The 230686-nt window shown below is 53.5% G+C and carries 162 protein-coding genes, 1 tRNA gene and 38 pseudogenes (2 of these 201 only partly in view); 108 read left to right on the top strand and 93 right to left on the bottom strand.

The genetic code is table 11. From position 1 onward, the window contains the following. Nucleotides 1–336 carry the 5' portion of a nicotinate phosphoribosyltransferase gene (gene pncB / locus ACQ86O_RS22475; protein ID WP_431222925.1) on the bottom strand. It extends 870 nt beyond the left edge of the window, so the window shows 336 of its 1206 coding nt (coding positions 1–336); its start codon is at nt 334–336; the stop codon falls past the left edge of the window. Nucleotides 337–589: 253 nt separating this feature from the next. Beyond that, nucleotides 590–2290, bottom strand: a complete 1701-nt coding sequence (locus ACQ86O_RS22470; protein ID WP_431222924.1) for a GGDEF domain-containing protein — start codon at nt 2288–2290, stop codon at nt 590–592. Between the two features lie 319 nt (nt 2291–2609). On the opposite strand from ACQ86O_RS22470, the gene pepN reads away from it, so the two are divergent. Further along, nucleotides 2610–5225 (top strand): aminopeptidase N, encoded by a 2616-nt coding sequence (pepN, locus tag ACQ86O_RS22465; RefSeq protein ID WP_431222923.1) that lies wholly within the window; start codon nt 2610–2612, stop codon nt 5223–5225. A gap of 30 nt (nt 5226–5255) precedes the next feature. On the opposite strand, the gene ssuB is transcribed toward pepN, so the two are convergent. From ssuB to ssuE, 5 genes are read right to left on the bottom strand one after another with little or no spacing between them, the layout of a single operon-like run. Beyond that, a complete protein-coding gene (gene ssuB / locus ACQ86O_RS22460; RefSeq protein WP_431222922.1) occupies nt 5256–6029 on the bottom strand; it encodes an aliphatic sulfonates ABC transporter ATP-binding protein in 774 nt (257 codons plus the stop codon). Then, a complete protein-coding gene (ssuC, locus tag ACQ86O_RS22455) occupies nt 6026–6820 on the bottom strand; it encodes an aliphatic sulfonate ABC transporter permease SsuC (protein WP_431222921.1) in 795 nt (264 codons plus the stop codon). The genes ssuB and ssuC overlap by 4 nt, the downstream gene beginning before the upstream one ends. Before the next feature lie 11 nt (nt 6821–6831). Continuing rightward, complete coding sequence (ssuD, locus tag ACQ86O_RS22450) at nt 6832–7977, bottom strand: FMNH2-dependent alkanesulfonate monooxygenase (RefSeq protein ID WP_431222920.1); 1146 nt, start codon at nt 7975–7977, stop codon at nt 6832–6834. A gap of 16 nt (nt 7978–7993) precedes the next feature. Beyond that, the gene (locus tag ACQ86O_RS22445) at nt 7994–8965 is read right to left on the bottom strand and encodes a sulfonate ABC transporter substrate-binding protein (protein WP_431222919.1); all 972 of its coding nucleotides are present in this window, start codon (nt 8963–8965) and stop codon (nt 7994–7996) included. A gap of 22 nt (nt 8966–8987) precedes the next feature. Continuing rightward, a complete protein-coding gene (gene ssuE, locus ACQ86O_RS22440) occupies nt 8988–9566 on the bottom strand; it encodes an NADPH-dependent FMN reductase (RefSeq protein ID WP_431222918.1) in 579 nt (192 codons plus the stop codon). A gap of 334 nt (nt 9567–9900) precedes the next feature. On the opposite strand from ssuE, the pseudogene pyrD reads away from it, so the two are divergent. Continuing rightward, a pseudogene (gene pyrD, locus ACQ86O_RS22435) lies at nt 9901–10910 on the top strand (quinone-dependent dihydroorotate dehydrogenase). A gap of 174 nt (nt 10911–11084) precedes the next feature. Next, nucleotides 11085–11633 carry a cell division protein ZapC gene (locus ACQ86O_RS22430; RefSeq protein WP_431222917.1) on the top strand — a complete coding sequence of 183 codons (549 nt, stop codon included), beginning with the start codon at nt 11085–11087 and terminating at the stop codon, nt 11631–11633. A gap of 26 nt (nt 11634–11659) precedes the next feature. On the opposite strand, the gene ACQ86O_RS22425 is transcribed toward ACQ86O_RS22430, so the two are convergent. Continuing rightward, on the bottom strand, nt 11660–12763 hold the full coding sequence (locus ACQ86O_RS22425) for a YcbX family protein (protein ID WP_431222916.1): 1104 nt from the start codon (nt 12761–12763) through the stop codon (nt 11660–11662). A gap of 102 nt (nt 12764–12865) precedes the next feature. Between ACQ86O_RS22425 and rlmKL the strand changes: the two genes are divergently transcribed. From rlmKL to rmf, 6 genes and pseudogenes are all read left to right on the top strand, one after another. After that, on the top strand, nt 12866–14986 hold the full coding sequence (rlmKL, locus tag ACQ86O_RS22420) for a bifunctional 23S rRNA (guanine(2069)-N(7))-methyltransferase RlmK/23S rRNA (guanine(2445)-N(2))-methyltransferase RlmL (RefSeq protein ID WP_431225806.1): 2121 nt from the start codon (nt 12866–12868) through the stop codon (nt 14984–14986). Nucleotides 14987–14991: 5 nt separating this feature from the next. Beyond that, nucleotides 14992–16895, top strand: a pseudogene (locus tag ACQ86O_RS22415) (ABC transporter ATP-binding protein). A 116-nt stretch (nt 16896–17011) separates the two neighbouring features. Then, complete coding sequence (gene pqiA / locus ACQ86O_RS22410) at nt 17012–18283, top strand: membrane integrity-associated transporter subunit PqiA (RefSeq protein ID WP_431222915.1); 1272 nt, start codon at nt 17012–17014, stop codon at nt 18281–18283. Next, the gene (gene pqiB, locus ACQ86O_RS22405; protein ID WP_431222914.1) at nt 18270–19916 is read left to right on the top strand and encodes an intermembrane transport protein PqiB; all 1647 of its coding nucleotides are present in this window, start codon (nt 18270–18272) and stop codon (nt 19914–19916) included. The genes pqiA and pqiB overlap by 14 nt, the downstream gene beginning before the upstream one ends. Next, the gene (pqiC, locus tag ACQ86O_RS22400; RefSeq protein WP_431222913.1) at nt 19913–20470 is read left to right on the top strand and encodes a membrane integrity-associated transporter subunit PqiC; all 558 of its coding nucleotides are present in this window, start codon (nt 19913–19915) and stop codon (nt 20468–20470) included. Before pqiB ends, pqiC begins: the two co-directional genes overlap by 4 nt. A gap of 270 nt (nt 20471–20740) precedes the next feature. Continuing rightward, nucleotides 20741–20908, top strand: coding sequence for a ribosome modulation factor (gene rmf / locus ACQ86O_RS22395; RefSeq protein WP_411753696.1), 168 nt, complete (start codon nt 20741–20743; stop codon nt 20906–20908). A 66-nt stretch (nt 20909–20974) separates the two neighbouring features. Here the strand turns inward: rmf and fabF are convergent, their stop codons facing one another. From fabF to ACQ86O_RS22375, 4 genes and pseudogenes are all read right to left on the bottom strand, one after another. After that, on the bottom strand, nt 20975–22249 hold the full coding sequence (gene fabF / locus ACQ86O_RS22390; RefSeq protein ID WP_431222912.1) for a beta-ketoacyl-ACP synthase II: 1275 nt from the start codon (nt 22247–22249) through the stop codon (nt 20975–20977). Beyond that, nucleotides 22246–22769 (bottom strand): annotated as a pseudogene (locus ACQ86O_RS22385) (winged helix-turn-helix transcriptional regulator). Before ACQ86O_RS22385 ends, fabF begins: the two are co-directional and overlap by 4 nt. A gap of 132 nt (nt 22770–22901) precedes the next feature. Beyond that, on the bottom strand, nt 22902–23420 hold the full coding sequence (gene fabA, locus ACQ86O_RS22380) for a bifunctional 3-hydroxydecanoyl-ACP dehydratase/trans-2-decenoyl-ACP isomerase (protein WP_142011737.1): 519 nt from the start codon (nt 23418–23420) through the stop codon (nt 22902–22904). Between the two features lie 68 nt (nt 23421–23488). Further along, nucleotides 23489–25237: an AAA family ATPase gene (locus tag ACQ86O_RS22375; protein WP_431222911.1), complete on the bottom strand. Its 1749-nt coding sequence runs from the start codon at nt 25235–25237 to the stop codon at nt 23489–23491. A 208-nt stretch (nt 25238–25445) separates the two neighbouring features. Between ACQ86O_RS22375 and matP the strand changes: the two genes are divergently transcribed. Then, nucleotides 25446–25904, top strand: a complete 459-nt coding sequence (gene matP / locus ACQ86O_RS22370) for a macrodomain Ter protein MatP (RefSeq protein WP_431222910.1) — start codon at nt 25446–25448, stop codon at nt 25902–25904. A gap of 74 nt (nt 25905–25978) precedes the next feature. On the opposite strand, the gene ompA is transcribed toward matP, so the two are convergent. Then, nucleotides 25979–27058 carry a porin OmpA gene (gene ompA, locus ACQ86O_RS22365; protein WP_431222909.1) on the bottom strand — a complete coding sequence of 360 codons (1080 nt, stop codon included), beginning with the start codon at nt 27056–27058 and terminating at the stop codon, nt 25979–25981. Between the two features lie 358 nt (nt 27059–27416). Then, nucleotides 27417–27923 carry an SOS-induced cell division inhibitor SulA gene (gene sulA, locus ACQ86O_RS22360; RefSeq protein WP_431222908.1) on the bottom strand — a complete coding sequence of 169 codons (507 nt, stop codon included), beginning with the start codon at nt 27921–27923 and terminating at the stop codon, nt 27417–27419. 232 nt (nt 27924–28155) lie between these two features. Between sulA and ACQ86O_RS22355 the strand changes: the two genes are divergently transcribed. Beyond that, complete coding sequence (locus tag ACQ86O_RS22355; RefSeq protein WP_431222907.1) at nt 28156–28818, top strand: TfoX/Sxy family DNA transformation protein; 663 nt, start codon at nt 28156–28158, stop codon at nt 28816–28818. Here the strand turns inward: ACQ86O_RS22355 and yccS are convergent. Continuing rightward, a complete protein-coding gene (gene yccS, locus ACQ86O_RS22350; protein WP_431222906.1) occupies nt 28815–30950 on the bottom strand; it encodes a YccS family putative transporter in 2136 nt (711 codons plus the stop codon). The genes ACQ86O_RS22355 and yccS overlap by 4 nt on opposite strands. A gap of 26 nt (nt 30951–30976) precedes the next feature. Beyond that, complete coding sequence (locus tag ACQ86O_RS22345) at nt 30977–31429, bottom strand: YccF domain-containing protein (RefSeq protein ID WP_431222905.1); 453 nt, start codon at nt 31427–31429, stop codon at nt 30977–30979. Between the two features lie 307 nt (nt 31430–31736). On the opposite strand from ACQ86O_RS22345, the pseudogene helD reads away from it, so the two are divergent. Beyond that, nucleotides 31737–33789, top strand: a pseudogene (helD, locus tag ACQ86O_RS22340) (DNA helicase IV). Between the two features lie 38 nt (nt 33790–33827). Here helD and ACQ86O_RS22335 read toward each other — a convergent pair. Together ACQ86O_RS22335 and ACQ86O_RS22330 are read right to left on the bottom strand one after the other, a co-directional pair. Beyond that, nucleotides 33828–34286 carry a methylglyoxal synthase gene (locus ACQ86O_RS22335; protein WP_431222904.1) on the bottom strand — a complete coding sequence of 153 codons (459 nt, stop codon included), beginning with the start codon at nt 34284–34286 and terminating at the stop codon, nt 33828–33830. A 116-nt stretch (nt 34287–34402) separates the two neighbouring features. Next, entirely contained in the window at nt 34403–35074 is a 672-nt protein-coding gene (locus ACQ86O_RS22330; RefSeq protein WP_431222903.1) for a DUF2057 family protein, read from the bottom strand. Nucleotides 35075–35323: 249 nt separating this feature from the next. Here ACQ86O_RS22330 and ACQ86O_RS22325 point away from each other — a divergent pair, with 249 nt between their 5' ends. Further along, nucleotides 35324–35737 (top strand): CoA-binding protein, encoded by a 414-nt coding sequence (locus ACQ86O_RS22325; RefSeq protein ID WP_431222902.1) that lies wholly within the window; start codon nt 35324–35326, stop codon nt 35735–35737. Nucleotides 35738–35797: 60 nt separating this feature from the next. Here ACQ86O_RS22325 and hspQ read toward each other — a convergent pair whose 3' ends face one another. After that, nucleotides 35798–36115 carry a heat shock protein HspQ gene (hspQ, locus tag ACQ86O_RS22320; protein ID WP_431222901.1) on the bottom strand — a complete coding sequence of 106 codons (318 nt, stop codon included), beginning with the start codon at nt 36113–36115 and terminating at the stop codon, nt 35798–35800. Nucleotides 36116–36176: 61 nt separating this feature from the next. Beyond that, complete coding sequence (gene rlmI / locus ACQ86O_RS22315) at nt 36177–37367, bottom strand: 23S rRNA (cytosine(1962)-C(5))-methyltransferase RlmI (protein WP_431222900.1); 1191 nt, start codon at nt 37365–37367, stop codon at nt 36177–36179. Nucleotides 37368–37518: 151 nt separating this feature from the next. Here rlmI and yccX point away from each other — a divergent pair, with 151 nt between their 5' ends. After that, the gene (yccX, locus tag ACQ86O_RS22310) at nt 37519–37797 is read left to right on the top strand and encodes an acylphosphatase (RefSeq protein ID WP_431222899.1); all 279 of its coding nucleotides are present in this window, start codon (nt 37519–37521) and stop codon (nt 37795–37797) included. Between the two features lie 3 nt (nt 37798–37800). Here the strand turns inward: yccX and tusE are convergent, their stop codons facing one another. Continuing rightward, nucleotides 37801–38130, bottom strand: a complete 330-nt coding sequence (gene tusE, locus ACQ86O_RS22305) for a sulfurtransferase TusE (RefSeq protein WP_431222898.1) — start codon at nt 38128–38130, stop codon at nt 37801–37803. Between the two features lie 107 nt (nt 38131–38237). Continuing rightward, entirely contained in the window at nt 38238–38897 is a 660-nt protein-coding gene (gene yccA, locus ACQ86O_RS22300) for an FtsH protease modulator YccA (RefSeq protein WP_431222897.1), read from the bottom strand. Nucleotides 38898–39125: 228 nt separating this feature from the next. Between yccA and ACQ86O_RS22295 the strand changes: the two genes are divergently transcribed. The 3 genes from ACQ86O_RS22295 (at nt 39126) to ACQ86O_RS22285 (ending at nt 41099) form a co-directional block, all read left to right on the top strand. Further along, nucleotides 39126–39213 (top strand) — tRNA-Ser (locus ACQ86O_RS22295). Between the two features lie 85 nt (nt 39214–39298). Beyond that, entirely contained in the window at nt 39299–40486 is a 1188-nt protein-coding gene (locus ACQ86O_RS22290; RefSeq protein WP_431222896.1) for a DUF6538 domain-containing protein, read from the top strand. Continuing rightward, on the top strand, nt 40476–41099 hold the full coding sequence (locus ACQ86O_RS22285; RefSeq protein ID WP_431222895.1) for a hypothetical protein: 624 nt from the start codon (nt 40476–40478) through the stop codon (nt 41097–41099). The genes ACQ86O_RS22290 and ACQ86O_RS22285 overlap by 11 nt, the downstream gene beginning before the upstream one ends. A 182-nt stretch (nt 41100–41281) precedes the next feature. Here the strand turns inward: ACQ86O_RS22285 and ACQ86O_RS22280 are convergent, their stop codons facing one another. Further along, complete coding sequence (locus ACQ86O_RS22280; RefSeq protein WP_431222894.1) at nt 41282–42361, bottom strand: hypothetical protein; 1080 nt, start codon at nt 42359–42361, stop codon at nt 41282–41284. A 44-nt stretch (nt 42362–42405) separates the two neighbouring features. Beyond that, on the bottom strand, nt 42406–42732 hold the full coding sequence (locus ACQ86O_RS22275; RefSeq protein ID WP_431222893.1) for an NIPSNAP family protein: 327 nt from the start codon (nt 42730–42732) through the stop codon (nt 42406–42408). 1115 nt (nt 42733–43847) lie between these two features. Here ACQ86O_RS22275 and ACQ86O_RS22270 point away from each other — a divergent pair. After that, nucleotides 43848–44384 (top strand): hypothetical protein, encoded by a 537-nt coding sequence (locus ACQ86O_RS22270; protein ID WP_431222892.1) that lies wholly within the window; start codon nt 43848–43850, stop codon nt 44382–44384. Beyond that, on the top strand, nt 44372–44653 hold the full coding sequence (locus ACQ86O_RS22265) for a hypothetical protein (protein ID WP_431222891.1): 282 nt from the start codon (nt 44372–44374) through the stop codon (nt 44651–44653). Before ACQ86O_RS22270 ends, ACQ86O_RS22265 begins: the two co-directional genes overlap by 13 nt. A 139-nt stretch (nt 44654–44792) precedes the next feature. On the opposite strand, the gene ACQ86O_RS22260 is transcribed toward ACQ86O_RS22265, so the two are convergent. The 3 genes and pseudogenes from ACQ86O_RS22260 to ACQ86O_RS22250 form a co-directional block, all read right to left on the bottom strand. Then, entirely contained in the window at nt 44793–45239 is a 447-nt protein-coding gene (locus ACQ86O_RS22260) for a hypothetical protein (RefSeq protein WP_431222890.1), read from the bottom strand. A gap of 113 nt (nt 45240–45352) precedes the next feature. Next, a pseudogene (locus tag ACQ86O_RS22255) lies at nt 45353–46949 on the bottom strand (ABC transporter substrate-binding protein). A gap of 457 nt (nt 46950–47406) precedes the next feature. Continuing rightward, the gene (locus ACQ86O_RS22250; protein WP_431225805.1) at nt 47407–48036 is read right to left on the bottom strand and encodes a helix-turn-helix transcriptional regulator; all 630 of its coding nucleotides are present in this window, start codon (nt 48034–48036) and stop codon (nt 47407–47409) included. Between the two features lie 166 nt (nt 48037–48202). Here ACQ86O_RS22250 and ACQ86O_RS22245 point away from each other — a divergent pair. Together ACQ86O_RS22245 and ACQ86O_RS22240 are read left to right on the top strand one after the other, a co-directional pair. Further along, nucleotides 48203–49170, top strand: a pseudogene (locus ACQ86O_RS22245) (threo-3-hydroxy-L-aspartate ammonia-lyase). A gap of 75 nt (nt 49171–49245) precedes the next feature. Beyond that, nucleotides 49246–50169, top strand: coding sequence for an ornithine cyclodeaminase family protein (locus ACQ86O_RS22240; protein ID WP_431222889.1), 924 nt, complete (start codon nt 49246–49248; stop codon nt 50167–50169). Here ACQ86O_RS22240 and ACQ86O_RS22235 read toward each other — a convergent pair. The 23 genes and pseudogenes from ACQ86O_RS22235 to ACQ86O_RS22125 form a co-directional block, all read right to left on the bottom strand. Next, the gene (locus ACQ86O_RS22235; RefSeq protein ID WP_431225804.1) at nt 50164–51282 is read right to left on the bottom strand and encodes a serine/threonine protein kinase; all 1119 of its coding nucleotides are present in this window, start codon (nt 51280–51282) and stop codon (nt 50164–50166) included. The two genes, ACQ86O_RS22240 and ACQ86O_RS22235, sit on opposite strands and share 6 nt — an antisense overlap. Nucleotides 51283–51291: 9 nt before the next feature. Continuing rightward, a pseudogene (gene tssH / locus ACQ86O_RS22230) lies at nt 51292–53920 on the bottom strand (type VI secretion system ATPase TssH). 41 nt (nt 53921–53961) lie between these two features. After that, nucleotides 53962–54986: pseudogene (gene tssG, locus ACQ86O_RS22225) on the bottom strand (type VI secretion system baseplate subunit TssG). Continuing rightward, a complete protein-coding gene (gene tssF / locus ACQ86O_RS22220; RefSeq protein WP_431222888.1) occupies nt 54983–56866 on the bottom strand; it encodes a type VI secretion system baseplate subunit TssF in 1884 nt (627 codons plus the stop codon). The pseudogene tssG (ACQ86O_RS22225) and the gene tssF (ACQ86O_RS22220) overlap by 4 nt, the downstream one beginning before the upstream one ends. Before the next feature lie 4 nt (nt 56867–56870). Beyond that, on the bottom strand, nt 56871–57440 hold the full coding sequence (gene tssE, locus ACQ86O_RS22215) for a type VI secretion system baseplate subunit TssE (protein WP_431222887.1): 570 nt from the start codon (nt 57438–57440) through the stop codon (nt 56871–56873). Beyond that, on the bottom strand, nt 57440–58255 hold the full coding sequence (locus ACQ86O_RS22210; RefSeq protein WP_431222886.1) for a type VI secretion system accessory protein TagJ: 816 nt from the start codon (nt 58253–58255) through the stop codon (nt 57440–57442). Before ACQ86O_RS22210 ends, tssE (ACQ86O_RS22215) begins: the two co-directional genes overlap by 1 nt. Then, nucleotides 58252–59055, bottom strand: coding sequence for a PP2C family protein-serine/threonine phosphatase (locus tag ACQ86O_RS22205; RefSeq protein WP_431222885.1), 804 nt, complete (start codon nt 59053–59055; stop codon nt 58252–58254). The genes ACQ86O_RS22210 and ACQ86O_RS22205 overlap by 4 nt, the downstream gene beginning before the upstream one ends. Then, on the bottom strand, nt 59052–60830 hold the full coding sequence (tagH, locus tag ACQ86O_RS22200; protein ID WP_431222884.1) for a type VI secretion system-associated FHA domain protein TagH: 1779 nt from the start codon (nt 60828–60830) through the stop codon (nt 59052–59054). The genes ACQ86O_RS22205 and tagH (ACQ86O_RS22200) overlap by 4 nt, the downstream gene beginning before the upstream one ends. A gap of 191 nt (nt 60831–61021) precedes the next feature. Then, nucleotides 61022–61504 (bottom strand): Hcp family type VI secretion system effector, encoded by a 483-nt coding sequence (locus ACQ86O_RS22195; protein ID WP_431222883.1) that lies wholly within the window; start codon nt 61502–61504, stop codon nt 61022–61024. A 193-nt stretch (nt 61505–61697) separates the two neighbouring features. After that, nucleotides 61698–63194 (bottom strand): type VI secretion system contractile sheath large subunit, encoded by a 1497-nt coding sequence (gene tssC / locus ACQ86O_RS22190; protein ID WP_431222882.1) that lies wholly within the window; start codon nt 63192–63194, stop codon nt 61698–61700. A 3-nt stretch (nt 63195–63197) separates the two neighbouring features. Next, nucleotides 63198–63742 (bottom strand): annotated as a pseudogene (tssB, locus tag ACQ86O_RS22185) (type VI secretion system contractile sheath small subunit). A 54-nt stretch (nt 63743–63796) separates the two neighbouring features. Then, nucleotides 63797–64828 carry a type VI secretion system protein TssA gene (gene tssA / locus ACQ86O_RS22180; protein WP_431222881.1) on the bottom strand — a complete coding sequence of 344 codons (1032 nt, stop codon included), beginning with the start codon at nt 64826–64828 and terminating at the stop codon, nt 63797–63799. Nucleotides 64829–64838: 10 nt separating this feature from the next. Then, complete coding sequence (tagF, locus tag ACQ86O_RS22175; protein ID WP_431222880.1) at nt 64839–65537, bottom strand: type VI secretion system-associated protein TagF; 699 nt, start codon at nt 65535–65537, stop codon at nt 64839–64841. A 9-nt stretch (nt 65538–65546) separates the two neighbouring features. Beyond that, complete coding sequence (gene tssM / locus ACQ86O_RS22170) at nt 65547–69173, bottom strand: type VI secretion system membrane subunit TssM (RefSeq protein WP_431222879.1); 3627 nt, start codon at nt 69171–69173, stop codon at nt 65547–65549. Next, a pseudogene (locus ACQ86O_RS22165) lies at nt 69173–70426 on the bottom strand (DotU family type VI secretion system protein). The gene tssM (ACQ86O_RS22170) and the pseudogene ACQ86O_RS22165 overlap by 1 nt, the downstream one beginning before the upstream one ends. A gap of 36 nt (nt 70427–70462) precedes the next feature. Further along, nucleotides 70463–71798, bottom strand: a pseudogene (gene tssK / locus ACQ86O_RS22160) (type VI secretion system baseplate subunit TssK). Nucleotides 71799–71831: 33 nt separating this feature from the next. After that, nucleotides 71832–72395 (bottom strand): type VI secretion system lipoprotein TssJ, encoded by a 564-nt coding sequence (gene tssJ / locus ACQ86O_RS22155; protein ID WP_431222878.1) that lies wholly within the window; start codon nt 72393–72395, stop codon nt 71832–71834. Between the two features lie 24 nt (nt 72396–72419). Next, the gene (locus ACQ86O_RS22150; RefSeq protein ID WP_431222877.1) at nt 72420–72809 is read right to left on the bottom strand and encodes a DUF4150 domain-containing protein; all 390 of its coding nucleotides are present in this window, start codon (nt 72807–72809) and stop codon (nt 72420–72422) included. A gap of 28 nt (nt 72810–72837) precedes the next feature. After that, a complete protein-coding gene (locus ACQ86O_RS22145; RefSeq protein WP_431222876.1) occupies nt 72838–73476 on the bottom strand; it encodes a DUF3540 domain-containing protein in 639 nt (212 codons plus the stop codon). Nucleotides 73477–73499: 23 nt separating this feature from the next. Further along, complete coding sequence (locus tag ACQ86O_RS22140; protein ID WP_431222875.1) at nt 73500–74567, bottom strand: pentapeptide repeat-containing protein; 1068 nt, start codon at nt 74565–74567, stop codon at nt 73500–73502. Beyond that, nucleotides 74567–76000: a pentapeptide repeat-containing protein gene (locus ACQ86O_RS22135; RefSeq protein ID WP_431222874.1), complete on the bottom strand. Its 1434-nt coding sequence runs from the start codon at nt 75998–76000 to the stop codon at nt 74567–74569. Before ACQ86O_RS22135 ends, ACQ86O_RS22140 begins: the two co-directional genes overlap by 1 nt. A gap of 200 nt (nt 76001–76200) precedes the next feature. Further along, nucleotides 76201–76968 (bottom strand): annotated as a pseudogene (locus ACQ86O_RS22130) (DUF2169 family type VI secretion system accessory protein); the annotation flags it as partial. Between the two features lie 284 nt (nt 76969–77252). After that, nucleotides 77253–79202 carry a type VI secretion system Vgr family protein gene (locus ACQ86O_RS22125; protein ID WP_431222873.1) on the bottom strand — a complete coding sequence of 650 codons (1950 nt, stop codon included), beginning with the start codon at nt 79200–79202 and terminating at the stop codon, nt 77253–77255. Between the two features lie 1466 nt (nt 79203–80668). Between ACQ86O_RS22125 and ACQ86O_RS22120 the strand changes: the two genes are divergently transcribed. From ACQ86O_RS22120 to ACQ86O_RS22110, 3 genes and pseudogenes are all read left to right on the top strand, one after another. Then, a complete protein-coding gene (locus tag ACQ86O_RS22120; protein ID WP_431222872.1) occupies nt 80669–83782 on the top strand; it encodes a CHASE domain-containing protein in 3114 nt (1037 codons plus the stop codon). 8 nt (nt 83783–83790) lie between these two features. Next, complete coding sequence (locus ACQ86O_RS22115) at nt 83791–85230, top strand: response regulator (RefSeq protein WP_431222871.1); 1440 nt, start codon at nt 83791–83793, stop codon at nt 85228–85230. After that, a pseudogene (locus ACQ86O_RS22110) lies at nt 85214–86204 on the top strand (GGDEF domain-containing response regulator). Before ACQ86O_RS22115 ends, ACQ86O_RS22110 begins: the two are co-directional and overlap by 17 nt. Before the next feature lie 39 nt (nt 86205–86243). Here the strand turns inward: ACQ86O_RS22110 and fdhF are convergent. From fdhF to hydN, 13 genes and pseudogenes are all read right to left on the bottom strand, one after another. Continuing rightward, nucleotides 86244–88385 carry a formate dehydrogenase subunit alpha gene (gene fdhF, locus ACQ86O_RS22105; protein WP_431222870.1) on the bottom strand — a complete coding sequence of 714 codons (2142 nt, stop codon included), beginning with the start codon at nt 88383–88385 and terminating at the stop codon, nt 86244–86246. Nucleotides 88386–88526: 141 nt separating this feature from the next. Further along, a complete protein-coding gene (hycI, locus tag ACQ86O_RS22100) occupies nt 88527–89003 on the bottom strand; it encodes a hydrogenase maturation peptidase HycI (protein WP_431222869.1) in 477 nt (158 codons plus the stop codon). Next, nucleotides 89000–89409: pseudogene (locus ACQ86O_RS22095) on the bottom strand (formate hydrogenlyase maturation HycH family protein). The gene hycI and the pseudogene ACQ86O_RS22095 overlap by 4 nt, the downstream one beginning before the upstream one ends. Further along, nucleotides 89399–90184: an NADH-quinone oxidoreductase subunit B family protein gene (locus tag ACQ86O_RS22090; RefSeq protein WP_431222868.1), complete on the bottom strand. Its 786-nt coding sequence runs from the start codon at nt 90182–90184 to the stop codon at nt 89399–89401. The pseudogene ACQ86O_RS22095 and the gene ACQ86O_RS22090 overlap by 11 nt, the downstream one beginning before the upstream one ends. After that, entirely contained in the window at nt 90181–90732 is a 552-nt protein-coding gene (gene hyfH / locus ACQ86O_RS22085; protein WP_431222867.1) for a hydrogenase 4 subunit H, read from the bottom strand. The genes ACQ86O_RS22090 and hyfH overlap by 4 nt, the downstream gene beginning before the upstream one ends. A 9-nt stretch (nt 90733–90741) precedes the next feature. Next, nucleotides 90742–92456 (bottom strand): annotated as a pseudogene (locus tag ACQ86O_RS22080) (NADH-quinone oxidoreductase subunit C). A gap of 17 nt (nt 92457–92473) precedes the next feature. Next, nucleotides 92474–94078 carry a hydrogenase 4 subunit F gene (locus ACQ86O_RS22075; RefSeq protein ID WP_431222866.1) on the bottom strand — a complete coding sequence of 535 codons (1605 nt, stop codon included), beginning with the start codon at nt 94076–94078 and terminating at the stop codon, nt 92474–92476. Between the two features lie 3 nt (nt 94079–94081). Continuing rightward, on the bottom strand, nt 94082–94732 hold the full coding sequence (gene hyfE, locus ACQ86O_RS22070) for a hydrogenase 4 membrane subunit (protein WP_431222865.1): 651 nt from the start codon (nt 94730–94732) through the stop codon (nt 94082–94084). A 10-nt stretch (nt 94733–94742) separates the two neighbouring features. Continuing rightward, nucleotides 94743–96200 carry a hydrogenase 4 subunit D gene (locus ACQ86O_RS22065; protein WP_431222864.1) on the bottom strand — a complete coding sequence of 486 codons (1458 nt, stop codon included), beginning with the start codon at nt 96198–96200 and terminating at the stop codon, nt 94743–94745. 17 nt (nt 96201–96217) lie between these two features. Next, nucleotides 96218–97168, bottom strand: a complete 951-nt coding sequence (locus tag ACQ86O_RS22060; RefSeq protein WP_431222863.1) for a respiratory chain complex I subunit 1 family protein — start codon at nt 97166–97168, stop codon at nt 96218–96220. A 9-nt stretch (nt 97169–97177) separates the two neighbouring features. Then, on the bottom strand, nt 97178–99193 hold the full coding sequence (gene hyfB / locus ACQ86O_RS22055; protein ID WP_431222862.1) for a hydrogenase 4 subunit B: 2016 nt from the start codon (nt 99191–99193) through the stop codon (nt 97178–97180). A 2-nt stretch (nt 99194–99195) separates the two neighbouring features. Then, a complete protein-coding gene (locus tag ACQ86O_RS22050; RefSeq protein WP_431222861.1) occupies nt 99196–99816 on the bottom strand; it encodes a 4Fe-4S dicluster domain-containing protein in 621 nt (206 codons plus the stop codon). 243 nt (nt 99817–100059) lie between these two features. Further along, a complete protein-coding gene (gene hydN / locus ACQ86O_RS22045; RefSeq protein ID WP_431222860.1) occupies nt 100060–100602 on the bottom strand; it encodes an electron transport protein HydN in 543 nt (180 codons plus the stop codon). 369 nt (nt 100603–100971) lie between these two features. Here hydN and hypA (ACQ86O_RS22040) point away from each other — a divergent pair, with 369 nt between their 5' ends. The 3 genes and pseudogenes from hypA (ACQ86O_RS22040) to flhA all read left to right on the top strand — a co-directional run bounded on the left by hypA (ACQ86O_RS22040) (nt 100972) and on the right by flhA (nt 103911). Further along, a complete protein-coding gene (hypA, locus tag ACQ86O_RS22040; RefSeq protein WP_431222859.1) occupies nt 100972–101316 on the top strand; it encodes a hydrogenase maturation nickel metallochaperone HypA in 345 nt (114 codons plus the stop codon). A 70-nt stretch (nt 101317–101386) separates the two neighbouring features. Beyond that, on the top strand, nt 101387–101680 hold the full coding sequence (locus tag ACQ86O_RS22035) for a HypC/HybG/HupF family hydrogenase formation chaperone (RefSeq protein WP_431222858.1): 294 nt from the start codon (nt 101387–101389) through the stop codon (nt 101678–101680). A 165-nt stretch (nt 101681–101845) separates the two neighbouring features. Continuing rightward, nucleotides 101846–103911: pseudogene (flhA, locus tag ACQ86O_RS22030) on the top strand (formate hydrogenlyase transcriptional activator FlhA). Nucleotides 103912–104185: 274 nt separating this feature from the next. Here flhA and ACQ86O_RS22025 read toward each other — a convergent pair. Then, nucleotides 104186–104704: an Hcp family type VI secretion system effector gene (locus ACQ86O_RS22025; RefSeq protein ID WP_431222857.1), complete on the bottom strand. Its 519-nt coding sequence runs from the start codon at nt 104702–104704 to the stop codon at nt 104186–104188. Nucleotides 104705–105418: 714 nt separating this feature from the next. Here ACQ86O_RS22025 and tssB (ACQ86O_RS22020) point away from each other — a divergent pair. From tssB (ACQ86O_RS22020) to ACQ86O_RS21915, 22 genes and pseudogenes are all read left to right on the top strand, one after another. Continuing rightward, a pseudogene (gene tssB, locus ACQ86O_RS22020) lies at nt 105419–105915 on the top strand (type VI secretion system contractile sheath small subunit). 27 nt (nt 105916–105942) lie between these two features. Further along, on the top strand, nt 105943–107424 hold the full coding sequence (tssC, locus tag ACQ86O_RS22015) for a type VI secretion system contractile sheath large subunit (RefSeq protein WP_431222856.1): 1482 nt from the start codon (nt 105943–105945) through the stop codon (nt 107422–107424). 6 nt (nt 107425–107430) lie between these two features. Further along, on the top strand, nt 107431–107871 hold the full coding sequence (tssE, locus tag ACQ86O_RS22010) for a type VI secretion system baseplate subunit TssE (RefSeq protein WP_431222855.1): 441 nt from the start codon (nt 107431–107433) through the stop codon (nt 107869–107871). Further along, nucleotides 107871–109672: pseudogene (gene tssF / locus ACQ86O_RS22005) on the top strand (type VI secretion system baseplate subunit TssF). Before tssE (ACQ86O_RS22010) ends, tssF (ACQ86O_RS22005) begins: the two are co-directional and overlap by 1 nt. Then, on the top strand, nt 109636–110688 hold the full coding sequence (tssG, locus tag ACQ86O_RS22000; RefSeq protein ID WP_431222854.1) for a type VI secretion system baseplate subunit TssG: 1053 nt from the start codon (nt 109636–109638) through the stop codon (nt 110686–110688). The pseudogene tssF (ACQ86O_RS22005) and the gene tssG (ACQ86O_RS22000) overlap by 37 nt, the downstream one beginning before the upstream one ends. Nucleotides 110689–110713: 25 nt before the next feature. Beyond that, nucleotides 110714–112015, top strand: a pseudogene (gene tagH / locus ACQ86O_RS21995) (type VI secretion system-associated FHA domain protein TagH). After that, a complete protein-coding gene (gene tssJ, locus ACQ86O_RS21990) occupies nt 112012–112518 on the top strand; it encodes a type VI secretion system lipoprotein TssJ (RefSeq protein ID WP_431222853.1) in 507 nt (168 codons plus the stop codon). The pseudogene tagH (ACQ86O_RS21995) and the gene tssJ (ACQ86O_RS21990) overlap by 4 nt, the downstream one beginning before the upstream one ends. Nucleotides 112519–112520: 2 nt before the next feature. Next, nucleotides 112521–113867, top strand: coding sequence for a type VI secretion system baseplate subunit TssK (gene tssK, locus ACQ86O_RS21985; protein ID WP_431222852.1), 1347 nt, complete (start codon nt 112521–112523; stop codon nt 113865–113867). Next, complete coding sequence (gene icmH / locus ACQ86O_RS21980; protein WP_431222851.1) at nt 113867–114634, top strand: type IVB secretion system protein IcmH/DotU; 768 nt, start codon at nt 113867–113869, stop codon at nt 114632–114634. The genes tssK (ACQ86O_RS21985) and icmH overlap by 1 nt, the downstream gene beginning before the upstream one ends. A gap of 10 nt (nt 114635–114644) precedes the next feature. Next, a complete protein-coding gene (gene tssH / locus ACQ86O_RS21975; RefSeq protein ID WP_431222850.1) occupies nt 114645–117248 on the top strand; it encodes a type VI secretion system ATPase TssH in 2604 nt (867 codons plus the stop codon). Then, nucleotides 117245–118033, top strand: coding sequence for a Fis family transcriptional regulator (locus ACQ86O_RS21970; protein WP_431222849.1), 789 nt, complete (start codon nt 117245–117247; stop codon nt 118031–118033). Before tssH (ACQ86O_RS21975) ends, ACQ86O_RS21970 begins: the two co-directional genes overlap by 4 nt. Continuing rightward, nucleotides 118030–118695, top strand: coding sequence for a type VI secretion system-associated protein VasI (gene vasI / locus ACQ86O_RS21965; protein ID WP_431222848.1), 666 nt, complete (start codon nt 118030–118032; stop codon nt 118693–118695). The genes ACQ86O_RS21970 and vasI overlap by 4 nt, the downstream gene beginning before the upstream one ends. 5 nt (nt 118696–118700) lie before the next feature. Further along, nucleotides 118701–120088 (top strand): annotated as a pseudogene (gene tssA / locus ACQ86O_RS21960) (type VI secretion system protein TssA). Nucleotides 120089–120119: 31 nt separating this feature from the next. Continuing rightward, nucleotides 120120–123653 carry a type VI secretion system membrane subunit TssM gene (tssM, locus tag ACQ86O_RS21955; protein ID WP_431222847.1) on the top strand — a complete coding sequence of 1178 codons (3534 nt, stop codon included), beginning with the start codon at nt 120120–120122 and terminating at the stop codon, nt 123651–123653. A gap of 59 nt (nt 123654–123712) precedes the next feature. Continuing rightward, nucleotides 123713–125086 carry a VasL domain-containing protein gene (locus tag ACQ86O_RS21950; protein ID WP_431222846.1) on the top strand — a complete coding sequence of 458 codons (1374 nt, stop codon included), beginning with the start codon at nt 123713–123715 and terminating at the stop codon, nt 125084–125086. Between the two features lie 220 nt (nt 125087–125306). Then, the gene (locus ACQ86O_RS21945) at nt 125307–127262 is read left to right on the top strand and encodes a type VI secretion system tip protein VgrG (RefSeq protein ID WP_431225803.1); all 1956 of its coding nucleotides are present in this window, start codon (nt 125307–125309) and stop codon (nt 127260–127262) included. Nucleotides 127263–127426: 164 nt separating this feature from the next. Then, the gene (locus ACQ86O_RS21940) at nt 127427–127846 is read left to right on the top strand and encodes a DUF1795 domain-containing protein (protein WP_431222845.1); all 420 of its coding nucleotides are present in this window, start codon (nt 127427–127429) and stop codon (nt 127844–127846) included. Between the two features lie 32 nt (nt 127847–127878). Continuing rightward, nucleotides 127879–129306, top strand: a complete 1428-nt coding sequence (locus ACQ86O_RS21935) for a PAAR domain-containing protein (protein ID WP_431222844.1) — start codon at nt 127879–127881, stop codon at nt 129304–129306. Then, on the top strand, nt 129258–129491 hold the full coding sequence (locus ACQ86O_RS21930; RefSeq protein ID WP_431222843.1) for a hypothetical protein: 234 nt from the start codon (nt 129258–129260) through the stop codon (nt 129489–129491). The genes ACQ86O_RS21935 and ACQ86O_RS21930 overlap by 49 nt, the downstream gene beginning before the upstream one ends. Further along, a complete protein-coding gene (locus ACQ86O_RS21925) occupies nt 129464–131836 on the top strand; it encodes an RHS repeat-associated core domain-containing protein (RefSeq protein ID WP_431222842.1) in 2373 nt (790 codons plus the stop codon). The genes ACQ86O_RS21930 and ACQ86O_RS21925 overlap by 28 nt, the downstream gene beginning before the upstream one ends. Next, nucleotides 131833–132255, top strand: coding sequence for an HNH endonuclease (locus tag ACQ86O_RS21920; RefSeq protein ID WP_431222841.1), 423 nt, complete (start codon nt 131833–131835; stop codon nt 132253–132255). Before ACQ86O_RS21925 ends, ACQ86O_RS21920 begins: the two co-directional genes overlap by 4 nt. 4 nt (nt 132256–132259) lie before the next feature. Then, the gene (locus ACQ86O_RS21915; RefSeq protein ID WP_431222840.1) at nt 132260–132694 is read left to right on the top strand and encodes an SMI1/KNR4 family protein; all 435 of its coding nucleotides are present in this window, start codon (nt 132260–132262) and stop codon (nt 132692–132694) included. 55 nt (nt 132695–132749) lie between these two features. Here ACQ86O_RS21915 and ACQ86O_RS21910 read toward each other — a convergent pair whose 3' ends face one another. Both ACQ86O_RS21910 and ACQ86O_RS21905 read right to left on the bottom strand, forming a co-directional pair. Next, nucleotides 132750–133103, bottom strand: a complete 354-nt coding sequence (locus ACQ86O_RS21910; RefSeq protein ID WP_431222839.1) for a SymE family type I addiction module toxin — start codon at nt 133101–133103, stop codon at nt 132750–132752. Continuing rightward, nucleotides 133100–133255, bottom strand: coding sequence for a SymE family type I addiction module toxin (locus ACQ86O_RS21905; protein ID WP_431222838.1), 156 nt, complete (start codon nt 133253–133255; stop codon nt 133100–133102). The genes ACQ86O_RS21910 and ACQ86O_RS21905 overlap by 4 nt, the downstream gene beginning before the upstream one ends. A gap of 160 nt (nt 133256–133415) precedes the next feature. On the opposite strand from ACQ86O_RS21905, the gene ACQ86O_RS21900 reads away from it, so the two are divergent. The 6 genes and pseudogenes from ACQ86O_RS21900 (at nt 133416) to ACQ86O_RS21875 (ending at nt 139595) form a co-directional block, all read left to right on the top strand. Then, the gene (locus tag ACQ86O_RS21900) at nt 133416–135887 is read left to right on the top strand and encodes an RHS repeat-associated core domain-containing protein (RefSeq protein WP_431222837.1); all 2472 of its coding nucleotides are present in this window, start codon (nt 133416–133418) and stop codon (nt 135885–135887) included. Nucleotides 135888–135895: 8 nt separating this feature from the next. Continuing rightward, nucleotides 135896–136594: a hypothetical protein gene (locus tag ACQ86O_RS21895; RefSeq protein WP_431222836.1), complete on the top strand. Its 699-nt coding sequence runs from the start codon at nt 135896–135898 to the stop codon at nt 136592–136594. A 306-nt stretch (nt 136595–136900) separates the two neighbouring features. Then, nucleotides 136901–137065: pseudogene (locus tag ACQ86O_RS21890) on the top strand (RHS repeat-associated core domain-containing protein); the annotation flags it as partial. Between the two features lie 425 nt (nt 137066–137490). After that, on the top strand, nt 137491–137967 hold the full coding sequence (locus ACQ86O_RS21885) for a hypothetical protein (protein ID WP_431222835.1): 477 nt from the start codon (nt 137491–137493) through the stop codon (nt 137965–137967). A gap of 260 nt (nt 137968–138227) precedes the next feature. Continuing rightward, nucleotides 138228–138793: pseudogene (locus ACQ86O_RS21880) on the top strand (RHS repeat-associated core domain-containing protein); the annotation flags it as partial. Between the two features lie 163 nt (nt 138794–138956). Then, on the top strand, nt 138957–139595 hold the full coding sequence (locus ACQ86O_RS21875; protein ID WP_431225802.1) for a hypothetical protein: 639 nt from the start codon (nt 138957–138959) through the stop codon (nt 139593–139595). Nucleotides 139596–139647: 52 nt separating this feature from the next. On the opposite strand, the gene ACQ86O_RS21870 is transcribed toward ACQ86O_RS21875, so the two are convergent. Together ACQ86O_RS21870 and ACQ86O_RS21865 are read right to left on the bottom strand one after the other, a co-directional pair. Next, on the bottom strand, nt 139648–139782 hold the full coding sequence (locus ACQ86O_RS21870; protein WP_431222834.1) for a SymE family type I addiction module toxin: 135 nt from the start codon (nt 139780–139782) through the stop codon (nt 139648–139650). Between the two features lie 190 nt (nt 139783–139972). Further along, nucleotides 139973–140128, bottom strand: coding sequence for a SymE family type I addiction module toxin (locus ACQ86O_RS21865; RefSeq protein WP_431222833.1), 156 nt, complete (start codon nt 140126–140128; stop codon nt 139973–139975). A gap of 160 nt (nt 140129–140288) precedes the next feature. Here ACQ86O_RS21865 and ACQ86O_RS21860 point away from each other — a divergent pair, with 160 nt between their 5' ends. Further along, nucleotides 140289–141392 (top strand): RHS repeat-associated core domain-containing protein, encoded by a 1104-nt coding sequence (locus tag ACQ86O_RS21860; RefSeq protein WP_431222832.1) that lies wholly within the window; start codon nt 140289–140291, stop codon nt 141390–141392. Then, on the top strand, nt 141389–142015 hold the full coding sequence (locus ACQ86O_RS21855; protein ID WP_431222831.1) for an imm11 family protein: 627 nt from the start codon (nt 141389–141391) through the stop codon (nt 142013–142015). The genes ACQ86O_RS21860 and ACQ86O_RS21855 overlap by 4 nt, the downstream gene beginning before the upstream one ends. Nucleotides 142016–142167: 152 nt before the next feature. Here the strand turns inward: ACQ86O_RS21855 and ACQ86O_RS21850 are convergent, their stop codons facing one another. After that, nucleotides 142168–142293, bottom strand: coding sequence for a hypothetical protein (locus tag ACQ86O_RS21850; RefSeq protein WP_431222830.1), 126 nt, complete (start codon nt 142291–142293; stop codon nt 142168–142170). Nucleotides 142294–142748: 455 nt separating this feature from the next. After that, nucleotides 142749–143102 (bottom strand): SymE family type I addiction module toxin, encoded by a 354-nt coding sequence (locus tag ACQ86O_RS21845; RefSeq protein ID WP_431222829.1) that lies wholly within the window; start codon nt 143100–143102, stop codon nt 142749–142751. A 115-nt stretch (nt 143103–143217) separates the two neighbouring features. On the opposite strand from ACQ86O_RS21845, the pseudogene ACQ86O_RS21840 reads away from it, so the two are divergent. Both ACQ86O_RS21840 and ACQ86O_RS21835 read left to right on the top strand, forming a co-directional pair. Beyond that, nucleotides 143218–143458 (top strand): annotated as a pseudogene (locus tag ACQ86O_RS21840) (CHC2 zinc finger domain-containing protein); the annotation flags it as partial. Between the two features lie 155 nt (nt 143459–143613). Then, nucleotides 143614–143736, top strand: coding sequence for a hypothetical protein (locus ACQ86O_RS21835; protein WP_431222828.1), 123 nt, complete (start codon nt 143614–143616; stop codon nt 143734–143736). A 21-nt stretch (nt 143737–143757) separates the two neighbouring features. On the opposite strand, the pseudogene ACQ86O_RS21830 reads toward ACQ86O_RS21835, so the two are convergent. Then, a pseudogene (locus ACQ86O_RS21830) lies at nt 143758–144965 on the bottom strand (IS256 family transposase). 155 nt (nt 144966–145120) lie between these two features. Beyond that, nucleotides 145121–146902, bottom strand: coding sequence for a sigma-54 interaction domain-containing protein (locus tag ACQ86O_RS21825; RefSeq protein WP_431225801.1), 1782 nt, complete (start codon nt 146900–146902; stop codon nt 145121–145123). Nucleotides 146903–147352: 450 nt separating this feature from the next. Between ACQ86O_RS21825 and ygeW the strand changes: the two genes are divergently transcribed. The 5 genes and pseudogenes from ygeW to arcC all read left to right on the top strand — a co-directional run bounded on the left by ygeW (nt 147353) and on the right by arcC (nt 153784). Continuing rightward, complete coding sequence (gene ygeW / locus ACQ86O_RS21820) at nt 147353–148540, top strand: knotted carbamoyltransferase YgeW (RefSeq protein ID WP_431222827.1); 1188 nt, start codon at nt 147353–147355, stop codon at nt 148538–148540. A gap of 75 nt (nt 148541–148615) precedes the next feature. Then, a complete protein-coding gene (gene dpaL, locus ACQ86O_RS21815; protein WP_431222826.1) occupies nt 148616–149809 on the top strand; it encodes a diaminopropionate ammonia-lyase in 1194 nt (397 codons plus the stop codon). 185 nt (nt 149810–149994) lie between these two features. Further along, nucleotides 149995–151211, top strand: a pseudogene (locus ACQ86O_RS21810) (YgeY family selenium metabolism-linked hydrolase). A 180-nt stretch (nt 151212–151391) separates the two neighbouring features. Then, a pseudogene (gene hydA, locus ACQ86O_RS21805) lies at nt 151392–152791 on the top strand (dihydropyrimidinase). 61 nt (nt 152792–152852) lie between these two features. Further along, nucleotides 152853–153784, top strand: a pseudogene (gene arcC / locus ACQ86O_RS21800) (carbamate kinase). Nucleotides 153785–153822: 38 nt separating this feature from the next. Here the strand turns inward: arcC and yqeB are convergent. Continuing rightward, the gene (gene yqeB / locus ACQ86O_RS21795) at nt 153823–155412 is read right to left on the bottom strand and encodes a selenium-dependent molybdenum cofactor biosynthesis protein YqeB (RefSeq protein WP_431222825.1); all 1590 of its coding nucleotides are present in this window, start codon (nt 155410–155412) and stop codon (nt 153823–153825) included. Nucleotides 155413–155440: 28 nt separating this feature from the next. Continuing rightward, nucleotides 155441–156217, bottom strand: a complete 777-nt coding sequence (gene yqeC, locus ACQ86O_RS21790) for a selenium cofactor biosynthesis protein YqeC (RefSeq protein ID WP_431222824.1) — start codon at nt 156215–156217, stop codon at nt 155441–155443. 526 nt (nt 156218–156743) lie between these two features. On the opposite strand from yqeC, the gene ygfK reads away from it, so the two are divergent. From ygfK to ACQ86O_RS21755, 7 genes and pseudogenes are all read left to right on the top strand, one after another. Beyond that, nucleotides 156744–159851 carry a putative selenate reductase subunit YgfK gene (gene ygfK, locus ACQ86O_RS21785; RefSeq protein ID WP_431222823.1) on the top strand — a complete coding sequence of 1036 codons (3108 nt, stop codon included), beginning with the start codon at nt 156744–156746 and terminating at the stop codon, nt 159849–159851. Nucleotides 159852–159853: 2 nt separating this feature from the next. Next, nucleotides 159854–161182, top strand: coding sequence for a putative aminohydrolase SsnA (gene ssnA / locus ACQ86O_RS21780; RefSeq protein ID WP_431222822.1), 1329 nt, complete (start codon nt 159854–159856; stop codon nt 161180–161182). Nucleotides 161183–161235: 53 nt separating this feature from the next. Next, nucleotides 161236–162009 (top strand): molybdopterin-dependent oxidoreductase FAD-binding subunit, encoded by a 774-nt coding sequence (ygfM, locus tag ACQ86O_RS21775; protein WP_431222821.1) that lies wholly within the window; start codon nt 161236–161238, stop codon nt 162007–162009. Continuing rightward, entirely contained in the window at nt 162009–164870 is a 2862-nt protein-coding gene (locus ACQ86O_RS21770) for a molybdopterin-dependent oxidoreductase Mo/Fe-S-binding subunit (RefSeq protein ID WP_431225800.1), read from the top strand. The genes ygfM and ACQ86O_RS21770 overlap by 1 nt, the downstream gene beginning before the upstream one ends. A 287-nt stretch (nt 164871–165157) precedes the next feature. Beyond that, nucleotides 165158–166572, top strand: a pseudogene (locus ACQ86O_RS21765) (nucleobase:cation symporter-2 family protein). Between the two features lie 26 nt (nt 166573–166598). Beyond that, nucleotides 166599–167915 carry a guanine deaminase gene (guaD, locus tag ACQ86O_RS21760; RefSeq protein ID WP_431222820.1) on the top strand — a complete coding sequence of 439 codons (1317 nt, stop codon included), beginning with the start codon at nt 166599–166601 and terminating at the stop codon, nt 167913–167915. 61 nt (nt 167916–167976) lie between these two features. Next, nucleotides 167977–169339 (top strand): annotated as a pseudogene (locus tag ACQ86O_RS21755) (NCS2 family permease). A 248-nt stretch (nt 169340–169587) separates the two neighbouring features. Here ACQ86O_RS21755 and xdhC read toward each other — a convergent pair. The 3 genes and pseudogenes from xdhC to xdhA form a co-directional block, all read right to left on the bottom strand. Then, nucleotides 169588–170067 (bottom strand): xanthine dehydrogenase iron sulfur-binding subunit XdhC, encoded by a 480-nt coding sequence (gene xdhC, locus ACQ86O_RS21750; RefSeq protein WP_431222819.1) that lies wholly within the window; start codon nt 170065–170067, stop codon nt 169588–169590. Between the two features lie 86 nt (nt 170068–170153). Further along, nucleotides 170154–170938, bottom strand: a pseudogene (xdhB, locus tag ACQ86O_RS21745) (xanthine dehydrogenase FAD-binding subunit XdhB); the annotation flags it as partial. Between the two features lie 13 nt (nt 170939–170951). Beyond that, nucleotides 170952–173236 (bottom strand): annotated as a pseudogene (gene xdhA, locus ACQ86O_RS21740) (xanthine dehydrogenase molybdenum-binding subunit XdhA). A 522-nt stretch (nt 173237–173758) separates the two neighbouring features. Here xdhA and ACQ86O_RS21735 point away from each other — a divergent pair. Together ACQ86O_RS21735 and ACQ86O_RS21730 are read left to right on the top strand one after the other, a co-directional pair. Continuing rightward, nucleotides 173759–174139 (top strand): DUF4354 family protein, encoded by a 381-nt coding sequence (locus ACQ86O_RS21735; RefSeq protein ID WP_431222818.1) that lies wholly within the window; start codon nt 173759–173761, stop codon nt 174137–174139. 69 nt (nt 174140–174208) lie between these two features. Next, nucleotides 174209–174559, top strand: coding sequence for a hypothetical protein (locus tag ACQ86O_RS21730; RefSeq protein ID WP_431222817.1), 351 nt, complete (start codon nt 174209–174211; stop codon nt 174557–174559). A 141-nt stretch (nt 174560–174700) separates the two neighbouring features. Here the strand turns inward: ACQ86O_RS21730 and ACQ86O_RS21725 are convergent, their stop codons facing one another. Beyond that, entirely contained in the window at nt 174701–174931 is a 231-nt protein-coding gene (locus ACQ86O_RS21725; protein ID WP_431222816.1) for a sulfurtransferase TusA family protein, read from the bottom strand. Then, nucleotides 174928–175971, bottom strand: a complete 1044-nt coding sequence (locus ACQ86O_RS21720) for a YeeE/YedE thiosulfate transporter family protein (RefSeq protein WP_431222815.1) — start codon at nt 175969–175971, stop codon at nt 174928–174930. The genes ACQ86O_RS21725 and ACQ86O_RS21720 overlap by 4 nt, the downstream gene beginning before the upstream one ends. A gap of 895 nt (nt 175972–176866) precedes the next feature. Here ACQ86O_RS21720 and ACQ86O_RS21715 point away from each other — a divergent pair. From ACQ86O_RS21715 to ACQ86O_RS21695, 5 genes and pseudogenes are all read left to right on the top strand, one after another. After that, nucleotides 176867–178335, top strand: a pseudogene (locus ACQ86O_RS21715) (amidohydrolase family protein). Nucleotides 178336–178350: 15 nt separating this feature from the next. After that, a complete protein-coding gene (locus tag ACQ86O_RS21710) occupies nt 178351–178653 on the top strand; it encodes a YtcA family lipoprotein (protein WP_431222814.1) in 303 nt (100 codons plus the stop codon). Nucleotides 178654–178656: 3 nt separating this feature from the next. After that, nucleotides 178657–179706 (top strand): multidrug transporter subunit MdtN, encoded by a 1050-nt coding sequence (mdtN, locus tag ACQ86O_RS21705; RefSeq protein ID WP_431222813.1) that lies wholly within the window; start codon nt 178657–178659, stop codon nt 179704–179706. Continuing rightward, nucleotides 179690–181566: pseudogene (locus ACQ86O_RS21700) on the top strand (FUSC family protein). The gene mdtN and the pseudogene ACQ86O_RS21700 overlap by 17 nt, the downstream one beginning before the upstream one ends. Nucleotides 181567–181628: 62 nt before the next feature. Next, nucleotides 181629–183073: pseudogene (locus ACQ86O_RS21695) on the top strand (TolC family protein). A gap of 79 nt (nt 183074–183152) precedes the next feature. Here ACQ86O_RS21695 and hpaX read toward each other — a convergent pair. Continuing rightward, nucleotides 183153–184496: a 4-hydroxyphenylacetate permease gene (hpaX, locus tag ACQ86O_RS21690; RefSeq protein ID WP_431225799.1), complete on the bottom strand. Its 1344-nt coding sequence runs from the start codon at nt 184494–184496 to the stop codon at nt 183153–183155. Nucleotides 184497–184888: 392 nt separating this feature from the next. Between hpaX and ACQ86O_RS21685 the strand changes: the two genes are divergently transcribed. The 11 genes from ACQ86O_RS21685 (at nt 184889) to ACQ86O_RS21635 (ending at nt 192958) form a co-directional block, all read left to right on the top strand. Then, nucleotides 184889–185356, top strand: a complete 468-nt coding sequence (locus ACQ86O_RS21685; protein ID WP_431225798.1) for a MarR family winged helix-turn-helix transcriptional regulator — start codon at nt 184889–184891, stop codon at nt 185354–185356. Between the two features lie 338 nt (nt 185357–185694). Next, a complete protein-coding gene (locus tag ACQ86O_RS21680; RefSeq protein WP_431222812.1) occupies nt 185695–186819 on the top strand; it encodes an amidase family protein in 1125 nt (374 codons plus the stop codon). Nucleotides 186820–186932: 113 nt separating this feature from the next. Next, on the top strand, nt 186933–188060 hold the full coding sequence (locus ACQ86O_RS21675) for an acyl-CoA dehydrogenase family protein (RefSeq protein ID WP_431222811.1): 1128 nt from the start codon (nt 186933–186935) through the stop codon (nt 188058–188060). A gap of 25 nt (nt 188061–188085) precedes the next feature. Then, the gene (locus ACQ86O_RS21670) at nt 188086–188445 is read left to right on the top strand and encodes an IacB protein (protein ID WP_431222810.1); all 360 of its coding nucleotides are present in this window, start codon (nt 188086–188088) and stop codon (nt 188443–188445) included. Between the two features lie 11 nt (nt 188446–188456). Next, nucleotides 188457–188786, top strand: coding sequence for a nuclear transport factor 2 family protein (locus ACQ86O_RS21665; protein ID WP_431222809.1), 330 nt, complete (start codon nt 188457–188459; stop codon nt 188784–188786). Then, nucleotides 188768–188983: a hypothetical protein gene (locus tag ACQ86O_RS21660; protein ID WP_431222808.1), complete on the top strand. Its 216-nt coding sequence runs from the start codon at nt 188768–188770 to the stop codon at nt 188981–188983. The genes ACQ86O_RS21665 and ACQ86O_RS21660 overlap by 19 nt, the downstream gene beginning before the upstream one ends. Next, on the top strand, nt 188973–190295 hold the full coding sequence (locus ACQ86O_RS21655; RefSeq protein ID WP_431222807.1) for an aromatic ring-hydroxylating oxygenase subunit alpha: 1323 nt from the start codon (nt 188973–188975) through the stop codon (nt 190293–190295). Before ACQ86O_RS21660 ends, ACQ86O_RS21655 begins: the two co-directional genes overlap by 11 nt. Beyond that, nucleotides 190282–190764, top strand: coding sequence for an aromatic-ring-hydroxylating dioxygenase subunit beta (locus ACQ86O_RS21650; protein ID WP_431222806.1), 483 nt, complete (start codon nt 190282–190284; stop codon nt 190762–190764). Before ACQ86O_RS21655 ends, ACQ86O_RS21650 begins: the two co-directional genes overlap by 14 nt. A 9-nt stretch (nt 190765–190773) precedes the next feature. Next, nucleotides 190774–191514 carry an SDR family NAD(P)-dependent oxidoreductase gene (locus ACQ86O_RS21645; protein WP_431222805.1) on the top strand — a complete coding sequence of 247 codons (741 nt, stop codon included), beginning with the start codon at nt 190774–190776 and terminating at the stop codon, nt 191512–191514. Continuing rightward, nucleotides 191495–192463 carry a PDR/VanB family oxidoreductase gene (locus tag ACQ86O_RS21640; protein ID WP_431222804.1) on the top strand — a complete coding sequence of 323 codons (969 nt, stop codon included), beginning with the start codon at nt 191495–191497 and terminating at the stop codon, nt 192461–192463. Before ACQ86O_RS21645 ends, ACQ86O_RS21640 begins: the two co-directional genes overlap by 20 nt. 12 nt (nt 192464–192475) lie before the next feature. Beyond that, nucleotides 192476–192958, top strand: coding sequence for a flavin reductase (locus ACQ86O_RS21635; RefSeq protein WP_431222803.1), 483 nt, complete (start codon nt 192476–192478; stop codon nt 192956–192958). A gap of 168 nt (nt 192959–193126) precedes the next feature. Here the strand turns inward: ACQ86O_RS21635 and ynfF are convergent, their stop codons facing one another. Then, on the bottom strand, nt 193127–195571 hold the full coding sequence (ynfF, locus tag ACQ86O_RS21630) for a selenate/tellurate reductase subunit YnfF (RefSeq protein WP_431222802.1): 2445 nt from the start codon (nt 195569–195571) through the stop codon (nt 193127–193129). A gap of 815 nt (nt 195572–196386) precedes the next feature. Between ynfF and hybO the strand changes: the two are divergent. The 16 genes and pseudogenes from hybO to ACQ86O_RS21550 all read left to right on the top strand — a co-directional run bounded on the left by hybO (nt 196387) and on the right by ACQ86O_RS21550 (nt 211973). Then, nucleotides 196387–197517: pseudogene (hybO, locus tag ACQ86O_RS21625) on the top strand (hydrogenase 2 small subunit). A 3-nt stretch (nt 197518–197520) separates the two neighbouring features. Beyond that, entirely contained in the window at nt 197521–198531 is a 1011-nt protein-coding gene (gene hybA / locus ACQ86O_RS21620; RefSeq protein ID WP_431222801.1) for a hydrogenase 2 operon protein HybA, read from the top strand. Then, a complete protein-coding gene (gene hybB / locus ACQ86O_RS21615) occupies nt 198518–199717 on the top strand; it encodes a Ni/Fe-hydrogenase cytochrome b subunit (protein WP_431222800.1) in 1200 nt (399 codons plus the stop codon). Before hybA ends, hybB begins: the two co-directional genes overlap by 14 nt. Next, nucleotides 199695–201388 (top strand): annotated as a pseudogene (gene hybC, locus ACQ86O_RS21610) (hydrogenase 2 large subunit). Before hybB ends, hybC begins: the two are co-directional and overlap by 23 nt. Continuing rightward, nucleotides 201388–201888, top strand: coding sequence for a HyaD/HybD family hydrogenase maturation endopeptidase (locus ACQ86O_RS21605; RefSeq protein ID WP_431222799.1), 501 nt, complete (start codon nt 201388–201390; stop codon nt 201886–201888). Before hybC ends, ACQ86O_RS21605 begins: the two are co-directional and overlap by 1 nt. Further along, nucleotides 201872–202354 carry a hydrogenase-2 assembly chaperone gene (hybE, locus tag ACQ86O_RS21600; RefSeq protein WP_431222798.1) on the top strand — a complete coding sequence of 161 codons (483 nt, stop codon included), beginning with the start codon at nt 201872–201874 and terminating at the stop codon, nt 202352–202354. Before ACQ86O_RS21605 ends, hybE begins: the two co-directional genes overlap by 17 nt. Nucleotides 202355–202358: 4 nt before the next feature. Then, nucleotides 202359–202700, top strand: coding sequence for a hydrogenase maturation nickel metallochaperone HypA (gene hypA, locus ACQ86O_RS21595; protein WP_431222797.1), 342 nt, complete (start codon nt 202359–202361; stop codon nt 202698–202700). Between the two features lie 19 nt (nt 202701–202719). Then, nucleotides 202720–203703, top strand: coding sequence for a hydrogenase nickel incorporation protein HypB (gene hypB / locus ACQ86O_RS21590; protein ID WP_431222796.1), 984 nt, complete (start codon nt 202720–202722; stop codon nt 203701–203703). Continuing rightward, nucleotides 203703–203978 (top strand): hydrogenase maturation factor HybG, encoded by a 276-nt coding sequence (hybG, locus tag ACQ86O_RS21585; protein WP_431222795.1) that lies wholly within the window; start codon nt 203703–203705, stop codon nt 203976–203978. Before hypB ends, hybG begins: the two co-directional genes overlap by 1 nt. Next, nucleotides 203965–205080, top strand: a complete 1116-nt coding sequence (gene hypD / locus ACQ86O_RS21580; protein ID WP_431222794.1) for a hydrogenase formation protein HypD — start codon at nt 203965–203967, stop codon at nt 205078–205080. The genes hybG and hypD overlap by 14 nt, the downstream gene beginning before the upstream one ends. Continuing rightward, on the top strand, nt 205080–206108 hold the full coding sequence (hypE, locus tag ACQ86O_RS21575) for a hydrogenase expression/formation protein HypE (protein WP_431222793.1): 1029 nt from the start codon (nt 205080–205082) through the stop codon (nt 206106–206108). The genes hypD and hypE overlap by 1 nt, the downstream gene beginning before the upstream one ends. Before the next feature lie 111 nt (nt 206109–206219). Next, nucleotides 206220–208540: pseudogene (gene hypF, locus ACQ86O_RS21570) on the top strand (carbamoyltransferase HypF). 119 nt (nt 208541–208659) lie between these two features. Beyond that, nucleotides 208660–209442: a hypothetical protein gene (locus ACQ86O_RS21565; RefSeq protein WP_431222792.1), complete on the top strand. Its 783-nt coding sequence runs from the start codon at nt 208660–208662 to the stop codon at nt 209440–209442. Continuing rightward, nucleotides 209420–210235 carry a hypothetical protein gene (locus ACQ86O_RS21560; protein WP_431222791.1) on the top strand — a complete coding sequence of 272 codons (816 nt, stop codon included), beginning with the start codon at nt 209420–209422 and terminating at the stop codon, nt 210233–210235. The genes ACQ86O_RS21565 and ACQ86O_RS21560 overlap by 23 nt, the downstream gene beginning before the upstream one ends. After that, nucleotides 210232–210657, top strand: a complete 426-nt coding sequence (locus ACQ86O_RS21555) for a hypothetical protein (RefSeq protein ID WP_431222790.1) — start codon at nt 210232–210234, stop codon at nt 210655–210657. The genes ACQ86O_RS21560 and ACQ86O_RS21555 overlap by 4 nt, the downstream gene beginning before the upstream one ends. After that, nucleotides 210657–211973, top strand: coding sequence for a hypothetical protein (locus tag ACQ86O_RS21550; RefSeq protein ID WP_431222789.1), 1317 nt, complete (start codon nt 210657–210659; stop codon nt 211971–211973). The genes ACQ86O_RS21555 and ACQ86O_RS21550 overlap by 1 nt, the downstream gene beginning before the upstream one ends. A gap of 618 nt (nt 211974–212591) precedes the next feature. Here the strand turns inward: ACQ86O_RS21550 and ACQ86O_RS21545 are convergent. Next, nucleotides 212592–212732, bottom strand: coding sequence for a hypothetical protein (locus tag ACQ86O_RS21545; RefSeq protein ID WP_431222788.1), 141 nt, complete (start codon nt 212730–212732; stop codon nt 212592–212594). Between the two features lie 81 nt (nt 212733–212813). Here ACQ86O_RS21545 and ACQ86O_RS21540 point away from each other — a divergent pair, with 81 nt between their 5' ends. From ACQ86O_RS21540 to ACQ86O_RS21530, 3 genes are all read left to right on the top strand, one after another. Next, nucleotides 212814–217118: a calcium-binding protein gene (locus ACQ86O_RS21540; protein WP_431222787.1), complete on the top strand. Its 4305-nt coding sequence runs from the start codon at nt 212814–212816 to the stop codon at nt 217116–217118. Between the two features lie 97 nt (nt 217119–217215). Next, nucleotides 217216–219372, top strand: coding sequence for a type I secretion system permease/ATPase (locus ACQ86O_RS21535; protein ID WP_431222786.1), 2157 nt, complete (start codon nt 217216–217218; stop codon nt 219370–219372). Nucleotides 219373–219377: 5 nt separating this feature from the next. Continuing rightward, the gene (locus ACQ86O_RS21530; protein ID WP_431222785.1) at nt 219378–220799 is read left to right on the top strand and encodes an HlyD family type I secretion periplasmic adaptor subunit; all 1422 of its coding nucleotides are present in this window, start codon (nt 219378–219380) and stop codon (nt 220797–220799) included. A gap of 134 nt (nt 220800–220933) precedes the next feature. Here the strand turns inward: ACQ86O_RS21530 and ACQ86O_RS21525 are convergent, their stop codons facing one another. The 11 genes and pseudogenes from ACQ86O_RS21525 to ACQ86O_RS21475 all read right to left on the bottom strand — a co-directional run. Then, nucleotides 220934–221794 (bottom strand): GHMP kinase, encoded by an 861-nt coding sequence (locus ACQ86O_RS21525; RefSeq protein ID WP_431222784.1) that lies wholly within the window; start codon nt 221792–221794, stop codon nt 220934–220936. Further along, a complete protein-coding gene (gene cobD / locus ACQ86O_RS21520) occupies nt 221787–222860 on the bottom strand; it encodes a threonine-phosphate decarboxylase CobD (RefSeq protein ID WP_431222783.1) in 1074 nt (357 codons plus the stop codon). The genes ACQ86O_RS21525 and cobD overlap by 8 nt, the downstream gene beginning before the upstream one ends. Before the next feature lie 31 nt (nt 222861–222891). Then, on the bottom strand, nt 222892–223674 hold the full coding sequence (gene cobA / locus ACQ86O_RS21515; RefSeq protein ID WP_431225797.1) for a uroporphyrinogen-III C-methyltransferase: 783 nt from the start codon (nt 223672–223674) through the stop codon (nt 222892–222894). A gap of 16 nt (nt 223675–223690) precedes the next feature. Beyond that, nucleotides 223691–224893, bottom strand: a complete 1203-nt coding sequence (locus ACQ86O_RS21510) for an acetate/propionate family kinase (RefSeq protein WP_431222782.1) — start codon at nt 224891–224893, stop codon at nt 223691–223693. Continuing rightward, nucleotides 224883–225335, bottom strand: a complete 453-nt coding sequence (locus tag ACQ86O_RS21505; protein WP_431222781.1) for a EutP/PduV family microcompartment system protein — start codon at nt 225333–225335, stop codon at nt 224883–224885. Before ACQ86O_RS21505 ends, ACQ86O_RS21510 begins: the two co-directional genes overlap by 11 nt. Nucleotides 225336–225339: 4 nt before the next feature. Continuing rightward, on the bottom strand, nt 225340–225690 hold the full coding sequence (gene eutS, locus ACQ86O_RS21500) for an ethanolamine utilization microcompartment protein EutS (RefSeq protein ID WP_431225796.1): 351 nt from the start codon (nt 225688–225690) through the stop codon (nt 225340–225342). Next, complete coding sequence (locus ACQ86O_RS21495) at nt 225690–226247, bottom strand: BMC domain-containing protein (RefSeq protein WP_431222780.1); 558 nt, start codon at nt 226245–226247, stop codon at nt 225690–225692. Before ACQ86O_RS21495 ends, eutS begins: the two co-directional genes overlap by 1 nt. Before the next feature lie 3 nt (nt 226248–226250). Then, nucleotides 226251–227598: pseudogene (locus ACQ86O_RS21490) on the bottom strand (4Fe-4S dicluster domain-containing protein). Then, nucleotides 227595–228707 carry a 1-propanol dehydrogenase PduQ gene (locus ACQ86O_RS21485; protein WP_431222779.1) on the bottom strand — a complete coding sequence of 371 codons (1113 nt, stop codon included), beginning with the start codon at nt 228705–228707 and terminating at the stop codon, nt 227595–227597. The pseudogene ACQ86O_RS21490 and the gene ACQ86O_RS21485 overlap by 4 nt, the downstream one beginning before the upstream one ends. A 10-nt stretch (nt 228708–228717) precedes the next feature. Next, nucleotides 228718–230109, bottom strand: coding sequence for an aldehyde dehydrogenase family protein (locus tag ACQ86O_RS21480; protein ID WP_431222778.1), 1392 nt, complete (start codon nt 230107–230109; stop codon nt 228718–228720). Continuing rightward, nucleotides 230106–230686 carry the 3' portion of a cob(I)yrinic acid a,c-diamide adenosyltransferase gene (locus ACQ86O_RS21475; protein WP_431222777.1) on the bottom strand. 439 nt of this gene lie beyond the right edge of the window, so only the last 581 of its 1020 coding nucleotides appear in the window; the start codon falls outside the window, past its right edge; the stop codon is at nt 230106–230108. Before ACQ86O_RS21475 ends, ACQ86O_RS21480 begins: the two co-directional genes overlap by 4 nt.

Raw genomic sequence — 230686 nt, 5'->3', positions numbered from 1 at the left:
AGCGATACGGATCTGCAGTTTACCGTCAAGATTACCGATGGTGACTTGTTGCGGGTCATAACGGAAATCACGCAGCCAGGTCAGGTAATCCTGGCGGAAGAAAGTCAGGCCAGAGAGATAGCGAAATTCCGCTTCGGTCAGCGCCAGCTTGCTCATGATGGCAATCTGGGCTCGGATCTCGTCGGCATATTCGCCCAGCAGTTCGTCACCACGGCAACGGAACTCCGCCGCAACGGTAATTGCGGGGTAGCGATGAAACACTGCTTGCTGCATATGAAGCTTGTAGGCATCAGTATCAAGCAATGAGGTCAAAATCGGGGAAGCGTATAGATTCATATCGCGTTACAGCATCCTCGTCAGGCGCGTGTCCAAACCCGGATAATCATAAAAAGTGGGGGAGTATACCCGGATTATCCTATTATTGAAGCCACATCACACCACAAATGACTGGAAGGGGTCGAGGATTAAACGTGCCTTTGTCTGGGTGGGGGCGTTGCGTAGGGGAATAAAAGTCAAATAATCCAATAAGCTGAATCACTTAGTCAATTTAACGATAGAAATTATAAGGTTAATTATTTTAAACAGGGATTCAGATGAACCCGGTTGGCGTATAGATACTGACCTTGTCCTTGCCGCTTTTCTTACAGTAATACAGCGCTTCGTCAGCCTTTTTGATCGCTGGATGCAGTTCTTCGAGGCTCACCACGGCGGCAATGCCACAACTGATGGTGAAGCGCACTCGTTTTCCGTTGACCAGTTCCAGGCAGAGCTGGCGAGTTTCCTCGCGCAGATTCTCCATTACGCTGCGGGCATTCTCCAGCGTACAGTGACCCAGTAGCAAAGCAAACTCCTCTCCACCGTAGCGGCAGAAAATGTCGCTGGAACGAAAAGTGTTGCGTAACAGCTGAGCGAACATCACCAGGACACGATCGCCAATATCATGGCCGTAGGTATCATTTAACCGTTTAAAGTTGTCGATATCGATCAGGCAAAACGCCTGAGGATAAGTGTTGGCCGCGAGCATTTCGCACTCGAGGAAAAATTTGCGGCGGTTATAGATATTGGTCAGTGGATCGAGAAATGACGAGGCTTCCAGTTCTTTGATCAGCACATGTTTTTCGTTTTCCAACGCGATCTTCACCTGATTGTATTGTTTCAACTGGGTGATGGCATCGTTAATGGCGATCAGCTCTTTACTGTAAAATGTCTCGTTGTTATCAATGTTCAGGTCGCCCTTAGACAAGCGCAGGATATTGTTATGGGTTTTTGTCAGCCAGCGGCTGATGTTGGAGCAAAAGATCAAGGAGGGTAACAGTATGAACAAGGTAATCAGCCAACCTAAAGAGATCATGCCATAAATAGCCGTTTGGCTGTCATACATCTTGGCTTCGGAAGCGGCAATCTCCAGCTCAAAACTGCGTTGATAAAGCTGCTGTGAAAGCTGGCTCAACTCTTTGATGTAGTCATAGATAAAATCGGAGTTATAACCGGTGTTCTGGGTAATGGCCCGGTACAAACCTTCGGAAATACTGTCGATCCGTTCGCTGGAGATGCTCTGCTGCAGTTGGCCGACCAACGCGGATATCTGTGGGTCGCTATAGGCTAATTTCATAAAGGCTAAGCGGGTGCTGAGTGAGTTCAGCACTCCCGTCAGTTGAATGGCTTTCAGATAGGCGTCCTGGCGGCCCACACCGTCGAGATTAACGTCGATAATCTGATCGATAAGTTCCGTTACGGACATATTCAAACGGTTATTAAGACGAATGGACTCCAAAAACAGAAAGGAGTCTGCATCAATCATCCGGGTGTCATAAGTATATCGATAAAAGGTTCTGGTAGTCTGAACGATATAATAGGCGCTGTTGATATTGAACAAATTGGTATTGGCATCGTTGACTTGCGACAGTTGCCGCGAATCGTTATCCAGCAACTTCTCCATCAGATTGATCATGGAAAGGATGGCAAATTTTTGTCTGACGCCTTGCCGCAATGAAATTTCACTACCGACATGCGATTGTACAATCGCTATTTTTCTACGTGCCTGCTCGTCGGCAATCTTCCATTGGTTTTCGGTCACAGATTTGCTCACCAGACTTAATCTTTTTAATCGGTGTGCGAGCAATGTAGCCTGGAAGGCTTCAGAAACCTCTTTGGCACGGCTGATTTTATAGAGATTTTCCTGGCTTTGGGTATAGCTGTTTTGCGCTTCTACCAGCTCATTGGAAATAAAAACGCCAAAGGAGAGCATGATGGCAAAAGTGAAGAAATAGATCAGATATTTTACTTGCATGCTAATCCGTTTCTCCTGCCGGCCGGGAGTGAAATTATAACATTGTGGCAACCGGGCTGCCTCAGTAAAGTCGCTGCGCCTGCAGGCCACGAGCGGCCTGCTTAAGCATAAAATGCTGTTTGTGAAGTTGATCAAAGTGTCTGGGGAGCCAAAGCTCGTCAGAAAACAGCGTTTGCCCATGACCGGTGAATGAAATCTTGGTGTGACTCGCTGCCTGCTCTGGGTTTTTTTCATAGCTGTGATACAGTTTATTCACAATCGGGCCATCCCATTCTGTGGGCTCGTAACCTATAACTCACTGACACGTCGAAGGGTTTTTATGACACAACAGCCACAGGCGAAGTTTCGCCACGATTATCGTGCACCGGATTACACCATTACCGATATCGATTTGAATTTCGAACTGGACGCTGACACTACGCGTGTTACCGCAGTCAGCCAGATCAAGCGTCAGGGCGCAGCGGGGGCACCGCTGACGCTTAATGGCGAAGATGTGAAGCTGGTGAGTATTCAGATCGACGGGCAGCCGTGGAGCGCTTATCAACAACAGGATAACCAACTGATTATTGAGCAGTTGCCTGCGCAATTTACCCTGACTATTGTTAACGAGATTCACCCGGCAAAAAATAGCGCCCTGGAGGGGTTATATCTGTCTGGCGAAGCGCTGTGCACCCAATGTGAAGCCGAAGGGTTCCGCCATATCACTTATTATCTGGATCGTCCAGATGTGCTGGCCCGTTTTACTACGCGTATCGTGGCCAATAAAGCGCGTTATCCTTTCCTGCTGTCGAACGGCAACCGGGTGGCTGAAGGGGAATTGGAAGATGGGCGTCACTGGGTGCAGTGGCAGGATCCCTTCCCGAAACCTTGCTATCTGTTTGCGTTGGTTGCCGGTGATTTCGACGTGCTGCGCGATACGTTCATTACACGCTCTGGGCGCAAAGTGGCGCTGGAGCTGTTTGTCGATCGTGGCAATCTGGATCGTGCCGATTGGGCAATGACCTCGCTGAAGAATTCGATGAAATGGGACGAAACCCGTTTCGGCCTGGAATACGATCTGGATATCTACATGATCGTTGCCGTCGATTTCTTCAATATGGGGGCGATGGAAAACAAAGGGTTAAATATCTTTAACTCGAAATATGTGCTGGCGAAGGCGGAAACCGCCACCGATAAAGATTACCTGAATATTGAAGCGGTGATTGGCCACGAATATTTCCACAACTGGACCGGCAACCGCGTCACCTGCCGCGACTGGTTCCAACTTAGCCTGAAAGAGGGGCTGACGGTATTTCGCGATCAGGAGTTCAGCTCAGATCTCGGTTCAAGATCGGTTAACCGCATCGATAATGTGCGAGTGATGCGCGGTGCGCAGTTCGCCGAAGATGCCAGCCCGATGGCACACGCTATCCGGCCAGACAAAGTCATTGAAATGAACAATTTTTACACACTGACCGTGTATGAGAAGGGTTCGGAAGTGATCCGCATGATGCATACGCTGCTGGGGGAACAGCAGTTCCAGGCGGGGATGCAGCTGTATTTCGAACGTCATGACGGCAGTGCGGCCACCTGTGACGATTTTGTTCAGGCGATGGAAGATGCCTCCAATGTCGATCTTTCGCTGTTCCGTCGCTGGTATAGCCAGTCTGGTACGCCACTGTTGACGGTGCGCGATGATTATAACGCCGAACAGCAGCAGTATCGTTTGCATGTCAGTCAGAAAACTGAGCCGACGGCCGATCAGCAAGAAAAGCTGCCATTGCATATTCCGCTGGATATTGAGCTTTATGACAGCGAAGGCAACGTGATCGCCTTGCAGAAAGACGGCTCGCCGGTGAACAACGTTTTAAACGTGACCGCTGCTGAACAGACCTTTGTGTTTGATGCGGTGGCACACAAGCCAGTGCCTTCATTGCTGCGTGAATTCTCCGCTCCGGTCAAGCTGGATTATCCGTACAGCGATCAACAACTGACTTTCCTGATGCAGCATGCCCGCAATGAGTTTTCTCGTTGGGATGCAGCGCAAAGCCTGCTGGCCAATTACATCAAGCTGAACGTGGCCAAATATCAACAGAAACAACCGCTATCGTTGCCGTTACACGTTGCGGATGCCTTCCGTGCAGTGCTGCTGGATGAGACGCTGGATCCTGCCTTGGCGGCACAGATCCTCACGTTGCCTTCGGAAAACGAAATTGCCGAGCTGTTCACCACCATCGATCCCGAAGCGATCAGCGCGGTACATGAAGCGATCACCCGCTGTCTGGCTAAGGAAATGGCCGATGAATGGCTGGCGGTGTATCACGCTAACAAAACTGAGGGGTATCGCGTTGAACACAGTGATATCGCCAAGCGTTCACTGCGCAACACCTGTCTCCACTATCTGGCATTCGGTGATGCCGAGCAGGCCGATAAGCTGGTCATACAGCAGTTCCGTCAGGCGGATAATATGACCGATTCGCTGGCGGCATTGGCTGCTGCGGTAGGGGCTCAGTTGCCTTGCCGTGATGCGCTGATGACAGAGTTTGACCAGCGCTGGCATCAGGATGGCCTGGTGATGGACAAATGGTTTGTGCTCCAAGCCACCAGCCCGGCGGCAGATGTGCTCAGCAAAGTGCGGGCCCTGTTGCAACACCGTTCATTCAGCCTGGGTAACCCAAACCGTACGCGTTCACTGATCGGGGGTTTTGCCTCTGCCAATCCTGCAGCTTTCCATGCGGCAGATGGCAGCGGCTACCAGTTCCTGGTGGAGATCCTCAGCGATCTTAACCAGCGTAACCCGCAAGTGGCCGCACGCTTGATCGAACCGCTGATCCGCCTGAAACGTTACGATGCTTCACGTCAGGCCTTGATGCGCCAGGCGTTGGAGCAGTTGAAGGGGCTGGAGAACCTGTCTGGTGACCTGTATGAGAAGATCGCCAAGGCGTTAGACGCATAAAGAATTGGGGACGGCATGGCCGTCCCCTGTTTAATTCGCCGCCCGGTGGGCGGTTTCAACCGCAGGCGGGGGCGATAACACTCTTGCCAGCACTTCGGCTTCCAATTCTGCCAGCTTTACCGAACCTCTGCGGCGAGGCCGAGGCAAATCGACGGTCAGATCCAGCCCGATACGTCCTTCTTCTATTAATAATACCCGATCGGCCAGAGCTATCGCTTCACTGACGTCGTGCGTAACCAGCAGCACGGTGAAGCCATGTCGCTGCCAGAGATCTTCAATCAGTCCCTGCATCTCGATGCGGGTTAATGCATCCAGCGCCCCCAGGGGTTCATCCAACAACAGCAGGCGTGGGCGGTGGATCAATGCGCGGGCCAGGGCAACACGTTGCTTCTGCCCGCCAGACAGGGCGGCTGGCCATTCATTGGCGCGATCTGCCAGCCCGACGGTGGCTAACGCTTGCAATGCATCCTCACGCCAATTGCCACGCAGGCCAAGGCCGACGTTATCAATAACCTTTTTCCACGGCAGCAGGCGGGCATCCTGAAACATCAGCCTGGTGTCGTCTTTGGCCTGGCTGAGAGGCGCATTACCGCTCAACAATGTCCCGTGGCTAGCCGTTTCCAACCCAGCTAACAGGCGCAATAAGGTACTTTTACCACAGCCGCTGCGGCCAACCACGGCCACAAACTGGCCAGCGGTAATACGCAATTGCAGATTATCCAAAACCGTACGGTTGCCATAACGTTTGCCTATCGACTCCAGTGTGATAGGCGTCCCCTGTGGAATGCGGGTCGGTGCTGTCATTGCGCTTCTCCTGATTTCAGTTGATAGGCCGGGTGCCAGCGTAACCAGACACGCTCAAGCAATTGCGCGCTGGTATCAGCCAGTTTGCCGAGCAGGGCATACAGCACTATGGCTACCACCACCACGTCGGTTTGAAGAAACTCACGGGCATTCATCGCCAGATAACCGATCCCCGAATTAGCGGAAATGGTCTCGGCAACGATCAGCGTCAGCCACATAAATCCGAGGGCGAAACGCACGCCGACCATGATCGAAGGCAGTGCGCCAGGCAAGACCACTTGCGTAAACAAGCCAAACCCGCTCAACCCGTAACTGCGTGCCATTTCCAGCAGACCAGGATCGATATTCTTGATGCCGTGATAGGTGTTCAGATAGATCGGGAATAGCGTACCGAGCGCGACCAGGAAGATTTTGGCTGACTCATCGATACCAAACCACAGGATCACCAGCGGGATCAGGGCCAGATGTGGCACATTACGGATCATTTGTACCGAACTGTCGAGCAACCGCTCTCCCCAACGGGATAAACCGGTAATCAAGCCCAATATCAATCCGATACTGCCGCCGATACTAAAACCAATCAGTGCGCGCCAACTGCTGATAGTCAGGTGTTGCCACAGCTCACCACTCTTGACCAAAGCCCAGAAGGCGGTCACTACCGCGCTTGGCGCGGGTAAAATGCGGTTTGATAACCAGCCCGCCTCTACGGCGGTTTGCCAGCCAATCACCAGCGCTACCGGCAAGGCCCAGGGGGCCAGCCGGTGCAGGATGTGTCGTGCACCGATTGCCATCGTTTCTCTCCTCAGCTTTGCGATACTCTTTGTGGAGCATAGATATTGGCGACTGTTTCACCCTGCGGTGTGATTGAGCGCAGTTGCGTTGGCGGCTCGGAAGCCAGATCAAGGTGTGGAAATAGCAATTCCCCCACCCGATAGGCTTCTTCAAGGTGTGGGTAGCCGGAAAGGACAAAGGTATCTATCCCCAGATCGGCATATTCCTGCATACGCGCCGCCACCGTTGGGCCATCGCCCACCAAGGCGGTGCCCGCTCCGCCGCGCACCAGTCCGACACCGGCCCACAGGTTGGGGCTGATTTCCAGATTGTCTTTCTTACCGCCGTGCAAAGCGGCCATTCGCTGTTGACCGACGGAGTCATAGCGCTTGAAGGCCTGTTGCGCATCGGCAATGGTTTGTTCATCCAGATTGGCAATCAGACGGTGGGCCGCCTGCCAGGCTTCTTCGGTAGTTTCCCGTACGATAACGTGCAACCGGATGCCGAAGCGGACTTTACGCCCAACGGCTGCCGCCTTGGCTCGCACTTCTTCAATTTTCTCTTTCACCTGCGCGGGTGTTTCTCCCCAGGTCAGATATAGCTCGACCTGCTCGGCGGCCAGATCCTGTGCTGCGGGAGAGGATCCGCCAAAGTACAAAGGAGGGCGAGGTTGCTGAACCGGGGGGAATAACAGCTTGGCGCCTTTAACATGAATATGTTTACCGTCGAAATCCACGGTTTCACCTTCCAGCACCTTGCGCCATACATGGGTAAATTCGGCCGAGGCTTCGTAGCGTTCCGCATGATTAAGGTGTAAGCCTTCGGCTGCCAGTTCCTCCGGATCGCCACCGGTCACCAGATTGAATAGCGCACGGCCATTAGAAAGCCTGTCTAGCGTGGCGGCCTGCCTTGCCGCCAGCGTCGGAGAAATGATGCCGGGGCGCAGTGCGACCAGAAACTTGAGCCGCTGGGTGATTGGGATCAATGAAGCGGCGACCAGCCAGGAATCCTCGCAAGAGCGGCCTGTAGGGATCAACACACCGCCGAAACCAAGCCGGTCTGCGGCCTGGGCTATCTGCTGCAGATAACTATGGTCTACGGCGCGAGCGCCTTCGGAAGTGCCCAGATAGTGGCCATCTCCGTGAGTAGGTAAGAACCAGAACACGTTAATACTCATAACATTCACTCCTTGATTATTGTGCGGCTGGGTGCCAGACGCGTTGAGAAATATCCACCTGCACCGGAACCAGCCGGTTGGCGAAAAACAGATTGGCGGTGTTTTGTTGTGCAGTAATCGTTGCTTCGCTCAATGGCTTGATAGCCGTTGGCGGGCGATGATCGAGATAGCTGGCGATCACTGCCTCCGGCAGCCCCATGGCATTGGCCAGCAGCGTAATGCTTTGTGCTCGATCGCTGAGTGACAACGCATCAGCCTGCGTCAACACCGCCAGCACTTGCTGGATAAAGGGACCATTGGATTCGGCGTAGGGGCGAGCTGCCAGATAGAAGGAACCGGTCTGGTTTAATTGGCTGCCATCTGTCAGCACCCGAACACCGCCCTGCAATAATGCGGCAGAGTAGTAGGGATCCCAGATAACCCAGGCATCAACGTTACCCTGCTGGAATGCCGCACGGGCATCGGCCGGTGTCAGATAGACTGGTTTGATATCGGTAAATTTCAGGCCATCCCTTTGCAGCGCCCGTAATAGCAGGTTGTGCGAACTTGAGCCTTTCTGAAAAGCCACTTTATGGCCCTTCAGTTCGGCAACGCTGCGGATTGGGCTGTTCTCCGGTACCAGGATCACTTCCGCCTTGGGTTTTGGTGGTTCGACGCCGACATACAGCAAATCGGCCCCGGCAGCCTGCGCAAAGATCGGTGGAATATCACCGGTGCTGCCAAGATCAATACTGCCGACGTTCAGTGCTTCGAGCATTTGCGGGCCAGCCGGGAATTCGATCCAACTTATTTTGGTGTCGGGAAAGCGTTTCTCCAGCAATTGATGAGTTTTAGCCAGCACCAGGCTAACGGAGCCTTTTTGGTAGCCTACGCGGAACTGGTCAGGGGCATGACTCTGTGCAATAGCGGCATTGGCGAAAGCTAGCGTGGCAATCGTGGCTAACGCACCGGTGTTGAACCAATGTCGCAAAGAAGAAGATAGTGACATGATTATTTCCTTATAAAGTTCTTCAGGCTGTTTGCCGGGCTAATAGGGAAGTGGCGGTTTTTAACGTCGCAGGTTTGCGGCGGTTGAGGGCCAGATAGAAGCTTTCTAACGCTTCGACCAGGCGAGCCGTCACCCCTTCAGCCAGGGTGAACTGTTCACCGCTGAGCACCACCTGGCTGTCATCAGCGAAAACACCGTGCAGCACTTCCTGGGCTTTCAGCGCCGCTAATACCGGTTTAAGCGCATAATCCACCGCCAGCATGTGGCCGATGGACCCCCCGGTGGCCAGCGGTAAAACCACTTTGTGGTCCAAGGCCCGCTCAGGCAGTAAATCGATTAAGGTTTTCAGTGCCCCAGAAAAGGAAGCCTTGTAAACCGGCGTGGCGATCAACAGGCCATCGGCGGTTGCCAACTGCGCGGAAAATGCTTTGATATCCGGGCTGTTAAAATTGGCGTGCAGCAGATCGTCGGCACGGAAGTCGTGCAGGGTATAGGGGATCACTTCAACATTCTGTTGCTGTAACCAACGTTGGCTCAGTTGTAACAGTGCCGTAGAGCGTGAGGGGTTTCTTGGGCTACCTGCCAGGGAAATAACGCGCATTGCCGCTCCTTATAGCTAAAAGTTATGAATGTTAATGTAATGTTCGTAAAGTGTTTTAAAACTAACAGCAAAAGGGGGCTTTTTTTAAATCTCATTTTTGGATTTTTATATGCGTAAATGGGGAAAGGCAGGGGATGTGGGGCCACGGCAGGAAAACGATTGCGTAAAAGGCGCTTTTTTTGCTTTTAATCAATTCCAATTCGTAAGGGGATACCGGATAATACGCCCCCGGTTTGCCACGATACCCTGTGAACTTCAAGTTGCGGCCAGATGCTTGGTTAAGCGCGCTGTAGCTTGAAAGATGACGGGTATAACCGGGACATTAGGAGAGTACATGTACTACCCCATCATCAGGAAGGCGTTATTTCAGCTCGATCCCGAGCGCGCGCATGAATTGACCTTCAACCAGCTTCGCCGTATTACCGGCACTCCATTAGAGTTTTTTATCCGTCAGTCAGTGCCGACCAAGCCGGTCAACTGTATGGGGCTCTCTTTTAAAAACCCATTAGGGTTGGCTGCAGGCCTGGATAAAGACGGTGAGTGTATCGATGCCTTTGGCGCTATGGGCTTTGGCTTCGTCGAAGTGGGTACCGTCACTCCACGTCCACAACCGGGTAATGACAAACCGCGTTTATTCCGCGTTGTTGAAGCAGAAGGGCTGATTAACCGCATGGGATTCAACAACCATGGCGTAGATAATCTGATTGAAAATGTTAAGAAATCCCATTTTGGCGGTATTCTGGGGATTAATATCGGCAAGAATAAAGACACGCCGGTAGAACAAGGTAAAGATGATTATCTGATCTGTATGGATAAGGTTTATCCGTATGCTGGTTATATCGCGATTAATATCTCTTCACCCAACACCCCAGGATTACGATCCTTACAGTATGGTGAAGCGCTGGACGATCTTTTGGCGGCGATTAAAAATAAACAGACTGAATTGCACGCCCGTCATCACAAATATGTGCCGGTGGCGGTAAAGATCGCGCCGGATCTTTCCGAGGAAGAGTTGATCCAAATAGCGGACAGTTTGGTTCGCCATAATATAGATGGCGTCATCGCAACCAATACCACGCTCGATCGTAAACTGATCCAGGGATTGAATTATTGCGAACAGGCAGGGGGTTAAGTGGCCGTCCGATCCAGTTACGCAGCACCGAAGTGATCCGCCGTTTGTCACAGGAGCTGCAAGGTCGTCTGCCGATTATCGGCGTTGGTGGAATTGATTCTCTGACCGCCGCCAGAGAAAAAATGGATGCCGGGGCAACTCTGGTACAAATTTATTCCGGATTTATCTTCCATGGGCCAGGTTTGATTAAAGATATCGTTACCCATATCTAATATTTTTCCCTTCATTTTATGCCGGGGGTTTATTTCTTTCCCCGGCTCGTCTATATTTTGTGCGTTAGCGTAAATATCTTTCGCGGAATTATCCGATGTTTAGGCTACTGTTATGGTGATAAAATCACCGTTTTGGGTAATGCAGCATTGGCAAGTGGCGAGAAGGAATAACAAATGAAGATAAAACCTGACGACAATTGGCGTTGGTATTTTGACGCTGAACACGATCGGCTGATGCTTGATTTAGCCAATGGTATGATCTTCCGCTCACGTTTTCCTGCAAAAATGTTAACCCCAGATGCCTTTGCTGAATGTGCTTTCTGCGTTGATGACGCAGCGCTCTATTTTAATTATGAAGATCAGTGTAAGCAGATAAAACTCAGCCATGAACAACGTGCTGAGCTGGTATTAAATGCGCTGGTGGCTTTTCGTTTTCTTAAACCCCTGATGCCTAAAAGCTGGCATTTTTCTCAGCAACACTATCCGTTACAGCCAAAGAATGGTGAGCTGGCGGCGGTGAAGGTAATGGACAGCGGTGAAGAGGCGCGCCTACTGGTTGTTGAGGCCGGTGACAATGCCAGCCTATGCCTGCTGGCACAGAATCAGTTAACGTTGGCTGGCCGCACCATGGTGCTCGGGGACGCAATTAAAGTGATGCACGATCGCCTGAAACCCTGCATCTCGGACGAACTCTCTGCCCCGGCTTACGACAGGGCGGTGTGATACCCGGCGGCGAAACGCCAGCCGGGTCATGCCAGCTTCAAATCGCTTTTAGGAATACAGCTGCAAGAGAGAATAGTGCCATTGTTGGTCACTGCGCTTTTCTTCAGCGGTGCGACTTCCCCCTCGACCAGCGTCATTCGGCAACTGCCACAAAGGCCTGCCCGGCAGGAATAAGGGATGCGAATTCCCTGCTGCTCCAGCTGTTCCAGCAATATCTGCTGGTTGTTACCGGTAAACACCTTTCCTTCATATTCAATCGTCACGCTGTTGGTGCTGTCTTGCGGTGCCTGTAGGCTTTCGACCACTTTGCCTGCGCCATATGGCCGGGCAGGTTTGCTGGATAGCACTTCAACACCATCGCCGATGCGAATGATACCGCTGTTACGGGCAATCATATTCTGCCCGAAGTCGACATCGCCATTATCGGCGGTACGGAATTGCTGCAACGTGCTCAGCGGCTCGCCGCTCGGGTGCTTACGGCCACGCTCGGGGCTGACGGTCGTCAAAATGCACCGGCTGCAAGGCTTCACCAGATCAAACATCACATCGCCAACGCGGATCACCTGCCAGCCGTCTTCTGCCCAGGCAGGGCTACCGGTGACGACTAAATTTGGCCGAAACTGTTCCAGCTTGATGCTGCTTGGGCAGCGCTGCTGTAGATCCTGAAACGAGGCTTCGTTAATCAGCAGATAAGGAAAGCCGTCGGCAAAAGACAGAGGGATCTCCGGGTGTTGTTTGACCCGGCGGGTTAATTCAGACCCGACCCAGCGCAACTGGACTTCCATTTGGAAGTAGCCGCTTAGCCAGAGGTTGATGGCTTGCGGGGCGATCAACGCGGTGAAATGGTTGCCCCAAACCTCAGTTGGGTGTGGCTGCGCAGCAAAATCGCTGAAACGGATAGTGGCACTCTCACCGTCTGGGGCAGTCAAAAACAGGCCATCGGCCAGCAAGGCTGGCGTGAAAAGCACCATTTGCGGGTATTGGCGTGCAGTAATAAAGGTTCCGTCAGGTTTAGTGATCATAAAGGTGCGATCAAAAGCGAGGCCGCTGCTGGATGCCTGAGCGTGAGAAAGCTGTAAACCCCGTAACGATTTGACCGGATGAACGTAAAGTCGGGAAAGCGTGATCACCCTGCCTCCGTGCGATTTTGAAATAGAAGGGAGCAACTTTATGACAAGCGGTCTGGATTAGCTATAATGCGCAACAATTTTCTTTTTGGTGATAAGCACGATATGAACTCTCTGTTTGCCAGCACGGCGCGTGGACTGGAAGAACTGTTAAAAAGCGAACTGGAAGCGCTGGGCGCTCACGCCTGCAAAGTGGTGCAGGGTGGGGTACATTTTCAGGGTGACGATCGTCTTTTGTACCAAAGCTTGCTGTGGAGCCGCCTGGCCTCGCGTATCTTGTTGCCGTTGAATGAATTCCGTGTGCATAGCGACCTGGATTTGTATCTTGGGGTGCAGGCGATTGACTGGCCGACGGTGTTTGGCCTGGATAAAACTTTTGCCGTTCACTTTAGCGGTGTCAACGAAGAGATCCGTAACAGCCAATATGGCGCGTTGAAAGTGAAAGATGCCATTGTGGACAGCTTTACCCGCAAGCTCGAAGAGCGGCCAACGGTAGCAAAACAGCAGCCCGATATTCGTGTGAATGTCTTCTTGCAGCGTGATATGGCCAGCGTAGCGCTCGATCTTAGCGGCGAAGGCCTGCACCAACGTGGTTACCGCGATCTGACCGGCCAGGCGCCGTTGAAAGAAAACCTGGCGGCGGCCATCATCCAGCGTTCCGGCTGGCAGCCGGGGACGCCGATGCTGGATCCAATGTGCGGCTCGGGTACTCTGCTGATTGAGGCGGCGATGATCGCTTCCGATCGCGCGCCTGGGTTACATCGCCATCATTGGGGCTTTACCGCCTGGAATGGGCATAATGCCGAACTGTGGCGTGAAGTGATCACCGAAGCGCAGGTGCGGGCCCGTCGTGGTTTGCAGGAAACCACCTCACGTTTCTTCGGCTCAGATATCGATCGCCGAGTCATCGAGATGGCACGGGGCAACGCTCGCCGCGCTGGTGTGGCTGAACTGATCACCTTTAACGTCAACGACGTCAGCAAACTGACCAATCCACTGCCGGAAGGCCCGGTCGGGACTGTGGTCAGCAACCCGCCATACGGTGAACGTCTTGAGAGCGAACCGGCGCTGATCGCATTGCACAATATGCTGGGGCGTATCATGAAGAGCGCCTTTGGCGGCTGGCAACTTTCGTTGTTCAGCGCCTCACCTGAACTGTTGAGTTGCTTGCAGCTGCGTGCAGAGCGCCAGTTCAAAGCGAAAAATGGCCCGCTGGACTGCGTACAGAAAAACTACCAGTTGGCGGAGAATCCGCAGGGTTCTGCGGGTGTGCAGGTGGCTGAAGATTTTGCCAACCGACTGCGCAAGAACCTTAAGAAGCTGGATAAATGGGCCAAGCAGCAGGGGATTGAATGTTACCGCCTGTATGACGCCGATCTGCCGGAGTATAACGTCGCGGTGGATCGCTATGGCAGTAAAGTCGTGGTACAGGAATACGCGCCGCCGAAAACCATTGATGCGCAGAAAGCGCGCCAACGCCTGTTTGATGTGATTAATGCCACTCTGGCAGTGCTGGAGTTGCCTTCTAACCAACTGGTTTTGAAGACGCGTGAACGCCAGAAGGGCAAGAATCAGTATGAAAAACTGGCACAGAAGGGTGAATTCCTGCTGGTGGAAGAGTTCAATGCCAAGCTGTGGGTCAACCTGACCGACTATCTTGATACCGGGCTGTTCCTCGATCACCGCATCGCCCGCCGTATGCTGGGTGAGATGAGCAAAGGCAAAGATTTCCTCAACCTGTTTGCATATACCGGCACCGCCAGCGTACATGCCGGGTTGGGTGGGGCGCGCAGCACGACTACCGTGGATATGTCACGCACCTATCTTGAGTGGGCGGAGAAGAACCTGCGGGTTAACGGCCTTACCGGCAAACAGCACCGATTGATCCAGGCGGATTGCCTGTCATGGCTGCATCATGCCGACGAACAGTTTGATGTGATCTTTATCGATCCCCCAACCTTCTCCAACTCCAAGAGAATGGAGAATACCTTTGACGTACAGCGCGATCATCTGGCGCTGATGAAAGATTTGAAGCGGTTACTGCGTCGTAATGGGACAGTCATGTTCTCCAATAACAAACGCGGTTTCCAGATGGATCTGGCTGGTCTGAATGCGTTGGGTCTGGAAGCGAAAGAAATTACCGCCCAGACGCTTTCACAGGACTTTGCCCGTAACCGTCAGATACACAACTGCTGGCTGGTGACCCACGCTGGCGAAGGAAAATAATTACTATGTCGTTAATCAGCATGTCCGGTGCCTGGCTCTCTTTCAGCGATGCACCTTTGTTAGACAACACCGAAATTCATATTGAAGACAATGAACGCGTTTGTCTGGTCGGCCGCAACGGGGCGGGTAAATCCACTTTGCTGAAGATCCTCGGCAGAGAGATCCCGTTGGACGACGGGCGTATCATTTACGAACAGGATCTGATTGTGGCCCGCTTGCAACAGGATCCTCCGCGTAATATTGGCGGCACGGTCTTTGACTTTGTTGCCGAAGGGGTAGCAGAGCAGGCGGAGCATCTGAAGGCTTATCACGCGATTTCACATCAGGTAGAGCTGGATCCCAGCGAGAAGAATCTGACGCGCATGGCTCAGGTGATGGAGATCCTCGATCATCAGGGGCTGTGGCAGCTTGATAGCCGCATCAGCGAAGTGCTGCTGCAATTAGGCCTCAATGGTGATGCGGATCTTTCCTCCCTCTCTGGTGGCTGGTTGCGCAAGGCTGCGCTTGGCCGGGCTTTGGTCAGTTCGCCGCGCGTGTTATTGCTTGATGAACCGACCAACCACCTGGACATTACCACCATCGACTGGCTGGAAGGTTTCCTGAAAGAGTTCCAGGGCAGCATCGTGTTCATTTCCCACGACCGTTCGTTTATCCGCAATATGGCAACGCGCATTGTCGATCTCGATCGCGGCAAACTGGTGTCATGGCCGGGTAATTACGAACTGTATTTGGAAAGCAAAGAAGAGGCGCTGCGGGTGGAAGAGCTGCAGAACGCTGAATTCGATCGCAAGCTGGCACAGGAAGAGGTCTGGATCCGCCAGGGCATCAAAGCTCGCCGCACCCGTAACGAAGGGCGAGTCCGCGCACTGAAAGCGTTGCGTAACGAACGCTCACAGCGCCGTGAAGTGATGGGTACTGCCAAGATGCAGGTGGAAGAAGCGGTGCGCTCTGGCAAGATTGTGTTTGAGATGGAAGACGTCAACTACCAGGTTGCCGACAAGGTTCTGGTGCGTGGTTTCAGCGCCCAGGTGCAGCGCGGTGATAAAATCGCCTTGGTAGGGCCAAACGGCTGCGGTAAAACGACCTTGCTGAAACTGATGCTCGGTCAGTTAAAAGCTGACAGCGGGCGGGTGCATTGTGGAACCAAGCTGGAAGTGGCTTATTTTGACCAGCACCGCGCCGAGCTGGATCCGGAACGAACGGTGATGGACAACCTGGCGGAAGGTAAGCAGGAAGTAATAGTCAATGGCCGCTCGCGCCATGTGCTAGGCTATCTGCAAGATTTCCTGTTCCATCCAAAGCGTGCGATGACGCCGGTAAAAGCGTTATCGGGTGGGGAACGTAACCGCTTGCTGCTGGCCAAGTTATTCCTGAAACCCAGTAATTTGCTGATCCTCGATGAACCAACCAACGATCTGGACGTCGAGACGCTGGAATTGTTGGAAGAGATGATCGATGGTTATCAGGGGACGGTATTACTGGTGAGCCACGATCGTCAATTTGTTGATAACTCGGTGACTGAATGCTGGATCTTCGAAGGTAACGGTGTGATCGATACTTATGTCGGCGGCTACTACGATGCTCATCATCAACGTGCCACGGCCAAACCGATCCGCCAGGTAACCACAGAGCAGGCCAAACCAGCCACAGAGAAAAAATCGAGCAGCCTAAGAAAACTGCAGCCAAATTGAGTTATAACCTGTTGCGTGAACTGGAGCAGTTGCCCCAGCGGCTGGAACAGCTGGAGGCAAATATCGAAGCCTTGCAGGCACAAGTGAGTGACGGCGGGTTCTTCTCCCGCCCACACAGTGAAACACAGCAGGTACTGGCAGATCTTGCCAAGGCTGAACAGGCACTGGAACAAGCCTTTGTTCGGTGGGAAGAGTTGGAAGCAATGAAAAACGGCTGATCGGTAAAAGTTTGCCCGCACGCTGCTGCGGGCAACGATTGCTGCACCGATGAGCGACGCTGTTAAGGAGGAAAATGGTGTGTTCTCTCGAAAATCACAAGCAGCATAGTCATTCCATGAATGACCAGCAGCACGATGACCTGATGCTGTGCCCACAATGCGATATGCTGGTGGCGCTGCCGCCTTTGGCATTTGGCTCAAAGGCCGTTTGCCCCCGTTGTAAAACCACGCTCAGCGCCCGTTGGGCAGAGCCGCGTAAACAGCCGATCGGCTATGCCCTCAGCGCATTGTTCATGCTGTTGTTGGCAAATATCTTTCCATTTATCAATATGCGCGTTGCCGGTATTGGTAATGAAATCAGATTGATCCAAATCCCAGAAGTTATGGTGGCAGAAGATTATGCCAGCATGGCCACGCTGTTTATGGTTTTTGTGCAACTGATCCCGGCGTTTTGCATGCTGGCGATCATTTTGTTGTGCGCCAGAGCACGGCTACCGCAGAAGCTGAAAACCTGGATGGCCAAGATCCTGTTCCAGCTTAAAACCTGGTGTATGGTAGAAATTTTTCTGGCTGGCGTATTGGTCAGCTTCGTCAAGCTGATGGCCTATGGCGATATCGGCATTGGTACCAGCTTTATTCCTTATTGTCTGTTTTGTCTGTTGCAGGTACGGGCCTTCCAGTGTGTTGACCGCCGCTGGTTGTGGCAGGACATTGAACCGGCCCCCAAAATTGATCGTCCGCTGCAGGTTGGCCGCACAGGGCTCAATCAAGGGGTACGTTCCTGCTCCTGCTGTACCGCTATCCTGCCGCAACCACAGAAGGTATGCCCGCGCTGCTATACGGTAGGCTATGCACGCCGCCGCCATAGCCTGCAATGGACGCTATCGCTGTTGGTGACTTCGGTGATGCTGTATATCCCGGCGATGCTGATGCCTATCATGATTACTGAGGCCTTGGGCAATAAAATGCCTTCTACCGTCATGGCCGGGGTGATTTTGCTGTGGGGAGAAGGCTCTTATCCTGTCGCTATGGTGATTTTCATTGCCAGTATTATGGTCCCCTCTCTCAAGATGCTGGCGATTGGCTGGCTATGCCTGGATGCCAATCATCAAAGCAAGCCCAGAGCCGATAGTGAGCGGATGCATCTGATTTATGAAGTTGTCGAGTTTGTTGGCCGCTGGTCAATGATCGATGTGTTTGTTATTGCCGTACTGTCAGCATTGGTACGAATGGGACAATTGATGAGTATTTATCCTGACATTGGCGCGCTGTTATTTGCCATGGTGGTTATCCTCACAATGTTTGCTGCCATGACGTTTGATCCTCGTCTGACCTGGGATCGAGCAAATGAAACAATAAAGAAGGAGCCGCAAGGTGACGGAAAGTAAGCATAGCGTCGCGGATGTTGAAAAGATCAAACGCTGGTCGCCGGTGTGGATTATTCCTATCGTGACTGCGTTGATCGGTGCGTGGATCCTGTTTTATCACTTCAGCCATCAAGGCCCGGAAGTGACGTTGATCACCACTTCTGCTGAAGGGCTGGAAGCGGGAAAAACCAGGATAAAGAGCCGTAGTGTTGATGTTGGCATGGTGGAAAGCGTCACATTAAGTGATGACTTGAGCAAGGTATTGATACAGGCACGGCTGAATTCCGGCATGGAAAAGCTGCTGCGTGATGATACTGCCTTCTGGGTAGTGAAACCGCAGATTGGCCGTGAAGGGGTTTCTGGGTTGGGAACTTTGTTCTCAGGAGCCTACATAGAATTGCAACCGGGCAGCAAAGGCAAAGATGGGAAGGGCCGTTTCCAGCTGCTTGATTCTCCGCCGCTGGCCTCTCCCGATGCCAAAGGGCTGCGTGTAATTCTGGACAGTGATAAATCCGGTCAGTTGAATGCTGGCGATCCGGTGCTGTTCCGGGGGTACCGTGTTGGTTCGGTAGAAACCAGCTATTTCGATCCTAAGCTACGTTCAATGCGTTATCAGCTGTTTATTTCTGCGCCTTACGATCAGTTGATAACCAGCAATATACGCTTCTGGAAAGACAGCGGAGTTGCCTTTGATATGTCTGCGCAGGGCATGCGTGTAGAAATGGGCTCGTTGGCAACGCTATTTGGTGGCGGGGTGAGTTTTGACGTGCCGGAAGGTTGGGATCGCGGAGAACAGGTAAAAGAAAAGGCCGAGTTTGCCCTGTTCGACAGCCAGCGCAATATTCAGGATTCTTTGTATACCAAACATATCGATTATCTGGTGTTCTTCTCAGACTCGATCCGTGGGTTACAACCGGGCGCGCCGGTCGAATTCCGTGGCATTCGCCTTGGTACCGTGGGGCAAGTGCCTTTCTATAAAGAAGGCATGCGCCAGCGGCTGGATACCGACTACCGTATCCCGGTGCTGATCCGTATCGAACCTGAGCGCTTTAGCAAACAGGTGGGGGGCAAATTCGACATTGAGCAGCATTTGAAGGACGCCAAGTCGCGTGGTATGCGGGCCGCATTGAAATCAGCCAACCTGTTGACCGGTTCGCTGTATATCGATCTGGATTTCTATCCGCAAGAAAAACCGTGGAAAGGGCCGTATGAGCTGTTTGGTTACCCACTGTTGCCAACCACCAGCGGTGGCTTGGCGCAGATCCAGCAGAAACTGATGCAGACGCTGGATAAGATCAACGAGATGCCGCTTAATCCGATGATCAATGAAGCGACCAAAACCTTGGCCGAAAGCCAGAAAACCATGCGGGATACGCAGAAAACCATGCAATCGCTCAACGACATCATCGCCAGTAAAGAGATGAAAGCCTTGCCAGCGGATATGCAGAAAACCCTGCAGGAACTCAATCGCAGCATGAAAGGGTTCCAACCAGGGTCACCTGCCTACAACAAGATGGTGGGTGATATGCAACGCCTTGATCAAGTGCTGCGTGAGCTGCAGCCGGTGCTGCGCACGTTGAACGATAAGAGTAACGCCCTGGTATTTGAAGCCGCGGGCAGTGACGACCCTCAGCCGAAGAAGGCCAATAAATGATGAAATGGATCCCGGTAGTTATGGCGCTGTTGCTGAGTGCCTGCAGCAGTACGCCAAACAAAACCTACTATCAGTTGCCGGCATTGGGTACTCCGGTTCAGGTGAGTGGAACCCCGGCATCGCGCCAGCTGTGGCTGGAGCATGTCAGCGTGGCCGATTTCCTGGCGCAAAGCGGCGTGGTATATCAGACCAACGATGTGCAGTTTGTCATTGGGCAGAATAACCTGTGGGCCAGCCCGCTGGATCAACAGCTACAACAGACGTTGGTGGCCAACCTGGGCAGTGCATTGCCGGGTTGGGTGGTGTCATCACAGCCGATGAGCAGCGATCAGGATGTTCTTAACGTCACCATCAGCGGCTTCCATGGCCGCTATGATGGCAAAGCGATCATCCGAGGTGAATGGGTGTTGAATCATCAAGGCAATCTGATCAAGCGCCCATTCAATCTGGAATTAACGCAGAGTGAAGACGGTTATGACGCTCTGGTTCGTACGTTGGCTCAGGGGTGGTTGCAGGAGGCGCAGGAGATAGCCTCTCAGGTTGCTCGCCATTAGTCATAGCTTGTAGCAAAACAGTCTAACCTTCTCCCGGAGAGGAACATGAAAATGCCTCGCCGGGATTTTTTTGTTTTGAATCATTTGGTTATCAGCGCATTAGGCTTATCAGCCACTTAGCCCATTCGCCGTACATAGTTCACAAATATGACATTGGTGTGAAATCTCAATATTGATCTTCTCGTCATTTAGCGCTATTGCTTAAAGGTGGCTGTATTTCATGCGGCCATTGTTTTCTTTCCACCAAAGTAAAAATGAGGGAAACGAGGCATGAAGAGACAGAAAAGAGATCGTCTGGAGCGGGCTGAATCACGCGGTTACCAAGCAGGTATTGCAGGGCGTTCGAGGGAAAATTGTCCCTATCAATCTTTAGACGCCCGGGCTAACTGGCTGGGAGGTTGGCGTCAAGCCATGGAGGACAGGGCTGTGACCGCTTAAGCGGCTCTCTGTCAAGAATAAGGAACAACCTCCGCCAAGGCGGAGGTTTTCGTTTTTAGTGTAAAATTAATCCTGCCAGCGTTTCAGTAGAATACTCGCATTCACCCCGCCAAAACCAAACCCGTTCGACAAGGCATAGGTCATTGCCATCGGTTCTGCTTTATTCGCCACCAGGTGCAATCCTGCTGTGGCTGGATCTGGGTTGTCCAGATTCAAGGTTGCAGGAGCGATTTGATCGCGCAGAGCCAAGGCAGTGAAAATGGTTTCCAAGCCGCCAGCTGCACCCAAAAGATGGCCAGTTGCCGATTTTGTCGAGGTGATGGCAACATGGCCATCGGTGCCGAACAGGTGCTTGATGGCGTTGATCTCACCAAGATCGCCAACCGGGGTCGAGGTGGCGTGAGCATTCAGATGCTGAATCTGATCTGGAGTGACGCCGGCCTGTTTCAGGGCAATCTTCATTGCGCGGTAAGCACCGTCGCCATCTTCCGCGCCAGAAGTCATGTGGTAGGCATCTGCACTGGTGCCATAGCCAACAATCTCTGCCAGCGGCTTGGCACCGCGCGCCAGCGCATGTTCTAGCGCTTCGATGACCAGCATCCCCGCGCCTTCACCCATCACGAAACCGTCGCGGGCGCTATCGAACGGCCGTGATGCGTTGGCTGCTGCGTCGGCAGCAGCCGTTGACATGGCGCGAGCGGCAGCAAAGCCACCCAGGCTGACGGTATCAATAGCCGCTTCAGTACCGCCGCAAAGCGCAATATCGGCCTCGTCATTGCGGATCATACGCACGGCATCACCAATCGCCTGGACTCCTGCAGCACAAGCGGTTACTGGTGCACCGATCGGGCCTTTGAATTGGTGTTTGATAGAGACATGCCCGGCAGCCAGGTTGACCAGAAAAGAAGGGATGGTAAACGGAGAAAGGCGCTTAGGCCCGCGGCTATCGGTGGTGCGTACCGCATGGGCGATTGCGGGGAAACCGCCAATACCGGAGGCAATGACGGTCGCGGTCTGTTCTTGCTTGTCTGGTGTATCTGCGATCCAACCAGCTTGCTTAATGGCTTCATCAGCGGCGGCCATCGCCAACAGGATGAAGCGATCCATTTTCTTCTGGTCTTTCGGTGCGACGGACAAGTCCGGGTCAAAGCCAGCTTCGGCATCCTGCTCCAGTGTGGGGACCTGGCCGCCAATCTTGACCTGTAAATCGGCCACTATCGCCTCTGGTAGCGGACGAATCCCCGATTGGCCAGCCAACAGACGCTGCCATATGGCCTGAACTCCACAGCCTAAAGGAGAAACGGCCCCCATACCGGTAATAACTATACGACGACTGCTCATAATGACTCCTTGGATGATTCGTTGGGTACTGCGTAATGCTGTTGCATGCGTGAGGCGCGGTGTGAGATAGCTTCACTTGCTGCCGGGCCTGGTGCCAGAGTGATGTGTTGTAAGGCAACCGGCCGCTGAGTCAAGGCATCAATCAATTGAGGTTGAATCGGTTGGCCACTGCGGCGATCGACTAACTGAGCTGCAATACTGCCCTCCACCAGATGGGTATTTCCCCAATGGAACAGCGTTACCAGTACCGGGAAAAATCTTTACCCCGTTCGGTTAACAGATACTCGTAACGCACCGGGCGGGTTTGATAGCGTTGCTTAAACAAAATACCGCTCTCTACCAGAAACTTTAGCCTGCGTGTCAGCAGCGTAGGAGATAGCCCCAGACTTTGTTGAAACTCATCAAATCTGGAGAGCCCATGAAATGCATCCCGCAATATCAGGATGCTCCACCATTCCCCCACTCGGTCCAAAGAGCGGGCGATTGGGCAGGGGGTGTTGGTGAAACGGGTTTTTTTCATGCTGCCCTCACAGGTTAATACATTTATTGTAGTGACTGATCGTCAGTTGAAATCACTGGATTAGTGAGAAGACTAAAAATAAATAATGGCTAGGGAGAAAACGGCGACCGGTCAGGGCCGCCGTGATGACATTTAAAATGCCTCAGTGTCCTTGAACAGGCCCACTTTCAGATCGCTGGCGGTATAGATAACTTTGCCATCGACCAACACTTCGCCGTCGGCTACACCCATAATCAGCTTGCGGGTGATCACACGTTTGAAGTTGATGCGATAGGTTACTTTCTTCGCAGTTGGCAGTACCTGGCCGGTGAATTTGACTTCGCCCACGCCCAGTGCGCGGCCTTTGCCTTCGCCACCTAACCAACCCAGGTAGAAACCGACCAGTTGCCACATGGCATCCAGGCCCAGGCACCCAGGCATCACCGGGTCGCCAATAAAGTGGCAACCGAAGAACCACAGGTCCGGGTTGATGTCCAGTTCTGCTTCAACATAGCCTTTGTTGTGGCTACCACCGTCTTCGGTCATCTTGACCACGCGGTCCATCATTAACATGTTGCCTGCTGGCAACGGCGGGCCACCCGCACCAAACAACTCGCCACGGCCAGATGCTTCGAGGTCTTCTTTCGTATAGGATTCGCGTTTATCTACCATGTTCTCAGTAAGCCTTTTTTTAATGAAGGACGCAGATTAGCTTACACGTGTACGCTGAACAAGTCCGATCAGCCGTGGTTGAACCAGTTTAGCCAACGTAATGGCCACGGCCACTGACGACGTTCTTGTGGGTTCACTTGTGCTATCCGCTCTTGGATGGCAGCCAGCAAGCTTGGCTGCTGTTCATCGGAATAGGGGTATCCGGTTAATAATGGCAGGGCTTCTGCAACGCTGTCTACCATCCATAAATGGAATTGCCCTTCGCGCACGGCTTCTACCACCTCTGGGCGCAGGCAAAGATGGCGCACGTTGCTGGCCGGCAGGATCACCCCCTGTTTTCCCGTCAGGCCCCGGCGTGAACAGACTTCAAAGAAGCCTTCGATTTTTTCGTTTACTCCGCCGATGGGTTGCACGTTACCGAATTGGTCAACCGAACCCGTCACGGCGATTTGTTGCGTGATTGGCTGTTGGGATAACGCGCTGATCAATGCGCAAAGCTCAGCTAGCGAAGCGCTGTCACCGTCAACTTCACCATATGATTGTTCGAAGACGATTGATGCTGACAACGGAAGCTGTTGGTCGAGATCCAGCTCAGAGATCAGGAAGGCCTGCATGATCATCATACCTTTAGCGTGCAGGTTACCGCCCAATTCGGCTTTACGTTCCACGTCAGTAAATTCGCCGTCACCGAGATGAACGACACAACTGATACGTGAAGGCTCACCAAAGCTCCGTGGGTGTCCAGGGTAATCCAGCACCGACAGGCCATTAATCTGACCGACAATTTCACCTTCGGTTTCGATCATGATCTGACCCAGTTCGATCTCATCTTGCATCCGCTCGGCGAGATAGCTTTCGCGCCATTCACGCGCATTCAGCGCAGCTTCCAATGCATTGGCAGTGATTTGGCCTTCTTCAGCATACAGAGCCGCCTCAGAGAGCTGCTGGCAGGCCCATAACGGAGAGAGCGGCAGGTTACCCTGGTCGCCAGTGTAACGCACTGCCTGAACCATCAGGGGATGCCAGGCGTCAGCCGCTAAAGCAGGCAACTGTTTTTCTTCGATAACAGAATTGATGAAACTGCACCATTGCACCATATCGTCCGGCTCGGTGAGCTGCAGATCATCTTCATATTCACCGTAGACGGCCTGCTCGCACAGTTCTGGTTCCATATCATGGAAATCAGCCAGGCCATGGCGGTCACCAAGCACAATCAGGCGCAGCTCCAACGGCATCGGCGGGATGGAAATCGGTAACGGCCGGGTTTCATCTGGCGTAAACCACAGGAACTGACGTTGGGTGATCATCTGCTTGAGGCGTAGCCACAATAGCGGTTGCGCCAATAAGGCACGAGCCGACAGGATCAGGATCCCCCCATTAGCCTGATGAATCAGACCCGGATGCAAGCTGATCTCGCCGTTATGCATTCTGACGCAACCAAACAGCTGTTCAGGCTCAATCCATTCCTGGTAAACGCATGCACCGCCTGCAGCAAAAGGTTCGTCATTACTAACGGCGTTTTCAATGCGGGCAGTGCCACCTTCAATCACATAACGGCAGCCTTCAACGGTCTGCTGCGGCTGCAACTGCCCAACCGCTTGTGCGATCAACGCCAGGTACTCACGGGTCTCCTGCGCTTTCAGCAGCATAAATCGCGGCTGAGAGAGCGGATGCAGGAACAGCGTCAGCGCATTCTCCAGACGGGGTTGGATAGCTGAAAAGGCAATGGGTGCCAATTGAGCAGCGGAATCAAAAATAGCCTGATAAGGCGTAGAGGCTGGCAACAAAGATTGCCATTCAAGTCGGTTATTGGTCAAAGTGTTAGATGCAATCGTCAAAAAGGGAAAGGGCGATTATACAAGAATAACGCCAGCTTGATACATGCAGAGTGATTGTTGTGGCTGGGAGTTAGACATCGCACGACAACTGTACAAAAAACCATCTAAAACAAGTTTTAATTGCAGGGGAAAATCTGTCTAAAGCTGTTATGCTTATTAAAGTTACACGGTCACAGAAGAGTTCACGATGAAATATCAGCAACTGGAAAATCTGGAGAGCGGTTGGAAATGGAAGTATCTGGTTAAAAAGCATCGGGAGGGCGAACTCATCACTCGCCATGTCGAAAACAGCGTTGCCCAGGAAGCCATTGACGAACTGCTTAAGCTGGAAAATGAACCGATCAAAGTACTGGCATGGATTGATGAGCATATGAATTTGGCGCTGGATAACCGGATGAAGCAAACCATCCGTGCCCGGCGTAAGCGTCATTTTAACTCAGAACATCAGCATACGCGCAAAAAATCTATCGATTTGGAGTTTCTGGTTTGGCAACGTTTGGCTGCCTTGGCGCACCGCCGTGGTGTCACGTTGTCGGAAACTGTGGTTCAACTGATCGAAGACGCCGAACGTAAAGAGAAATATGCCAGCCAGATGTCATTGCTGAAACAGGATTTAAAAGCAATCCTGGGTAAAGATGATGACTAGCGGATTTCTGGTTTGGTAAAGCAGCAAACCAAAAAAACCCCGCAGTGCGGGGTTTTTTACTAAGAAGGTATTACTTAGCCCTGAGGCTGAGATACAACTTCTTTGATGCCACGAACTTCGATTTCTACGCGACGATCCGGAGCCAGACATGCGATCTGTGCTGCGGTAGCGCGGCCAGAACGGTAGCCACAAGAGTCACCGGTAACTGGATTAGCTTTACCCATGCCACGTGCAGAGATCTTGTCTGAAGGGATACCTTTAGATACCAGGTAATCAACAACGCTTTGTGCACGTTGCTCAGACAGGCGCTGGTTGTACTCAGCAGAACCTACTGCGTCAGTGAAGCCCAGAACTACAACAGAACCGTCTTTCGGATCCAGTGAGCTCAGTTGGGTGTACAGCTGATCCAGAGCGTGCTGACCTTCTGGTTTCAGAGTAGATTTGTTGAAGTTGAACAGAACGTCAGAAGTCAGAGTGAACTTCTTGGTTTCAACAACTGGAGCTGGGGCTGGAGCTGGAGCAATTACTGGAGCTGCTTCTTCTTGACCAAAGCGGTAAGAAACACCCAGGCTCAGCATGCCGTTGTCTGGACGTGCGCCAACGGTACCTGCGTCACCGATGTTGTTAACCCACTGGTAGTCCAGGCGGGTAGCCCAGTCACGAGTCAGTGCATATTCAACACCCACTGCTGCCAGAGGAGAAACACCCGTGTCGTGATCGCTCAGACGCTTGCCGCTATCACCGAAGTGAGCTTTAGAATCTGCACGCCAAACCATACCACCCAGACGGGTGTACAGGTCCAGGTTGTCCATAACTGGGTAGCTCAGTTTAGCTGCCAGTTGAACACCTTGAGCTTTGAAAGCACCGTTATCAACACTGCCTTTGTAAGGCATACGACCAAGCCAGTCATATCCCATTTCAAAGCCCAGGTATTGGTTCGCTTGATAACCTACAAACGCACCTGCACCCAGTTGGCTATTATGGGTAGGACCATTACCAATGCCATTGTAGCCGTTGCCATAGAAACCAGTGTCATGGTACTGGGACCAGCCCAGTTTAGCACCGGTGTACCAGGTGTCGTCTTTTGGGGCGGCTTGCGCTACGGTAGCGAAACCAGCCAGTGCCACTGCTAATGCGATAGCTGTCTTTTTCATTTTGCGCCTCGTTATCATCCAAATAGGCAATGAGCTTTAAAGCTGTTTTAAGCCCTTGGTTTAAATTCCTTCGCCAAGGTTTGAGCCCTCGTTTGTTACTCTGCCAGTTTTTCTGGCGTTATAGAGCAACCTTGGCGATGTAAAGTCTACAACGTGGCGCGAAAGTTACAAGTGTGATGTGATAAAGCTCTAAAAAAAACACAGAATTGGACATATCTACTAACATATTGAGGGGAAAATGGAGGCTGAATTTAGAGCGATTATTGAAGCGAAACCGCATCCGACCAAGCTTTGTGCATGATCCCCCTGGGATTGTTATTCCAGGGGATAAAAGTGATGGGAAAAATCCTAAATTTACTTAATGATACAAAGAAGAATGAATTTTTAGGGTAGAACAGTGTCTGTGGGTTGCTTCATTGTCACGTTGCGGGCGCATAATAAACCCATATGCGTTACCCAATTCTGCTGCGCGACTTAATTTTAGACGATCTTGTTCTGTCAGCTCAGGTAACCATCCAAGTACTACACTGTAATTTCCTGTCAGTAAAGCCTTTTCCATTGCATCGACGGTGGCCTGCGGGCTGATTTGATTAAGCTGCACCACTTTATTAACGGGTAACTCCGCCTGCTGAAGCCAGGATTTGCTGAGTTTTTGCTGTGGTGTCAACCATAATAACCAGCGCGACTGCTGACCTAATTGCTGCAATAAAGGCACCAACAGCTGGACCACAACGGATTGATGCTCACTGTAAACAAGTTCACTGATGAGGCCATTTTTTTTGCCTTCTTGAGGGGCAACGACAGTTTGGCCTGCTGGTACAGCAGCCCGGCTGAAATGGTTTTGATAAAGTGATTGAGTACGCATGGTGTGTCCCGCCCGTAGTGTTACTGTATGCATATACAGTATATCCAACAAAGCAGAAGATCAACCCAAATTTTCGTAACGCCTCGCATAATTGAGATTATTTTTTGTGCGCCCTGATTTTATGATTGGCACCGGGGGAGATAATGAGTACTTTCCTTAATTAGTTGTTCCCGTTACGTTTATTTTAACGGTGGATGTGTTCGTTAGTTGCTGCTTATCTAAGGAGATCTTGATGATAGGAGGATCCGAAGGAAGGATCGAACAAGCAAAAGCCACTTTCGCTACATTGGGAAAGATTGCTACGCGCTCGCAATTTGGCGGATATGGCCTGCTGGCAGACGGCACGATGTTTGCCGTTATTGCGGATGGCGAATTGTATTTACGTGCAACAGAAAGCCTTGAACCCACATTTCGTGAACGGGGCATGGTGAATATGACCTATTTAAAACGCGGTGTCCCCATGACCATGCGCTATTACTGGGTAGATGAAGGACTCTGGCTGGCTCGCCGGGAATTGCTCGAACTGGCCTGGCTGGCATTATGTGAGTCTCGTAAAGAGATAAAAGTCAAAAAAAGCAGTAATGGCAGACTAAAAGACTTGCCGAATATCGATGCCTCAATGGAACGCTTATTATGGCGAGCCGGCATACAGAACAGCTATGACTTTCGCCTGTTAGGTGCAAGACATACCTATCTTAAATTGCTACAACAACAAAAAAACCTTGGTTTGAAAATATTGTTAGCGCTGGCTGGGGCAATGTCTGGATACCACCATGCCGCATTACCTAACCCGCAACGGGAGAAATTGACCGAATGGTTCGAAGAAACCATGGTTGATGCCTGCCTTGAGACACTATGGGAAAGAAGGGCCTGCGAACGACCCTTCAATAATTAACCCGCTGTGCTTATCTGAGCATTGAGTGCTGTTAACTCAGGCAGCAGTTCAAGGACTAAACCAATTTGCTGCAACACCAGTTGTTCTTTGCTTTCAGGCTCTGGAACCAGAGAGTCAATACGCCCTGAGAGGGTTTCCAGTGCTTGCATAATACGCTGATGGTCATGCGCCTCATGATGCAATGCGCCATCAACATAGCATACCGCGTCGTTCAGTAAGTCCAGTACGGCGGTATTTTCAAGCCGCTCACGATGGGCTCCGAGGGCAGAAATATAACTTAGCAGTGTGTGGTTCAGGCATAAGAGGCGGAATGCTGCGTCCTGAATCATCTGGTCAGCTTTGGGATCGGCGGACATATTGGAGATCACCGAAGCCAATTCAGCATCGCTGTTATGTGCATCACGGCGGGCAATACGATAAGGCAAACCGTTATCCTTGCCTTGATGGTATTGCACCAGAATAGCATCCAGATAACGGCAGTCGGCATTCAATGTTTTACGGACAATGGTCGGTAACTGGCGGAACTTCCAATCTGGCCAGATAAAACTCACCGCCGCCCATGCGATGGCACAGCCCAGCAGCGTATCGTAGACCCGCGGGGCGGCAACCTCGAATCCTTCTCCCAGCAGGTTAAAGCACAATAGCACCAGCAGCGTGATAAACATTGTTGCGTGAGCATATTGCACGGTGCGGAATGCGAAGAACAGCACCCCTGAGATGACAATCAATATCATCTGCCCTTCTAAGGAAGGAACAAAGTACAGGATCGGCAGACCAATCAAAATACCGGCAAGAGTCCCGATAATACGCAACGCCAGACGTCTTCGTGTGGCGTTATAGTTGGGTTGGCAGACAAACAGGCTGGTGAGCAGGATCCAGTAACCGTGCTGCATACCGGTGAATTGAATAAAAGCGTAACCCGCGCACAACACCGCGGACATGCGAATTGCGTGGCGGAACAAGGCAGATTGTGGCGTCAGATGGCGGCTGATGCGTAAGCGAATATCGCTCCAGCCGTTAAGCCGATCGTCGGCGAGAGTATTTTCCTCTGCTTGCCCACTTGCCAAAGTCTGCTCGGACTCAATGTTGGCTAGCTGGGCGTCGATCGCCCGTAAATTTTTCAGCAGATGTGATAGCGCTCGAGCCAGTTCCTGGTTCTCTGGTGTCAGGGTAATCTGGGTCAACGCTTCTTCGATATGGGCAAAGGCTGGCTCAAAACGGGGGTTATGCAGATATTTTTGCCGTAATAGAACCGACTGCGCTAATTGTTGGCAGGCGCGGGCCTGCATGGTCAGCAGCCGCTGGAAGCGAAAAAGGATGTCACTGTGGCGGAACTGCTGGCTCAGTGCCTGGTACTGCACGTGAGATGAGCTGGCGCGTTCATGAATATCCTGCACAACAAAATAATAATGCAGCGTCCTGCGGGTGCCGCGCTGCCCCCGGTCGCCTTTCAGGCGGGTAAGTAACGAGGCTTTGGTCTGGTTAAGCGTTGTTACCAGCTGGCTGTTAGCCATTGCGACGTCCATCCAGGGAAGATCGGCATCATGCTCGGCGTCTGGGTCAAACAGGTTGGCTTTGGCATCCAGATAGTTCGCCAGTTGCTCATAACACCGTGCAAGATTTTCCTGCAATGGTCTGATGGGGAACAACAGGTGGCCGATTAGCGTCAGCAGGTTGTACCAGACGGCACCGATGATCAACAACGTAGGCTGTTGGTACCAGGCTTCATACATTGAAGTCCCGAGCATGGTATAGACGGCGATCAGCAGTGCGCCAAAGGCGATGGTGGCATAACGTTGCCCCAGGGCACCCAGCAGGATAAACGCGCAGGTTGAAGTGGTCAGCCCAAGGGCGAACAACCACGGGTAAGGGAACAGCAACTCAATTGATGCGGAAGCGATAAAAAAACAGATGAGCGTAATCAGTAAATTTCGCAATCGCCCGGCTAAGCGATCGTCCAGATCGGTTAGCGCGGCTGCGACCACACCTAGCGTCAGCGGGATGGTCAGCTTAGGTGTTCCTAACCACCAGGGAACCGCCGAAGCCCCCGCCAGGGCAATAAATATACGCAGATTATAAAGCAGGCTGCTGTTATAGGTATAACGCCGTATTGCAGGTGCAAAAGAGAGCACAACAAACTCCTGAATGGGAGAAAAAGTTAACGCTTCTGGTACTGACGCCGGGCATTTTCTGACCGAGCCTGCTGCGCCATCTCAACGGAAACCACGCGGCGTCCAACAGGCCAAAGCGCAATGGCTGCAATTTTGAAATTGGCAATACCAACAGGAATGCCAATGATAGTGATGCATTGGGCGATGCCAGCGGCGATATGCGACAAACACAACCACCAACCAAACAACACCAGCCAGAAGATATTCAGCAACGAACCGCCGGTATTGAGCAAGGCGTTGCTTTTCTCTGGGTATAATTCGTCAACATGGATCGCTTCATTGCCAAACGGCAGGAAAGAAAGCTTGGTGATCTCCCAGCAAGAGCGGGTCAAGGGCAGGGTAAAAATCAGTACGATGCTGAAAAAAGTCGCAATCAGCCAGCCCAGGGTAGTGAAAAAACCACCCAGTACGAAATTAAGAATATTCAATACAGTACGCATAGTCGTCATTCTGCTCTAATGATGGCCAAATCGTGGCGTGAGTCTATACCCAAAGTCATTGGAGTTGCCGCGCTTACGCATCCAGGTGCTCACGGCACCGCCAGGCGGATCCCTTGGCGCTTACCAAGATAAGTGACCGGGGGTCACTCTTGCCGGCAACCACGCTGCAACTTCAAGTAAGAAGGGGATATTCACAATCATAACGCAAAAACCATTCTACCCTTTTTTTAACGCTAGAGTGTCACTGCTTATCGCAGGTAAACTGGCGCTATCACTCTCAACATAATCATGGCGCGAGCACGAGCATATGGAACTTAAAGCAACATCGTTGGGTAAACATCTGGCCCAGCACCCATACAATCGAGTGCGGTTGTTGCATGCCGGTGTTGAGGTCAGCGGTGAGAAGCATGAATACCTGATCCCATTCAATCAGTTGATTCAGGTCCGCTGCAAGCGGGGCATTGTCTGGGGGAGCTCGAGTTCGAACTACCGGATGAAAAAGTTGTGCGTCTGCACGGTACTGAATGGCAGGAAACCCAGCGCTTTTATCATTATCTGCAGCAATCCTGGCAGCAGTGGAGTGCGGAGATGAGTGAGGTCAGCGCTGGCGTGTTGCAGGAACAGGTTGAGCATATTCAGCAAATTGAGCAGCAGGATAAATGGTTCAAGCTCGCCGAACTGAGCAAGTTGCAACAACAGATCCGCCAGTCGTTTGAGGCCTTACCGATGCCCGTGGCGCGGCTGGATGAATTTGAGCATTGCTGCAGTAATTATCAGCTTTGCCTGCAATGGCTCAAGCATGGGCAACGTAGCGTGGCGCAACGTAACCTGCGTTGGAGCGATCGCATGTTGGAGGCCCATCAGGACTTCTTCCAGACCATTGAAACCTCGCCCTTGAATGAATCACAAAGCCGAGCTGTGGTAAATGGTGAGGATGCCGTGTTGGTGCTGGCTGGGGCGGGGAGTGGTAAAACCTCGGTGTTGGTGGCGAGGGCAGGCTGGCTGCTGCTGCGCCAGGAAGCCGAGCCTGGTCAAATCTTGTTGCTGGCGTTCGGGCGAAAAGCGGCCGAAGAGATGAATGAACGTATTCAAGAACGTTTGGGCAGCGTGGCCATCCAGGCTAAGACTTTCCATGCCTTGGCATTACAGATCATTCAGCAAGGGAGCCGCAAAGCGCCCGTTATCAGTAAGCTGGAAACCGACAGCAAGGCGCGCCGTGCGTTACTGGTCAAAAACTGGCAACAGCAATGTAGCGAGAAAAAACGCAGGCCAAAGGTTGGCGCCAATGGTTGACCGAGGAGCTGGAGTGGGAGCTTCCTGAGGGGGATTTCTGGCACGACAAGCGTTTGGCGGAGCGCCTGGCTGGCCGCCTGGAACGCTGGTTGGGGTTGATGCGTACGCAGGGAGGCAGTCAGGCAGAAATGATTGAACTGGCCGATGAAGAGATTCGTGATCTGTTCACGAAGCGTATTCGTTTGATGGCCCCTCTGCTGAAAGCATGGAAAACGGCATTGAAAGATGAAGGCGCGGTGGATTTCGCCGGGCTGATCCATCAGGCCGTCAATATCCTGGAGAAAGGGCGTTTTATCAGCCCATGGAAACATATCCTGGTGGATGAGTTCCAGGATATTTCACCGCAGCGAGCACAATTGCTGGCGGCATTACGCAAGCAGAACAAGCAAACCAATCTCTTTGCCGTGGGGGATGATTGGCAGGCCATTTATCGGTTCAGCGGTGCTGAGCTATCGCTGACTACCGCCTTCGCCGATAATTTTGGCCCAGGGGCTCAATGTGCGTTGGATACGACCTACCGTTTTAACGATCGTATTGGTGAAGTCGCCAACAGCTTTGTGCAACAGAATCCGCATCAATTGAAAAAACCGCTAAACAGCCTGACCAAAGGGAATAAAAAGTCGGTCATCATTTTGCCACAGGAGCAGTTGGAAGCCTTGCTGGATAAAATAAGTGGGTACGCGAAACCGGAAGAGCGTATTTTGCTGCTGGCGCGTTATCACCATCTTAAACCGGAAGCGTTACAAAAGGCGGCCACGCGATGGCCAAAGCTGAATATTGAATTTATGACAATCCATGCCAGCAAAGGGCAGCAGGCGGAATATGTCATTATCGCCGGGTTGTTTGAAGGTAACGATGGTTTCCCTGCTATCGCGCGTGAATCTGTGCTGGAGGATGTGTTGTTGCCTCAACCGGAGGATTTCCCTGATGCCGAAGAGCGGCGTTTGCTGTATGTCGCACTGACTCGGGCCAAACATCAGGTCTGGTTATTACAAGATAGCGAACGCCCTTCTGTATTTGTTGAACAACTGCAGGATATGGGCGTTCCATTGCAGAGAAAGCCTTAAGGTATAGGCCTGGCATTAGATGTCAGGCCACCTTGTTATTACTTCAGGCGTGCCGCCAGATACTTGTTGTAGTCTGGAATAGCGATCTCAACTTCGCGTTTGAACAGCGAAGAGTCAATAAGGAAATCGGCGGTAGAGCGGTTGGTGGCCACTGGAATGTTCCAGACCGTAGCCAGGCGCAGCAATGCTTTTACATCTGGATCGTGCGGTACCGCATTCAGCGGATCCCAGAAAAAGATCAGCACATCAATCTTGCCTTCGGAAATCAATGCACCTACCTGCTGATCGCCTCCCATCGGGCCGCTCAGCATGCTTTTAACCGGGATGCCGCTAGCGCGCTGGATCAGATTACCTGTGGTGCCCGTGGCATAAAGTTGGTGCTGGGCTAGCTGGGCCTTATTGTTCTCAACCCATTTCAGCAAGGCCTGCTTACAATGATCGTGCGCAACCAGCGCAATGTGCTTGCGTATCGCGATGGTTCGGGTGGTCAGTTCCATGTTGGTATCCTTGGCAAATCAATTGATTTGCCACAGATTACTGAAACTGCATTTCACTGCCTAGCGTTTACGCTGGAAAATGCGAACAAAATGCGTCTTTGTGGTTTACCCCTCACTCACGGGGTGAGGTGTTGCTGCGCCCAACGGACAAAACGCTTTTGTGTCTCGGGGTCGGCGCGTAAAAACCAGTATTGCAGCATTTGTTCCGGGACGTTTTCACCTTTCAATGTAATGACTTTTGGGCTGGCCGCCGGGTTACCTTGCGCTGGGGTCATGGTGCTGGCGCGCAGATGTACCAATGCAGGAATGGAAGCTTGGCGATTCTTGCCATTATAGTCGGCGATGATTTTTTCCAGGTCGCTATCCTCAGCTAATACCTTGATAGGTAAAGTATCGTTTTTTATCGCCAGGGCCTTCCCGTTATTATCAATAATTTTATAATCCATCGTTTGGTCAAAGAGCTGGCTATCACGTTCATTTTCGATACGCGGTAGCGCAATATTAACCACGCTGACATTCTGGCTGTTGAAGACAACTATCAGGGGTGCAGAAGTGTAGAGCACCTGGTTGTGCTGGCCTTTATGCACAGTTTTAGTCACCTTGAACAATAGCTGATGTTGCCCACCATCCAACTCCAGGCTATCTGCCCCTTTTAACAACGAGCCTGTCATTTTCTTGCCGTCGACTACCATTAAATCGATGTCCGGGGAAAGCTTCAGGGTCGTAGCTGCGGCCGATATACTCAGTGATAAGCCAAGCAGGCCCGCAACCATCAGACCAAATTTCATTATTACTTCCTTATAGTGGAACCAGATTATTAGTGTTGGATAGGGTATGGAATGTGTCAAATCTTTTCAATAATACCCATTGAGTTACATTTACACATAATTTAAAAATATTTGAAATATAATTGCCTGGGCTCTGTCACAAAACGCATGCAGACAGTATAGATGCTAACGCATAACAACTTTTAGCTGATGGAGTGCCTTCGGTTACACTGAGCAAGGAATTCACTGGCGAAATATCAGGAGCGAAAGATGCAAGACCAAGAAATTGCAGACGTACTGAAACAGGTAAAGACCATTGCGCTGGTAGGCGCCAGCGATAATCCCGGGCGGCCCAGCTACGGTGTTATGGCCTACCTGTTGGCTCAGGGTTATCTGGTTACGCCGGTGAGCCCGAAACTGGCAGGGCAGACGCTGCTTGGCCAGCAAGTTTATGCCCGATTGGAAGATATTCCGCACCCTGTCGATATGGTGGACGTGTTCCGTAATGCGCAGGCGGCGTATGGTGTCGCGCAAGAGGCGATTGCTATCGGCGCCAAGGTGTTGTGGCTACAAATCGGGGTGATCAATGAACAGGCGGCGGTGCTGGCAAATGAGGCAGGGGTTAAGGTCATCATGGATCGTTGCCCGAAAATCGAGATCCCGCGCCTGGGTTTGGAAAACTGATTAATTAAAAAGTTAAGGGCTTAAAAAATAAGCCCTTAATGGTGTTTCTCAGGGGGAGGCTCAATTACGCAGCCGTGGTGCCTGTAGTTGGCGCCGAATGGACTCCGCCAGTTCATCCAGCGAGGGCTGTTCAGGATGCGCATCCTGATCTTCACCTGACAACTGTGCTTCAGCCAGATAAATATGAACCGGCTGGCCTTCATCGTCTTCCATCACCACGTGATACCAAGGAGCCAGACGCAATTCATCGTTAGCGGCGATCTCGTCTGCTTTAGGTTGCTCCAATGAGTATTCAGGGTCGATATCAATAACGACGCCCAAATACCCTAACAGTTTATGACGAACTTGCTGTCCGATACCGAATTTGCTGGCAATCATAATGTCCTCCTGAGAAACAGTGCATTACTCTTTATATGAGGGCAAAACAGCGTATTTCAAGTTACATCACCCGACACGCAAAGCCTTTCAGGTACAGCCCTTCAGGATAAGTCGCGATAACCGGGTGATCGGCAGCCTGCCGGAACTGCTCTATAAATTGTACATCACGGCCAGCATCTACAGCGGCATCGGCCAAAATTTTCTGGAACAATTCGGTTGGCATCAGACCTGAACAGGAGAAGCTGAGCAGAATGCCGCCCGGGTTCAGCAGTTGAAGCGCCAACATATTGATATCTTTGTAACCACGGCAGGCGCTGGCCAATTGGTTCTTGTTTTCAACAAACTTTGGCGGATCCATAATGATCAGATCGAATTTCTCACCTTGCGAACGGTAAGCACGCAGTAACTGGAAAACGTCATCACGCACAAATTCGGCCTTGCCCAGATCCAACTGATTCAGCTCAACGTTCTGCTTGGCAATATCCAGTGCCGCCTGGGAAGTATCCACACTGATGACTTGCTCACAGCCCCCCATCAGAGCCGAAACCGCGAAAGCACCGGTATAGGAGAAACAGTTCAGAACGCGGCGGCCTGCGGCATAATTACGCGCTGCCAAGCGGCTGTCGCGTTGATCCAGATAGAAACCGGTTTTATGGCCTTGCTGAATATCCACCAACAGCTTCATGCCGTGTTCGGTAATAGGCAGCAGAGCAGGAGGCAGGTCGCCCAGAACCGGGCCTTGTGCGAGTGGCAAGCCTTCTTTCTTACGTACAGCAACGTCAGAACGATCGTAAATTGCACATTCCGGGTAGCAATGTTGCAGTGCAGAAATTAACGCGGCACGCTGGTATTCCGCACCCGCAGAAAGTAACTGCAGAACCAGAAAGTTCTGGAAGCGATCGATGGTGATCCCCGGCATCCCGTCAGATTCTCCGGCGATCAGACGGTAACCATCCAAACCGTCACGCTTTGCCACCCAATCACGCCAGACTTGCGCTTGTTGCAAACGGCGGATAAAGAACGCAATGTCGATCTCTTCGTCCTGCAGGAAGCTCCAGACACGGGCGCGAATTTGCGATTCTGGTGAATAGGCACCGCGTGCCAACCATTTGCCCTGGCTGTCGTGGATATCAATGGTTTCACCGGAAAGGGCTTTCCCTTCAACACGTAGAACAGCGCCAGAGAAAATCCATGGGTGGCGGCGGAGTAAGGACTTTTCACGTCCTTTGGCGAGAATCAGGCGTACGGTCATAATTAAGTATGCTGCCAAATAGAGATAAAAGAGTGACACTCTCTGGGCATCAGCGCAGAGAATACCTTGTACCCATCGTCTTTCCAGTTGCGCTGCGTTTGTTGCAACCTGAAATGCAATGGGTATAGACGAAATCGATTAGGAGCCGATTATGACACAAGTTTGTATTGCCGCGTATGTCTATGGTGTGGTGCAAGGCGTTGGATTTCGTTACAACACACAGCACAAAGCCACGGCTTTGGGGTTAACCGGCTATGCACGTAATCTGGATGACGGCAGTGTAGAAGTGGTGGCCTGTGGTGAGAAAGAAACGGTTGAACAACTGATGGAATGGTTGAAAAGCGGTGGGCCACGCAGCGCTCGCGTGGAGCGCGTGCTGGTGGAACCGCGAGGAGTTGGGGACTATAAAGGTTTCAGTATTCGCTACTAGCGGTTAGATGCATTTTACCGGCTTTGGTAACCCGGCTATTTTGGTAGCCTGCTTAGCAGGGCCTTTCGGGAACAGACGATAAAGATAACGGCTGTTGCCTTTCTCTTCCCCGTATTTTTGCGCCATCGCTTTTACCAGCATACGAATAGCCGGCGAGGTATTGAATTCCTGATAGAAACCCCGGACAAACCGCACCACTTCCCAGTGCGCCTCGCTGAGTTCAATCTCTTCCTGTGCCGCCAGCAGGGGCGCTAACCCTTCATGCCAGTCGGCGCTGTTTTTCAAGTAGCCCTGCGCGTCAGTTTCAATCGTCTGACCTTCAAACTCCAACATACTGCCTCAGTGATCGGTAATTCATTGCGGGCATCAGTTTAGCAAACTTTTGTCGTGGCAAAAAATAAAGCCCCGTCGGAAGGGACGGGGCTTTACCAACGACGAGATCAGTTGCTGCGGGCAAAGCCCAGAATGCTCAGCAGGCTGATAAACATGTTGTAGAGCGAAACATACAGGCTAACGGTGGCACGGATGTAGTTGGTCTCACCACCATGAATGATATTGCTGGTTTCCCACAGCATGGCACCGGCGGAGAACAGAATAAACAGCGCACTAATTGCCAGGTGCAGGGCCGGGATCTGCAGGAACAGATTCGCGATAACCGCCACCAGCAGCACCACAAAACCTGCCATCATCATGCCAGACAGGAACGACATGTCTTTGCGTGTGGTCAGTACATAGGCTGAACAGCAGAAGAAGACCACTGCAGTACCGCCCAGGGCCAGCATAATCAGATCGCCAGCTCCAGCATTAAGGAATGAGCTCAGGATCGGGCCAAGGGCATAACCCATAAAGCCGGTGAAGGCGAAAGCCGCAAGAATGCCCGCCGGGCTGTTGGCCAGTTTATGAGTCAGGAACATCAGGCCATAAAAACCGACCAGCATTAACAGCAAACCAGGCGCTGGCAGACCCAGCATAGTGCTGGCGGTTGCGGTCAATGCGGAAAAACCCAGTGTTAGCGATAGCAGGAAATAGGTGTTACGCAGGACTTTATGCGTGCTTAGCAGCGAGTCGCGCGAGGAGGATGAGACGACAATGCGGTCCATAATGATCTCTCTTATCAGGTCATCACAAAATTAATCCAGATGATAGGCAGCGCAAGCGTTTGATTAAAGATTGTTTACCAATCTTTACCCTGCGTGACTATTGGAGAAGCGATGCACCGAGATTGCTGATTTCTTCAGCGGTCAGCTCTTGGATGCCGGTTTTTCGTCCGTTTGAACGGTTTCATGCTTTACAAGTGGATCGGCTGTGTTTATAGTTCGCTTCGTTACGGAGGGGTGGCCGAGTGGCTGAAGGCAACGGTCTTGAAAACCGTCGACGGGAAACCGTTCCAGAGTTCGAATCTCTGCTCCTCCGCCATTTATTCTTAAAGACTGTTCTATAACGGTTTTTATCTTGAAATCCTCTGCTGTTACACACAGATGTAACACAGGGGATTTTTCGTATGTGTACTCATCTGGCAAAACGTGGCTCACGCTACTACTTCCGTCGTCGCATTCCTTTAGCGTTAATCCCCCATTTCCAACGTACAGAAATCGTCAAGGCTCTAGGTACGTCTAATCGCTCCGAAGCAGAAAGATTGGCCCGGTTGGAAGGTTGCCGCTGGGACAACGAATTCGCTCGTCTGCAAGGTGAAGCTATCCAGGCATTACCTGACTACAAAATCATCCAGGTCACGGGGCCAAAACTCACAGATCTCTACCAGCAGCGGCTATCCAGCGGTGAAAAAGCTCCGAAGACACGTAACCTTTACCTGAGAGCACTGGAGCGATTCACCGCTATCGTTGGCAAAGAGCATGTATCCGTCATCGGTAGAACGGATTGCAGGGCTTTCAGGGACGCTCTGAAGGAGCAGGATCTGAGTGTCGGAACGGTAAACAGCTACTTGGCCTCGTTGAGCAGCCTGTTTACCTTGGCGATTGATAATGACCTGCTGGAACGTAATCCGGTAGAAGGGCTCAGCCTGAAAGAAGATAAGCGGGCTAAAGAGAAGCGGCTGCCGTTTGACGAGGCGTCACTCAGAAAAGTCTTCACGTCTCCGGTGTTCAACGGCGAAAGGCCGAAAGCAGGGGCCGGGGAGGCCTCCTACTGGCTGCCACTGTTAGCACTCTATACCGGTGCTCGGTTGGAGGAGATCGGCCAGCTACACCCGTCTGACGTTCATCAGGAAACTTACCTAGGTGGTTCCACCTGGGTAATAGAAATCAATGACCGGCAGGAGGGGCAACACCTTAAGAATGCAGGTAGCCGCCGCTGGATACCGTTACATCCAGAACTGATCAAGCTCGGTTTCATCGATTTTGCCAATAAGCAGAAGGGTGATCGTATTTTCCACCAGCTAAAAGCTGATGTATTCGGCACCCTGACAGGTAACTGGTCAAAGTGGTTTGGTCGCTATCTCCGCAATGTATGTGGCGTTACCGATAAACGGATGGTGTTCCATTCCTTCCGTCACACGTTCAAGGACATGTGTCGACTGGCCGGTATCGATGAGACTGTGCATGATGCCCTCACCGGCCACTCTTCAAGCTCTGTTTCTCGTAACTACGGTGGGCTAAACTATCCGCTGGGGCCGCTTGTTGAGGCGGTGGAGCGTTTGATTTTTTCTGGAATGAGCCTTTATGGACGATGAAGATTACATACATGATTTAGTATGGGATAGATACGAGTTATATAAAGAAAGTGAAGAATATGAGTTTTTTTACTGCCTTAAACAGATAGAAAATAAAACGGGGAGTATTCCAGATAATGAGCTTTCCGCAGTAAAAGTTATAGGTGGAGGGGTTGTGTGTAAAGATATCAGTGAGATTGAATATAAACCCATTGGCGAGATAATTCGTGGTGGCAAGGTGCCAAAAGAATCAGCTGAGAATATTATTAAGGTTATAGTGAATTACTTAGATAATGGCTGGGAAATGCCGAAGGAAATGAGAGGCTATTTATCTAGTCGATTTAAAAAAGCGATAAAAAGATGGGGGGATTTACAGTCGCTATTTCACTTAAGGGAGTTCCCTCGAGATGAAAACAAAGATGCTGATAATAAAGTGGCTGCGGATTATATATCGTTCAGATTTAAGCTGAATTTTGAGTTAGAGAAGGATATTAAGTCTGGTTATTTAAGAAAGAAATATCTCTACGCCAGTATTTCTGATGATTTAAAGAGAGAGTTGGAAATAGATGTGAAAGATAAGGAGGAAATTAATAGATTAATGAAGAAATCAGGTAAACCAAGTTTGGTTGCTTGATGATAGTACCTTAGTGCTGATACTGAGGGTTTTACCTGCGTTAATATTACTGACGGTGGCAACAGGTTATATTGTCTGGCAGGCTGCTTGTTACTTTGTGACGAAGTTGGAAAATAAACCGTAACAGCAAATCCGTTGAGATTGAACAGATGTTACGTTGTTACGGTTGTGGCTTGGTTATATCATATAGCTCTGTTTAGAGGTTTTACAGATGACTTGTCAAATAAAATACATCGATGAGTATAAAGATGGTAATTTGCTGGTGTAATTTTAGCTAACTCCTTTGGACACAGTAATGTTTTACTCCCGAAACTGTATAGGCTGGTGGCAATTATCCTATAACTATCATTTTTGATATTATCAATACTCCATTCTTTTTTAACTAAATTGTCTACATCATAGTCCTTTTGAAAGACTTGATAGTATTTAGGATGGTTGTCGATTAGCCGTGCAATTCTAATCGCACCTAAGGAAAAGTTCCCAAGTAAAGAAGGTGTCACAGTGGTAATTAATGTGGTACCTAATACAATTCCTATTAGAACCTTTTTAATTCGCCCTAAAGTGCTATCCTCTTCAGCAAGCAAATATGAAATGGCTGGTGCTAAAGATAACAACATAATAGATAGCCATTGTAAAAGGAATATAGCTAATGAAAACCCTCCCGTATCTTTATATGTACTGGAGATTAGTAAGAATGAAAAAGTTGATATGGTCGCTGAAATGAAAAGTGAGCCACTAACTACAAGCACAGTGGGAAAGAAACCTATTGTGGCGTTTTTGTTTCTTATTGCGAATACGGATGTCATCACAATTGATATAATCAAACCAGGAATAAGCCACAAGGATGGCCATTTAGGGTTCCAAAAATCAACTGTAATCAGTACTATTAATATAAAAAAGCAAGTGATATTAGTAGTGACTATGGCTGTAAGCCAGCGAATGACATGCTTTCTGTTTGCACCGTTGACCTTAAGTCCCAATCGGCCTTGTATCAAGAAATAAGATGGGAGAAATAAAACAATAAGAAGACCGAGCAAGGACAAAAATGCAGCGATGGGCATCAGAAGTGTCTGCGGTGTAACTTCGAACGACTCGCCAAATGCATCAGGCCTCCCTATATACCTCGTGTAAATCCAGAGGGTAGTAAAACATAAAAAGATAGAAGTGGGAGATAATACTCCTAAAACCCATTTGTAATTATCTTTAATGATGTCTTTGATTACAACTGATAGGTCTTTTCCTTGCGAATTATTAGGTTCCATTCTATATACCTTAAGGATGTTGATTAATGAATTTGGTTTTATTGCTACTGTCGTAGGCTATTTATAGAAATATCATCCAATTTAATCACTGACTTAACGCTAGTTAATATCCGCTCGATAATGGCTTCCCTTGGTCCATTCCTCCAGGCATCGCTCCGATAGAATTCATCTTGGGATATTTCAAGATGCTCCAGACTGTCATAAACTCTGATTAAATAGTACGAGTCAGCATCGTGTAGCGAGTTGCCATAAGCGACGACATCCATTCCAACGTTTCGGTGCAGTGGTACGCTCATGTCCTGCATAATTTGGTGAAACTCATGACCTGTATCGGGTTTCAGGGTATACAGCAAGATTTCTACAGTTTTCATCCAGCCTCCTTTTTTAGTCATCATGACACAGCGAATACTGTGTTTTCAACCAGTAACAACCGTAACAGCGTTGCAACCCGTCACATCAAGGTTCTCGGCGTTACGGTATGAAGCCACTTGTCGTAACAACGCAACAAAATCAATAGGGTGGGGTTAAAAGATGCTCTTGGCGGGTCTGCGGGCATCTTGTAGACTGATTACAGGTGCTACACACAGGCTGTCCATGTGTAGCAAAATCGGACTAACAACTTGCATCTGTGAGTGGGTTTCAAGTAGCGAGAATAGAAAGGCAACCGGTTGATTACCGGAGGAATATCCGAGAGAAAGGGTTTTAAACCGTTGACGGGAAACCATTCCAGAGTTCGAATCTCTGCTCCTCCGTCATATTTAGAAGGACCCCGAGCTTATAATGAGCTTGGGGTTTTTCGTTTTCAGTGTTTTGACTATGTCATCCAGTATGCCATTCGGTATTGGTTTCAGTTGTCCTGTTTTACCCGGTGTTGAACCGATATTTGAAGAACCAACTATAAAGGGTTCTGTATCCTGCGAATTTCGGCGAGTAAAAAAGAGTAGCGGATAGGATGTTTGTGCGGGGTCGGATAACTTGTCGGCTCTCTGCCATCAGCGTCGTGATGCCAACATGGCGGGAAAGCGTTTTACCACGATGCCGTTCATCTTTTTAACCATCCCCCATTTTCTTATGCCTTTTAGCCTTCCTGCGAGATGTATGTTTTCGAACTTATTCCTGTCTTGCTATTTATTAAAATATCTTCCTACCTGTGACTGCTGCGGCAGTTCTGCGATTTGTCACAGCAATAACATCTGTTGGATGAGTTAACCAGGCAGGGTTTAAAGCTGAGACAAAAGTCGCTATTAATGCGACAGTTAATGTGCACAACATCCCGAAGGTTCGCGCCATAATGGGCAAACAGAGTAAGACATGCGAATGTGCTATAAAATGCCGCGGGTAACACTCAAGTGAGGTCCAACCAATGTCAAGTAAGCGCTCTCGATATCTGTTTTCGGCTATCACTGGTATCGCTGGGTGTGTGATCAGCACTGCTTTCGCCAGTAACACGCTCTCATCTGCGCAATGGCCGCAGGAACAAAGCACCATGCCAGCGCAACAAAAAGCTATTTCGACTCTGAAGGAGAACTGCGAGTTCCCGGTTAGTGCACCGATGGAGGCGCCGATTGACGCCTGTTCCGAACTGATAAAAGTGAGTGGGCAAGACTATCGCCTACGCGCATGGGCAACAATGCACAAAGGCCTGGCCTATGAACGTAGGGCAACATGGGGAGGCGCTGACGACGAAGCGCGATACGCTCCTCTCGCGCTCGAAATGTATCGTTCGGCAATACAAATCAATCCGAAGGAAATCATCGCCTATCGTTTACTGGGTGACTATTTTTATAACCGGGATGCAAAACAAGCAATTGAAAATTATAAGATTGCCGCCACGCTGGCCCCGCAGGATGACGATGGTATGGATAGCTTAAAAGTTGCGTGGTTATATGATCAGGAAAAAACTATCGCGAAGCTGTTGCTGTCTACACACAGCTTATCGACACCGGAAAAGGCGGGCCAGTTTATAAAGGAGCCCAATTATACGCAATGCGTGCCCAGAGCTCTTCAAGGTTGGGCGAACTGACATCCGCTGCAACTGATTACGATGAAGCGATCCGCCTCATGCCGAGTAACATCTCGTACCTTACCCAGCGAGCAAACGTCTATCGGAAGATGAAGCAGTATCCAAAGGCACTCGCGGATATAGAGCTTGCCCTATCTCGCATGGATTACGCAGAGGCGTTCCTGGCCCGCGGTTTGATCAAACAAGAGATGGGTGATGAGGCTGGTGCGAAGGAGGACATCGCTCGTGCCAAGAGTATAGAGCCACGAGTGAAAGAAGATAATTTCTAATTGCTGGCTTAAGTGGATGGGCGCTTTCTTCTGTGCGGAGAGGGCGCTGATGTGATGCGCACTACCTTCCCGTTCTTCGGTGTCAAAAACAGACAGGTTCTTGCGCATCTTGTGTTGATTGTATTTTAGTGAATTCTTTCTATATGTGAGCCCACACCTTCCGTAATTTACATCCTAATATCTGCGTAAGTTGTTCCGTTTGATCAGGTTGAAGATCTCGGTCTGGATCCTCGGCTTCTAGTACGAAACAAGCAAATGCCACCGGCCAACCATAGTGCAAATTATTGAGTGAGACTTGTGTTCCACAGCATGGCGTCACTACGAGTAAATCCTGGAATGCCCCTTCACATGATTTATCCACCGCATCCGCCCACCAATCCTCAGCATTCTTTGCGCAATGCGGGCAAGCAACGCCACTCCAATTTCCGCCAGCATCGATAAACTCGATTGAGTCGGTAAAGATCGCGGAGACTTTTTCCGATTCAGGTAAAAATTCTGCAAAAAGATTTCGGGCAAGTTCCGCAGCAGCCGCCGTTGGCGTAAATGATGGTTCCTCGGGAACAAATCTTAACCAAGTATCAGACATCGTTTCTCTCCTTATTGCTGGCTTGGGTGGATGGCAAATCGGTCAATACGGCTAAAAGCGGTTGCCGGGCCAGCAGGGTAAAGCCTGAAATCTCACGCAAATGCATAGAACCATCAGTTCAACTTAGCCTTTGAAAAATCACTGCCCATCAGACTGACGCTATAACCGCTGACATTACTGCGCGTTGCATAAAATGTTTTACCATTCGCCAGCGTGATCCACGGAGCCTGCTGGTAGAAAATCTCTTGCGCCTGGCCGTAGAGTACCGCACGTTCGCTGGGGGCGCTGTTCAGTTTGGCTTGCTGAACCAGCTCATCATACGATTTATCGCACCAGCGTGCCGCATTCGAGCCCGTTTTGATACTGTTGCAACTTAACAGTACGTCGGCAAAGTTATCGGGATCGCCGTTATCCGACATCCAGCCAAACAGTGCTGCGTCTTGTTCACCTTTACGCATGCCGGTAAGGTATTCCCCCACTCATAAGACACTATTTTTGCCTTTACCCCCACCTTTGCCCAGTCACTTTGGATCATTTCCGCAATGCGTTTGGAGTTTGGGTTATATGGGCGCTGAACCGGCATTGACCACAGCGTGGCTTCAAAGCCATTTTCCAGTCCGGCTTGTTTCAGGAGTGCCTTGGCTTTTTCCGGATCGTAGTTGTAATCCTTCAGATTTTTATTAAAACCTAACATATTTGGCGGTAATGGAGATTTAGCCACCGTACCTGAACCTAAAAAGACAGCGTCAACGATGGTTTTTTTGTCGGTGGCGTAATTTAAGGCCTGACGCACTAGCACATTATCAAACGGTTTTTTTCGGTGTTAAACGCCAGATAGCCGACGTTCAAGGCCTCTACGCTGTGCAATGTGATATTTTTATCGCTCTTTATCTGCGCAAACTGCACCGGTGCGGGCGCTGGAATTATCTGGCACTCGTTGGTCTGTAGTTTCGCTAGGCGCGTTTGTACATTCGGGGTGATGGAAAAGATCAGATGTTTTGTGGGCACCTCGCCATCCCAGTAATTGGGGTTGGCAAGATAGCGGATCAACGAATCGACTTTATATTGCTGCAATACATAGGGCCCAGTGCCAATTGGCCAAATATCAACATATTCAGGCGTACCTTTTTTCAGCATCGCATCGGCATATTCGGCAGAAAGAATAGACGCAAAATCCATCCCCCAGTCGGCAAGAAACGCGGCGTTCGGCTCGCTAAGGACAAACTGAACGTGATAATCATCCAATTTATTCACTGCTTTAATCAGCTTATCGAAGCCGACATCGTTAAAATATTCGTAATTGCCCTGTGAAATAGAGTGATAAGGATGGCTGGCGTCTTTCTGGCGTAAAACAGAAAACACCACATCATCAGCATTAAAATCACGGGTAGGCTTAAAATATTTATTACTGTTGAATTTCACCCCCTGACGCAGAGTAAAAGTATAGGTTTTACCGTCTGGGGAGATTTTCCAGGCCGTTGCCAATGACGGAACAGGGGTGTTTTTAACCGGGTCGAAATTGATTAAACGATTATATAGCACTTGCGAACTGGCAACAAACGACGGACCAGAGCTGGCAATCTGCGGGTTGAACGATTCTGGTGACGCTTCTGAGCAATAAATTAGCGTGTCATCAGAGACTGCCCATGCAGCATTTGTTGATAAAAGCGCGGTCAGTACCAGCGCGAACGGCATTTTACCTGTAGACATTGTCATCGCCTTTTAATTTTTTATTCGGTATTAATCACATCACGGACAGCGAAAACAGGCTAATAACGAATCATTATCAGGTTATTCTAAAACTGTTATTTTTGTTTATTTATTCAACGCCGCTAGAAAGATGGGGTTGTGGGTTGTTACGTATGATTTTCATGCGGTTTGTTTCCTTGTCAGACCTTCTAAAGAAATGGCGGGATTTTCACCGCTCAGCAGATCCTTATGGCCACGCCACGCTAGCGTTCAGCTCACCTCCACGCGGGCTTTGCCGAAGGTGTAGTAAGACAGTTGGCGCAAAACTTAGGTGCTGGGCAAGCCGGGCCGGATGGCATCAATAGCATCGTGCAGATGAGCCTTACCTGTAAAGAGACAAAGAGTGAGGCCTAGCTTAAGCAAACGACCTTTGGCCCCAATCAGTTTTATATTCCCGCATGCCAGCTGATAGCCCGATTCACACCAGATCCTTTGCATCGAGATAGGCCGTTGCTCGCGATACTCCAAGATGATGAGCCACGGTATCCATTGCCTTTTTTATCTCCAGCAATCCGCTTGCTTTAAGCTCCTGCATCAGCAATTTTCTCTCATTCGCTTTGAGCGATCGTGGGGTGCTTGCCAGACGTGCCGCAAACTTATCGATGTGCTTTCTTATTGCCTCTGTTCCGCCAGGCTCAAGATGTTCAGCCACGGCCCCGCTGGAAACATGGGTGAACTGGGCGAGTGCATTCTGCATTCCCCGGAACAAGGACATGTCGACGTTAAGGCAAAGTGCCGCAACATATTCACCCTGTTCATCTTTAATGCCAATTGAGGTGCTTTTTACCGGGCGGCCATCAGCAAAGGTATTGGCATAGTTGGCAACCACATTTGGAAAGTCCGGTGAGGCAATACGTGCCAAACCCAGCTCTGTCACCGGTTCTCCCACCTGCCTGCCAGACAAATTATTGTGGATGGCAAGGATGGCATGCTCAGGGTTTTTAAGGTCATGAAGCACCACCTCGCAGAACGGTGAAAATGTCTCACTGAGCCCTTCAGCTATGCTGTTCAACTGCGAAAGTAGCAGGTTGTTTTGATTCTGCGGCATACACTCTTCCTTAATCATTCTGATAATCGCGATGTTCCTGCTGAGCCAAAATTCAGTCAGGAAATTATATTAGACGATTAGTCTTGTTTTGTATAATCTGTCTAAAGCAAACGGGCAGGAACGATGCGTTTCCGCCTGACTTCACTACTCCAACCAGGTTAACGCAATGAACAAATTGAATCTCCCGGACTATCAGGATGTTGTGGCGGCGGCAAAGCGTATCGATGGGCTGGCCCATAAAACCCCCGTTTTAACCTCAAGTACAGCGAATGAAATGTGGGGTGCAGAGCTGTTTTTTAAGTGTGAAAACTTTCAGCGAATGGGGGCTTTTAAATTCCGTGGTGCCATGAATGCGCTGACTCAGTTTTCCCAAGAACAGCAGAAGAACGGCGTGGTTACTTTTTCCTCAGGCAATCATGCCCAGGCCATCGCGCTGTCTGCAAAGCTGCTGGGGATACCGGCAACCATCATCATGCCAGAGGATGCCCCTGCGGCTAAGATAGCCGCGACCAAAGGTTACGGCGGGAATGTTGTACTTTATAACCGCTACACAGAAGATCGCGAGCAGATCGGCCGGGAACTGGCTGTAAAGCATGGCATGACCCTGATCCCTCCCTATGATCATCCTCATGTGATTGCCGGGCAGGGAACTGCTGCCAAGGAATTATTCGAAGAAGTGGGTCATCTTGACGCGCTATTTGTCTGCCTCGGTGGCGGGGGCTGCTGGCTGGCTCGGCGTTATCAACGCGTTTCCTTTCACCGGCCTGCAAAATTTATGGCGTTGAACCTCAAGCGGGTAATGATGGGCAACAGTCATTCAGAGCTGGGCATATCGTGCATATTGACACGCCGCAGACGATTGCGGATGGCGCACAGACTCAGCACCTGGGCCACTACACCTTCCCGCTTATTCAAAAGCATGTCGACGATATTCTGACCGTTAGCGATAACGAGCTGGTTTTCTGTATGCGCTTTTTTGCCGAGCGCATGAAAATGGTGGTGGAGCCTACGGGGTGTCTGGGTTTTGCCGCAGCAGTGGCACACAAAGAGGCCCTGAAAGGTAAACGTGTCGGCATCATTATCAGCGGCGGCAACGTTGATATCAGCCGTTACAGCCAATTGCTGGCGGGTTGAGGCAGAAATCGTATTGGCAGCCCTGAAAACATTTATTTCCGGCACTGCTAAAGATGTTTTAACCAGGAGACGTCAGTGAAATTTATTTCCGAAGCCGAATCAGCAAAAATTATCACCCACCAGATGGCCTATGAAGCCATCCGCGAAGCCCTGGTTGCTGTTACTCAACCGGTAACCAGAAGCTTTAACGTGGTGCAGGGGCAGGGTTCCGATGCCAGAAATACTTTCGGGGTGAAAGCATCAGCAACGGCCACACTGGCCGGTTTAAAAGTCGGTTCTTTCTGGGCGGGGAATGAAGCTAAAGGCCTGCCGCGCCATAACTCGCTTATTTTACTGTTTGATCAGAGCTGCGGGAAAATAGGTGCGGCGATTGAGGCCGGTAAAGTTAACGCCTACAGAACCGCTGCGGCAGATGCCGTCGCTACCGATCTTCTTGCCAGAAAAGAAGCCTCAATACTGGCTATTTTTGGAACCGGTCATCAGGCCCGGTATGAATGTATCGCACTTGCCCGGATCCGCCCTATCGCAAAAATAATGATCGTCGGGCGAGATGAACATAAAGCGCAACTTATGGCCGAAGAGCTTCGCGCCACAGGGCTTAAGGCTGAAGTCGCAGATGCCGAAACAGCCTGCCGTGGCGCTGATATCATCGTGACCGCTACGCCATCACGGGCACCGTTGTTTGAGGCGCAATGGGTCAGGCCAGGTACCCATATTTCAGGGATGGGGGCAGACGCCAGGGGCAAACAGGAGCTTCCCGTTGAACTTTATGCATCTGCGCGGCTTTATTGTGACTTACCCGAGCAGGCGCGTTTGATCGGTGAATTCCAGCATGTGCCTGAGCAGCTCGAGATGACCGCCATTGGCCGCGTGGCATTGGGAGAGGCGCCTGGCCGTCTGTCGGATAAGGACATCACTATCTTCGACAGTTCAGGCATCGCTGTGCAGGATTTATATATCGGGCAGCGGATCCTGGATGAATGGGAGGGAGCCCTATAATCGTGTGCAGCCAATAGGGCAGAGCCACGTGATGCAGTTTTTCGGCTGTCTGGCGTGGCAAACACTGCCCGGCATGCGGGTATGCAGATCCCAAAACGATTCACCTTCCAGTGCGCAGTACCGTTGTTCCTCCAGCAAGGCGAACCGCAGTTTATCCAAGCCGCGCTCTTTCACCGGCAACTGAGCACCAGTTCGCCAGATCAGGGGCGAGCCCCCCAAAAGTCGGCTAAAAGCAGCGATGGTTTGTGGCCGGTTGGCCGCGTTGATTGCGAGCGCCTGGTCAATGGCCTGCAGGAAGGGTAAAGGATAACCGGCAGGCCGCTGCTTCGCTAAAGGCTGATAGCGATCTTCGATGCAGCGGGTCAAGCTCACCGGCGGCAACTGGCCGGTGATCAGGGTATACATCAGAGCGCCCAGTGAATAGATATCTGTCCACGGGCCTCGGCTGTCCCCTCCAGAGTGGCAATACAGTTCGGCGGGTGAAAAACCCGGTTTCAGCACGATATTGGTTTTCTTTTGACCCGGATTATTGATGAAACAGGCGGAGCCAAAGTCCAGCAAAACAGGCGCAGAACCGTTTTGTATCTGGATATTGTCCCAGGAGATATCCAGATGCAGGCAGCCTTGACGGTGCACGGTGTTGACGGTATCCAGCAGTGAAGCAAGTAATGTTTGAAGCCAGGGCAGGGTGACGATAGCCGGATTTTCCGCATACAGCGTTTTCAGGTTGTGGCCGCGATAAAGCGGCATGCTGATATAGGCGGTATTGTTTTCCTGCCAGAAATTCAATAATCGCGGGACACAAGGGTGAGAAAGTCCCGCCAGTATTGCTGCCTCCTGGCGAAAGTACGCTTGTCCGATGCCAAAGGTTGGTGACAAAAATTCATTACGGGGAATCACTTCCCCGTTGGCATTCCTGATGGCAAGGGTGCTGGGAATATATTCTTTAACGGCAACGGTCTGCCTTCTTAACGGGTCAAAGGCTTGATAAACCAGGCTGAAGCCCCCTTCGCCAATCACCCGTTGAATATCCAGATGTGCCAGACGATGCCCTGGAGGCAGCGCCTGAGTGCCGCATCCCGAAAGGGGCAGGGCTGACCGATCCCATTTCATCAGCACGTTTTATACCTGAAAGTCATAGTCGAAATGCTTGTCGGCATAGCTGATATGCAGATGCCGGAATTGTTGCAGCTCGGTGCTGGCCGTCAACAAACGATGGCTGATTTGCGGCAGCAGCGTATTGGTCAGAATGGTGTCGACCAGCCGCCCGCCAGACTCCACTTCCGTACAGCGACTGACGATCTGCTGGATCACCCGATCGTCAAATGAGCAGGTCATATGGTGGCTGTCCAGCAGACGCTGGCGGATACGCTCCAGTTGCAGTTTGACGATATCCCCCAGCACGTCATCGCTGAGCGGGTAATAAGGGATCACCATCAGGCGGCCTAGCAGTGCGGCAGGGAAGGCGCGTAACAGCGGCGCGCGCAGTGCGGCAGTTAATTGTTCAGGATCTGGCAGCAGGGCCGGATCGGCACAAAGTGAACTGACGACCTCACTGCCGACGTTTGAAGTGAGAATGATGATGGTGTTTCGAAAATCAATGCGTAACCCTTCGCCATCTTCCATCCAGCCCTTGTCGAATACCTGATAGAAAATTTCATGCACGTCGGAGTGGGCCTTCTCAACCTCATCGAGCAGGATCACGCTGTAAGGGCGGCGGCGTACCGCTTCGGTCAGCACCCCGCCCTCACCGTAGCCAACATAGCCTGGGGGGCCCCTTTTAACGTGGAAACGGTATGGGATTCCTGGAACTCGTTCATATTGATAGTAATCACGTTGCGCTCCCCGCCGTAAAAGCTTTCTGCCAGGGCGTGCGCCGTCTCGGTTTTTCCCACGCCAGAAGGGCCGCAGAGCATAAAGACCCCAATAGGCTTGTTAGGATCGTCCAGGCTGGCACGGGAAGTGATCAACCGGCTGGCAATCGCCTCTAGGCCGTGTTTCTGGCCGATCACCCGCTGATTCAGCGTATCGGCCAGGCCGAGCACCGACTCAACCTCGCTTTTCATCATGCGGCCCAAGGGAATGCCGGTCCAATCGGCGATCACCGAGGCAATGGTATTGGCATCCACCATGGGGAAGATTAATGGATCGTTATTCTGCTGGGTGGCCAACTGCTGTTGTAGCTCATTAAGTTGTGAACGCAGTTCGGCTTCATCATAGACGTCACTTTCCCCCTCAGTCACACCTGGGCGGAACAGTCTGGTACGCAATTCAATTATCTCATTGACCAGCCCCAACTCGTTATTCCAGCGGTAATTCAGGGCGGCCAACTGCTGCTGCGCCTGTTCAAGCTGCTCATCAATCTGCGCCGGGCGCTGTGCATCACCAGCACCGATACGTGCGTCGCGAATGGCGACCTCTCGCTCGGTCTCCAGGGCTTCAATGCGGCGGCGGCAGTTCTCAACCTGCCCCGGTTCTGCATGCTGGCTCACGGCACATCTGGCACAGGCGGTATCCATCAGGCTGATGGCCTTGTCTGGCAACTGACGATCCGGGATGTAACGGTGGGAAAGGCGCACGGCCGCTTCAATGGCTTCATCCAACAAGACGATATGGTGATGCTGCTCCAGCGTTGGGCGCAGATGGCGCAGCATCATCACCGCTTTCTTTTCATCGGGTTCCATCACCTGCACAACCTGGAAACGCCGGGTTAAGGCGGGATCTTTTTCAATATATTTTTTATATTCGGACCAGGTGGTGGCGCCGATAGTACGTAATTGTCCCCTGGCCAGGGCCGGTTTCATCAGGTTGGCGGCGTCGCCGGTGCCTTGTGTGCCACCCGCGCCAATCAAAGTATGAATTTCATCGATGAACAGAATAATCGGTGCAGGGCTGGACTGCACTTCATCAATCACCGCACGCAGACGCTGCTCAAACTCGCCCTTGGCGCCAGCCCCGGCCTGTAGCATCCCCATATCCAGCAGATAAAGCGTCACATCGCGCAATTTCGGCGGCACTTCACCCGCCGCGATGCGTGCGGCCAACCCCTCGACTACCGCCGTTTTTCCCACGCCCGCCTCGCCGGTCAGCAAGGGGTTGTTTTGCCGGCGGCGCATCAGAATATCGATCAACTGCCGGATCTCGTCATCACGCCCGGTAACCGGGTCCAGCTCATTGCGGCGGGCTTTTTCCGTCAGGTTACTGCCGTATTGCTCCAGGATATTTTTGCCGTCACTGGCCGCCGCCGTACCGGCCACCCCTGGCGTATCCTCTTTCTCGGCGGAGCGGGCAACAATCAACTCAAACTGCTGCTGTAGCGTTTCGCTATTAATCTGTGAGAAGCAGGGGGAGATCGCCAGTAATTGATGATGCAGGTTGCTGGTGGTCAGCAGGCCGAGCAGCAGGTGCCCGCCACGGATCTGCTGAGCACCGAACTTCAACGAGCTGATGATCCAGGAACGCTCGACGGCGTTATCGATATGTTCTGACAGGTCCGAGACCGAGCTGGCCCCTCGGGGCAGGCGATCGATGGCCGCGATGATATCCTTGCTCACGACGCCAGCATCAATATCGAAGTAGCGGAAAATCTGTTGCCAGTCCCCTCCGGATATTGCATCAGCTGGTGTGCCCAGTGTGCCAGTTCAACATAGGGGTTTCCCCTGATCTTGCAAAATGAAGTGGCGTTCTCCAGGCTGCTGAGTAACTGGCCATTCAATTTACCAAACAGAACTGCGCGGCTGATCTCACTCATGATACTCCCTTACTATGATGTTTTAACGTGTGTTTTCTGACTCAATGCGCGATGAGTTCGGGCGAAAAAATCAGATCCCCGGCATCGCTGTCATGGTTGGCATCCCTCAGCCAACTGCTTAGCCCCAGGCGCTGCTCACCGCCCAGTGTCGTTCTGCGGACTTCCCGTTTGTGCAGGATCAACCGGACATCCCACAGGTATTCGATCCCGACGTAATGCCGCACCCAATCGCGTAGCGCGATGATCTGTGAACTGCCGGGCAGGAAACGCAGATACTCCTGTTGTGACATCGGCCCCAACTCGATGCGGAACTTGTGCTGCACATCCCGCACCATGAGGCCAAGAATGGATCCCTGCCCCAGCCGCTGGGGCTGATCGGCCGCCAGGCGTGTCTGTTGATGGCTGGCGATAGAGAGCCAGACAGGAATGTTTTCGACGATCTGCACCTGGACCTGGAAGTAGTGGTGCAGGATCTTCGCCAGCCCTTCGGCATCACACCCTTGCCGGACCTGATGTCCCGCCATGAAATATTTGGCGTGGGTGGGCAAACTGTCGCGTGAAGCCAACGAATTTTCGCCCATACCTACCAGAGAAGAGATATAGCGGGTGAAGGCCTGATCGTCTTGCCGGTCGAGCGAGACGGTGGGCTGGCTGTTGGCCCAGGCGCGGTAAAACAGCAGGATCAGGCGATGATGAAACAGGTTGAGAAAATCGAGCAGCGTTCGGTCCTGATTGTGCAGATAACGTTCGCGCACATATTCAGTAAAATGCAGTGGCAAAGGGCCGTTGGGGCCAAACAGGCCAAAGCTGTAAATCATCAGCTGGTAGAGCGGTGTATTGTCCACCGGGCCTGCACTGGCCATGGTGGAAGGCGCGAACGATAACGACGGCTGCTGCCCCAGACGAATGGGCTCCTGTTGAGGATGCGGCGCTCGTCCGAGCGGCCATTCGAATCCCCCTGTGCGTCGAGCAGCCTGAGGACCTGAAACAGATCATGCTCATACGGATGCTCGGTGAGCGAAGTCCAGAAATCGTCGCGCAGGCGCTGGGTTGGCGTCGAACTCATATCAGGGTTCTCCTGCCAACCCGTGGCGGCCAGTGGGCGATTTTACCGCGTTGAGGGGTGCTCAGCGTGGTGGTGACAAACGAATTCATGGTAACAATGCGGCTGAACAGTCGTTCCAGCACGCAGCCGAGCAGATAAGGGGTACTGCCTGAGAACGCCTGTTCATCAATGGTCAGATCAACGGCAATACCGCGTGAAAACACCAGGGGCCCAGGGGCTGGCGCACGTTGATAGGTGGGGGATAAACGGCAATGCTGTACCCCATTAATCTCTTTGGTGATCTGGGGTTCATCGAGTTTGGCGTACAGGGCCAGGAGTTCTCTTAACATACGCGCACTCTGCCCGTCATCGCCCTCCATCAGATTGAGATAATCCAACTGCAACTGGCTGATCAATCCCCAGGAAATACGGTCTTCTGCCAGGGCTTCCCGGGGATGGGAAGGGGGCTTTTTCAGGGTGACCTGATGCAATGGGATAGAGTCGGAAACCATAAAAGACAACAGTTCTTGGCGTTGCAGCAACAGCGGCAGATCGCGGTTGGTTACCAGCACTTCAGCCGTAATGTACTCCAGATCGTTGCGCCAGGGAGTGTGGTAAGCATCCACCAGCGACAGGAAAACCTCCGATCCCAGATAGCTACTGCGTGAGCCATGCCGCTTACTTTTGGCAGAGAGCGGACGAGGGGAGCGGCGTTGAGAGAAGTAGGCGCCGTAATTGTGCTGGTCACGCCCCTGGGTGCAATAGAATGGCCGAAATTCCTGCTCATGCGGGGTGTTTTCCGGGGTTCCCCACAGCCGCTGAACCGAAAAAACCTCGTAGTCCAGCGGCTGAATATTGTCGACGACCAGATGATATTCGTTGGTTTTGTTGTTCAGCGTGATACGTTCCGCCACTTTTGGGAACAGGTTGATCACCGGGGTACAGTGTAAAGCGAAGTGGCTGGCGTCAATACGCTTGGCCAGCAAAGGCAGCTCTTTATTGAGCAGCAGGATTATTTCAAACTCCCGGGCGCGGAGATTTTGCGGGTTGCCGGTTTCGAACAGCGGGGCGAGGCCGGAGACGCTGAAAAAGCGGAAACGAGCAGGAAAGGCAAAATATTCCTGTAGCACGCGATAGCCATCAAAGTTACGCAGATCATTGGGCAACAGTGCCTGATTGGCCTCAAACCCTTCGTGGTTGAGCCGTGCTTTGGGGAGATAATGCCGCTGCCGGGGGCTATCTGCCGGTTGGCAGATGATGCCGGCGGTGTGTTGCATCAGCAGTTCCAGCAGTTGCATCGCCTCGATATCCGGGCCGCTCAGGTAGAAGGTCAGCTTGTCGAGGCTGAGGTTGTCCCAGGTGACGTTGTCGTCAAGCCGCAAACGGATACGCAGCGCACTGCGGCAGGCGTCACGGTTGATCCCGGCAGCATTGACGATATCGTTTGGTGCCGCGTCCAGAGAAGCCTGGCAGATGCTGAGGGGATACAGCATAACGTCATGGGCCGTGCGATATTTGCAGGTGATGCCGCTCTTTTTGAAAGCATCACAGGCCATCATCGTGCCCCTTGGTACCAGAAATCCGGCGTTGATATTGCCTTTACGCCCATCAGGATGCAGCTCGGCAATCGCCATAGATGGCGTGGGGGAGAGATAGTTGGGGTAAATGACCTCCAGGAGCCGTTGCGAAAAACGCGGGAACTCCGCATCCATTTTCAATTGAATACGCGAAGTTAAAAAGGCAAACCCCTCCATCAAGCGTTCAACGTAGGGGTCGTTGACGTCCATCCCCTGCATCCCCAACCGCCCAGCCACTTTGGGGTAGCTCTCGGCAAACTCCGCGCCCATTTCACGCAGGTAAACCAGCTCACGGTTATAGTACTCAAGCAGTTTACTGTCCATGTATTCACCCTATGTCTTTGAGGTTGAAATAACCGTTTTCCAGATCGATGTCGGAACGAAAACAGAACTCCAGCGGATGAGGGGAACACCACAACAATCCCCGGATCTCTATCGAAAGTATGTTGTGTGCATCCAGATCGTCCCGGCCGGAAATACACAGCAGCGTCAACTGTTCCGGGATAATGCGCGGCTCAAAGTTCAGGATGGCTTGCGTGAGGTTTTTCTGGATATCTGGCCACTCAATTTCCGACATCCTTTTTCCCGCCAACGGGGTAATGCCATAATTCACCGTCGAGCGTCTGACTTCGGGAAACGCCTGCAGGTCGATCAGCGACTCGTTGTTGTTGCAGTTAAATAGCCACTGCAAGTCCCGCAGGATCATGGTGCGCAACGCACTGTGCGAAATGCTCTTGTTCCTCTCCGCCTCCCGCTTATGCTGCGGCTCATAGTCGGTCAACCGATCAAACAGGGTGGGTAGCATGCGGTCGCGGGCAGACACCGTGGCGCTTTTTTCCCGTTTGATTCGCCCTATTGCGGTTGAAGGGGCGTGGCGCTCGTGGCTAGACCGCGTCATTACGCGTTATCCGCAGTGAGCTGGATCTGGCGCAGGGTCAGCAAGGCAACTTCGTCGTTGTCCGTCAGCCAGGACTTTTGCCCCTGCCCGGCATAGTGACCGTTATCATTCAGCTCCAGCCAGTCCGTCTGGCGGCCTAAACGCTGGCTATCGCTGGCACTGGCTGTCAGTGGATAACGTGCGGGGATCTGGCAGACCTGTTGTTTGCCGGAACGCCACTTCACCATGGCATGTGCCCAGATCAGATGAACGACGTTTTGCGGTGCCTGGAAGCTGATGGATTCGATATCCTGAAAAGGCACCCAATAGTAGCGATCATCGAGTATCAGTTCGCATACCGGTCCCAGGCGGCTGTCGCCATCGGCCAGCCAATTGAAATCCGCAGACGCTGCCGGTTCCTCAACGTCACTCAGCGAGAGCGTACCCGCGCTTTCGGCGGCCTGCTGGAAGGCCTGGCAGCGCAGTTCATCGGCCCGTTCAGGAGAGGCCTGCAAGGCGCTGGCCAGTGCGGACAACCAGGCACTGGGGGGCGTGAGAAACGTCGGCGGGATTTCGCCACGGAACACCTGCTCGCGCAGGATCTCTGCCGTGACGGTATCGGCCAGTTGCTGTGTGGTGGGTTTAGCTTGAGGGGACAATGCCTGCCAGGCTTGTAACTGGGCAGTGGCTCGCTGCCAGTCACCGTACAGCAGCAACAGCTGTACCCATCCGGCGCGTTTATCCGCATCGGCGGGGAACGCTTTAACTTCCGATTCGGCCTGTGCCAGCGCGGTGGATAACGGATGGTCTTTCAGCACTGAGAGTAATGATTTCACGGTTTATCTCCGGATTCTGTGGGGATACAAGGCTGGCAGAGGACTTTTTCGTCCAGAGGAAGCATCTGCAACAGCGTGGATTCCTGTGGTGAGCCTATCCATACCGCGATGGCACTGTAGTTATCCGCCTGCGGGAGGGGTGGGGAGAGATGCTCGATCAGCGTCAGCCACTCTTCAGCGCTCTGGGCCAGGCGCAGCGTGTATTCCAGCAGTGCCAGGTTATAGCGTTGCCAGAAGCCGTCGCTGCACAGCAAAAACGCATCGCCATCAGCAAGGGAGAGCGCCGGGCTATAACTGGCTTGCTGTTGTGCACCCGCCCCCAGCGCGGTGAGCAGCAGATTGTCGGGGATACCCCCGGTCTGGAAACCGGCATCTTTCATTTTCTGCACCAGGCTGTGGTCGCTGGTGGCCTGGCAAAGATAACCATTACGGAACAGGTAGAGGCGGCTATCGCCGGCGTGAACCCAGTGTGCTTGCTGGGTGACGCGATCGATAAACAGCGTTACCAATGTGGTACGCATATGGCTACAGGCCTGATCCTGTTGCTGTGCCTGTTCAATCGCCTGCTGGAGTTTCTCTATCAGCAAGGGAACGGTATCGGGCGAGCAGGGAAGCCCCAGACGGGCTTGATCCAGCAAAAACTGGCAGGCCAGTGTGGCCGCCTGCTCGCCGCCAACATTGCCCGCTACCCCATCGCACAGCACGAAACAGGCAGAGTGCTCGCCCAGGTATTGGCCGGTCTGATCCTGATTCTGCGGGCGGTTCCCCTGATTCGAGCAGGAAAAAGCGGCTATTTTCATTGCTGATCCTTGCGATTCTGAGCGGCTTTGTATTGGCGGATCTCAAGGTCATAGGCGTAGAGAAAAGCCTCACCAAACAAGGTGTGGAAGTCGTCTTCCACTTCGTTGGCCACCTGCTGGTACTGGATCTTCAGCATGTCCCACAGCATCGCCTTGCGGTTACCGGAGAACAGTCCTTTGCTATGGCCTTGCTCCGCCACCTTTTTCTCCAGCGTGTCAGGGTGGAAGGTTTGCAGCATGGCGGCAATGATGGCGCGGACACCGGCGATCATGCCCAACTGATGGGCTTGCAGATCGATCATCGCGTCACGGACTGCGCTTTCCGGCGGCGTAAAACCGGGCATCGGGGTGCTGAATATCTGCATCAACACGGTTTTGCCAGAGGGCAGCATCTTGAACGGGTTATTCTCCTCTTCAAGGATCATGGTCATTTCTGCTTTCAGACCGCGTTTGAGGATGCTGCGTGACGACAGCAGTGCCACCGTCCCCTGCGAGAACAGGCTGAGCAACTTGCCCGCCAGATACAGTTGCTCGGGGGAGAAATCGGGCGCTACCGGGGCGTCATCCAGGCCAAGCCCGGCCACGAAGGCGCTGAACAGCTCACCATGCAACTGTTCCTGCGAGGTGGATTTGGCCGGTTTAAACGGCTGGTGCCTGACAGGATCGATCCCCATTCTGGTACGTTGGGGCGGCAGACTATCAGGCTTGTCTTCACGTTGTTCCTGCGACTCTGGCCGCAGGAGTTCATGATCTGCAAAAGCCAGCGGTTCGCCGGGGATCTCCGGCGGTTCCATCCCGACGAGATCTTGCTGTGGTGGCTGATGATGTTCCTCAATGGAGGGCGCTGGCTGTTCCTGCGGCGCAATATCCGTTGCTGCCAGAGACTGTGGTTCTGTGGGCCAGGAGGGGATATCGGCGGTAAAGGTATCCAGACCCTCCAGCGCAGAAGTGAGTGGGACCGCGTTGTTGAGAACCAGGCCGACAGGGTCATCGTCGTTATCGTCAGCGATATTGCTTGTGTTGAACTCCCACTCGCCAGAAAACTCCTCCGCCAGGCTGAAAGCCCCCGGAGCTGGGAGTGGGGTCAGTTGTGGCAGCGATTCGCGCTGTTCTTCCTGTTTGGCGGCCCATTTGGCATTCATAAAGAGTACGCTTGGCGTGGTGTCTTTCATGATGGTCGGTTGGGAAAAGGGGTCATCCTGTTCGAAAAGACGGTCGGGATTGGCGCTCTTGTCTTGTAAAGAAGCCAGCTCGGTTTCTTCCGGCATGGCCAGCGGATCTTTGCTGGTTCTGTTGTCTTGCCCGCCGACAAGCAGTGGATGATCGGGGTCCTGAACCGTCGGGGGTTTGGGGGAGAGCGTCGGTGAGCGAAACTCGGCCTCCAGTTGCTCCCAGATGGCCTCATTAATGCCCGTGCTGGATGAGGTTACGCGAAAAGTCGGGGGCAACGGGTTGGCTGGCTGTTGCAGGCTGACGCTGAATTGGTAGCCTCCGATGTCCAGAATGTCGCCTTCGGTAAGCGGTTGCTGAACGTTATGGGCTAATTCATCGCCGTTCAGCAGCAGTGGGGTGGTGCTTCCCCGGTGAGTAATCGCGGTTTCACCGGTGGGGGAAATATGCACGACAGCCTGTAGACGGGAAATAGCTCGGGTCTGATCGGGCAATATCAGCGTGTTATCCGTACCACGGCCAATAGTGCCACCGGGCACCTTAAAATCGCAGTAGTTCTGGGGTAACCTCTCATTGTCTTTATTCCTGATCATTATTAGCCGCATAGACGCTATTCCCTGTAAATCTGCTATTTCATCCAGCTATCGTTTTATCCGCACGTTAATTAATGCCTAAGTACCGAGGCGTGGATAATTACGTACAGCAATAGGAGAAACAATTTCCCCGGAAACCGGGGAAATTGTTATACCCGCCGCCTTTCAAGCTGTAGCCTGAAATTCATTGGGTCTGTTACTGATTATGCTTCACAGTTTTGCTTGATATCCCAGCCGGAGCAGCTTTCCGCACCTTTACCACCTTGGACGGTCTGCTCCCAGTATTGCTGCTGTACTTTCGCAGCCTGGAAGGCGTACAAGATGCCTACCGTGTCTGAGTCGTCAGCACCGGTGTACTGAACGTTGGTGACCAGAACATCTTCCAGCGTGATTTTTGCATACTCCATCTGGCCACTGCCCGCTTTGCAGACCGATAATTCCACCTTAGGCAAGTGCTTACCTGTCGCACAATGCTTCAACAGTGCCGGGGTGGATTTATCGATCAACGCCTTAACATGCAGGTCGTTAAAGCAGACTTTTCCCGTACCGCCACCGCCGCCAACCCCCATATTACCGGGTTGGGAAGCGCCCCAAGAGAAAGAGACAATGTCAGTCCAACCGGTATGGTTGGAGTCTTTAGATTCACCACTGGCGCCATCAACTTTCATGAACATATCAATAGCCATAACTAAAACCTCTTAAGATATTTAGAGTTGAATAAAATCCGTTTATATAAAGCAACGGTGGTTTACGGCATAGGGAATCCCGCCCTCCCAAAAGGAGGAAATGTGATTTCCATGCAGTTCTTTCGGCCCTTTCTATTTAAATTGCAGCCATTGCCAGCCTTAATCGAAATATGAGGGGCTTATTCTTTCGTCATTAACTCTGCTGTTTTAATGACGGGAGTTTTGATACTAAGCGTAAAGAAACGGTTAATCCCTCCAGTTGATAATGTGGGCGCAGGAAAAACTTCGCGGAATAATAGCCAGGCGCGTCTTCAATTTCCTGAACCTGCACTTCCGCCGCCGCCAGCGGTTTTCTGGCTTTGGTCTCTTGCGATGAGTTTGCCGGATCGCCATCGACGTAATTCATAATCCAGTTATTAAGCCAGACTTCCATATCGCCACGTTCACGGAATGTACCGATCTTGTCACGCACGATGCACTTGAGGTAATGGGCAAAGCGGCAGCAGGCAAACAGATAGGGAAGGCGGGCGGCCAACTGGGCATTGGCGGTTGCATCCGGGTCGTAATATTCCGCCGGTTTCTGCAACGACTGAGCACCGATAAAGGCGGCGAAGTCGGAGTTTTTACGGTGGATTAACGGCATAAAACCGTTTTTGGCCAACTCGGCTTCGCGCCGATCGCTGATGGCAATTTCGGTCGGGCACTTCATATCTACGCCGCCGTCATCACTGGGGAAGGTGTGACAAGGCAGATCGGCGACGGCACCACCAGATTCGACGCCGCGAATGGCGGTACACCAACCGTATTCTTTAAACGAGTGGTTGATGTTGGTGGCCATCGCGTAAGCGGCGTTGGTCCAGGTATAGTTTTCGTGGCTGGCACTGTCGGTATCTTCTTCAAAATCAAAGCCATCTACCGGATTGGTTTTGATGCCATAAGGCAGGCGCGAAAGGAAACGCGGCATCGCCAGACCAATGTAGCGCGCATCCTCGGATTCGCGCAGGCTGCGCCAGGGGGCGTATTCGGTGTTCTGGAAGATTTTGGTCAGATCGCGTGGGTTGCCCAGCTCCTGCCAGGATTCCATCTGCATAACACTGGGTGAAGCACCGGTGATAAACGGGCAGTGAGAGGCGGCGCTGATCTTGGCCATTTCACCCAACAGCTCAACATCTGGCGGGCTATGGTCAAAATAGTAATCGCCCACCAGGCAACCGAAGGGCTCACCACCAAACTGACCGTATTCCTGCTCGTAAACGCTCTTGAACAGCGGGCTTTGATCCCAACCCACGCCCTTATAACGCTTGAGGGTGCGGCCCAGTTCCCGCTTGCTGATACTGATAAAGCGGATTTTAAGCATCTCATCGGTTTCGGTGTTGTTGACGAGATAATGCAGACCCTGCCAGGCGCCTTCCAGTTGCTGGAATTTATCATGGTGGATAATTTTGTTGATCTGCAGGGAAAGTTTATTGTCGATTTCCGCAATCAGCGCCTGAATGGTGCGGTAGGCATCGGCTGAAACCGTGACGGTATTTTCCAGCGCCTGTTGCGCCAGCGTTTTTACCGCATTTTCAACGGCTTCTTTAGCCTGATCGGTTTTTGGCCGGAACTCTTTCTGCAACAGGCTGTTGAACTCATCGCTGGTATAGGCTCTGGCGACCGGAGCCGCTTGCGTCTGAAGTTGTTGGCTCATGGTTTACTCCTCCGGTACCGGTGCGGCTTCAGGGGCATGTTGGGTATCCAACTTCGGTGCCTGGGTCAGCGATTGCAATAACGCCGGGTTGCTCAATACCTTGGCGATAAGCTCTTCGGCACCACTTTTGCCGTCCATATAGGAGAGCAGGTTCGACAACTGGGTGCGGGCATCCAGCAGGTGCTTCAACGGTTCCACCTTGCGGGCGATCTCGGCAGGGGAGAAATCATCCATGCTTTCAAATACCAGTTCGACGTTCAGGTTGCCCTCCTCGCTGAGGGTGTTTTCCACCTGGAAAGCCACTCTGGGCTTGAGCGATTTCATACGATCGTCGAAGTTATCAATGTCGATTTCGAGGAACTTGCGTTCTTCCAGACCCGGTTGCGCGTCCAGGGGGTGCCCACCAGATCGGCCATCACGCCCATGATGAAAGGCAACTGGATTTTTCGTTCCGCACCGTAGATTTCGACGTCATACTCAATTTGTACGCGTGGTGCCCGGTTACGAGCGATGAATTTTTGCCCGCTGCGAGTGTTTCTATTAGCCATCGGTTTCTCCATAACTCCATGTTATAAAAATGTTTGCTGGAACAACTCAACAGATTAGCCTGCTTCGTCCTTCCCCCCGGTTCCGAGGATGACCTCTAATTGACGCAAACCGTCTGGTGCCAGATCGTTGACGATTTGTAGAAAATTGAGATTAATAAGCCTCTGTAGCCGCTCAATCATCAGCGGTGCCGGATGGCTGGGTTCATGACGCAGGAAATACTCTTTTACCTTCTCCAGCAGGTGTAAGGCGTCGGCCCTGGATTGCACCTGCCCGTAACCGAATTCGACCGGTGCCAGCGCCAACCCGTCGTCTGGCAGGCTTAACGCTTCCGGGCTGAGGATCATGTCCGGTTCAGCTTCCCGGGCACCTTGCTGTTGCGAGTGCTGAAGCGCCTGGTTGATGCAGTCGAAACTGTTCTGTAACAGCGCCATTTCCGGCAGGGCGCTTTCACCAAGATGGAGATGGATCGCGTGGCGCACTTTTTCCAGAGTGGCAATAATGGTGCGCACAACCGCGATATTGGGCTGTTGTGGATTGCTCAGTTCATTACGCAGGCGCGGTAAGCCATCGGGGAAACTCGACAGCTCCTGTTTGCTGCCATCCAGCAAGGCGCAGGCATCACGTAAAGACAGCTCGCTCCCGCCGCTTTTTATCAGGGTTGCGTTACGAGCTGCCTGGGTAAGCCTGGTGCGATCCCCCAGCCCCGCCAACGCATTGATACGGAAAATCGGGTCATGTTCGCCTTCGCTTTCCAATAACGGGTGAAGTTGATGCCAATAACGTTCGATCACCATGTAAATAAGCTGTAAGCCGTCCGCATAGCCTGGCAGACCACGCAGATGCGTCCAGGAAAGCGTGAGCAGAAACATCACCCGCAGATCTTTGGTGCGGCGCGACAGGCTGGTGGCCAGGCGTTCCACCGCCGCCCAGTCGGGTGCCTCTGCCGGTATGATGGTATCGCCGAATTGCTGCTCCACCTTCCCGGCGGCGAGTTGCTCCATTCGCATAAACTCGGTGTCATACTCCAGATTCTCACCGCAGGGGTCTTCCGGTGTGACGGGTGTCAGCAAGTGTTCAATCGTCATCTGTCGCTCCCTATTCAAACATTTGTCCGTATGGCCCTTGGCGGGCCCGCCCTAGGTCACCAGCGGCTTCAAAGAGATGATGGAAAAGGTGCACCGTGAGATGCCCGCTATGGACATAGGTATCAAACGGTTTTCCATCGGCGAAGCTGCTCCACCAGAAACTGCCATATTGCTGGGGATCAAAGTCCAACACCGCCATCGCAGCGTTCTGCATCAGCTTGCTGTCCCACGGCTCTACCGGCGTTGACCCGATTGGCGGCAGCGCCTGCAAAGCGCGATCGATACGCTCGACGGAATGGCCCTGATGAACACCGAGCTGCAGGATCTGCCCGATGTGGTAATAGCGCTCTGCTGCCATCACCAGATGTTGGTTATGCCACTGCTCAGGGGGCTCCAGCCACATGGCGAACAGCGGATAATGGCGTCCGACGCGATCCCGCGACGGCATCATGTAACCCAACTGCACGAACGGCGTACCTAACGTGGCAGGCACGACGAAATGCCACATCGGAGCGCCAGACAGCGAGTAACGCTCGTTGCGCGGGGTGGCGAGCTGCCGGGCTGCCAGGCCAGATTGGAACCAATGCGCCCACTGATTGACCAAGGTGGCGGGCAGGCCGCGCTGAACAAAGTCACCGTTGCTGGGGATCTTGCCGTACCAGCCGATGCCGTTCCCTGGATGTTGCCGATAAGTTTCGTTCAAGCTCATGGCTCCCTCCTAGGGACAACTGAAGGCAACAGGCTGGAAGGGGTTGCGTACGCTGTTGGGCGTGAATTCCAACACCACCCGGTGTCCTTCCAGATTAAATGTCGCCGTTTGTGACAGTGATGAACGGCTGGTCTCCAGCATCGATTTATCCAGCAGGCGGTGCAGCGCCCAATCTCCTGAGGTGACTAGCGTTGCCGTTTTCCCATCCGCCAGATCCAGTTGCAGACTGATCTGGTTGGTATTGCCGATGCCGGGCCAACTCACGACCAGTGGCACTAGCGGGCCGTGGCTATAACGGAAGATCTGCCCATCCAGATCGAGGGTCAGATTAAGAATGTCTGCGTCCATGTTGACGGGTTTGATCGTGAGGGTATAAGAGGGTTTCTGGCTCTGCCCGTTGAACCAGGTATCGCGGATCATCCGCGCTTGCTGGAAGGAGCGCAGCATATTGCCCCCGCCGGTCAATGTTTTGCCATCAACCCCCGGATTGAAACGCCAGGAGACCCGGGAGATATCCACCTTGCCCTCAAGATTCTGGCGGAAAAAACTGTCCATAATGCCGCTATTGGGGGCAAACATGCGGGCAAAATCCTGGCTGGTGATCTCTTGCTGGGCATTGCGTGCCAACGGATAGCGCCCGGCGATGGCCTGGCGGCAAAAATCACGGACCTCAAACCCTACGCGTTTTTGCAGCCCTTCCAGCTCTTTCATTTGTGAGTCGCTGCTGGCCCCGACCGCCAGTGACAGCATCATGTTTTTAAACGGCTGTGGTAACCGCCCGGATTCTGCCTGCAACGCCAGAATGATGTCGCCCTGTGGGGCTGCCATGCCGCTATTGGCCGCGCTTTGTACCGCGATCAGGTAGTTATAAAGCCCATCGGCCTGCTTCAGTACCGTATCGAAAGCGATACTTTTAGCGCCTTCTTCACTGCCTTTCGCCAGTTCGATAATCGGGGCGAAGTGTTTGATCACCACCTGATCGGGTTGAGAGGAGATATCTCCACTTTCCTCACCGCCCTCTGCTGATCCTCGGTTGGAGAACAGATTCCCCAGAAAATGGCCGGGACCGCTGGCGCTTTTTTCCGCATTGCTCAGGGTGACGCTGGTGTCTTTGCGCTCTGGCTCATCGGTCAGCTTGATATTAGCCACCACGTTGACCAGAAAATTGCGCAACGGTGAATCTCCCGCTGAAAGCAGACGCGCGGTACTGATCCGTTGGTTCAGGTTGGCAATGTTCTTCAGTTCGACATCGGCCAGCAACGCATCCCAGACGCTGATGAAATCCTGCATATACAGCAGCCGCACGGTTTTTTGCAGATCGACCTGGCTGGCTTTGCTCAGGGCGCTTTCACTGATATTCAGTACCCAGCCATCTTCTCGCAACAGCGTTTGTGTCACGTCATCGATCCGCTTGTTAAACGCCAACCAGTAGCCTTTCGGGGTATACAGGCCCGGTATCCCTTCGGCAGCGAGCTTGCCGCTTTTACGCCGGAAGGCGAGTTCGGCCTGAGGACCCGCCAGATCGGTCAGCGACACGGTTTTCAGGGCAGTTTCCTTTAGCAGAATGCGCTTGAGCCGCCCGTAGATGCGTACCGATAACGGCGCTTCATTCAGCCGCTGTTGTGCAGACAGCTCCAGTTGATAATCGCGCAGGTATGGCGAGGACTGAATACGCTCATCCAACAACTGCGCCAGATGGGCATCCAGAGCCTGCCAGGCCGCTTTGCTGGTGCTGGGGCCAGAGATGCGCTGTAAATTAAATATGACCCAGGCGCGCAGGAATTTGCCGTCGTAATGTTCCGGTTCATACAGCATCCGGTAGGCTTTCAGCGCTTCGAAACTGAAATCGGGATCGCCGCCCATATCGTTGCGCAATATGGCGTTCACTTGCCAGGCGACATAAGGCAACAGGACGGTTTTTAACGCTTTTTGATACAGTGCCTGGCTGGCCGTTTCGACCTGAACGCCACGGTACAGGCCCAGGCGATAACGGATTGGCGGTTCTGCCAGAGAAAAACGTTCGCTATTGGCCACCCCGCCGAGGCGGTTGAGGTAAGGCAACAGCGTGAAGATATCCTGATGGTTGTAGAGCTCCATCTCCTTGGCCTGGCGCTCAAGAGGGGGAAGGTGCTGGCTCACATCATCCAGATAGCGCTGGTTGTTGGAATAGCTGGCGTACCAGAACAGCCCCATGATGACGAACACCGCCCCAAGCAGCAGGTAGCCGACCCAATGCACCGTCGCATTGCGGTAGATCCACCAGCGGTTGTTACTGGCCAGAGCCGACTCACGGAACACCACATCTTCCAGGAATTTTTTAAGGAAATAGCTTTTGCCCTGGTTCTGCTTATCTTCTTCATCGTTCTGGGCTGCATTTGCTTCCTCGCTGGCCCGTGGTGCCAGATGCAGCGAGTCGTTCATTTCCGACATCATTCTGTCGAAAGGCATCCGGTCTTGTGTCCCACTGGTGAAGTAGACGCCCCGAGGGGTAAACGTGGCTTCAAAACTGGAGGTGGCGAACAGGGTGTTCAGGTAATCCCCCAACACCTGGCGCAGCCGGCCAAAAGCCTGAGGGAGAAGATAGCTCTCCCCACGCGTCTGTTGATCCTGCTCGCTCAGCATGGTGTCGGCCAGGCCGGCGTTCAGGCGCTGTTGCAGCAGGGTAAAATGGTGTTCAAAGGTGGTTAGCAATGCAAAATCTGCCTTTTGCGTTTCTGTACGCGCAAAGGTAAAGCCCCATATCTGGCTGCGTTGCTGCTTGTCGTACTGACCAAAGTAGGCGAGAAAACCGCGCAGCAGATCGATTTTGGTGACCATGATATAGACGGGGAAATCAATTTTTAACGACTCGCGCAACTCCACCAGACGCTTGTGCTGAGCTTGCGCCTGCTCCTGGCGTTCTTCGGCGCTACAGTTCATCAGATCACTGAGGCTGACCGTGACAATCACCCCGTTGATCGGCTGCCTGGGCCGGTATTTTTTCAGCAGGCCAAGGAAGCTGCCCCATTCTTGCGCGTCATGCTCCGGATGACTCTCTTGCGTGGTATACCGCCCGGCGGTATCAAGCAGTACCGCATTTTCGGTAAACCACCAGTCACAGTGCCGGGTGCCGCCAATACCGCGCAGTGCCGTTTTACCGAACCGATCCGCCAGTGGGAAGTTGATGCCCGAATTGACCAGCGCGGTGGTTTTCCCGGCGCCAGGTGCCCCGATCAAAACATACCAGGGTAGCTGATAGAGATATTGCCGCCCAAACTGCCTGAACCAGCCCGGCAGGAAACGGGAGCCGGTGTGGTTAAATCGGGCTTTTTTCAGCAGACGTGTGGCCTCCTCGAAGCGTTCTACCAGCTTGGGATCGTCGCGTTCTGCATCCTGCGGCGCCTGGGATTCGGCCAACTGCACCAGCATTTTACCATTACGCCTGGCGCGCCAGGCTACGCCGAGCAGCTTGATCAGCAGCCAGATACCGCAAATCAGGGCAATAGCGATTTGCCGGTTGGCGGCGGATTCCAATGGGCGATAGTCACCGATCGCGACGTAAGGACCAATGAACCAGATGATCATTGAAATGGAGCCAACGCCTACCATGCCCCATAAAAAACGGCTGGTAATAATGGTAATTAATGAATTCAGCATCAGTTATCTCCCGCCTGGTGTTGCTGGACGTTGGGGGCCAGTTGCAGCGTGATCTCTACCCGGCGGTTAAGCGATTTATTGGCCTTGCTGGTATTAGGCGCAATCGGATCCAGTTCCCCTTTGCCTTCAATCATCAGTCGCTCTGGCTGCTGCAAAAACTTTTTCAACAGGGTGCTGACCGAGTCGGCACGGGCCAGCGAAAGATCGTAGTTGGAAGCAAAACGCGCTTTGCGGATGACGTCGTTGTCGGTGTAACCGGTGACCAGTACTTTTCCATCGATCCGATTAAGGGCTTGCGCTACCCGGGCAATAATTGGCCGGTAGGCTTCACGCACCTAGGTGGAAGCCGAATCGAACAGCCCGTCGCCCCTCAATATCACGATACTTTTCTGATCTTCGTCGCGGATACTCAGCAGACCCTGTTTGATTTCCTGCTGCAGGAAACTTTTGAGATCGGCCAGCGCAGGTGAAGGTAACGGCGGCTGTGCCGGGATTTCGTCCGCGAGCACCTGCGGCAGTTCCAGTTGATAAATAGAGGCGATCACCGGCGTGGTGGCTTCCCCCAGCTTCCAGTCCAGCGTAATAAACCACAGGCAGGACAGCAGCCCCAATAAGGCCGCACAGGCCCAGAGTGGCAGCATTGGCCGCCAGGCTTTCCGATCCACCGGCAGATCGGCAGGGTGGGGGGATAAAGGCACCGGGTAGCTGCCACGGACCGAATGGATAATCTGCGCCAGACGCTGTTTCAGCGTTTCCAGTTGCGAGTAGCCATTATCGATAATGTGGTAGCGGCCTTCGAAACCCAGCAGCAGGCAGTAGTTGATCAACTCCAGTAACAGGATGTTTTTCTGCGGCTGTTTGGACAGCCGGGCCAGCAACTGGAAGAATTTTTCCCCGCCCCAGGTCTCGTTATGGAAAGTGACCAGCAGCCCGTTACTGGACCAGACGGTATTTTTGCCCCAGGGCGTAAACATCGCGGCTTCGTCCAAGGCGGTGCACAGACAGTAACGTGCGCCGATCAAGACGTCATAAGGCACCCCATCCTGCTGGCCCCGCACTTCGAAGCGGCGGATATCGTCAATCAACGTCTGGCGTAATTTTGCCGGATCGGGGCGAGTGACCTGGTTGCGTATGGCCGGGATCATATTCAGCAACGGGTTGGCCGCCGCCACCAACGGATTTTCTGTGCCCTTCAGGGGAGCCTGATTCGGTTGAGCTGGCCCGTCGGCAGTATTAGCAAAAGTATTCTGCATGGAACATTCCTGTTTCCTGAGCGTTATGCTGATGGGTTACGCATGACGAATCGCCCAAAATTCCATATTCAATCCAGGGAAATCCCCGGCCAGATGAAGTGCGAAAGCGCCTGATTGGCTCATCTTCTTCCACAACTCGCTACCGTTTTCCAGCTCAAAGTAGGTGTATCCTGCATGGTAAGGAAGCTGGCGTGGCGCGACAGGCATGCTGCGCAAGCCGATCCCGGGTAACTGCAACTGAACCAGATCGCGAATGCTGTTGACCGGAGCGACCTTCAACTGCGCCGGGAAGTGGGTGCGCAGGGTATCGGTCGGCACATCCGCATTGACGGCAATCACAAAACCGAACTCCTTGAGCATGTTGGCATAAGGGATGGTGGCGATATTCAGGCCGTGCGAACGCTCGATCAGTGGCAACTGTATGGCGTTTTCTTCAAAGACGATGGACAGGCCTTGGCGTAACCCGTTCATCAATGCGCCAAAGCAGGTCGCCAGATCGTCATGGTCATAAACCGGTAACGCTTCACCCGCACTGCGTGCCGGGGAAAACGTCATTAATTCACAGGCCAGTGCCAGCCACTCGCTAAACAGCCTTTCCGGGTGAGACTGATTACTGCGATGAATGTGGTGGGTGATACCGATGTAGCGGTTGATCAACTGCAACATCATGAAGTCGGAGGTTTCAGAGATCCCCCGCGTCCACTTTGGCCAAGGCGTTGCCCCAATTGCTGGCTGCGTTGCTGCAAAAGGCCGAGAATGTCGGTGACAAAGGTGTTTAACCGCGGATTTCCCTGGCTGGAGAGCGTCGGCGGAATGTAGCCGGCATCGATTTTCAGGCTATTGTCAGCCCCTTTTTCCAGCACCCGCAATACGCCCACTGCGCACCAGTCTGCGGTGAGTTCGCTTTCCGGCAGGAGTTGCATGCGCATCTGGCCAAACTGGATTTCGGCACTCCCTACGGAAACGGTGTTCATATCTTCCACTTCTGCGTCATAAGCCAGATAACGTGCCAGTGAATCCGGCGTGTCGGTAAATGCCACTTCACGGCTATTTGCACGCTGAACCGGTAAGGCAAGCACGACGTTAGTGGTGTTTTTCCCGTCGGCAATCTTTAATGGGTGAGGGGCCCCTTCTGCGCCGTAGAAAGAAAAAAGCTGCCGTCGGGCATAATACCGCTGGCGGAATTCAATGCGATATTACCCAGGCGCAACGCGCTTTCATCAATATCAACCGAGATAAAGCCCCAGAAATATTCCTGCTGTGTCATTCCCCATGAGCGAATATGGTGCTCAAGATAATTTTCAGATTGCTGAAAATGGTGAGGGCGCAGAAACATGCCTTCCGTCCAGACAATTTTATGTACTTTTTTCATTACCGCAGTCCTTGGAAATAAAGTTTCTGTTGCTTACTTTTTCTCGTTGCCTTTATCAGCGATATGCAATCCTTGCTTGTCGGCAATGACTTTAATCTCCTGCTGGGGCGGCGTACGGCGCCAGAAGGTATAAAATGGCGGCTTCTCCGGGCTGATGATGGGAATAATAATGCGCCAGGTCTTGTTATTCAGGTCCTGAAACTCCCCGGTGATGCCCACGTAATAACGCTCGCTGTTTTTTTCTCCGGAGATTTTTACCGCTTCCCCTCCTGTCAGTAAAAACAGTTGCTCGCTACCCAATAAATTATTACCTAATATTTCGGCGGTTTTATTATGCAGGGCAAAATAGTCAGCGTTCATAAATCCGGTATCCGAACGTAAATTAAATACGTTGATTTTTAACGGAACAGGTTGGCCCTCGGCATTGATATTGACTTCGCGGGTAGCGAGGACGGTGATGTTATAACGGGTTATCTCCGGCTCGGTTTTGGGCTCGCTTATTGCCGTTTTAATACAACCGGCAAGCAACAGAGTCATGACAAGCAGACATAACACTTTAGCGCTATGTTGAGCCCAAAAATAAAATACCCGTTCCATTATTGCCTCCACCTTACAGTCCGTTTATGGGCACATTAAAATAATCGTGGTCTGGCTGGGTAAAATACGCATCCCAATCGCGTTGGTTAAATTCTGCTGCGTGAGATCAAAAAGACGGGTCGCGGGTAACCCGGCAATCAGAAATGTGATTGCACCGGTGATATGCCGCGAAGGCCCCTTCACGGTTCCAGAACAGACACCGCCCAACGATCCCCCCTCATCACCGGTGGTGACGGGGATGATTGTCCCCATATTGTGCGCAGGCATGGCGGAAAACAGTATATGCAGCACGTTTGGCAGTGCCGTCATCCCAAAGGCGAAATTAGGGTAGGGGATCGGGCATGGCAGCGGTGGCGTCAGGCAGACATCAGGAAAGGCAAAGTCCAGTCCACCCAATTGGCAGTTTGCAAACATGATTAAGTTCCTTCTTATAGAGCCTGTATCAACCTACGTGGATCTGCTCGGAATCTATTTTGGCGATCTCTTGTGCCGTAATCAGCGTATTACGCGAATGCAGCCGCAGGTAATCCTGTGCCTGGTAATCCAGTTGCCCGGCGCGGACGTGTTCGGTCTGTTTTACCTGGCGGAACATCATCTGGCTGAGATGGGTTACGGTATGCCAGACAGATTCGCAGCGTTCGCCGATCCAGCGGCCAATCCCAATCTGGGCTTTGACTTCGTCACCCCGGTATTCCAGTGTCCCGATAGCACATTCGCCCTGGGTAGATTTCACCTGCAGGCTGTGGCTGTGCAAAGCGAGTTGCTGCTCGCTGTTCAGGGTCAGTGAGCCGCCCAGCGTGGAAATATTCAGATCGCCCTGAATGCTGATGTGTGCCGGATGTTGTGGGCAAGCCCGTTCCAGCACGGCCAGCAACCACAGTTTTTCATCGTCAGAACGGGCCAACAGCACGTTGTCACCGGTTTGCGGGGTTAACAGGCAACTGGCCGCCCGGCGGCAGTGCCAGCCCGAGCCGTCACTTTCAACCACCATGCTGCCATCGGATAAGATATCCACTACCCGGCCGCTGGCCTGTTGCGGCATATAGACCGGTAACGCGTGTGACGATCTTGCTGTGTTCATTGAGTCAGTTCCTTGTGCAGGCCTTAGCGGCGGTCCTGTTGAGAGGTTGTGTTCCAGTTTTCGGCGGCTAACAGCTCAAGATCGTTCTCCAGCATGCCGGTTTTATCGCCCCAGCGGGTTTCCTGCTGGACGGAGCGATGAAACTGGGTTTGAGTAAAACGGGCTCCGTTGAAGTGGGCGTGGCTGATATCGGCATACGAAAAATCGGCGTAGGCAAGCTGGGCGTCGGTAAACCGGGCGCCCGACGCCTGGCTTTTGGTAAATAACGCCTGTGTCAGTTGGCAACGGTCAAAATTGGTGGATGACAGGCAGGCATTGACCCACATCGATTGGTTCAGCAGGCTGGCGCTACAGTCGGCACCGGAGAGATCCGCATCGATAAACTGGGCATGTTCGGCCTGCACCTCCGTCAGGTCGGCCTGATGCAACGAGGCGCCATGAAACAGGCACCGGTTCAGGATTGCAGAGGCAAAATTAACGTTGTCCAACTGATTGCGGGTAAACATGCACTGAGCGAACGTCAAGCCGCGATAGTCGAGCCCCTGCTGCTGGCACTCAAAAAAGTTAACCTGTTCGAAGTAGGCTTCGCGGGGTATGTACCGGCGTAGATCGGCTTGGTAAAAGGTGGTTTTCAACACGCTGGCACCGGTAAAGTCGCACTCATCCAGAGCGGAGCCGGAAATAACGCTCTTATTGAGCTGCGCATGCTGAAAACGGCTGTGCTCCAGCCGACAGCCGCTGAATTGAAGCGCGTCGCTTTGCATTTGGCTGAAGTTGGCATGTTGCAGATTACATTCGCTGAACATCAGGCCAAGCAAGGTGGTGCTGCTGAAATCGGCGTGGCGTAAATCGCATTCACTGAAGCTGGCATGCTGCAAACGGGCCTGAATAAATGCCGTTGCCGAGAGAGAGCAAGCGATAAACAGACAATGTTCCAGGTTACAACCAGTGAAATTGGCCTCCTGGAAATCAACCTGCCTGAAGATGCCACCGGCCAGATCGCACGCCGTCAGGTTAATCCCCTGGAGCGCCAGATTTTCAATGAGCTCCCCTTGTTTGACCATCTGTTGTAACTCCGCAGCAGCCAGCATCACGCAACTCCTTTATGCAAAGGGTAAATCTTCAATTGTTTGGTCCAGGCATCCTGCATCAGGGTGGTGTCATCCATTTCTGCCTGTGAAATATCGGCACGGAACAGATTGGCCGTGGTTAAGTCGCTGCCAATCAGACGCGATTTCTGCAATCGGCACCCGATCAGATTGGCCTGCCTGAGATTGGCCCTTTCCAGGTTGGTTCGGATAAACAGTGAACTGCTCGCCTGGAGGCGATACAGATTGGCCGACTGCAACCCTGCACCTGACAGGTCGCATCCTTCCAGCATGGCAAAACTCATATTGGCCTCGGTCAGGGGAACGTATCGCAGGTTGCATTGTTGAAGCCTGGCATGGCTGAAACTGGCTCTTTCCAGGGAGGTTGCGCTGGCAAAGGCACAGTTTTCAAGATTGGCGCGGGTGAAATCGATATCATCCGCCTGGCAATGGTTCATGGAGCAGCGCTGAAGTACCGCCTCTGCAAAAACGGCCTGATGCAGTTGGCAGTCGATAAAACTGGTTTTGTACATCTTTGCTGAAGAGAAATCGGGGTTCTCCAGGGGAATCGCATTAAAGATAATGTTATCCAGCGAAGCCGCGCTGAAGTCACAATCGGTCAATGACGTATCGTCGAACACCTGGTTTGACAGGGTTGCCTGTCTGAAGTTACAGCGTTCAAACTGTGCTCCTTCCGTCACCAGGGTGTTCAGATCGGCACCGGTAAAATCACAATCACTGCAGTTGGCCAACGCCAGTGTCGCTTCATTGAGCACGGCGTGGCGCAGAGAGGTCTGTTTCATCTGGGTGCGTGCCAGCAGGGTTTGCGTCAACGTGGCGTTATCCAGGATCGTCAGGCTCAGATTAGCGCTCTCCATCATGGTGCGGGTCAGGTTGGCACCGCTGAAATCAAGCTCTGAAAGGTCGGCCCCGGTCAGGTCACACCCGCTGAAATCACGATCCTGCGCCAGTTTGGCGATGACCCATTCCCGCAACTCGGCGTTGGGTTGACCACTCAGGCGCAGAGCAGGGTTCTGGCCAGCCACCCCCAGACGATAGAGTTGATACAGACTCTCTTCTTGCCCGGGATGCAATTGCCCTTGCTGTTGCTGTATGGCGTCACGAATTTTATAAAAGGATTCCGGCCCGGTTGGGCGCTGCGCGTCGTAAGCCTGCGTATCGGGCAGACGCTGTTTTGCCTGCAACATGGCCTCTTCTTCTGCCTTGCGGGCCCGTTCCTTCAACTGCGCCATAAATACCGGCAACTGCGCAAGCGTCGGGTGTTCAATCTCAGTGGCCTCTTTCACCTCTGCGGGCAGTTGAGCATCCACCTCTTGCAGGCGCTGATCGGTCTGCTGATATAAAGCCTGCTTACGTGCGTCGAGATTTTGCTGTAAAGGGCCAGCCTCCGGGGGGATATCCCGGTATCTATCCACGGGCCGATAGCCTCCTGCGGTAACAGGTCACTCTCCTGAAAAGCATAGGCCGCGCCTTCTTCTTTATCGCTACGCTTGATCCACACATCCCGGTAATGGTTTAACGAACGCGGTTGGTGTTGAGCTTCCAGCGCGGGCATCAACATATGGATATTGTGGGCGTCATCCTCTTCCAGCGGCATCTCCCCGTGATAGACCAGGATCATTTTCTCCAGATGGGGCAGGAACCAGACGGTAGTTTGCCGCAGCTCAATCGCTGAGAAGACCTCTTCCCCGTTTTCCGTATGGTGAGCAAAACAACGTGCGTTCCATGAGGGTAGCGTGCCCGCCAGCAGCGGTTGCCGGGGGTGCATATTTTCAATCTGATAAGCCAAAGCGTGCGGCAGGGTAGCAAGCTCCGGCCATTGCTGATCCAGAGGGGCCATGTTAAACAAGCGGGGATCGGCATCATCGGCAAAGCCCAGCATGCCTTGTTTTACCCATTCTTCATCGTACTGGGTGCCAATAAAAGCCTGTCTGGCTGGCCAGGTAAAATCGATGGCGGCGAAGCTGGCTGGGGCCACCGGTTGGGTGGGGGAGGTTACCGGCTCTGCGGGTGATTCGATATTGGGTAAACGCTGTGCCGCCCCATTGCCCTGTGCCTTTGCCGCGCCAATTCCGAGTGGGTTATCCGGTGTTTGTGGGCCTCCATAGCTGCGGGACCAATCTACCGGCATGGATTCAAATGGGCGCGGGGAGGTGGCCGTTGCGCCTTGCCATTCCCGGTCACCAGAAACGATCAATGATTTGTGCTTTTCGCCCAGCCGGATGCTGACGCGGCAAACGTTTTCCGCCAGGTTGGTATGCGGATAGGCATGGCCGACGGCCAGAAACTCTGCGAAATGTTTGGGATAGGCGAGATCGATAATCCCCCCGCAGCAAGATAACTCGCTTTGCGCCAACTGCCACAATTCTGGCTCAGGGCGCAGCAGGGGTTCTCCCCCATATCAACCAATGCCAGAACGGCAATGCCTAAATAGGGTTCGCTCCGATGATAATAAGGACGATTAATAATACCAAGACGCAAGGGCTTAATTATTTTCATCGCTAGTCGCCTTCCAAATAAAAGCCGCCTCAGACAAATTTGCCGAGGAGTTAATCCATTAACCCATAAGCATCATGCCTGGGCGATTGCTGTTTAATTCAATAACCCAGGGTAACCGGCGTTGCTGGCTACATTTGCTGCATGACAGGCATGGTTTCCCTTGTATCTTTATAGATAAACCACTAAATCTTTAGCGTTTAATTCCAGCTTGCCCATATTGATCTGTTGCTTGAATATTTTCAGTACGGTGTCATCCGCTAATATCTTGGCACTCGTCACACCCAGGTAGACCGGATTCACTTTGGCCTCAAACTGGGTTGAGTCAATATGCGCCCCGCGTACTCGAATATCGGCACCAATAGCCTGAACCCTCAACCCGGCAGCAAAGACTTTTAATAACGCGGCCTCCAGGCTGTCTGGCGTGATGGAAATCGTGTTGGTGGTCGGCTGAATGATAATGGTTGGCGCGATGGTCGTAATGGTCTGTGCCACGGTGGTTGAAAGATTGCTGCCATAGGTTTCAACCACATTGCCCCTCACCATTGATGCAGAGGCGCCTTCAACCAGCAGGTTAAGATTGTTTTCCACCGAAACATCCATATCTTTTTCGGCGTGCATGGCAAAACTTTCTATACCGGGCGAATCCTCCATAAACAGGCTGTTGGCATTGGCGATGCTGCCATCCTTAGAACGGCTCATGATCCCCATACGGGTGGCGTTAGCGGGCAAATCCCAAGGTGGCATATTGTCTTCGTTATAGACACGGCCAGTGATCAGCGGCCTGTCTGGGTCGCCATTAACAAAATCGACGACCACTTCTTCCCCGATTCTGGGGATTTGTACCCCGCCGTATTGCCAGCCCGCCCAGTTGCTGGAAACTCTGACCCAGCAGGAACTGGTTTCATCGCCTTTGCTGTAACGATCCCAACGGAATTTGAGCTTTACCCGGCCATAATTGTCGGTCCAGATGCTTTCTCCGATTGGGCCAACCACTTCTGCGGTTTGCGGGCCGTGCGTTTTAGGCCATGCGGTGTTCCGTTTAGGGCGCCATTGGGTCGCGCAGGGCAGTACCACAAAATCGGTATAATGCTCGGCACTGTCTTGGTCGTTACTGGAGTAGCTGTTTTCCTTGAAGAAATAGCGTGCGGCGATGGTCATGTATTCGCGGCTATCTTCCAGCCTTGGGGCATTATCCAGCATAAACCGAAATCCCGGTGCCAGGCCTAATGAGGAGGCTCGCCCTTTAATGATTTCATGATTGGCTTCAAACTCCTGCTGCCGAACCCGGGCATAAAACTGCCCGTGGCTCTGGTCGGTATAGCAACCTGGCCAGTCAAAAATTTCTGATTTTTCTTTGGCATAGGACAATGGATTACGGCGGTTTTCCAGCAGATTGGCGCGGGGCTTGCGGAAATCATAATCATCCATGCTGTACAGACTCGGCGTGATGATATCGGAAACGTTCCATTGATAAATCGTGGCGTCGTTCTCGGTCAATCCCCCTTCTGTCAGGCGATAAACGATATTGCTGTAGCCGGCCAGCGCGTCATGGCGTTCGGGGGAATCGGCCAATATGAGAGTATGCCCATCGGCCTGGTGGGTGAAGTAGAAATAGATCCCTTCATGTTCCATCAGGCGACAAATAAAATCGTAATCGCTTTCCTGATATTGGACGCAGTAACCCCATGATCGGTAATTATAAGTCAACCGATTATCAACCTTGATTTTGTATTCATTCAATAGGTTGAGAATAATTTCTGGAACGCTTTGTTCCTGAAATATCCGGCAATCCTGATTTTGCGTCAAATACCAAAGCGTAGGGCGCAGCGTGACATGGTAGAGATAGTATCTGTCTTCTGATTCTTCACGGCCAGCCAGCGTCATGCCGGTGATATTCCCATTCAGATAACGCGTCGGTGCCGAGTTATCATCAATGGTAACGGTAAACGACTTACCTAGCTGTGACTTTAGGTCAAGGGTATTCTTTGGACAGAGTAGCCCGACATCGAGTTCATATATCTCAGAGAGACGTTCTTCTCCCGTCAATGTATGAAAGAGAAGGGGTTCAGTGATATCGGTAATCTGTTGTGCAACGAAAAGGCGGTTTGAATTTAGCATTTTGGTATCCATACACTGATTAAAATATTATTCCAGTATAGTAGTGTCGCTACATATTCAAATTCTGAATCTTTTTAAGCCAGGATGTTTCTTGTTTAATTCAATGCCTATTATTACTAACGGGTTTTATTCTGACTGTCAAATTTAGATAACTAAAACTGGTTATGTGAGAATTGCTTTTAATTTAAGACTCGTCTTATCCTGTGCGAGCTTTTTCTTAATCATTGGCCGCTTCGCCCTTGCTTGTAAATACTTCCTGCCGCAGGTGCAACTCTTCATTTTTTACCCAGCATGTCGTTTACCCCGTTGGCAATCAGGCCGTGCCATGACAAACCTATAAGTTTGTATAGATTAATGAATAACTGGAATTACCGGTCTAAGGCGAGAGGGTTACGGACGGGGAAATTGCACCATTTTGAATTGCCAGCAACTTTTTCAAAAATACATTGATTTTGATGAATATGATCTCTCGTCTTTTTTTGATAATGCATTGATTTTAATGATTAAAGCAGGGTATTTATTTATTTTAAAAACGGTTTTATACCAACGTTTTTTTAAGTTTATCTGATGGATTTGCACGCCTGTAAATAATATTTATTCTACTTAAAGATAAGATCCCACTGATTTTTATCAGTAATTACCTATTTTTAGTGTGGGTAATTTCTTTGTTTTTTTTGAGCTGAAAACGCGGGTGGGTGGGGCGGTTTTTATCTTGCCCAACGGCGTTAACCCGCGCTGGGTAAAATAGTGGTGCGATGTTATCTATCTGTTTGAAATAGCGATGTCATTTCCATAAACCCTGTTGCGTGATAGCGAGAGGCGATGCAGATTGTTCAAAACAAATAATTGCAGTTGAGATTAATATTGTTAGGGCATCTTTTGGGGTTTTTTCTTGTGGATAATGATGAATTAAATAAAACTTAAAAATGTGATTTGCATAACATAATAGGGGGTTATTTTAATTGTGAGCAATGGGCTTTTGAATCGTTGATGCTATTAGATTATTTCTACAGTTTATGAGTATAAGCTTAGATAATATTTTCAATGATAGATAGAAAGCAGATTAAAGCTTGTCAGCATATTAAGGGGGCAATTGCAACTTATCGATAATTGCGTAGCTTGCCGGCTCCGGGCCGTGACGTCAGTCTTACCTTCATTACAACCTGAACCAGTCATGATCGCGGGGTGAGACAGAGTTCGATGGTGGTCACTGAAAAACCGCCTTCTAAAAAATGCTGCAGGACTTCAGGAGTGGCCTTAATCGATCACCACCGGTCGGGCTCTGTGACAACACCGGAATATCCAGCCCTCTTCAAATAAATCCTGCCTCCCACTTCCCCCACCCTCAACAGATTAAACGCCTAATATTCATAGAGATAACCCAACGCCAAGCCTGATGCATCTGCTTGAATTACCAAGGATTACGGCTAAGCTTGATGTAATCGTATATCAAAAAAGTGATGCCCATGGCGACGCGACAATCCGACAAGAGCTTTCCGGTTAAAAAAGAAGAGTTTTCTTGGAGTAAACACAGGTTACAACAGGCTAATCTGTTGCCGTCATTATTGTTTATCGTCGGGGTCGTCTTTTCGGGGGTTGGGGCCTGGCGGCTTTATAATGAGATTGAGACTAATGCCAAAGCCGAGTTTCAGCGGGATGTTGAACGGGTTTCCGGTGAGATCACCAGGCGCTTTTCCCAGCCGGTCAATGGCCTGAACGGAGCCAAAGGGGCTTATGCCACGAATGATTATCTGAATCGGGAACAGTTCCGCGCCTATGTTGCCTCACGAGATTTGGCGGTTGATTTCCCAGGTGTGCGGGGATTTGGCTTCATTCAACGGGTAGAGCGCAATCATCTGGATGAGTTTCTTAAGGCGGTCAGGGCAGATGGAGCCCCTGATTTTGCTATCCGCCAGCTTAAAGATACTCATTATGATGATTTCTTTATCATTAAATATATTGAGCCTGAGCAGAATAATAGAGGTGTCCAAGGGCTTGATATTGGCTCGGAATCAGTCCGGCGTGAGTCCGCTCTGGCCGCGATCAATAGTGGCAAAGCCACCTTGTCGGGAACCATCGGCTTGGTGCAGGAAGCGCGTAAAATCCCAGGTATGCTGTTGTTTGTCCCGGTATATCGTGCTGGGGTCAATCCTGCTACCCCTGAGCAGCGTAAAGCTTCATTAGTTGGGTTGCTTTATTCGCCTCTGGTCATTGCCGATCTGCTGAGTAATATTCCGGAATTTACCAATGGCCGGGTGGATATTGAACTGTTTGACGGTACCGATACGCTGTCCGCAAATCGGTTGATATTTGATGCCGACGATAAAAAAGATACAGATTCTTTGTCAATAACGCAGCATAGCGATCACGTAATAAATACGCGAGTTTTTCGCAATGTCAGCACATTGCACCTACCCGGTCGTGATATGACACTGCGTGTCAGCAGTACCGCTACTTTTGAAGCCTTGACCAATCGTTATGCCCCTTGGTTATTGTTCGCCTTTGGCAGTTTGCTCAGTGCGGTGTTGGCGTTGTTGCTTCGCCAGCAGATCAACGGGCGGTATCGTGCCGAATTATTGGCGCGTAGCATGACGGCAGATCTCGAGCGCCTGGCGCTGGTGGCTAAAAATACGTCGAATGCGGTGATTATCACCGATGTAAACCGCCTTATTATCTGGGTTAATGAAGGGTTCGAGCGCATTACGGGTTACAGTAAAAACGAAGTGCTTGGCAAATCGCCGGGGGCCTTATTGCAGTGTGCCAATAGCGATGAACAGGTTGCTGCAGCCATGAAGACTGCCCTGCATGCTGGCCAGCCATTCAAGGGTGAAATAATCAATCGTGCCAAGTCTGGCCGGGAATATTGGATTGAGCTAGAGGTCCAGCCTCGCTACAACGATCGGAATGAAGCCATTGGCTTTATGGCGATTGAGTCAGATATTACTGAGCGTAAAGCGACTTACCAGCGCCTGGAAAGCACTCTGCGAGAGAATGAGGCCCTGCTGAGCACGCTCAATTTGCATGGCATCATATCCTCGGCAGACAGGAATGGGCTGATCACGGAGGTCAATGACGCGTTCTGTGCGGTCAGTGGTTACTCCCGGGAGGAATTGATTGGGAAAAACTATCACCTGTTGGATACCCACACTCATCCGGCGGAGTTCTGGCAAGCGATGTGGCGTGATATTGCCCATGGTATCCCCTGGCGGGGAGAGATCTGCAATAAGACCAAGGCCGGTGAAATTTATTGGGTTGACACCACGATTGCCCCGTTTAAAAACAGTGCGGGCGCGATTGAGCGATTTATTGCAATTCAAATCAATATTACCGCCAGTAAAAACCAGCAGGCCAGCCTGCTCATCGCCCGCAACCAACTGGTGAGAGCCGCAGATGTGGCAGAGTTGGGGATATGGTCCTGGAACCTGCTTGATGGCAGCCTTTCTTTTGACGAACGCATGAATGACATCTACGCCTTGCCTGTGCAGTTACGTAATACGCCTATCCCCCAGAGCTACTGGTTTAATTTATTGCACCCGGAAGACCGCCAGGACGTAGAACAAGCCATTAATCGCGTATTAGAAAGTGACGGTGTCTACCGCCAGAATTTCCGGGTGATTATCAATAATCAAATACGATTTATTCAATCAACCGGAATGATTGAACGGGATAAAAATGGCCAACCGGTGTTGATGATGGGGATAAACCGCGATATCACCCAGCAGCGGGAGGATGAAAACACGCTGCGTGCGGCCAGGCAGGCAGCGGAAGAGGCCAACAGTGCCAAGTCGGCCTTCTTGGCGACCATGAGTCATGAGTTGCGCACCCCGATGAATGCCGTTCTGGGCATGATGACCTTATTAAGGAAAACCGGGCTGACCAACAAACAGGCCGATTATGCGATAAAGAGTGAAGCCGCTGCGCGTACCTTGCTGCGCCTGCTCAATGATATTTTGGATTTCTCCAAGGTGGAGTCCGGCAAGATGGTCCTGGAGTCGATTCCCTTTGATATACATGCCATGCTGAGGGACTTGTCGGTTATTTTATCCAGTAACCTGAAGGTTAAAAATGTCGAAGTGCTGTTTGATATTGACTCGCAGCTCCCTGCTTTTGTGGAAGGCGACAGCATGCGGTTGCAGCAGATATTAATCAATCTGGGGGGCAATGCCTTAAAGTTTACCGAGCAAGGTGAAGTGATACTGTTTATCAAGGTGGTGTCGCAGACCCGCCATGAAGTGACCTTACATTTTGGGGTTCATGATACCGGGATCGGCATCGCCCCAGAGCATCAAGAACGCATTTTCAGCGGTTTTACCCAGGCTGAGACTTCGATTACCCGGCGTTTTGGTGGAACCGGGCTGGGCTTGGTCATCAGCCAGCGGTTTGTCTCCATGATGGGGGGACACTGGAGCTGGAAAGCCAGCCGGGGCAGGGCAGCCTGTTCCATTTCACCCTCACGCTGCCCATTCCTTCCCTGCAGCCTTCCCAACAGCAGGATTCTGATTCATGGGCAACCAAGACTCAGATCCTTACCCATTTACGCGTATTGGTCGTTGACGATAACCCGATTGCCTGTGACCTGATTAAGCGCATGGGGGAATCATTAAAATGGACCGTTGATGTGGCAAACAGCGGCAGCGAAGCGTTGCAATTAATGCAGCAGCAGCGCGATAAAGGGGTCATCTATGGGGCTCTCTTTATTGATTGGCGCATGCCGGGGCTGGATGGCTGGCAGACCAGCAAGCTGGTCCGCGAACTGATGCCGGAAGGTAAGGCCCCGATGATCGTGATGATCACGGCTCACGATCGCGAGATGCTGCTACAGCGCAGCGAAGAAGATCAGGCGTTGCTTGATGGCTATCTGGTTAAGCCGATCACCGCCTCTATGTTGCTGGATTCAGTCATGGATGCGCTGGGTGATAACAAGCAGCATGCAGAGGATCAACCGGGGCAAGTGACCTCTTCACATCGGTTATCCGGCATCCGGCTGTTGGTGGTTGAAGATAATCTGAATAACCAGCAAATTGCCCGCGAGTTATTGGAGGATGAAGGCGCAAGGGTGCAAATCGCCAATCATGGGCAGGAGGCGATTGATATATTGCAGGAAAACCCCGAGCAGTTTGACGTGGTGTTGATGGATTTGCAGATGCCGGTAATGGACGGCTTAAGCGCAACGCAATATATCCGTGTCACTCTGGGGTTAACCGAACTGCCTATTATTGCCATGACGGCCAACGCCATGACCTCTGACCGGGATGCCTGTCTGGCTGCCGGGATGAACGATCACATCGGCAAGCCTTTTGATCTCAATAACCTGATCCGCATTATACGCCAATACGGCAAACAGCCTGAGTTAGCGGTCATTGCTGATGAAGATAACTCCTCTGTGCCGCTGGCACAGGAATGGCAGGAGGCTGCGTCTGTGGCGGGTATTGAGCTGGAGCAGGCGATTAATCGGCTGGGAGGGGACGTGAGTCTTTACCAGCAAATGGTTTCATTGTTTGCCGTCGAACTGGCGGATTTCCCGCAACAAGCCGACACATTGATTGCGCAGTCCGACTGGTCGGGCTTATCGCGCCTGCTGCATACCACCAAAGGGCTGGCGGCGCAGTTGGGTGCTTCGCGCTTATCTCAGCTTGCTGGCCAGGGGGAAGTCTTGGTGGGCAGTTCGCCGGGGGCGGAAGAACTGGCCAGGTTTGTTGTTGAGGCCAAGGAACAGATACGCACGGTGCAGGCAGGGATGGCGCAACTCAGTCAGCTATTGCCGGGCAAGGGCGGTGACGCTGGCGCCGCAGAGCAGGGCAACCCACAGGCCATTGGGGCTGAACTGACAGCGCTGCTTACCCTGCTGCAAAATTCTGATATGGCGGCATTGGCAGCCATGGATAAATTGCAGGCGGCTTTTGGCCTTCACCATAGCGAGGCACTTGCGCCGCTGAGTCACGCCGTCAATCAATTGGATTTTGCGTTAGCCATCGAGCTTGCTCAGGCGTTACTTGTCCCAAGAGATAAACATGATGACGATAAATAACAATAACTCGCCTGCGTTTCCACTTGAATTAACAACACCAAAACTGCTGATCGTTGACGATCATCCGATCAACATCCAGATGTTATATCAGGCATTCTCCTCGGATTATCAGGTTTGTATGGCCACCAGCGGCAAACAGGCACTGGAGGTTTGCCTGGCACAAAAGCCGGATTTGATTTTATTGGATATTGAAATGCCGGATATCAGCGGTTATGAGGTGTGCGCCCAATTAAAAAACCTGCCTGAAACCAAAGATATCCCGGTTATTTTTGTCACCGCGCACATTGATGAAGAGACAGAAACACGTTGTTTCAACGAAGGTGCCGTCGATTTTATCAGCAAGCCGATCAACCGCAACACGGTCAGGGCGAGGGTGCGGACCCATCTGTTATTGAAAGCGCAATCCGATCTGTTGCGGCAGATGGCTTATCGGGATGGGTTAACCGAGGTCTATAACCGGCGTTACTTCGATGAACGCCTGCACCAGGAGTGGAAACTGGCTAACCGCAACCATACACCGCTCAGCCTGATCATTATCGATGTCGATTCTTTTAAAAAATATAACGACTTATATGGGCATCTGGCGGGGGATGATTGCCTGCGTCGCGTTGCCAAAGCGACCCAACAGGCCTTGAAGCGCCCAACGGATCTGGCCGCACGCTACGGGGGAGGAGTTTGCCTGCCTGCTGCCCAATACCGAGTTAGGCGGGGCGATAGCCGTTGCAGAGACCATCAAAGAGCAGATTATCAAGCTCAGGATCCCTCATGCGGACTCATCGGTATTGCCTTTCATTAGCGTCAGTCTGGGTGTCTGTTGCCGGATCGCGGGGAATCTGAACAGCCTGGCCGATTTCCTCCAGCAAGCCGATGCGCAAATGTATCAGGCGAAGAAAAATGGCAAAAATCAAACCTGCGGCACGTTGCTGGACGGCTCGGTTCCCCAGGTTTTCACGCGATTTTCACCTGATAGCTGAACCTCGTCCCTGAGGTTCAGCTTGGTTTAAAACCGCGTCTTAGCCTTCTGCGGCCTCACGCAGGCGCTGCTTGATTTTACTGTACTCCTGCTGAACATAATGCTCTGCCTGCCCTTGATCCTTGATGGCATCAATCTGCACCGCACAGTATTTATATTCCGGCGTTTTGGTGATGGGGCTCAGGTTTTCCGCCACCAGCTCGTTACAGGCACCGATCCACCATTGGTAGGTCATATAGACCGCCCCCTGGTTGGGGCGCTCGCTGACGTTGGCGCGGGTAATGACCTTGCCCTGGCGTGAGCGCACCCAGACCAGTGCCTGATCCTCAACCCCCAGCCGTGCGGCATCTTCCGCGTTGATCTGCACATAGCCCGGTTCATCAGCCAGCGCGACCAGTGCCTTGCAGTTACCGGTCATCGAGCGGCAAGAGTAGTGACCCACTTCTCGCACTGTAGACAGCACCAACGGGAATTCATCGCTGACCTTATCGATCGGCGGTGCCCATTCGCAGGTAAAGAACTCGGCTTTCCCGCCTGGCCGCGAGAACTCACCACCTTCATACAGATAGGAAGTGCCTGGGTGATCCAGCGTTGGACAAGGCCACTGAATGTAGGCCAGATCGGCCATTTTTTCGTAGGTTGCGCCGTAATACATCGGGCACAGCTCACGCAGCTCGTCCCAGATTTCCTGCGTATTGTTGTAATGCATCGGGTAACCCATGGCCGTCGACATCAGGCTGATAATCTGCCAGTCCGTCTTCACATCGCCCACCGGTTCAACCGCCTTATAGAAGCGCTGGAAGCCACGGTCGGCCGCGGTATAAACCCCTTCATGCTCACCCCACGAGGTTGCCGGGAAAATAACATCGGCAATCGACGCGGTTTTGGTCATGAAGATATCCTGCACGATCAGCAGTTCCAGTTTCTCAAAGGTTCTGCGGATGGTTGCCAGATCCGGCTCGGTTTGTAGCGGATCTTCCCCCATGATGTAGTGCGCTTTGAGTTTGCCGTGGTCGATATTATGCGGCACCTCACTCAGTGCATAACCGACTTCGGCAGGCATGGCTTCAATACCCCAGGCCTTGGCGAAGGTTGCGCGCGCCACGGCGTCCGTCACCTGGAAGTAACCGGGCAGGGTATTGGGCAATGCTCCCATATCACAGGCACCCTGAACGTTGTTCTGCCCACGCACCGGGTTAACCCCAACGTTCGGTTTGCCCAGGTTCCCGGTCAACATCGCCAGGCTGGTCAGTGAACGCACGGTTTCCACGCCTTGATAGAACTGGGTAACACCCATCCCCCACAGAATAGTTGCGGTAGGCGCTGCGGCATACATCCGTGCAGCGGCACGGATTTGCTGGGCGCTAAGGCCAGTGGTCTTCTCAACCGACTCCGGCGTATAGCTCGCTACAATGGCGCGATACTCTTCAAACTGCTCGGTATGGTTTTCAACAAACCCCTGATCGTAAAGATTCTCCTCAATCAGCACATACGCCAACGCATTGAGCAGGGCGATGTTGGAACCGTTTTTCAAGGGTAAATGGATATCTGCAATACGCGCCGTTTCGATATAACGCGGATCGCAGACGATAATCCTGGCTCCTTTCTCTTTCGCCTTAAGAATACGGCGAGCGACAATGGGATGAGAGTCTGCGGCGTTATAACCGAAGACAAAAATACATTGGGTATCCTCAATCTCGACGATTGAGTTACTCATGGCGCCGTTACCGACCGAACGCTGCAGACCTGCAACCGAAGGGCCGTGTCAGACGCGCGCGCAACAGTCGATATTGTTAGTACCGACGGTGGCGCGTGCAAATTTTTGCATTACATAGTTGGCTTCATTACCTGGCCCGCGTGAGGAGCCGGTAGTCATAATTGCGTTCGGGCCATATTTCTCTTTGATGGCCAGCAAACGGGAGCTGGCAAATTCGATGGCCTCTTCCCAGGAAACCGACTCCAGTTTCCCCCGCTGGCGGCGGATCATTGGCGTTTTCAGGCGCGGGGTGAGGATCTTGGTATCGTGAACAAAATCCCAGCCGTAATAGCCTTTCAGGCATAGCTCGCCCTGATTGGTCAACCCATTCGCGCCTTCGGCCTTGATGATCCTGCCGTTCTCTACTACCAGATTGATTTTGCAACCTGACGCGCAATAAGGGCAGACCGTGATGACTTTCTTCATCTACAGCACTCCTTTTTATTCTCAATGGGCAGAAAGAGATTCCGCCTTTCCGACATTGCATTCTCAGCAGTGACAAAAATTGACTCACTGATTGTTAGCATAAATTCAGCCACGCTGAATTGATGTGGATTAACTCCCTCCTCATAGCATCTCAAACCCTTCAATGGTTCCCGACGTTGCCAACCGGCGATAAATACTGTCGACCGCCAGCGAGACTTTCTCGGTGATCGGGAAATAGAACGCCACCAGATCGGGCTGAATGCCCAGAAAAACCACGTCCTCAATATCCTCCCGTAACTGATCAATCAGGAAGTTGAGCGGCATATTGTGGGTGCTCATGATAAACATCTCGGCGATGTCATCAGGATCAACGATGCGGATTTCCCCCGGCGCCAGGCCCATGTCGGTAGCATCGACCACCACCACTTTGTGCGGTTGCAGCGCCCGTACCTGGTGCGCCACGTTTTCCGGGGCAGAGCCGCCGTTAATGGCAATCCAGCCATCGATAGGGTCTTGCTCCATCAGTTCGGCTAACCGGGGCCCGGCGCCGTCGTCACCCATCATGTTGTTGCCGACGGCCAGGATCACATTGGGATTTGCGGGGTTTATTGGCTTCATATGACCTTTTTCACAATAAGATAGATGGCAGGCTCGCGCTCAATCTCTGCCAGCAAACCAAGCAGCGTGGCACTCCATTCGCCAAAGGGGGCCGGCTGGCCGTTGGCCAAGGGAGCCAGGGCATTGGCCAGCAGGCTGGTGTGGGTCGAGTCGATGGTGATCTCACCGAAGGTCAGCAACCCCCGCATCTTGCGTTGCGCCTCCCCTCTGGGAAGCGCTCAACCCAGGCTTGATACTGTGCCAATGGGCAATGCATTTCAGTTTTCAGGCAATCAATCACCCCAACGTGGTGGCCAATCGCCAGCGAGTAATACATCACCTGCTGCGCCTGGGCAGGCATATCGTCATCGCTATCAAGAAACTTCTGGCGTAGTGACCAGAACACCGCTTTACCTTCATCTTGCATGGGGCTGCTCCTGCTGCAGGCAATCAACCAGGCAGCGTACAATTTCGCTCAGACGCGGGTCGTTGGCCTGTGTCAGCCATTGCTCCATATGCAGCAAAATGGAATCGTTGCTGGCACCCGCCAACAGGGACAAGAACCGATCGCTGATCTCCCGCCCTTGGTGATAGCCCGCCAGGCGGCGTGCTTCGCGTTCAATCACTACGCGGGTATGCAAGGGAATGGTCGGCAGCAGCAGCGCGGCTTTTTCGCCGGCCTGTTCGACATGGTTTTCCCCTTTCAGCTTTTGCTCCAGCAAGCCCAGCGCTACGGCAAAACCGTAAATCGTGGCCGCTGGCGTTGGCGGGCAGCCGGGGATCCACACGTCTATCGGCACGATGGATTCACTGCCGCCCCAGACGCAGTACAAATCGTGGAAGATGCCGCCGCCGCAACCGCAGGCACCGTAAGAAATACAGATTTTTGGATCGGGGGCCGATTCATAAGCTCTGAGGGCAGGAACGCGCATGGCGCGGGTTACCGCCCCGGTAAACAGCAATATATCGGCGTGACGTGGTGAAGGAACCACCTTGATGCCAAAGCGTTCGGCATCAAATACCGGCGTAATGGCGGAGAAGATCTCGATCTCACAGCCATTACAGCCACCGCAGTCCACCCGGTAAACGTAGGCGGAGCGTTGAATATCCTTGAGCAGCTTGCTCTTAAGCTGCGCCGTCTGCGGGTCAATGGTGATTGGCTGGCTGCGGTGGTGATTGATCTTGATTTCGGGCATCGTCATTTTATTTTGCTCCCGACCGGATGGCCCAGCTTGACCGGCCGATACTGGCTCAGGGTTTGTTTACGCTTGCAGGCCGGGCAGGTCTCAAACTGTGGCCGCAGGGCTGCAATACTTTCCTCGCCCATCCCCGAGTGGGCCAGCAACGCCATGGCGTAATCCACCGATTTGGTCGGCGTGAATGGCTGGTGGCAACAGCGGCAGTTGAGCAGGGTAAAGGTGGCGCGCACATACAGATCGGCTTTTTGCATTACCGCCATTTCAAACTCTTCCGACAGCACGATGGCTCGGGTGGGGCAGACTTCCTCACAGCGTGCGCAAAAGATGCAGCGGCCAATAAACAGCTGCCAGACGCGTTCACCGCTGGCCTCATGGGTTTCCATCGTCAGCGCATTCGCCGGGCAGGCCACGGTACAGGCCCCGCAGGCAATGCACTGTTCGGGATCGTACTGTGGTTTGCCACGAAACCCAGGGCAGACGTCCAGAGGCTTGAACGGGTATTTCACCGTGACTTCACCCGCCTTCAGGAGGGTTTTAAACAGTTTCAGCATTGTCATCCCTCACTTGCACGGTGAATTTTTACGTTCAATGCCGTAACGCTCGATCTCTTTGTACGGCACGGTCTTGGCTTTACGCTTGTTGATATCAATCAGGGTGACGCGGTCGGTACAGGAGTAACAAGGGTCGAGGCTGCCGATGATCAGCGGGGCGTCAGAAACCGTGTTGCCGCGCAGCATATAACGCAGCACCGGCCAGTTGGCGTAGGTTGCCGCCCGGCAGCGCCAGCGGAACAGCTTCTGGTTATCCCCCAGCATGCTCCAGTGGATGTCTTCACCGCGGGGGCTTCGGCGTAACCCAGGGCAAATTTATGGGGTTGATAACGGAAGCCTTCGGTAAGCAACGGCCCACCCGGCAGGTTATCCAGGCCATATTCAATCATCGCCAGGGAATCCAGCACTTCCTGCACGCGTACCATTACGCGTGAGAACACATCACATCCGTCATAGGTGAATAAGGTTTTAGGCAGCGAGCCGTAGTTGGCGTAAGGGTGGTCAAACCGCATATCGCGCTTGAAGCCACTGGCGCGGATCATCGGCCCGACCGGGCTGTAATCACGGGCGATCTGACGATCCAACAGACCAATGCCTTTGGTGCGCTGTTCCATATTTGGCGTGCTCAGCAGCATATCAACCAACTGCGTGACATCGGCCCGCATCTCCTGGATCAGCTTGATGGTTTTTACCTGCTGCGCTTTCAGGATGTCGCGGCGTACGCCGCCAATCAGGTTCAGGCCATAGGTTTTACGCGAGCCTGTCAGCAACTCCGCCATAGTCATCGATTTTTCACGTACCCGGAAGAACTGCATAAATCCGGTATCAAAGCCGACAAAGTGGCTGGAGAGTCCGATGTTCAACAGGTGGCTGTGCAGGCGTTCCACTTCCAGCAGGATACTGCGGATGGCATGAGCGCGGGGTGGCACAAAGATACCCAACGCATTTTCCACCGAAGTGGTGTAGGCCACGCTGTGGGTAAAACCGCAGATCCCGCAGACCCGATCGGACAGGAATGTGACTTCGTTATAGCCCATGCGGGTTTCGGCCAGCTTTTCCATGCCACGGTGGACGTAGAACAGGCGGTAGTCGGCATCGACAATCCGCTCACCGTCGACAAACAGACGAAAATGCCCAGGTTCGTCAGAGGTGATATGCATCGGCCCGATAGGCACCACGCGAGACTCGCCGGTGGCGGCATTCTCAAACGGGTAGGTTTCTACGTTGGTGGTCGGTTCGGGGCGCTGGCGATAATCCATGGTGTCTTTACGCAATGGGTAAAGATCGTCCGGCCAGTCATCCGGCAGCACCAGGCGGCGCTCGTCAGGCAAGCCTACCGGGATCAAACCGTACATGTCACGGATTTCGCGCTCACCCCAGACGGCGGCTGGCACGCGTGGCGTAACCGAAGGGAACTCCAGCGAGATCGCGCTGACGTGAGCCTTGACGGTGATAAAACACTTTTCCCCTTCCTCCATCGACAGCACATAATAAACCGCGAAATCACCGGTCAGGGTACGTTCATCGTTACCAAACAGCACTGGCAGCCAGCCCCCCAACGAGTAATAGAGATATTCAACTATCTCGGGCAGGGCGTTCAGTTTTACCGTGATGGTGACCTGATTGGCGGTTTGCCATTCGGCATCCAGCAACGCGGCAGGGAATTTCTCGCGCAGTTTGGCCAGATAACCTTTGCCAAGTTTTTCGTCGTTGTTGAGGGTCAACACGTGGGTTTCGTAGCTCACTTTACTTCTCCTGACAGGGTCAGTGTGCCGCTGCTGCCTTCGGCCACAGAGGAATTATGTTTGACGGCCCACGGCCAGTTGAATGATTGTGCTTCAGCGCCAGGTTGGGGATTCATCACGATAGTGACTGCGTTTTCCAGCAACCGGCTGACCGGCTGAGGGATATGGGTGCCCATCACCAGCATCAGGACCAGCAGGATCAGCATCGGCAAGGTCGTCAGTACCCCTAACTCACCGTTGTTCACTTCTTCAGGTTTGGCGCCGAACAAGGTGCTGGCAACCATACGCACCAGACCGGCCAGCACCACCGTTAGCAGCAACAGCAGAACGATCGTCAGCGTGATATGGCCTGCCGCCAGCCCGGCGGTAACCGTCATAAACTCGCTGAGGAAAATGTTGAACGGTGGCATACCGCCAAGCGCCAAAGCCCCACCGGCCAGCAGCACGGCGGTAAACGGCATGCTTTTGAGCATCCCTTTCACCACGGTAATATCGCGCGTGCCGTATTTGAGCAACACGTTGCCGGAGCCACAGAACAGCAGGGTTTTCGCCAGGCTGTGGTTTAAGGTATGCAGCAGGGCCGCCAGTATGCCCAGCGGGCCGCCGATGCCTAGCGCTACGGCAATCAGCCCCATATTTTCCACGCTGGAATAGGCCAGCAGGCGCTTGATATCGCGCTGCACCAGAATAAAGAAGGCGGCTACCGCGACCGACATCATGCCAAACACCATCAGCAGCCTGCCGGTAAATTCGTTGCCCAGGGTGGTGTTGACGATGATGCTGTAACGGATGATCACCAGTAGCGCACAGTTGAGCAGCACGGCAGAGAGCAGGGCGCTGGTGGGGCTTGGCGCTTCGCTGTGGGCGTCAGGCAGCCAGGCGTGCATCGGGAACAACCCGGTTTTGGTGCCAAAGCCGATCAGCACAAACACGAAGGCCAGATGCATCAGCATGGGATCGAGCTGCGTGGCATGCTTGAGCACGTCGGTCCAGAAAATGGCGTCGTCAGGATCTGGCATAAAGCTGGCCGCATTGGCGTAAACCAGGATCGTGCCAAACAGGCCGAAGGCGACACCGACGGTGCAGATAATGATGTACTTCCAGGCCGCCTCCAGCGAAGAGCTCTGGCCATACAAACCCACCAGAAACGCCGAGCTCAGCGTGGTGGCCTCAATGGCCGCCCACATCAGGATCAGGTTGTTACTGGTGATCACCAACAGCATGGTGAACAGGAACAGGTGGAAGAAGCCGTAGTAGTGACACAGCGTGGCAACCGAGATTTCGCCTTCATCGACTTCGTGGCGCATATAACCGATGGAGTAAAGGCCGGTCAGGCATCCCACAATGCCGAGGATCGCCAGGAAAAGGGCGCTCAGGCTGTCCAGATGCAGCCAACGTTCGGCAACCAGGATATCCCCGCCTTGCTGGTATACCTGCATCACCGTCCACAGTGAAATCGCCAACAGCAGGATAATGCCGACAAAATGTAAAAACGTCACCGCCGCGCGTGCCGCCTTGCCCAGCAACCGGCAGGCGAAGGCCAGTAACGAGATCGCCAACGGCGTCAGCAGTAATAAAAATAACATCGTGGTATTACTCATCACTCACCCCTTCAGCGCTGTCAGTTGTTCAACATTCAGCGTGTTGAGCGTGCGATAGATTTTGCGCGCCAGCACCGCCATCACGATCACCGCAAAAATGGCGTCGGTGGCGATCCCGATCTCCACCAGTTCTGGTGCGCGGTTTGCCAGTAACGCCAGCGTCAGGTGCGATCCGTTTTCCATCAGGCAATAACCGAATACCTGTTTAAGGATGTTGCGCTGGGTAACGATGCACAGCAGACCGAGCATAAAATGCCCCAGCGATACCGCCAGCGCCGGTTTCAGCGAAGCCAGCAGCGGCACCTGCACCGGCTCCACTACAAACCAGCACAGCAGCACGATCGCTGCCGCCGCCAGCATCAGCATCGCCGGGCCGATCAGGCTGCCATTGGCCGAAGGGTCGTCCATTTTGCGAAAGGCATAGGCCATAATCACCGGCACCAGCACCACTTTGGTGGCAAAGGCGCTGATTGACCACAGCATCAACTGGTGCGCTCCAAGCGTTTGCCCCAACGTCAGGAATATCAACACCAGCAGCAGCGATTGCAAAGCATAGAGCCAGCACGAGGCTACCGGCCGTTTTGCGCCAATCACCAGCAGCGAGGTGACCATCATCAGCCCCGCGAGATTATTGACGATCAGTGAACCAGTCATAATCAACTCCTTATCCAAGCCAGGCGACGGCAATAATGCTGGAACCCACCGACATCGCGATCAGAATGACTAACACCAGGCGCATGGCCAGCGGGATCGGCGCGGCCTGCGCCACCTCTTCACTGGGCTTGCCTGGGATAACGCGTCCAAACCAATAGATAAACCAGGCAAAACTGGCGACCGACTCGATCAGCACCAATATCATCAGCGGGGTCATCAGCCAGAATGTGTGCGAAAGCGCAAAGCCAGCGGCAAAAATCGGGAACTTGCTGAAGAAACCGTTAAACGGCGGCACCCCGGTGATCGCCAGCGCGGCGACGCAGAAACCCACGCCCAGCAGTGGCATTTTGCTCATTACGCCTTGCAGGCGTGGCAGCATGCGGGTGCCGCAGCTGTAACTGAGCGCCCCGGCAACCAGGAAGAACAGGCTCTTGGCAAATGCATGGTTAAAGATGTAAGCCACGCCACCTTCAAAGGCGGCTTTGGAACCAAAGATGGAAATGGAGAGTGCCAGGAAGATATAGGAGAGCTGGGTGATGGTGGACCAGGCGAGCAGGCGCTTCATATCTTTTTGTGGCAGGTACATCAGGAAGCCGTAAATCAGGGTGACCGTCGCCATGATGATACCGATCCAGCCAATCACATGCGGTACTGCATCCGCGGACATAATGGCGCGCGCATAGATATAGACGCCCACTTTCACCATTGAGGCGGCGTGCAGATAGGCACTCACCGGGGTAGGGGCTTCCATGGCGTCCGGCAGCCAGGCCTGCAATGGCAACTGGGCCGATTTCCCCCAGGCGGCAAACAGGATACCGCCAAATACCACCAGACTGGCGCTGCCATCAAGCTGCGAAATCGCACTCAGGGCGAAGGTGCCGGTATTGAGGAACAGCGTGGCCGCTGCCAGATACAGGCCAATAGAGGCGATATGGGTGATCAGCAGGGCTTTCATGGCTGAACGCTGCGCCTTTGGCGTCTGGTAGTAGCCGATCAGCCCCCAGGAACAACCGCCGGTGATCTCGAAGAACAGCAACTGCCCGAGCAGGGTAGAGGACATCACCAGCCCGGCCATAGCGCCGATAAACACCAGCAGGAATGCGTAGTAACGATTGCTGCCCTCATGGGGATGTTCGCGGTTGCCAGCGGTGAGATAACCGGTTGAATACAGGCTGACCAGCAGCCCCAGAAACACCACGGCAAAGACGATCAGGGTACTGATGCGGTCAATGACAAAACCGAACAGCGCCACGTCGCCATACTGCAGCAGCGTGAGGGTGGTATCCGCCTTGCCGTGGGCCAGAAACATCCAGCCGAGGGTGAGGGTACCCAGCGTGGTCAACAGCGCGAACAGGGTGCAAAGCCACTTGGCCATCCGCTGCGGCAGGCAGGCGGTAAGCAGTGCGCCGATAAACGGCAGCAGCAGGGTGGTGAGGGCCATGTATTCCAAACAGAGTGTATTTTCCATAATGGTTTCCTGGCGCCTTACAGACCGGTTAGATAAAAGACAAAGGCCAGCGCTGCAACGCCAAAACCGAGCCAGGTGACGTGGTGCGTCAGTAAAAACCGCCCACGGGCTAAGGTATTTTCAAAAATAGAGGCGATGACAAACACGCCCAACAGTTTGGCCAGCATGATGAGTGCGGCCAGCGACAGCGCGGGTAGCGTCAGTTCCGCCGCCTTGCCAAAGGGAATGAAAACCGCCAGGAACAACTGGGCGACCACCACCTGTTTCAGGCCGATCCCCCATTTCACCAGGGCCAGGCCAGAGCCGGAGTATTCGGTCAGTGGCCCTTCCTGTAATTCCTGCTCCGCCTCCGCTACGTCGAAGGGGATTTTGCCCATTTCGATAAACGCAGCGAATCCGCAGGCCAGAAGCGCCAGCAGGGTTGCCGTTGGGGAGCTCCAACCCTCGGTCAGCGTGGCGCTGATGGTGCCGATATTGGTTGAACCAGCGATCAGGGCCACTACCAGCAGCGCCAGGATCAGCGTGGGCTCGACCAGCACGCCCAGCGTCAGTTCACGGCTGGCGCCTATCCCGGCAAACGGGCTGCCGGTATCCAGGCCAGACAGTGAGAAGAAGAAGCGGAACAGCGCGAACAGATAAAGCAGGGTGATCAAATCCCCCGCGGCGGCAAAAGGTGAGGTCCGCGTGAAGATTGGCAACGTCATGGCGACCAGTAACATGCTGCTCAGCAGCACATAGGGCATGATGCGGAACACGGCACCAGACTGGGCCGGGGCGACCTCCTGGCGTTTGAACAGCTTGCCCATATCACGGTAGTCCTGCCAGATCCCGGGGCCACGGCGCGAATGCATCCGGGCGCGGATCTGGCGGGAAATACCGGTAAACAACGGCGCGATCGCCAGCATAATCAGCGCCTGAGTCAGCGCGAAGAGTCCCATCATCAACGATGGCGTTTCCTGCATCGACATGAATACCCCCTAAACCGCGACAATCAACAGCAGCGTGATCAGCGCGATCACGACATACAGGCAATAGAAGCGGAAATCGCCGCTCTGCAACACCTGTAACCGCACACCCAGGCGCTGAACCCCTCTGACCAACGGATTGATAATCCAGTCATCCCAGAAAGGCTCGGCGCGGGTTGCCCCATTCGTGGTGTGTTCCAATGCCCGCGCCAATCCAGCGGTAGGATCGAGTTGTTTGCGCAGACGGTACCAGGAGGCAAACATGGCACGGAGCGGCTGAGTGAAGCCCCCGGCAGAAACCGCCATGGCTGGCTCCCAGTTGTAGCCACAGGCCCAGGGATCGCCACGGCGGCGAAAGCCCGACTGGTTGCCTTTGAGCATCAGGTAAACCGCCAGCGGCAGCAGTGGCAGCGCGATCAGCAGGATAAAGGTCAACGCGGGTGACAGCATCGCCTGGCTTGCCTGCTGCGGAACCAGTAACGAACCTTGAGCCACCACGACGTCATGAGTGCCGACCAGCGTCATGGCAACCTGCGCCAGCACTGGCGCAACCTGACTTGCCCCCACGCCGAGCAGGACGCACAGCAGGGCCAGCAGCAACATGGCTGCCGTCATCGGCCAGGGGACTTCCCGGGCCAGGGCCGCTTTTTCGCTGCGTGGCCCACCGCAGAAACTGACGCCGTAGACCTTGACGAAGCACATGGCCGCCAGCGCCCCGGTGATGGCCAGCATCACCATGGCAATCGGGCCGCTGAGACGCATGATGAAATTGCCATCGTGGCTCATGGAGAACAGCGCCTGGTAGGTGTACCACTCGCTGATAAAACCGTTCAGAGGAGGTAAAGCCGAGATCGACATACAGCCGATCAGGAAGGCCAGGCCGGTCAATGGCATCAGTTTTGCCAGGCCGCCCATCTGTTCCATATCGCGGGTGTGAACGCGCCAAATCACCGCGCCCGCGCCCAGGAACAGCAAGCCTTTAAACACCGCGTGGTTGAGCAGATGATACAACGCGCCCAACAGGCCCAGCGCCGCCATCACCGGATGACCGCCCGCTATGCCGACCATCGCTACGCCAACGCCCATCAAAATAATGCCGATGTTCTCCACCGTGTGCCAGGCCAGCAGCCGCTTGATATCATGTTCGGCCAGGGCATACAGCACCCCCAGCACCGCAGACACCGCGCCAAAGGCCAGCACCACGATCCCCCACCACATTTCAGCGGCACCCAGCAGATCGATCCCCACCTTGATAATGCCGAAAATACCTATCTTCACCATTACGCCGGACATCAGTGCCGAAGCATGAGAAGGCGCTGCCGGGTGCGCCCGGGGTAGCCAACTGTGCAATGGCAGCATTCCCGCTTTGGCACCAAAACCAAAGAAGGCCAGCAGGAAAACCACCGAAGCCAGCCACGGGGAGAGCGAAAGCTGGCGGAAGGCGTCGAAGTCCAGGCTGCCGCTTTGCCGCCACATCAGGAAGAAGGCGATCATGATCAGCACCGATCCGGCATGGGCGATAAAGAAATACAGCAAACCGGCGTTGATGGATTCTTCTTCCTGATCGGCAATCACCAGGAACCAGGAGGCGAGGGACATCATTTCGAACAGAATGATAAAGTAGAAGGCGTTGTCCATCACCACCAGGCCGACCATGGAGGCGATAAACAGATTCATAAAGAACCCCATGCTCCAGGCGCCTTTACCGCGATATTCCTGCACATAAGAAATGGAATACAACGCGCAAACGGTGACCAATAACGAAATCACTATCAGCATAAAAGCGGCCAGCGAGTCCATCCGGACCACAAAGGCGGCAAATGAGAACAGGCCGGGGGTAGAGAAGGTGAGGGGTTGCCCACTCAACAACACCGGTACGGCGCTGCATAACCCTAGCAGGCCACCGACCATCGCGGTGATCCCAGCGACCAGGATCGCCATACGTTCCTGACGGAACAGCAACAGTGACAGCACGCCGCCAGCGACATAAATCACCACCGCCCAAGCAAGTAGATAGAGAGAGTCCATGATTATTTCTGCTCCCTGGTGAGTGAAGGAGGGGATGTCCACCCGATTGACACCTGATCGATTCGTGCCAGACGCCGGGCCTGAGCTTCCTGCTCAAGCTGATTTTCGTCGATGAGATACAGGGTATTGGTTGGGCAGATGCGCACACATTCCGGCCCCTCAGCGAGGAAAGCGCAGAGATCGCACTTCACCGCCACCGTGCGGATCCCGGCATTCCATGAAAGATAGGCGGACTGATTGGCCGGGCTGGTGGGCACGTCTGGCAACAGTTCTGCTGGCACGTAGTGCTCGAACATCGGCGGGATATTGACCGGTGAACTGCCGGAAGGGGTAATGGCCCCGAAGGGGCAAGCCAGGCCGCATAGCTTGCAGCCAATGCACAGGCTTTCATTTAATTCGATGGCATGCTCACCATGAGTGATGGCATTGACCGGGCAAACACGCGCACAGGGCGCATCCTCACACTGGCGGCAAAGTATCGGTGCCGTCTGATCACCGACGCGCGTCACGGTCAGCCGGGGATGCGACTGTAGCCCTTCAGCCTTGTGCACTTCGGTGCAGGCGGCCATGCAGGTATTGCATCCTATACATTGCTGAGGCTCCGCAATAACAAAGCGGTTCATAGCCTTTCCTCCAAGAGAAAGCGGTTTACAGTCTGGCTGGGTTGAGGGGCCAGCTATAATTTCCTGTTATTAAGCATTTTCCATGCCAGGAGCCGGAAATGGAGCCTGGGCCAGGCGGGGCAAGGGATTTGGCAAATTGGCTGGCGGTTGGAGCGTGTCGAACTGTCGAATCGTCATCCGTGTCGGCACTGCTGATGATCGCGATGAAGAAGCCTGCATCCGGGGATGCAGGCACTGATGGGGCTAAAATGACAACGAAATCGGGTCCAGTGCGGCTCGGCGGCGTTTTTCTGCGTTCATTTTCTGTAGCATCTTACTATCGACACAGTGCAGCGCCTCGGTCGGGCAGAATTCCATACAGGCCGGGCCGCTTTCGCGCCCGGTGCAGAGATCACATTTATGCGCTTCAGCCTTTTCGCTGGCTGAGAGCATCAATGCGCCGTTCTGGCGGGCAACCGGGCGGGTAATCACCTCCATGACCCCGTAAGGGCAGGCCATGACACAGGCTTTGCAGCCGATGCAACGTTCCTGTGTGACGTTTACCATGCCACCGGTCTGGCTGATGGCCCCATTGGGGCAGGCGCTGGCACAGGGGGCATCCTCGCACTGGCGGCACAGCACCACGGTGCTGATGTTGGGGCCTTTAAGCAGGTGCAGGCGCGGGGCAAAATGGGCGGCATCCAGTGCGGCAATATCCTGGTTATGGCTATGGGCCATCACGCAGGCAATCTCACAAGTACGGCAGCCGATACATTTTTTGGGATCGGCGATGATAAACCTGTTCATCAATAACTCCTGAGTGACCTTTCATCTTTTAAATCGCAGGCGACAAGCCGTCGAGTATGTTCTGGGTTTAGCTATACATAAAACATGCCAGTCAGAGTAAGTTGTTTTAAAACAATAAATTACTTATTTCCTGACATGGGTATCGACAGTTTGATGACATAAAAGACGACGCCAGGCCGGGCTTTCGTCACTGGGCGTGGTGTCCGGTTTCGTCATTTTTGACGAAATCGACAGCAAAAATGTCACTTCCTCCCTGGGGGGTTGAGGTTTATGGGGGAGTGTATCCGGTGTTTCCTGCTCACCCCACTTTGGCACCCTATTTGCAGGCATAGGCCGCATCAGGCATTGATCGCGTTAAAAGGGGGCCGAATGCATGAAATAACCTTATGCCATCATGCGATGGACATCATGCAGCAACATGCCCAGCAGCATCGCGCCCGGCGCATTACCGCCGTATGGTTCGAGCTTGGCGCATTTTCCTGCGTGGAAGCGGATTCACTGAGGTTCTGTTTTGACATGGTATGCCGTGGCACTTTGGCCGAGGGGTGCCAATTGCATCTGATCGAACAGCAGGCGCAGTGCTGGTGCCATGACTGCCAGGCGGATGTCCCATTGCTGACACCCCGGGTTTTGGTCTGCCCGCGTTGCAACGGGCGTAACTTGCGGGTACAGGCTGATGACGGTTTACAAATTAAACGCCTGGAAATTGAATAGGCAACGGGGAATAAGCAATGTGCAGTGATGAACGGGTCAAGCCGGGATCAGCCCACCTGGGGGCTCAGTTATGTGTATAGGTATTCCCGGTAAGGTGGTGGCACTGGAGGCCAGCCAGCCACAACACGCCTGGGTCGATGTCTGCGGCGTGCAGCGTGAGGTCAACATTGCTCTGGTGTGTCAGGAAGGTGAACCGCCGGAGGCATTAATCGGCCGTTGGGTGTTGGTTCATGTGGGGTTTGCCATGAGCCGCCTTGATGAGCATGAGGCACAGGAAACGCTGTCGGTCCTGCAAGCCATGGGGGAGGTGGAACCGGACGTGGCGCTATTTATGGCGGGAGAGGGCCGGGATGGATTGCGCTGAACAATACCCGACCCCACAAGAGCCAGCGGTTGAGGGGAGCAATCTCATCAGCGCGTTAGCCACATATTTGTTGATCCGGTAGGGAGAAATTAGCATTACTTAACATTACACTTTGTGAGGTTGCTCGCTGGAAGTCATGTTCGTTACTCAGACAAGTGGTAAAGAATGTCGAATGTACGTTTAGAAAAGCAAGAACTGCTCGAAATTACCCGAATGTTACTCGGCCAGCGTAGTTTCAACCTCCTGCTGCCACAGCTCTGCCAGATATTACAGCGTTTACAATTGGCAGACAGCGTTGCACTGGTGTTGTTTGAGCCCCACAGCGAGCGGGTTAGTTTTTATGGGCTTGACCAAGGCCAGCAATTGGTCCGCTATCAGGATGAAACGCTGCTGGCGAATGGGCCGGTGAGTCTGTTCAGACACAGCTCGCTGCCCCAGCGTTGGCAGGCCGAAGACCTGCACGCCCGCTATCCGCAAATCAGATCCTTGGCACTGCTGCCCCCGTTTAACGAATACTGCCTGTTACCCTTACATGCCGGTGGGCGGCTGATTGGCGGATGTGAATTACTGCGCAGTGCTCCTGAACCATTCAGTGATGCCAGCCTGGTGCAGCTACAGACGCTGATGGAATTGGTGGCGTTGGCAACGGAACAGATCCTGTTGATAGAGAGCGCCGAAAGGCAGCAACATCAACTGCGCCATGAGCTGGATGATTATCGTATTTTGGTGGATGTCACCAATGCGGTACTGTCAAAGCTCGATCTGGACGATGTCATGGGGGAGATTTCGCAGAAGATCCACCACTTCTTCAAAAGTGACGCCATCAGCATTGTGTTGCGCAGTAATCACGCAGATCAAATCACCATTTACTCCACGCATTATCTGCACGACAACCTTGCTGAACGCCAGCAATACAACGCGGCGTTGGCCGGGACTTTAACGGAACGGGTGATGCAAAGCGGCGAAATGCTGTTGCTGAACCTTAAAAATGCCGAGCATCTTACCGGTTATGAGCGGCGGCTGTCTGATATCTCGCAAGGCAGGATCGAGTCATTGTGCGTCCTGCCGTTGATCTTCGGGCAAAAAAATTGGGTGTCCTGAAGTTGGCGCAATGCCAGCCCGGTGGCTTCAACGCAGGCAACCTGCGGGTGCTGCAGCAAATCGCCGAACGCATTGCCATTGCAGTGGACAATGCGCTGGCGTGCCAGGAAATCAACCGGCTAAAAGAGAGCCTGGTGCATGAGAATCTGTATCTGACCGAGCAAATTAACATTAATAATCCCGATCTGAGCGAAATTGTCGGGCGCAGTACGGGGATGTCTGCGGTGCTCAAACAGGTCGAAATAGTCGCGAGAAGTGATTGCTCGGTACTTATCCTCGGGGAAACCGGCACGGGCAAAGAACTGATTGCCCGCGCGATCCACAACCTGAGCGAGCGGCGTGACCAGCGCATGGTGAAAATGAACTGTGCGGTGATGCCTGCCGGTCTATTGGAAAGCGATCTGTTTGGCCATGAAAAAGGCTCCTTCACCGGGGCCTCAACGCAGCGTATGGGGCGTTTTGAGCTGGCGGAGAAGGGCACGCTGTTCCTGGATGAGGTGGGGGAAATCCCGATTGAGCTGCAACCCAAACTGCTACGGGTGCTGCAAGAAAGGGAGTTTGAACGGGTTGGAGGTAACAAACTGATCTCGGTGGATATCCGCCTGATTGCCGCCACCAACCGGGATTTACAGCAAATGGTGGCTGACCGTGAGTTCCGTAGCGATCTGTTCTATCGGCTGAACGTCTTCCCGATTGTGATCCCGCCACTGCGTGAGAGACCGGAGGATATTCCAGATCTGGTCAAGTTCCTGACCCACAAGATTGCCCGCCGGATGAAACGGACTATTGACAGCATCCCGGCAGAAACGCTGCGTCTGCTGAGCCGCATGCCGTGGCCAGGGAACGTGCGTGAACTGGAAAATGTGATTGAGCGAGCGGTATTACTGACTCAGGGCACGGTGCTCAACCTGCCACTGCCCGAATTGCAATATACGCAACGATCTGTGGTAGCCCCGGTTATGGCAACCGAGGCTGCGCAATCGCCAGAGGACGAACGCCAACGTATTATCCGGGTATTAAGAGAAACCAACGGCGTGGTCGCTGGCCCACGGGGTGCTGCACAGCGGCTTGGGCTGAAGCGAACTACGCTGCTTTCGCGAATGAAAAAATGGGGTATTTCTGCGAATTAATAGCTGGAAAGTTATTTGCCTTGTAATAATTAATAATCGCATAAAAAAGATGATCGCAGGCGCTGGTTATATTTGCAGGAGAGGAATAATTAATATCAGAATTACGCTGCATATATCCGATGAATTTCGAGTTGGTCGCTCAAGCGCATCCGTTGGCACTGATTAGAGAAAAATGACAGGGGGAAGGCAGGTAACTACGCTGCAGTTTGAAGGGCTGTGGGTATAAACAGCAGCCAATTTCGCAATTGGCTGCTTGGCAAACCTAAACCTGGATTTAGGCTTCGATCGGGGCACGCCAGTCATCCGCACCAGAGGTACCTGCGGTGTTGTGTTCCCAAGTGATCTTACGGTAGGCCAGTGAAACGCGAACCAACTGAGTAAACTCAGCTTTGGTCGGATCCTGGCAATGCGGCATCTTACAGTCGATATCGATAATAGTGGCATCTTCCAGTTTGGTGGTGAAGAAGTGCTCTTGTTTACCTTCAATCGACGTGCGGTACCATTTCAGTTCAACCGTTGGCAGCATTTCGCCAGACGCCAGTGCGTTATACAGCAAAGGTACGGCTTTGTTGTAAGCCACGGTGAAGCGGAATGGCTTGTGCGCACGTTGGCCTGCAGGTTGGCCAGACTGAGGATCGGTAGGTACAGTGACAATATGTTCAAATTCCTGCACCAACATTTGATCTTCGTGGCCTTGAACAAAAATATTACCTACGGATTCGGCGGTAAAAGCGCCTGCAGTAATATTGCCCTGCGTTTTCCCTGTGATGGCGATATAAGCTGGAGTTGGCATCTTAAATATCCTTGTTGGTTAGCGTAATAATAACTCAATGCTAGTCACGTCCGCTGGTTGTAATATAGCCAGTACGGATGTAACAGTTTCCACTTCTTCACTTCTGACATCACTATATGCAGGTCTTTTCTTGATGCCAAGTCACCCACAGATTTAGAATTTTTATTGATAAGCTTAATAGTGGAAAAAATTATAATATTTGTTTATGTAGGTTTTTGTACTGTCTTAATGATTGTATTTTCTTATGCAATGAAGCGAATTTATAATCACGTCAAATGAAAAAACAAGAAAAGTTGTTGTTTTTAATGTGCTTATCGATTTTCAATAAAATTATTTTTTATGATCATAGCGAAAAAAACCATCTTGCGAATTGCTTTACTTTCAACCGTTTCATAAAGAAAAACTTATGGACTTTTACCTTACAGATAGTGGACGATATGATTAGTAAAGCCGGGCTAATATGGGAATTTTCCTAATTTTGAAGTAAGTATTGGCTGGTGGGAAGTGATTAATCATCTTTTTAAGATATTTTTGCGCCTGGCGCATCGTGGCGAGGATCCTTACGGCCTATGTTGCAATAATGGATATTTTCAATAAATAGATGCTAGTAATTCTATTACTACTGATGATGTCTGAATGTCATTTTCGGCAATTTTTTATTGTCTGAATGAAAACATTAGCTGGTATTCCTTATAGTGACTAAAAGGACGAGTTATGAGTAAGAATAATCAAAGCAGTGTTGCTCCCAAGGAAAGGATAAATATCAAGTATGTTCCTAACACCGGCGATCAGACCGCTGAAATTGAATTGCCATTAAGCCTGTTGGTGGTTGGCGATCTCAAAGGTGTTCGTGAAGATACTCCAATTGAGGAGCGTCAGGTTGTCTCTATCAACAAGAACAACTTCAATGCGGTAATGAACGAAGCGAATATCAACTTATCGTTCAGCGTACCCAATCATCTGGAAGGCAAAGATCAGGAAGAGTTGCCGGTAGCATTGTCTATCAACTCCCTGAATGATTTTTCACCAGATAACGTGGCGAAAAACGTCCCTGAGCTCAAAAAATCCTGGAGTTGCGTGAAGCGCTGGTGGCGTTGAAAGGGCCGCTGGGCAACATTCCAGCTTTCCGCTCTCGTCTGCAGGATTTACTCGGCAATGAAGAGATGCGTGAGCAGTTGTTAAAGGAACTGGACATTCTTAATCAAAAGTAATTGAGCTGGGAAGAAGGAATCTTACGTATGTCTTTACATGAAGAAAATGCTGTTTTAGCTGCAGAACCTGCCAGTGCCACTTTCCTGCTAGACGAAATTATGTCTCAGACGCGCATGCAACCAGGAAATGACGGCTACGACGTTGCCAAACAGGGCGTTGCCGCATTTATCGCCAGCATTCTGGATACCGGCACCAGCGAGCAGCCAGTCAACAAACTGCTGGTCGATAAAATGATCATTGAGCTGGATAAAAAACTCAGTGCTCAAATGGACGAAATTCTGCATGCCAGCGAATTCCGCGAAATCGAATCCTCGTGGCGCTCATTGAAACTGCTGGTTGATCGCACTGATTTCCGTGAAAACATCAAAATCAATATCATGCACGCAACCAAAGAAGAGTTGCTGGAAGATTTTGAATTCTCACCAGAAATTATCCAATCCGGTTTCTACAAGCACGTGTATTCCTCCGGTTATGGCCAGTTTGGTGGCGAACCGAATGCGGCCATCATTGGTAACTATGCGTTCAGCAACACCGCACCGGATATGAAACTGTTGCAATACGTCAGCGCCGTTGGGGCCATGGCGCATTCACCGTTCCTTTCCAGCGTTGCGCCAGATTTCTTTGGCATCAACAGCTTTACCGAACTGCCAGCCATCAAGGACATGAAATCCGTCTTTGAAGGGCCTGCCCACACCAAATGGCGTGCTCTGCGCGAGTCTGAAGATTCCCGCTACCTGGGCCTGACGACGCCACGTTTCCTGCTGCGTTTGCCATATTCGACCGTTGAAAACCCGATCAAGAATTTCAACTATTACGAAGATGTCAGCAAGAATCATGAGCATTTCCTGTGGGGTAATACCGCCTTCCTGCTGGCAGCCTGCCTGACAGACAGCTTCGCCAAGTACCGCTGGTGCCCGAATATCATCGGCCCGCAAAGCGGTGGTGCGGTGCACAACCTGCCGGTTCATCTGTATGAAGCCATGGGCCAGGTGCAGGCGAAAATCCCTACCGAAGTGCTGATCACCGATCGCCGTGAATTCGAACTTGCGGAAGAAGGCTTTATTACCCTGACCATGCGCAAAGGAAGCGACAATGCCGCTTTCTTCTCGGCGAACTCGGTACAAAAGCCGAAGGTGTTCCCGAACACCCGCGAAGGGCGTATGGCCGAAACCAACTACAAGTTGGGTACGCAACTGCCTTACATGTTCATCATCAACCGCCTGGCTCACTACATCAAAGTGCTGCAACGTGAGCAGATTGGCTCATGGAAAGAGCGTCAGGACCTTGAGCGTGAGCTCAACATCTGGCTCAAGCAGTACATCGCCGATCAGGAAAACCCGCCGACAGACGTGCGTAGCCGCCGTCCTCTGCGTTCTGCACAGATCCAGGTGTTGGATGTTGAAGGGGATCCGGGCTGGTATCAGGTTGCCATGCAGGTGCGCCCACACTTCAAATATATGGGAGCGAGCTTCGAGCTGTCGCTGGTTGGTCGTCTGGACAAGGAATAACAGGCTATGGCTGCGCTTCTCAATTGGGAGCGAGGAAGTTCTGCCAGCTTGTTTGAGCGTATTCAGGGGAAGGGCGAAAACCCTTCCTATCATAGCCGTGTTCATGAGCTATTAATCTCAATCAAGCAGCATTTGAACGAAGTCCTCAATTCGCGCCCCGGAGCTTGCCAAAGTGCTGCCGGCCTGGGGGTTATTGATCTTAATGATGCCACCGCCACGACCTCTGATTTCAGAAAGAGTATCGAGCATGCCATCAAGGAGTGTATTGAGCGTTACGAGCCCAGGATTTCTGCCGTTACCGTTCAATCCTTGCTGGATCAAGGTGATCCACTGTTATTGAGTTTCCATATCAGTGCTCAGGTTGATTTTGACAACATCGGCGATGTCGTCGAGTTCAATATCCATTTGGACAATAACCGCCGCTACTGCCTTAACCAGGAAGCATAATGTCGTTCGAAAAGTACTTCAGGGATGAGCTGGATTACCTCCGGCAATTAGGGCGGGATGCCGCAATCGAACGCCCACATCTTGCTGCTTTTTTATCCGAGCAAGGGTCGGATCCAGACGTTGAACGCCTGTTGGAAGGTTTTGCCTTTCTGACCGGCAACCTGCGCGAAAAGATTGACGACCAATTTCCAGAACTGACACACGGTTTGCTGAATATGCTGTGGCCGAACTATTTGCGGCCCACGCCCAGCATGACCATTATCGAATATACGCCGACTGCCAGCATGGTGACCGGCGCCACGTTGATCAACCGTGGCGGCAAGATATCCAGCATGCTGATTTCGAAGAAATCCGTTTACGACGACGGTTCCAAGCCCGAGCCCTGTATCTTTACCTTGTGTCGCGATGTCTGGATGTTGCCATTGGCTATCCAGAACATTTCGGTCAATAACAGTAATGAACTGGGTATCCTCAATATTCACTTCGGCGCAGAAGCTGAAATGAATATGCAGGGCCTGCAACTGGGCAAACTGCGTTTTTATCTGGGTGAAGACGGATATACCAGCAGCCAGCTTTACTTCTGGATCTGTCATTATTTCGAACGGGCGGAGCTGGTGGTCAATGATATCACTATTCCGATGCCTGATTTCGACTTCAAGCCGGTAGGTTTTGAGCGTGAAGATGCGCTGCTGCCTTACCCGAAAAATGCTTATCTGGGCTATCGCATATTGCAGGAGTATTTCTGCTTCCCGGAGGGCTTCCTGTTCTTTGATGTTACCGGGATGGTCGATTTACCTCCGCATCTTAACGCCCGTGAATTCAGCCTGAACCTGCATTTCTCCCAGCCGTTGCCGCCAGAGGTCAAGATTCGGCCAACCAGCTTGCGCCTCAACTGTGCGCCAGCAGTGAACCTGTTCCAGCGCGACAGTGAAGCGATCTCCCTGGATGGCACCAAAACCGAATACCCGCTGTGTGCCAGTTATCAGCACCCCGATCGCTACGATATTTTTTCGGTGGATCGGGTTGATAGCTGGATAGAAGATCCGTTGGTCAGGGGCTCCGGGCGGGGGAGGCAAGAACCTATCCCTCGTTTGAAAGCTTCCATCACCAGATTGAACATAAGCAGGAGCGCAACACGCTCTATTACCGTTTGCGGGTCAAGAACTCCATATTCCGCAAAGGCTTTGAACACTTTATCTCCTTTGTGCGCAGCGATGAATCGAAGGTGGTGATGGCGCACGAGAACATGTCTGTCAGCATGACATGCACCAACCGCGAGTTGCCCCTGACGCTACGTGTCGGTGATATCCGGCATCCGATGGATGGCTGCCCCCCATTTGCCACCTTCCGCAATATTACCCGGCCTTCAGTCCCGCTGTATCCGGCGCTGGACGGTGGCCTGCAATGGTCGTTGCTGTCCAATATGTCGTTGAACTACATGTCGTTGCTGGACAAGGACGCGTTGAAGCAGGTTCTGCGGACCTACGATTTCCCCAGCATCAACAACCGACAGTCTGCCAGGGCATCGCAAAAGAAACTGGATGCGATTGCGCGCATCGAAACTCAGCCTGTCGACAGGCTGTTCCGTGGGCTGCCGGTCAGGGGCGTGCAAACCACGCTTTGGCTGGAGCAGAGCGCTTTTGGTTCTGAAGGGGAGCTCTATCTCTTCGGGACGGTGCTGGCACGCTTCTTCTCCCTGTATGCCAGCGTAAATGCGTTTCACCTTTTAAAAGTCATCAATCTTGATAATCAGGAATGTTACGAATGGCCGGTACAGACAGGTCAACATGCATTGATGTAAGCGGTGTTGAGGGAGCACCGCCACCGCCGGTGCTGGACGCTTCACGTTACAACTTTTATCAATTGGTTGAGCTGCTCAACCAATTGGCGGTAGCGTGGCCCAAATCCACCGGCGCGGCCAACCCTGCCGAAGAAGCGATCCGCTTTAAATCCACTGCCAGTCTGGCTTTCCCAACCCGGGATGTGGTCGCGCTGGAGACGTCCGCTCGGGGTCAGTTTGAACTCGAAGTCTCCTTTCTCGGGCTGCATGGCAGCCAGTCGCCGTTGCCGGGTTATTACCTCGACTCACTGGCCTGGGAAGATGCCCAGAATGAAAACCGGCTGACGGATTTTCTCAATGTGTTCAACCACCGGTTGTTGACGTTGCTGCATCAGATCTGGCGCAAGTATCGCTATTACATCTGTTTTGAGGAAGGCGGCAACGACGATTTCTCCCAGCGCATGTTTGCCCTGGTGGGCCTGGGCAGCGAGGTAGTGCGCAAAAAACTGCAGATTAACCACGGCAAAATGCTGGCTTATGCCGGGTTACTGGCCAGCCCTGGCCGTGCCCCGGAAGTGATTTGCAGCCTGGTTGCCCACTGCTTCAACCTGGCGGATGTGACGCTGCAAAGCTGGCAGTTGCGCAAGGTCAATATCGCCCCGGAACAGCAGAATCGCCTCGGCAGCCGGATGAAGCTCACAGGCCAGAAGTATCAGGGTAAATCGGTGCTTGGGGTTAATTTCTCGCTTGGTTCGCAGGTGGCAGATCGCAGTGGGAAATTCTTGCTGTGCATTAACCAACTGACGCGCCAGCAGTTCTTGTCATTTTTACCCAACGGCCCCAACTACGGGCCGTTAGTGATGTTTGTTGCCTTCATCATGCGTGACCAGTTCGCGTGGGATTTGCGTCTGGGGCTGGCAGAGCAACAGGTTGGCGGCATGATTCTGGGGACAGAACAAAACAACCTGTTGGGCTGGACCAGCTTTCTCGGGCATCCCGAACAAAAGCCCCACGTAACCATCAGCGTTATGGAATGACAATCAGGATTCAGGAATAGAGACCATGGACAAACAGCAACCGACGCTATCATTGCGGGTAGTTAACAGCGACAAATTGGAAAGTGGCAAACAGGCCAGCAGCCTGTTTAGCGCCCAGGGGGATCGTTGGGAGTGACGACAGTCACCATTGGTCGATTCAGGACCAAGGCGGCAACGTCAGCCCGGCGCAGTTTGCCGTTGAATGGCGGGACGGTTCCTTTTGCCTGCGGGTGCTGAATGGCGCTTTGAATATCAACCAGTCGATGCTGGCGGCGAATTCTGGTTGGGTCCGCATTCAGCAAGGTGACGAAATCCTGCTGGGTAACCTGGCCATCAAGAGCCATATCAGCCGCTCCTCGGCAGACATGATCGATCCGCTGATGGTATCGCCGGAATCACTGGTTTCCAGCTACAGCAACCCGCTGGAAGCCATGCTGGAAGGGGGCCATCGCAGGCCGCCCAGCAGGATCTGGATGGGCGCCTGGCCTCCACGGTAGCCAACGGTTTCAGCCACGATCCGTTGCGGGTCCTGGAAACCGAAAGCCTGACGATGCATGACCCGCTGGTGGCTACCCATGAAGTCGATCAGACGCTGCAACAGGATCGCTACCGCAACCCGCTTTTTTCTTCTCCACTTTCTGATAGTGCCAAGGACAGTGCAATGGATCAGGAGTTTATCGATCTGCCACAAATCAGCAGTTTTCTTTCCGGCCAATCAGACCAGCCAGACGGCAAAATGCAGCAACAACACGTGGCAATCACGCCGCTGATGCGCGGTTTTGACGCGCAACTGCCGATCCGCAACAGCCAGGAAGCGAACGACTTCCTTGAGGAGGTCGGTAAAACCCTCAAGGCGACCATCGAAGGGCTACTGGCATTGCAGCGTAGCCAACATGGCCTGCAGGACAAGCATCTGCGCCCGCTCGAAGACAACCCGCTGCGTCTGAATATGGATTATGACACCACGCTCAGCCTGCTGTTTGCCGATCAGAAAAGCCCGGTTCACCTCTCTGCCCCTGCGGCGGTCGCGGAGAGCCTGCATAACCTGCGCCTGCATCATCAGGCCAATCAGCAGGCGATCGCCCAAGCGCTGGATACCATGCTGGAAGCCTTCTCGCCGGAACGTTTACTGACGCGCTTTACCCAATACCTGCGCAGTAATGAGCGCCAGGAGAGGGATGCAGCCTGGGCTTGGGAGATGTACAAAAACTACTACCAGGAATTGTCCTCCAGCCGCCAGCAAGGTTTCGAAAAGCTGTTTGGCGAAGTGTATGCACAGGCTTATGACCAGGCATTGCGCCAAGGGATGAAGGACAGTGAACAATGATCCAGGGCAGACGTTACTTGCTGACGGGCGCGCTGTGCCTGGCGTTTTTGCTTTCGGGCTGCACGCTATGGAAAAACAAAAACGCCCTTAGCGCTGCCGAACAACCTTCAACCGTCCGGTTGACACTGCTGGCGGAGCCGAACATCAACCCGAATGAAAAGGGCGAAGCGGCACCTACCGAGATTGCGGTGGTTTATCTCAGTGAAGACTCCAAACTGCTGGCGGCCGACTATGACCAGCTTGGCAGCGACATGCTGAAAAAAACGTTGAGCAAAAACTACATCGATCATCAGGAATACACCCTGCTGCCTAATCAATACAAACAGCTGCCGCCTATCGAGCTGGAAGAGAAAAACAACTACTTGGGCGTGATTGTCTATTATGCCGACGACAACCGTGCTGAATGGAAAAAAATAATCAAGATCAACGGGCTAGGCCATCGCTATAACGTTTTGGTCCACGTCAGAGCGGACGACATTGACTTACGGAAAGAGGAAGAATAACCATGCCGACCAAAAATCGGGTGATTTGGCGCGAAGGCCTGTTTATCAAGCCGCAACATTTCCAACAGCAGCAAAGACATAACGACTACCAACTCCAGCGCCGCCTCACTGCCCTGAAGGATTACAGCTACGGTTTCAGCTCACTGATCATCAATCAGGAACTGCTGAAGTTGGGGCGCATTGGCCTGATTGCGGCCAGCGGCAGCCTGTCTGATGGCACGGTGTTTGATATCCCTTACCAGGATCGCGCACCCAAGCCGATGGATGTGCTGAACTGCAACGATGCCGCCAGCCGGGATATCTACCTGGCTCTGCCGATGCTTAATGACGCCATCAATGAAGTGGCCAGCCAGTACAGCCAACTGCCGGGCGCGATCCGCTATGGCGAGCATACCGATGATGTGCGGGATCTGCATACCGAGGGCGGCGATGTCAGCCAGTTGGTATTAGCCCAGTTGGCACCGCGCCTGATGCAGGGATCTGAAGATCTCAGCGCCTATTCCGTGCTGCCATTGTGCCGCATCAAAGAGAAGCATCCGGATGGTTCATTGATCCTGGATGAAGAGTTTATCCCTACCTGCACCACGCTCAGCGTTTCCAACCAGTTGAAGAGCTTTATGGACGAGGTGGAAGGTACGCTGGTGGAACGTGCCCGGCTGTTGGCAAAACGTATTGGCTCCCCAGGCCAGCAAGGGATTGCCGACGTCGCCGAATTTATGATGTTGCAGGTGTTTAACCGCATGCAACCGCTGTTTACCCATCTCGCCCATCAGGCGGTGCTGCATCCGCAAGACTTTTACAGCCACCTGGTGCAGACCTGCGGCGAACTGCGCACCTTTACCGATGAGTCTCGTCTGGCGGGCAGCTTCCTTATTTATAACCATGACGATCTTACCAGCTGCTTCCAGCCGCTGTTCCAGGCATTGCGCCAGGTATTCAGCACGGTACTGACACCACGCGCCATCTCGATCCAACTGCATTCGCAGCCAAATGGTATCCGCACGGCGGCGATCAACGATCGCGACCTGTTACGCACTGCCGACTTTGTCCTGGCCGTGCGGGCGCAGATCCCGCAAGAGCAACTGCGGCGTCAGTTTGTGCAGCAAACTAAGATTACCTCGATGGAGAAAATCCGCGAACTGGTTAGCGTACAGTTGCCTGGCGTACCGCTGGTGGCGCTGTCTGCCGCACCGCGCCAACTGCCTTACCATTCGGGATATACCTACTTCATGCTTGATCGGCAAAGCCCGGCCTGGAAAGAAATCCAGCAGAGTAACGCCATTGCCTTCCACGTCTCGGGGGATTTCCCTGAACTGGATATGCAGTTCTGGGCGATTAGGAGCAACTGATGAAAATGCACGCCGTTACGGAAAACTCGCCGTTCCCAGCGCCGGAAGCCGCCACGACTTACCGGCAATATCAACTGCCGCTGCGTGGCGAAAGCCTCAACGCGATGGTGGATGCCGCCACGCCGTTACTCGGCATGGTGCTGCGCTTGAAGGATATGGAAAACCAACCCTTGCCGGATCAGCTGTATCAGCAGGTGGTAACGGATATCCGCGCCATCGAGCAGTTCTTGCAAACCAAAGGCTACGAACCAGGGGCGATCGTCTCGTTCCGCTATGTGCTTTGTACCTTTATTGATGAAACGGCGTTGGGGCACGGCTGGAATACGCAAAACGGCTGGTTGCAGCAATCTTTGCTGGTGCATTTCCATAATGAAACCTGGGGTGGCGAGAAGGTGTATGTCCTGCTGGAACGCCTGCTGGGGGAACCCAAGCGTTACCAGGATCTGCTGGAGTTCATCTATCTGTGTTTCTGCCTGGGCTATCGCGGCCGCTACAAGGTGACGTTGCAAAATAGCGATGACTTTGAACGGCTGTTCCGGCGGCTGCACCACCAACTGCACCAGTTGCGTGGTGAGGCACCGCCGACGGTTTTACACCAGAAACAAAACCGCCTTGGCGGTCGCTATTACTTGAGTAAGCGTTTGACCATCAAACATTTGTTGTGGGGCGGTCTCGGTCTGCTGGCGGTGATTTATGCGTTTTATGCCATCCACCTGCACAACCAGACTCAGGATATTTTACAGCAGCTAAACAACTTATTGAGCTAGGAAAGCACCGATGATCCAAATTGACTTGCCCACCCTGGTAAACCGCCTTCACCCGATTGCCCGCCATGCTCTGGAAGCGGCAGCGGCGCATTGTGTCAGCCAGCAGGAAGCGGAGATAACGGTCTCTCAGGTCTTACTGCAGATGATCGCCACACCGTTGAGTGATGTCCGGCTGATCCTGAACCATGCCGGTGTTGAAACCGATGAACTGCGGGAACTGCTCGATCAACGTATTTCCGGCTACCCGTCGGTGACCCAGGCTTACCCCAGCTTCTCCCCGCTGTTGGTCGAGTGGTTACAAGACAGCTGGCTATTGGCTTCGGCCGAGATGGATCACGCTCAACTGCGTAGCGGTGTGATGGTATTGACCCTGCTGCTGAGCCCTCTGCGCTACCTGACACCGGCGGCAAGCCGGTTGTTATCGCCGGTTAACCGCGAACTGCTGCGCCAGAATTTTAATGACTGGACTGCGGATTCGGCCGAAACGCCTCAACAGCCAAAAGGGGCGGATAAAACCGCTGCCGCCACCGCTAACGGCGAAAGCCTGCTGGCCCGCTATGCCAGCAACATGACCGAGCAGGCTCGTAAAGGCACTTTGGACCCGGTGCTGTGCCGCGATGAAGAAATCGACCTGATGATCGACATCCTCTGTCGTCGCCGCAAGAACAACCCGATTGTGGTAGGCGAGGCCGGTGTCGGGAAGAGCGCCCTGATCGAGGGCCTGGCGCTGCGCATTGTCGACGATCAGGTGCCGGAAAAACTGCGAAATAGCGAACTGATGACGCTGGATCTGGGGGCGTTGCAGGCCGGTGCGGCGGTGAAAGGGGAGTTTGAGAAACGCTTCAAGGGCATCATGGCGGAAATTGCCCAGTCGGCAACGCCAATTATCCTGTTTATTGATGAAGCCCATACGCTGATCGGCGCTGGTAATCAGCAGGGTGGCTTGGATATCTCCAACCTGCTTAAGCCGGCATTGGCGCGCGGTGAGCTGAAAACTATCGCCGCCACCACCTGGAGTGAATACAAAAAGTATTTCGAGAAAGACGCCGCACTTTCCCGCCGTTTCCAGTTGGTCAAAGTATCTGAACCGAGCGCGGAAGAAGCGACGGTGATTATGCGCGGCCTGCGCACCATTTATGAACAGGCGCACGGCGTGCTGATCGACGACGAAGCTTTACAAGCGGCGGCGGTGCTCAGCGATCGTTATCTCTCCGGCCGCCAACTGCCAGATAAAGCCATCGACGTGCTGGATACCGCCGCGGCGCGGGTGGCTATCAACCTGACTTCGGCACCGCGCCAGGTTTCGGCGTTGAAAACGCAACTGCATCAGCAGGCGATGGAAATCCAGATGCTGGAGCGTGAGCAGCGCCTCAATCTGAGCCACCCGGATGAACGCTTATCCGAATTGCGCCAGCAGCGTGAAGAGATTGAACAGCAGCTTGCCGCTCTGCACGCCAGTTGGCAGACACAGCAGCAACGGGTGCAACAGATTATCGCCTTGCGTGCGGAGTTACTGACGCAAGAAGACCCGGCCACCGAGGAACAGGTGGTTAATTTGGCGGCGCTGGGTGACGAACTGGAGCAGTTGCAACAGCACCAGACCCTGGTTTCCCCGCATGTGGATAAACACCAGATCGCGGCGGTGATTGCCGAGTGGACCGGCGTGCCGTTAAATCGCCTGTCGCAGAGCGAACTGGCGGTGGTGACTGAACTACCTAGTTACCTGGGCCAGCAGATCAAAGGGCAGGATACCGCCATCCACTGCCTGCATCAGCATCTGCTGACGGCCAGGGCCGATTTGCGCCGTCCGGGCCGCCCGATGGGGGCTTTCCTGTTGGTCGGGCCGAGCGGTGTCGGTAAAACCGAAACGGTATTGCAGATTGCCGAACTGTTGTACGGTGGCCGGCATTACCTCACCACCATCAACATGTCTGAATTCCAGGAAAAACACACCGTTTCACGCCTGATCGGTTCACCGCCGGGCTACGTCGGCTATGGCGAAGGCGGCGTGCTGACGGAGGCTATCCGCCAGAAACCTTACTCGGTAGTGCTGCTTGATGAAGTCGAAAAGGCGCATCCAGACGTGCTTAACCTGTTCTATCAGGCGTTCGACAAAGGCGAGTTGGCCGACGGTGAAGGCCGCATTATCGACTGCAAGAACATCGTGTTCTTCCTCACCTCCAACCTCGGCTATCAGACCATTGTCGATCATGCCGAACAGCCGGAACTGCTCAACGAACGGCTGTACCCGGAACTGGCAGCCTTCTTCAAACCCGCGTTACTGGCCCGTATGGAAGTGGTGCCTTACCTGCCGCTGGGCAAAGAAACCCTGCAGACCATCATCCACGGCAAACTTGGCCGCCTGGATAGCCTGCTGCGCCAACGCTTTAACGCCGACGTGGTGATTGAGCCAGAGGTGATTGAAGAGATCCTGCTGCGAGCTACCCGTGCAGAAAACGGCGCGCGCATGCTGGAATCGATTATCGACGGCGCGCTGCTGCCACCGGTCTCTTTGCTACTGTTGCAAAAAATGGCGGCCGGTACGGCGATTGCCCATATCCGTATTGCGACGGAGGGGAATGCGTTTACCGCTCAGGTTGAGGAGGCGTTATGAGACAACGGCTGAAAAGTTTGCTGGCCCTGCTGGAAAACGACTCGGCCGAGCAGTTGATCCACGGCTTTCTGACGCTTAACCATCATCACCAACGGTTTGGCGCCATGATGGTCGCGATGTTCAACGCCAGTGAAGGAAAGCTTGATTGTATCCGGGAGCGCGACCCAAAAGGCCGTCCCGCGGCGAAACTCGATGCCGATATCGAAGATATCAATCATCCATTGGTCAGGGTGCTGCGTAACGGCGCACCCGAAGTCTGGAATTCGCTCAATCGCGGGGTTCGCATAGAAAATGACGGCTTCCGTGACTTTATCCAGCAACTGCCAAATGGCTGTGGGATGTATGCCTTACCGCTGTTTGATTTCCACGGGCGTGCCTGTGGGGTTATTGCGGTGTTTGCCGAGCAAATCAGTCGCTTTGCAAGCCCTGAAGGTATGTTCGCAGTCTATTGCCAGGTTTTTCAGCATCGCCTCAACAAGTTGCAAGAAATGGATCATTTGAGAACACAGTTGAGCCAACTGCGCTCGATGTTCAAAACGCGTGAAAAACAGCTGGACGAGTTGATGGTCACTCTGAGCACCTCCGACGTCTCCACTTCGCCGGAGTTGTCCCGCGATTACAGCAAGATAGATGACTTGACGAACGCGGTGGAAGCGTTCGAAGCGGCGGTACTGACGCAGCGCCAACGTCTGTTTGGCAAAGACAAAAACCGCATCGCTGAAAGCTTGGGGATTTCGCAGCGCGCCCTGGTTTACAAGATGACGAAATACAGGTGTCAGCTATGAATACGTGGTTATTGATCAGTTCGTTACTGTTTTCTGGCAGCAATTCTGCCGCCCTGTGGTTGACCGGGCTACCGGCACCCCAGGCTGAAGGCGATGCGCAAAAGTTGGCGCTGGTGATGCGTTGCCGCAGTGAAAGCTCGCCGCTGCTGCGCCTGAGCTGCTACGACGATGCATTATCCTCGGCCAACGGCGTCAAGATCGGCCAGATACAGGCCGGGCCAGCCTGGCAAAGAGCCATGGCGCAGGAGAAAGGGCGCACCGATCACTCGACGGCGTTCCTGATCAGCGAAGGGGAAGGGGCAAATCCCCAGGTGGTACTGACCACCCCGGCCATCGGCGTACCACCGCCAAGACCGGTGCTGATGTTTAGCTGTATTGACAATATCACCCGCTTGCAGGTCGCGCTGGTCAGTCCGCAAAAAGACGGTGGCGTGCGGCTGATGGCTGATCAGGATCGTTTTGATGTGCAGTGGTTCCTGCGTGAGAACGGCTACCTGCTGGAGTCCAGCCGGGGGCTGGCTGGCATCGACGAAATCAAACGGCTGATGTCGGCAGAAACGCTGACGATTGACGGGGCAGGGAGCGGTGTTCCCCGTCTGACATTTAATATTTCGCAGTTGACGCCAGCGTTAAAACCGCTGCGTAACGCGTGTCACTGGTGAAGATTATGGATAGCACGTCACAACATCCCTGGCATGCATTACTGCTGGCGCCACTGACGCCCGAACAGACCGCGCAGGCGCTGGCCGACGATGATCCGCAATGGGAATATATCGACAGCCAGATGGTTAAAGTGGGCTCGTTGGCCCATGGTTCACTGAACATCGATGAACTGCAACAGCAGGCAATGGCCCTGCTTTCGCAAAAAAGCAAAGACTTCCGCCTGATGGTGCATCTGTTGCGCACCTTGCAGCATGCAGGACAACCGAGCGACCTGATGTTGGCGATGTCACTACTGACCGATTACGTGCAGCATTTCTGGACCAGCGCCTGGCCGCTGAACCCGCTGCACAAACGCCGTTTTGCCCAACAGATCCTCAAACGCTTTGACAGTGCCAGCAGCAGCTTCAGCCAGCGGGCGACGGAGGTACAACGCCAGGATGTGCAAGGTTTGCTGGCTCATCTGGCCCAGGCCTGGCACAGCAGCGAACCGGCACTGGCTAAAGAGGTGGATGACCTGCGCACCAGCTATGCGCGGATACCCGAGCGCATTGTTGAGGCAGTTATCCCTGAAAACGAAAGCACTCAGGCCCATTCGGCGGCGGCCACGGCAACCGCCAGAGTCAGCCCCAGCCTGAGCATTGATAACTCCAGCGACAAAGCCTGGCGGCAGACGCTGCTGAAAATGGCGGATTTGCTGTGTGAACTGCAACCCGAGGCCGCGATAGGCTTTCGTTTGCGCCGCCATGCCCTTTGGGGCGGTTTGACTGCCCCGCCGATGGCCCAGGCCGACGGGCGTACCCCGCTGGCCGCCGTCTCTGTCGATCGCACGGCCGATTACCTGGCCCGCATGGCCAATGCTGATTTGGCCTTGTGGCAGCAGGTGGAACAGAGCCTGACGCTGGCCCCGTATTGGCTGGATGGGCATGCGCTTTCGGCGCAGATCGCCCTCCGGCTGGGGTTCGGCAATGTGGCGCAGGCCATCCGTGACGAGCTTATCGCCTTTGTCACGCGTATGCCGGCATTAACTTCACTCTATTTTACCGATATGACGCCATTCCTCTCCCCCGAGTCTGCCAACTGGTTACAGCAGGATACGGGGGCTACGGGGGCGGTCCCACTCTTGAACAGGATGAAATTTGGCAATGCTATCAACAGCAAGGATTGGAAGCCGCGTTACAGATGATCGATCGGCAACCGCAGCAATCCGAACCCAGGGACCGCTTTTACCATCAATTGCTCAGCGCTCAACTGCTCGAAAAGGCCGGGCTGACGGCGCTGGCACAGCAGCAGTTTCACAACCTGTTGCAGGTAGGCCAGCAATTGCAGTTAAGCGAATGGGAACCCACGTTGATCGCCTTGCTGAAAGACAAGCAGCGGCAGCTCAAATCGTGATGGCCGGGAAAGGAAACAGGAGCGTTAACGCATGAAATTGCCATCTTTTATTCGCATTGCCAGGCCAGCCATACCGCGCATCAAAGCCTCGATCCCGGTGGTATTGGCGCTGTTGGCCTGTGTGGCATTAATTTGGCTGTGGGTTTATGGGCCGGAGTGGCAACTGAAAGACAGCCACCCGTTCGAACCGTTGTTAAGCCGTTGGTTGGTTACCGCGCTGGTGGTGCTGGTGGCAGTTTGCTGGCTCACTCTGAAGGTAGTGAGGCGTCTGCAACAGTTGGAGAAACTCCAACTGCAGGCCAAAACTCAGGTAGATGATCCGATCCTGGCCGATGTTGCGCAACAGGAACTGTATCTGAACGGCTGGAAGCAGCAACTGCAGCGCCGCTTCAATACGCCTTCTTACCTGTATCGCCTGCCTTGGTACATGGTGATCGGTGCCCGCAATAGCGGGAAAAGCACCCTGATCAAAGAAGGCTATAAGCTGACCGAGATTGCAGGCCCGGAAGCGATTAACGTGGAAGGTGCGGGCGAACTGCGCGTGCGTTGCTGGCTGGGTGAGCAGGCGGTGATTATCGATCCCGCCGGTGAACTGATCGAGCAGCCTACGCTTTCGGTGGTCGGTAAAGCCGCACTCAACAGCCGTTTATGGCAAAGCCTGCTGACCTGGCTGGTTGAACAGCGTAAGCGCCAGCCGCTTAACGGCCTGATCCTTACCGTGGATTTGCACCAACTGCTGACGGCCAACAAAACCCAGCGTGAAAACTACATCGCCAGCCTCCATCAGCGCCTACAGGATGTGCGCCTGGCGATGCATACCCAGGTGCCGCTGTACGTAGTGTTCACCAAAATGGATCTGCTGTATGGCTTTGAGGCGATGTATCAGACGCTGGACAAGGCTCAACGCGAGGCGGTGCTGGGTGTGACATTCAGCCTGAACGCCAGCAATCCAGACGTTTGGCGCCAAGAGTTACAACAGTTCTGGCAGCAATGGATCGCCCAGTTGAACGGCGCAATGCCGGATATGATGCTCAACGGCGTCGATGCCGGGCAGCGCAGCCAACTGTTCAGTTTTACCCGCCAGATGCAGGGCCTGCAAGGGTATGTGGTGCAACTGCTGGAAGGCCTTCTTTACAGCGGCGATCATGCTCAGCCGTTGCTGCGCGGTGTCTATCTTACCTCTGCGCAACAGCGTGGCCAGATGGATGACGTGTTCACCCAGTCTGCTGCCGTGCAGTATCACCTGGCGCCTCAGGCCTTCCCAACCTGGCCGGTGGCCGAAACCGCCCCGTACTTCACCAAACAACTGTTTGGCGAGGTGTTACTGTCGGAGCCCAATCTGGCAGGTGAAAACGGCGTTTGGCTGCGTGATGCCAGAAAACGCATGCTGGTTTTCTCCTGCGTTGGCGCCGTGGTGGCACTGACGCTGTGGGGCTATTGGCATTATTACTACCAGGTTAACTACCGCGCAGGGCAAGAGGTGCTCTCCCAGGCGAAAACCTTCCTGTCGATCCCGACCCCGAAAGGTGACGATCGTTATGGCAACCTGCAACTGCCGCTGCTGAATCCGATCCGGGACGCCACGTTGGCCTACGGCAATTATCACGAAAGGAATTCTCTGCTGGCGGATATGGGGCTGTATCAGGGCAGCAATATTGGCCCTTATGTGGAAAGCACCTACCTGCAACTGTTGCAGCAACGCTTTGTGCCTTCGTTGATGAGCGGCCTGTTGGAGCGGTTGAATGCGGCCCCTGCAGGCAGCGAAGAGAAGCTCGAGATCCTGCGCGTCATGCGCATGCTGGAAGACGGCAGTGGCCGCAATATTCCGCTGGTTGAGCAATATATGAGTGACCGCTGGAGCCAGCAGTTTAACGGCCAGCGCGAACTACAGCAGCAACTGATGGGGCACCTGGACTATGCGCTCAAGCACACCGATTGGCATGCCGCACGAGAAAGTGGCGACCAGTTGGCCATCAAGAGTTTTGTGCCGTATATCCAGCCGATCAACGCGGCACAGCGCGAACTGAGCAAACTCTCTATTTACCAGCGGGTGTACCAGAACCTGCGTATCAAGGCGCAAGAAGCGCTGCCACCGGCGCTTAATCTGCGCGATCAGATCGGGGCCAGCTTCGACGACGTGTTTGTTGCCAGCAACGACCGCCTGTTGGTGGTCCCGCAGTTCCTGACGCGTAATGGCTTGCAGAACTATTTCGCCAAACAGAATGACCAACTGGTGGAACTGACGGTGATGGACAGCTGGGTACTGAACCTCAGCAAAAACGTCGAGTATAGCGAAGCTGACCGCCGGGAGATCCAACGGCAGGTTACTGAACAGTATATCGGCGACTACAACGCCACCTGGCGTGCGGCGATGAACAACCTCTCGGTGGGCGAGTTTGAAGATTTGCCACAGGCAATCAGCGCCATCGAGCAGGTGATCAGCGGGGAACAACCGTTCCGCCGTGCCATACAGACGCTGAGTGATAACACCCGTCAACCTGCTATTCCAGAGGCGTTGCCGGGCAAAGATCGCCAGGATCTGCTGCAAAAAACCGATTACCAGTTGTTGGGGCGTATCAACCGCGAATTTGCACCGGAAACCGCCGTGCTGGTGGAAAACGGCGACAAAGGCAGCGTGATGCAAAGCGTTTATCAGAAGCTGACCGAACTGCACCGTTACCTGCTGGCGATCCAAAACTCACCGGCACCGGGCAAGGCGGCAATGAAGGCGGTGCAGTTGCGCCTGGATCAAAACAGCAGCGACCCGATATTCGAAGTGCAGCAGCAGGCCAAAAACCTGCCGGAGCCGCTCAACCGTTGGGTTGGCGACCTGGCCGAACAGGCGTGGCGCGTGGTGATGATGGAGGCTATCCAGTCGCTGGAAGTGGAATGGAACGACACGGTGGTGAAGCAATACCAGACCTACCTGGCGGGCCGCTATCCGTTCGATCCAAACGCCAGGCAGGATGTCCCATTGAGCGAGTTTGAACGCTTCTTCGGGCCTAAGGGCACCCTTGATGCCTTCTACCAGCAGAACCTGAAGCCGTTTGTGGATAACAACCTGAGCAGCGGCAGTGACGGCCAACTGCTGATCCGCCCGGATGTGTTGCAGCAACTGGCGCAGGCACAGAAGATCCGCGACACCTTCTTCTCGGCACAAAACGGCCTGGGCACGCAGTTTGCTGTCGAGCCGGTGATGCTGAGCGGCAACAAGCGGCGCAGCGTGTTGAACCTGGATGGACAACTGCTCGATTACGCCCATGGCCGCAGCACCATGGTGCATCTGGTGTGGCCAAACTCGATGCGTGCCGGGGTGGAAAGCAAGGTGACGCTGGTGCCGGATGAGAACGGCAAATCGCCTCGCACCATTGGTTTCAGCGGTCCATGGGCCCAACTGCGGCTGATTAACGCCGGTGAGCTGACCAATGTCGGCACCAACTCGTTCGATGTCCGCTTCAAGGTCGACGGTGGCGAGATGACCTATCGCATTCATGTGGATGAGTCTGATAACCCGTTCTCTGGCGGCCTGTTCAGCAAATTCAGCCTGCCAGACACGCTGTATTAATCGTTGTTATCCCGTCTCTCTGCCGTACTGGGCAGAGAGACGCTTTTAGGATGAACCGCATGAGTGAAGCCCCGGAAAGTATCATTATTCAAACTGGCACCGACCCGCGCCGTTGGCCGGAATTCAGCGCCATTCGCGAAGAAATCAACAAGATAAACCACCCGGCGCGCCCCGAGGTCAACTGGCGCCTGATCGAATCGCTGGCACTGACGCTGTTTCGCACCAACGGTGTCGATTTGCAAACGGCGGTGTATTACGCCCTGGCCCGTACGCAAAAAAATGGCCTGGCCGGGTTCACCGAAAGTTGCGAGCTGCTGGCGGGCATGGTGGTCAGCCAATGGGAGCAACTGTGGCCTGAGCAGCTACAGGCGCGTACCGAGATATTGGAGTGGTTCAATGCCCGGGTGGGCAACCAACTGCGCCAACATGAATTTGAAACCGATGACCTGCGGCTGGTCTACCGCGCGGAGCGGGCGCTGCAACTGCTGTGCGACAAGCTGCAACAGGTCGAGCTAAAGCGCGTACCGCGTATCGAAAATCTGCTGTACCTGATGCAGAACACCGCCAAGCGGCTGGAAGCGGCGCACGAGGCCGCCAAACAGCCGCCGGTGGGATCGATCAAGATGCCGCCGATGGTGTACCTGTCGGTGCCGGAAAGCGAACCGATCCGCACGTTGTTCTCGGCGGCGAAACCGGCACCGAAAGAAGAGCCCTTGCCTTATCAGGAACCTCCTTTCCAGGACGAGCCGCTGGGCAATGTCGAGGTCCGTTTTGCCGCTATGCCGGTGGAGAAGAAACGGCCTTCGGCGCTGTGGGGTTTTGGCTGCGGCGTGCTGTGCAGCCTGCTGGTGGGCGCGGGAATTTATTGGCTGCAAATTAAGCCGATGCAACAGCAGTTGGCTGCGCTGGCCGAGAAACCGGAAGGGGCGGTGCAGTTATGGCTCGCCAAACCGGACGTCACAACCTACGGCCAACAGTTGAACACCCTGGAAAACCTCTCGCCGTTGGCCGGGCTGCGCACTGCAGACGCTTCGGTGGCACTGGCCCGCCAACACTGGCCGACAGACCCGGCTCAGGTGGAGGAGAGCCAACGCTGGGAGCGCCTGTTGCAAGCCAGGATCGGCAGCGGTGAACGGGCCGACAGCAGCTATTTCCAGGTCCAGCAGCGGCTGCAGGCGCTGTCGGCAAAGCTGCTTGAGCAGGAACAGATCCGTGGCAGCCTGACGATTTCCTATCTGAAAACTGCGGTCTATCAGATGCAAAGTGAGTTGAACCGGGAAACACCGCTGGAGGAGTTGCTGCGCCAGCTCTCGGTCTCGGTAGAAAAACAGCAACCGGCCTCGCCGGTGCTGCTCAAACAGATCGACGATCGCTGGAATGCGTTACTCAGCCGTTATCACCAATTAACCCGGCAGGCAGCCCCTGCGCGTTAACATCCAGGAAGGAGAAACTATGTTTGCTGATGATAAAAAGGCCAAGGGCAGTCTCAAGCCTGACAATATTGTGGCTACCGATACGGCACCCACGTTAAGTGGTGAGCAGCTGGCGGGCATGGCCGGGGGCGTGGGGGATGTGGTTGGCGGTACCGCCGGTAAGCGCATCAATCAGGCAGCGGATCTGGCTAAAACGGCGATGGATGCCAAAGCCAAGGTGATGGCGGGGGGCGTCACGCCGAACAATATCGTGGCCAGCGGCACGGCGCCCACTCTGAGTGGCGATCAGATGACCGGCATGGCAGGTGGACTCGGTGATGCTATCGGGGGTACCGCCGGTAAGCGCATCAATCAGGCAGCAGATCTGGCCAAAACGGCGATGGAAGCCAAAGCCAAGGCGATGGCCGGGGGCGTCACGCCGATGAACCTGGTGGCAGGCGGCGGCAGCGCCTCGGCTATGGCGTCTTCGGCGGCCAGCGCGGTGATGGGCGGCGCCCAGCCGAGCGGGTTGCAGTTCACCCTCAAGGCCGTGGGGTTGCCGCCCCAGACTTTTGTGGTGGTGGATTTCAACCTGACGGAACGGTTCTCCACCCCCTTTGTGCTGAACGTCGACCTGGCCAGTGCCGACCCGGCAGTGGATTTTGGCGCGGTGCTGGATGCCGATGCCACGCTGTTTGTGTGGCGTGAAGGTGTGCTGCAACGCAGCATCACCGGCCTGGTGGCCAGTTTTGAGCAGGGTGACACCGGTTTCCACCAGACCCGCTACAGCATGGTGATCCGCCCGGCGCTGTGGCGCACCAGCCTGCGGCGCAACTCGCGTATCTTCCAGCAGGAGTCGATTGAAAGCATCATCAGCCAGTTGCTGAAAGAAAACGGCATCAACGATTTCGCGTTCGGCCTGCGCAACCCACACCCGCCCCGGGAGTTCTGCGTCCAGTACCAGGAATCCGATTTTGACTTTATCCAACGTCTGACGGCGGAAGAAGGGATCTTCTACTACTTCGAGTTTACCGAAGGGAAAAACACCGTGGTGTATGCCGACGACGTAGGCTCGTTGCCGACGGGGGCCACGCTGCCGTATAACCCGAACGTGGCGGCCCAGGCACAGGAACTGTGTGTGACTACCTTCACCCGCAGCGCGCAGGTACGGCCTGCGACGGTGCAACTGAAGGATTACACCTTCAAGAACCCGCGCTGGGAAGCGGCCTTCAGCCAGCAGGCCAGTGAGCTGCAAAACCAGCGCCCGGACTACGAGCATTTTGATTTCCCCGGGCGTTTCAAAGATGAACAGCACGGCAAGGATTTCACCCGCTATCGCCTGGAGGCGCTGCGCAACGACGCCAACCTGGGGCAAGGGCAGAGCAACGATTTTACCCTGCAGCCGGGGCAACTGTTTACCCTGACCACTCACCCGCGTGGCGATCTGAACCACCCATGGCAACTGCTGAGTATTCAGCATTCCGGCTCGCAGCCGCAGGCGTTGGAGCAAGAGTCCGGCGAGCAGGGCACGCACCTGAGCAACCAGTTCAGCTTTATCCCGCACACCCAGACCTGGCGGCCCTCACCGCTGCCAAAACCGGCGATGGATGGCCCACAGATAGCGATGGTGGTGGGGCCCGACGGCGAAGAAATCTTTTGTGATGAATTTGGCCGTATCCGCCTGCAATTTTTGTGGGATCGCTACGGCGAAAGCAACGACCACAGCTCCTGCTGGATCCGCGTGACGCAGCCGTGGGCTGGCCAGGGCTGGGGGATGCTGGCCATTCCGCGCATCGGCCAGGAAGTGGTGGTGGATTTCCTGCACGGCGACCCGGATCAACCGATCGTCACCGGGCGTACCTATCACGCCAACAATATCCCACCCGGTTCACTGCCCGCCAGCAAAACCCAGATGGCATTCCGCTCCAAGACCCATAAAGGCGAGGGCTTTAACGAACTGCGATTCGAGGATGCCAAGGGTGGTGAAGGGCTGTTTATGCATGCTCAGAAGGATATGACGACGACGGTGCTGAACGATCGTACAACCCAGGTAACGCATGATCACACTGAAGCCATCGGCCATGACCAGGCATTGTCGGTGCGTAACGATCGCTATAAAGAGATCCTGGGCAAGGAAGTCACGGCCATCACTAAAGACCGCCAGATAGTGGTAGAGGGGGTAGCATGCTCGAGGTGAAAAAAGCGTCATGATCTCCTCCACAACAGAGGGAATTCAGATTTCCACTGCCGGAGCCAGCATTACATTGGACCATGCGGGAAATATTGATATTCAAGGGACACACGTCCGGATCAATGGCAAACGTATCGATTTGAACTGATTACGCATTAACAGGAAACAGAATGAACAAAATCACTTACCAAATGAATGAAGGGAAAATCACTCTCCCGGAAAGCTGGCGTGACGACTCCATGCATGTGTTTGCCGTGCCTGATGACAGTGGAGTTAACCTGGTGATCAACCGCACACCGGTGCCTGCCGGGTTAGACAGTGAGGCCTACTATGCAGAAACGCTGGCGCAGTTCCAGAGCAGCCTGCCTGGGTTTAAAGAACTGGCGCGTGAAGTGATCGTTGTGGATGGTTCGCCGGCCCAGACATTGGAATACTGCTGGAAAAGCCCAGAAGGCCAGATGCATCAGTATGTGGTGATGCAGGTTAGACAGGTTCTGTTATTGACGTTCACCGTCACTTCGCCCAAAAACCTTGCCGCGAGCCAGAGAGACTATTTTCAGCAAATTATCCAGAGTTTTACCGCCGAATAAGCATCGTGGATAACGGGCAGGAGGCCTAACCCATGCAGCAAGACATCATCCAGCGAATTGCCAGGGTCGGGGCAATGAACGCAGGCGCCAGGCCTGCACCGGTGACCTCGCAAGCAGGCCCCCCAGCGGCACGCCTGGGGGACCAGATAAAGCATAAGAGTTTTTTAGGGGCGCTACTGGGGGCCGTTACCGGGGCCCTGATCGGCGCGGCCATTTTTGCGGCGGCAAGCCTGTTGATCGTGGGAACCGGTGGTTTGGCAACCGTGGCGGTAGTGGCATTAGGCACCGCAGGCACTGTGGCTATGGGCGGGGTGATCAGCCGGGCCAGCGGTGCGGTGGCAGATTTTGTTGATAGTGTGGGCTCAATGGACGGCCCAATATCCACCGCTTCACCCAATGTCTATATCGAAGGTAAACAAGCCGCCAGAGCGATAGTTGATGTGGTGGCCTGTACCAAACACAGCTCGCCACAAAAGATAGCCCAGGGCAGTGAAAGCGTTTTTATCAACGATCAGCCAGCTGCACGCGTGGGGGATAAGGTTACCTGCGGCGGGACTATCAAAGAAGGTGCACGCAGCGTCTATGTGGGTTCAGGCCAGGGCAGCTATCTGGAGATAGAAGAAGAGTTCTCCTGGTGGGAAAAAGCCATTCTGGTTGCGGTCGAATTCCTGGTCCCGCCCAGTCGTGGCATGCTTAAAGGCATTGGCAAACTGTTTACCAAAGCGGGCCGTGCCGCCGTGGTGGGCGGGGCCAAAATGGGTGCCAAGCAGGTGGCGAAAATGGCTTCGGGCAAGACTTTCCGCTGTGCTACCCAGGCATTTAAAGGTGGGAAAGGGTTAAAGCGTTTCAGCGAGGCAGGGAAAAAGTTTGTTAAAGGAGACCCGATTGATGTTACCAACGGCAGCCTGGTAGAGCAACGCACTGATATCGAACTGGGGCAAACTTTACCGCTGCTGTTTACCCGCACTTGGGCGCCCGACTGTGGGCAGACCTTTGCGCTCGGGCAAGGTTGGACTGACAGTTTCCACCAATATGCAGAAGTTAACGCTGCCGATGACGTTATTGATATCACGACCCTGGAAGGCAGCGCTCTGCATTTTGCTCTCCCCGGGGACACAGTGTCAGTGTTAACCCCGACCATCCTGATTTCTCCCTGCATCGCCACCCGCAAGGTTGGGAGCTTATCGACAGGCGTAGCCTTATCAGCCAGTGGTTTACCTTGGCTGTTATGCAACAGGGGCAAACACGATACCTGCTTACTCGTCAAAACGACAATAACGGCAACACTATCTCGCTGCATCATGATGAGGACGGTTGCCTGCTACGGGTTACTCACAGTGATGGTCTCGAGTTACAACTGCGCTGGCATACCCGTGGTTATCTGGCGGAGATTATCCGTGTGGATGGTGGCTTGCAGGATAGCCTGGTTCGTTACCGGCAAAATGACGAAGGCTTTCTGATAGAGGCCGATAGCCAGCAGTTCTATCACCTTTATTACACTTACAATGCCCAAGGTTTGATGAGCCGTTGGCATGATAACGACAAGACCTGGGTAGACTACCACTACGATGAACAGCGGCGTTGTGTTGCCAGTATCGGGGCGGGGGATTTTACCCGGTGCAGTTCGTGTACCAGCCTGGCGTGACGTTAGTCAGTGACAGCCAGGGCCGCATCACACGTTATGAATACAATGATCAACTAAAAGTCACAGCCATAGAAGATCCGCAGGGTCACCGTACTGGCTTCACTTATGACAGTTTTGGCAATTTACTTGAGCAGACATCACCTTCTGGGCGGGTTACCCGCCTGGAATACCTGAAAGAAACCGGGTTGGTCAGTGCATTTTATGACGCGGCCGGGGCGTGTTGGCGTTATGCCTACGACGATCAAGAGCGTCTTGTTGCCGTGACCGACCCGTTAGGGCGCGCCTGGTGGCAGGAATATGATGATTCAGGCAACCCAGCCCGCTTTATTGCCCCGGACCAAAGCACCACACAATTGAGCCGCAATGCGTTTGGGTTGGTCACAACGGTGGCAGATAGCCACGGTAATCAGCAGACCGCACGCTACGATGAGCGCAATCGGCTCTGTAGCCTGTTTGACGAAGAAAATCGTGCCCTGCACCTGCGTTATACCACGCGTGACGATCTGCGCAGCCTCTCACATTCCGGCGGGGCATTGTGGCGTTACCGCTACGATAGCCACCGTCGGCTGATGGTCAGTGACCGGCCTAATAACAGCCTGGAGCAGTTTAGCCATGATCGTCATGGCAACCTGACGCACTACCAGGATGCGAACGGGGTCGAGTGGCGGATCGAGTATGGTCCGTTCGATTTGCCAGTGGCGCGTACAGATGGTGAAGGCCAACGCTGGCAATACCGTTACGATCCCGACCAGTTGCAGTTGATTGAGGTGATCAACCCGCTCGGGGAAAGCTACCGTTATCACCTCAACGCCAGCGGCCAGGTGGTGACGGAGCAGGACTATGCAGGCACCGAGTGGCAGTATGTTTATGATAACGACGGTCAATGCGTAGAGAAGCGTGATGCGCTGGGTCAGGTAACAGGTTATCAGTACGATGCGGTGGGCCGTTTGCTCACTCTGTATACGCCAGAGGGTAAAACGCACTATCAGTATGATGCGGTTGGCCGGTTGCTGAGCGTGGCGGGGCCTGGCAATGAGCTGAGCTTTGAATATGACCTGCAGGGGCGGGTGGTACGGGAAACGCAGAATGACCGTGTCATTCGCCGGGAATACCCGGATCGGCAAACGCATATCCGCCATCTGGATATGCCGGAGGACGAAGCTACCCAACCGGTATTGACGACGCGCTTACGGACTAACCGGGTTGGGGAATGGGTGGCCCTCCACCTGCCACAACAAGCCGAGAGCCAGGCATTGCGGGTAACGCGGGATAGCGCGGGGCAGGATATCGAGCGCACGTCGGGCAGCGGTTTTATGCAGTGCAATCAGTATGATCTGATGGGGCAAATTATCCACCAACGTGCGGGCCGGCAGACGCGGATCTTCACGCCAGAAGAGGTGCGCGATATCCCGCGCCCGGTATTGGCCGGGTTGGATCGTACCTATGGTTATGACAGCGCGCTTAATCTGGTGGCGGCCAACGATGAGCGTGAACGCCTGCGTTATGTGGTGAATGGTAACCGGCAGGTGGTCTCGGTGAGCGAGGGCAGCCAGTTACAGGAATACTATCACTACGATGCCAGCGGCTACCCGGCCCAGCGCCGAGTCAGCAGTCCGCGAGTGACGTTCTCAGTGTCCAATGATGACGTTTACCTGCGTGGGCATCGGTTGAAGCAAGTGGGTGACACCACGTTTGAATATGATGAGGCGGGCAGGATGACCGCCCGATGGCAGCATAAAGAGGGTTATCGCCCTGAGGAAACCCGTTTTGTCTGGGATAGCCGCAATCAGTTGATTGAGCTGAAAAAACCGCATGGGGAAGTGTGGCACTATCGTTATGATCCCTTTGGGCGGAGGACAGAAAAAGCGTGTACCCAACGCGGGTTACGTACTTGTTATCTGTGGGATGGCGATACGCTTGCCGAGATAAGGGAGTATAAAAACGCACAGCTGCAGCGTATTCGTCACTGGGTGTTTGACGGCTGGGAGTTGCTGGCCCAGCAGGAATGGACCAGGGCGAACGTGTTGGCGTTTAATGGTGACGGGGCGGCTGACGAAAACGAAGCACGGGTTTATACTACGCACTACGCGGTGTGCGCCCCCAACGGGCAACCGTTGGCGCTCTTTAACACTGAAGGGAAAGTACAATGGCGCAAACCTGCGGCTTCGCTGTGGGGTATCGCGTTAAGCAAGGCAACGGAAAATGCGCACCTGGATCCGGGTCTGAAGTTCGCAGGCCAACAACAGGATGAAGAGAGCGGGCTTTTTTATAATCGGTATAGATACTACTCGGCAGAGGCTGGGTGTTATCTTACACCGGACCCGATAGGGCTGGCGGGGGGATGAACCCGTATAGCTACGTGCATAATCCATTAATGTGGGTTGACCCGCTGGGACTGGCTACGTGCCCAATCGCAAAATTGAAAGAGAAAGGATTCACTGGAGTAGAACCCACAAAGAATGGAGGTTTAGATTACTCCGCTAGTAACGCCTTGTATTCAAAGAACGGAGTAAATCCAATCCAAAAAATCGAATATACAGGTAATTATCATAATGATTTCGAACAAGCTAGCATGGCGGCTTTAGGGCAAAAATCCACTCCTAAAGGTTATGTTTGGCATCACTTGGATGATTATAATCCGGTAACAAATACAGGCACTATGCAATTGGTTCAACAGAAGGCTCACAGCGGAATTCCACATGTTGGTGGTGTTAGCCAATACAAGGCACACACTGGTATAAGTTATATTTTCAAAACGTGGTGATAATATGAGTGAACTTAATTTTATTGATTTCTTACCACCGGCGACCGATGATGAAATCATTAACTTGGAAAGAATCATCGGTTCTAACTTGCCAAGTGAAATGAAGGATATTTATAAAAAATATAATGGTGGGCAACCTCAACCATCATTTGTGCATGATGATAAAAACCTTTATCCAATCAATTCATTTTATTCTATATCTGAAATTATTGAATCGTTTAATGATTTCGAAGATGAGTCATTGCCCGATGGTTTTAGTAAACATGAAATGTTACCTTTTGCCTATGATCCTGGTTCTGGTATCTATTCAATCTCTTTGAGGAAAGTTGATTTTGGTAAGGTGTATTTTTATGTCTTACATGAAGAGGCAGAAATTTTTGGTGTGTGGGGGTCATTTAAGTCATTTGTCGAATCAATAGTTGATGATCCTGATTTATAATTAACAAAAGCCGGGAAAGTCCTCTTGAGATCTTCCCGGCTATTTTTATCTGTTGTTACGCCAATATATTACCCTGTCGAATCTTAATCACCATCTTGCCGAGCATCACGCTAATTACCAGCAGTTGTCCGGTAAGACCGCATTGCGTCAGCCAGTCCCCCGCCAGATACAGCTCACCGTTATCCCGTATCCAGTCCGCGCCGATATGCGGGTGAGCGTCCTCCTCCAATAATAACCGCTCAATCTCTCCCTCATCAGAAACCAGCGTTATTATCAGCCCATCCTGATACGGTTCTATCTTAAATACCGCACCCGGTATAAACCCCGCCTTGATAATATCCTGGCTATCGATAATCAGCTCAGGAATAAACCCGTCCGTGGTTGCTTGTATAATAGTGCTTCCGTTCATACATTGCCCTCCGCCTGAATAATCAATCTTCCTTGTTCAATATTGACCGTGACCGGCTGGCCGGTTAAAAACCCCAGTTCTTCCAGCCAATAGCCCTTGATAAGCAGCTGTGGCGCGGGCTTCTTGATACCTCGGTTGGGCGAATAGCCCACGGTGTAGCGGCGTATTGTTCTGGATGCTTTATTAGCAGGTTACTCATTACCGACTCGCAAGCTTACGCCTCTCGCCCAGGTAGGGCGCGCCTGGTGGCAGGAATATGATGATTCAGGCAACCCAGCCCGCTTTATTGCCCCGGACCAAAGCACCACACAATTGAGCCGCAATGCGTTTGGGTTGGTCACTACGGTGGCAGATAGCCACGGTAATCAGCAGACCGCACGCTACGATGAGCGCAATCGGCTCTGTAGCCTGTTTGACGAAGAAAATCGTGCCCTGCACCTGCGTTATACCACGCGTGACGATCTGCGCAGCCTCTCACATTCCGGCGGGGCATTGTGGCGTTACCGCTACGATAGCCACCGTCGGCTGATGGTCAGTGACCGGCCTAATAACAGTCTGGAGCAGTTTAGCCATGATCGTCATGGCAACCTGACGCACTACCAGGATGCGAACGGGGTCGAGTGGCGGATCGAGTATGGTCCGTTCGATCTGCCAGTGGCGCGTACAGATGGTGAAGGCCAACGCTGGCAATACCGTTACGATCCCGACCAGTTGCAGTTGATTGAGGTGATCAACCCGCTCGGGGAAAGCTACCGTTATCACCTCAACGCCAGCGGCCAGGTGGTGACGGAGCAGGACTATGCAGGCACCGAGTGGCAGTATGTTTATGATAACGACGGTCAATGCGTAGAGAAGCGTGATGCGCTGGGTCAGGTAACAGGTTATCAGTACGATGCGGTGGGCCGTTTGCTCACTCTGTATACGCCAGAGGGTAAAACGCACTATCAGTATGATGCGGTTGGCCGGTTGCTGAGCGTGGCGGGGCCTGGCAATGAGCTGAGCTTTGAATATGACCTGCAGGGGCGGGTGGTACGGGAAACGCAGAATGACCGTGTCATTCGCCGGGAATACCCGGATCGGCAAACGCATATCCGCCATCTGGATATGCCGGAGGACGAAGCTACCCAACCGGTATTGACGACGCGCTTACGGACTAACCGGGTTGGGGAATGGGTGGCCCTCCACCTGCCACAACAAGCCGAGAGCCAGGCATTGCGGGTAACGCGGGATAGCGCGGGGCAGGATATCGAGCGCACGGCGGGCAGCGGTTTTATGCAGTGCAATCAGTATGATCTGATGGGGCAAATTATCCACCAACGTGCGGGCCGGCAGACGCGGATCTTCACGCCAGAAGAGGTGCGCGATATCCCGCGCCCGGTATTGGCCGGGTTGGATCGTACCTATGGTTATGACAGCGCGCTTAATCTGGTGGCGGCCAACGATGAGCGTGAACGCCTGCGTTATGTGGTGAATGGTAACCGGCAGGTGGTCTCGGTGAGCGAGGGCAGCCAGTTACAGGAATACTATCACTACGATGCCAGCGGCTACCCGGCCCAGCGCCGAGTCAGCAGTCCGCGAGTGACGTTCTCAGTGTCCAATGATGACGTTTACCTGCGTGGGCATCGGTTGAAGCAAGTGGGTGACACCACGTTTGAATATGATGAGGCGGGCAGGATGACCGCCCGATGGCAGCATAAAGAGGGTTATCGCCCTGAGGAAACCCGTTTTGTCTGGGATAGCCGCAATCAGTTGATTGAGCTGAAAAAACCGCATGGGGAAGTGTGGCACTATCGTTATGATCCCTTTGGGCGGAGGACAGAAAAAGCGTGTTCCCAACGCGGGTTACGTACTTGTTATCTGTGGGATGGCGATACGCTTGCCGAGATAAGGGAGTATAAAAACGCACAGTTGCAGCGTATTCGTCACTGGGTGTTTGACGGCTGGGAGTTGCTGGCCCAGCAGGAATGGACCAGGGCGAACGTGTTGGCGTTTAATGGTGACGGGGCGGCTGACGAAAACGAAGCACGGGTTTATACTACGCACTACGCGGTGTGCGCCCCCAACGGGCAACCGTTGGCGCTCTTTAACACTGAAGGGAAAGTACAATGGCGCAAACCTGCGGCTTCGCTGTGGGGTATCGCGTTAAGCAAGGCAACGGAAAATGCGCACCTGGATCCGGGTCTGAAGTTCGCAGGCCAACAACAGGATGAAGAGAGCGGGCTTTTTTATAATCGGTATAGATACTACTCGGCAGAGGCTGGGTGTTATCTTACACCGGACCCGATAGGGCTGGCGGGGGGTGAGAACCCGTATGCTTACGTTCACAATCCGTTAAGCTGGGTTGATCCTCTTGGATTAGCTAAGTGCCCTCATGCCAAGTTAGCGAATAAAATTCAAGAGAGAGCTATGGATGGGAAAATCCCCAAAATAGCTCCAGGGAAAGTATCTCCTAAGGGATATCACGGTAGACTTTCAGAGCAAAGAATGCAGGAAATAATTAAAAATCCTGATGGTGTCTATGTTTCAACTGGTGGCAATAATAATATTATTTTCGCCAAGGATGGGGATATTGTTATTCTGGCGGGGAATAAGGCAGGAGCAGTTAAAGGGCAAGCGATTACAGCTTATGGTGCTTCAGGACCAAGAGGTGATAGTGGTGCGGCTATTTATGGTGGTCAAGCTAGCGATCTTGGGCTACCAATAACTGATAGTATGATTATAAACGGACAGATTCCGACCCCGGGTGGCGGATTCTTACCTCCTGCAACGCCTATAGTATTCTGAGGTTAACGATGAAATCTATTTATTGGGATCTTGCTCATTTTGATATTTCGATGGAAAGTCAGTATAATGATATATATGAGCTCGAAAATGACATTGATAAACTTTTTGGAAGCAGTAATTTTAGTGAGATGGATTCGTTAGATTGGTTTTTAATCGATAAGGAAACCAAAGCGCTATCTTTTTTATTACTAAGCATACCATCTTATTTTTGTAGTCCACATGAACACAAGTTAATTGATGCTGGTAATTTGCATAATATAACTCTATCAGACTGCATCGATAAATTTATATCTGATGTAACCATTCAAGATGTAGCTTCCTTTTCAACTGAAGAAAATACTTTAATTGTAACAACTGACTCGTCGTTGATTCATCATAAAACACTCATTTCAGATGATCTTTATTTTTTGTTGGGTGATGATTTGTCATACCGAGGTTTTTTATTGATTAATGCAACTAATCATATCCCCGGTAACACTGAGTCATTAGATAAAGAAATATCTAATTCACTTTTTTCCAGAATGTTTGATTTATGTAATCAGGAATTTTATGACGCAATGGATGAGAAGGATGAACATTGTTTAAGTATTGTAAATGAATTGGAGAGGGATTGTTTATCTCATCAAAATATAGATGACAGGTTTCTCCAGATTATAGAGTTCATAAAAAACATTAAATATACGTTTTATGATATAGATTTTGAGTGAGTATGACCGGGAAGGTTTAATTAAGATCTTCCCGATCTTTTATTGTTAGTGCGCCAGCATATTTCCCTGCAGAATCTGAACAATCACCTTACTGCTATCATGTTGATCGCCAGCTGTTGCCCGGTCAGGCCACACTGGGTTAACAACTCTCCCGCTAGATACAGCTCGCTGTTATCCCGCATCCAGTCCGTGCCGACATAAGGATACTGTAATGCTTCAATCAGTCTATGTTTTCATTACCAATTGATTTAAAATAATTTTCTGCAGATAAAAACTATCAAAGATGGTTGGTTATATATGAACCCCGATGCAAAATCTCTGACTCATTACGACTCACATAGATAGTACGAACCGCAAATCGGGCAGTTTACGTAACAAGACCCGATAGGGCTGGAAGGTGGCACAAATCCTTATGGGTATGTGCATAACCCGCTGGGATGGATAGATCCGCTGGGATTGTCAACCTGTCCAAATCTTGGGAAGGCTGATGATGCTATTTTGGGGCCGCATGGGACACTAAAAAATGACACGTGTCCAGGACAGTCACATCACTTAAACCAAGATGCTGCGTTCCGTGATGTGATCCCGACAAATAGCGGTGCTGCTATTAAGTTAGAAGGTAACGCATTTACTCAACCAGGTACGCCACACTATGAAGCGCATAAGTCTCTTGAACAGTTCTGGAATCAATATAGACGTGGTGGGGCACTAAGTGGGCAACGTCCTACAAACTTTCAATATACCAAAGCGCTAAAACATTCATTAGAGTCCGCTGGCTTGTCAGCTAATCAAGTAAATCAAGCGGTTAGAAGCAGTATTCAGAATAGGCTCCAATATGGTGTGCTCGGTGGGAAAAATGTCCCTAGAATTCCGGGAAGAATAAATCAGGTGAAACTATGAAAATATCTAAATTAGCGACTGATAGGCTATTAAAAATTAATTGGTTTTCAGATTTTGGTAAAAAAACCAGCATATCTGATGTGGTTTTAGCAACGTCTTTAACTGAGGCTGGGAATTATTTAGCTGATCCGGAGTGGGAAAATGTCACTTTGGAGGAGTCTAATGAAATATCAGGTTATCTAGCAACCAAACATACGGCTGTATTCCAAGATTGGAATGATGTGGCTAAAGGGGCAAAGCTGTTCTTTGGGAATGATATAAAGCCTAAACTTCCTCATTTAAATGATTTTGATAATATTCTCATGCATCAATGTATCGAGTGGGATGTTCTTCACTATCTGATAGAGGATTTTTATAGTGAAAAATTAAAGGCGTCATTGTTCTTTAATAAACTCATCTCTATCTATGAGTCCGGTCATATACCTTGTGGTTGGGTAGGTAATTGGCCTAAAGGTCAGTTAGTTATATATTAATACTCTATAATAGCCGTTAAGATCTGCTCTAGATCTTAACGGCTATTTTCTCTGTTATTACGCCAATATATTACCCTGCTGCACTTTAATCACCATCTGACCGGGCAGACTCAGAAGAAGAGTCTGATAACAATGTTGATCTTCTTTGCTGTAGTGTGCTAGATCCCAATGCGGCAGATTATATTTTTATGATGACTTAACCGCTGAAGAAATAGTGGAATGCGGCCAACGATCCAGACAAGCTGCGCTTTACGGTGTAGTATGCGGATGACGAGTCGGGTTTCACTACAACCGATTCCGGTATTATGACCCGGAGACGCAACTGTACCTGTGTCCAGACCCGATAGGGCTGTTGGGGGGCGAGAATACTTATGGGTATGTTCACAATCCGCTGACATGGGCAGACCCATACGGGTTAGCTGCATGCCCAATGTGTGAAGTGAATGGAACAAAGATATTTAGTAAAGGCTAAAAAGATGGAACCCCCGGTCACGATCAGTTCTCTGAAGTTATAGCTAATAAATTAGCTATGAGTGGTAAGTTTAAAGAGGTTTATTTAAACAGGTCATATAGCTTTGCTAATGACAAGGGAATATCCGGACGACGACCTGATATTATGGCTGTTGATATGAATGGTAAAGTTCATGCTATAGAATTGGCCTCTAAAACAGATATGGGTAGAAAGTTATCATCTCTGAGGACTCGAAACCAAGATGCAATGAAGAACTTACCAAGCACTGATCGGGGAAGTGTTATTGTATTAGAGCACCAATATAACTCTTCGAAGATTAAGAATGCATTAGATAATCTTATTTCTGGTATATAGGTGAGACTATGTGTACGGCTATAGCTATTTATGGTACTGAGAATATTCCTCCTGAAACTGCATATGAAATAGGTGTGCTTTTTTTAAGGTTATAGAGCTAGATATAACTTCAACAGGTTACTATAAGTATAGGGAAGATAGAAGCGAGGAGGATATTGACTTTATTGAAGTATCTTTATCTGATTTGAAAAATGAACTTAAAAATAAAAATGCTACTTCTTTTCGATTTTATAATGAAAGTGAAAAAAGCAATTATTGGACTGCCTCATTTGGGTTCTCAACAAGTGATTTTGGTGGTTTTTATCATTTTGATGCTCAATGTGCGTTATCGAAACGTGGAAAAGAGAAATTTATCGAATTTATAAAGGAGCTTAGCAGTAAAAATAATTTCTCTTATGGAATAGTATATAATCCTGACAATGTTGCCGATGGTTTTTATTATGCCGAAGGTGGAAATTTTGTTCAGATTTATCAATGTGAGAACCCAATGTTCTTTGAAAAAGAAACTGGGGGAATATATGAGGGTCAGGAACGCTATAAAAATACTATGCTAAGGATGGTGTATCCGGTTAATGTGATTAATCGTCATCATCTTGATATTGTTATCGAAAATGTTAGCTTGAAAGAGTGGATATCAAGTAATGAAAAGCATGGTTCCCTTGAAGGGTTAAACAATAATCTGTGGCTATGGACCGTTGAGGATACTGAACTCGACGAGGTAAATAGGTATCTTGGTGAGGCAGGAGTATTAATCTCTTGGAAACCGTTAGCCACTAAGAAAACAGCTAGAAAACTGCCATAAATAAAAGCCGTAAAGATCCTCTATGGATCTTTACGGCTAATTTTATCAGTTGCTATGCCAGCATATTACCTCGTTGCACCTTAATCACCACATGACCGGCTATCACGCCGATCGCCAGCGGTTGCCCTGTCAGGCCACACTGCGTCAACCAGTCTCCCGCCAGATACAGCTCACCGCTATCCCGCACCCAGCCCACGCCAATAATAACCGCTCAACCTCTCCCTCATTAGATACCAGCGTTATTATAAATCCATCCTGGTATGGCTCTATCTTAAATGTAGCTTCCGCCACAAACCCCGCCTTGATAATATCCTTGGAATCAATAATCAGCTCAGGAATAAATCCGCCAGTGGTTGCCTGTAAAATATGCGTCCCGTTCATACACTTCCCTCTGCCTGAATAATCAATCTTCCTTGTTCAATATTGACCGTGACCGGCTGGCCGGTTAAAAAGCCGTGCTGTTCCAGCCAATAGCCCTTGATAAGCAGCTGTGGCGCGGGCTTCTTGATACCTCGGTTGGGCGTATAGCCCACGGTGTAGCGGCGTATTGTTCTGGATGCTTTATTAGCAGGTTACTCATTACCGACTCGCAAGCTTACGCCTCTCGCCCAGGTAGGGCGCGCCTGGTGGCAGGAATATGATGATTCAGGCAACCCAGCCCGCTTTATTGCCCCGGACCAAAGCACCACACAATTGAGCCGCAATGCGTTTGGGTTGGTCACAACGGTGGCAGATAGCCACGGTAATCAGCAGACCGCACGCTACGATAGCCGCAATCAGTTGATTGAGCTGAAAAAACCGCATGGGGAAGTGTGGCACTATCGTTATGATCCCTTTGGGCGGAGGACAGAAAAAGCGTGTTCCCAACGCGGGTTACGTACTTGTTATCTGTGGGATTATCTGTGGGATGGCGATACGCTTGCCGAGATAAGGGAGTATAAAAACGCACAATTGCAGCGTATTCGTCACTGGGTGTTTGATGGTTGGGAGTTGCTGGCCCAGCAGGAATGGACCAGGGCGAACGTGTTGGCGTTTAATGGTGACGGGGTGGCTGACGAAAACGAAGCACGGGTTTATACTACGCACTACGCGGTGTGCGCCCCCAACGGGCAACCGTTGGCGCTCTTTAACACTGAAGGGAAAGTACAATGGCGCAAACCTGCGGCTTCGCTGTGGGGTATCGCGTTAAGCAAGGCAACGGAAAATGCGCACCTGGAGCCGGGTCTGAAGTTCGTGGGCCAACAACAGGATGAAGAGAGCGGGCTTTTTTATAATCGGTATAGATACTACTTGGCAGAGGCTGGGTGTTATCTTACACCGGACCCGTTGGGGTTGGCGGGGGGCGAGAATACTTATAGTTATGTTAAGAACCCTATAGACTCGATCGATCCGTTCGGTCTTTCGAGTTGTACTTTAGGTCGTAATATGGGAGCAAGAACCGGTGATGGCATGGCGAATCACCACCTTATTCCTGAAGAATTAATGAAAGATAAGAACTTTAAATCTATCTTCGAACGCCTTAAAAAGATTGGTTGGGATGGTGATGGGGCCTTAAATGGAACCTTCTTGCCTGGTTCAAAAGATCTTGCTAGTACTATGGGAATACCAGGTCATTGGTCAAACCATAATCAATATACAGGTGAAATAAGAAATAAATTATCCCAACTCGCAAGACAAGCAAATAGATTGAGTGATACACAGTTGGCGTTAGGGGTGAAAGAAATTCAAGACTGGGCAAGAAAAGGTCTTGATAGTAATTTATTTAGAATAGATCCCAATACAGGTAGATTATTATGACTAATCGTGAAAGTGAATTTTTTGTTATCGAATACTCTCCTAATGATGAAGGGATACCACACTTTATGGATAAAGAGTGGGTGCCAGAATTACCTGATTATGATCTTTTTACGGCACCGCCATCGCCAGATGACTTTTCAAGTAGCTATGCAGTCAAAGTAAAATCATATAAATTAGATGGTGATTATTTTCCACATGATAACTTAATTTCATCTGATATGTTAATGTTACTCTCTGAGCTGAATGTGAAATGCATCAGCATTCCTGTTACAGTTGGGTTATACAAAAATAAGACCCCATCAAAAAAATATTACTTATTCTATATGTTGTGTTATTTATCTATAATAGACGAATCTAACTCAATATTTACTATATCAACGGATATAGAAACTGGTGAGCTTAACATACCAGAATACAAAGGGTTAGATAAAATATACTATGAAAAGATAGATAAATTTAAAATTAGAGATGATGTGCGGGAACATTTGTTTTTTTGCAAGGAAATATCAAAACCTGTATGCTCATCATTGTTTAAAAGTGAATTTGAAAATCTTAAATTAACGGGTGTTACATTTGAAAGAATAGATGATAATTATAACTATGATGCTTGGAGTGGTTGGTGAATATTATTAGGCGTTTAAATGGCTGGAAAGATCTTCTCTGGATCTTTCCAGCCATTTTTATTAGTTTCTATGCCAGCATATTATTTTTGCAGTACTTGAATCACCACCTGACCTGGTATCACGCTGATCGCCAGCGGTTGCCCGGTCAGGCCTCACTGCGTCAGCCAGTCCCCCGCCAGATATAGCTCGCCGTTATCCCGTATCCAGTCCACGCCGATATTAGGAGCTGCATCTACTTCCAATAATAACCGCTCAATCTCTTCCTCATCAGAAATCAACGTTATTACCAGCTCATCCTGATACGGTTCTATTTTAAATGCCGCACCCGATGTAAATCCCGCCTGGATAAAATATTACTTATTCTATATGTTGTGTTATTTATCTATAATAGACGAATCTAACTCAATATTTACTATATCAACGGATATAGAAACTGGTGAGCTTAACACACCAGAATACAAAGGGTTAGGTAAAATATACTATGAAAAGATAGATAAATTTAAAATTAGAGAAGATGTGCGGGAACATTTATTTTTTTGCAATGAAATATCAAAACCTGTATGCTCATTATTATTTGAAGGTGAATTTTAAAAGCTTAAATTAACGGGTGTTACATTTGAAAAAATAGATGATAATTATAACTATGATGCTTGGAGTGGTTGGTAAATATTATTAGCCGTTTAAATGACTGGAAAGAACTTCTCTGGATCTTTCCAGCTATTTTTATCAGTTGCTATGCCAGCATATTCCCCTGTTGCACCTTAATCACTACCTGCCCAAGCATCACGCTGATCGCCAGCGGTTGCCCAGTCAGGCCGCTCTGCGTCAGCCATTCCCCCGCCAGATACAGCTCACCGTTATCCCGTATCCAGTCTGCGCCGATATGGGGGTCAGCATCTGCCTCCAATAATAACCGCTCAATCTCTGCATCATCAGAGGCCAGCGTTATTATCAGTCCATCCCGATATTGCTCTATCTTAAATACCGCACCCGGTGTAAATCCTGCTTTAATAATATCCTTGCCATCGATAATCAACTCAGGAATACACCCGCCTGTGGTAGTCTGTATAATCGTGCTTGCGTTCATCCATTCCCCTCCGCCAGAATAATCAATCTTCCCTGTTCTGCCTGTCGTAATGTGATAGTCATGTGATTATTTCATATCACATAAATATCCATTGACAAGGTTTTAAAGCAGCGAAATCGCGGCCCGTATCCCCAAAGCAGAACTGCAACACCTGAGAGCCGCCGCCTTGCTGGCTCTGCTACGTTCGTAAGGTCGGCAGGTGTTCAAGAAGGGCAAGAGCTTCGTGGTGCTGTGCCCGTTCCATGATGAAAAAAACCTTCTTGCGTCATCTCACCGGCCAGGAACCGGTATCACACACCGGCTGCAATGCGGGTGGCCCGCTGCTGGGTTGGGTGATGCAGGCCGAGAAACTCACCAACACCCGATAGGGCTGTTGGGGGCGAGAATACCTATGGCTATGTTAAGAACCTTAGAGGCTGGACAGATCCTCCGGGGTTGGCTTTCTGCCGTCTTAACTCGATGGGAATAGCCCAGATAAGAATAGTAAGACTGATAGGGAGTCATGGAACGAATGCGTGATGAAGGCCGTATTGGTGGCTCTGGTAGCGATATGAGCTTTAAAAGTTCAACAGATAATCGCGGGTATCCTGCCACTGATATGGCACATTTCATCGATGCGGGAGCCTGTCCATAATTCTGTGTAACTGCCAGCGTATTAAAGGTGCTCGTTTAGACGGTCACCAAACTCGATAATAAAGCGGCTCATCGCCAACCGCCAGTTCTGGATTGGCATACTCCATTTTTTCGATGCTGCCTGGATCGCCAGATAAATCACTTTTCGCACTGAGTCGTCTGTTGGGAACACCTTACGTTTCTTTATCGCCTGCCGGATTACGCTGTTCAGCGATTCTATAGCGTTGGTCGTGTAAATGGCCTTGCGGATATCCGCAGGGTAACCGAAGAACGTGTTGAGATTTTCCCAGTGGGTACGCCAGCTTTTGCTGATTTGCGGGTATTTCTCATCCCAGATACCTGCAAACTTATCCAATGCCATCAGGGCGGCTTCCTCTGTCGGGGCCTGATACACCGTTTTCAGCACGCTAGTCACCGCTTTGTAGTCTTTCCACGACACGTATTTCAGGCTGTTACGCACCATGTGGATAATGCATAACTGGATGTGGGTTTGCGGATAAACGCTGTTTATCGCCTCTGGGAAGCCCTTCAAGCCATCCACGCAGGCAATCAGGATGTCCTGAAGCCCCCGATTTTTCAACTCGGTCAACACGTTGAGCCAGAACTTTGCTCCCTCATTCTCGGCTAGCCACATGCCCAGCAGTTCTTTTTACCTTCGGTATTAATCCCCAGAGCCAGGAAGACGGCCTTGTTGATGACACTGCCATTTTGACGCACTTTCACCACGATACAGTCAAGGTAAACAATGGGATACAGTGAGTCGAGGGGGCGATTCTGCCACTCGGTGACCTGTTCTTTGACGGCATCAGTGACTTTGGATATTAGCGTGGCTGACACATCGGCATCGTACATCTCCTTGAATGTGGCAACGATTTCCCTTGTGGTCATTCCTTTGGCATACAAGGATAAAATCTGGCTGTCCATCTGCGTGATACGTGTCTGATTTTTCTTGATTAACTGAGGCTCGAAAGTGTTTTCGCGATCACGGGGTGTATTCAGTACGACCTCGCCATCATCAGTGAGCAGCGTCTTTGATGAGTAACCGTTGCGGGTATTCGAACCTGTTTTAGGGGCATTTTTTTCATGACCAAGGTGTTCGGTAAGCTCAGCATTCAACGCCGTTTCGACGGTGAGCTTGGTCAGCATACGAGAAAACGCATTAAGATCGGCTTCGGTTTTGAGGCCTTTAGCCAGTTCGGCAGCCAGTGCCTTAAGTTTCTTTTCGTCCATAATTTGCCTGTCTCCATTGTCAGGAAGAACATATCAAAAACAGGCAATTACACAATTTAAATTACAGTCTCTCGATGCGGTTAAATACTGGTATCTGCGACCAGTCCGTTAATGCCAGCTTCCAAACTCTATCGCTCATCTGCTCACCGCCCACCTCAATAAGACGACAACTCATACTTCTTTATTTTGCGATACAAGGTAGCAATCCCGATCCCCAGCTTCTCTGCCACCACCTTCTTATTTGAGTTGTGGCTGAGCGCCTCCTCAATCATCAGCTTTTCCATATTCTCCAACCCCACCATGTCATGGTTATCGCAGCCTTCTGCCGTCTTGTGTATGGTAACGCTGCTGTGCGGTTCCAACTGCTGGCCTCGGGTCAGGTTAGGGGGCAGCAAATAGGTATCGATGATTTCACCGCTTGGTACTACGTTAACCAGGTACTCAATCAGGTTACTCAATTCGCGTACGTTGCCTGGCCAGCGATATTGGCGTAACAGCTTCAGCACCTCCGGTGAGATGCCGGGGTAAATAATGCCGATCCTCTTGGTATGCAAACTGAGGAAATAGTGCACCAACAGCTCGATATCACCTTCGCGTTCACGCAATGGCGGCAACGTGATGGGGATAACGTTCAGGCGGTAATAGAGGTCTTCGCGGAATTTCCCCTCGGCGATGTACTGCTCCAGGTTCTGATTGGTGGCCGAGATAATCCGGATATCCACCGGAATGGGTTTGCTGGAGCCTATCGGCAACACTTCGCGGGATTCCACCGTGCGCAGCAGCTTTGCCTGCAACATTAAAGGCATGTCACCAATCTCATCCAAAAACAGCGTGCCCTGATTGGCCGCCTGGATCAACCCCACCTTGCCATTGGCCGAAGCGCCGGTAAATGCGCCTTTCAAATAGCCAAAAAGCTCACTTTCCAGCAACTGATCCGGAATGGCTGCACAGTTGATGGCGATAAAGGGTTTATCACTGCGGTTGCTCAGCCGGTGTATGGCGCGTGCCACCACCTCTTTCCCGGTGCCGCTTTCCCCAACCACCAATACGCTGGAAGGGCTGGGGGCGATGCGGGTCAATAAATTCTTCAGCAGACGCATAGGTTTGCTTTCCCCCGCCAGATGTTCAATGCGCGGGTCTTCCTGGTTCACTCTTTCATCAAATGATGAATGTGACTGGTGGAATGCCATCAGGAATAATTGATGATCCTGGATCTGGTGCAACTGACCAATCATGATCTCTTGGTTGTCATCGAACGAAATAATATGTTGCAGATGCCCACTGGTATAATTTTGGCGGAAGGTCAAGGCGCGGATATGAAAGGCCTTGCCGATGATGTCTTCTTTGGGCAGATTAAGCTGTTTCAATGCCATTGCGTTGGCAAATTTAACCTGGCTTTTTTCATTGAGTATTAATACCCCCTGATCCATATTTTCGATCAGGCTGAATAACACCTTATTGAGTCCCCCGTTGCCGCCCTGAGTTTCTAATAAGTTGGACACGAAAACGTTAGAAATATTGCGGACATAATCTGAGAACTCCTGCAGGTTATCCCGTAACCTCTGCTGCTGCTCCTGGTTAAAGGCCACCAGGCTGATCACACCAATGCAGGCTTCCTGAAAAATGATGGGGATACCCAAGAATGCCTTTTCCTTGCAATCATCCTTGCTGCTGCAACCTTCACAGACCGGATCGAAACGAGAGTGGGTGACGATTTTTTCGTTTTTAGTGTCAAGTACATACTTTAAAAGCCATGAGTTGCTGCCGAGCTTGATACCAAAGTGTTTGCCATAGGGGCCAGTGCCGGCCACCCGCACCAGGTTGGCATCGACAATCTCAACCTCTAACAACAGTACGCTGGAAAGCATTTTGGTAAAGCGTAAAATTGTCGGTTGGATCTGCATCAGTGCAGACGGAACATTGGCCGGAGTTATCATCACGCCTCTCTCTTTTTCAGCTTTGAAAAGAAACGATAATACACTACGGCTCGGTTTAATTTGATAACCATCAAGCTAAATTCGATAGAGAAAATAGATTATGTCGCTAGCATCACACTTTATTATCAAAATGATACGTTGTAGTAATTTCTATCATTTTGGGTTGAGATCCCTCGGTGATAATTATAAAAAGCGCATTCAGACCTCACTGCATTATCGCTTTGTCTCACAACACCCATGAAAAAGCCGTGGTCAAGAGAGGGTAAAACGCTAAATTATGTGATACCCATCATGTTATTCCTTTATTAATCCTGAGTTTTAGCCGGTTTCCTTTTGTTGGCATGTTTATTGATTGCCCCTTCAGCAGACGTTGAAAAGCGTATTTGTCATTCTTAGGTTAAACACCTGTTATATCGCATAACGAACCACTCGCTATATTTAGGGGCAAAGATGAAAACAGTGAACCAGTTAATTAAGGAAATAAACGCGTTAAAGTCTAATTTACATCAAAAGGACTTTTTGCTGACCTGGGAGCAAAGTCGTGAAGAGTTGGAGCAGGTGCTCAAACTGGCCGAAGCACTGAAAACCATGCGCTCAGAAAATATTGCCACCAAGGTTTTTAACAGTGGTTTAGGTATTTCCATTTTCCGCGATAACTCAACCCGCACACGTTTCTCTTACGCTTCTGCGCTAAACCTGCTGGGCCTGGCACAGCAGGATCTGGATGAAGGAAAATCCCAGATTGCTCACGGTGAAACGGTGCGCGAAACGGCGAACATGATTTCCTTCTGCGCCGATGCCATCGGTATTCGCGATGATATGTTCCTGGGGGCCGGCAACGCCTATATGCGTGAGGTTGGGGCCGCACTGGACGAAGGGTTCGAGAAAGGCGTACTGCCACAGCGCCCGGCCTTGGTAAACCTGCAATGTGATATCGACCACCCAACCCAGTCGATGGCCGATCTGGCCTGGCTGCAGGAGCACTTTGGCAGTCTGGAAAACCTGAAAGGCAAAAAAATCGCCATGACCTGGGCCTATTCACCCAGCTATGGCAAACCGCTGTCGGTGCCGCAGGGCATCATTGGCCTGATGACTCGTTTTGGTATGAAAGTCACCCTGGCGCATCCTGAAGGTTACGACCTGATCCCGGATGTTATTGAGGTGGCGAAAAACAACGCGGCGGCTTCCGGCGGCAGCTTCCAGCAGGTAACCTCGATGGCAGAGGCCTTTAAAGGCGCGGACATCGTTTATCCCAAGTCCTGGGCGCCGTATAAAGTGATGGAGCAACGCACCGATCTGCTGCGCGCCAACGATCACGCGGGCCTGAAGGCGTTAGAGCAACAGTGTCTGGCACAGAACGCCTTCTACAAAGATTGGCACTGCACCGAAGAGATGATGAAGCTGACCAAAGGCGGTGAAGCGCTGTATATGCACTGCCTGCCCGCGGATATCACCGACGTTTCATGCAGCGAAGGGGAGGTCTGCGCCAGCGTATTCGAGAAATACCGCATCGCTACTTATAAGGAAGCCAGTTGGAAGCCTTATATCATCGCCGCCATGATTATGGCGCGCAAATTCTCCAACCCAGGCCTGGTGTTGGATCTACTGCTGAAAGAAGCGGAAAAACGCGTTAAATAAGCCAACTCTGGCCAGGAACACCCTTGGGTGTTCCTGAGTCATGAACCGCTAATGTGACCAGATGAGGTAGAGGTTATGTCGGTTTTTTCATTGAAAGTGGATATTGAGGATAACCGCAATTTTAACGGCGAAACGTCCCCGTTGTTCTCACAGGCAGAGGCGCAGAAAGCGCGTGAGTTTCATAAAAAAATCACCGGATACCAGCCCACGCCATTATGCGCGCTGGACAGTCTTGCCCAGCTGTTTGGCGTAAAGAAAATCCTGGTAAAAGACGAATCCAAACGCTTTGGGTTAAACGCTTTCAAGATGCTCGGCGGTGCTTATGCCATTGCCCGGTTGTTGTGTGAAAAATATCAGATAGATATCGACGCCTTTTCCTTCGAAAAGTTTAAATCCACTCTGAGCGGGAAAATGACCTTTGCCACCACCACCGATGGCAATCATGGCCGGGGCGTGGCCTGGGCGGCACAGCAGTTGGGGCAACATGCCGTGGTGTATATGCCTAAAGGCTCGGCGCAGGAGCGGGTGGACCATATCCTCAATCTGGGCGCGGAATGCATTGTTACCGATATGAATTACGACGATACCGTGCGCCTGACCATGAAGACGGCCAAGGAGCGTGGTTGGGAAGTGGTGCAGGACACCGCCTGGGAAGGCTACACCAAGATCCCGACCTGGATCATGCAAGGTTACGCCACCTTGGCTGATGAAGCCGTCGAACAGATGCGGCAGATGCAGATCGATCGCCCAACCCATGTGTTGTTGCAGGCCGGGGTTGGGGCCATGGCTGGCGGGGTGCTGGGCTATCTGGTGGATGTGTTTGGCGCAGAGAAACTGCACTCGGTGATTGTGGAGCCGGAGCTGGCCGATTGCGTTTATCGCTCCGGGGTGAAAGGGGAAATCGTCAACGTTGGCGGGGATATGCCCACTATCATGGCCGGTCTGGCCTGTGGTGAACCTAATCCTTTGGGCTGGCCGCTGCTGCGTAACTGCGCCACGCAGTTTATCTCTTGCCAGGATAGCGTGGCGGCGTTAGGCATGCGGGTGCTGGGCAATCCGCTGGGTAACGATCCGCGCATTATTTCGGGTGAGTCCGGGGCGGTGGGGCTTGGCGTGCTGGCGGCGGTGCATCACAGCCCACAGCGCGCACAACTGATGGAAAGACTCGGCCTGGACAGCCAATCGGTGCTGCTGCTGATCAGTTCGGAGGGCGATACCGACGTTAAGCATTATCGCGAAGTGGTATGGGAAGGGAAATATTCGGTCTGAAAATGCCGAAGTCTTTCAAGCCGTAGCGTTGTTACCCGCACTATCTCACCCCAGTCACTGACTGAAGTAAGCTCCCGGGGATGAGCTAGCCAGGCGCCGGGTTACGGCCTGAAATCCAGACGGTATTTACCGCGTCAGCTTCTCGCACCGGCGAGGGGCAATAAAAGATTGGAGAAGAGAACCTAATGGCAAAGCAAATTCCTTTTGAACTGGTATTAGAGAAAGCCTACCAATACAAAGATGAGATGACCCGTTTCCTGCGGGATATGATCGCCATCCCGAGCGAAAGCTGCGACGAAAAACGGGTGGTGCTGTGTATCAAGCAAGAGATGGAAAAGGTGGGCTTTGATCGGGTGGAGATTGACCCGATGGGCAATATCCTGGGTTATATCGGTCATGGCCCGCACCTGATTGCGATGGACGCGCATATTGATACTGTCGGCATTGGTAATATCAAGAACTGGACCTTTGATCCCTATCAGGGCATGGAAAACGACGAAATCATCGGTGGCCGGGGGCTTCGGATCAGGAAGGCGGTATGGCTTCCATGGTCTATGCGGGCAAAATCATCAAGGATCTGGGGTTAGAAGACCAATATACGCTGCTGGTGACCGGTACCGTGCAGGAAGAAGACTGCGACGGCCTGTGCTGGCAGTACATTATCGAGCAATCCAAGATCCGCCCAGAGTTTGTGATCAGCACCGAGCCTACCGACTGCCAGATTTATCGTGGCCAGCGTGGCCGTATGGAAATCCGCGTGGATGTGCAAGGCATCAGTTGCCACGGTTCGGCCCCGGAACGGGGTGATAACGCTATTTTCAAAATGGGGCCAATCCTCAACGAACTGCAGCAGTTGTCCGGCAAGCTGGGCAACGATGATTTCCTGGGCAAAGGCACGCTCACCGTTTCCGAGATTTTCTTCACCTCACCCAGCCGTTGCGCGGTAGCCGACAGCAGTGCGGTATCGATCGACCGCCGCCTGACCTGGGGCGAAACCTGGGAAGGGGCCCTGGAGGAGATCCGCGCATTGCCAGCGGTGCAGGCCGCCAAAGCTGTGGTATCGATGTACGACTACGAGCGCCCGTCCTACACCGGTCTGGTCTACCCAACCGAATGCTATTTCCCGACCTGGAAGGTCGAAGAAGATCACATCACGGTAAAAACCCTGAGCAACGCTTATCAAGGCCTGTTCAACAAAAAGCCGGTGGTGGATAAGTGGACGTTTTCAACCAACGGTGTGTCGATCATGGGCCGTCATGGTATTCCGGTGATCGGTTTTGGCCCAGGCAAAGAGCCTGAAGCCCACGCACCGAATGAAAAGACCTGGAAAGAGCATCTGGTTACCTGTGCCGCCATGTATGCCGCCGTACCTTTGGCCTATCTGGAAGAGTTGGAGAAATAACAATTCTTACAGCGTAAGGCTCCCCCTCTCCTGCGGGGAGAGGGGGAGGGAGAGGGGAGCAATCGGGCACCCAGCCAAAGCCCCTCACTCCGTCCCGCTCCCAAAGGGAGGGGGCAGACTTTTTGGATTAACGGACAAACATGACTCCCTCAGAGAGAGGTGAGAGGGCAAAGGCCAGCAATGAAGCGATTGATTAAGAACGGCATTCTGGTTGATAGCGATGGGGAGTATTCTCAGGATTTGTTGATTGAGAATGGGGTGATCTGCCAGCGTGGGGCCAGCATCGAACCAGATGGCCGTTGCGAGGTGATTGATGCCGCTGGCTGCTATGTCATGCCCGGCGGCATTGATGTTCACACTCACTTTAATATTGATGTTGGCATCGCACGCAGCTGCGATGACTTTTTCAGCGGGACCCGTGCCGCCGCCTGTGGGGGCACCACGACCATTATCGATCATATGGGGTTCGGCCCGGCGGGCTGCAATCTGCACCATCAGCTTAATGTTTATCATCACTATGCGGCCGGAAATGCGGCAATTGATTATGGCTTTCATGGCGTTATTCAGCATATTGATGACGATATTCTGGCCGAAATGGCCAGCATGGTGCATGACGAAGGGATCAGCAGTTTTAAACTGTACCTGACCTACCAATACAAGATTAATGATGCAGACGTGCTGCGAGCCTTATGGCAATTGCGGCAGGTGGGGGCATTGACCACGGTTCACCCGGAGAACGATGCCGCCATCGCCTTTCGCCGTGCCGCGCTGGTGGCCGCTGGCAAAACGGCGCCGATCTATCATGCATTGAGTCGGCCCGTTGAGTGTGAGGCGGAAGCGATTGGCCGCATGATCAATCTGGCCCGTCTGGCAGACCATGCCCCGCTGTATATTGTTCATTTATCCAACGCGCAGGGGCTGGATTATTTGCGCCTGGCGCGCCGGCAACGCCAGCCGGTGTGGGTTGAGACCTGCCCGCAGTATCTGCTGCTCAACGACCAGTGTTATCAGCGTGAAGACGGTCTGAAATACATCCTCAGCCCGCCGCTGCGCAACCAGCGAGAGTTGGATCGGCTGTGGGTCGGCATTGCTGACGGCGCTATCGACACGATCGCCACCGATCACTGCAATTTCCCTTATCACCAGCGCCAGGCGATGGCTGCCGGGGATTTTACCCGCTGCCCGAACGGCCTGCCAGGGGTGGAAAACCGCATGGAATTGCTGTTTTCCAACGGCGTGATGAACGGGCGGATCTCACCTTCGCGTTTTGTGGCACTCACCAGCGGCAACCCGGCACGGCTGTTTGGCCTGTGGCCACGCAAAGGGAACCTGAATCCAGGTGCCGACGCTGATGTGGTGATTTTTGACCCGCGTCAATACCGGGTGATCGGCCATAGCCAACTGCATGACAACGGCGATTATTCCCCTTATGAAGGTTTCCTTTGCCAGGGGGGCCGGTGCTGACGATGTGCCGGGGTGAAATTGTCGCCCGCAACGGCGAATTTACCGGGCAGCAGGGCTATGGGCAGTTTTTACGTCGTCGGCCTTTCAATACCGAGATTGCAGCAAAAATGGCTTAGTAACTGATCCCCTGTCCGTAGTGAGAGGGGCATCAGACATCGCGCTAAAATGAGGATCAGGATGAAAAAGAAAATTGTACTGGCATTGGGGGGAAACGCGTTAGGAGAAGGCCTGGCGGAGCAGATGCAGGCGGTTAAAACCACCGCGCGGGCGATCGTCGATTTAATCGAACATGGGCATCAGGTGGTGGTGACACACGGTAACGGCCCGCAGGTTGGCATGATCAACCAGGCGTTTGAAGCGGCGGCAAAAACCGAAGCCCATACGCCGATGCTGCCGATGTCGGTGTGCGTCGCCCTAAGCCAGGGATACATCGGTTACGACCTGCAAAATGCCTTGCGCGAAGAGCTGCTTGATCGCCATATCGACAAACCGGTGGCCACGCTGATCACCCAGGTGATCGTCAATGGCAATGATCCGGCGTTCCTCAACCCAAGCAAGCCAATCGGCTCGTTCTTTACCCAGGCCGAGGCCAGCGTGTTGAGACAGAATGGCTATGAGATGAAAGAAGATGCCGGGCGTGGTTATCGCCGGGTGGTAGCTTCGCCTCAACCGGTGGATATCGTAGAGAAAGCAACGGTGCGCGCCATGATGGATGCCGGGCAGGTGGTGATCACCGTGGGGGCGGCGGCATCCCGGTAATACGTGAAGGGAACCATCTGCGCGGGGCCAGTGCGGTGATCGATAAAGACTGGGCCAGCGCCAAACTGGCTGAGATGATCGATGCCGACATGCTGATCATTCTCACCGCCGTAGAAAAGGTGGCGATTAATTTTGGTAAACCGAATCAGCAATGGCTGGAGCGGCTGAGCATTGCTGATGCGCAGCGCTTTATCGAAGAAGATCAGTTTGCCAAAGGATCGATGTTGCCGAAGGTGGAGGCCGCGGTAGCTTTCGCCGAGTCCAAACCTGGGCGTCAGGCACTCATCACCGTATTGAGCAAAGCCCAGCAGGGTATTGAGGGGAAAACGGGGACGGTGATCGCGAATTAAAGACGTATGGGCCAGCATCCGCGCTGGCCCGTTTGCTGTTATCTCTGCCCCAACTTCATGATGGCTTCCAGTACCGCACCGCCAATGGCCCGAGCCTTGTCCGAAACCGTGGTGTAATCGGCCAACGCACCGCGTGGGTCAATATCGCCAATCTTGGTGCCAGCGTTGACTTCCAGCCCGTTATGCAGCAACCCCCGCACCATGCCGCCAAGCGGCGCAATCACCGGTGCCTCACCGCAGTGGGCCACGATATCGCCTTCCTGCACCAAATCACCTAGCGCCACATGGCACTGCATCACGCCATCGGCAGGGGCGCGGATCACCCGGCGGGCGGTATGCCCACCGATATTACCGGGAATGCCGGTGTTGGGATGGGTGTAGCCGTGATAAATCACCCGGCCCAACTCGTGGCCACGGTTGGTTTCAATTACCGCATCGCAATCCTGGCCGGCGTTGAAACCGGGGCCGAGTGCCACGGTAATCGGGGCCATATTACGATGAGTACCCAGATTTTGCTTGGCCAGAATGGCATCCACCAGGAAGCGGGGTTTGAATTGTTCCAGGCTGCTGGCTTCGGCGTCGATCAGCAGTGGGATCTCACCGCGGTTGATCATCTCGAAGGCTTCATTAACATCGTTCGCCACGCAAGCGGTGACGCCTTCAACGCAGGCGCTGCCGTCAAACATTGCCTGGGCAAAAGCCACCGAGCGGCGGATGGCGGTGGGTTGGGCCACATCCAGCATAATAACCTGAAACCCTGCATGATAAAGCCGCAGCGCAACGCCGGTGGCGATATCCCCCGCACCGCGGATTGTCACCAGTTTGTCTCGCGTCAGCCTGATATCATTTTTCATCAGGCCGCCCGCCGACTGATTGCGCACCTGCAGCAGTTCCGCCAGCACGCTGATGGCGATCTCTTCGGGTGTTTCTGCGCCAATATTGTAGCCGACCGGGGCATGTAACCGGGCAAACTCGGCTTCAGTGGTGCCACGCTGTTTCAGCAACTGGGTAAAGGTCTGCACTTTGCGGCGGCTGGCCAATAACCCCAGGTAGCGCACAGGGTGTTTGATCAGCAGGTTCAGGGCTTCGCAATCCTGATTGTTGGTGGCGATGATCACGAAGTTATTGGCTTCAATATTCATTTTGCCGATGGCTTCTGTGAAGCTCTCGCCATGAACCAGAGTGGTGCCTGCCGGGAACCGCGCCGGATCCAGGCTGGAGGCGTAAATATCGGCAACGTGAATATCAAACCCCAGCGGTTTGGCGGCGCAGGCAATCGCCCGGTTGACGTGCCCGGCGCCGATCAGCACCAATCGCGGGCGCAGGCCATGCACATCAATATAAACCGACATGGCGCCACCGCAGTCGGAGCCTACCGCATCCTGCCCGGTGCGTGCCATGCGGCCATGGAACACTCTGGCCTTGCGTTCACCAATCGCAGCGATGGCTTGCTCAATCACCAGGCGTTCAATCATGCCGCCGCCGATGGTGCCAATACAGATACCATCGGCCATCACCAGCATTTGCCCGGAATGACGTGGTGTGGAGCCCCGGCTTTCAATAATCTGGGCCATGGCAAAGGGCTGGTTTTCTTCTTCTAATCGTGCCGCTTCGGCGAAGATATTCATGCTGACCTCATCATTAACCTCGAAAGTATTATGGGGTTACGCGTCTTAAACCCTGGTGGATCGGCGGGGATTGCTGCACTGCGCCCAACCAGATGGCGCTGAGCGCCGGGGTTTGCTGTAACAGGGCCTGCCAGGCGGGATCCGGCGGATTATCACAATGAGAAAACTGATTGATCAACCAGATGCGCCGTGCCTGAGGGGGCGCACCTTTAAACATCCCTTGCGGGTGCGCAATCAAGGTGCGGAACACCGAGTGATCCAATTTCTCACCGGCGCGAACGCCAGTCAGGGCAGAAAATTCCGCCCAACGGTGAATTTGCTGTGGATCGGCGGGGCGATCGATCATCTGGCCTCCGGTTAACGCGATAACACAATCACTGCTTGAGGGGATGCAAGGTTCATGCCTTGCCGGGGCTTTCAGCGCTAAACCTCTCGCGCCGTCTGCCTCCACCAGAATAACGTCGAATTTCCCTTGCTGTTTAATCTGATCCAGCTGTTCGGTGCTTGGCCCTGTGAGCTTGTTGCTGCCTGGATATTCATGGCTGAACCAGGCGGTGATGGCGGGGGTATTACGGGCGATGGGCGGGGCACCCAATTGCAGGTGGTGATAGTGGGTCGGCGCGGGGCGATACGTTTGGGTGGTGGTGGTAAACAGCACGCGCTTACCTTGTTGATAGAACGCCTGTGACAGCCACAGCAGGGTGCTGGTTTTGCCCCCGGCTCCAACCAGGCTGATCAGCAGTGATTCGCCATTATCCAGGCGTTGATATTCCTCGCTGAATAATTCCCTCAAGGTGGGAGTCATCAATAATCTCTTATCCAGGGATGGTGTTGAAATAATTAAGCAGCGTTACCTCTCCTCCCGGTGGGAGAGGGTGGGGGTGTGGGGTAACAACGCCGTATTAACTGAAAACACTCTCGCTAATATGCCTATTTTAATTTTCATTGGGTGATTTAATCGTGATAATTTCTTGATGTAATCGAGGTTTAGTGAATATTCATACTTTATCGATTGCGCTCACGGATTAATCCAAAGAGCCGTTTGACTGTATCAAAGTGATATCAGGAAACGCTTTTTTGATAATTGATTCTATAAGATGATCCACAGAGGTTGAATGCCGAGGGTCACTGATTTTTATTCTCACTTGCGCTTGTGAGCCTCTTCACAAATAAAAATAACAATTAGAACTGCCTCACGAATTTAATCGAACTGAGCCGTTGCGGGGAGATTTGGCCTGATTGTTGCTGCGTTATGCCCAACCGAGGTGGAAAACCGCAATCCGGTTTTTGCCGACTCATCATTCAGGCATTTCGTCGCAAGGAGATAAGCTATGGGAGATATAATGCGTCCCGTTCCGTTCAAGGCGCTGTTAACCCGGATTTTCGATGAATATCAAGAGAGCCGGTCTATTTTTGGTATTCCTGAAAAACAGTTTTATCGTAAAAATGACGATCGGCAGATTAAGGTCTTCAACGAAAGTTGCGAGACGCCACTTGGCCCGGCCGCAGGCCCCCATACGCAATTGGCGCAGAATATCATTGTCTCCTGGCTGACAGGCGGGCGGTTTATCGAATTGAAAACCGTGCAGATCCTCGATCGCCTGGAGCTTGAAAAGCCCTGTATTGATGCCGAAGACGAATGCTTTAACACCGAATGGTCAACCGAGTTTACGTTGCTAAAGGCCTACGACGAATATTTGAAAGCCTGGTTTGCCTTGCATCTGCTGGAAGCGTTGTTTGATCCCCGGGTTGCAGGGGAAAGTAAATCCTTTATTTTTAATATGAGCGTGGGCTATAACCTCGAAGGAATTAAACAGGCACCGATGCAGGACTTTATCCATAATATGATGGATTCTGCCGAGTACCCGAAATTTGCCGAGTATGGAAATATTCTCGCGCAATGGGTGAATAATGAAAGCTTTATTAACGCGTTTGCATTGACGGCCCAGCGCAGTGCATTAGGCCAACTGCCGGGCCATATTCCCGCCCGGCTGGTGAGTGGTATCACCCTTTCAACCATGCATGGCTGCCCGCCAAATGAAATTGAAGCCATTTGCCGTTATATGCTGGAAGAAAAACATCTCAATACTTTTGTGAAATTAAACCCGACGCTGCTGGGTTACCCGCGCGTGCGGGCTATTCTGGATACCTGCGGTTTTGATTATGTCGGTTTGAGAGAGGAGTCTTTCGAGCACGATCTTAAACTGGAGCAGGCCGTGGCCATGCTGCGCCGCCTGGAGGCCGTGAGCAAACAGCAAAAACTGGGCTTTGGTGTCAAGTTGACCAACACCCTGGGGGCGATAAACCACAAAGGCGCGCTGCCGGGCGAAGAGATGTACATGTCTGGCCGTGCGCTATTTCCGCTGTCGATCAACGTGGCGGCGGTGCTGTCCCGCGAATTCGCCGGTGAGCTGCCTATTTCCTATTCCGGCGGGGCCAGCAAATTTAATATCCGCGATATTTTTGAAACTGGCATCCGGCCAATCACCATGGCGACCGATCTGCTCAAGCCCGGCGGCTATCTGCGCCAGACGGAATGCATGCAGGAACTGGATCGGTCTGAGTGCTGGCAGATGACACGGATTGATGTCGGCAAGCTGGAGGCGCTGGCGGAAAAAGCCGTCAGTATGGAGTACACCCAAAAACATTGGAAAGCGCAGGACCGCATCGACGCCGGTGGCCCGCTGCCGATGGTGGATTGCTACGTGGCCCCTTGTGTCACCGCCTGTGCCATCAAGCAGGACATCCCGGAATATATCCGCTTACTGGGGGAAGAGCGCTACGCCGATGCGCTGGAGTTGATTTACCAACGCAACGCCTTGCCAGCCATCACTGGCCATATCTGCGATCACCAATGCCAGTACAACTGTACCCGCATTGATTACGACAGCGCGCTGAACATCCGCGAACTGAAAAAGATCGCCCTGGAGAAAGGCTGGGACGAATATCAGCGCCGTTGGCATAAGCCTGCGGGATCTGGCAGCAAACACCCGGTTGCCATTTTAGGCGCGGGCCCGGCAGGCTTGTCCGCCGGTTACTTCCTGGCCCGGGCGGGTTATCAGGTCACGCTGTTCGAGCGAGAAGCCAACGCTGGCGGGGTGGTGAAAAACATCATTCCACAGTTCCGCATCCCGGCTGAAGTGATTGAGCACGATATCGATTTTGTTGCCGCGCACGGCGTGAAGTTTGTCTATGGCTGCGATCCGCAACTGACGATCGATAAGCTGCAACAACAGGGTTTTGAGTATGTCTTTATTGGCATTGGCACCGATAAAAACAGCGGCGTGAAGCTGGCGGGCAATAACCGCAACGTCTACAAATCCTTGCCGTTCCTGCGCAGTTACAACCAGGGTAAAGTGATGAACCTGGGCAAGCACGTTGCCGTGGTCGGCGCTGGCAACACGGCGATGGACTGCGCCCGGGCGGCGTTGAAAGTGCCGGGCGTACAGGACGTGACGGTACTTTATCGCCGCACTGTGAACGAAATGCCAGCCTACCGCGAAGAGTACCAGGAGGCGGTGGAAGAGCAGGTGAAGTTTATGTTCCTCACCAATCCGGAACACTTTGATGCCAACGGCACCTTGACCGCCAGGGTAATGACGCTGGGCGATCCCGATGAGAAGGGCCGCCGCCGCCCAGTCGCCACCGAACAGACGCTTACCTTGCAGATCGATAGCCTGATCACCGCGATTGGGGAACAGGCCGATGACGAGGTGCTGCGCAGGCTGGGCGTACCGCTGGATCAGCAAGGCTATCCACACGTTGACAGCGCTACTGGCGAAACCACGCGCCGCAACGTCTTCCTGATTGGCGATGTGCAGCGTGGCCCGTCCTCGATCGTCGCCGCTATCGGCAGCGCTCGTCATGCCGCAGAAGTGGTGTTGGCGCGGGAGAACGTTAAAACTCATCACACCGACAAATACTGGGCGAACGTCGACCCGGCAGAGATCTACCGCCGCAAAGGGGCCATTTCAGTGGCCATGGTGGATAAGCGTGAGCGTGAAGCCTTTGTCGCTCAAGAGGCCCAGCGCTGCCTGGAATGTAACTACGTTTGCAGCAAATGTGTCGATGTTTGCCCGAACCGCGCCAATGTGTCGATTGCCATCCCGGGCTTCCGCGATCGTTACCAGACCCTGCACCTGGATGCGTACTGCAACGAATGTGGCAACTGCGCCCAGTTCTGCCCATGGCAGGGCAAGCCTTACAAAGACAAAGTCACCGTCTACAGCCTGCCGCAGGATTTTGCCAACAGCACCAACCCGGGTTTCCTGGTGGATGGGCCGCTGGTCAGGGTACGTCAGGACGGCAACCTTTACCAACTGCAGATAGACGGCAACGGCCAGATAAACCAGGTTCCGCCAGAGCTCGATGAGATGTGCCGCATCATCAGCCATGTACACAACCATCATCATTATCTGCTTGGTCAGGTGGAGGTATAACCATGTTGATTTTAACCAATGCAACCGCCGTGCAGCTCGATCCTGCCACGGTGCAGGAAAGTATCGATATCGCCATCGAAGGGGCGTTGATCAAGGAAGTGGGGCATGGGCTGGCGGCCAAATATCCGCAGGCCGGGATCCGCAATATGCAGGGAAAATGGGTGATGCCGGGGATTGTATGCGCTCATAACCATTTCTACTCCGGGCTGTCGCGCGGCATTATGGCCAACATTGCGCCAAGCCCCGATTTTATCTCCACGCTGAAAAATCTGTGGTGGCGGCTGGACCGGGCGCTGGATGAGGAATCCCTCTATTACAGCGGTCTGATCTGTTCTCTGGAAGCCATCAAGAGTGGCTGTACGGCGGTGATCGATCATCATGCCTCGCCAAACTTTATTGCCGGATCGCTGAAGACCCTGCGTGCCGGATTTATCAAGGCCGGGTTGCGTGGCATGACCTGCTTTGAGACCACCGATCGCAATGGCGGTGAGCGCGAACTGCTGGCCGGGGTGGAGGAAAATATCGCCTTTGCCAATCTGATCGACGCCGCCAAAGCCGCCGGTAAAGAGCCTTATCTGGTGGAGGCGCATATCGGGGCTCACGCGCCGTTTACCGTTTCGGATGCTGGGTTGGAGATGCTGAAACGGGCGCTGCAAAGCACCGGTCGCGGGCTGCATATTCATGTGGCGGAAGACAGTTACGATGTTTCTCATAGCCACGATAAATACGGCAAAGACCCGATCGTGCGCCTGGCTGAGCAGGGCCTGATCGATGCTAAAACGCTGGTGGCTCACGGCCTGTATCTTTCCGCCGCCGATATCGGGCTTATCAACCAGCATGACGCCTTCCTGGTGCACAACGCCCGCTCCAATATGAACAACCATGTTGGCTATAACCACCAACTGGCGCAATACCGCAACCTGGCGCTTGGCACTGACGGCATAGGTTCAGACATGTTTGAAGAGCTGAAATTTGCCTTCTTCAAACACCGCGATGCCGGTGGGCCGCTGTGGCCAGACAGTTTTGCCCGTTTCCTTTCGAACGGCAACCAACTGCTGGCGCGCAACTTCGGCGCTCAATTTGGTTGTCTGGCAGCCGGTTACAAAGCGGATCTGACTATCTGCAACTACCCGTCTCCGACACCGCTGGCGGCGCAAAACATCGGGGGTCATCTGGCCTTTGGCCTGGGCGCCAGCAGCGTTGACAGCGTCATGGTAGAAGGCCGCATGGTTTATCAGGACGGCCAGTTCCCGTTCGATGTGGAACCGATTTACGCCGAGGCCCGCAAGGTGGCGGCCCAGCTCTGGAAGCGTATGGATGCCTTGAACTAAGTATGTTGCCGCCTTGCGTAGCGTAGGGCGGCTGACATTGATGAGGGTGAAAAATGATTGAACAATTCTATCGGCCAGGATCGGTGCAGCAGGCGCTGGAGCTGAAACGCCAGTTTCTTGATGACGCGGTTTACTTTGCAGGGGGCAGCAAACTCAACGCCACCCCCACCAAAACGCAGCGAAAGGTGGCCATTGCGTTGACGCAACTGGGGCTGGACCAGGTGAACTGGCAGCAGGGTGAGCTGCATCTCGGTGCCACTATCAGCTTGCAACGCTTACTGGATACCGCGCTGATCCCGCAGGCGCTGCGCGAGGCGTTGGGCTTTGTCTATTCCCGCCATATTCGTAACCAGGCCACGCTGGGGGAAATTGCCTCGGCGGCCAAAGATTCGGTGCTGCTCCCGGTGCTGTTGGCCCTAAGTGCCAGGGTGGTGCTCGGCAGTGGCAAAACTATCGGGCTGGAAGAGTATCTGGCAGGCAGCAACCCGGAATTATTGCTGGAAGTAGTATTGCCGGATCCCTACCGCTGCTGTGCCACACGCAAAGTGGCTCGCTCGGCGGCAGGATTGGTGGTGGTGACCGCCGCCGTTTCCCGCAATGCACAATCCAGGGTGCGCATCGCCCTGAGCGGCGTAGTGGCGCGGCCCTCCCGCCTGCGTGACGCAGAAAACAGCGGCCTCAATGGCCCGGCGCTGGAGAAGCGGGTGGCAGATATCGTTGATCCTCAGGCCGATCTCTGTGGCAGCGTGGCTTATAAGCGCTATATCAGCGGTGTGCTGGTGGCAGACCTGCTTGCAGAGTGCCAGTCGTCAGGGGAGAAACAATGATGGACATTCGTTTTACGCTCAATGACAGCCAGCAGGTGATGTCATGCCAACCCGGCCAGAACGTGCAGCAATTGCTGTTCAAGCAGGGGCTGCATTCGGTTCGCGACAGTGATGACGGCTTTGGTTTTTCCGGCTCGGATGCGATTTTGTTTAATGGCGTGGTGGTCAATGCTTCACTGCTGATCGCCGCACAACTTGATGGGGCGGTGGTGACCACGGCAGAAGCCTTGGGGAGCTGGAACCAGCTTAGCCTGGTGCAGCAGGCGATGGTGGACGTGGGGATTGTCCAGTCCGGCTATAACGATCCGGCGGCAGCACTGATCCTGACGGACCTGCTGGCAAGAATAAGCGCGCCAACGCGGGCGGAGATTGATGATGCGCTGTCGGGGCTGTTCAGCCGCGATGCCGGTTATCAGCAGTTCTACCAGGTGGTGGCGCTGGCGGTGGCTCGCCGCCGCGATCCCGCGTTTCAGGCGCCGTCGGCCCCTGAGTTTCGCAGCGATCTTAACGTGGTCGGCAAGCTGTGCCCGAAGGTGGATGCGGCGAAAATGGTCCAGGCCAAGCCTTGCTACGTTGAGGATCGCGTTGCCCGTGATGCCTGCATCATCAAGGTACTGCGCAGCCCGCATCCGCACGCCCTGATCGCTCATCTGGACGTCAGCAAAGCCGAAGCCTTGCCGGGGGTGGTGCATGTGATCACCCACCTTAACTGCCCGGATATTTATTACACCCCCGGTGGGCAAAGTGCGCCTGAGCCTTCGCCGCTGGATCGGCGGATGTTTGGCATCAAACTGCGCCACGTTGGCGATCGGGTTGCGGCGGTAGTGGCCGAGAGCGAAGAGATTGCCTTGGCCGCGCTGGGCCTGATCGAGGTGGAATATCACGTGTTGCAGCCGGTGATGTCGATTGATGAAGCGATGGCCGCAGGGGCCCCGCTGGTACATGACGAACCCATTGTCTATGTCAACGGTGCTCCCGCCGATCTGGCCGAACAAAACCAGGGCAGCGCCCGGCGCGGCAATGAGCATCTGACCATCAATTTCCCGATTGGCGCCAAACCTCACAGCAATATTGCCGCTGCGGTGCATGGGCAGATTGGCGATGTGGCGCAGGGTTTTGCCGAGGCGGACGTGGTACTGGAGCGCACATACGAATCCAAACAGGTGCAGCAATGCCCAGCGGAAAAACACGTCTGCTACAGCTATATGGACGGTGACCGATTGGTGATCCACGCGTCCACCCAGGTGCCATGGCACCTGCGCCGCCAGGTGGCGCGCATTGTCGGGCTTAAACAGCATAAGGTGCATGTGATCAAAGAACGCGTGGGCGGTGGCTTTGGTTCCAAGCAGGATATCCTGCTGGAAGAAGTGTGCGCCTGGGCCACCTGCGTCACCGGTCGTGCGGTCTATTTCCACTACACCCGCGAAGAAGAATTTATCAGTAACACTTCGCGCCATGTTGCCAAGGTGCAGATAAAAGTTGGGGCGAAAAAAGATGGCCGCCTGACGGCTATCGATATGAACTTCCTGGCCAATACCGGCCCTTATGGCAACCATGCGCTGACGGTGCCCAGCAATGGCCCGGCGCTGTCACTGCCGCTCTATCCTTGTGAAAACGTCAATTTCCAGGTGACGACCTATTACAGCAACATCTGCCCGAACGGGGCTTATCAGGGATACGGCGCGCCTAAAGGCAACTTTGCCCTGACCATGATCCTGGCGGAACTGGCAGAAAAACTTGGCCGGGATCCGCTGGATATCATTGAGCTTAACCGGGTGGTTGAAGGGCAGGAGTTGAAGATCCTCGGAGCGATTGGCGAAGGCAAAATGCCAACCTCGGTGCCCAGTGCCGCCAGTTGTGCGCTGGAACCCATTCTGCGCAAGGGGCGTGAGCTGATCCACTGGAATTCACCGAAAACAAAAACCGGCGATTGGCAGGTGGGGCGTGGCGTCGCCATCATCATGCAGAAATCCGGTATTCCAGATATCGATCAGGCCAACTGCATGATCAAACTGGAGTCGGACGGCACCTTTATCGTGCATTCCGGCGGTGCGGATATTGGCACCGGTCTGGATACGGTGGTCGGCAAACTGGCGGCCGAAGTGCTGTGCTGCCCATTTGCCGATGTGCATGTGATCTCGGGGGATACCGATCACGCCTTGTTCGACAAGGGAGCCTATGCCTCTTCCGGTACCTGTTTCTCTGGCAACGCCGCTAAAAACGCCGCGGAAAATCTCAAGCAGAAAATCCTGTTCCACGGCGCGCAGATGCTGGGCGAGGAAGAAGCCGATGTGGCGTTGGTGGCGCCTGGAGCGGTGCGCGGTAAGCGGGGTGACGTGTCGTTTGCCCAAATCGCCCACAAGGCGGAGACGGGCACCGGCTTCGGGACTCTGGTGGCTACCGCGAGTTATATCTCCTCTGATTTTGCCTTCCCGTTTGGTGCCAACTTTGCCGAAGTGGCGGTTAACCAGCGCACCGGCGAAATCCGCCTGGAAAAATTTTATGCCTTACTGGATTGTGGCACGCCGGTTAACCCTGAGCTGGCGCTGGGGCAAATCTACGGTGCCTCAATGCGTGCTATCGGCCACAGCATGACGGAAGAGATTATCTACGATCGTCATGGTTCGCCGATAACGCGTGACTTGCAGAGTTATGGTGCGCCCAAAATTGGTGATATCCCGCTCGACTTCCAGGCCTTCCTGGTGCCGAGTGACGACCAGGTCGGGCCGTACGGCGCCAAGTCGATTTCTGAAATCGGCGTCAACGGTGCTGCTCCGGCTATCGCCATGGCAATCCATGACGCCTGTGGTGTCTGGCTACGTGAATGGCATTTCACGGCAGAGAAAGTATTAAGGGGTTAAATAAGCTCTCAGCATAATCGCTGAGAATAATGGGCATAGATTACCGCGGGAATGATCTGTAACGGTCATTCCCCGGTATACCCAAAATACTCTTATTGGCAATTATTGAGGGTTTATGGGGAGAGCGATTCAATATATTAGCTGAACATGTTATCGCCGCCATGCGCAAAAATGAGCCAGATGCTCAGGATAGCCCGTGGGATCAACATGGCGAAATAGAGGGCGTGGAGCAGTTAACGCGTATTTATTGAATCAGATGATCAAATTTACTGGAAGGGAGTAAAGAGATGTCTGATATACCCACCGAAAATAACGATCTTATTTATCAGTTGGAGGATAAGCCCCCTTTAACCAATGCATGATCGGCGCTATCACACATTTGCTGGCAATATTTGTTCCGATGGTGGCACCGGCGTTAATTGTCGGCACAGCTCTGGGCCTGCCGCCAGAAATCACCGCCTATCTGGTTTCCATGGCGATGATTGCCTCAGGAATTGGCACCTGGCTGCAGGTGAACCGTTATGGCCGTGTCGGTTCAGGTTTGCTGTCGATCCAATCGGTAAACTTTTCCTTTGTGACGGTAATGATTGCCCTGGGCAGCACCATGAAAGCCGATGGCCTGCATGTGGAAGCGATGCTCTCTACCTTATTAGGCGTCTCTTTTGTCGGGGCGTTCCTGGTGGTGGGCTCCTCATTTATTCTGCCCTATCTGAAGCGGGTCATTACGCCGACGGTCAGTGGCATTGTGGTACTGATGATCGGTTTAAGCCTGATCAAGGTAGGCATTATCGATTTTGGCGGTGGTTTTGCCGCTAAAAGCAGCGGCACCTTTGGCAACTATGAAAGTATCGGCGTTGGGCTGTTGGTGTTGCTGGTGGTGATCGCCTTTAACTGTTGCCAAAACGCGTTACTGCGCATGGGCGGCATCGCTATCGGCATCATTGTCGGTTATGTAGTGGCGCTGTGTTTAGGCATGGTCGATTTCTCCGTGATGCAAAACCTGCCGGTAATGACCTTACCCATTCCCTTCAAATATGGTTTCTCTTTTGATCTTCACGCCTTTCTGGTGGCGGGCACTATTTATTTGCTCAGCGTGCTGGAAGCGGTGGGGGATATTACCGCCACCGCCATGGTCTCCAACCGGCCAATCAAAGGAAAGGAATACACTTCGCGCCTAAGTGGCGGGGTGCTGGCCGATGGGCTGGTTTCGGTCATTGCTACCATGCTGGGATCATTGCCGCTGACTACCTTTGCCCAGAATAACGGTGTGATCCAGATGACTGGCGTTGCCTCGCGCCATGTCGGTAAATTTATTGCCGTAATCCTGGTCATTCTGGGGCTGTTCCCGGTCATCGGCCGCTTCTTTACCACCATCCCGGCTCCGGTTCTGGGGGGCGCGATGACGCTGATGTTCTCGATGATTGCCATCGCCGGCATACGCATCATCATCTCCAACGGCTTGAACCGCCGGGAAACCATTATCGTGGCCACCTCGCTCGGGCTGGGCCTGGGTGTTTCTTACGATCCTGAAGTATTCCGCATTCTGCCCGCTTCGATCTACGTGCTGGTGGAAAACCCGATTTGTGCCGGTGGGCTGACGGCCATTTTCCTCAATCTGCTGATACCGCTGAATAACACCGAAAAAAGCAGCGTAGAGGCTCCCTCGCTGGAGGCGGCGCCAGTGGAAAAAAATACCGATTAACCTCATGTTGTTATAAGGAATTGAGTATGGAGTGTGAACATTCAATCAAGGCCGTGCGGGGCAACTTCCTGGATATTACCCGCACCGTGCAATGCCCCGAAGAGATAGAAGGTCATCTGCGCTTTATTCAAGACGGCCTGCTGCTGATCCGTGATGGCCGTGTGGCCTGGTTTGGCTCCTGGGAAGCAGGGAAACACCAGATACCCGACAGCATCCGGGTGCGTGATTACAGCGGTAAAATGATCGTTCCGGGGTTTATCGATACCCATATTCATTATCCGCAATGTGAAATGGTGGGAGCCTATGGCGAGCAACTGCTGGATTGGCTGAATAAACATACCTTCCCAGCCGAGCAGCGCTATAACGATCTTGAATATGCCCGCGAAATGTCGTCTTTCTTCATTAAACAACTGCTGCGTAACGGCACCACCACCGCACTGGTTTTCGGCACCGTTCACCCGGAGTCAGTCGAGGCGCTGTTTGAGGCCGCACGCCATATCAATATGCGTATGATTGCCGGCAAGGTGATGATGGATCGCAACGCGCCTGACTATCTGCTGGATACTGCCCAGAGCAGCTATACCCAGACCAAAGCACTGATTGAGCGCTGGCATAACAATGGCCGCTTGTTATATGCCATCACCCCGCGTTTTGCACCCACCTCATCGCCGGAACAACTGGAAATGGTGCAACGCCTGCGTCAGGAGTACCCGGATACCTATCTGCATACCCACTTATCGGAAAATAAAGATGAGATTGCCTGGGTGAAAGCCCTGTTCCCTGAGCACAAAAACTACCTCGATGTTTACCATCGCTATGGGCTGACCGGCAGAAAAAGCGTGTTTGCCCACTGCGTGCATCTGGAAGACAGCGAGTGGGATTGCCTGCACGATACCGATTCGGCCATCGCCTTTTGTCCAACCTCCAACCTTTATCTCGGCAGTGGCCTGTTCAATTTGTCGAAGGCCTGGCAGAAAAAGGTCAAGGTGGGGATGGGGACCGATATTGGCGCCGGAACCACCTTCAACATGCTACAGACGCTGAATGAGGCCTACAAAATCATGCAGTTGCAGAGCTATCGGCTGTCGGCATATGAAGCGTTTTATCTGGCTACGCTGGGCGGGGCCGATGCGCTGGGTCTGGCAGACACCATTGGTAACTTCAACCTGGGTAAAGAGGCGGATTTCGTGGTGCTTGAGCCGACGGCTACGCCGTTGCAGCAGTTGCGCTACGACAACTCAAAAACATTGATGGATAAGCTGTTTGTCATGATGACGCTAGGGGATGACCGATCAATCTACCGGACTTACGTAGATGGCCGGTTGGTGTATGAACGCACATAAAAGAAGCGCAGCGTAATTTACCAGGATTGGTAACTAATGCAGACCTTCAGAGGGCATAAAAATGTCTAACAATTTGTCACAGGTGACGTCAGAGCAGGCAACCGGTTCCATAGATGCCTTTTTCAAGATTACGCAGCGGGGCAGCAGCATACGCCAGGAGGTGCTGGCAGGGCTGACCACCTTCCTGGCGATGGTGTATTCAGTGATTGTGGTGCCCGGCATGCTGGGCCAGGCCGGCTTTCCCCTACGGCGGTATTTGTGGCAACCTGCCTGGTGGCCGGGGTCGGTTCATTGGTGATGGGCCTGTGGGCCAACCTGCCGATGGCTATTGGCTGCGCCATCTCATTGACGGCGTTCACCGCCTTCAGCCTGGTGCTTGGCCAACATATCAGCGTGCCGGTAGCCTTGGGGGCCATCTTCCTGATGGGGCTGATTTTTACCGCCATCTCGGTAACTGGCGTGCGTTCCTGGATCTTGCGTAATCTGCCGATGGGTATCGCTCATGGTACCGGGATTGGTATTGGCCTGTTCCTGTTGCTGATTGCCGCCAATGGCGTTGGTATGGTGATCAAAAATCCGCTGGAGGGGTTGCCGATGGCGCTGGGGGCATTTGCCTCCTTCCCGGTGATGATGTCATTACTGGGTCTGGCCGTGATCCTTGGCCTGGAGAAACTGCGCGTGCCCGGCGGGATCTTGTTGGTGATCATCGGTATTTCCATTATCGCCCTGATTTTTGACCCGAATGTGAAGTATCAGGGGCTGTTTGCCTTACCGAGCCTGGTGGGGCCAGATGGCAACTCACTGATTTTCAGCCTGGATATCAAAGGGGCGATGAGCCCATTGGTATTGCCAAGCGTACTGGCACTGGTGATGACGGCGGTATTTGATGCCACCGGCACCATCCGGGCGGTGGCCGGTCAGGCAAACCTGTTGGACAAGGACGGGCAGATCATCAACGGTGGCCGGGCGTTAACCGCCGACTCAATGAGCAGTATGTTCTCTGCTCTGGTAGGGGCTTCACCGGCTGCGGTGTATATCGAATCTGCTGCGGGTACGGCAGCAGGGGGAAAACCGGCGTTACGGCGGTGGTGGTGGGGGTTTTGTTCCTGCTGATGCTGTTCCTGTCACCGCTCTCTTATCTGGTGCCCGGTTACGCAACCGCCCCAGCGCTGATGTATGTGGGGCTGCTGATGCTGAGCAACGTGGCCAAGCTGGACTTTGAGGATTTTGTCGATGCCATGTCCGGCCTGGTCTGTGCGGTGTTTATCGTGCTGACCTGTAATATTGTCACCGGCATTATGCTGGGTTTCAGCACGCTGGTGATTGGCCGTGTCTGCTCCAACGAATGGCGCAAACTGAATATCGGTACGGTGATTATTGCCGTCGCGCTGGTGGCCTTCTATGCCGGTGGCTGGGCTATCTGACCGTCGATGAGCGAGAAGAGAACAGTCCCTTGATCAACCGGCGTTGATCAAGGGACGTTGCTATCCAGTATCAGAGTTATTGCGCTCATCAGGCGAACAGGCGCAAGCCTGTGGCAGGTTTTCCAGGTCTTGCCCTGGATGACTGACAGGAAAAAATGAAACCGACCGGCCTGCCCGCAGGAGCGCAGGCGCAAATCCACCGGTTTTAAAACGAGTCTACAGGCTAGCGCTAACAGGATAAGCCATGATCAGCGCGGAGTTTCCTCATCCAGCAACTGCGCCTTTTCCACCGCGTTGACGATGGCGGTATAACCGGTGCAGCGGCATAAATTGCCGGCCAATCCCCGGCGGATCTCCTGTTCGGTAAGGCGCTTGCCGCGAAAGCGTTCCACCATTGAGGTGCTGGTCATCACCAGCCCCGGCGTACAAAAACCGCATTGCACCGCCCCTGTATCTACATACGCCTGCTGCACGACAGAAAGCTGGCCATGCTGCACCTCACCTTCTGTTGTGCGGATAGTTTTGCCATCGGCCCAGACGGCCAGATAGATACAGGTATCGGTTGCGACATCATCGATCAGGACGGTACATGCGCCGCACTCGCCAACGCTGCAGCCTTGCTTGACGCTGTTAAGCCCATGCTGACGCAGCAACTCCATCAGCGACATTCGGGGATCAAGGGTGAACTTATAGGCTCGGCCATTGATGGTGCAGTTGATAGTCAGCATAACTCTCCTCCTGCGCGTTGAGCCGCCTGGGCCAGAACGCGTTCTGCCAGCGTACGGATAATCTGCATGCGGAACTCTTTGGTGGCGCGCCAGGACGAGCGCGGTAACACATCATGCCTAACGGCTTCACGCACGGCGGCAAGGGTTTGTGCGTTGAACGGGCGGCCAAGGGCCGCGGCTTCGGCGTGGGGGCGCGGATAGGTGTCGGGGCCGCTACGCCAAAGGCTAACTTGACCGCGCTAAAGCAGCCGTCTTCGATTTTACAGGCGGCGGCGCAGCCGATAGTCGCGATATCCATGGCGTCGCGCATGGCATATTTGTAATAGCTGCTGCCAACATTCCGGTAATGCTGCGCCCTGAATAAAAAGGCCACGGCGACCTCATTCTGGCCCAGCGCCACTTTGCCGGGGCCGGTATGAAACCCGTGGATCGGCGTGTAGCGCAGCCCTGCAACGCTGGCAATCTCCAGTTCGGCCTCCATGACCACGCAGGGGGAGGCAGAATCGGCGCTGGTAGCCCCATTGCAGATATTGCCACCCAGCGTTCCCCTGTTGCGCACCTGCGGCCCGGCGATGGTGGTGGCCGCTTCAGCCAGCACCGGCACATAACGTTGTATCAGAGCAGAGTCGATAATCTGGCTGAAAGTGGTGCCGCTGCCAATGCGTAAGGTGCCATCGGGCAGCAGGCTGATGCCGCTCAATTCCGGCAGATCGTGGATATCCACCAGATGGCGGTATTTACCGTTCAGATGATGGAGTTGGATCAACACATCGGTACCGCCAGCAATCAGCCGGGCCTGAGGATTGGCCGCTAATTGCCGCACGGCATCGTCGATACTGGTCGCCCGATAATAATCTGCGATATCGTACATGGTTCTTCTCCGGTTATTCGATCAGGCCTGCCTGCACAAAATGGCGGTATAGCGCCTTTGGCGTCAGCGGCAATTCATCAATCTTCACGCCGGTTGCCATCCAGAGGGCATTGCGGATCGCCGGTGCAGGGGAGATCAACGGTGGCTCACCCAACGCCTTATGTCCGTAGGCGGATTGTGGCTCATAGGTTTCGATAAACGCGCATTCCAGTGCTGGCAGGTCGAGGATGGTGGGAAACTTGTAATCCAGCAGATTATTGTTGCGCACGATGCCGGTTTTTTCGTCAATAATCATCTCTTCAAACAGCGTCCAGCCGATGCCCATCCCCATTCCGCCATGAACCTGGCCTTCCGCCAGCAGAGGGTTCAGGATCTGGCCGGAATCATGCAGATTGAGGATTTTATTGATGGTGACTTTGCACAGCGGGATATCAACGGTGAGGTCAACAAAGGTACAACCAAAGGCCGGTGGATTGCTGCGGGTTTTGCAGGAAACCTCAGCGATAATCTGCCCGCCGACCTCCTGATCGTAATGGGCGCTCATCGAGACGTCTTTTACCGAGAACAGCACTTTTTCCGGCATCTGTTTAAACACCACATTGCCTTCGATGATATCGAGCGCCCATTCCGGCTGGCTGCACATATAGGCCGCATGCTCAAGAATTTTTGCGCGTAGTTCAGTAGCGGCCTGGCGTATCGCTGGGGCGGTCACATAGCTTTGCCGCGAGGCGAAAGCGCCGGGATCGTAGGCGGTGATATCGGTATCCTGAGTAGAGATGACATAAATAGCCGAGAAGGGCACGCCAATGGTTTGCGCCGCCATTTGTGCGAAAACGGTGTCCGAGCCCTGGCCAATTTCCGTCGCGCCAACCTGCAGATGGACGGTGCCATCCTGGTTCAGCATCAGGCGCGCACTGGCGATTTCCACGCCTACCGGATAGGTATTGGAGGCATAACTCAGGCAGGCCACGCCCACGCCACGGCGGACCGGGCCGCTCTGGTTCAGGCAGGCGGCACGCCGGGTATCCCAGTCAAACAGTTGCTTGCCGCGCAACAGGCACTCAACAATACCGGCGCTCTTGATCTCTTTGTTATTCAGCACGGTGATGTCCCCCTGGCGGGCAACGTTTCTGATCCGTAACTCCAGCGGGTCCATTCCCAGTTGGGCAGCGGCCTCATCAATCATGCATTCCAGGGCGAAGGTCACCTGCGGCGCGCCATAGCCTCTCATCGCGCCAGCGTTAGGCAGGTTGGAATAGAAGGTGGTGGCCCGATAGCCAAAGGCGCAACGTGGATATAAATAGGCAATTTTATTCCCCCGGCTGCGGCAATGGAGTGGCCGTGGGAGGCATAGGCCCCGGTGTTGGAAAGCACGTCCAGACTAACAGCCTGCAGGATACCCTCGCGGTTTACCGCCATCTTGCCGGTGATGGCAAACGAATGACGGGTGCGAGAGGCAAGAAAACACTCTTCGCGGCTCAGTTCGACCTTGACCGGCACGCCGCCGAGTTTCCAGGTCAGAAATGCACACATCGGTTCTTCCAGCACGTCCTGCTTGTTACCGAAACCGCCGCCAACACAGGGTTTGATCACGCGGATGGCTGACCAGGGCATGTCCAGCGCCTGGGCCACGACACGGCGCACGATATGGGGGATTTGGGTGCTGGAGACGATGACGATCCGATCCATCTGATCCATATAGGCATAGGAGAGCACCCCTTCCAGATGGCAGTGCTGCACCACCTGGGTCTGATAGTGGCCTGCAACCAATAGGTCTGCCGCTGCAAATGCCGCATCCGGATCGCCCGCGCTGAGGGCATGTTGCTTCAGCAGATTGTTTTTGCCACCGTGCAGCAAGGGGGCATCGGCGGCCAATGCCATCTCTGCGGTGGTCATTACCGGCAGTTCCTGGTATTCCACCTCTACCAACATGGCGGCCTTTTCTGCCGTCAGCAGATCGCAGGCGACAACGATCGCCACGCCATCACCGTGGTGGCGGACATGGTTGGTGAGCAGTTGTTTATCAGCCACGTCGCGTTTATTGGCGTCCAGAGACCAGGCGTGACCCGCCGTAGGGAAATGAGCGGAGGGAATATCCTGATAGGTGAAAATGGCCTCCACACCCGGCAGTTGCAGCGCTTTGTGTATATCGATACCGGTGACCAGACCGTGGGCGATCGGGCTGCGGACATACTTGGCGTAGCGCATGCCAGGCAACGTAAAATCATCCGTATACCGGGCCCGACCGGTGACTTTCGCTTGCGCATCTACGCGCTTGGGTGACGCTCCTAAAGGCATCTTGACCCCCTGGTGAGAGAAAAAAGTCGCGAGTCAGGGATGCAGCAACTTGCAGGCCACAGTCGGTTGATAATGCGAGAGAATATGGATTCCGTGAGTTGAATCTGATTTATACCGGTATTGAGAGGGCTTTTTTTGATCAAAATAGGGTGGGGGCATACCAGGGAGGGGAGGCAAGAAAAAAGTGACACGATAATTTATCATTCTGATAGCAGCCGGATTATCAGGTTGATAGCGGTAATACAGATGTTTGAGGGGGTAATCGCGCTGGGGTAAGGTTTGCCCGATTATTCAGCGTTATCAGATAATTCAATGAGCTTATATTTTGATTCATTGGGCAGCGTTGCAATCGGGAATGATTTTCATGCTCTGCCCAGCCTGGGTGAATTTTATCAACCCCCGCTTTCGTAATGACACTTTACCTGCTTTGCAGCCACAGGACTTATCGTTAATCTACGGTTTAAAACCGATAGACTATTATTGGCCCCCTGACATTATCGTTGTGACTTAGAGGGAAAAACCATGAAAACACACTATCTGACCGCCGCCTTGGTGCTTGGCGTTTTCAGCCTGCCGGTATTAGCAGCGAATACCGAAGCCGTAGCGGTATATGCCACACAACAAAATCAAGGTTCAGTCGCTATTGGCAACCAAGTGTTTTATACCCGGGATTTCACCGTTTCCGTTGCTAACCTGTCCGATAAAAACGTTGATCTCAGTAAGTTATGCTTACAAGCCTCGTCTGCTGATGGCAAGGTGTTCAAACTTGATACCGTCGATGAAAAACTGACCTCAGGGTTTTTAAAACCTAAAGCGATGGTAAAAGGGCTAGCCGTATTTGCCTCTTCCGATGAAAGTGTTTATAAGGCTACGTTAGTAAAAATAAGCGATAAGTGTCAGTAAAAATACCACCCCGGCAGGTTCGGGGATCTGTTTAAATTAATCGTCTCAATTTTAACCAAAGAAGTTTTTATGAAAAAATGCTTACTTGTTATTTGCCCGGTAATTGCTCTCTCAGGTTGTGCGGCTAACTGGGAACCTTTAGGGGCGCCAACGCTCGTACTGCAAGAAGCCAAAAACCTGTGTGAGTCTACCTCATTATCTCAGTTCCCGATAAAAAATGAAGTGGCCACCCGCAGTGTTGAAAAGCAAGTCTCATTAAAATGCAAAAAAGAGGACGCAGACTGTACTAGCAGTGGTTATAAGTACGTCAATAAATTAGGCGTCGAGAGCTATCCGTTGGACGTAAATATCGACAGCAGGAAAAAAGCATTTTTGGCCTGCATGGAAAAAAACGGTTGGCACAACACCAGTTGGTTATAAACCGAGCGGGTTCTCTGAAACCTGAATTGATGATGCCAGTGCTGGCGCATGCGAGCTGTTTTGATCGGTTGTTGAGAAGCGAAGCCCAAACTTGGCTTGGCCCGGGGCGACCCCGGGCGCTCAATACCTGAGGCAGGGCGATTATCTACCCTTTTTGATGCTGATCTGCCAGCGGGCATCGCCGGTTTGTTGAAAGTCTGTCACGCTATGCCCTGCCTCAACGGCCCAGCGCGGCAGGTTCTCCGTGGCCTGGGCGCAATCATACTCAATCACCAGCAGGTCGCCCAACCCCAATTGCTCAATGTGTTTTTTGGCTTCAATCAGCGGGAATGGACAAAGTTTACCCGTGGTATCCAGAGTTATCGTTTTCATAATCCTGAGACCTCTTTTGTTTTAATGGATTGATTCGGAAGAATAATAGTGAAATAGCTGACCAGCCAGCTCCCCAGAAGAATGCACGGGATAAACAGCCAGCCCTGCCAGGAGAACCAGGCGGTGTTGACGATGGTATTTCCCAGCATACAGCCACCCGCCAGCCCGCTGCCCACTCCCATCAGGCCGCCACCCAACAGGCTTTTGACCATTGCCGGAGCACCGGGTGAGCGCAGCCGAAACTCCTGGCTTCCCCATGCAGCGACGAGGGAACCAGCGAAAATCCCGATAAGCAGATATCCGGCCCAGCCAAAGAACCCGGTTTTGCCTTCCGTGATTAGCGAAAACAGTTGCGCACTGGGGCCGCTGATCCCCAGGCCTCCGACCCTGCCCGACGACAGGCTGGAGGGCCATGCCAGCAAAGCAATGACGCCTATCAGCACCGCGCTTGTAAAGGGATGCCAGCGCGCTTCGAACAGCCAGTGGGCAATACCCTGTTTACGTGGTTTGAGTTGAGGAACAGGGAAGGATTTGCGCTTCAGGTGTTGCCAGACCAGCACGGTCGTCAACAGGGTTAGCAGCACTACCGCTAGCCAGGGAGATATGCCGAATGTCTGCATCAGTGAAGCGTCTGGTAATGCCGGGGCGTTGATGGGGGCGAACAGCTGTTTGCCGCCCGGCTGGCGGATATACCAACTGGCGACCACGAAACCGGCCACGGCGATCATGCTGCCGATCAGCCCTTCGGCGGCGCGATAGTAAGCGCCAGTGGAGCAGGAACTGGCCAGTCCCATACCGATACCGAAGGTCACGCCACCAACCAGCGTCGCCAGCCAGCGGAAATCCCCTCCGGGGAGTTTGGCCCAGCCGAGGGCGATAAAGGCGAACAGGCCGATACTTTGCAAGGTAATGATGATGAGGATTGCGATGGTCATGCGCCCGTCGCGAAACAGATAGAGGTCTCTCAGACCGCCGGCCATACAAAAGCGCCCGCGTTGCATGATAAATCCAAGAAGGAACCCCAGAAACAGACCTGTCATAAGGGAAATACTCCTTTTTATGGCGATGCCATATTCAGATTGTAAAATCTTGCCCTGGGTTGGGCGCAGGCATTCTACCCGCTTGGGAGGGAGAAATCACACAAATAATAGGGATATAGCCAGGTTACTGAATTTTTGAGTTTCAGATCACGAAACTAAACATTATTCCCCACACTCGATCGCCATTCGGCGCAGCAAGACTGCGTGGATAAATAAAGCAACACCGGTTGCTGATATGACCAACCCTATTGCAATGTAATAATAGCCATCGGGTATGCGGTGTTTATGGTTATAAAGCGGGTTGTTAAGGTAAGAAGAGGCTGTGTAAATAAAGGATGTGAGTTCGCTGGTTGAAATTACAGAGATAATAATGCGATTAACACGGTTTTTTCTGTCAATTCTTCACCGAATCCTGGCTGTATTTATAGCCGATGAATTTCGGGTTGAAAGCTCAAACACATCTCCGTGCCCGCAGCATCTGTACCTCCCTGCGCCGCACCGCCAGGCCCCCAGCTCGCTTATCCCCTGGCGCCTGGTTAATCGTGAGTGCAGATAACCACGCCGCAGCGTGAACGGTGGCGGGGATATCATCCAGCACAGCATTAATCACTCGGGTAAAACAAGCCAGGCTAACGCTCAATAGCCTCTTTGACACGCCATCTTTCTAAAACAGTTTATCCGGCAGTGCCATTCGCTAGCAGAATATAGCCAAAGAGGACAAGAAACGTCCTATTAAGCATCGGTTCTGATATTGCTTTAAGTGCCAATCGCTAACTTTTTTACGCCAACCAAGTGAAATAACAGCAATTAAAACAATTCTGATTAAAGTTGTTCTATCCTGATACTTAGCAATAATTAAGCATGTTATGAGTTTAGGTTTATCAAGGAGAGACTTATGCCCCAAGCCCCACTGATCTTGGCGCCACACGCCCATTCCGACTGTTGCCTCTGCCATAGCCCGGTATTTAAGCGCATCAATACCCTTTTTGCACAAAAGGCGGCGCAGGCAGCCCCCATTACCGCAGCTACCGTTGCGGCGGCAATACCTGGCGCTAAAGCGGAAAAGGACAGTACCGGCTTGGCCCAGGCACCTCACCTGACTGCGTTTATCAATGTCCGCATCTTTGACGGGGTTTCAGATCATCTGCGGGATGGGCTGCGGGTATTGGTGGAAGGTAACAGGATCAAATCGGTTGAGCCGGCAGATACCGATTTGCCAGCGGATGTGGAGGTGATTGACGGTGCGGGTGGCGTATTGATGCCGGGGCTGATCGATGCTCACTGGCACGCCATTATGGCTCGCCCTTCAATGATGACGGCGATGACCGCAGATTTTAACTATATCCAGGCCTTGGCCATCGCAGAGGCACAGGCGACGCTGATGCGCGGTTTTACCACCGTGCGCGATATGGGCGGGCCGGTTTTTGGCCTCAAACGGGCCATTGATGAACACGTTACTACTGGCCCACGTATCTATCCTTCGGGGGCATTTATTACCCAGACCGGCGGGCATGGTGATTTTCGCCTGTTGGGTGAACTGCCTCATTCACCCGCCGACCCATTGAGTTATGCAGAAAAAGTTGGCATGACGGCCATTGCCGACGGGCCTGATAAAGTGCTGTTGCGTGCCAGAGAACAACTGATGAGGGGCGCCTCCCAGCTTAAGTACATGGCGGGGGAGGTGTCGCTTCGATGTATGATTCCATCGATGTTACAGAAGGCTCCGTGCCAGAGATCCAGGCGGCGGTAACGGCAGCGGAAAACTGGGGCACCTATGTTACCGTCCACGCCTACACCGCCCGGGCCGTCACCATGGCGATTACCGGGGGCGTCAAGTGTATCGAGCATGGTCAACTGGTGGATGAAGCTACCGTTCAGCTAATGGCGGAAAAAGGCATCTGGTGGAGCTTGCAGCCTTTCCTGGACGATGAGGACGCAGTGCCGATGGCCACCCCCGCCTCGCGGGCTAAACAGTTGCAGATGGTAGCCGGTACGGATACCGCCTACATGTTGGCGAAAAAATACAACATCAAGACGGCATGGGGCACCGACACGCTGTTTGATGCCAGACTGGCCACCCGGCAGGGGGCACAGTTGGCCAAACTGGTCCGTTGGTATTCACCGGTTGAAGTGTTGAAGATGGCGACCAGCGTCAATGCCGAGCTTTGTGCGTTTTCGGGGCCGAGAAACCCTTATGCAGGCAAGCTTGGCGTAGTAGAAAACGGGGCATTTGCCGACCTGATCCTGGTGGATGGCGATCCGCTGAGCGATATCCAGTTGGTGGCCCAGCCTGAGACTGCTTTTAGTATCATCATGAAAGATGGGCAAATTTATAAAAATACCTTGGGGCGCGGCCAGCAGTAAAATGGGGTTAACACCATGAATATCCGGCTTTCTTTCAGGGCGCCGCAGTGGGCTTGGCTAGGTCGGCTACCCATCTTGGCGTTAGCATTGAGCCTCAGTGGCTGCATGCAGGCCCAGGCTCCGTTATTGCCCCTGTTGGGCTCCTATTTTCCTTCCTGGTTGCTCTGCGCTTTTATCGGTGTCATTACCGCGGTGATCGTGCGTGTGGTGTTTATTCGCCTTGGTATTGATGAGGAGCTGAGATGGCGGTTATTCGTGTATGTTTGCCTGGCGCTGGCCGTGGCTTTCGTGTGTTCCTTACTTCTTTTTGCGCGCTGAATCATGAATAAATTACGGGAAAATGGGCGAAAGCGGCAACTGGCCTTGATCATTGGCGGGGTTATTATTCTTGCAGCGGTGATATTGGGTGGTTTGTCATGGCGCAAAACCGCGCTGAACCCGCTGTCGGAAGATGCCGAGCTGGGGGCCAGCGTGGTGCATATCGCCAGCTCAGTGCCAGGGCAGATTGTTGCTATCAATGTGCAGGAGAACGGTAAGGTCAAGCGCGGCGATCTGCTGTTTGCCCTCGATCCGCTGGTTTATCGCCTGCGGGTGGAGCAGGCACAAGCTGAAGTGAAAATGGCTGAGGCGGCATTGGATACGCAACAAAGAACGCGGGTTGCCGAGCAGTCCAACGCAGCGATAAGTGATGAGCAGATCAAAAGGGCGCAGGCCAACCTCAAGCTGGCTACGCAGACGCTGGCACGGCTGCAACCGCTGTTACCCAAGGGCTATGTCACGGTACAACAGGTCGATGATGCGGCAACCGCCAAGCACGATGCCGAGGTAAGCCTGAAACAGGCGTTGAAACAGTCCTCGGCCGCTGAGGCGTTGGTGAGCAGTACGGCGGCTTCCGAAGCCTTGCTGGCGGCTCGTCGTGCGGCGTTGGCGATCGCTGAACGTGAGCTGGCGAATACGCAGGTATATGCTCCTCATGATGGCCGGGTCGTGGGGCTCAAAATTTCTGCTGGTGAATTTGTGATCCCGGATCAGGCTATTTTTACGCTGATCAACACCGAACATTGGCATGCCTCCGCGTTTTTCCGTGAAACGGAGTTGAAAAACATCAAGGTGGGGGATTGCGCGGTGGTTTATGTGATGGCCGATCGCCAGCACCCCATTCAGGGCAAGGTTGAAGGGATTGGCTGGGGCGTGAGTTCCGAAGATCTGCTTACTGTCCCACGGATCCTGCCTTACGTGCCCAAATCGCTCAATTGGGTGCGCGTTGCCCAGCGTTTTCCTGTGCGTATCAGCCTGGAAAACCCGCCGGAGAACTTGATGCGTATCGGGGCCACCGCTGTGGTTGTCGTGCAAAATGACCCAGGTTGCTGATAGCCCTATCGGCGGAATGATCCGCCAGGCAAAGCATGATCTGCTATTTTTCCCGGGGCGATTTGCGATGGCCTGGCGCGTTGCCGCGCTCTGCGCGCTGATGGCCTGGGTGGCAATGCTGTATGGCATTCCGGAGTCAGCCCTCAGCTGTTACCTGATTATCTTCATCATGAAACCGGATGCGGCAGAAAGCATGGTGATGGCCATTGCGGTGACGGTGCTGCTGACGCTGGTGGTGGGGGTGGTGTTTCTGCTGATCCATTACAGCCTGGAAAACGCACCGCTACGCATGGCGGTTCTGGTTCTCAGTTCCTTCCTGTTTGTCTATCTGGGGTCGGCGACCAAGCTGGGGGAAGTGGGCAATATCATTGCCTTGGTTATCGCCTTTGTCATGACCCTGCTCGGTAATGTCCCTTCGGGCGAGTTGATAACCCGGGGGATAATGTATGCCTGGCTGATGGCCGTTTCACCCATGATGCTGATCGTCGGGTTTAACCTTATCTTCGGGCGTGCTCCGCATCGCTTGTTGCGTGCCAGCCTGTCGGAACGCCTGTTAACGGTAGCTGAAGCGCTGCGTCAACCCGATGAGGTTAACCTGGGTAAGGTCGCTTTGCTGTTGCGCGAAGGGCAAGCGGAGCATCAGCAACGGGCGCTTTTGGTGCGCATATTCCATCTTCGCCCCTCTGCAGAGGCCCTCTGGCTTGATGATGCGGTCGCCAGCAGCTACCGGCTGCTGCTGGCGGTTTCAGTATTACCTGCCACTACGCCACAGGCCGTGCGCGGAGAACTTGCTGACTGTTGTTCTGCCATGGCTCAGGCCATCGCTGCGGGCGATGTCGTTGCCCTCCCCACTTTTCGATCAAGGCAAGTGGCGATGAAATGATTGAAATGCAAAACGCGCTGCGGGGGCTCGCCCACCTCACGGATAAAGCGGATCCTGATGCCCCCAAGATGGCATTCTTTGCCCCGGATGCGTTCTCCAACCCTGTTCATCAGCGCTACGCACTGAAGACGACCGCCGCTGCCCTGATCTGCTACCTGATTTATACCGCCTTGAATTGGCAAGATATTCATACCGCCATGATCACCTGTTATGTCGCCGCCTTGGGTACCTCGGGGGAGACGGTGCACAAACTGCTGCTACGGATCGTCGGCTGCCTGATCGGCGCGGCGATGGGGGTGTTATCGATCCTTTTCATCATCCCGACTATGGCCGGGATTGGTGAGCTTATGGTGCTGGTTTTTGCTGGCACTCTGCTGGCCGGTTGGGTGTCGTGCGGCAATGAACGCATTGCTTATGCGGGCGTACAGATAGGGCTGGCATTCCTGCTTACCGTGTTGCAGGGTTTTGGGCCGAGCCTGGATATGGGCGTGGCGCTTGACAGAGTCATCGGGATTTTATTGGGCAACCTGGTGGTGTATCTGATCTTTACCCGGCTGTGGCCGGTAGCAATTACCGATTCCGTGCACGCACATATCAGGCAGGCTTTGCAAGGCCTGACGAAGCTGGCCGCTTTACCCACCACGGCGCGCGCGGCGGCGTTAAGGGAGGCCACCGCCGTCGAGGCAGAAATTGCCAGCGCCCAACAGGAACTGGCGCTGGTTCCCTTCGAACCGGTACAACTGCGCCCTGTGCAGGCTGAGCGGGAGCGGCTGAAAGCGATCCTGATGGAAATGGCCAGGCTATGCCCGGCGCTGTTTCTCGCCACGGTAAAACCGGCGACGGATATGGAACGGCTTCGCCGCCTTTCCGAGGGCGCTGAAGCCACCACCCAGCCGGGGGAGTGGCTGCAAGAGAGTTCGGCCGAAATGACGGTTCAACAACGTATCAAGCGGCTTGAGGCACTACTGGGAGTTTGAAAATGATGATGTTTACCGCGCCGCTGGCTCAGAGGGCCAACCTGCGTGCCAGTGGTTCCGCGATGGCCATTGCCTGGTGTTTTTTAATCGCCGGTTGTGCTACCGATCGGCTTGATCTCGCCCCGGTGAATTATTCTGAACCCTGGGCCCCCAATACGGGGCCTGCAGGCTCAGGGTTTTCTGTGCCGGCTAATGCGCAAGCGGCAATACTTGCCGAGCCACCGGCTATCAAGCGTGGGCAGATTTATCAGTTGCCGCAGTTGATTGATATTGCCCAGAGCCAGAACCCGGATACCCGCATTGCCTGGCAACAGGCGCGGCAGGCTGCATTGGCGGTGGGGATGGGGGAGGCAGTGTTTTTACCGATGATTTCTGCGAGCGTGATTGGTGGCTACCAGAGTACCCATACGCCGCTGCCATACTCGTTGGGCAATCAGGATGCTATCGATACCGATGGCAGCGCTGTGGTTCCTGCTCTGGCCTTACAGTGGCTGATTTTTGATTTCGGCCAGCGCAGCGCCCTGCTTGAGGCGGCCAGAAAGAGTTCCTATGCCGCGAATGTCACTTTTAACGGCATGCACCAGAAGCTTATCTATGATGTTACGCGCGCCTATTATCTTTACGGTGCAGCGCAGGCACAGACCCGAATTGCCCGGCAGATGCAGAGTAATAGCCTGCAGATCCAGGATGCAGCCGAGCAGCGGAGAAAAACGGTATTGCCACCTCGGTAGAGGTGGCGCTGGCGCAGCAGCAGGTTGCTCAATCCGAATTGCGTCATGTTGTCGCCAGGGGGAATGAGCGCGATGCCTATCAGGCATTGCTTGGTGCGATGGGCGTTTCACCCGTGCTGGACATAAACATAGCGTATGCGGAGGCGCGGGCGTTACCGAACGCCGCCAACTCACCGACAGAGGCGATGATCAAACTGGCGCTGGCTCAACGGCCAGATGTGCTGGCCAGTTACGCCATGGCGCAAGCTGCCACAGAAGGCATCAAGGCGGCGGAGGCTGATTTCCTGCCCAAAGTTTATCTTGCCGGTGCCGTTGCCGCAGGGGATGGGCATTTTGACGTTCAAGGCCTGCCCGCCATTGGCCCACAGACTTCCTCTTCCAGCATTCTGCTGGGGGTGAGTATTCCGCTGTACGATGGTGGGTTGCGAGCGGCGCGAGTCAAAGAGGCAGAGTCCCGTGCGGCGATAGCCAGCGAAGGCTTCAAGAAAACCCAGGAGTTGGCCGTGCGTGAAATCGTGGTGGCCGCAGATACGTTGCATTCGGCGCTGGCCTCCTATCAGGCTGCGTTAAAGCTGGTGAAGACCTCTTTCATTACCTATGACGCGGCGCTGGAGTCTTACCGCAATGGCGTTGGGACGATAACCGTCGCCAATGAGGCGGCCAATACGCTCTTGAATGCTCAACAGATCAATATCGACGCCTATGCCGCCTCCCAGGTTGCGGCGGCCAACCTGGCTTTTGTAATGGGCAAGATGACCAACGAGCAGGGGTTATAAATAACATGGCCTGATACCCAGGCATAAACGCGCCTGGCATCAGGCAAAATGCACCCCGAATCGCTTGGGGTGCAGGCTTTTAAGGGGTGGCCCTGGGGCGGCTCCCTTTGATGGGAATAAAAGCGATCACCAGCGCACCCAGCACCAGAAAACCCGCGACCAGAAAGATACCGGCGTTAAAACTGCCGGTGATATCCTTGAGCCAGCCCATCAGCAACGGGCCCAATGCCGCGCCGGTCATACCGGTGGCGTTGATTACCGCGATACCGATCGCACGCGCACGCAGGCTGATGGATTGATCCGGCGTAGTCCAGAAAATCGCCATGGCAGCAAATGCGCCGGTGGACGCCATAATAATGCCCAGCAATTGCACCATGCTATGGGTGCTGAGTGCGGTGAACATCCAGCCCGCAGCGGCAAACAAATACGGCAACAGGGTGTGCAGTTTGCGCTCTTGCTTGCGGTCTGAACGTTTACTCCACCAGATCATGCCGATAATGGTACAAACCTGCGGGATCGCGCTGAGAAAACCGATGGCAATATTGCTGCTGTTTTGGTTAAAGCTTTGCAAAATCAGTGGGGTCCAAACGCTCAGTGCACTGAGCGTATTGGTCAGGCAGAAGTAGGCCAGGGTGTATAGCATAATCACCGGGGTAAACAATTCCCGCCACAGGCTGCCCTGTTGCAGCGCGCTATAGCTGGTGCTGCCCTGGGGTTGCACCAGGCTTAACTTGTCGGCCTCCATCATCTCCTGCAGGCAGGCTTTGTCATCATCGGTCAGCCATTTGGCCTTGGCCGGGCTGTCATCCAGGTAAAACCAGACTACCGCTCCCAGCAACACCGACGGGAACCCTTCCAACAGGAACAACCACTGCCAGCCTTTGAGATCCAGCAGACCATCCATACTCAGAATGTAACCGGAAGCCAGTGAACCGAGCGCCATGGTGACCGGCATGGCAATCATGAATAACGCATTGGCCCTGGCGCGATAGTAGGCGGGGAACCAGTAGGTTAAGTACAGCAACAGCCCGGGTAAAAAACCGGCTTCGGCAATACCGACCAGCATTCTCAACACGTACAGGCTGTTCGGGCCGGTGGCAAACATGGTCGCCGTTGAGGCCACTCCCCAAATCACCATGATAATCGCGATCCAGCGCCGGGCACCGACGATCCCCAACATGATATTACTGGGAATACCGCAGATCACATACATCACATAAAACAGGGTAGTCGCCAGACCAAACATGGTGCTGGTCAAGCCAAGATCTTTCCCCATGGTCAGACCGGCAAAACCTATGTTGATGCGGTCCAGATAAGAGAAAACAAACAGAATAAATAAAAATACCAGCAGCCGACGGAACAGCTTGTTAATGACGGCCTGTTGGCGGGCGTTGAGGTGCGCACTGTTTGCCGCAGGGAGCATCTGCGGGTCGCACTGAATCTGCTCAGAAGAAGGGCTACCGTTCATGGTATCTCCACATAGGAATTTCGTAGGTAATAGTTTGATTTTTTGATGAAAATGGCCATTTCCTTTACTGATATCTGCCAGCCATCCCGTCATCGTCTTTGCCCGAACCGGCACCGAAGCCTGGGCTCACTTATAGGAAGGAAAGGTTTCGGCGAGCAACAGATTTTTCAGAAACGATACAAAAATGTTAACTGTGTTACAATTTTGTATCATATTTGTGCGATATTCGGCCATGACAAGCTTGCGATCGTCAAATGAGCCTCACTCCACGTGCGAGGGGTCAGGCTGCAACTTGAGATTCATCAGGTATAATCACCGGCTAACTACCTCCCTCAGTAAGGAAAATGATGAGTAAAACGCCAGAGAGTCTGCCGCAGGAGGATCCGGTTTTTCACCGTGAAGAGTTTCCGTTTTACTGGATTGTCAATGTCTATGCGCGTTATACGCAAATCATGGAAGTCACGCTCAAAAAGGTGCAGTTAGACGTTTCCCGCTTTCGGGTGCTGATTATCACCCACCAATATGGCACGGCCAGCATCTCGCAGATTTCTGAATATGCGATGGCTAAAATGCCTACGGTCACCAAGATTGTCGGTCGGCTGCGCGAGGATGGGTTGGTTACGACTCTCAGCAGTGAACGGGATGCGCGTGTGACCGAAGTGACGCTTACCGCGGCCGGAAAGGCTAAGGTGGAAGCGGCACAATTACTGACTCAAAAGGTGTTTCAAAAGGCGTTCCGTGGGATGACTGCGGCGCAGATAGAGAAAATGAACCAGTCTCTGGGGCGGGTTATGGCAAATCTCAACGATCTGTAACGAGCTGCGCAGTACCCCGATTGCAAAACTGTGATCTGGGCAGGGATACCTTATTTAACTGGCTGTAAATAAATCATTTATTAGAAAACCGCCCGGGCATGCCCGGGCGGTTTTTTTATCGGTAAATTTCCGGTTTTTTGAGTTTATTCATGGTGATAGGTAATTAACCATTCATTTGGCAATGTTTATTAATTGTTATCACTTGGTGTATTTTATGTGAAAAATTACTTGAATATTCATCTAAATCAGCCATGATGAATTTATCAGCGGTCAGGGTAAAAAATGTACATGTCATTATTCTAAAAATAGATACATTTTTTTGTATAAAGGATTCAATAATGAACCATTTATGTGAGAGCAATGCCTACATTAAGAAATTTACCCTTGGGCAAGGTGACCTGTCCTTCGCGGTGAAAGATACGCTTGATGTGGCAGGCCACGCCACGCAGGCAGGTTGCCGGGCGTTGGCATCGGCCCCTCCGGCACTGCGCCACGCTCAAGTGGTGGAAACCCTGTTAAATCAGCACTGCTTTCTGACCGGTAAAACCACGCTGCATGAACTGGCGTTTGGGGTTACCGGCATCAATCCTTGGAGCGGCACGCCGCTGAATCCACAATATCCGCAACTGATCCCCGGTGGCTCCTCCAGCGGTTCGGCAGCGGCAGTGGCGGCCGGTGAGGTGGATTTCGCCATCGGCACCGATACCGGGGGATCAGTGCGAATGCCTGCGGCCTGCTGTGGGGTTCTGGGGTTGAAACCCACCTACGGCATACTGAGCCGCCAGGGGGTTATGCCCCCAACCAGTTCGCTCGATTGTGTCGGCCTGTTTGCCCGCGAAGCAGACGTATTGCGCCAGGTGCTAAATCGCCTTGCCGTTCCAACGGCGAAGGAACTGCCTGAGTTGCCCACTGTCGGGCTGATCGCTGCCGCAACGCCACGTATTGATGCATTGATTTATCAGGTGCTGGTGCAGGCCAAGGTTGTGTTGCATCCCGTCGTTCTGCCGGAACTTGACGAGGCTTATCAGGCCGGAGTGACCCTTATTGGCCATGAAAACTGGCAGGCTTTCCATTCCCTGCTTGGGGTGGGAGGGGTCTCTGAGGATGTTGCCAGCCGTATCCGGGCCGGTTCAACGGTGAGCGCCAGCCAGCTAGCGCAGGCCGAGCAGGTGCGGCAACGCTTCAGCGAACGGCTGGATACCTTGTTGGCCAGCACGCCGCTGCTGGCGTTGGCCACCTTACCCGATTTACCCCCGCGGCTGGCAGAGGCCAGCGATCCGTTAAGCGTGGTCAGCATGACCAGACTGGTACGCCCGTTCAATCTCAGTGGGCACCCGGCGATCTCTATACCTGTTGGCGAGCTTGATGGCCGCCCGGTGGCGCTGCAACTGGTGGCCAACAAGAACCAGGACGGCCTGCTGGTTGAAGCGGCGGCCTACCTGCAAGCCAGGCTGTGTCGCTGACGGCGATAGCCCGGATCTGATTCACCCGGTTCGATTCACACACTCAGTAAGCACGGCTCACTGTGGCGGCGTTCTGCTGCCCGCGTGCCGCAAAAATAACTCGGGAGGAAGCCATGTCAGCCTTACATATCCGTGAAGATATCGCTCCGTTGCTGGGAGATATCGCTGCCCGCAGCGTCGATTTTGAACATCAGCGCCATATTTCCGACGACATCATCGCCCGCTTTAAACAGATCGGGGTTTATCGCGCGTTGGTGCCCAAAGCCTATGGTGGCGACGAATGTTCCCCGGCCCAGTTTTGCGAGTTGATCGAACAAATCGCCACTGCCGATGGTTCAGCAGGCTGGGTAGCCAGCTTTGGTATGAGCCCGTTTTATCTCGGGGCGCTGCCGCCAGATACCTTGAAAGCACTTTACCGCGATGGTCCGGATGTGGTGTTTGCCGGAGGTATTTTCCCGCCCCAGCGTGCGCCGCAGGTAGACGGTGGCTACCGGGTCACTGGCCGCTGGAGTTTTGCCAGCGGTTGTCTGGGAGCGTCGGTGTTTGGCGTGGGGATCCTGCCGGAAGGCGGGCAGCCGCTACCACGTATGGCGGTGCTGCCACCCGGCAGCGTCCAGATCGATCCCACCTGGAACACCGTGGGGCTGGCTGGCACCGGCAGCCACGATCTGGTGATAAACGATGTGTTTGTCCCCCAGGAGTGGAGCTTTATCCGAGGAGCGGCGCTCAACCTGGAAGGCGCGCTGTACCGCTACCCGGTGTTATCCCTGGCGACTCAGGTGTTGTCTGTAGTGGCGCTTGGCGTTGCCCGTGCCGCACTCAATGAAATCTATGCCATTGCCCATAACCAGCAGTCGGTTACCGGTGCGCCGCGCCTGGCAGAACGGCAGCAGGCACAGATGCAGATTGCGCGCAGTGAGGCTGAACTGCGTTCTGCCCGTGCCTGGTTCTATCAGGCGATAGATGACGTCTGGCAAAAGCTGCTGGCGGGTGACGAGGCTGCTTGCCCGCAGATCAATGCGCTGCGCCTTTCCGCCACCCATGCCACCCGGGTGGCGGCAGAGGTGACCCGCCAGGCGTTGGCACTTAATGGCATGGGCGGGATTGTCCTGACCAGCCCGCTACAGCGCTATGTCCGCGACACCCTGGTAATAACCCAACACGCCTTTATGGGCGATCTCTCTTATATCAATGCCGGTACGGTGTTTTTTGGCGGTAAGCCGCTGCCGGGTTATCTGTGATTATGACTGAAAAAAGGAACCATCAATGAGCCAATCAAACCCTCTGCGGGTGCTGTTTTGCATCGGCGTAAATCAGAATTTCTTTGATGCCACCGGCCCCGAGGCCAAGCAGGTGTGGCAAGCCTTTGGCGTGATGATGAAGGGGATGGCGGAAACGCCGGGGATCCGGGTGATCGGCAATATGGACGACGACCAGATCATGGTCGGGCCATCGCCGGGCTGGCCTTGGACCACTTACGTATTGGCCGACGCCGATACGTTGGCATGCGTCAGTGCAGTCTGCAACCTGTTCCGCTCCACGCCGGTCGGCGATGGCACTTATAAATTATGGAAGTATTGCAAGATCGAGGCTCGCGTAGGCCGTGAGCTGATTATTCAGCACTAACGGAGCCGGTTATGAACTTACAGGACCATCAGCGTTTACAGCAGTTGGAAGATCAGCAGGCGGTGCGGGTGTGTATCAGCGACTACATGCGCCTGTGTGACGATCTCAACAGCCAGGAAAACGCGCAGGCCATTGGCGCATTGTTTACTGCGGATGCTTGCTGGGAAGGTGTTGGTCATCCTTATGCCGCCCGGCTTGGGGTTCATCGGGGCCGCGGCGCCATAGTGACCATGATGCAGCGTTACGCTCGCCAACCGGCGCACTTTGCCATGAATGCTCATTTCCTCTGCTCAGAGGCGATTAATCATGAGCAATCAGGGGGTTGCGTGGCCGCTGGCTGATGCTGCAGACCTCGGCATTCAGCGCCGGGGGCGCACACCTGAATGCGGCGGAGATTATGGCCTGGTTTGTCCGTGTGGGAACCGCCATGCGAATGGCGCATTTTACCACCCGCAACCTGTTCAGCCGACCCGTGGATCACTGGAACAGTGCGCAGGAATTACCGATACCCCTGCAGGAGAAAGGCCATGAATTGTAACAACAGCATCCAGGTAAAAAACCTGGAGGTGACAGCTCATACCACGCCAGGCCATGCCGAGATTGCTGACTTAGTGAAAGCCGATCGGGTGCACACCTCGCTATATACCTCGGCTGAGCTGTTTGAACTGGAACTGGACAGGATCTTCAGCAAAACCTGGGTGTGGGTGGCACACGTCAGTGAAGTGCCGGAAACCGGTAACTTTAAAACCAGCGAAATCGGTACCCAGCCGGTGATCGTGGTACGCGATCGCAAAGGCGAAATCCATACGTTGCTTAACCGTTGCCGCCACCGGGCCGCCACGGTCTGCGAGCATCGCAGTGGCAAAACCAATAGCTTTGTTTGCCCCTATCACGGCTGGGGCTACGCACTGGACGGCAGCCTGCGCGGTGTACCGCATCCCGAAAGTTATGCTGACCAGTTAGAGAAGGGGGAACTGGGGCTGGTACGACTGCGTACCGAACAGTATGGCGGCATGGTATTTGCGACCTTCAATCAGGAGATCGAACCGCTGGACGACTATCTTGGGGCGGCCAAAAAGTGGATCGATCTGTTTATGAAGCAGGGCGCAGGCTACCCGATAAAAACTGGCCCGGCGCACCGTTTCCGCTTCCCCGGCAATTGGAAAATCCAACTGGAAAACACCACCGACGGCTATCACTTCCCGGTAGTGCATCGCTCCTTTTTGAGCTCGGTGAATAAACAGACCGAAGAGATGCTCAACTTTGTCGGCGGCAGCGGCTATGTCGAAGACCTGGGCAATGGTCACAGCGTGATGGTGATGATCCCGGAATTGGTCGATCTGGAAACCAATCTTGATGCGCCGATCCCCGATCGTTTTGTCGAGCTGGCGCAAGCGCTGCGCGAGGATCATGACGAGTTGCAGGTACGCCGCATAGTGCGTGCGGTGGGCGGTTCCGGTTTCAACCTGAATATCTTCCCTAATATTGCCTGTTCGATGGCATTTTTCCGGGTGTTACAGCCGTTATCGGTTAATGAAACCGAGATCCACCACGCGGTGATCACCATGGATGGCGGGCCAGAGATTGCCAACCAGGCACGCTTGCGTATGCATGAGCATTTCCAGGGGCCGATGGGCTTTGGTACGCCGGACGATTCGGAAGCATGGGAGCGGGTGCAGCGCGGTGCCACTGCCGGGGATGAGCTGTGGATTATGCTCAACCGGGGGCTGGCGGGTGAACAGCCAACCGCAGACGGTTTACGCAGCGATGTCAGCGCAGAAACCGGCATGCGTGCCGCTTACCAGATGTGGAAAAAACTGATGACGGAGACCCAAGATGGAAGCCTCTAACGCCGTGCTGTTTGACGCTATCGCGCTGATTAACCTGGAAGGGGATCTGCTGGACCAGGGGGATTTCAACACCTGGCTGGAACTTTGGCAGCCGGAAGGGCTGTATGTGATCCCCATTGATCCGCAGGAAACCGATTTTAAAAACAGCCTTAACTACGCCTATGACGATCATCACATGCGGGCCAAACGGGTGCATCGCCTCTACAGCGGAGAGTCCATTTCCACCACGCCGCGCGCCCGCACGCTGCGAACGCTTTCGCGCTTTCGCCTGCTGGCCGCCGACCACAATCAGGCCGTGGTGCGCTGCGCCCAGTCGCTGTGGGAACACCGTAAAGGCAGCAGCCGCCACTATGCCGCCGATATCACTTATCAACTGCAGCGGCAGGGCAGCCAGTGGATGATCGCGCAAAAGGTGATCCGCCTGATCAACAGTGACGACGTGCTGCACAGCATTGGCTACATCCTGTAAGGAGACACTATGACACAGACCGCATTAGTGACCGGGGCCGCCAGTGGCCTGGGCAATGCCATCGCCCGCCATCTGTTGCAGTTGGGCTATCAACTGGTTTTGACCGATGTCGATGCCGCACGGGCGCAGCAGGCAGCCGATCTGCTGGATAACGGCAGAGAGCGGGTGTTGGCGCTGGGGCTGGATATCCGCCAGCAGCCAGATTTTGAAAACGCTCTGGCGGCAACCCTTGCGCGTTTTGGCAGCCTGGAGGTGCTGGTCAACAACGCCGCGTTGACCCTGGCGACCCCGGTGATGGAGATCGGCGCCGATGAGTTTGATCGGGTGATCACCACCAATCTGCGTGGCACTTTTGTCAGTTGCCAAACCCTGGGGCGCTATTTTGCCCAGCGGGGCTACGGCCGCATTATCAACCTGGCCTCGCTGGCAGGGCAAAATGGCGGCACCGCGTCGGGTGCGCACTATGCCGCCTCAAAGGGCGGCATCCTCACGTTGACCAAAGTATTTGCCCGCGAGCTGAGCCAATCCGGGGTGACCGTCAATGCGATTGCCCCAGGGCCGATGGATTTACCTTCGGTTCACGCCCTGGTTCCTGAAGAGAAACTGGCGGGACTGGTGCAGATGATCCCGGTCGGCAAGCTGGGTGATGCAGAGTTTGTGGCGCAGGCTGTTGCGCTGTTGGCGTCGCCACAGGCGGCATTTGTCACTGGTGCTACCTGGGATATTAACGGTGGCTTGTTTATGCGCTGAGGCGTGCGGGGGTCGATATGTTGCAATTACGCGTGGTTGCCCGGCAAATACGGGGGATGTTGTCCTGCTGACGTTGTGCCGGCCAGATGGGGGAGCGCTGCCGCCTTTCCAGGCCGGTGCGCACCTGGATCTGCATTTGGGGCATAACCTGGTGCGTCCTTATTCGCTGTACGGCGATCCTGCCGATCGCCACCACTACCAACTGGGGATCCTGAAGGCGGCGCAGTCGCAAGGGGGATCGCTGGCCGCGCATGCTTTACAACTGGGGGATGAGGTGTGGGTGGGGGAGCCGCGTAACCTGTTTGCGCTGGAGATGGGGGCCAAACATAGCCTGCTGATTGGCGGCGGCATCGGAATTACGCCGATATTGGCGATGGCGGCAACGCTACAGGCCGCTGGCCGCTCCTTTAGCCTGCATTATTGCGCCCGAACCCGCCAGCAGGCGGCATTTGTTGCCGCTTTGGCGCAGTCCTCTTATGCCAGCCGAGTACGGCTGTATTTTAGTGACGAGCAGCGTCTGGCGCTTGATTCGGTGCTGGCCGATGTGCCGGAGAATACCCATGTTTATGTTTGTGGCCCGGCACGGCTGATGGACGCGGTTACCGCGCAGGCCAGCGCCCTGGGTTATCGCCGCGAGCAGATCCATCAGGAATGTTTTGCTGCCGAGGGGGCAACACAGGGCGCGGCCTTTGATGTGACCATCGCCAGCAGTGGCCTGCGTGTGCGGGTTGCAGAGAACCAGAGCATCGTCGAGGCGTTAGCGCTGAATGGCCTGAAACTGTGCGTCTCCTGCAAGCAGGGCATCTGCGGCAGTTGCCTGACCGACGTACTGGAAGGGGAACCGGATCACCGCGATAGCTATCTGACCGAGGAAGAGAGGGCGGCTAACCGCCTGATCCTGCCTTGTTGTTCAAGGGCGAAAAGCTCACACCTGCTGCTCGATTTATAAGGGGACCTGAAGATGCTGCAAACTGAATTTCGCAATGCCATGGCGCAATTGGGCAGCGCCGTCTCGGTGATCACCACCGATGGCCCAGCAGGGAAATATGGCTTCACTGCCTCGGCGGTCTGTAGCGTAACCGACCAACCGCCGACCTTACTGGTATGTATGAACCGTAACTCGTTTGCCAATCTGCATTTCAAACAGAACGGCAGGCTGTGTGTGAATGTCCTTTCCAGCAACCACCGTGATTTGTCCGGGATTTTTGCCAACGCCAGCCTGCGCTCGGAGCAGCGGTTTCGCCATGACAGCTGGCAAGTGTTGGCCACTGGCGCGCCGGTGCTGGATTCGGCAGCCGCCAACTTTGACTGTGAGATAAATGACTGCCATGAGGTTGGCAGCCACACGGTATTTTACTGCCAGGTAAAGGCGGTGCGGATCAGCGAATGCCCGCGCGGGTTGGTGTATTTCAATCGCCGCTATTATGACCTGGCGGAGGAATAAGAGAGTAAGGCACCTGCTTATCTGAAATTACCGATCTTCCCGTGGTTCGTATCCCGCCCCTACGCATAAAGACGGGCGATGCCGTTTCTGGCCGGCACGGCCCATTGATCGGTTCAGTCCCCTCTCCCAGCGGGAGAGGGGCGTCACCAGAGTGCAATTGGCATTAGCTTACAGCTTAACAATCTCCACCAGGTTGGTATGTTGCGGGTTGCCCTTGGCCAGAGGGGAAGGGCGATGGTGGGTCAGGATATTCACGCTGCCGCCGTGATCGACCTTATCGCCAAACATATCGGCCGCCAGCCAGGCACCCTGGCCCATAGCGGTGACGCCGGGCATGATCCTCGGGGTGACTTTGGCCTGGATCAGCGTTTCGCCCCGGCCATTGAATACCCGGACCTTATCGCCATTGTTGATGCCGCGGGCCTGGGCATCGAGGGTATTGATCCACACCTCCTGCGGGCAGGCCTGCTGCAATACATCGATATTGCCGTAGCTGGAGTGCGTTCTGGCCTTGTAATGGTAACCAAACAGCTGTAGCGGGTATTGGCTGCTCAGTGGATCTTCCCAGCCTTCAAAACCGGCCGCATACACTGGCAGCGGGTGGATCACATCTTCTTTGGCCAATTCCCAGGTGGCGGCAATCTCAGCCAGCCGTTCTGAGTAAATCTCAATCTTGCCCGATGGTGTTTTCAGCGGATTGGCCTGCGGATCCTGGCGGAACTCCTTGAATGCCACCACATGCTCTTCCGGGCATTTACGCTTATAAATGCCGACGGTTTTCATCTCCTGGTAACTTGGCATCTCTGGGTTGCGCTCGCGGGTTTTCTCGCACAGGTATTCGATCCACTGCTGTTGGTTGCGGCCCTCGGTGAAGGTCGCTTCAGGTTCTGTGCCAAGCCGTTTGGCCACCTCGGAAAGGATGTCATAAATCGGGCGGCGTTCAAACTTGCTGGAGGTCGCAGGCTGGCCGAGGATCACATAACCCATGTTGCCCGCCGACTCGTGGGAAATCAGATCTTCCTGTTCGGTCGGCATCAGGTCGGGCAGCAGGATGTCGCAATACTTGGCGGAGGAGGTCATAAAATGCTCGATGCCAACGATCATCTCACACTTGCTGTCGTCTTGCAGGATCTGGTGGGTGCGGCTGATATCGCCATGCTGATTGATCAAGGTATTACTGGCGTAACACCAGATAAACTTGATCGGTACATCCAGCTTGTCTTTGCCACGAATGCCGTCACGTTTGGCAGTCATTTCCGGGCCACGGATGATGGCATCGGTCCAGGTAAACACCGAGATCTTGGCCTGCACCGGGTTGGTCAGCATATCGAACCATTCCACGCCGAGATCAAACGAGCCTTCACGGCAGCCGGTATTGCCACCGTTAATGCCCACGTTGCCGGTCAGGATCGGCAACATGGCGATTGCCCGGGCGGTCTGTTCACCATTGGCGTGGCGCTGTGGCCCCCAACCCTGGCAGATATAGGCCGGCTTGGTCATGCCGATTTCACGCGCCAACTGGATGATGGTGGTGGTGGGAATGCCGGTGATCCGTGCCGCCCATTCGGGGGTTTTGGCAACCCCATCATCGCCCTGGCCAAGGATATAGGCCTTATAGTGGCCGTTTTTTGGCGCACTGGCGGGCAGGGTTTTTTCATCGTAACCCACGCAGTAGTTATCCAGGAATGGCTGGTCCACCAGGTTTTCGGTGATCAGGACATAAGCCAGGCCGGCCACCAGTGCCGCATCTGTTCCTGGGCGGATCGGCACCCATTGGTCCTCACGCCCCCCGGCGGTGTCGGTATAGCGTGGATCGATCACAATCATCCGGGCGTTGGAACGCTCTCTGGCCTGTTCCAGATAATAGGTGACGCCTGCGCCACTCATGCGGGTTTCTGCCGGGTTATTGCCGAACAGCACCACCAGTTTACTGTTGGCGATATCATCCGGGCTGTTACCCTGTTGCGCGCCGTACAGATAGGGCATGGCCGCAGTGATCTGCGCGGTGCTGTAGCTACCGTAGCGGCTGAGGAAACCGCCGCAGGAGTTCATCAGGCGGTAAGGAACGTTGGAGTTGGTGATATTGCCGCCATCCACGCCGGTTCCGTACAGCACATGCACCGCCTCATTGCCATATTGCTCGAGCGTTTGTTTCAGCTTGCCGCTGATGGTATCCAGCGCTTCCTCCCAACTGATGCGCTTGAATTTGCCTTCGCCGCGTTTCCCGACGCGTTTCATCGGGTACTTCAGGCGATCTGGATGGTTCATCCGGCGGCGGATTGAGCGCCCGCGCAGGCAGGCGCGTAACTGATGGTTGCCATATTCATCATTACCGGTGTGGTCGGTTTCCACCCAGTAGACCTCATCATCGCGCACATGCAGGCGCAGCGCGCAACGGCTGCCGCAGTTAACGGTGCAAGAACTCCAGACCACTTTATCTGGCTGAGCACTGGCCGTTTGCCCTTGCTCGGCAGCCTGAATTTTGCGAAAAGGCAGCACCAGGCCTGAAGTGGCAGCCAGCAAACAGCCAGTGGCGGTACCTGTTTTGATCAGTTTGCGGCGGGTGATGGTGTGGTGGAGCAGACTTGGATCCTGGATATCATTGATATTCATAACGGCTATCCCTGTTCTGGCCTATCCCAATTAGGCGCTGGTCAATGCCATTTCGGACTCGCTAGCGCTCAGATTGCGATTGCTGTCCAGACTGCCTGTCACTTTGGGAGCGTTTTATGCCAGGCGATAGCAACTAAATTCATTAATTCTTTTAACATATAAGCGCTATGTTAATTGTCGTAAACAACTGAGAAGTGAAGTTAATCATTATTAAATATCTTTAAAAAGAGCGTTATTAATATTGCCATTTGTTAGGTTGACTTTCCTTTGTCGATAATAATTCAACCTTCTATTACCTCTTTGTGATTATACCCCGTTAATGCCAGTAATGTTTGCTTGAGGTCAATTTTTAGCTATGGATTATGTAATAAATCAAGCATATCTCCAGCCAATGGATGAGTAGATGGAGCAAGATAATACGGGCTTGCAGGCGAGATCTTGCCGGGTTAAGCCACGGCGGGACGGAGAGAGGCAAACTTTGTTGGATGAGAAAAACAATAGGAATGCGATTGCGATAGGCAATAGTTAATTAATGATAATCATTGCTTTATGGATGCCTGGAATATTCCGACAGGAGAGGTAATGAGAGCTATTTTTATTTAATAAATAACACTAGTACAGTTCCAAAAGGAAATATGCAAGTGAAATATTTTTTGCTGAAGCGATTATTCTCATGTTACATAAATATTAATGGCTACTTCGCCAAAGGTTGACAAAGATCAACTCGGCCCCCCCGTAAATAACAAAAAATTAACCACCCGTAGAGAGATCTATTTACGGGCAGGGTTTCGGTTATCTACAGGGGAAGAAGAATAATGATAAGGGAAAATAAAACATTTTTCCGTGATGGCGTTAACCGCCGAGATTTTATGAAGCTTTGTGCGGCCCTGGCCGCCACCATGGGGCTAAGTAGCAAAGCCGCCGCCGAGTTAGCGAATTCGGTGAGCTCTCCACAGCGGCCACCGGTTATCTGGATCGGTGCTCAGGAATGTACCGGTTGTACGGAATCATTATTACGAGCCACTCACCCGACTATTGAGAATCTGCTGCTTGACGTGGTCTCAATGGAGTATCACGAAGTCCTCTCCGCCGCCTTTGGCGAGCAGGCGGAGGAGAACAAGCACCGCGCTATTGAGCAGTACAAAGGTAAATTTGTTCTGGTGGTAGACGGTTCCATTCCGATGAAGGATGGCGGCGTGTACTGCATGGTAGCCGGTAAACCGATTGTCGAGCATATCCGGGAGGCAGCGGAGCATGCCGCAGCGGTGATCGCCATCGGCTCCTGTGCGGCCTGGGGCGGCGTTGCTGCCAGTGGTTCCAACCCGACCGGTGCGGTCAGTCTGCAAGATATTTTGCCAGGCAAAACCGTCATCAATATCCCCGGTTGCCCACCTAACCCGCATAACTTCCTGGCGACAGTGGCCCATATCATCACCTATCAACGGCCACCGGCGTTGGATGCGAAAAACCGCCCTGAATTTGCCTACGCCCGCCTGATCCATGAAAACTGCGAACGTCGCCCTCACTTTGACGCCGGGCGCTTTGCCAAGCAGTTTGGCGATGAAGGCCACCGGCAGGGCTGGTGTCTCTATCACCTTGGCTGTAAAGGCCCGGAAACCTACGGTAACTGCTCGACGCTGGAGTTCTGTGATGTTGGCGGCGGCATCTGGCCGGTAGGTATCGGCCACCCCTGCTATGGCTGCAACGAAGAAGGCATCGGTTTTACCAAAGGGATCGCCCAACTGGCCAGTGTCGAAAATCCGACCCCGCGCAATGCCAAACCCGAAGTGCTGAGCCCGGAGGGGGTCATGTCAGCCCGACCGCGGTCGGTTTGCTGGGAGGGGTTGTTGGCCTGGTGGCAGGCGTCAGCCTGATGGCGGTGAAAGAGTTGGGGGGAACAGAAAACGCAGGGTAAAGATGACGAGCAGCCGCCGCGCAAGGAGTAAGCCGTGAACCGACGTAACTTTATAAAACTGGCCTCCGGTGGCGCAATGCTCGCAGGGATCGCTCCTGCGGCCCGGGCCGGGGCAGAGAACAGAGAAGCGATCCCGAACTCACTCGGAATGCTGTATGACTCTACCCTGTGCGTGGGGTGTCAGGCCTGTGTCAGTGAGTGTCAGCGCCTCAACCATACCGACGAACCGCACGGTGAAACCTACGCCTACGCGGGCAACGAAGTCACCTGGTCCAACAACGATAAACTCAGCCCCTATACCAATAATATTATTCAGGTATGGACCAGCGGGGATGGCAAGCATAAAGACCAGGTGGAAGACGGGTTTGCCTATATCAAAAAACAGTGCATGCACTGTGTGGATCCCAACTGCGTATCCGTCTGCCCGGTGCAGGCGCTGCATAAAGACCCCAAAACCGGCATTGTGCACTACAACCCGGATGTCTGTACCGGCTGCCGTTACTGCATGGTCGGCTGCCCGTTCAACGTGCCGAAATACGACTACGACAACCCCTTCGGCAAGATCCACAAATGCGAGCTTTGTAACCAGAAAGGGCTTGAGCGGCTGGACAAAGGCGGCTTGCCGGGATGTGTCGAGGTCTGCCCGGCCGGTGCTGTGATCTTTGGCACCCGGGAACAGCTGATGGCCGAGGCCAAACGACGCTTGGCAGCCAAGCCCGGTGATATGTATCGCTTCCCACGCCAGACGCTGCAGGCGGATGACCATTACGAACACAAAGTCCCGCATTATCAGCAGCATCTGTATGGCGAGTTTGAAGGGGGAGGAACCCAGGTGCTGGTGCTGACCGGCGTACCTTTCGAAAATCTGGGCTTGCCACCGCTGGACCCTCTGTCAACCGGCGCGCGTTCCGAGCATGTACAGCATTCGTTGTACAAAGGCATGGTGCTGCCGTTTGCCGCGCTGGCAGGGATCACTTTCCTGGTACAGCGTAATGGGCGTAAAGAGCGTCAGAACAAGAAGGAAGATGAACATGGCGACGCATAAAACGCAGCCACTTGGCGGGCGGCTGGTGAGTTGGCCGGTAATGTTGCTGGCACCCTTTGTGGTGCTGTGTCTGTTGTTGATCCTGAAACGTCTGGTCTTTGGTCTTGGCGCGGTTTCGGATCTGAACGGTGGCTTCCCCTGGGGTATCTGGATTGCTTTCGATCTGCTGGTGGGCACCGGTTTAGCCTGCGGCGGCTGGGCTCTGGCCTGGGCGGTCTATGTGTTTAACCGGGGCGAATATCACCCGTTGGTGCGGCCTGCGCTGCTAGCCAGTCTGTTCGGTTATTCGCTGGGTGGGCTGTCTATCACCATCGACGTGGGCCGCTACTGGAACCTGCCTTACTTCTATATTCCCGGTCACTTCAATACCTCGTCGGTGCTGTTTGAAACGGCAGTCTGTATGACGATCTATATCGGGATTGTGGCGTTGGAATTTGCCCCGGCCCTGTTTGAACGCCTGGGGTGGAAGGTGTCGCTCAAGCGCCTTAACAAGGTGATGTTCCTGGTGATTGCCCTGGGGGCATTGCTGCCTTCCATGCACCAGTCATCCATGGGTTCATTGATGATTGCCGCCGGTATCAAGGTGCATCCGCTGTGGCAAAGCTACGAAATGCTGCCGCTGTATTCTCTGTTGACCGCCGCCATTCTGGGCTTCTCGATCGTCATTTTCGAAGGCTCGATGGTGCAGGCGGGGCTAAGGGGCAGAGGGCCTAATGAAACACCGTTGTTTACCCGCTTGACCCACATCATAGATATATTCCTGCTGCTGTTTATTGTATTACGCTTCGGTGAACTGATCTGGCGCGATAAAACAGCCTACCTGTGGCATTTGGATCGCTTCGCCATCTCGTTCTGGATCGAGATCCTGCTGATGTTGGTGCCGTTGGTGATGTTCCGCTGGAAGCGTAACCGTACCGATTCACGTCTGTTGTTTATCGGTGCGTTGAGCATGGTGTGTGGGGCGTCGTTCTGGCGACTGAATTACTCGTTACTGACCTATGACCCAGGTAACGGTTATGGCTATTTCCCGACGGCCAGCGAACTGCTGATATCCATCGGCTTTGTGGCAATTGAAGTGTGTGCGTACATCCTGTTGATCCGGCTGTTACCGGTGCTACCAGCGCATAAACACAAGCATGAAAACAACAAGTTAGAGGTAGAGCATGAGCCAACGCATCACCATTGATCCCGTTACCCGTATCGAGGGTCACCTGCGCATTGACTGCGAAATCGAAGACGGCAAAGTCACCAAAGCCTGGTCTTCCGGCACCATGTGGCGCGGAATGGAAGAGATCCTTCAGGGCAACGATCCGCGCGATGCGTGGATGATTGTCCAGCGCATTTGCGGCGTGTGTACCACCATTCATGCCTTGGCTTCCGTGCGGACGGTGGAGAATGCGCTGGGGATGGAAATCCCGGTCAACGCCCAGTATATCCGCAATATCATCACCGCTGCCCACAGCATTCACGACCATATCGTGCATTTCTATCAGCTCTCGGCGCTGGACTGGGTGGATGTGACTTCTGCTTTGCAGGCCGATCCGCAAAAAGCGGCTGATTTACTGAATGGCTTGTCTACCTGGCCGCTGAACAGTGCAGCCGAGTTCACCCGCGTACAGCAGAAGATTAAGGATCTGGTCGCCAGCGGCCAGCTTGGCATCTTTGCCAACGGCTATTGGGGGCACCCGGCCATGGCGTTGCCACCTGAAATTAACCTGATCGCCGTAGCCCACTATCTGCAAGCGCTGGAATGCCAGCGTGATGCCAACCGGGTGGTGGCGATATTAGGGGGCAAGACGCCGCATATCCAGAACCTGGCGGTGGGTGGGGTGGCTAACCCGATCAACCTGGATGCGCCGAGCGTACTGAACCTTGAACGCCTGATGTATCTGAAAAGCTTTATCGATCGCCTCGGTGACTTTATCGAGCAGGTTTACCTGGTCGATAGCGCGGTGATCGCTGCCCATTACCCGGAATGGCTCAACATAGGCAAAGGTTCCGACTGCTACCTGTGCGTGCCGGAGCTGCCTATCGACCGTAAAAGCGATCAGTACCTGCTGCCGGGGGCTACCTGGAAAACGGCACGTTCCGCCCGATAGCCAACCATCGCGATGAATATCTGATCAAAGGTATTCAGGAAAGCGGCAAGCACGCCTGGTATCAGGACGATGAGCCGCTGGCACCGTGGGAAGGCCTGACCCGGCCTAAATATACCGGCTGGCAGGAGGATGGTAAGTATTCCTGGGTCAAGGCGCCGACCTTCTACGGCAAAGCGGTGGAGATGGGGCCGCTGGCCTGGTTGATGTGTGGTCTGCAGGCCGAGCACAAACCTACCCAGAAATATTTTGCCAAGGTCAACGGTGCGTACCAGGCCCTGACCGGTAACTCGCTGAGTGCAGACCAACTGCCTTCGACTTTGGGCCGGATTGTCGGGCGCACGGTGCATGCCTGCGTACTGCATGAAACTCTGGGCCAGCAATGGCAGGCGCTGGTGAGCAATATCGGCAGTGGCGATCATGAAACCTTTATCCCACCGAAGATCCCGCTGACCGGCGAGATCCGTGGCGTTGGCTTTATCGAGGCCCCACGCGGCGCGCTGTCGCACTGGGTGGTGATCAAGGATGGCAAGATTGCCAACTATCAGGCGGTAGTGCCTTCAACCTGGAACGCCGGGCCGCGTAACTTTAATGATGAACCCGGCCCTTATGAGCGCTCGTTGGTGGGGACTCCGGTGGCCGATCCCGCTAAACCGCTGGAAGTGGTGCGTACCATCCACTCATTCGATCCTTGTATGTCGTGTGCGGTACATATTGTTGACACCACTGGCCATGAAGTGACCAGGGTCAAGGTGTTGTAATGAGAATTTTGGTATTAGGTATAGGTAATCTGTTATTGGGCGACGAGGCGGTAGGGGTCCGCATCGTCGAAGCCCTTGAGCAGCGCTATAATTTACCTGCGCATGTCGAGGTGCTGGACGGTGGGACATCAGGGATGGAACTGATGGAGGTGATGGCCCACCGCGATCACCTGATTGTCACCGATGCGGTGCTGACCGGCAGTGCGCCGGGCAGCGTTGCGGTGCTGCATGATGACGAGATCCCGGCATTCTTCAGCCGCAAGGTTTCACCCCATCAACTGGGGCTTTGCGATGTGCTGATGGCGCTGCGCCTGACCGATGAGTTCCCACGGAGGCTAACGCTGGTGGGAGTCGTGCCTGAATCTCTGGAGCCGCGCATTGGCCTGACTCCGGTAGTGACTCAGGCGATAGAGCCTGCGTTGGTGCAGGTGTTGGCGGCGCTGCGACACAGTGGTGTCGTGGCGGAGCCAAAAGAGGTGGCTAATGCAGACGGTGACTAACGGTTTTCAGCTTAATCCCGCTGCGCAGTTGGAACGGGTGTTTCAGGCTATCGCCGCCAGAGATATGCACCAGTTACCCTTTTTCCAACCGCAGATCCCGGTGCGCGCCTGTGGCTTTCAACTGTTTGAACAGCAATGGATCGGCAGCCTGCTTACCCCGTGGATGCTCAGCCTGCTGGTATTGCCCGGCCCCGATCAACAATGGCAGCCACGCGAGGTGGGGGACAAACTGGCACTGATGCTGCCCTGCGGCAACGTGCGTTTTACCGTCGGCGAGATTGACGGTTGCGGGCAGTATCTGGCGTCTTCATTGATGTCACCGCTGGATAAACATCTGGGCGCGCAACAGGCGGTGGACCTGGCTGAGCATACGGCCCGCATGGCTCTTTCGTTACCGGTGGTGGATGGCAATATTCCCAGCAATCCGGGGCGCAGGGCGTTATTCCGCCTGTCACAGGGGACCTGAGCCTATGCATGAAATCAGCCTGTGCCTGAGTACTCTGGAGTTGATTGAACAACAGGCCCGGCAGCATGGAGCCAAGCGTGTTACCGCAGTCTGGCTCGAGATTGGCGCGCTGTCGTGCATCGAAGAACATGCTCTGCGTTTCAGCTTTGCCAGTGCCAGCCGCCATACGTTGGCAGAGGGCTGCCAATTGCTGCTGAGTATCCAACCGGCTCAAGCCTGGTGCTGGGATTGCAGCGCCAGCGTATTTATCGAACGCCATGATCAGGGTTGCCCACAGTGCGGTGGCCACACATTGCGTGTCGAGAGTGGTGAAAGCTTGCGGCTAAAGCAGCTGGAAGTGGAATAATTTCAAGAGGTAGAAGGCTATGTGTACGACTTGCGGTTGCGCCAGCGGAGAGAAAACCATCGAGGGGGATGAGCAGCATCACCCAGACCATCATGGCCATCACCACGACCATCATCATGGGCATCACGACCATGACCATCATCATGACCATCGCGACCATCACCACGGCGAGCAGCATCAGCAGCAGGCGGGCGTGGTGATCCATCACCATCATTACTATTACCACCAGGGCGATGTTCACCATCACTACGCCGGGGTGGCGGCAGAGACCGACCCGTTCAAGCCTGAGGTTCAACCCCACACGCAGGATCTGCACTACGGGCAGGGTGCTGCCGGCAGCCATGCGCCAGGCATGGGGCAGCGCCGTCTGGTGCAGATTGAACAGGACGTGCTGAGCAAGAATAACCATCTGGCGGCACACAACCGCGAGCATTTTACCGAGCAGAATATTCTGGTGCTGAACCTGGTTTCCAGCCCGGGGTCGGGCAAAACCAGCCTGTTAACCAACACGCTGCAGCAACTGGCGGGTAAAGTCTCCTGTGCGGTCATTGAGGGCGATCAGCAAACCACCAACGACGCCGAGCGCATTCGTGCCACCGGCGTGCCAGCGATCCAGGTGAACACCGGTAAAGGTTGCCATCTGGATGCACAAATGGTGCACGACGCGGCGCACCGCCTGGGATTGCAGGATAACAGCCTGCTGTTTATTGAAAATGTCGGCAACCTGGTGTGCCCGGCCAGCTTTGATCTGGGGGAGCGGCATAAAATTGCGGTGCTGTCGGTGACGGAAGGGGAAGACAAGCCGCTGAAATACCCGCATATGTTTGCCGCCTCGACGCTGATGATCATCAACAAGATTGATTTGCTGCCCTATGTGAATTTCTCTGTTGAAAAATGCATTGCCTATGCGCGCCAGGTTAACCCGACTATCCAGGTGATCCAGCTTTCTGCCACCAGTGGTGAAGGGATGGATCTCTGGCTGAACTGGCTGGAGGAACAATAATGTGCCTCGGCGTTCCCGGTAAAGTGACCGCGGTGGGGGAAGATATCCACCAACTGGCTTGGGCCGACGTGTGCGGTGTGGCGGTCAAAATCAACATTGCGCTGATTTGTGAAGGCTCGCCCCAGGAGCTTATCGGCCAATGGGTGCTGGTGCATGTGGGGTTTGCCATGAGCATTCTCGATGAGCAAGAAGCGCTGGAGACGTTGGCCGCGCTAGAGCATATGCGTGCCGTTGGGCTGGAACGTCATGATGAGGATGCCGATGCGCTACGTTGATGAGTTTCGCGATCCGGCGCTGTGCCATACGTTGCTGGCGCATATCGAAAAACTGATGTTATCGCTGCCTCAGGCGCAGCGCCTGCCGTTGCAAATCATGGAGGTTTGCGGTGGCCATACCCATGCGATTTTCAGATTTGGGCTGGATCGTTTGCTGCCGGAAAACCTGGAGTTTGTCCATGGGCCCGGCTGCCCGGTTTGTGTATTGCCGATGGGGCGTATCGATAGCTGCCTGGAGATTGCGGCACACCCGGAGGTCATTTTCTGCACCTATGGGGATGCGATGCGCGTGCCTGGGCGTAATGGCTCATTGCTGGATGCCCGCCGTCGTGGCGCGGATATCCGGGTGGTGTATTCGCCGCTGGATGCCCTGCAACTGGCTGCCGATAACCCGCAGCGTGAAGTGGTGTTCTTCGGCCTGGGTTTTGAAACCACTATGCCCGCCAGCGCTTTAACGCTGCAACAGGCTCGCCAGCGTAAACTGGGTAATTTCACGCTGTTCTGCCAGCATATCACCCTCACTCCGACCCTGCGTAGCCTGCTGCAACAGCCTGACGTGCGTATCGACGGCTTTTTGGCACCGGGCCACGTCAGCATGGTGATCGGCAATGCACCCTACCAGTTTATCGCCGATGATTATCATAAACCGCTGGTGGTGACCGGCTTTGAACCGCTGGATATTCTGCAAGGGTTGGTGATGCTGCTGGAACAACTGCGGGATGGCCGCTGTGCGGTAGAAAACCAGTATCGGCGTATTGTTCCTGACCAGGGCAACCTACTGGCTCAACAGGCGATGGCCGAGGTGTTCTGCCCGAAAGAGAGCAGTGAATGGCGTGGGCTGGGGGAGATTGCTCATTCCGGTGTCGAGCTCAAGCCGGACTATGCGGATTTTGATGCCGAGTTACGTTTTAAACCTCAGGCGCAGCGCGTGGCGGACGATCCGCGCTCACGCTGCGGCGAGGTGTTGACCGGGCGCTGCAAGCCCGATGCCTGCCCGCTATTCGGTCAGCAATGTACGCCAGAGAACGCCTTTGGCGCCCTGATGGTTTCATCAGAAGGGGCCTGCTCGGCTTACTATCAGTATCGTAGGGAGACCGCATAATGCTCGATAAGAACCAAGGGCGCGAAATTACGCTGGCTCATGGCAGTGGTGGGCGCGCGATGCAGTCCCTGATTGAAGAGCTGTTTCTGCAAGCCTTTGCCAATCCGGCGCTGAATGCGCGGGAAGATCAGGCTCGTATTGCGCTGAGTGAACTGGCTGCAACGGGCGATCGGCTGGCCGTATCAACCGACAGCTACGTTATCGATCCGATTTTCTTCCCTGGTGGGGATATCGGCAAACTGGCGGTGTGCGGCACCGCTAACGATGTGGCGGTCAGTGGCGCGCAACCGCGCTATCTGAGCTGCGGCATGATCCTGGAAGAAGGGCTGGCGTATGCCACCCTGGAACGCATCGTTCAGTCAATGGCCGACACGGCGCAGCAGGCTGGCATTCAGATTGTGACCGGCGACACTAAAGTGGTGCCTCGTGGCGCTGCGGACAAGATATTTATCAATACCACCGGTTTGGGGGTGATCCCGGCCAACGTCCACTGGGGCACCGAGCATATTCGCCAGGGGGACAGCATTATCGTCAGCGGCACGCTTGGCGATCATGGTGCGACCATCCTTAACCTGCGCGAAGGGCTGGGCCTGGAAGGTGAACTTAGCAGCGATTGTGCAATGTTGGCCCCGCTGATAGCCCCGCTGTTACCTATTGCCGGGGTACGCGCCCTGCGTGATGCGACCCGTGGCGGGGTGACAGCGGTGCTGCATGAGTTTGCTGCGGCCAGCGGTTGTGGCATGGCTATTTCTGAGACGGCGTTGCCGTTGAAGCCGGCAGTGAGAGGGGTTTGCGAACTGCTGGGTCTGGATGCGCTCAACTTTGCCAATGAGGGCAAGCTGGTGCTGGTAGTCGCACCTGAAGCCGAAGCCGAAGTTTTGACGGCTCTGCGCCAGCATCCGCTGGGCCGCGATGCGGCGGTTATTGGCCATACCACCGAACGGCAGCAGGTTAGCCTCACCGGGTTGTTTGGCGTTTCCCGCCGCCTGGATCTGCCTTTGGATGAGCCGTTACCGCGCATCTGTTAATGGCGGATTATTGAAAGTTGCGAGTGGCGTTTTCCCTTCACCTGGCCCTCACCCAAAGGGGCCGAGTGGGGGGTATAAAAGACACCCAGCCTCCAAGGAGATGCAAACCAGATGGCAGATGTTGAATCGCATAAGCCTCAGACCCCGGCTGGCTGTAATGGCCTCAGTGTACGGGTTAAAGGCAAGGTACAAGGCGTCGGCTTCCGCCCTTATATCTGGCTGCTGGCCAAGCGATTTGGCCTGTGCGGAGAGGTGAGCAACGATGCAGCCGGAGTCCTCATCACCCTGTGGCAATCGCCCAACATAACCGAATTTTTGCGGGTGCTGCCGCTGGAGTGCCCGCCTTTGGCACGGGTCGACAGCGTGGCCTCGCAGCCCTTTAACTGGCTACGGGCACCGACCAGTTTCACCATCGCCAGCAGCGGCGCGGGGCAGCCAGATACCCATATCGTGGCGGATGCCGCCACCTGTGATGCCTGCCTCGAAGAGTTGAACTCGCCAGATAACCGCCGTTACCATTACCCTTTTATCAACTGCACCCACTGCGGCCCGCGTTTTACCATTATCCGTAGCATGCCCTACGATCGCCCTAATACTTCGATGCAGCCTTTCCCGCTGTGCCCCCAATGCCAGGCTGAGTATCAGGATCCTGCGGACCGGCGTTTTCACGCGCAACCCAACGCCTGCCCGGTCTGTGGCCCACAACTCTGGCTGAGTGATGCCGCTGGCAATGCAATGGCTGCCGCCGAACAGGCATTGCAACTTGCCGCACGGGCGCTGATCGCCGGGCAGATCGTAGCAGTGAAAGGCATTGGCGGTTTCCATCTGGCTTGCGATGCCACCAATCCGCAAGCGGTGCAGCGCCTGCGCTCACGTAAGCATCGCCCGGCCAAGCCGTTAGCGGTGATGATGCCGGATGCCAACGGGTTGCAAGAGTGCGTTCAGCCAGCAGAGCCAGCGGCGTTGCTGGAATTGCTGTGCAGCCCGGCGGCCCCGATAGTGCTGGTGCCCGCGCATCCGGATAGCCCTTTATGCAGCGAGATTGCGCCCGGCCTGAACGAGATTGGGGTGATGCTCCCTGCCAACCCATTGCAACACCTGCTGTTAAAACAGGTTGCCCGCCCATTGGTGATGACCTCTGGCAATCCGCCGGGCAAGCCCCCGGCGCTGACCAACCAACAGGCATTGGATGAATTGAGTGGGATCGCCGATATCTGGCTGATGCATAACCGCGAAATAATACAGCGAGCCGATGACTCGCTGCTGCGGCTTAACCCACAGGGTACAGAGATGCTGCGCCGGGCGCGTGGTTACGTGCCTGATGCGATGGAACTGCCCCCAGGGTTTAGCGCTCAGCCGGCGATTCTGGCGTTGGGCGCGGATAGCAAAAATACCTTCTGCCTGCTGTGGGGGGACCGGGCGGTGGTCAGTCAGCATTTGGGCTCCTTGGGGGATGAGGCTACCCGGCAACAGCAACAAAGGTTAATGGCGTTGTTTGGGGAGATCTACGGCGTCGTGCCGCAGGTGGTCGCCGTTGATGCCCACCCGGGTTATCTCAGCCACCAACAGGGCCAAGCCTTGGCCAGCCAGCAGGGTATTCCCTGTGTGGAGACGCTCCACCATCACGCCCATCTGGTGGCCTGCATGGCGGAACATGCCTGGCCACGCGACGCTGGCAAGGTGATAGGACTGGCGTTGGATGGCTTGGGCTATGGCGCAGCGGGCCAGCTATGGGGGGGCGAATGCCTGCTGGTGGATTATCAACACTGTGAACGCCTGGGTGGATTGCCAGCGGTAGCGCTGCCGGGGGCGATCTTGCCGCTCACCAGCCGTGGCGTAACCTGTTGGCCCAGCTGTTACGTTTTGTCCCGGATTGGCAGCAATTACCGGAAGCTGCTGGCATTGCGCAACCGCAAGCGGCCACGCTGGCGCGGGCGATCGAACGGCAGATCAATGCGCCATTAGCCTCCTCGGCGGGGCGTTTGTTTGATGCGGTGGCCGCCGCCTTGCAGATCGTGCCACAGCAAATCTCCTGGGAAGGGGAGGCCGCCTGCCTGCTGGAAGCGCTGGCGCAACAGAGCCCACCGCATCTGCCGCCAGTTACCATGCCGCTGCTTGGTAATGAACTGGATCTGGCTACCTTCTGGCGACAATGGCTTGGCTATCAGGCTTCACCGGCGCGGCGGGCTTACGCTTTTCATTATGCGTTGGCGCAGGGTTTTGCGGTGCTGGCGCGCCGTGCCATGCAGCAACAGGGGATTGATACCGTTGTATTGTCCGGTGGCGTTTTACATAACGCATTATTCCGGCGGTTGTTATCAGAACAACTGACCGGGCTGCGGGTCCTGATGCCGTCTCGCTTGCCTGCAGGCGACGGGGGCCTGGCGCTGGGGCAGGCGCTGATTGCCGCCGCTGGCGTTTGTGCAGTTTAAACCCGAGGCGAGCCAGATAACTTTTTTAAAAACTGCGCTAGCGACTGGATTGCTGTGCGCTTTTTGGCTAGATTCCCCGTGGGATGAAGCAAGTCTAAACACCAACAGGGAATGTGGTCATGAATAAGGTCATTGGTTTACTGGCGTTATGCCTGGTTTCTTTTTGCTCGCTGGCAGATTGCCAGGCCATTTTGTCGAGCTTGGCCAAGCCCTTTGAGGCCACATTAACCCGCAATACCGAGCTGTCCACCTGTAAGATCTGGCCCTATGCGCCAGATAAAACCATTGCGGTGCTGATGCTGGCACCGAAGGTTAAAGAAGATCCTGACTTTACCGATTATGACGTTGCTGTCTACGTGGTTGACACCCAATCAGGCAAAATCCTGTCCAGTCGATACCATCCAAAAGCCATTATGGATGATGCCATCTACACCAGTAGCGTGGCCATTGATACCGCTCGCTATCAGCTTGCTCCTCAGGTTCGCGCTTTCGGGGTGCGTTTTAACCACCGTGGTTCCTCCTCCGTGAATCCTATCGGCCTTGAGAGGCTTAACCTGTATACGCTGAACGATCGGCAATTAACGTTGGTACTCAATAATCTCCCGATGGATGAATACGGTGGGGAATGGGATGGCCAATGTGCAGGGGATTTTGCTGAAACCAAGCGAACCCTGGCATTAGGCGCAGGTTCTCAACAGGGTTATCGCGATCTTGAGTTGCAGGAAAGGGTAAACCACAGAACTTCCGTAAAAAAGGGTGAGGACTGCGTGGAAAGCCATAAAACACTCGCCAAGCCGCCGTCCGTGTTGCGGTTTGATGGCAAAGCTTACCCAGTGGCCACCGATCAGCTGCTCGATCATCATTTTAATCGGAGCCAGCATGAAAAAAGTCTGCTTTTTTGACCTGCAATTTGTCCGACACGATCAAAATGCCCCTGATGAAACCCATTTTCGGCGTATCTTGGCGGGTGACAAGGTTTTCTATACCTATGACCATCAGTTTTCCGATGCCAATGTGCTGAAAAAGTTGGTATCAGGGGATCGGGTTTTTATCGGCGCCCATCAATTGAGCGACGGCACCTACTGGCTGCATTGGCTGGTCAGTGCGGAAAAAGGCGTTCTGCAACCCGCCAACAACGAGGGCAGCTACCCGCTGGCTCTTTTGAAGCTGGCAGGCTCAATAGCGGTAGTGGGATTTTCCGTTTATGGGTATTTTCACTGGATGAATATTTGGCTGATGCTGCTGTTTCTGGTGGTGTTCTGCTTTGGTGGCTGGTGGTGCATGGCCAACCTGCATGCGGTATCGTTGAGCACCAGCCCCAGGATGCGTCGCCTATTGAAAGGTTTTGAACAAGCCCGAAACGGCGATGCCTCCTTTTGCCTTTCGCAGCCCAATCTTATGCGTGCGCAATGGAAGGCGGAACCCCCTGACAACGATGTTGACAGCTTGCAGGCCAGCGATTTTATGCTGGCCGACCGGGTGACATTGTCCTGGCTGCAGGGTGAGGTTACCCACATTCGCGCCAAGCGCGATTTCAGCGGCAGTGGCAAGAGCCGCCGTGATTTTATTGATTACCAATTTACCTGTAAAAACCGCCGGTTCTCCTATCAAACCGGCTATAACACCTTAACCGAAGACCTTAACCCGCTGTTTTACCGCCAACATCCTTTTTTCTGGCGGCAAAGGATTCGGTGACGCTGGTGGTCAATCAGCAAGACGATACGGTGGTTGGTGTTGGCAATGAACGGGATGGTTGCGCTTATCTACGGGTGAGCGGGCTGACCGTCTCATTCCAGCAGTTGAAACTGTTGTACAAAGTCATCTTTGGCATTTGCCTGTTTATGCTGGCGCTGGTGATGTGTTTTATGGCCTATGACTGGTGGGAGCAGGGTGGAATGCCGGATAAATGGGATTGGCTGGACGCCGCCGATACGCTTTACGCATTTGCTCTGATGGGCTTAACGTTTTTCTGTGGTTTGATGTTGGTGGTGGAAGTGGTTAGCTGGCTGATTCGCAGGAATTCAGTGAATGCCGCGCGTTTTGTCTTTGCGCGCCAGATGTTGACGTTGTTCAAACAACGCTGCGGCAAAAAAGCCTATATCCAGGAAGTGAACTGATGTTCAGCAAAAGCCTCACACGTATCACCCTGCTGGCTTTGGCAATGGTTGCCAGCTGTATGTTGTTTTATGATGAAGGGTTCGCCGGGTTTGCCCCAGATTGGCAATGGCAGAGAGGTTACCAACCACAGCAACCGGCCATCATCATGCATGATCAACGCCTGAGCAGCTTCCAGAATGGCGTGCTGTTAACAGGCATCAGTGATGCCATCAATATCCAGATAACAGACCTTGACCGTAAAACCTACGTCTACAGCTATGACAGGTCTCTGCAGATTGACTTACTGGCCGATGATGCGCCAGCGCTGTTAAACCTGCAGATCACCCCAGATAAACAGGTGATTCGTGCGGCGCTGGAAAGCCGGACTGGCCGCAGCAGCGGGCGGTACGCATTTCGCGATCGAGCCTTGGTCCCGGTCAGCCATATTATTACCGAACAGGATGGGCAATTGCGCGTCAGTGCTCGCTATATTGGCGTGGTAGCAGAGCAGCAGTGTGATACGCGAGGGCATTGTCTGATTGTTTTCGGTAAAACTCCCTATGCCAAAGATGCGGTATTCTACTCCGCTGATGGCGGGCGCCATTGGCAATGGTTGCCCAAGTGGCAAGCGCCTGAAGCAGATGGAACCTACCAGATCCTGGGGATCACTGGCCCGCAAAGCCTGTTGCTGGTCCAGCAGGGTAAGCTCTATCGGTCAGACGACTTGGGCCAGCATTGGCAGGTGGCTCTGGATATGGCGCCATTGTTGGCGGAGAAGGGGATCGATCCGTCATTATATACTTCGCACTGGCGCTATAACGGCTATCATAATCTGGTTATCTGGCATGAGGTTAACCGCGATGAAGACGATGTTTCACCGCATTTTTTACTGACCGATTTCAACCTTCAGTCTTCCAGTATTCAATCAAACCAGTGGGGCGAAGGCTCAATTATTGCCGCAGAAAGCAGCCCACAAGGGGATTTTTATTTTGTGCTGGCGCAGGAACCCCGGCAACGTTATACCCTCAACCAGTTGCAGACGGATGGAACGCTTAAGCCACGGCTGCAAACCGGCAAGAAGGCGTTAACGAAGCTGTATACCGGTAATAAGCTGTTTATGATCGCTAAACAGGTCAACGATCCGGCGCATATGACGGTCTCTCTCGACAATGGGCAAAGCTGGTTCAGAATGAAAAAACTGCCGAATTCGTATGAGGAAACCGTGCTGTTTGACAGTTGGCATAACCGCCTGTTTCGCTTCCCTAGACAATCTTACCATTATCCAAAACTGGGGAACGACGCGGGTTTGGTGTATGAAACGGTGGTTGTGGAGTAAGCTGGCAGGCCCTGCCAATGTCAGTATTAACGTAATAAAACCGGGCGATGCAAGAATAAAAAAATAATACCAAGCGCCGCCATTTTTTGGGCTTGAGATCCGGCTTTTAATTATGCTGTGCTCAGTAAGAAATAAATAAGAAAATACTTGTCATCACCTCAGCCAAGATAACGTTTCTGTTTGTTTTCAACAGGCTGCCTTGTTTTTATAAATTATTATTTTATATGTTTAGCCGCTATATTCTGATTTTATTCAAATTTCGTTGCTCGATGGGATTTGCTTTTTTACGTGTGATATAAGACATTTTCGTTCTTTATTTTTCGAAAGGGAGTTTGTATGAACTCGAACAAAGAAATTGAAAGTGCTGAGTTTAAGAAATCGATAGAAGAAAATAAAATATATTTAGACATTAGCCAGCTAGTCAGTAGTAACGGAGAGCCAGCAAGCAAAGATAATTTAAGTGAATCAATAAGCAGTGATGGTATCATCACGGTTTATGAAACATTTTTTGCCACAGATGGTACGCCAGTTAATTTCTATTCGTCGGAATCAGAGAGTGGGACGTTAAATCATTATCAATTTTTTGACGCTACGGGTAATAACTGGAATCTGTACCAGTCAATCGATAAAAAAGGGAATGTCTTTAATAGCTACGGCCGCTTCTCCAGCAACTCCAACTCGATTCGTGACGAGTTTTTCGCGGCAGATGGCCACACCCATACCTATCATGAATTTTTTGCTGATGATGGCCATACCCATACTTATCACGAATTCTTTGCTGACTGTGGCCACTCTCACAGCTATCACGACTTTTTTGGCTGTAAACAAGAAATCCAGAGAGTGAAGGATAATCAATATCTTGAGTATTTTGGCCCGCCAGGTGGAGGGATATATGCTCCGAGTGGCAGCAGGGATGATGCTCGTGAAGCAGCCGAAGAGGGGTTTGATCAAGGCCAGGACGTTCGTGTCGATCCCCTAATACTCGACTTGGATGGCAATGGCATCACCACCACCAGTCTCACCGATGGCGTCTATTTTGACCATGATGGCAATGGGTTTGCTGCCAAAACGGCGTGGGTCGGCAGTGGCGATGGGATCCTGGTTTTTGACCGCAATAGTGACTCTGCGATTAATAATGGCGGTGAACTTTTTGGTAACCGCACGCTGCTCAGTAATGGGCAGCGTGCGGTGAATGGGTTTGAAGCGCTAAAAGAATTTGATACTAATAACGATGGCGTTATTGATGAAAATGATGAAATTTATCACCAACTGCGTGTTTGGGTTGATAAAAACAGTGATGGTATCGCTGATGAGGGTGAGTTACTGACGTTAAATGAGGCTGGCGTTGCCAGCATCAATACCGGTTATATCAATAGTAATCTGGTCGATAGCAATGGCAATGCGCATAGGCAACAAGGTTCATTTACCAAGACTGACGGCACAACGGCTGATATACATGACGTCTGGTTCGACGTGCATCTGTCAGATAGCGTGAGTAACGTGCAGATTGAGATCGACGAGGCAACAAAAAAGCTGCCCAACCTGCTGGGTTTTGGTAACGTCCACGACCTTCAGGCAGCAATAATGCTTGATAAATCAGGTCAGCTTAAAAGTGCCTTGGAAAATATTCTGGCTAAATCAAAGGATGCGGTTTCCTCTGGCGATTTGACCCAGGATATTAATGAGTTTATTTTTTTATGGGCGGGGGCAGATAAATATGCGGAAAATTCACGGGGCGCTGGAATAGATGCCAGGGCGCTATACTCATTAGAATCATTTATGGGGCGTGAGTTTACTCAAGGTGGCAGTAAAAACCCTAGCGGCAATGCAATTCAGCTTTTAAAACAATCATTTCAATCTATCTATGACTATGTATTTGTACAGTTAGTAACTATTCCGAAGATAAACAGTGCGGTGAGCTATGTTTGGGACTCGCAATATCAAGCCTATAGGCTGGATACGGAACCTCTTATTGCACTTTTCAAAAAGGAATATGATGTCAATTCTGTTGATTTCCTGAAAACTTTCCAGGCTTTCAGCAGCATATACGGTGCTGATCAACATAAAATGGCGGAGTTGGCGCTGGCCGGTGGCAAGCTTGATTCTATGTTTGGCCAGATAATGGAAACCATTAACCAAATGTCGGGTAATGAGTTTATTAAAAATATCGAACAGAATGGCAGTTTGATTATTTTAACCACTAATAATGGCGATACTGTCTATTTAGGCAGTAATACTAATGACACTATTACTGGCCGCGGCACCTTTAACGGCGGTACCGGCAATGACACCCTGAATGCCACGGTGTGGGACAGCAACGACACCTTCCTGTTCAATCTGGGTGACGGCCAGGATGTGATCAGCAACTACGGCGGCACCGACAAGATCGTTTTTGGTGAGGACGTGCAGGCCGGGATGATCAGTTACCGGCGTGAAGGGGCGCATCTGGTCGTGGTGGTGGGGGACAAGGGCGACCAAATGACCCTGGTCAACTACTTCAGCAACAGCGCCTACCAGACGGTGAACCGCTTTGAGTTTGCCGATGGCACGGTGTGGGAAGATATCCGCAAGCAGGTGTTTACCCAGCATTATACGGCTGGCGACGACACCATTGTCGGCACTGGCTGGGACGATGCGATCTACGCCGGTGACGGGAATGACATCATTACCGATAACAGCGGCATCAACTACCTGGACGGCGGGGCGGGCAACGACACCATTACCGGCCGCGGCACCTTTAACGGCGGTACCGGCAACGATATTCTGAATGCCACGGTGTGGGACAGCAACGACACCTTCCTGTTCAACCTGGGTGACGGCCAGGATGTGATCAGCAACTACGGTGGCACCGACAAGATCGTTTTTGGTGAGGACGTGCAGGCCGGGATGATCAGTTACCGGCGTGAAGGGGCGCATCTGGTCGTGGTGGTGGGGGACAAGGGGGATCAGATGACCCTGGTCAACTACTTCAGCAACAGCGCCTACCAGACGGTGAACCGTTTTGAATTTGCCGATGGCACGGTGTGGGCCGATATCCGCAAGCAGGTGTTTACCCAGTATTATACGGCTGGCGACGACACCATTGTCGGCACCGGCTGGGACGACGCGATCTACGCCGGTGACGGGAATGACATCATTACCGATAACAGCGGCATCAACTACCTGGACGGCGGGGCGGGCAACGACACCATTACCGGCCGCGGCACCTTTAACGGCGGTACCGGCAACGATATTCTGAATGCCACGGTGTGGGACAGCAACGACACCTTCCTGTTCAACCTGGGTGACGGCCAGGATGTGATCAGCAACTACGGCGGCACCGACAAGATCGTTTTTGGTGAGGATGTGAAAGCCGGGATGATCAGTTACCGGCGTGAAAGCAATAACCTGGTGGTCGTGGTGGGGGACAAGGGGGATCAGATGACCCTGGTCAACTACTTCAGCAACAGCGCCTACCAGACGGTGAACCGCTTTGAGTTTGCCGATGGCACGGTGTGGGAAGATATCCGCAAGCAGGTGTTTACCCAGCATTATACGGCTGGCGACGACACCATTGTCGGCACCGGCTGGGACGATGCGATCTACGCCGGTGACGGGAATGACATCATCACCGATAACAGCGGCATCAACTACCTGGACGGCGGGGCGGGCAACGACACCATTACCGGCCGCGGCACCTTTAACGGCGGTACCGGCAACGATATTCTGAATGCCACGGTGTGGGACAGCAACGACACCTTCCTGTTCAACCTGGGTGACGGCCAGGATGTGATCAGCAACTACGGCGGCACCGACAAGATCGTTTTTGGTGAGGACGTGAAAGCCGGGATGATCAGTTACCGGCGTGAGGGGGCGCATCTGGTCGTGGTGGTGGGGGACAAGGGGGATCAGATGACCCTGGTCAACTACTTCAGCAACAGCGCCTACCAGACGGTGAACCGTTTTGAGTTTGCCGACGGCACGGTGTGGGCCGATATCCGCAAGCAGGTGTTTACCCAGCATTATACGGCTGGCGACGACACCATTGTCGGTACCGGCTGGGACGATGCGATCTACGCCGGTGACGGGAATGACATCATCACCGATAACAGCGGCATCAACTACCTGGACGGCGGGGCGGGCAATGACACCATTACCGGCCGCGGCACCTTTAACGGCGGTACCGGCAACGATATTCTGAATGCCACGGTGTGGGACAGCAACGACACCTTCCTGTTCAACCTGGGTGACGGCCAGGATGTGATCAACAACTACGGCGGCACCGACAAGATCGTTTTTGGTGAGGACGTGAAAGCCGAGATGATCAGTTACCGGCGCGCAAGCAACAACCTGGTAGTGGTGGTGGGAGACAAGGGGGATCAGATGACCCTGGTCAACTACTTCAGCAACAGCGCCTACCAGACGGTGAACCGTTTTGAGTTTGCCGACGGCACGGTGTGGGCCGATATCCGCAAGCAGGTGTTTACCCAGCATTATACGGCTGGCGACGACACCATTGTCGGCACCGGCTGGGACGATGCGATCTACGCCGGTGACGGGAATGACATCATCACCGATAACAGCGGCATCAACTACCTGGACGGCGGGGCGGGCAACGACACCATTACCGGCCGCGGCACCTTTAACGGCGGTACCGGCAACGACACCCTGAATGCCACAGTGTGGGACAGCAACGACACCTTCCTGTTCAACCTGGGTGACGGCCAGGATGTGATCAACAACTACGGCGGCACCGACAAGATCGTTTTTGGTGAGGACGTGAAAGCCGAGATGATCGGCTACCGGCGTGAAAGCAACAACTTGGTGGTCGTGGTGGGAGACAAGGGGGATCAGATGACCCTGGTCAACTACTTCAGCAACAGCGCCTACCAGACGGTGAACCGTTTTGAGTTTGCCGACGGCACGGTGTGGGAAGATATACGTAAAACGGATGAATTCACCGCTGACACCACCGGAAAACCAAGGGCTTGGGCAGTTACGCCTGCCAATGCCATGACTGTCTCTGAGCCGACAGCCATAATGGGGCAGGCGAATAGTTTGATTTCTGCGATGGCGACGTTTGCTCCGCAGGGGGCGAGCTCTTCGGTATTACCAGACAATACTCAAATCCAAAACAATCTTATTTACGCTGCTAGCGCAGCCTAAGTTTAAATAGCCTACAGCAGCGTGGAGAGTTTTCTCTACGCTGCTTTATTAATGGCTGTGGATGTTACATTTTTTATTAGGGATGGCTCTACATTTTATGGATAGCACCGCTGATACGCTTGAAAAACCCATTTTATCATCGACGTCTGCTGTAACTGATACTGGTTTATTAGGCTTGGCTTTACTCTCTGCGTTCCATGGTATTCCTGCTGATGTTGTTCAGTTAAGGCATCAGTTTGGAAAAGGCTCCGAAGCTTTTGATGAAACAACATTACTACTCTCAGCCAAGGCATTGGATTTAAAAGCTAAAGTGATCAAGCAGCCGATCGAGCGTATTGATATGGTCACTTTGCCTGCCTTGGTTCTGTCTGATAGCGGGATTCATTTTATATTAGCGAAGGTTGAAGCTGATAAGGTATTAATTCACGACCTTGAGCAGGGTCGCCCGGTCGCCTTAAGTCTGCAGGAATTCGGTCAACGTTATCAGGGGCGTTTGCTGGTTGTCTCTTCACGGGATTCTGTGGCCCAGGCATTAACCAGATTTGATTTTACCTGGTTTATTCCAGCGGTTATCAAGTACCGTAAAATATTGCTTGAGGTTTTAGCTATCTCGTTTGTACTACAAATTCTTGCGTTAATCACCCCGCTGTTTTTCCAGGTGGTCATGGACAAGGTGTTAGTGCACCGGAGTTTTACTACCCTGGATGTGATCGCAGTGGGTTTATTGATTGTGTCGATATTTGATGTCGGGCTGTCTTTGTTGAGGAATTATATATTCTCACATACCACCAGCCGTATTGATGTGGAACTGGGGGCCAAACTGTTTCGCCATTTGCTCCGGTTACCGATAGCCTATTTTGAGGCAAGAAGAGTTGGCGATACCGTGGCCCGAGTCCGTGAGTTAGAAAATATCCGTAACTTTCTGACGGGGCAGGCATTAACCTCCATTTTAGATCTGTTGTTCTCTTTTGTTTTTATCGTTGTCATGCTGTTTTACAGTGGCTGGCTCACCTTGATCGTGGTGGTTTCCCTGCCTTGTTATGCCATTTGGTCTGCCAGTATTACTCCGGTTCTTCGTCGGCGGCTGAACGAAAAATTTGCCAGGGGTGCGGATAACCAATCTTTTTTGGTTGAGTCGGTTGGGGGCATGGGAACCATTAAAGCGATGGCCGTTGAACCCCATATGACGCGCAAGTGGGATAATCAGTTATCGGCTTATGTCCACGCGGGCTTTAAAGTGACCCGCTTGGCCAATATTGGCCAGCACGGCGTGCAGCTTATTCAGAAATTGGTAACGGTTTCAACCCTGTGGCTTGGAGCCCATCTGGTTATCGGTGGTGAACTGTCCGTGGGGCAGTTGATAGCGTTTAATATGTTGGCCGGGCAGGTGGCCGCGCCGGTCATTCGTTTGGCCCAGCTTTGGCAAGATTTTCAGCAGGTGGGTATCTCCGTCGAACGGCTGGGTGATGTCCTTAACAGCAAGACGGAAAACCCCGCCAGCCGTGCAGCATTACCGCCTATTCAGGGTAATATCGCATTTGATGATATCGTGTTCCGTTACCGGCCAGATGGCCCTGAAATATTGAAGCATCTGAAATTAGAAATCAGGGCCGGAGAAGTTATTGGTATCGTCGGCCGTTCTGGTTCGGGTAAAAGTACCTTGACCAAACTGCTACAACGTCTTTATGTCCCAGAAAGTGGGCGTGTTTTAGTTGATGGCAATGATTTGTCGCTGGTCGACCCTGCCTGGCTACGCCGCCAGATTGGCGTGGTTTTGCAGGAGAATTTATTATTTAACGCCTCGATCAGAGATAATATTGCATTAACCGATCCTGGAATGAGCCTGGATAAAGTTATTCAGGCAGCGAAATTGGCAGGCGCCCATGAATTCATCATGGAGTTGGCGGAGGGGTATGACAATATTGTAGGGGAGCAGGGTTCAAATCTATCGGGAGGTCAGCGACAACGTATCGCTATTGCCAGAGCTTTGGTCACTGAACCGCGAATTTTAATTTTTGATGAAGCAACCAGCGCCCTGGATTATGAGTCAGAGCGGGCAATCATGAAAAACATGCGTGCCATTTGTCATGGGAGGACGGTATTGATTATTGCTCACCGCTTATCTACGGTGCGTGGTGCTAATCGTATTATTGCTATGGATAAAGGGCAAATTGTAGAAGCCGGTCGTCATGATGAATTATTAGCTAAACCCGGTGGCTATTATGCCCATCTACACAGTTTGCAGCAGGGATAATGCCAATGAGACATAAATTTAGTGCGTTAAAAATTTTCTATCAGCGTTATCGCGATGCTTTTAAAAAAGTCTGGCAGGTTCGCGATCGGCTTGATCCTCCAACACGGACGGCAGATGAGTTAGCATTTTTACCTGCACATTTAGAACTGGTTGATACGCCTCTATCACCCCTTCCCCAGTGGTGGGCCAGAGCCATTATTCTCTTTTGTACTTTAACCCTGCTGTGGGCCATTTTGGGCCATATGGATATCGTGGCCGTGTCTGGTGGTAAAACCATCACGGGGGGACGGACCAAAATCATTCAAGCGCTGGAGCCTGCGGTGATTGAGTCGATTCATGTGAAAGATGGGCAACATGTTGAGGTTGGGCAATTACTGATTGAATTGGACACGACTACGGCCAAGGCGGAATATCAACAAGCCAGAGAGTCTTTGCTGGCCTCACGGCAGATGTACGCCCGCTATACCGGGCTATTGGCCGCAATTGATACCGGCAAGGTCCCGGAATTGGTGATGTTCGAAGGCGAGACAGAAGAGAAACACGATGCGGAGAAAACCATTCTGTTGGGGCAATATACAGCTTATATCGCCCAGGTAAGTACTCAGGAGATGTTAATTGGCCAGAAAGAGGCCGAAATAAATACCATGCAGCAGGAAATTAATAAACTGGTGAATATCTCGGAAATTATAGCCTCTAAAGCTGTTGATTATAAACGGCTTTATAATGCGAGTTTTATGTCTAAGCATGAATGGCTGCAAAAAGAGCAGGAATATATCGAGCATAAAAGCAATCTGGTTATTCAGCGTGGTCGGCTGGCCGAGTATCAGGCCGCCCTGAAGGCACTGCAACAGGAATTGAAGGGGATTACTGTAAACTTTCGCATGGAGGCATTAGAAAAACAGAAACAGGCTCAAGATAATACCATCCAGTATGAACATGAAACACGTAAAAACAAACAGCGGCAGGATATCTTAAGCCTGAAAGCTCCTGTCAGTGGCATGGTGCAGCAACTTGCCGTTCACACGATTAGAGGGATTGTGACCGAAGCGCAGCCGTTATTAGCTATTGTCCCCGATGACGATGTCGTTGAGGTGGAAGCGATGGTTGAAAATAGGGATATAGGATTCATTAAGGTTGGTCAGGAAGCCGTGGTGAAAATAGAATCCTTCCCTTATACCCGATATGGGCATATTAAAGGCATCGTCGAAAATATTTCCCATGATGCCATCCAGGATGAAAAGAAAGGATTAATCTTCCCCGCCAGAATTCGTTTAGCCAAGACCTATATTATTATCGATGGCACCAAGATCCATTTGACCTCAGGGATGAGCGTAAGTGCGGAAATTAAAACCGGTAAACGCAGGGTTATTGATTATTTCCTGAGTCCTTTAAAACAGTATACGACGGAGGGCTTGAGAGAACGTTAAGTTGGCACGTTGTAGCCACATAGAACAGGTTTTCTGGGCGAGCCGTTAACTGCCAACAGCGGGGGGAACGACACGAAACGGTGAGCGTGGAGCAAGCCGGAAAATCTATTACGGTGGTTTACACCCGGCTCCACCTAGCGAACACCGCCTGCAATAAGCCGTAAGCGATGTTGCCGTGGGTAGCTCTCGCAGATACCTTGCTGTTGCAGCAGCCAGAGCAGCCTTTCGCTATCGTGCCTGTCGGCGTCAAACAGCAAGCCGACCACGCTGCCGCTGTGCGCCACGTTAAGGCCGTAAATACCACTCTGCTCAACGATACCCTGCAACTTATCAAACCGGGGTTTAGGTAACAGCGTTTGGCTGGCGCGTGCGCTCAGCGTGGTGGCTTCGCCTAATTGATGGCAATCCTGGTTTTGCATTGCCTGCGAAAACAGCGCCCAGGCCTGTGCCAGGGTTGCGGCATTGTCCCACAGAGCCTGACGGCGATCGCGCCGGTGATAGTCGGCGGTGTTCAGGGTTTGAGGGCTTTCCAGCAGCAGGATATCGAGTGGGGGCAGCCAGTCACCGGCGATCTGGGTTGTGGCCGTCTGGTGATCGAACAGCGTCAGTTGGCGAAACAGCGTGCTGTCGGTGGGTTCCAGTTGTACACACAAACTGGCTAGCATGGCTTCGCCCAGATGGGTGCCAAAATGGCGAGCCGTGGCCTGCGCAGTGGCAGCAATATCGGCGGTGCTGCTCGCCATCCCTTTGGCCAGCGGAATAGACGAGTCGAATTCAATGCGTAAACCGCCTGCGGCCTCGGCGGGCACCCCAAGGTGTTCCAGCACGCTTAACAGCATCTGGCGCATTAAGGGGCGCTCATTTTTCCCCGGCTGGCCAGCGGTTACCGAGACATGGCTGAACCAGTTTATCGGGCAGGAAACCAGCTTTTCCCCGCCGAGGATCCAACCCTGCAACAGTTCGCCGCATGAGGCCGGGCAACTGGCTTCAGCCATCGGCAAATACCTGCTGCAAAGCGGCGATCAGCGTGCGGTTGGCCGCTTCGCTTTTTATCGCCACACGATAATAGTCAGCCGAGAGGCCAGGGTAGTTGGCGCAGTGGCGGATCAGGATACGGTGTTGCAACAATGCCTGCTGCAAATCAAATCCGGGGCGCAGGCAGCGTAAGAAAATATAGTTTGCTGCCCCTGGCCAGATGCGTAACTGCGGCAGGGTGGCCAGGGCGTCAAACAGCCACGCCCGCTGTTGGGCCAGCCATTGGTGAGTCTGATGAATATAGGCGCCATCGTTGAGGATCACTTCACCCGCCAATGCCGCATAGGCATTGATCGTCCAGGGCTCGCGCAACTGTTTCATCTGCTGCAAACCAGGCCGATCGCTGCTCACCAGATAGCCGAGACGCAGCCCCGGAATGGCGAAGAATTTAGTCAGTGAACGCAATATGTAGAGGCGGGAATAATCGCCTATCTGCGGGATCAGCCCCGGCACCTCCGGCAGAAAATCGATAAAGGCTTCGTCAACGATCAGCGCAATATCATAGCGGCGGCAACAGTTGACAATGGCTTGCAGCAAGGCTGGGTCTGGCATCAGCCCGGTGGGGTTATTGGGGGTGGCGAGGAACAGGCAATCTGGGCGGCGCTCAGCCAGGGTCTGCAACAGCCGTTCATCGGGTTGAAAACTGCTGGCTTCATCCAGGGGATAATTTTCTATTTGGCAGCCAGCCCGCTGCAATGCCCGGCGGTATTCGGCAAAACCCGGCGTGAGCAGCAGGGCGGTGCGCGGGCGTAGCTGGTTGACGATGCTGTAAATCAGCTCGGTTGCTCCGTTGCCCGCCATGATATTTTCAGGCTGGCATTGGTGCGCCAGAGCCAATGCCGCATGCAGTTGCCGATATTCCACATCGGGATAATATTCGGCGCAGGCCAGATGCTCAATAATCGCCGCCTTGAGGCTGGCGGGCATGCCGAGCGGATTGATATTGGCGCTGAAATCAATAATTTCTGCGGGATCAAGGCCGGATTTCAGCGCCATCTCCAAGACGTTACCACCATGTTCACTCACGCTTTTTCGTTCCCCTTATCCCATTCGGCGTTCAGGATAACATCCGGGGAGGAATGACGGCTAACGGCAGTTGCTCTGGCACAAAGGCCAGACACTCTCGCAGATTGACCACGTTACCCACCACGATCAGTGCCGGGGCGGTCAAACCCGCAGCGGCTACCTGCTCGACCAGCGTGTCCAACCTACCGGCGGCAATCTTCTGCCGCTGCTGGCTGGCATGCATCACTACCGCCGCAGGCGTAGAGGCGGGTTTTCCCCCGGCGATCAACTGCTGGCAAATGCTGGCCAACTGCGTCATGCCCATCAGGATCACCAACGTCCCCTCCAGTTTGGCTAACTGCCCCCAATCCTGAGGCTCGTTTCCCTGGCGCAAATGGCCGGTTATCACATGAAAACCTGAAGCATAATCACGGTGGGTAACCGGGATGCCAGCGTAGGCCAGACCACCGATGGCGGAGCTGATGCCGGGCACCACTTCAAACGGGATTTGTGCCTGCGCCAAGGCTTCGGCTTCTTCGGCACCCCGGCCAAATACGTAAGGATCGCCACCTTTCAGCCGCACCACGTTCAGGCCGCGCCGGGCGCAATCAACCAACAACTGATTAATCTGGGGCTGTGGCACCGGGTGGCGATCGGGGTTTTTACCCACGTTGTACATCTCGCAATCGCCGGGGGCCTGTTGCACGAGTTCGGCACTGACCAAACGATCGTAAACCAGCGCCTGCGCCTGCCGGATACAGTCCAGCCCCTTGACGGTGATCAGCGACGCATCCCCTGGCCCGGCACCGACCAACCAAACTTTTCCACTTTTCATCATCGTCATACCGTTATCAGGCTGGCTGAGGATCGTTGAGCGCTACCCGCACCACATCGCGGGCAATCATCAACTCTTCGTTGGTATTCACAATCGCAATCTGCACCTTTGCTCCTGGGCTCTGGATAAAGGGCTGATTGGCATTATTCTTTTCCTCGTCCAGCTCAATCCCCAGGAAGCCCAACTGATGGCAGATCTGCTGGCGCGCATTGCGGGCGTTTTCCCCAATCCCGCCGGTGAAAATCAGCACATCAAGGCCGCCTAGTTGCACGATATAGCTGCCAATCACCGCGCGGATACGTTCGGCAAACAGTTTGAGCGCCAACTGTGCCTGCGGGTTGCCCGCTGCGGCGGCCTGTTCAACATCGCGATAATCGTGCGAGACACCAGATACCCCCAGCAATCCGGACTGGTTGTTGATCAAGCGGTTGATATCCTGCGCACTCTGGCCTTCAGTTTGCTGAATATAGGGCAGGATGGAAGGATCGATGTCACCGCTGCGGGTGCCCATCATCACACCGGCCTGCGGCGTGAAGCCCATGGAGGTGTTAACCGAGCGGCCATGATGAATGGCGCAAATGCTGGAACCGTTGCCCAGATGGCAAGAGATGATGCGCAGCGTTTCCAGCGGCTGGCCGAGTCGCTGTGCACACAGGGCGCTGACATATTTATGGCTGGTGCCGTGGAAACCGTAACGGCGAATGCCAAGCTCGGCGTAATAGCGCCACGGCAGCGGGTAGAGATAGTGAATATCGCTCAGCGTCTGGTGGAAGGCGGTATCAAACACCGCAACGGCACGGGCCTTGGGCAGCGCCTGTTGGAAGACGCGGATCGCCAGGGCATTGACCGGATTGTGCAGCGGTGCCAGGGCGCCAAGCTGTTCGATTTTTTCCAATACTTCCTGGGTGATCGTTACCGAATCGCAGAAGGCTTCACCGCCGTGGGCAACGCGGTGGCCTACCCCGCAGATTTCATCCAGCGAAGTCACAATACCCTGCTCGAGCAGTGCATTCAGCAGATGCAGGGCAGCTTCGCGGCAATCCTTGATCGGCAGGGTTTCACGCCATTGCTGCTCCCCGGCGCGTAGGGTAAACACCGCGTCCTGCAGGCCAATGCGTTCGATCAAACCCTGGCAGATCACCTGCTCATCGGGTTGGGTGAACAACTGAAACTTCAGCGAAGAACTGCCGGCGTTTATCGCCATAATCTTACCGGACATACGACTCTCCATGAGGGGTTAAAAAACAGATCAGGTCTTCCATTCCGGCGCCTGATTTTGCCGAGGTAATAAAGATTTGCTGCACGCCAGCCTGCTGCAGGCGCTCTGTCGCCCAGGCCAACTGATTTGAATGTGTCAGGGTGTCGGCCTTGCTGATAATGCCAATGACCGGCTGGGTGAAAACCTGGGCGAATGCCGGGGCAAACCAGCTCTGCTCGGCATCCAGATTCTGCACCAGGCCGACCACGTCCGCCTCGCAGGCGCTGGCGAGCAGGGCGCTGTACAAACAACGGTTTTCCAGATACTCGCCGGGGGTGTCGATTGCGCAATCCTGCCAGTCGATAGCCTGGGTTTTGCGGTAATTCAGCTCTTCACCCTGCAGGCGTTGGATCAATGAGGTTTTGCCGCACTGGCTCGGCCCGATCAGCATGATGCGTTTCATGGCCTCAGGTCCGTGTCAGGGGGCAGGCGGTGAACTTCATCATGTCCCCGAGGGTGTAGACCACCTGCTTGAGGGCATACTCCACCGCCGAGACATCGCCGGTGAAGACCACGGCTCCGGTAAAGCGATCGATAAAGCCAATCTCTACCGCCCCGGACTTGGTGGCGATATCGCTGGCGATGATTGACGCTTCGCTGGGGGTGATGGTCAGAATACCGATGGCATTGCAGGCCTCGCTCAGGCCGAGCTTCTTGTAGAGCGCTTTGTTGGGGTTGGCGATCAGGTGCGCCAGGGTGATCTGTTTACCCGGCACATATTCCTGAATAACGCGTTCCGTAGCGGTTGGCTTTTCCATCATGCCCCCTGAACCAGTTGTTGCCACAAGGCTTGATGCGGGCGCGGGATCAGGGTGCTGTAAATCAGCAGGCCATTTTCGCCAGCGCTTTGGTTGGCAACCTCTAGCGCATTTTGCACATCGGCAATATCCCCGCTCATCACCTGATAGCACTTGCCACCGATGCCAAACGCCATATGAATTCGCACCAATGTGATATGCGCGGCTTTCACTGCCCGATCGGCGGCGGTAATGCAGGCCACGGCGCTCCAGGTTTCCACCACGCCAATCGCCTGCCGCTGTTCTACCGAATTGAGCCCGCTCAGGGCTGGCAGCACCGAAGGGTGGATGTTGGGCAGCACGATGCTGTCGACCAGCAGATGGCCGCTGTACTGGGTGGCGTTTTGCACCGATTGCGTCACGGCGCCGACATCGCCACCGACCATCAATAAAAATTTACCCGGGCAGAGGGTCTTGCAAACCAGCAGTTCCACGTTGGCACTTTTCAGCATCAGGTCACAGACCTCCATGCCCTTGGCGATACTGCTTAGTTCAACAATTCCAATGGCTTGTGACATAGCTTATCCTTTGACTAAGGTGATGGTGGTGGCACTGACTTCGGCCACCAGACCGCTGATGCTGGCGTGGATCGGGGCGCCAAGTGCCCCCTCGGCGACCTGCGCAATGCACTGGCCGTGTACCACGTTTTCTCCGGCCACCACGTTTGGCTGCGCGGCGGCCCCGATATGTTGACGTAACGGCAGAACGACCCGTTCAGGCTGATATTGCGCGGCACTGAGTGGGGCGGAGTGATACCACGGGGTTAAGGCCAGCCTGGTAACCAGGCGTGAAGTGGGCACCATGCGGTATTGCGCCATCGGGTCTGCCTCACGCAGTTCCCCGTTGTAACGCGCCCCTTGCTGCCTTAATTGCGCTTTCAACAGTTGGTTGACGCGCATTGGCGAAATGTCGACCGGGCAAGAGTAGCTTTCGCACAGGCTGCATTCCGAGCAGGTAAGGGCGCTCAGCAAGATCTCGGGGGTCGCCACCTGCTGGTAATTCACCGCTCTGATCAGCAGATGGGGGAAAGCTCATGACCAATCAGATGGCGGGGGCACAGCTCCGTACACTGACGGCACTGTTCGCAAACGGTCAGCGCCGTGGCCATGATGGTTTTATCGCTACGGGTACGCCGCACGATCAGCGGGTGATCGGCGGGCAACACCAGCAGGCCACCGCTGGTTTTGGTGACAGGCTGATCGAGGTTTTCCAGCAGGCGGCCCATCATCGGGCCACCGTTGATAAAACCCGGTTGATCAACGGTGGCGCCACCGGCCAGCTCCAGCACCTCGCGAAAACTGACGCCCAGCGGCACCGTCAGCGTTATGGGCCGGGCGACGGCACCGTTCACCGTCAGGGTGCGGCGGGTTACCGGCCACTGCTGTTCCACGGCGCGGGCAATATTCAGCACCGTCTGCACGTTGTTCACCACCACGCCAATACTGACAGGGAGCGCTGCCGGAGGCACCCGGCGGCCGGTTGCCAGCCAGATGGTGATCACTTCGTCACCGGCAGGGTAAACGTCTGGCAGGATATGCAGGCGGATAGAGGGGGCAGCAGCGGCTCTAACGCCTCTATTGCTGCCGCGTATTTGGCTTTCAACGCGATAATGCCTTGCCTGGCACCCGTCGCGGTCATGGCATATTGCAGACCCCGCACCAGACGAGCCGCCTGCTGCGGGATCAACTGTTGATCCACCTTTAACATCGGCTCGCATTCGGCGGCGTTAATCAAAAAGATCTCTGCCTGTGCCTGCAATTTGACGGCGGTGGGGAAACCGGCTCCCCCAGCGCCGACCACGCCGGCAGCGTGAACCCGCTGGCGGATGGTTTCGGCGTCGCACGGGGTGTTAAGCTGGGCGGAATTCATAGCAGCGCCTCAATAATTTCGCGAATATCAGCGGCGGTCGCGGCTCGCGGCGTGGTTTTCAGCGTGGCATCGGCCTGGGCGGCGACAATCATGGCCGGGATGCTGGCCTCCAACTGGTTGGCACCGACCTTGAGATCGCGCAGATAGCGCGGCAGGCCACACTGGTTTTTCAACTGTTCAATACGTTGGATCAGTTGGTTAACCGCCTGGCGTTCGTCACATTGAGCCGGGCTGATACCGCACACCTGCGCGAGTCTTGCATAGCGTTTGCGCGCGCGGTTGTCTGCGGCGTTGTACTGGATCACCGGCACCAGCAGCAGCGCATTTGCCAAGCCGTGGGCGATATGGAACTGCCCACCCAGTTGGTGGGCGATAGCGTGGTTGATCCCCAACCCGGCCTGGCTGAAGGCGATGCCCGCCAGCGTAGAGGCGTTGTGCATTTTGCCCCGGGTGATCAGGCAATCACCCTGGCGGCAGGCGGTGGGCAAGTGGCGAAACACCAGTTGTGCCGCCTTTTCGGCCAACGCGTCGGTAAAGTCGCTGGCGCGGGGGGACACATAGGCTTCCAGGGCGTGGGTCAGTACGTCCATCCCGGTGTTGGCGGTGATCGCCGGGGGAACGGTGGCGACCAGGGTGGGATCGAGGATAGCGATATCCGGGTAAATTTCATCGCTGAACAGCGGGTATTTGATGCCTTTGCTGGGATCGCTAATCACAAAGGCGCTGGTGACTTCCGAGCCGGTGCCGCTGGTGGTGGGGATGGCGATACAGGTTTCGATATCAATGCCCTGCTGGCGGCTGAACCAGACGATGGCCTTGGCCGCATCCAGCGCGGAACCGCCGCCGAAACCGATCACCACGTCGGGGCGCAGGGCCTGCATCTGCTCAATGCCCTTGACCACGGTGGCGATGGTGGGATCGGGCGTGATATCGCTGAACAGGCTGAGCGGGTTGTCTGCCGGTAAGGCCTGTTTCAGCCGCTCAAGCAGCGGCGAGGTGGCGAGAAAACCGTCACAGATGATCCAGATTTTACGCTGGCGAAAACGCCCCAACACCTTGAGGCTGTCATCACCGCTATAAACACGCGTCGGTACGGAAAAGGTTTTCATAGGTTCTCGCTCAGCGAATGGAAAACGCGTTGGTCAATACGCAGCGCCGCTGGCGGGCGAAGGTGCGGGCAGAGGTGGTGCCCTCGCCGGTTGGGGTGGCGATGGTAAAGGTGGTAAAGCCTTCACCGCCGACGCCTATCCCGGCATAAGAAGGGCCGTTTTTGACAAAAATCGAGGTTTGCAGCCGCTGGGCGGCCAGATTGAGCCGGGAAACATTCTGCGAATGCATGATCGCGGTGTGGTGCAGGCCGTCTTCTACCTGCAATGCCAATTTCAGACCCGCTTCAAAATCGGGCACGCGCACTACCGGTAATAACGGCATCAACTGTTCGATGGTGACCAGCGGATCGTCCCCGGCCACTTCCACCAGAAGCAGGCGCGGCGGCTTGGCCGGGCAGGGTAATCCGGCGGCGGCCAGCAATTGCGCCGGGCTTTTGCCCACCAGATCTTTATTGGCATGGCCATCTGCCAGGCAAACCTGGCGCAGCCGCTCCACGTCCTGAGGCTGGGCGATCAGCAGTGCGTCAAAGGCCTGCATCTGTTGCAACAGACGGTCGGCGACGCTGGCCACCACGATCAGCGCTTTTTCGGCGATGCAGGGCAGGTTGTAGTCGAAAGAGGCCCCGCTCACGATATCCTGCGCGGCTTTCACCAGCTCGGCGGTTTCATCCACCAGACAAGGTGGATTACCTGCGCCTGCGCCAATCACTTTCTTGCCGCTTTTCATCCCCATGTTCACGATGCCAGGGCCACCGGTGATCGCCAGCAGGGCGATTTTGGGGTGTGCCATCATCTCCTGGGTGGCGGCAAAACTGGGCTCTTTTACCGTTACCACCAGGTTACGGATGCCACAGCTGTTGAAAATAATTTCTTCAACCAGCGCAATTAAATCCAACGACACGCTTTTAGCACCTGGATGCGGGCTGAAATAAACCGCATTGCCCGCAGCCAACATGCTGATGCTGTTATTGATGATGGTTTCGGTCGGGTTGGTGCTGGGGGCGACGGCCCCAATCACGCCAAAGGGGGAATACTCAAACAGCACCATGCCGCCGTCACCGGTGATGGCGGTGGTGGTCAGATCTTCAACGCCTGGGGTGTTTTCCAGGGCGGCCTGGTTTTTCAGCAGCTTATCGGTGCTGTTACCCATGCCGGTTTCGCTGGCTCCGCGTTCGGCCAGTGCCGGAAGGAGAGGTTTCAGCTGTTCGCGCAGGGCGCTGATCATGGCGCTGCGGGTTTTTAATGGGCTCTGCTGGAAACGCACAAATGCCTGGTATGCGGCATTGACCGCTTCATCAACGCGGTCGAAAATGGCAACGGCACGCGGGGCTGGCGCAGTTTCAGAGGTCAATTTCTCGGTGAGGATAGTGCGAATGAGAGACTCAAGGTCGGTAGTGTTCATAATTCATTCCTCAAATGTAAAGCCACGATGGCCGCTTGTGCGATATGCATATCCTGTTCAACGCTGCCGCCGCTGATCCCCAGCCCGCCAATCAGTTGGCCGTTACGCCACAGTGGGTAGCCGCCGCCAAAGGTGACGACCTTGCCGCCCAGGCTGGCTTCTAACTGGAAAAGATCGCCACCCGGCTGGATAGCGGCGCTGATCTGGTGGGTGGCGCTCTTCATTGCCACAGCCGTCCAGGCTTTTTTCGGGGCCAGTTCGCTACTGACCAGCAGGGTGTCGGGCATGCGGTAGGTCATAATCATGTTGCCGTGGCGATCCGCGACGGCAATCACCACCGGGACGCTAAGTTCCAGGGCGCTGGCGACCGTCAGTTTTAATAACTGGTGGACATCGGCAAATGTCAGTTCGCCGTTGTTGGTTTGGGGGGACGGGGCCCCCAGATTCTGGCTGGCAGCCAGGTAGCGGGCCGCCACCGTTTGGGTGATCTGCTGCAACCGTTGCCGCTGGTCTTCATCCCGCGCCAGGGCGTACAGACAATCCGAAAGCCGGTTCAGGTATTGCAGTAATGTCTGGC

Source organism: Serratia sp. L9, assembly GCF_050632285.1.
In the GTDB taxonomy this organism is placed as follows: domain Bacteria; phylum Pseudomonadota; class Gammaproteobacteria; order Enterobacterales; family Enterobacteriaceae; genus Chania.
The sequence above is the reverse complement of the archived record's forward strand: the minus strand, read 5'-3'. Positions and strand labels throughout refer to the sequence as shown.

What these genes read in the sequence shown, in the direction of transcription:
- ACQ86O_RS22470 (WP_431222924.1), bottom strand. Translation starts at nt 2,290, where the DNA reads ATGCAAGTAAAATATCTGATCTATTTCTTCACTTTTGCCATCATGCTC.
- pepN (WP_431222923.1), top strand. Translation starts at nt 2,610, where the DNA reads ATGACACAACAGCCACAGGCGAAGTTTCGCCACGATTATCGTGCACCG.
- ssuB (WP_431222922.1), bottom strand. Translation starts at nt 6,029, where the DNA reads ATGACAGCACCGACCCGCATTCCACAGGGGACGCCTATCACACTGGAG.
- ssuC (WP_431222921.1), bottom strand. Translation starts at nt 6,820, where the DNA reads ATGGCAATCGGTGCACGACACATCCTGCACCGGCTGGCCCCCTGGGCC.
- ssuD (WP_431222920.1), bottom strand. Translation starts at nt 7,977, where the DNA reads ATGAGTATTAACGTGTTCTGGTTCTTACCTACTCACGGAGATGGCCAC.
- ACQ86O_RS22445 (WP_431222919.1), bottom strand. Translation starts at nt 8,965, where the DNA reads ATGTCACTATCTTCTTCTTTGCGACATTGGTTCAACACCGGTGCGTTA.
- ssuE (WP_431222918.1), bottom strand. Translation starts at nt 9,566, where the DNA reads ATGCGCGTTATTTCCCTGGCAGGTAGCCCAAGAAACCCCTCACGCTCT.
- ACQ86O_RS22430 (WP_431222917.1), top strand. Translation starts at nt 11,085, where the DNA reads ATGAAGATAAAACCTGACGACAATTGGCGTTGGTATTTTGACGCTGAA.
- rlmKL (WP_431225806.1), top strand. Translation starts at nt 12,866, where the DNA reads ATGAACTCTCTGTTTGCCAGCACGGCGCGTGGACTGGAAGAACTGTTA.
- pqiA (WP_431222915.1), top strand. Translation starts at nt 17,012, where the DNA reads ATGAATGACCAGCAGCACGATGACCTGATGCTGTGCCCACAATGCGAT.
- pqiC (WP_431222913.1), top strand. Translation starts at nt 19,913, where the DNA reads ATGATGAAATGGATCCCGGTAGTTATGGCGCTGTTGCTGAGTGCCTGC.
- rmf (WP_411753696.1), top strand. Translation starts at nt 20,741, where the DNA reads ATGAAGAGACAGAAAAGAGATCGTCTGGAGCGGGCTGAATCACGCGGT.
- fabF (WP_431222912.1), bottom strand. Translation starts at nt 22,249, where the DNA reads ATGAGCAGTCGTCGTATAGTTATTACCGGTATGGGGGCCGTTTCTCCT.
- fabA (WP_142011737.1), bottom strand. Translation starts at nt 23,420, where the DNA reads ATGGTAGATAAACGCGAATCCTATACGAAAGAAGACCTCGAAGCATCT.
- matP (WP_431222910.1), top strand. Translation starts at nt 25,446, where the DNA reads ATGAAATATCAGCAACTGGAAAATCTGGAGAGCGGTTGGAAATGGAAG.
- ompA (WP_431222909.1), bottom strand. Translation starts at nt 27,058, where the DNA reads ATGAAAAAGACAGCTATCGCATTAGCAGTGGCACTGGCTGGTTTCGCT.
- sulA (WP_431222908.1), bottom strand. Translation starts at nt 27,923, where the DNA reads ATGCGTACTCAATCACTTTATCAAAACCATTTCAGCCGGGCTGCTGTA.
- ACQ86O_RS22355 (WP_431222907.1), top strand. Translation starts at nt 28,156, where the DNA reads ATGATAGGAGGATCCGAAGGAAGGATCGAACAAGCAAAAGCCACTTTC.
- ACQ86O_RS22345 (WP_431222905.1), bottom strand. Translation starts at nt 31,429, where the DNA reads ATGCGTACTGTATTGAATATTCTTAATTTCGTACTGGGTGGTTTTTTC.
- ACQ86O_RS22335 (WP_431222904.1), bottom strand. Translation starts at nt 34,286, where the DNA reads ATGGAACTGACCACCCGAACCATCGCGATACGCAAGCACATTGCGCTG.
- ACQ86O_RS22330 (WP_431222903.1), bottom strand. Translation starts at nt 35,074, where the DNA reads ATGAAATTTGGTCTGATGGTTGCGGGCCTGCTTGGCTTATCACTGAGT.
- ACQ86O_RS22325 (WP_431222902.1), top strand. Translation starts at nt 35,324, where the DNA reads ATGCAAGACCAAGAAATTGCAGACGTACTGAAACAGGTAAAGACCATT.
- hspQ (WP_431222901.1), bottom strand. Translation starts at nt 36,115, where the DNA reads ATGATTGCCAGCAAATTCGGTATCGGACAGCAAGTTCGTCATAAACTG.
- rlmI (WP_431222900.1), bottom strand. Translation starts at nt 37,367, where the DNA reads ATGACCGTACGCCTGATTCTCGCCAAAGGACGTGAAAAGTCCTTACTC.
- yccX (WP_431222899.1), top strand. Translation starts at nt 37,519, where the DNA reads ATGACACAAGTTTGTATTGCCGCGTATGTCTATGGTGTGGTGCAAGGC.
- tusE (WP_431222898.1), bottom strand. Translation starts at nt 38,130, where the DNA reads ATGTTGGAGTTTGAAGGTCAGACGATTGAAACTGACGCGCAGGGCTAC.
- yccA (WP_431222897.1), bottom strand. Translation starts at nt 38,897, where the DNA reads ATGGACCGCATTGTCGTCTCATCCTCCTCGCGCGACTCGCTGCTAAGC.
- ACQ86O_RS22290 (WP_431222896.1), top strand. Translation starts at nt 39,299, where the DNA reads ATGTGTACTCATCTGGCAAAACGTGGCTCACGCTACTACTTCCGTCGT.
- ACQ86O_RS22285 (WP_431222895.1), top strand. Translation starts at nt 40,476, where the DNA reads ATGGACGATGAAGATTACATACATGATTTAGTATGGGATAGATACGAG.
- ACQ86O_RS22280 (WP_431222894.1), bottom strand. Translation starts at nt 42,361, where the DNA reads ATGGAACCTAATAATTCGCAAGGAAAAGACCTATCAGTTGTAATCAAA.
- ACQ86O_RS22275 (WP_431222893.1), bottom strand. Translation starts at nt 42,732, where the DNA reads ATGAAAACTGTAGAAATCTTGCTGTATACCCTGAAACCCGATACAGGT.
- ACQ86O_RS22270 (WP_431222892.1), top strand. Translation starts at nt 43,848, where the DNA reads ATGCCAGCGCAACAAAAAGCTATTTCGACTCTGAAGGAGAACTGCGAG.
- ACQ86O_RS22260 (WP_431222890.1), bottom strand. Translation starts at nt 45,239, where the DNA reads ATGTCTGATACTTGGTTAAGATTTGTTCCCGAGGAACCATCATTTACG.
- ACQ86O_RS22250 (WP_431225805.1), bottom strand. Translation starts at nt 48,036, where the DNA reads ATGCCGCAGAATCAAAACAACCTGCTACTTTCGCAGTTGAACAGCATA.
- ACQ86O_RS22235 (WP_431225804.1), bottom strand. Translation starts at nt 51,282, where the DNA reads ATGAAATGGGATCGGTCAGCCCTGCCCCTTTCGGGATGCGGCACTCAG.
- tssF (WP_431222888.1), bottom strand. Translation starts at nt 56,866, where the DNA reads ATGGACAGTAAACTGCTTGAGTACTATAACCGTGAGCTGGTTTACCTG.
- tssE (WP_431222887.1), bottom strand. Translation starts at nt 57,440, where the DNA reads ATGACGCGGTCTAGCCACGAGCGCCACGCCCCTTCAACCGCAATAGGG.
- ACQ86O_RS22205 (WP_431222885.1), bottom strand. Translation starts at nt 59,055, where the DNA reads ATGAAAATAGCCGCTTTTTCCTGCTCGAATCAGGGGAACCGCCCGCAG.
- tagH (WP_431222884.1), bottom strand. Translation starts at nt 60,830, where the DNA reads ATGCGGCTAATAATGATCAGGAATAAAGACAATGAGAGGTTACCCCAG.
- ACQ86O_RS22195 (WP_431222883.1), bottom strand. Translation starts at nt 61,504, where the DNA reads ATGGCTATTGATATGTTCATGAAAGTTGATGGCGCCAGTGGTGAATCT.
- tssC (WP_431222882.1), bottom strand. Translation starts at nt 63,194, where the DNA reads ATGAGCCAACAACTTCAGACGCAAGCGGCTCCGGTCGCCAGAGCCTAT.
- tssA (WP_431222881.1), bottom strand. Translation starts at nt 64,828, where the DNA reads ATGACGATTGAACACTTGCTGACACCCGTCACACCGGAAGACCCCTGC.
- tagF (WP_431222880.1), bottom strand. Translation starts at nt 65,537, where the DNA reads ATGAGCTTGAACGAAACTTATCGGCAACATCCAGGGAACGGCATCGGC.
- tssM (WP_431222879.1), bottom strand. Translation starts at nt 69,173, where the DNA reads ATGCTGAATTCATTAATTACCATTATTACCAGCCGTTTTTTATGGGGC.
- tssJ (WP_431222878.1), bottom strand. Translation starts at nt 72,395, where the DNA reads ATGGAACGGGTATTTTATTTTTGGGCTCAACATAGCGCTAAAGTGTTA.
- ACQ86O_RS22150 (WP_431222877.1), bottom strand. Translation starts at nt 72,809, where the DNA reads ATGTTTGCAAACTGCCAATTGGGTGGACTGGACTTTGCCTTTCCTGAT.
- ACQ86O_RS22145 (WP_431222876.1), bottom strand. Translation starts at nt 73,476, where the DNA reads ATGAACACAGCAAGATCGTCACACGCGTTACCGGTCTATATGCCGCAA.
- ACQ86O_RS22140 (WP_431222875.1), bottom strand. Translation starts at nt 74,567, where the DNA reads ATGCTGGCTGCTGCGGAGTTACAACAGATGGTCAAACAAGGGGAGCTC.
- ACQ86O_RS22125 (WP_431222873.1), bottom strand. Translation starts at nt 79,202, where the DNA reads ATGCTAAATTCAAACCGCCTTTTCGTTGCACAACAGATTACCGATATC.
- ACQ86O_RS22120 (WP_431222872.1), top strand. Translation starts at nt 80,669, where the DNA reads ATGGCGACGCGACAATCCGACAAGAGCTTTCCGGTTAAAAAAGAAGAG.
- ACQ86O_RS22115 (WP_431222871.1), top strand. Translation starts at nt 83,791, where the DNA reads ATGGGGGAATCATTAAAATGGACCGTTGATGTGGCAAACAGCGGCAGC.
- hycI (WP_431222869.1), bottom strand. Translation starts at nt 89,003, where the DNA reads ATGAAGCCAATAAACCCCGCAAATCCCAATGTGATCCTGGCCGTCGGC.
- ACQ86O_RS22090 (WP_431222868.1), bottom strand. Translation starts at nt 90,184, where the DNA reads ATGACGATGCCCGAAATCAAGATCAATCACCACCGCAGCCAGCCAATC.
- hyfH (WP_431222867.1), bottom strand. Translation starts at nt 90,732, where the DNA reads ATGCTGAAACTGTTTAAAACCCTCCTGAAGGCGGGTGAAGTCACGGTG.
- ACQ86O_RS22075 (WP_431222866.1), bottom strand. Translation starts at nt 94,078, where the DNA reads ATGAGTAATACCACGATGTTATTTTTATTACTGCTGACGCCGTTGGCG.
- hyfE (WP_431222865.1), bottom strand. Translation starts at nt 94,732, where the DNA reads ATGACTGGTTCACTGATCGTCAATAATCTCGCGGGGCTGATGATGGTC.
- ACQ86O_RS22065 (WP_431222864.1), bottom strand. Translation starts at nt 96,200, where the DNA reads ATGGAAAATACACTCTGTTTGGAATACATGGCCCTCACCACCCTGCTG.
- ACQ86O_RS22060 (WP_431222863.1), bottom strand. Translation starts at nt 97,168, where the DNA reads ATGTCGATGCAGGAAACGCCATCGTTGATGATGGGACTCTTCGCGCTG.
- hyfB (WP_431222862.1), bottom strand. Translation starts at nt 99,193, where the DNA reads ATGGACTCTCTCTATCTACTTGCTTGGGCGGTGGTGATTTATGTCGCT.
- ACQ86O_RS22050 (WP_431222861.1), bottom strand. Translation starts at nt 99,816, where the DNA reads ATGAACCGCTTTGTTATTGCGGAGCCTCAGCAATGTATAGGATGCAAT.
- hydN (WP_431222860.1), bottom strand. Translation starts at nt 100,602, where the DNA reads ATGAACAGGTTTATCATCGCCGATCCCAAAAAATGTATCGGCTGCCGT.
- hypA (WP_431222859.1), top strand. Translation starts at nt 100,972, where the DNA reads ATGCATGAAATAACCTTATGCCATCATGCGATGGACATCATGCAGCAA.
- ACQ86O_RS22035 (WP_431222858.1), top strand. Translation starts at nt 101,387, where the DNA reads ATGTGTATAGGTATTCCCGGTAAGGTGGTGGCACTGGAGGCCAGCCAG.
- ACQ86O_RS22025 (WP_431222857.1), bottom strand. Translation starts at nt 104,704, where the DNA reads ATGCCAACTCCAGCTTATATCGCCATCACAGGGAAAACGCAGGGCAAT.
- tssC (WP_431222856.1), top strand. Translation starts at nt 105,943, where the DNA reads ATGTCTTTACATGAAGAAAATGCTGTTTTAGCTGCAGAACCTGCCAGT.
- tssE (WP_431222855.1), top strand. Translation starts at nt 107,431, where the DNA reads ATGGCTGCGCTTCTCAATTGGGAGCGAGGAAGTTCTGCCAGCTTGTTT.
- tssG (WP_431222854.1), top strand. Translation starts at nt 109,636, where the DNA reads ATGGCCGGTACAGACAGGTCAACATGCATTGATGTAAGCGGTGTTGAG.
- tssJ (WP_431222853.1), top strand. Translation starts at nt 112,012, where the DNA reads ATGATCCAGGGCAGACGTTACTTGCTGACGGGCGCGCTGTGCCTGGCG.
- tssK (WP_431222852.1), top strand. Translation starts at nt 112,521, where the DNA reads ATGCCGACCAAAAATCGGGTGATTTGGCGCGAAGGCCTGTTTATCAAG.
- icmH (WP_431222851.1), top strand. Translation starts at nt 113,867, where the DNA reads ATGAAAATGCACGCCGTTACGGAAAACTCGCCGTTCCCAGCGCCGGAA.
- tssH (WP_431222850.1), top strand. Translation starts at nt 114,645, where the DNA reads ATGATCCAAATTGACTTGCCCACCCTGGTAAACCGCCTTCACCCGATT.
- ACQ86O_RS21970 (WP_431222849.1), top strand. Translation starts at nt 117,245, where the DNA reads ATGAGACAACGGCTGAAAAGTTTGCTGGCCCTGCTGGAAAACGACTCG.
- vasI (WP_431222848.1), top strand. Translation starts at nt 118,030, where the DNA reads ATGAATACGTGGTTATTGATCAGTTCGTTACTGTTTTCTGGCAGCAAT.
- tssM (WP_431222847.1), top strand. Translation starts at nt 120,120, where the DNA reads ATGAAATTGCCATCTTTTATTCGCATTGCCAGGCCAGCCATACCGCGC.
- ACQ86O_RS21950 (WP_431222846.1), top strand. Translation starts at nt 123,713, where the DNA reads ATGAGTGAAGCCCCGGAAAGTATCATTATTCAAACTGGCACCGACCCG.
- ACQ86O_RS21945 (WP_431225803.1), top strand. Translation starts at nt 125,307, where the DNA reads ATGGCGGGGGGCGTCACGCCGAACAATATCGTGGCCAGCGGCACGGCG.
- ACQ86O_RS21940 (WP_431222845.1), top strand. Translation starts at nt 127,427, where the DNA reads ATGAACAAAATCACTTACCAAATGAATGAAGGGAAAATCACTCTCCCG.
- ACQ86O_RS21935 (WP_431222844.1), top strand. Translation starts at nt 127,879, where the DNA reads ATGCAGCAAGACATCATCCAGCGAATTGCCAGGGTCGGGGCAATGAAC.
- ACQ86O_RS21920 (WP_431222841.1), top strand. Translation starts at nt 131,833, where the DNA reads ATGAACCCGTATAGCTACGTGCATAATCCATTAATGTGGGTTGACCCG.
- ACQ86O_RS21915 (WP_431222840.1), top strand. Translation starts at nt 132,260, where the DNA reads ATGAGTGAACTTAATTTTATTGATTTCTTACCACCGGCGACCGATGAT.
- ACQ86O_RS21910 (WP_431222839.1), bottom strand. Translation starts at nt 133,103, where the DNA reads ATGAACGGAAGCACTATTATACAAGCAACCACGGACGGGTTTATTCCT.
- ACQ86O_RS21895 (WP_431222836.1), top strand. Translation starts at nt 135,896, where the DNA reads ATGAAATCTATTTATTGGGATCTTGCTCATTTTGATATTTCGATGGAA.
- ACQ86O_RS21885 (WP_431222835.1), top strand. Translation starts at nt 137,491, where the DNA reads ATGAAAATATCTAAATTAGCGACTGATAGGCTATTAAAAATTAATTGG.
- ACQ86O_RS21855 (WP_431222831.1), top strand. Translation starts at nt 141,389, where the DNA reads ATGACTAATCGTGAAAGTGAATTTTTTGTTATCGAATACTCTCCTAAT.
- ACQ86O_RS21845 (WP_431222829.1), bottom strand. Translation starts at nt 143,102, where the DNA reads ATGAACGCAAGCACGATTATACAGACTACCACAGGCGGGTGTATTCCT.
- ACQ86O_RS21835 (WP_431222828.1), top strand. Translation starts at nt 143,614, where the DNA reads ATGCGTGATGAAGGCCGTATTGGTGGCTCTGGTAGCGATATGAGCTTT.
- ACQ86O_RS21825 (WP_431225801.1), bottom strand. Translation starts at nt 146,902, where the DNA reads ATGATAACTCCGGCCAATGTTCCGTCTGCACTGATGCAGATCCAACCG.
- ygeW (WP_431222827.1), top strand. Translation starts at nt 147,353, where the DNA reads ATGAAAACAGTGAACCAGTTAATTAAGGAAATAAACGCGTTAAAGTCT.
- dpaL (WP_431222826.1), top strand. Translation starts at nt 148,616, where the DNA reads ATGTCGGTTTTTTCATTGAAAGTGGATATTGAGGATAACCGCAATTTT.
- yqeB (WP_431222825.1), bottom strand. Translation starts at nt 155,412, where the DNA reads ATGAATATCTTCGCCGAAGCGGCACGATTAGAAGAAGAAAACCAGCCC.
- yqeC (WP_431222824.1), bottom strand. Translation starts at nt 156,217, where the DNA reads ATGACTCCCACCTTGAGGGAATTATTCAGCGAGGAATATCAACGCCTG.
- ygfK (WP_431222823.1), top strand. Translation starts at nt 156,744, where the DNA reads ATGGGAGATATAATGCGTCCCGTTCCGTTCAAGGCGCTGTTAACCCGG.
- ssnA (WP_431222822.1), top strand. Translation starts at nt 159,854, where the DNA reads ATGTTGATTTTAACCAATGCAACCGCCGTGCAGCTCGATCCTGCCACG.
- ygfM (WP_431222821.1), top strand. Translation starts at nt 161,236, where the DNA reads ATGATTGAACAATTCTATCGGCCAGGATCGGTGCAGCAGGCGCTGGAG.
- ACQ86O_RS21770 (WP_431225800.1), top strand. Translation starts at nt 162,009, where the DNA reads ATGGACATTCGTTTTACGCTCAATGACAGCCAGCAGGTGATGTCATGC.
- guaD (WP_431222820.1), top strand. Translation starts at nt 166,599, where the DNA reads ATGGAGTGTGAACATTCAATCAAGGCCGTGCGGGGCAACTTCCTGGAT.
- xdhC (WP_431222819.1), bottom strand. Translation starts at nt 170,067, where the DNA reads ATGCTGACTATCAACTGCACCATCAATGGCCGAGCCTATAAGTTCACC.
- ACQ86O_RS21735 (WP_431222818.1), top strand. Translation starts at nt 173,759, where the DNA reads ATGAAAACACACTATCTGACCGCCGCCTTGGTGCTTGGCGTTTTCAGC.
- ACQ86O_RS21730 (WP_431222817.1), top strand. Translation starts at nt 174,209, where the DNA reads ATGAAAAAATGCTTACTTGTTATTTGCCCGGTAATTGCTCTCTCAGGT.
- ACQ86O_RS21725 (WP_431222816.1), bottom strand. Translation starts at nt 174,931, where the DNA reads ATGAAAACGATAACTCTGGATACCACGGGTAAACTTTGTCCATTCCCG.
- ACQ86O_RS21720 (WP_431222815.1), bottom strand. Translation starts at nt 175,971, where the DNA reads ATGACAGGTCTGTTTCTGGGGTTCCTTCTTGGATTTATCATGCAACGC.
- ACQ86O_RS21710 (WP_431222814.1), top strand. Translation starts at nt 178,351, where the DNA reads ATGAATATCCGGCTTTCTTTCAGGGCGCCGCAGTGGGCTTGGCTAGGT.
- mdtN (WP_431222813.1), top strand. Translation starts at nt 178,657, where the DNA reads ATGAATAAATTACGGGAAAATGGGCGAAAGCGGCAACTGGCCTTGATC.
- hpaX (WP_431225799.1), bottom strand. Translation starts at nt 184,496, where the DNA reads ATGCTCCCTGCGGCAAACAGTGCGCACCTCAACGCCCGCCAACAGGCC.
- ACQ86O_RS21685 (WP_431225798.1), top strand. Translation starts at nt 184,889, where the DNA reads ATGAGTAAAACGCCAGAGAGTCTGCCGCAGGAGGATCCGGTTTTTCAC.
- ACQ86O_RS21680 (WP_431222812.1), top strand. Translation starts at nt 185,695, where the DNA reads ATGAACCATTTATGTGAGAGCAATGCCTACATTAAGAAATTTACCCTT.
- ACQ86O_RS21675 (WP_431222811.1), top strand. Translation starts at nt 186,933, where the DNA reads ATGTCAGCCTTACATATCCGTGAAGATATCGCTCCGTTGCTGGGAGAT.
- ACQ86O_RS21670 (WP_431222810.1), top strand. Translation starts at nt 188,086, where the DNA reads ATGAGCCAATCAAACCCTCTGCGGGTGCTGTTTTGCATCGGCGTAAAT.
- ACQ86O_RS21665 (WP_431222809.1), top strand. Translation starts at nt 188,457, where the DNA reads ATGAACTTACAGGACCATCAGCGTTTACAGCAGTTGGAAGATCAGCAG.
- ACQ86O_RS21655 (WP_431222807.1), top strand. Translation starts at nt 188,973, where the DNA reads ATGAATTGTAACAACAGCATCCAGGTAAAAAACCTGGAGGTGACAGCT.
- ACQ86O_RS21650 (WP_431222806.1), top strand. Translation starts at nt 190,282, where the DNA reads ATGGAAGCCTCTAACGCCGTGCTGTTTGACGCTATCGCGCTGATTAAC.
- ACQ86O_RS21645 (WP_431222805.1), top strand. Translation starts at nt 190,774, where the DNA reads ATGACACAGACCGCATTAGTGACCGGGGCCGCCAGTGGCCTGGGCAAT.
- ACQ86O_RS21635 (WP_431222803.1), top strand. Translation starts at nt 192,476, where the DNA reads ATGCTGCAAACTGAATTTCGCAATGCCATGGCGCAATTGGGCAGCGCC.
- ynfF (WP_431222802.1), bottom strand. Translation starts at nt 195,571, where the DNA reads ATGAATATCAATGATATCCAGGATCCAAGTCTGCTCCACCACACCATC.
- hybB (WP_431222800.1), top strand. Translation starts at nt 198,518, where the DNA reads ATGGCGACGCATAAAACGCAGCCACTTGGCGGGCGGCTGGTGAGTTGG.
- ACQ86O_RS21605 (WP_431222799.1), top strand. Translation starts at nt 201,388, where the DNA reads ATGAGAATTTTGGTATTAGGTATAGGTAATCTGTTATTGGGCGACGAG.
- hybE (WP_431222798.1), top strand. Translation starts at nt 201,872, where the DNA reads ATGCAGACGGTGACTAACGGTTTTCAGCTTAATCCCGCTGCGCAGTTG.
- hypA (WP_431222797.1), top strand. Translation starts at nt 202,359, where the DNA reads ATGCATGAAATCAGCCTGTGCCTGAGTACTCTGGAGTTGATTGAACAA.
- hypB (WP_431222796.1), top strand. Translation starts at nt 202,720, where the DNA reads ATGTGTACGACTTGCGGTTGCGCCAGCGGAGAGAAAACCATCGAGGGG.
- hybG (WP_431222795.1), top strand. Translation starts at nt 203,703, where the DNA reads ATGTGCCTCGGCGTTCCCGGTAAAGTGACCGCGGTGGGGGAAGATATC.
- hypD (WP_431222794.1), top strand. Translation starts at nt 203,965, where the DNA reads ATGCGCTACGTTGATGAGTTTCGCGATCCGGCGCTGTGCCATACGTTG.
- hypE (WP_431222793.1), top strand. Translation starts at nt 205,080, where the DNA reads ATGCTCGATAAGAACCAAGGGCGCGAAATTACGCTGGCTCATGGCAGT.
- ACQ86O_RS21565 (WP_431222792.1), top strand. Translation starts at nt 208,660, where the DNA reads ATGAATAAGGTCATTGGTTTACTGGCGTTATGCCTGGTTTCTTTTTGC.
- ACQ86O_RS21560 (WP_431222791.1), top strand. Translation starts at nt 209,420, where the DNA reads ATGAAAAAAGTCTGCTTTTTTGACCTGCAATTTGTCCGACACGATCAA.
- ACQ86O_RS21550 (WP_431222789.1), top strand. Translation starts at nt 210,657, where the DNA reads ATGTTCAGCAAAAGCCTCACACGTATCACCCTGCTGGCTTTGGCAATG.
- ACQ86O_RS21545 (WP_431222788.1), bottom strand. Translation starts at nt 212,732, where the DNA reads ATGGGTATGGCCATCATCAGCAAAAAATTCATGATAGGTATGGGTGTG.
- ACQ86O_RS21535 (WP_431222786.1), top strand. Translation starts at nt 217,216, where the DNA reads ATGGATAGCACCGCTGATACGCTTGAAAAACCCATTTTATCATCGACG.
- ACQ86O_RS21530 (WP_431222785.1), top strand. Translation starts at nt 219,378, where the DNA reads ATGAGACATAAATTTAGTGCGTTAAAAATTTTCTATCAGCGTTATCGC.
- ACQ86O_RS21525 (WP_431222784.1), bottom strand. Translation starts at nt 221,794, where the DNA reads ATGGCTGAAGCCAGTTGCCCGGCCTCATGCGGCGAACTGTTGCAGGGT.
- cobA (WP_431225797.1), bottom strand. Translation starts at nt 223,674, where the DNA reads ATGAAAAGTGGAAAAGTTTGGTTGGTCGGTGCCGGGCCAGGGGATGCG.
- ACQ86O_RS21510 (WP_431222782.1), bottom strand. Translation starts at nt 224,893, where the DNA reads ATGTCCGGTAAGATTATGGCGATAAACGCCGGCAGTTCTTCGCTGAAG.
- ACQ86O_RS21505 (WP_431222781.1), bottom strand. Translation starts at nt 225,335, where the DNA reads ATGAAACGCATCATGCTGATCGGGCCGAGCCAGTGCGGCAAAACCTCA.
- eutS (WP_431225796.1), bottom strand. Translation starts at nt 225,690, where the DNA reads ATGGAAAAGCCAACCGCTACGGAACGCGTTATTCAGGAATATGTGCCG.
- ACQ86O_RS21495 (WP_431222780.1), bottom strand. Translation starts at nt 226,247, where the DNA reads ATGTCACAAGCCATTGGAATTGTTGAACTAAGCAGTATCGCCAAGGGC.
- ACQ86O_RS21485 (WP_431222779.1), bottom strand. Translation starts at nt 228,707, where the DNA reads ATGAAAACCTTTTCCGTACCGACGCGTGTTTATAGCGGTGATGACAGC.
- ACQ86O_RS21480 (WP_431222778.1), bottom strand. Translation starts at nt 230,109, where the DNA reads ATGAACACTACCGACCTTGAGTCTCTCATTCGCACTATCCTCACCGAG.